Origin of the sequence: Pseudomonas ficuserectae, assembly GCF_024584585.1 — a bacterium.
GTDB lineage: Bacteria > Pseudomonadota > Gammaproteobacteria > Pseudomonadales > Pseudomonadaceae > Aquipseudomonas > Aquipseudomonas amygdali.
Genome location: NZ_CP085684.1, coordinates 5,609,744 through 5,840,429, shown reverse-complemented (window position 1 = coordinate 5,840,429; position 230,686 = coordinate 5,609,744). Strand labels below are relative to the sequence as shown.

Annotated in this window: 206 protein-coding genes, 2 tRNA genes, 15 pseudogenes and 1 other annotated feature (2 of these 224 cut by a window edge); of the genes and pseudogenes, 107 read left to right on the top strand and 116 right to left on the bottom strand. The window is 57.2% G+C overall.

The window, feature by feature from the left end; all coding sequences use genetic code 11:
* The 12 genes and pseudogenes from LJU29_RS26275 to LJU29_RS26220 all read left to right on the top strand — a co-directional run.
* A protein-coding gene (locus tag LJU29_RS26275) for a DUF5118 domain-containing protein (RefSeq protein ID WP_257111407.1) crosses the window boundary here: on the top strand, positions 1–669 show its 3' portion. It extends 153 nt beyond the left edge of the window; only the last 669 of its 822 coding nucleotides appear in the window; the start codon falls outside the window, past its left edge; it ends in the stop codon at positions 667–669.
* Positions 670–679: 10 nt separating this feature from the next.
* Positions 680–1,408: a hypothetical protein gene (locus tag LJU29_RS26270; RefSeq protein ID WP_257111406.1), complete on the top strand. Its 729-nt coding sequence runs from the start codon at positions 680–682 to the stop codon at positions 1,406–1,408.
* A gap of 64 nt (positions 1,409–1,472) precedes the next feature.
* Positions 1,473–3,317 carry a type VI secretion system tip protein TssI/VgrG gene (gene tssI, locus LJU29_RS26265; protein WP_257111405.1) on the top strand — a complete coding sequence of 615 codons (1,845 nt, stop codon included), beginning with the start codon at positions 1,473–1,475 and terminating at the stop codon, positions 3,315–3,317.
* Between the two features lie 11 nt (positions 3,318–3,328).
* On the top strand, positions 3,329–3,910 hold the full coding sequence (locus LJU29_RS26260) for a DcrB-related protein (RefSeq protein WP_003420357.1): 582 nt from the start codon (positions 3,329–3,331) through the stop codon (positions 3,908–3,910).
* 34 nt (positions 3,911–3,944) lie between these two features.
* On the top strand, positions 3,945–4,412 hold the full coding sequence (locus LJU29_RS26255) for a DcrB-related protein (protein ID WP_257111404.1): 468 nt from the start codon (positions 3,945–3,947) through the stop codon (positions 4,410–4,412).
* Between the two features lie 5 nt (positions 4,413–4,417).
* Positions 4,418–8,647: an RHS repeat-associated core domain-containing protein gene (locus tag LJU29_RS26250; RefSeq protein WP_257111403.1), complete on the top strand. Its 4,230-nt coding sequence runs from the start codon at positions 4,418–4,420 to the stop codon at positions 8,645–8,647.
* The gene (locus LJU29_RS26245) at positions 8,647–9,279 is read left to right on the top strand and encodes an SMI1/KNR4 family protein (protein ID WP_257111402.1); all 633 of its coding nucleotides are present in this window, start codon (positions 8,647–8,649) and stop codon (positions 9,277–9,279) included. Before LJU29_RS26250 ends, LJU29_RS26245 begins: the two co-directional genes overlap by 1 nt.
* A 255-nt stretch (positions 9,280–9,534) precedes the next feature.
* A pseudogene (locus tag LJU29_RS26240) lies at positions 9,535–10,944 on the top strand (RHS repeat domain-containing protein); the annotation flags it as partial.
* 11 nt (positions 10,945–10,955) lie between these two features.
* Complete coding sequence (locus tag LJU29_RS26235; RefSeq protein ID WP_257111401.1) at positions 10,956–11,306, top strand: hypothetical protein; 351 nt, start codon at positions 10,956–10,958, stop codon at positions 11,304–11,306.
* A gap of 162 nt (positions 11,307–11,468) precedes the next feature.
* Positions 11,469–12,452 carry a hypothetical protein gene (locus tag LJU29_RS26230; RefSeq protein WP_257111400.1) on the top strand — a complete coding sequence of 328 codons (984 nt, stop codon included), beginning with the start codon at positions 11,469–11,471 and terminating at the stop codon, positions 12,450–12,452.
* Between the two features lie 82 nt (positions 12,453–12,534).
* A complete protein-coding gene (locus LJU29_RS26225) occupies positions 12,535–13,245 on the top strand; it encodes a hypothetical protein (RefSeq protein WP_257111399.1) in 711 nt (236 codons plus the stop codon).
* 63 nt (positions 13,246–13,308) lie between these two features.
* Positions 13,309–13,860: a hypothetical protein gene (locus LJU29_RS26220; protein ID WP_257111398.1), complete on the top strand. Its 552-nt coding sequence runs from the start codon at positions 13,309–13,311 to the stop codon at positions 13,858–13,860.
* 241 nt (positions 13,861–14,101) lie between these two features.
* Here the strand turns inward: LJU29_RS26220 and LJU29_RS26215 are convergent, their stop codons facing one another.
* Positions 14,102–15,082: an IS5-like element ISPsy2 family transposase gene (locus LJU29_RS26215; protein WP_054078085.1), complete on the bottom strand. Its 981-nt coding sequence runs from the start codon at positions 15,080–15,082 to the stop codon at positions 14,102–14,104.
* Positions 15,083–15,436: 354 nt separating this feature from the next.
* On the opposite strand from LJU29_RS26215, the gene LJU29_RS26210 reads away from it, so the two are divergent.
* The gene (locus LJU29_RS26210; protein WP_257111397.1) at positions 15,437–15,865 is read left to right on the top strand and encodes a DUF2628 domain-containing protein; all 429 of its coding nucleotides are present in this window, start codon (positions 15,437–15,439) and stop codon (positions 15,863–15,865) included.
* A gap of 82 nt (positions 15,866–15,947) precedes the next feature.
* Here the strand turns inward: LJU29_RS26210 and LJU29_RS26205 are convergent, their stop codons facing one another.
* Positions 15,948–18,392 (bottom strand): PEP-utilizing enzyme, encoded by a 2,445-nt coding sequence (locus tag LJU29_RS26205; RefSeq protein ID WP_257111396.1) that lies wholly within the window; start codon positions 18,390–18,392, stop codon positions 15,948–15,950.
* Entirely contained in the window at positions 18,385–18,867 is a 483-nt protein-coding gene (locus LJU29_RS26200) for a hypothetical protein (protein WP_057423942.1), read from the bottom strand. Before LJU29_RS26200 ends, LJU29_RS26205 begins: the two co-directional genes overlap by 8 nt.
* Before the next feature lie 197 nt (positions 18,868–19,064).
* Here LJU29_RS26200 and LJU29_RS26195 point away from each other — a divergent pair, with 197 nt between their 5' ends.
* Entirely contained in the window at positions 19,065–19,217 is a 153-nt protein-coding gene (locus LJU29_RS26195) for an acyl carrier protein (protein WP_257111395.1), read from the top strand.
* 135 nt (positions 19,218–19,352) lie between these two features.
* Here LJU29_RS26195 and LJU29_RS26190 read toward each other — a convergent pair whose 3' ends face one another.
* The gene (locus LJU29_RS26190) at positions 19,353–20,333 is read right to left on the bottom strand and encodes an IS5-like element ISPsy2 family transposase (protein WP_054078085.1); all 981 of its coding nucleotides are present in this window, start codon (positions 20,331–20,333) and stop codon (positions 19,353–19,355) included.
* Positions 20,334–20,492: 159 nt separating this feature from the next.
* On the opposite strand from LJU29_RS26190, the gene LJU29_RS26185 reads away from it, so the two are divergent.
* Positions 20,493–21,655, top strand: a protein-coding gene (locus LJU29_RS26185) for an IS3 family transposase (RefSeq protein WP_122320854.1) whose coding sequence is annotated in 2 segments (ribosomal slippage) — positions 20,493–20,748 and positions 20,748–21,655 — 1,164 coding nt in all. Because the reading frame shifts where the segments join, the coding sequence is not laid out codon by codon here.
* A gap of 9 nt (positions 21,656–21,664) precedes the next feature.
* On the opposite strand, the pseudogene LJU29_RS26180 reads toward LJU29_RS26185, so the two are convergent.
* Both LJU29_RS26180 and LJU29_RS26175 read right to left on the bottom strand, forming a co-directional pair.
* Positions 21,665–22,078, bottom strand: a pseudogene (locus LJU29_RS26180) (site-specific integrase); the annotation flags it as partial.
* Between the two features lie 149 nt (positions 22,079–22,227).
* Positions 22,228–22,440, bottom strand: coding sequence for a hypothetical protein (locus tag LJU29_RS26175; RefSeq protein ID WP_005737208.1), 213 nt, complete (start codon positions 22,438–22,440; stop codon positions 22,228–22,230).
* 157 nt (positions 22,441–22,597) lie between these two features.
* Between LJU29_RS26175 and LJU29_RS26170 the strand changes: the two genes are divergently transcribed.
* The 4 genes from LJU29_RS26170 (at position 22,598) to LJU29_RS26155 (ending at position 26,502) form a co-directional block, all read left to right on the top strand.
* Positions 22,598–23,308, top strand: a complete 711-nt coding sequence (locus tag LJU29_RS26170; protein ID WP_257111394.1) for a hypothetical protein — start codon at positions 22,598–22,600, stop codon at positions 23,306–23,308.
* The gene (locus LJU29_RS26165) at positions 23,281–24,252 is read left to right on the top strand and encodes a hypothetical protein (RefSeq protein ID WP_257111393.1); all 972 of its coding nucleotides are present in this window, start codon (positions 23,281–23,283) and stop codon (positions 24,250–24,252) included. Before LJU29_RS26170 ends, LJU29_RS26165 begins: the two co-directional genes overlap by 28 nt.
* A 130-nt stretch (positions 24,253–24,382) precedes the next feature.
* The gene (locus LJU29_RS26160) at positions 24,383–24,868 is read left to right on the top strand and encodes a hypothetical protein (protein ID WP_005758216.1); all 486 of its coding nucleotides are present in this window, start codon (positions 24,383–24,385) and stop codon (positions 24,866–24,868) included.
* Between the two features lie 471 nt (positions 24,869–25,339).
* Positions 25,340–26,502, top strand: a protein-coding gene (locus tag LJU29_RS26155; RefSeq protein WP_122320854.1) for an IS3 family transposase whose coding sequence is annotated in 2 segments (ribosomal slippage) — positions 25,340–25,595 and positions 25,595–26,502 — 1,164 coding nt in all. Because the reading frame shifts where the segments join, the coding sequence is not laid out codon by codon here.
* A gap of 584 nt (positions 26,503–27,086) precedes the next feature.
* On the opposite strand, the pseudogene LJU29_RS26145 reads toward LJU29_RS26155, so the two are convergent.
* From LJU29_RS26145 to LJU29_RS26125, 5 genes and pseudogenes are all read right to left on the bottom strand, one after another.
* Positions 27,087–27,200: pseudogene (locus LJU29_RS26145) on the bottom strand (recombinase family protein); the annotation flags it as partial.
* A 510-nt stretch (positions 27,201–27,710) separates the two neighbouring features.
* Complete coding sequence (locus tag LJU29_RS26140) at positions 27,711–27,974, bottom strand: hypothetical protein (RefSeq protein ID WP_005759909.1); 264 nt, start codon at positions 27,972–27,974, stop codon at positions 27,711–27,713.
* A gap of 234 nt (positions 27,975–28,208) precedes the next feature.
* Positions 28,209–29,189 (bottom strand): IS5-like element ISPsy2 family transposase, encoded by a 981-nt coding sequence (locus tag LJU29_RS26135; protein ID WP_054078085.1) that lies wholly within the window; start codon positions 29,187–29,189, stop codon positions 28,209–28,211.
* 56 nt (positions 29,190–29,245) lie between these two features.
* Complete coding sequence (relB, locus tag LJU29_RS26130) at positions 29,246–29,470, bottom strand: type II toxin-antitoxin system RelB family antitoxin (protein ID WP_257111392.1); 225 nt, start codon at positions 29,468–29,470, stop codon at positions 29,246–29,248.
* A gap of 286 nt (positions 29,471–29,756) precedes the next feature.
* A pseudogene (locus LJU29_RS26125) lies at positions 29,757–29,876 on the bottom strand (LexA family protein); the annotation flags it as partial.
* Between the two features lie 473 nt (positions 29,877–30,349).
* Here LJU29_RS26125 and LJU29_RS26120 point away from each other — a divergent pair.
* Both LJU29_RS26120 and LJU29_RS26115 read left to right on the top strand, forming a co-directional pair.
* Positions 30,350–31,330 carry an IS5-like element ISPsy2 family transposase gene (locus LJU29_RS26120; protein WP_054078085.1) on the top strand — a complete coding sequence of 327 codons (981 nt, stop codon included), beginning with the start codon at positions 30,350–30,352 and terminating at the stop codon, positions 31,328–31,330.
* Between the two features lie 217 nt (positions 31,331–31,547).
* The gene (locus LJU29_RS26115) at positions 31,548–32,528 is read left to right on the top strand and encodes an IS5-like element ISPsy2 family transposase (RefSeq protein WP_054078085.1); all 981 of its coding nucleotides are present in this window, start codon (positions 31,548–31,550) and stop codon (positions 32,526–32,528) included.
* 930 nt (positions 32,529–33,458) lie between these two features.
* On the opposite strand, the gene xopAH is transcribed toward LJU29_RS26115, so the two are convergent.
* Entirely contained in the window at positions 33,459–34,421 is a 963-nt protein-coding gene (gene xopAH, locus LJU29_RS26105; protein ID WP_005752378.1) for a XopAH/AvrB family type III secretion system effector, read from the bottom strand.
* Between the two features lie 404 nt (positions 34,422–34,825).
* Positions 34,826–35,119, bottom strand: coding sequence for an HU family DNA-binding protein (locus tag LJU29_RS26100; RefSeq protein WP_054999586.1), 294 nt, complete (start codon positions 35,117–35,119; stop codon positions 34,826–34,828).
* A 277-nt stretch (positions 35,120–35,396) separates the two neighbouring features.
* Here LJU29_RS26100 and LJU29_RS26095 point away from each other — a divergent pair.
* Both LJU29_RS26095 and LJU29_RS26090 read left to right on the top strand, forming a co-directional pair.
* Positions 35,397–36,639 (top strand): annotated as a pseudogene (locus tag LJU29_RS26095) (IS91 family transposase).
* A 539-nt stretch (positions 36,640–37,178) separates the two neighbouring features.
* Complete coding sequence (locus LJU29_RS26090; RefSeq protein WP_003348573.1) at positions 37,179–37,592, top strand: DUF3757 domain-containing protein; 414 nt, start codon at positions 37,179–37,181, stop codon at positions 37,590–37,592.
* A 216-nt stretch (positions 37,593–37,808) separates the two neighbouring features.
* Here LJU29_RS26090 and LJU29_RS26085 read toward each other — a convergent pair.
* The 3 genes and pseudogenes from LJU29_RS26085 to LJU29_RS26075 all read right to left on the bottom strand — a co-directional run.
* Positions 37,809–38,030, bottom strand: a pseudogene (locus tag LJU29_RS26085) (Y-family DNA polymerase); the annotation flags it as partial.
* Positions 38,031–38,544: 514 nt separating this feature from the next.
* The gene (locus tag LJU29_RS26080) at positions 38,545–39,048 is read right to left on the bottom strand and encodes a hypothetical protein (protein ID WP_122322853.1); all 504 of its coding nucleotides are present in this window, start codon (positions 39,046–39,048) and stop codon (positions 38,545–38,547) included.
* 269 nt (positions 39,049–39,317) lie between these two features.
* Entirely contained in the window at positions 39,318–40,298 is a 981-nt protein-coding gene (locus LJU29_RS26075) for an IS5-like element ISPsy2 family transposase (RefSeq protein WP_054078085.1), read from the bottom strand.
* 102 nt (positions 40,299–40,400) lie between these two features.
* Here LJU29_RS26075 and LJU29_RS26070 point away from each other — a divergent pair, with 102 nt between their 5' ends.
* Together LJU29_RS26070 and LJU29_RS26065 are read left to right on the top strand one after the other, a co-directional pair.
* Positions 40,401–41,411: a hypothetical protein gene (locus LJU29_RS26070; protein ID WP_257111391.1), complete on the top strand. Its 1,011-nt coding sequence runs from the start codon at positions 40,401–40,403 to the stop codon at positions 41,409–41,411.
* A gap of 148 nt (positions 41,412–41,559) precedes the next feature.
* A protein-coding gene (locus tag LJU29_RS26065) for an IS3 family transposase (protein ID WP_122320854.1) occupies positions 41,560–42,722 on the top strand; the annotation gives its coding sequence in 2 pieces (ribosomal slippage) (positions 41,560–41,815 and positions 41,815–42,722; 1,164 coding nt in all).
* Between the two features lie 7 nt (positions 42,723–42,729).
* Here LJU29_RS26065 and LJU29_RS26060 read toward each other — a convergent pair.
* The 8 genes and pseudogenes from LJU29_RS26060 to LJU29_RS26025 form a co-directional block, all read right to left on the bottom strand.
* Positions 42,730–43,161 (bottom strand): annotated as a pseudogene (locus tag LJU29_RS26060) (type 2 periplasmic-binding domain-containing protein); the annotation flags it as partial.
* A 184-nt stretch (positions 43,162–43,345) separates the two neighbouring features.
* Positions 43,346–44,116, bottom strand: coding sequence for an imidazole glycerol phosphate synthase subunit HisF (gene hisF, locus LJU29_RS26055; protein ID WP_257111390.1), 771 nt, complete (start codon positions 44,114–44,116; stop codon positions 43,346–43,348).
* Positions 44,117–44,135: 19 nt separating this feature from the next.
* Positions 44,136–44,873: a 1-(5-phosphoribosyl)-5-[(5-phosphoribosylamino)methylideneamino]imidazole-4-carboxamide isomerase gene (gene hisA / locus LJU29_RS26050; RefSeq protein ID WP_002551457.1), complete on the bottom strand. Its 738-nt coding sequence runs from the start codon at positions 44,871–44,873 to the stop codon at positions 44,136–44,138.
* A gap of 107 nt (positions 44,874–44,980) precedes the next feature.
* Positions 44,981–45,241 carry a DUF2164 domain-containing protein gene (locus tag LJU29_RS26045; RefSeq protein ID WP_002551456.1) on the bottom strand — a complete coding sequence of 87 codons (261 nt, stop codon included), beginning with the start codon at positions 45,239–45,241 and terminating at the stop codon, positions 44,981–44,983.
* A gap of 4 nt (positions 45,242–45,245) precedes the next feature.
* The gene (gene hisH, locus LJU29_RS26040) at positions 45,246–45,884 is read right to left on the bottom strand and encodes an imidazole glycerol phosphate synthase subunit HisH (RefSeq protein WP_002551455.1); all 639 of its coding nucleotides are present in this window, start codon (positions 45,882–45,884) and stop codon (positions 45,246–45,248) included.
* The gene (gene hisB / locus LJU29_RS26035; protein ID WP_002551454.1) at positions 45,884–46,477 is read right to left on the bottom strand and encodes an imidazoleglycerol-phosphate dehydratase HisB; all 594 of its coding nucleotides are present in this window, start codon (positions 46,475–46,477) and stop codon (positions 45,884–45,886) included. The genes hisH and hisB overlap by 1 nt, the downstream gene beginning before the upstream one ends.
* A gap of 92 nt (positions 46,478–46,569) precedes the next feature.
* Positions 46,570–47,769 (bottom strand): amino acid aminotransferase, encoded by a 1,200-nt coding sequence (locus tag LJU29_RS26030; protein WP_005758648.1) that lies wholly within the window; start codon positions 47,767–47,769, stop codon positions 46,570–46,572.
* A 267-nt stretch (positions 47,770–48,036) separates the two neighbouring features.
* The gene (locus LJU29_RS26025; RefSeq protein WP_002555774.1) at positions 48,037–49,698 is read right to left on the bottom strand and encodes an OFA family MFS transporter; all 1,662 of its coding nucleotides are present in this window, start codon (positions 49,696–49,698) and stop codon (positions 48,037–48,039) included.
* 428 nt (positions 49,699–50,126) lie between these two features.
* On the opposite strand from LJU29_RS26025, the gene LJU29_RS26020 reads away from it, so the two are divergent.
* From LJU29_RS26020 to LJU29_RS26005, 4 genes are all read left to right on the top strand, one after another.
* A complete protein-coding gene (locus LJU29_RS26020) occupies positions 50,127–52,352 on the top strand; it encodes an AsmA family protein (RefSeq protein ID WP_257111389.1) in 2,226 nt (741 codons plus the stop codon).
* 93 nt (positions 52,353–52,445) lie between these two features.
* Positions 52,446–53,513 carry an A/G-specific adenine glycosylase gene (mutY, locus tag LJU29_RS26015; protein ID WP_057423010.1) on the top strand — a complete coding sequence of 356 codons (1,068 nt, stop codon included), beginning with the start codon at positions 52,446–52,448 and terminating at the stop codon, positions 53,511–53,513.
* The gene (locus LJU29_RS26010; protein WP_002555777.1) at positions 53,510–53,782 is read left to right on the top strand and encodes an oxidative damage protection protein; all 273 of its coding nucleotides are present in this window, start codon (positions 53,510–53,512) and stop codon (positions 53,780–53,782) included. The genes mutY and LJU29_RS26010 overlap by 4 nt, the downstream gene beginning before the upstream one ends.
* A gap of 101 nt (positions 53,783–53,883) precedes the next feature.
* Positions 53,884–53,959, top strand: a tRNA-Phe gene (locus LJU29_RS26005).
* A 187-nt stretch (positions 53,960–54,146) separates the two neighbouring features.
* On the opposite strand, the gene LJU29_RS26000 is transcribed toward LJU29_RS26005, so the two are convergent.
* Both LJU29_RS26000 and LJU29_RS25995 read right to left on the bottom strand, forming a co-directional pair.
* Positions 54,147–55,297 (bottom strand): IS3-like element ISPsy29 family transposase gene (locus tag LJU29_RS26000; RefSeq protein ID WP_086004489.1). Its coding sequence is split into 2 segments (ribosomal slippage): positions 54,147–55,063 and positions 55,063–55,297, totalling 1,152 coding nucleotides; the frame shifts between segments, so codons are not numbered across the junction.
* Between the two features lie 278 nt (positions 55,298–55,575).
* Entirely contained in the window at positions 55,576–55,794 is a 219-nt protein-coding gene (locus tag LJU29_RS25995) for a ribbon-helix-helix domain-containing protein (protein WP_005747805.1), read from the bottom strand.
* A gap of 218 nt (positions 55,795–56,012) precedes the next feature.
* On the opposite strand from LJU29_RS25995, the gene LJU29_RS25990 reads away from it, so the two are divergent.
* The 3 genes from LJU29_RS25990 to LJU29_RS25975 all read left to right on the top strand — a co-directional run bounded on the left by LJU29_RS25990 (position 56,013) and on the right by LJU29_RS25975 (position 58,577).
* Positions 56,013–56,291: a hypothetical protein gene (locus LJU29_RS25990; RefSeq protein WP_005748012.1), complete on the top strand. Its 279-nt coding sequence runs from the start codon at positions 56,013–56,015 to the stop codon at positions 56,289–56,291.
* A 312-nt stretch (positions 56,292–56,603) separates the two neighbouring features.
* Entirely contained in the window at positions 56,604–57,950 is a 1,347-nt protein-coding gene (locus LJU29_RS29410) for a methyl-accepting chemotaxis protein (protein ID WP_054995674.1), read from the top strand.
* Between the two features lie 141 nt (positions 57,951–58,091).
* Positions 58,092–58,577 (top strand): hypothetical protein, encoded by a 486-nt coding sequence (locus LJU29_RS25975; protein ID WP_005745037.1) that lies wholly within the window; start codon positions 58,092–58,094, stop codon positions 58,575–58,577.
* A 47-nt stretch (positions 58,578–58,624) separates the two neighbouring features.
* On the opposite strand, the gene gabP is transcribed toward LJU29_RS25975, so the two are convergent.
* Positions 58,625–60,016 carry a GABA permease gene (gabP, locus tag LJU29_RS25970; protein WP_257111388.1) on the bottom strand — a complete coding sequence of 464 codons (1,392 nt, stop codon included), beginning with the start codon at positions 60,014–60,016 and terminating at the stop codon, positions 58,625–58,627.
* A 525-nt stretch (positions 60,017–60,541) separates the two neighbouring features.
* Between gabP and LJU29_RS25965 the strand changes: the two genes are divergently transcribed.
* The 5 genes and pseudogenes from LJU29_RS25965 (at position 60,542) to LJU29_RS25945 (ending at position 64,822) form a co-directional block, all read left to right on the top strand.
* Positions 60,542–61,315: an ABC transporter ATP-binding protein gene (locus LJU29_RS25965; protein WP_011169804.1), complete on the top strand. Its 774-nt coding sequence runs from the start codon at positions 60,542–60,544 to the stop codon at positions 61,313–61,315.
* 13 nt (positions 61,316–61,328) lie between these two features.
* Positions 61,329–62,093: an ABC transporter substrate-binding protein gene (locus LJU29_RS25960; protein ID WP_122321750.1), complete on the top strand. Its 765-nt coding sequence runs from the start codon at positions 61,329–61,331 to the stop codon at positions 62,091–62,093.
* Positions 62,094–62,159: 66 nt separating this feature from the next.
* Complete coding sequence (locus LJU29_RS25955) at positions 62,160–62,855, top strand: ABC transporter permease (RefSeq protein ID WP_005759815.1); 696 nt, start codon at positions 62,160–62,162, stop codon at positions 62,853–62,855.
* Positions 62,852–63,549, top strand: a pseudogene (locus tag LJU29_RS25950) (ABC transporter permease). The gene LJU29_RS25955 and the pseudogene LJU29_RS25950 overlap by 4 nt, the downstream one beginning before the upstream one ends.
* 1 nt (position 63,550) lies before the next feature.
* On the top strand, positions 63,551–64,822 hold the full coding sequence (locus LJU29_RS25945; RefSeq protein ID WP_257111387.1) for a methyltransferase: 1,272 nt from the start codon (positions 63,551–63,553) through the stop codon (positions 64,820–64,822).
* A 295-nt stretch (positions 64,823–65,117) separates the two neighbouring features.
* Here the strand turns inward: LJU29_RS25945 and LJU29_RS25940 are convergent, their stop codons facing one another.
* The 3 genes from LJU29_RS25940 to LJU29_RS25930 all read right to left on the bottom strand — a co-directional run bounded on the left by LJU29_RS25940 (position 65,118) and on the right by LJU29_RS25930 (position 67,534).
* Positions 65,118–65,441 (bottom strand): DUF6124 family protein, encoded by a 324-nt coding sequence (locus LJU29_RS25940; protein ID WP_016981244.1) that lies wholly within the window; start codon positions 65,439–65,441, stop codon positions 65,118–65,120.
* A 425-nt stretch (positions 65,442–65,866) separates the two neighbouring features.
* Positions 65,867–66,880 (bottom strand): J domain-containing protein, encoded by a 1,014-nt coding sequence (locus tag LJU29_RS25935; protein ID WP_054071671.1) that lies wholly within the window; start codon positions 66,878–66,880, stop codon positions 65,867–65,869.
* A 411-nt stretch (positions 66,881–67,291) separates the two neighbouring features.
* Positions 67,292–67,534 carry a hypothetical protein gene (locus tag LJU29_RS25930; RefSeq protein ID WP_135004646.1) on the bottom strand — a complete coding sequence of 81 codons (243 nt, stop codon included), beginning with the start codon at positions 67,532–67,534 and terminating at the stop codon, positions 67,292–67,294.
* A gap of 104 nt (positions 67,535–67,638) precedes the next feature.
* Between LJU29_RS25930 and LJU29_RS25925 the strand changes: the two genes are divergently transcribed.
* The 5 genes from LJU29_RS25925 to LJU29_RS25905 all read left to right on the top strand — a co-directional run bounded on the left by LJU29_RS25925 (position 67,639) and on the right by LJU29_RS25905 (position 70,770).
* A tRNA-Thr gene (locus tag LJU29_RS25925) sits at positions 67,639–67,714 on the top strand.
* 674 nt (positions 67,715–68,388) lie between these two features.
* A complete protein-coding gene (locus tag LJU29_RS25920; protein WP_257111386.1) occupies positions 68,389–68,697 on the top strand; it encodes a hypothetical protein in 309 nt (102 codons plus the stop codon).
* 107 nt (positions 68,698–68,804) lie between these two features.
* A complete protein-coding gene (locus LJU29_RS25915; RefSeq protein ID WP_257111385.1) occupies positions 68,805–69,323 on the top strand; it encodes an ATP-binding protein in 519 nt (172 codons plus the stop codon).
* Between the two features lie 24 nt (positions 69,324–69,347).
* Positions 69,348–70,397 (top strand): GNAT family N-acetyltransferase, encoded by a 1,050-nt coding sequence (locus LJU29_RS25910; RefSeq protein ID WP_257111384.1) that lies wholly within the window; start codon positions 69,348–69,350, stop codon positions 70,395–70,397.
* Positions 70,375–70,770, top strand: a complete 396-nt coding sequence (locus LJU29_RS25905) for an ASCH domain-containing protein (RefSeq protein WP_146755013.1) — start codon at positions 70,375–70,377, stop codon at positions 70,768–70,770. Before LJU29_RS25910 ends, LJU29_RS25905 begins: the two co-directional genes overlap by 23 nt.
* Positions 70,771–70,816: 46 nt before the next feature.
* Here the strand turns inward: LJU29_RS25905 and LJU29_RS25900 are convergent, their stop codons facing one another.
* Genes LJU29_RS25900 through LJU29_RS25800 form a run of 21 tightly spaced genes read right to left on the bottom strand, consistent with a single transcriptional unit; the run spans position 70,817 to position 86,192 of the window.
* Entirely contained in the window at positions 70,817–71,788 is a 972-nt protein-coding gene (locus LJU29_RS25900) for a phage baseplate assembly protein V (RefSeq protein ID WP_257111383.1), read from the bottom strand.
* Entirely contained in the window at positions 71,761–72,471 is a 711-nt protein-coding gene (locus LJU29_RS25895; protein WP_257111382.1) for a hypothetical protein, read from the bottom strand. Before LJU29_RS25895 ends, LJU29_RS25900 begins: the two co-directional genes overlap by 28 nt.
* Positions 72,468–72,998 (bottom strand): baseplate complex protein, encoded by a 531-nt coding sequence (locus LJU29_RS25890; RefSeq protein WP_024642170.1) that lies wholly within the window; start codon positions 72,996–72,998, stop codon positions 72,468–72,470. Before LJU29_RS25890 ends, LJU29_RS25895 begins: the two co-directional genes overlap by 4 nt.
* Entirely contained in the window at positions 72,995–73,927 is a 933-nt protein-coding gene (locus LJU29_RS25885; protein WP_257111381.1) for a hypothetical protein, read from the bottom strand. Before LJU29_RS25885 ends, LJU29_RS25890 begins: the two co-directional genes overlap by 4 nt.
* The gene (locus tag LJU29_RS25880; protein ID WP_187599878.1) at positions 73,917–74,420 is read right to left on the bottom strand and encodes a hypothetical protein; all 504 of its coding nucleotides are present in this window, start codon (positions 74,418–74,420) and stop codon (positions 73,917–73,919) included. The genes LJU29_RS25885 and LJU29_RS25880 overlap by 11 nt, the downstream gene beginning before the upstream one ends.
* Complete coding sequence (locus LJU29_RS25875) at positions 74,417–76,759, bottom strand: phage tail protein (protein ID WP_257111380.1); 2,343 nt, start codon at positions 76,757–76,759, stop codon at positions 74,417–74,419. Before LJU29_RS25875 ends, LJU29_RS25880 begins: the two co-directional genes overlap by 4 nt.
* An 8-nt stretch (positions 76,760–76,767) precedes the next feature.
* On the bottom strand, positions 76,768–77,292 hold the full coding sequence (locus LJU29_RS25870; RefSeq protein WP_257111379.1) for a phage tail protein: 525 nt from the start codon (positions 77,290–77,292) through the stop codon (positions 76,768–76,770).
* Positions 77,289–78,458, bottom strand: coding sequence for a baseplate J/gp47 family protein (locus LJU29_RS25865; protein WP_257111378.1), 1,170 nt, complete (start codon positions 78,456–78,458; stop codon positions 77,289–77,291). Before LJU29_RS25865 ends, LJU29_RS25870 begins: the two co-directional genes overlap by 4 nt.
* A complete protein-coding gene (locus LJU29_RS25860; protein ID WP_257111377.1) occupies positions 78,455–78,772 on the bottom strand; it encodes a DUF2590 family protein in 318 nt (105 codons plus the stop codon). The genes LJU29_RS25865 and LJU29_RS25860 overlap by 4 nt, the downstream gene beginning before the upstream one ends.
* On the bottom strand, positions 78,772–81,141 hold the full coding sequence (locus tag LJU29_RS25855; protein WP_257111376.1) for a phage tail tape measure protein: 2,370 nt from the start codon (positions 81,139–81,141) through the stop codon (positions 78,772–78,774). Before LJU29_RS25855 ends, LJU29_RS25860 begins: the two co-directional genes overlap by 1 nt.
* A gap of 5 nt (positions 81,142–81,146) precedes the next feature.
* Positions 81,147–81,290, bottom strand: a complete 144-nt coding sequence (locus LJU29_RS25850; protein ID WP_003342293.1) for a DUF6890 family protein — start codon at positions 81,288–81,290, stop codon at positions 81,147–81,149.
* 20 nt (positions 81,291–81,310) lie between these two features.
* Complete coding sequence (locus LJU29_RS25845; protein WP_003342295.1) at positions 81,311–81,601, bottom strand: putative phage tail assembly chaperone; 291 nt, start codon at positions 81,599–81,601, stop codon at positions 81,311–81,313.
* Positions 81,602–81,634: 33 nt separating this feature from the next.
* Positions 81,635–82,114, bottom strand: a complete 480-nt coding sequence (locus tag LJU29_RS25840) for a lysis system i-spanin subunit Rz (protein WP_257111375.1) — start codon at positions 82,112–82,114, stop codon at positions 81,635–81,637.
* Positions 82,111–82,638, bottom strand: coding sequence for a lysozyme (locus tag LJU29_RS25835; protein ID WP_257111374.1), 528 nt, complete (start codon positions 82,636–82,638; stop codon positions 82,111–82,113). The genes LJU29_RS25840 and LJU29_RS25835 overlap by 4 nt, the downstream gene beginning before the upstream one ends.
* Positions 82,635–82,841 carry a hypothetical protein gene (locus tag LJU29_RS25830; protein WP_003342302.1) on the bottom strand — a complete coding sequence of 69 codons (207 nt, stop codon included), beginning with the start codon at positions 82,839–82,841 and terminating at the stop codon, positions 82,635–82,637. Before LJU29_RS25830 ends, LJU29_RS25835 begins: the two co-directional genes overlap by 4 nt.
* Positions 82,841–83,050 carry a TraR/DksA family transcriptional regulator gene (locus LJU29_RS25825; protein WP_004407224.1) on the bottom strand — a complete coding sequence of 70 codons (210 nt, stop codon included), beginning with the start codon at positions 83,048–83,050 and terminating at the stop codon, positions 82,841–82,843. Before LJU29_RS25825 ends, LJU29_RS25830 begins: the two co-directional genes overlap by 1 nt.
* Entirely contained in the window at positions 83,050–83,502 is a 453-nt protein-coding gene (locus LJU29_RS25820) for a phage protein (protein WP_187599891.1), read from the bottom strand. Before LJU29_RS25820 ends, LJU29_RS25825 begins: the two co-directional genes overlap by 1 nt.
* Positions 83,503–83,505: 3 nt before the next feature.
* On the bottom strand, positions 83,506–84,618 hold the full coding sequence (locus LJU29_RS25815) for a DUF2586 domain-containing protein (RefSeq protein ID WP_044310917.1): 1,113 nt from the start codon (positions 84,616–84,618) through the stop codon (positions 83,506–83,508).
* A 14-nt stretch (positions 84,619–84,632) separates the two neighbouring features.
* Positions 84,633–85,301, bottom strand: coding sequence for a phage virion morphogenesis family protein (locus tag LJU29_RS25810; RefSeq protein ID WP_257111373.1), 669 nt, complete (start codon positions 85,299–85,301; stop codon positions 84,633–84,635).
* A complete protein-coding gene (locus LJU29_RS25805; RefSeq protein ID WP_004415364.1) occupies positions 85,291–85,734 on the bottom strand; it encodes a phage tail protein in 444 nt (147 codons plus the stop codon). Before LJU29_RS25805 ends, LJU29_RS25810 begins: the two co-directional genes overlap by 11 nt.
* Positions 85,731–86,192, bottom strand: a complete 462-nt coding sequence (locus tag LJU29_RS25800; protein WP_257111372.1) for a head completion/stabilization protein — start codon at positions 86,190–86,192, stop codon at positions 85,731–85,733. Before LJU29_RS25800 ends, LJU29_RS25805 begins: the two co-directional genes overlap by 4 nt.
* 35 nt (positions 86,193–86,227) lie before the next feature.
* Here LJU29_RS25800 and LJU29_RS25795 point away from each other — a divergent pair, with 35 nt between their 5' ends.
* Entirely contained in the window at positions 86,228–86,524 is a 297-nt protein-coding gene (locus LJU29_RS25795; protein ID WP_003342323.1) for a hypothetical protein, read from the top strand.
* A gap of 137 nt (positions 86,525–86,661) precedes the next feature.
* Here the strand turns inward: LJU29_RS25795 and gpM are convergent, their stop codons facing one another.
* From gpM to LJU29_RS25780, 3 genes and pseudogenes are all read right to left on the bottom strand, one after another.
* Complete coding sequence (gene gpM, locus LJU29_RS25790) at positions 86,662–87,384, bottom strand: phage terminase small subunit (protein WP_257111371.1); 723 nt, start codon at positions 87,382–87,384, stop codon at positions 86,662–86,664.
* A complete protein-coding gene (locus tag LJU29_RS25785; protein WP_024662766.1) occupies positions 87,381–88,403 on the bottom strand; it encodes a phage major capsid protein, P2 family in 1,023 nt (340 codons plus the stop codon). Before LJU29_RS25785 ends, gpM begins: the two co-directional genes overlap by 4 nt.
* A 1-nt stretch (position 88,404) precedes the next feature.
* Positions 88,405–89,336, bottom strand: a pseudogene (locus LJU29_RS25780) (GPO family capsid scaffolding protein).
* Positions 89,337–89,497: 161 nt separating this feature from the next.
* Here LJU29_RS25780 and LJU29_RS25775 point away from each other — a divergent pair.
* The 3 genes from LJU29_RS25775 to LJU29_RS25765 all read left to right on the top strand — a co-directional run bounded on the left by LJU29_RS25775 (position 89,498) and on the right by LJU29_RS25765 (position 92,666).
* Positions 89,498–91,552, top strand: a complete 2,055-nt coding sequence (locus LJU29_RS25775; RefSeq protein WP_257111370.1) for a terminase large subunit domain-containing protein — start codon at positions 89,498–89,500, stop codon at positions 91,550–91,552.
* Positions 91,479–92,330: a phage portal protein gene (locus tag LJU29_RS25770; RefSeq protein ID WP_257112886.1), complete on the top strand. Its 852-nt coding sequence runs from the start codon at positions 91,479–91,481 to the stop codon at positions 92,328–92,330. The genes LJU29_RS25775 and LJU29_RS25770 overlap by 74 nt, the downstream gene beginning before the upstream one ends.
* 75 nt (positions 92,331–92,405) lie before the next feature.
* Entirely contained in the window at positions 92,406–92,666 is a 261-nt protein-coding gene (locus LJU29_RS25765; protein WP_024662769.1) for an ogr/Delta-like zinc finger family protein, read from the top strand.
* Positions 92,667–92,705: 39 nt separating this feature from the next.
* Here the strand turns inward: LJU29_RS25765 and LJU29_RS25760 are convergent, their stop codons facing one another.
* Together LJU29_RS25760 and LJU29_RS25755 are read right to left on the bottom strand one after the other, a co-directional pair.
* Positions 92,706–92,888, bottom strand: coding sequence for a hypothetical protein (locus LJU29_RS25760; RefSeq protein WP_057422482.1), 183 nt, complete (start codon positions 92,886–92,888; stop codon positions 92,706–92,708).
* Between the two features lie 88 nt (positions 92,889–92,976).
* Positions 92,977–93,327: a helix-turn-helix domain-containing protein gene (locus LJU29_RS25755; RefSeq protein ID WP_032703434.1), complete on the bottom strand. Its 351-nt coding sequence runs from the start codon at positions 93,325–93,327 to the stop codon at positions 92,977–92,979.
* 84 nt (positions 93,328–93,411) lie between these two features.
* On the opposite strand from LJU29_RS25755, the gene LJU29_RS25750 reads away from it, so the two are divergent.
* The 5 genes and pseudogenes from LJU29_RS25750 to LJU29_RS25730 all read left to right on the top strand — a co-directional run.
* Positions 93,412–93,624: a helix-turn-helix domain-containing protein gene (locus LJU29_RS25750; protein WP_032703435.1), complete on the top strand. Its 213-nt coding sequence runs from the start codon at positions 93,412–93,414 to the stop codon at positions 93,622–93,624.
* A 29-nt stretch (positions 93,625–93,653) separates the two neighbouring features.
* A complete protein-coding gene (locus tag LJU29_RS25745; RefSeq protein WP_032631391.1) occupies positions 93,654–94,133 on the top strand; it encodes a YmfL family putative regulatory protein in 480 nt (159 codons plus the stop codon).
* The gene (locus LJU29_RS25740; protein ID WP_257111368.1) at positions 94,130–94,492 is read left to right on the top strand and encodes a hypothetical protein; all 363 of its coding nucleotides are present in this window, start codon (positions 94,130–94,132) and stop codon (positions 94,490–94,492) included. Before LJU29_RS25745 ends, LJU29_RS25740 begins: the two co-directional genes overlap by 4 nt.
* 70 nt (positions 94,493–94,562) lie before the next feature.
* A complete protein-coding gene (locus tag LJU29_RS25735; protein ID WP_004407174.1) occupies positions 94,563–94,802 on the top strand; it encodes a hypothetical protein in 240 nt (79 codons plus the stop codon).
* Positions 94,799–96,127 (top strand): annotated as a pseudogene (locus LJU29_RS25730) (toprim domain-containing protein); the annotation flags it as partial. The gene LJU29_RS25735 and the pseudogene LJU29_RS25730, both read left to right, overlap by 4 nt.
* 40 nt (positions 96,128–96,167) lie before the next feature.
* Here the strand turns inward: LJU29_RS25730 and LJU29_RS25725 are convergent.
* Positions 96,168–97,390 (bottom strand): IS3-like element IS51 family transposase gene (locus tag LJU29_RS25725; RefSeq protein ID WP_257110834.1). Its coding sequence is split into 2 segments (ribosomal slippage): positions 96,168–97,105 and positions 97,105–97,390, totalling 1,224 coding nucleotides; the frame shifts between segments, so codons are not numbered across the junction.
* Positions 96,996–97,112, bottom strand: a sequence feature (AL1L pseudoknot). Its footprint overlaps the gene before it by 117 nt.
* A gap of 49 nt (positions 97,391–97,439) precedes the next feature.
* On the opposite strand from LJU29_RS25725, the pseudogene LJU29_RS25720 reads away from it, so the two are divergent.
* The 8 genes and pseudogenes from LJU29_RS25720 to LJU29_RS25690 form a co-directional block, all read left to right on the top strand.
* Positions 97,440–98,807, top strand: a pseudogene (locus LJU29_RS25720) (bifunctional DNA primase/helicase); the annotation flags it as partial.
* 22 nt (positions 98,808–98,829) lie between these two features.
* A complete protein-coding gene (locus LJU29_RS25715; protein ID WP_257111367.1) occupies positions 98,830–99,171 on the top strand; it encodes a hypothetical protein in 342 nt (113 codons plus the stop codon).
* A gap of 125 nt (positions 99,172–99,296) precedes the next feature.
* Positions 99,297–99,530, top strand: a complete 234-nt coding sequence (locus tag LJU29_RS25710) for a hypothetical protein (protein ID WP_005749151.1) — start codon at positions 99,297–99,299, stop codon at positions 99,528–99,530.
* 76 nt (positions 99,531–99,606) lie between these two features.
* Positions 99,607–99,819, top strand: coding sequence for a hypothetical protein (locus LJU29_RS25705; RefSeq protein WP_257111366.1), 213 nt, complete (start codon positions 99,607–99,609; stop codon positions 99,817–99,819).
* Complete coding sequence (locus LJU29_RS25700; protein WP_257111365.1) at positions 99,816–100,964, top strand: site-specific integrase; 1,149 nt, start codon at positions 99,816–99,818, stop codon at positions 100,962–100,964. The genes LJU29_RS25705 and LJU29_RS25700 overlap by 4 nt, the downstream gene beginning before the upstream one ends.
* 259 nt (positions 100,965–101,223) lie before the next feature.
* Positions 101,224–101,727 carry an Hcp family type VI secretion system effector gene (locus tag LJU29_RS25695; protein ID WP_005758223.1) on the top strand — a complete coding sequence of 168 codons (504 nt, stop codon included), beginning with the start codon at positions 101,224–101,226 and terminating at the stop codon, positions 101,725–101,727.
* Positions 101,728–101,738: 11 nt separating this feature from the next.
* Entirely contained in the window at positions 101,739–102,170 is a 432-nt protein-coding gene (locus tag LJU29_RS29790; RefSeq protein WP_146754855.1) for an STM2901 family protein, read from the top strand.
* 2 nt (positions 102,171–102,172) lie between these two features.
* Positions 102,173–102,595: a DUF1493 family protein gene (locus LJU29_RS25690; protein ID WP_005758222.1), complete on the top strand. Its 423-nt coding sequence runs from the start codon at positions 102,173–102,175 to the stop codon at positions 102,593–102,595.
* A gap of 237 nt (positions 102,596–102,832) precedes the next feature.
* Here the strand turns inward: LJU29_RS25690 and LJU29_RS25685 are convergent, their stop codons facing one another.
* The 9 genes from LJU29_RS25685 to gpmI form a co-directional block, all read right to left on the bottom strand.
* A complete protein-coding gene (locus tag LJU29_RS25685; RefSeq protein ID WP_257111364.1) occupies positions 102,833–103,045 on the bottom strand; it encodes a hypothetical protein in 213 nt (70 codons plus the stop codon).
* A gap of 78 nt (positions 103,046–103,123) precedes the next feature.
* A complete protein-coding gene (locus tag LJU29_RS25680; RefSeq protein WP_005758220.1) occupies positions 103,124–103,330 on the bottom strand; it encodes a hypothetical protein in 207 nt (68 codons plus the stop codon).
* The gene (locus LJU29_RS25675; RefSeq protein WP_005758219.1) at positions 103,330–103,596 is read right to left on the bottom strand and encodes a hypothetical protein; all 267 of its coding nucleotides are present in this window, start codon (positions 103,594–103,596) and stop codon (positions 103,330–103,332) included. Before LJU29_RS25675 ends, LJU29_RS25680 begins: the two co-directional genes overlap by 1 nt.
* Before the next feature lie 776 nt (positions 103,597–104,372).
* On the bottom strand, positions 104,373–105,299 hold the full coding sequence (locus LJU29_RS25670; RefSeq protein WP_257111363.1) for an IS5 family transposase: 927 nt from the start codon (positions 105,297–105,299) through the stop codon (positions 104,373–104,375).
* Positions 105,296–106,458, bottom strand: a protein-coding gene (locus LJU29_RS25665) for an IS3 family transposase (RefSeq protein WP_122320854.1) whose coding sequence is annotated in 2 segments (ribosomal slippage) — positions 105,296–106,203 and positions 106,203–106,458 — 1,164 coding nt in all. Because the reading frame shifts where the segments join, the coding sequence is not laid out codon by codon here. The genes LJU29_RS25670 and LJU29_RS25665 overlap by 4 nt, the downstream gene beginning before the upstream one ends.
* 714 nt (positions 106,459–107,172) lie before the next feature.
* On the bottom strand, positions 107,173–107,955 hold the full coding sequence (locus tag LJU29_RS25660; RefSeq protein ID WP_054995969.1) for a divergent polysaccharide deacetylase family protein: 783 nt from the start codon (positions 107,953–107,955) through the stop codon (positions 107,173–107,175).
* 3 nt (positions 107,956–107,958) lie between these two features.
* Positions 107,959–109,296, bottom strand: a complete 1,338-nt coding sequence (locus LJU29_RS25655; protein WP_057423015.1) for a S41 family peptidase — start codon at positions 109,294–109,296, stop codon at positions 107,959–107,961.
* 33 nt (positions 109,297–109,329) lie between these two features.
* The gene (locus tag LJU29_RS25650) at positions 109,330–110,652 is read right to left on the bottom strand and encodes a murein hydrolase activator EnvC family protein (RefSeq protein ID WP_029240926.1); all 1,323 of its coding nucleotides are present in this window, start codon (positions 110,650–110,652) and stop codon (positions 109,330–109,332) included.
* Between the two features lie 153 nt (positions 110,653–110,805).
* Positions 110,806–112,338 (bottom strand): 2,3-bisphosphoglycerate-independent phosphoglycerate mutase, encoded by a 1,533-nt coding sequence (gpmI, locus tag LJU29_RS25645; RefSeq protein WP_257111362.1) that lies wholly within the window; start codon positions 112,336–112,338, stop codon positions 110,806–110,808.
* Positions 112,339–112,494: 156 nt separating this feature from the next.
* Between gpmI and LJU29_RS25640 the strand changes: the two genes are divergently transcribed.
* Genes LJU29_RS25640 through secB form a run of 3 tightly spaced genes read left to right on the top strand, consistent with a single transcriptional unit; the run spans position 112,495 to position 113,691 of the window.
* Positions 112,495–112,908, top strand: a complete 414-nt coding sequence (locus LJU29_RS25640; RefSeq protein ID WP_002551466.1) for a rhodanese-like domain-containing protein — start codon at positions 112,495–112,497, stop codon at positions 112,906–112,908.
* A gap of 2 nt (positions 112,909–112,910) precedes the next feature.
* Positions 112,911–113,162 (top strand): glutaredoxin 3, encoded by a 252-nt coding sequence (gene grxC / locus LJU29_RS25635; protein ID WP_002551467.1) that lies wholly within the window; start codon positions 112,911–112,913, stop codon positions 113,160–113,162.
* Between the two features lie 40 nt (positions 113,163–113,202).
* Positions 113,203–113,691: a protein-export chaperone SecB gene (gene secB / locus LJU29_RS25630; protein WP_002551468.1), complete on the top strand. Its 489-nt coding sequence runs from the start codon at positions 113,203–113,205 to the stop codon at positions 113,689–113,691.
* A gap of 69 nt (positions 113,692–113,760) precedes the next feature.
* Here the strand turns inward: secB and LJU29_RS25625 are convergent, their stop codons facing one another.
* On the bottom strand, positions 113,761–114,216 hold the full coding sequence (locus LJU29_RS25625; RefSeq protein WP_004655065.1) for a tRNA (cytidine(34)-2'-O)-methyltransferase: 456 nt from the start codon (positions 114,214–114,216) through the stop codon (positions 113,761–113,763).
* On the opposite strand from LJU29_RS25625, the gene LJU29_RS25620 reads away from it, so the two are divergent.
* Entirely contained in the window at positions 114,215–114,655 is a 441-nt protein-coding gene (locus LJU29_RS25620) for a hypothetical protein (RefSeq protein ID WP_004655063.1), read from the top strand. The two genes, LJU29_RS25625 and LJU29_RS25620, sit on opposite strands and share 2 nt — an antisense overlap.
* Positions 114,656–115,002: 347 nt before the next feature.
* Here the strand turns inward: LJU29_RS25620 and tauC are convergent.
* The 3 genes and pseudogenes from tauC to tauA form a co-directional block, all read right to left on the bottom strand.
* Positions 115,003–115,767 (bottom strand): annotated as a pseudogene (gene tauC / locus LJU29_RS25615) (taurine ABC transporter permease TauC); the annotation flags it as partial.
* A 107-nt stretch (positions 115,768–115,874) separates the two neighbouring features.
* On the bottom strand, positions 115,875–116,660 hold the full coding sequence (tauB, locus tag LJU29_RS25610) for a taurine ABC transporter ATP-binding subunit (RefSeq protein ID WP_004655059.1): 786 nt from the start codon (positions 116,658–116,660) through the stop codon (positions 115,875–115,877).
* Between the two features lie 25 nt (positions 116,661–116,685).
* Positions 116,686–117,663, bottom strand: a complete 978-nt coding sequence (gene tauA / locus LJU29_RS25605) for a taurine ABC transporter substrate-binding protein (protein WP_005758629.1) — start codon at positions 117,661–117,663, stop codon at positions 116,686–116,688.
* A 770-nt stretch (positions 117,664–118,433) separates the two neighbouring features.
* On the opposite strand from tauA, the gene LJU29_RS25600 reads away from it, so the two are divergent.
* From LJU29_RS25600 to LJU29_RS25570, 7 genes are all read left to right on the top strand, one after another.
* Complete coding sequence (locus LJU29_RS25600; RefSeq protein ID WP_257111361.1) at positions 118,434–119,780, top strand: OprD family outer membrane porin; 1,347 nt, start codon at positions 118,434–118,436, stop codon at positions 119,778–119,780.
* Positions 119,781–119,949: 169 nt separating this feature from the next.
* Positions 119,950–120,588, top strand: coding sequence for a peroxiredoxin (locus LJU29_RS25595; protein ID WP_005758622.1), 639 nt, complete (start codon positions 119,950–119,952; stop codon positions 120,586–120,588).
* Between the two features lie 560 nt (positions 120,589–121,148).
* A complete protein-coding gene (locus LJU29_RS25590; protein WP_057423631.1) occupies positions 121,149–122,114 on the top strand; it encodes a sulfonate ABC transporter substrate-binding protein in 966 nt (321 codons plus the stop codon).
* Between the two features lie 28 nt (positions 122,115–122,142).
* Positions 122,143–122,940, top strand: coding sequence for an aliphatic sulfonate ABC transporter permease SsuC (gene ssuC / locus LJU29_RS25585; RefSeq protein WP_004655051.1), 798 nt, complete (start codon positions 122,143–122,145; stop codon positions 122,938–122,940).
* Positions 122,937–123,749: an aliphatic sulfonates ABC transporter ATP-binding protein gene (gene ssuB / locus LJU29_RS25580; protein ID WP_057454111.1), complete on the top strand. Its 813-nt coding sequence runs from the start codon at positions 122,937–122,939 to the stop codon at positions 123,747–123,749. Before ssuC ends, ssuB begins: the two co-directional genes overlap by 4 nt.
* Before the next feature lie 26 nt (positions 123,750–123,775).
* Positions 123,776–123,991 carry a TOBE domain-containing protein gene (locus LJU29_RS25575; protein WP_002555770.1) on the top strand — a complete coding sequence of 72 codons (216 nt, stop codon included), beginning with the start codon at positions 123,776–123,778 and terminating at the stop codon, positions 123,989–123,991.
* Positions 123,992–124,125: 134 nt separating this feature from the next.
* Positions 124,126–125,205, top strand: coding sequence for an RHS repeat-associated core domain-containing protein (locus LJU29_RS25570; protein ID WP_257112885.1), 1,080 nt, complete (start codon positions 124,126–124,128; stop codon positions 125,203–125,205).
* Between the two features lie 45 nt (positions 125,206–125,250).
* Here LJU29_RS25570 and LJU29_RS25565 read toward each other — a convergent pair whose 3' ends face one another.
* Together LJU29_RS25565 and LJU29_RS25560 are read right to left on the bottom strand one after the other, a co-directional pair.
* Positions 125,251–125,883, bottom strand: a complete 633-nt coding sequence (locus LJU29_RS25565) for a TetR/AcrR family transcriptional regulator (protein ID WP_057452807.1) — start codon at positions 125,881–125,883, stop codon at positions 125,251–125,253.
* 219 nt (positions 125,884–126,102) lie between these two features.
* Positions 126,103–127,479 carry a glutamine synthetase family protein gene (locus tag LJU29_RS25560; protein WP_003413528.1) on the bottom strand — a complete coding sequence of 459 codons (1,377 nt, stop codon included), beginning with the start codon at positions 127,477–127,479 and terminating at the stop codon, positions 126,103–126,105.
* 593 nt (positions 127,480–128,072) lie between these two features.
* On the opposite strand from LJU29_RS25560, the gene LJU29_RS25555 reads away from it, so the two are divergent.
* The 7 genes from LJU29_RS25555 (at position 128,073) to LJU29_RS25525 (ending at position 136,363) form a co-directional block, all read left to right on the top strand.
* Positions 128,073–129,431 (top strand): glutamine synthetase family protein, encoded by a 1,359-nt coding sequence (locus tag LJU29_RS25555; RefSeq protein ID WP_002555767.1) that lies wholly within the window; start codon positions 128,073–128,075, stop codon positions 129,429–129,431.
* Positions 129,432–129,497: 66 nt separating this feature from the next.
* Entirely contained in the window at positions 129,498–130,865 is a 1,368-nt protein-coding gene (locus LJU29_RS25550; protein ID WP_005758606.1) for an aspartate aminotransferase family protein, read from the top strand.
* A gap of 141 nt (positions 130,866–131,006) precedes the next feature.
* Complete coding sequence (locus LJU29_RS25545; protein ID WP_257111360.1) at positions 131,007–132,104, top strand: polyamine ABC transporter substrate-binding protein; 1,098 nt, start codon at positions 131,007–131,009, stop codon at positions 132,102–132,104.
* Positions 132,105–132,275: 171 nt separating this feature from the next.
* Complete coding sequence (locus LJU29_RS25540) at positions 132,276–133,370, top strand: polyamine ABC transporter substrate-binding protein (protein ID WP_005758602.1); 1,095 nt, start codon at positions 132,276–132,278, stop codon at positions 133,368–133,370.
* A 55-nt stretch (positions 133,371–133,425) separates the two neighbouring features.
* Positions 133,426–134,568, top strand: coding sequence for a polyamine ABC transporter ATP-binding protein (gene potA, locus LJU29_RS25535; RefSeq protein ID WP_005758600.1), 1,143 nt, complete (start codon positions 133,426–133,428; stop codon positions 134,566–134,568).
* Positions 134,565–135,485: an ABC transporter permease subunit gene (locus LJU29_RS25530; protein ID WP_003372160.1), complete on the top strand. Its 921-nt coding sequence runs from the start codon at positions 134,565–134,567 to the stop codon at positions 135,483–135,485. Before potA ends, LJU29_RS25530 begins: the two co-directional genes overlap by 4 nt.
* A complete protein-coding gene (locus tag LJU29_RS25525) occupies positions 135,482–136,363 on the top strand; it encodes an ABC transporter permease subunit (RefSeq protein ID WP_257111359.1) in 882 nt (293 codons plus the stop codon). Before LJU29_RS25530 ends, LJU29_RS25525 begins: the two co-directional genes overlap by 4 nt.
* Positions 136,364–136,681: 318 nt before the next feature.
* Here the strand turns inward: LJU29_RS25525 and LJU29_RS25520 are convergent, their stop codons facing one another.
* Positions 136,682–139,069, bottom strand: a complete 2,388-nt coding sequence (locus tag LJU29_RS25520; RefSeq protein ID WP_057423968.1) for a penicillin acylase family protein — start codon at positions 139,067–139,069, stop codon at positions 136,682–136,684.
* A 278-nt stretch (positions 139,070–139,347) separates the two neighbouring features.
* On the opposite strand from LJU29_RS25520, the gene bipL reads away from it, so the two are divergent.
* Complete coding sequence (bipL, locus tag LJU29_RS25515; protein WP_005758593.1) at positions 139,348–140,289, top strand: phospholipase BipL; 942 nt, start codon at positions 139,348–139,350, stop codon at positions 140,287–140,289.
* A gap of 14 nt (positions 140,290–140,303) precedes the next feature.
* On the opposite strand, the gene LJU29_RS25510 is transcribed toward bipL, so the two are convergent.
* Positions 140,304–141,056, bottom strand: a complete 753-nt coding sequence (locus LJU29_RS25510) for a DUF2059 domain-containing protein (RefSeq protein WP_122322823.1) — start codon at positions 141,054–141,056, stop codon at positions 140,304–140,306.
* A gap of 141 nt (positions 141,057–141,197) precedes the next feature.
* Here LJU29_RS25510 and LJU29_RS25505 point away from each other — a divergent pair, with 141 nt between their 5' ends.
* The gene (locus tag LJU29_RS25505; RefSeq protein ID WP_005733639.1) at positions 141,198–141,833 is read left to right on the top strand and encodes a 2OG-Fe(II) oxygenase; all 636 of its coding nucleotides are present in this window, start codon (positions 141,198–141,200) and stop codon (positions 141,831–141,833) included.
* A 136-nt stretch (positions 141,834–141,969) separates the two neighbouring features.
* Positions 141,970–142,407, top strand: a complete 438-nt coding sequence (locus tag LJU29_RS25500; protein ID WP_016982738.1) for a DUF4399 domain-containing protein — start codon at positions 141,970–141,972, stop codon at positions 142,405–142,407.
* A gap of 209 nt (positions 142,408–142,616) precedes the next feature.
* On the opposite strand, the gene serA is transcribed toward LJU29_RS25500, so the two are convergent.
* Positions 142,617–143,846 carry a phosphoglycerate dehydrogenase gene (serA, locus tag LJU29_RS25495; protein WP_002555754.1) on the bottom strand — a complete coding sequence of 410 codons (1,230 nt, stop codon included), beginning with the start codon at positions 143,844–143,846 and terminating at the stop codon, positions 142,617–142,619.
* 160 nt (positions 143,847–144,006) lie between these two features.
* On the opposite strand from serA, the gene LJU29_RS25490 reads away from it, so the two are divergent.
* The 4 genes and pseudogenes from LJU29_RS25490 to LJU29_RS25475 all read left to right on the top strand — a co-directional run bounded on the left by LJU29_RS25490 (position 144,007) and on the right by LJU29_RS25475 (position 148,292).
* Positions 144,007–145,401, top strand: a complete 1,395-nt coding sequence (locus LJU29_RS25490) for a D-2-hydroxyglutarate dehydrogenase (RefSeq protein WP_257111358.1) — start codon at positions 144,007–144,009, stop codon at positions 145,399–145,401.
* A gap of 66 nt (positions 145,402–145,467) precedes the next feature.
* A complete protein-coding gene (locus tag LJU29_RS25485) occupies positions 145,468–146,133 on the top strand; it encodes a fumarylacetoacetate hydrolase family protein (RefSeq protein WP_002555752.1) in 666 nt (221 codons plus the stop codon).
* 182 nt (positions 146,134–146,315) lie between these two features.
* Positions 146,316–147,260 (top strand): SdiA-regulated domain-containing protein, encoded by a 945-nt coding sequence (locus tag LJU29_RS25480; RefSeq protein WP_003372142.1) that lies wholly within the window; start codon positions 146,316–146,318, stop codon positions 147,258–147,260.
* A gap of 126 nt (positions 147,261–147,386) precedes the next feature.
* A pseudogene (locus tag LJU29_RS25475) lies at positions 147,387–148,292 on the top strand (SdiA-regulated domain-containing protein).
* A 45-nt stretch (positions 148,293–148,337) separates the two neighbouring features.
* Here the strand turns inward: LJU29_RS25475 and rpiA are convergent.
* Entirely contained in the window at positions 148,338–149,009 is a 672-nt protein-coding gene (gene rpiA, locus LJU29_RS25470; protein ID WP_005758575.1) for a ribose-5-phosphate isomerase RpiA, read from the bottom strand.
* A 163-nt stretch (positions 149,010–149,172) separates the two neighbouring features.
* On the opposite strand from rpiA, the gene ilvA reads away from it, so the two are divergent.
* Together ilvA and LJU29_RS25460 are read left to right on the top strand one after the other, a co-directional pair.
* Positions 149,173–150,687: a threonine ammonia-lyase, biosynthetic gene (gene ilvA, locus LJU29_RS25465; protein ID WP_257111357.1), complete on the top strand. Its 1,515-nt coding sequence runs from the start codon at positions 149,173–149,175 to the stop codon at positions 150,685–150,687.
* 357 nt (positions 150,688–151,044) lie between these two features.
* Positions 151,045–151,473: a DUF2269 family protein gene (locus tag LJU29_RS25460; RefSeq protein ID WP_257111356.1), complete on the top strand. Its 429-nt coding sequence runs from the start codon at positions 151,045–151,047 to the stop codon at positions 151,471–151,473.
* Between the two features lie 13 nt (positions 151,474–151,486).
* Here LJU29_RS25460 and LJU29_RS25455 read toward each other — a convergent pair whose 3' ends face one another.
* Positions 151,487–152,143 (bottom strand): histidinol-phosphatase, encoded by a 657-nt coding sequence (locus tag LJU29_RS25455; RefSeq protein ID WP_257111355.1) that lies wholly within the window; start codon positions 152,141–152,143, stop codon positions 151,487–151,489.
* A 142-nt stretch (positions 152,144–152,285) separates the two neighbouring features.
* Between LJU29_RS25455 and LJU29_RS25450 the strand changes: the two genes are divergently transcribed.
* The 4 genes from LJU29_RS25450 (at position 152,286) to LJU29_RS25435 (ending at position 157,496) form a co-directional block, all read left to right on the top strand.
* Positions 152,286–152,765: an RNA pyrophosphohydrolase gene (locus LJU29_RS25450; protein WP_002555745.1), complete on the top strand. Its 480-nt coding sequence runs from the start codon at positions 152,286–152,288 to the stop codon at positions 152,763–152,765.
* 21 nt (positions 152,766–152,786) lie between these two features.
* Complete coding sequence (gene ptsP / locus LJU29_RS25445; RefSeq protein WP_002555744.1) at positions 152,787–155,066, top strand: phosphoenolpyruvate--protein phosphotransferase; 2,280 nt, start codon at positions 152,787–152,789, stop codon at positions 155,064–155,066.
* Positions 155,067–155,659: 593 nt separating this feature from the next.
* Positions 155,660–156,472 carry a prolipoprotein diacylglyceryl transferase gene (gene lgt, locus LJU29_RS25440; RefSeq protein WP_257111354.1) on the top strand — a complete coding sequence of 271 codons (813 nt, stop codon included), beginning with the start codon at positions 155,660–155,662 and terminating at the stop codon, positions 156,470–156,472.
* 52 nt (positions 156,473–156,524) lie between these two features.
* A complete protein-coding gene (locus LJU29_RS25435; protein ID WP_002555742.1) occupies positions 156,525–157,496 on the top strand; it encodes a thymidylate synthase in 972 nt (323 codons plus the stop codon).
* A 59-nt stretch (positions 157,497–157,555) separates the two neighbouring features.
* Here the strand turns inward: LJU29_RS25435 and cadR are convergent, their stop codons facing one another.
* Positions 157,556–158,002, bottom strand: a complete 447-nt coding sequence (cadR, locus tag LJU29_RS25430; RefSeq protein WP_257111353.1) for a Cd(II)/Pb(II)-responsive transcriptional regulator — start codon at positions 158,000–158,002, stop codon at positions 157,556–157,558.
* Between the two features lie 85 nt (positions 158,003–158,087).
* Between cadR and LJU29_RS25420 the strand changes: the two are divergent.
* Positions 158,088–160,359 (top strand): annotated as a pseudogene (locus LJU29_RS25420) (heavy metal translocating P-type ATPase).
* Positions 160,360–160,545: 186 nt separating this feature from the next.
* On the opposite strand, the gene hutG reads toward LJU29_RS25420, so the two are convergent.
* The 9 genes from hutG to hutU form a co-directional block, all read right to left on the bottom strand.
* The gene (hutG, locus tag LJU29_RS25415) at positions 160,546–161,346 is read right to left on the bottom strand and encodes an N-formylglutamate deformylase (protein WP_257111352.1); all 801 of its coding nucleotides are present in this window, start codon (positions 161,344–161,346) and stop codon (positions 160,546–160,548) included.
* An 11-nt stretch (positions 161,347–161,357) separates the two neighbouring features.
* Positions 161,358–162,563 carry an imidazolonepropionase gene (gene hutI / locus LJU29_RS25410; RefSeq protein ID WP_257111351.1) on the bottom strand — a complete coding sequence of 402 codons (1,206 nt, stop codon included), beginning with the start codon at positions 162,561–162,563 and terminating at the stop codon, positions 161,358–161,360.
* Positions 162,564–162,578: 15 nt separating this feature from the next.
* A complete protein-coding gene (locus LJU29_RS25405; protein ID WP_122323120.1) occupies positions 162,579–163,955 on the bottom strand; it encodes an L-histidine transporter HutT in 1,377 nt (458 codons plus the stop codon).
* Positions 163,956–164,061: 106 nt separating this feature from the next.
* On the bottom strand, positions 164,062–165,609 hold the full coding sequence (hutH, locus tag LJU29_RS25400) for a histidine ammonia-lyase (RefSeq protein WP_005758932.1): 1,548 nt from the start codon (positions 165,607–165,609) through the stop codon (positions 164,062–164,064).
* Positions 165,610–165,664: 55 nt separating this feature from the next.
* On the bottom strand, positions 165,665–167,206 hold the full coding sequence (locus LJU29_RS25395) for an HAL/PAL/TAL family ammonia-lyase (RefSeq protein ID WP_005745085.1): 1,542 nt from the start codon (positions 167,204–167,206) through the stop codon (positions 165,665–165,667).
* 12 nt (positions 167,207–167,218) lie between these two features.
* A complete protein-coding gene (locus LJU29_RS25390; protein WP_005781542.1) occupies positions 167,219–168,049 on the bottom strand; it encodes a quaternary amine ABC transporter ATP-binding protein in 831 nt (276 codons plus the stop codon).
* Positions 168,046–168,897, bottom strand: coding sequence for an ABC transporter permease (locus LJU29_RS25385; RefSeq protein ID WP_257111350.1), 852 nt, complete (start codon positions 168,895–168,897; stop codon positions 168,046–168,048). The genes LJU29_RS25390 and LJU29_RS25385 overlap by 4 nt, the downstream gene beginning before the upstream one ends.
* Positions 168,898–168,970: 73 nt before the next feature.
* On the bottom strand, positions 168,971–169,939 hold the full coding sequence (locus LJU29_RS25380) for an ABC transporter substrate-binding protein (protein ID WP_005745087.1): 969 nt from the start codon (positions 169,937–169,939) through the stop codon (positions 168,971–168,973).
* Positions 169,940–170,052: 113 nt separating this feature from the next.
* Positions 170,053–171,750: a urocanate hydratase gene (gene hutU / locus LJU29_RS25375; protein WP_057453135.1), complete on the bottom strand. Its 1,698-nt coding sequence runs from the start codon at positions 171,748–171,750 to the stop codon at positions 170,053–170,055.
* Positions 171,751–172,401: 651 nt separating this feature from the next.
* Between hutU and betT the strand changes: the two genes are divergently transcribed.
* Entirely contained in the window at positions 172,402–174,357 is a 1,956-nt protein-coding gene (gene betT, locus LJU29_RS25370) for a choline transporter BetT (RefSeq protein ID WP_004663279.1), read from the top strand.
* 160 nt (positions 174,358–174,517) lie between these two features.
* Here the strand turns inward: betT and LJU29_RS25365 are convergent, their stop codons facing one another.
* Complete coding sequence (locus tag LJU29_RS25365; protein ID WP_005758918.1) at positions 174,518–175,564, bottom strand: LacI family DNA-binding transcriptional regulator; 1,047 nt, start codon at positions 175,562–175,564, stop codon at positions 174,518–174,520.
* Between the two features lie 173 nt (positions 175,565–175,737).
* Here LJU29_RS25365 and LJU29_RS25360 point away from each other — a divergent pair, with 173 nt between their 5' ends.
* The 4 genes from LJU29_RS25360 (at position 175,738) to mgrA (ending at position 181,685) form a co-directional block, all read left to right on the top strand.
* Positions 175,738–178,053: a TonB-dependent receptor gene (locus LJU29_RS25360; protein ID WP_257111349.1), complete on the top strand. Its 2,316-nt coding sequence runs from the start codon at positions 175,738–175,740 to the stop codon at positions 178,051–178,053.
* Positions 178,054–178,088: 35 nt separating this feature from the next.
* Positions 178,089–179,414: an LLM class flavin-dependent oxidoreductase gene (locus LJU29_RS25355; protein ID WP_257111348.1), complete on the top strand. Its 1,326-nt coding sequence runs from the start codon at positions 178,089–178,091 to the stop codon at positions 179,412–179,414.
* A 215-nt stretch (positions 179,415–179,629) separates the two neighbouring features.
* Entirely contained in the window at positions 179,630–180,565 is a 936-nt protein-coding gene (locus LJU29_RS25350) for a sulfonate ABC transporter substrate-binding protein (protein ID WP_057424068.1), read from the top strand.
* Between the two features lie 82 nt (positions 180,566–180,647).
* Positions 180,648–181,685 carry an L-glyceraldehyde 3-phosphate reductase gene (mgrA, locus tag LJU29_RS25345; RefSeq protein WP_057424069.1) on the top strand — a complete coding sequence of 346 codons (1,038 nt, stop codon included), beginning with the start codon at positions 180,648–180,650 and terminating at the stop codon, positions 181,683–181,685.
* A gap of 177 nt (positions 181,686–181,862) precedes the next feature.
* On the opposite strand, the gene ntrC is transcribed toward mgrA, so the two are convergent.
* The 7 genes from ntrC to glnA all read right to left on the bottom strand — a co-directional run bounded on the left by ntrC (position 181,863) and on the right by glnA (position 188,582).
* Positions 181,863–183,299: a nitrogen regulation protein NR(I) gene (ntrC, locus tag LJU29_RS25340; RefSeq protein WP_002555721.1), complete on the bottom strand. Its 1,437-nt coding sequence runs from the start codon at positions 183,297–183,299 to the stop codon at positions 181,863–181,865.
* Positions 183,296–184,381, bottom strand: coding sequence for a nitrogen regulation protein NR(II) (gene glnL, locus LJU29_RS25335; protein ID WP_257111347.1), 1,086 nt, complete (start codon positions 184,379–184,381; stop codon positions 183,296–183,298). The genes ntrC and glnL overlap by 4 nt, the downstream gene beginning before the upstream one ends.
* Before the next feature lie 283 nt (positions 184,382–184,664).
* Entirely contained in the window at positions 184,665–185,282 is a 618-nt protein-coding gene (locus tag LJU29_RS25330; protein WP_183138023.1) for a DUF4124 domain-containing protein, read from the bottom strand.
* Between the two features lie 11 nt (positions 185,283–185,293).
* The gene (locus LJU29_RS25325; RefSeq protein WP_080438615.1) at positions 185,294–185,836 is read right to left on the bottom strand and encodes a DUF4124 domain-containing protein; all 543 of its coding nucleotides are present in this window, start codon (positions 185,834–185,836) and stop codon (positions 185,294–185,296) included.
* A 78-nt stretch (positions 185,837–185,914) separates the two neighbouring features.
* Positions 185,915–186,472 (bottom strand): chorismate mutase, encoded by a 558-nt coding sequence (locus tag LJU29_RS25320; RefSeq protein WP_004654945.1) that lies wholly within the window; start codon positions 186,470–186,472, stop codon positions 185,915–185,917.
* 126 nt (positions 186,473–186,598) lie between these two features.
* Positions 186,599–187,012 carry a cupin domain-containing protein gene (locus LJU29_RS25315; RefSeq protein WP_057423282.1) on the bottom strand — a complete coding sequence of 138 codons (414 nt, stop codon included), beginning with the start codon at positions 187,010–187,012 and terminating at the stop codon, positions 186,599–186,601.
* Positions 187,013–187,175: 163 nt separating this feature from the next.
* Positions 187,176–188,582, bottom strand: a complete 1,407-nt coding sequence (glnA, locus tag LJU29_RS25310) for a type I glutamate--ammonia ligase (RefSeq protein WP_257111346.1) — start codon at positions 188,580–188,582, stop codon at positions 187,176–187,178.
* Between the two features lie 335 nt (positions 188,583–188,917).
* Here glnA and thiI point away from each other — a divergent pair, with 335 nt between their 5' ends.
* Both thiI and typA read left to right on the top strand, forming a co-directional pair.
* Positions 188,918–190,372, top strand: coding sequence for a tRNA uracil 4-sulfurtransferase ThiI (thiI, locus tag LJU29_RS25305; RefSeq protein ID WP_004654939.1), 1,455 nt, complete (start codon positions 188,918–188,920; stop codon positions 190,370–190,372).
* A 144-nt stretch (positions 190,373–190,516) separates the two neighbouring features.
* Positions 190,517–192,337, top strand: coding sequence for a translational GTPase TypA (gene typA / locus LJU29_RS25300; RefSeq protein ID WP_004654937.1), 1,821 nt, complete (start codon positions 190,517–190,519; stop codon positions 192,335–192,337).
* 111 nt (positions 192,338–192,448) lie between these two features.
* On the opposite strand, the gene LJU29_RS25295 is transcribed toward typA, so the two are convergent.
* The 3 genes from LJU29_RS25295 to LJU29_RS25285 form a co-directional block, all read right to left on the bottom strand.
* Positions 192,449–193,270: a DeoR/GlpR family DNA-binding transcription regulator gene (locus LJU29_RS25295; protein WP_002555713.1), complete on the bottom strand. Its 822-nt coding sequence runs from the start codon at positions 193,268–193,270 to the stop codon at positions 192,449–192,451.
* A gap of 123 nt (positions 193,271–193,393) precedes the next feature.
* Positions 193,394–194,167: an L-iditol 2-dehydrogenase gene (locus LJU29_RS25290; RefSeq protein ID WP_257111345.1), complete on the bottom strand. Its 774-nt coding sequence runs from the start codon at positions 194,165–194,167 to the stop codon at positions 193,394–193,396.
* 39 nt (positions 194,168–194,206) lie between these two features.
* The gene (locus tag LJU29_RS25285) at positions 194,207–195,523 is read right to left on the bottom strand and encodes an ABC transporter substrate-binding protein (RefSeq protein WP_257111344.1); all 1,317 of its coding nucleotides are present in this window, start codon (positions 195,521–195,523) and stop codon (positions 194,207–194,209) included.
* A gap of 281 nt (positions 195,524–195,804) precedes the next feature.
* Between LJU29_RS25285 and LJU29_RS25280 the strand changes: the two genes are divergently transcribed.
* Positions 195,805–196,704, top strand: coding sequence for an AraC family transcriptional regulator (locus LJU29_RS25280; protein ID WP_054078160.1), 900 nt, complete (start codon positions 195,805–195,807; stop codon positions 196,702–196,704).
* Here LJU29_RS25280 and LJU29_RS25275 read toward each other — a convergent pair whose 3' ends face one another.
* A complete protein-coding gene (locus LJU29_RS25275; protein ID WP_057453300.1) occupies positions 196,705–197,964 on the bottom strand; it encodes a cation:proton antiporter in 1,260 nt (419 codons plus the stop codon).
* A 279-nt stretch (positions 197,965–198,243) separates the two neighbouring features.
* Positions 198,244–198,573 (bottom strand): DUF2790 domain-containing protein, encoded by a 330-nt coding sequence (locus LJU29_RS25270; RefSeq protein WP_004663292.1) that lies wholly within the window; start codon positions 198,571–198,573, stop codon positions 198,244–198,246.
* A 217-nt stretch (positions 198,574–198,790) separates the two neighbouring features.
* On the opposite strand from LJU29_RS25270, the gene LJU29_RS25265 reads away from it, so the two are divergent.
* Together LJU29_RS25265 and LJU29_RS25260 are read left to right on the top strand one after the other, a co-directional pair.
* A complete protein-coding gene (locus LJU29_RS25265; RefSeq protein ID WP_004663296.1) occupies positions 198,791–199,015 on the top strand; it encodes a hypothetical protein in 225 nt (74 codons plus the stop codon).
* A gap of 450 nt (positions 199,016–199,465) precedes the next feature.
* Positions 199,466–200,791: an OprD family porin gene (locus LJU29_RS25260; protein ID WP_257111343.1), complete on the top strand. Its 1,326-nt coding sequence runs from the start codon at positions 199,466–199,468 to the stop codon at positions 200,789–200,791.
* Between the two features lie 881 nt (positions 200,792–201,672).
* Here the strand turns inward: LJU29_RS25260 and LJU29_RS30000 are convergent.
* From LJU29_RS30000 to LJU29_RS25210, 12 genes and pseudogenes are all read right to left on the bottom strand, one after another.
* Positions 201,673–201,984 carry a MafI2 family immunity protein gene (locus LJU29_RS30000; protein ID WP_495629041.1) on the bottom strand — a complete coding sequence of 104 codons (312 nt, stop codon included), beginning with the start codon at positions 201,982–201,984 and terminating at the stop codon, positions 201,673–201,675.
* Between the two features lie 813 nt (positions 201,985–202,797).
* Complete coding sequence (locus LJU29_RS25255; RefSeq protein ID WP_081007436.1) at positions 202,798–203,145, bottom strand: hypothetical protein; 348 nt, start codon at positions 203,143–203,145, stop codon at positions 202,798–202,800.
* Positions 203,146–203,508: 363 nt separating this feature from the next.
* Positions 203,509–204,187 (bottom strand): annotated as a pseudogene (locus tag LJU29_RS25250) (RHS repeat domain-containing protein); the annotation flags it as partial.
* A gap of 82 nt (positions 204,188–204,269) precedes the next feature.
* Positions 204,270–204,869, bottom strand: coding sequence for a hypothetical protein (locus tag LJU29_RS25245; RefSeq protein ID WP_257111342.1), 600 nt, complete (start codon positions 204,867–204,869; stop codon positions 204,270–204,272).
* 5 nt (positions 204,870–204,874) lie between these two features.
* On the bottom strand, positions 204,875–206,326 hold the full coding sequence (locus LJU29_RS25240) for an RHS repeat-associated core domain-containing protein (RefSeq protein ID WP_442628514.1): 1,452 nt from the start codon (positions 206,324–206,326) through the stop codon (positions 204,875–204,877).
* Between the two features lie 138 nt (positions 206,327–206,464).
* Positions 206,465–207,007, bottom strand: a complete 543-nt coding sequence (locus LJU29_RS29960; protein WP_442628512.1) for an RHS repeat domain-containing protein — start codon at positions 207,005–207,007, stop codon at positions 206,465–206,467.
* 119 nt (positions 207,008–207,126) lie between these two features.
* A complete protein-coding gene (locus tag LJU29_RS25235; protein ID WP_054077730.1) occupies positions 207,127–207,663 on the bottom strand; it encodes an imm11 family protein in 537 nt (178 codons plus the stop codon).
* 4 nt (positions 207,664–207,667) lie between these two features.
* Complete coding sequence (locus LJU29_RS25230; RefSeq protein ID WP_257111341.1) at positions 207,668–211,867, bottom strand: RHS repeat-associated core domain-containing protein; 4,200 nt, start codon at positions 211,865–211,867, stop codon at positions 207,668–207,670.
* A gap of 112 nt (positions 211,868–211,979) precedes the next feature.
* Positions 211,980–212,567 (bottom strand): hypothetical protein, encoded by a 588-nt coding sequence (locus LJU29_RS25225; RefSeq protein ID WP_257111340.1) that lies wholly within the window; start codon positions 212,565–212,567, stop codon positions 211,980–211,982.
* Positions 212,568–212,857: 290 nt separating this feature from the next.
* Complete coding sequence (locus LJU29_RS25220) at positions 212,858–216,022, bottom strand: CusA/CzcA family heavy metal efflux RND transporter (RefSeq protein ID WP_257111339.1); 3,165 nt, start codon at positions 216,020–216,022, stop codon at positions 212,858–212,860.
* 24 nt (positions 216,023–216,046) lie between these two features.
* Positions 216,047–217,300: an efflux RND transporter periplasmic adaptor subunit gene (locus LJU29_RS25215; protein WP_257111338.1), complete on the bottom strand. Its 1,254-nt coding sequence runs from the start codon at positions 217,298–217,300 to the stop codon at positions 216,047–216,049.
* A gap of 67 nt (positions 217,301–217,367) precedes the next feature.
* A complete protein-coding gene (locus LJU29_RS25210) occupies positions 217,368–218,594 on the bottom strand; it encodes a TolC family protein (protein WP_057454699.1) in 1,227 nt (408 codons plus the stop codon).
* Between the two features lie 266 nt (positions 218,595–218,860).
* On the opposite strand from LJU29_RS25210, the gene LJU29_RS25205 reads away from it, so the two are divergent.
* The 3 genes from LJU29_RS25205 to LJU29_RS25195 all read left to right on the top strand — a co-directional run bounded on the left by LJU29_RS25205 (position 218,861) and on the right by LJU29_RS25195 (position 221,439).
* Positions 218,861–219,535 (top strand): heavy metal response regulator transcription factor, encoded by a 675-nt coding sequence (locus tag LJU29_RS25205; RefSeq protein ID WP_004654919.1) that lies wholly within the window; start codon positions 218,861–218,863, stop codon positions 219,533–219,535.
* A complete protein-coding gene (locus LJU29_RS25200) occupies positions 219,532–220,923 on the top strand; it encodes a heavy metal sensor histidine kinase (protein ID WP_060407210.1) in 1,392 nt (463 codons plus the stop codon). The genes LJU29_RS25205 and LJU29_RS25200 overlap by 4 nt, the downstream gene beginning before the upstream one ends.
* Before the next feature lie 114 nt (positions 220,924–221,037).
* Positions 221,038–221,439: an MAPEG family protein gene (locus LJU29_RS25195; RefSeq protein WP_002555701.1), complete on the top strand. Its 402-nt coding sequence runs from the start codon at positions 221,038–221,040 to the stop codon at positions 221,437–221,439.
* A 47-nt stretch (positions 221,440–221,486) separates the two neighbouring features.
* Here LJU29_RS25195 and LJU29_RS25190 read toward each other — a convergent pair whose 3' ends face one another.
* From LJU29_RS25190 to LJU29_RS25175, 4 genes are all read right to left on the bottom strand, one after another.
* Positions 221,487–221,897, bottom strand: coding sequence for a DUF1090 domain-containing protein (locus LJU29_RS25190; protein WP_002555700.1), 411 nt, complete (start codon positions 221,895–221,897; stop codon positions 221,487–221,489).
* 39 nt (positions 221,898–221,936) lie between these two features.
* A complete protein-coding gene (ligB, locus tag LJU29_RS25185) occupies positions 221,937–223,598 on the bottom strand; it encodes an NAD-dependent DNA ligase LigB (RefSeq protein ID WP_257111337.1) in 1,662 nt (553 codons plus the stop codon).
* A gap of 379 nt (positions 223,599–223,977) precedes the next feature.
* The gene (gene metK, locus LJU29_RS25180) at positions 223,978–225,168 is read right to left on the bottom strand and encodes a methionine adenosyltransferase (protein WP_002555698.1); all 1,191 of its coding nucleotides are present in this window, start codon (positions 225,166–225,168) and stop codon (positions 223,978–223,980) included.
* Positions 225,169–225,188: 20 nt separating this feature from the next.
* The gene (locus LJU29_RS25175) at positions 225,189–226,184 is read right to left on the bottom strand and encodes an ArsR/SmtB family transcription factor (protein ID WP_005746920.1); all 996 of its coding nucleotides are present in this window, start codon (positions 226,182–226,184) and stop codon (positions 225,189–225,191) included.
* Between the two features lie 260 nt (positions 226,185–226,444).
* Between LJU29_RS25175 and tkt the strand changes: the two genes are divergently transcribed.
* The 3 genes from tkt to LJU29_RS25160 form a co-directional block, all read left to right on the top strand.
* Positions 226,445–228,442 carry a transketolase gene (gene tkt / locus LJU29_RS25170; RefSeq protein WP_005734424.1) on the top strand — a complete coding sequence of 666 codons (1,998 nt, stop codon included), beginning with the start codon at positions 226,445–226,447 and terminating at the stop codon, positions 228,440–228,442.
* Positions 228,443–228,593: 151 nt separating this feature from the next.
* Entirely contained in the window at positions 228,594–229,637 is a 1,044-nt protein-coding gene (gene epd / locus LJU29_RS25165; RefSeq protein ID WP_005758200.1) for an erythrose-4-phosphate dehydrogenase, read from the top strand.
* Between the two features lie 22 nt (positions 229,638–229,659).
* A protein-coding gene (locus LJU29_RS25160) for a phosphoglycerate kinase (RefSeq protein ID WP_005746919.1) crosses the window boundary here: on the top strand, positions 229,660–230,686 show its 5' portion. Its footprint extends 137 nt past the window's final position; 1,027 of the gene's 1,164 nt are visible here — the first part of the coding sequence; its start codon is at positions 229,660–229,662; its stop codon lies off the right edge, out of view.

Genomic DNA, 230,686 nt, shown 5'->3' with positions numbered 1-230,686 from the left:
GGAAATTTACCTGGAACGATAGCGAGTGCAGCCGGAGTTGCGATCTCTGCATCCAAGGCTCAAAAGGTTACTGATCTTTTGGATATGACGTCTTTGCAAAAAGCAAAACTACATCAGTGGGCAAATAGCAGGGGCAGTCCTGGTGCCCAGTCCGCCAGCAGGACGTTCAAAGGCAGCATCAATATTATCTCTAAAAATAACAAGTTATTCTTTGAGATACCTATCACAGCTGTAGGGCAGCATTACAAGATCTTGGGAGAGGTTCACAACTCAGTTGCTCACCTACCATTAACGAACACTAAAGCAGCGCTGAATCAGCTTGCTCATTTACATGAAGGTGGAGCCACAGGAGCTCTGAAACTATTGGGAGGAAAGACCGCAGGAGGTATTCTTGCTGTCGGACCGCAAGTACTTCTTGACCTCTCAGACTCCAGTACACCGAAAGAATTTTATAATAAGTCTGTTTACAGCCAGCCGACTAATATTGCTTCAGCCGCGGCTGGCATGGCCGGAGGCGCTTTTGTTACCGTTGCATTCACCGCTGCCTCCCTGGGCGCAGCACCGTTGACTTTAGTATTACTCGTTGGATGGGGCGCAGGCCTAGGCGTTCAGGCACTCATCGTTAATAAAGGATGGGACAAAGACCTCGGGGACATTTTAAAACTATGAGATTAGCATTGTGATTAATTCGGATAGCCTTAAAAAAAGCAGCTGGTTAGGATTCTTTACTACTGTTTTTTTTATAGCCCTTGGCCCATCTAAATTAACGTATTTTTGGCACGTATACTTTCTGGCCGTAACCTTGCTGTTTGCCTGGACAATATATCTGGTGTACCTGTGCGAAAAGTACACAACCTATATGACCTCGCTTATTAACACACTGATTGGTTCTTTTACATTCCTCGCTTGCAACGTAGCTTATATTTCTACCTCCAGTTTTTTTGGAGAAAACAGCTCTAAAGCTCTCATTACAAGTCTAACCCCCGCCATCATTACATTGCTGGCTTATCTTACGATTGCTAGCAAAAAACCTTCTTTCCACCCGTTCGAATATGACGGACGGAAAATCCAGACGCGTGTTGCTAGCACTTCACAACCCTCAACAAGTTATAAAACTGGCTTGATCGCGGGAGCAACCACGTTGGCGGCCGGTATTTTTCTGCAGGCGTTCGGCGTGCTGACTGGCAGTGTAGTTGCGGCGCTTGTCCTTACTGGATGCTGTGTAACCATACTGTTCTACATGCGGCATGTCATCAGAGGACTTCGTACTCTCCGAGCCAAGGAGCACAATATGCCAGCTGCATATACGTTTATGCAAATTGATGAAATTCGTGAAGCTCGCGGTCGCTGGTGGCTGGGGAGGCTTTTTAAGTGGTTAGCGTCCTTGCGCGGGTCGTCGGGTGCTTGATTTCCAACAGACATTACGAGCAGGCTACGCCTGACGACTTACCGGTTAAGGAGTAAATTAAGCAATGGATTTTTCCTCTTTGTTTACGGCGCAAAATAGACGTCTATTCAAGCTCACAATGGCTCTCTCGGGTGGGCAGGAGCTTCTGCTTGAGTCATTTGTAGGACAAGAGGGGCTTTCAAGCGATTTCGGCTTTCAGCTAGACCTGATTTCTGATGATCCAGGCGTCAAGCTGAAGTCTGCCATCGGGCAGTCTGCGACAGTCGAGATCGAGCTCGCTACCGGAGGCAGTCGCTACATCAACGGCCATGTCTTTGGCTTCGGTGCCAATGGTAGCGACGGCGGCATGTCAAAATACTCGGCGTACATTGGCTCCTGGTTAGGTTTTCTTGAGCAGCGTTTCGATTCCCAAATCTATCAGGATCAAACGGTCGAGCAGGTGCTTACCAAGGTTTTCAGCCACTATGAAGGGCTTGCGAAATATGAGTTTCGTGTCAACCGGGTCCTCAAGCCGCACAGCTACATTACCCAATATAGAGAAAGTGACAGTCACTTCATCAGACGGTTGCTTGAGCATGAGGGATTGTTTTTCTATTTTGAGCACACCGCTGACAGCCATAAGCTCGTTATCATGGACGACTCGACCGTCCTGACGCCTCTGCCTGAGCAGCCACAGATACGCTTTCATACAGCGTCTGTGACTGAAACCGCTGACTCGATCACAAGCTGGACCTCTGCTCGCGAGTTTCAGCCCAGCAAGATCTCAGTGCAAACCTTTGACTATCGGCAGCCGAATAACCGTATTCCCGTCACCATGAACAGCCTCAATCAGCAAGGAGACGTGCCGTCTTTCGAGCTGTACGACTACATGGGTCAGTACACCCATGGCACGCCAGCGGATGGTGAGATGTTGGTGCGCAATCGTATCGAAGCCCTGGAGCTTAAAGGCAAGACTTTCGTTGGCCTTAGTAATTGTCGTGCCCTGAGACCTGGCCACACTTTCGAGCTAACCCAGCATTACGAACACGACGCAGGCTCTGCTGAAGACCGCCAATTTCTTGTAATGAGCATTGAGCATCGAGGTAGCAATAATTACACCTCGGATAGCCAAGCCGGTTACGCCAATAAATTTTACAGCGTACGCAAAAAAATCAAATTCCGCCCTCAGATGGATCTGCTCAAGCCAGGCATTTCCGGCCCCCAAACCGCCATCGTCGTCGGCCCCCCAGGCGAAGAGATCTACACCGACGAAATGGGCCGCGTAAAAGTACAGTTCCACTGGGACCGCTATGGCAAGTTTGACGACAAAAGCTCCTGCTGGGTCCGCGTTGCTCAATCCGGTGCAAGTGGCGGTTTTGGTAGCATCCAGATCCCGCGCGTCGGTGACGAGGTGGTGGTCGTTTTCCTTGATGGCAACCCCGACCGTCCGCTCGTCATGGGCAGTCTGTACAACAGCCAGAATACGCCGCCGTGGTCGTTGCCTGCCAACAAGACCCAAAGCGGTTTCCTGACGCGTTCGGCCAAGGGTGATGGCGGTACAGCCAACTTCTTCCGCTTCGAAGACAAGGCCGGTGCCGAACAGGTGATTGTGCATGCCGAGCGCAACATGGACACCGAGATCGAGCTGGATGAAAAGCACGAGGTGGGCAATAACCGCAAGGTGACTGTTGGCGGTGCGAATACGGAGATCATCCAGAAAGATACTGTGACGAACGTGCAGCAGGGATCGTTTACGCTAAAGGTCGACAACCAGTTCATTCAGGTGGATGCCAAGCAGTACATCCTTCTCAAAGTGGGCGACAGCAGCATCTCGATCACTCCGGATGGCATCCAGATAAAAGGCAAGGTGATCAATGTTCTTGGCGAGAGCACCTTCGTCAAAGGTGACCGAGTCGATATCAACAAGTGAGAACGCAGGGCATGGAACGAACAAGTCTTTACGACCGTATTTCCGCAAAACGTATTGCGGATGAGGAGGCAGCACGCAAGGCGGCGCTGGAAGCTCCGGTCGTTGAAGCTGTCCCCGAGCCTGAGCCAGAACCGATCACGCCATTGCAGGACGTGCCCAGCAGTTTCAATTTTGGTGGCTTTAATCTGGCCTTTCCTGAGGGCGCCCTGTTTCGTGATGTCCAGGTTACGCTTGAGTACAAAGGCGAGCCGCTCATGTTGTCTGTCAAACGCAGAGACGTAATGCAGGGTGAGGCACTGGAAGCACTTTTCGAAAGCTCGGTGCAGACCTTTCGTGAGCGCGACCCTCAACTCCGTATTATTCGTCGGCGGGACTGCACCCTGGTGGGCTGCACTGCGAAAGCGCTGGATTTCCACTTCAAAGAGGGCAGCGCAGAACAACACGCACGTCTGGTAGGTGCGCTTGTTCCCCTTGCCGGAAAGGATGTGCTGCAGTGGTTGGAAATTTCTTGCCTGATCGATCCGACCAAACCGGACCTCAGCCTCTGGCTGGCGGATTTCGATAGCATGCTGGGCGGTCTCGCCGCACAGTGATTGTTTCTTTTTTGATTTCAGGAATTCTTATCACATGGACTACGAGTTGCACGAAGGCAGTATCAAGCTGCCAGAGGGATTTCAGGACCGCACAGTGAACATGTTCGTGATGGGCTCGACGCTGCCTGCCCCGCTGAGCATTACGGTCTCCAGAGACACTCTGCTACCTTCCGAGCACCTGAAAACCTATGTTGATCGCCAGGTCAAAATGCTTTCGTCCAAGCTACGCGGTTACACGCTGCTGAACAGAAAAGCAGTTTCGCTATCGACCGTGGCCCCTCTCGAAGGTATTCAGATCGACGCGTATTACATGACCGAAGGGCGTCCTTACTATCAACGTCAGGCGGCTTTTCTGATCGAGCCTGAGCGCGCGATCGTATTCTCGACCACGTCCCAGACGGACTTCAGTGTCGAGCAGACCCAGGATTGGGAAAACTTGTTGGCCAGTTTCCAGCCTCGTGTGCCTCACACCACGCCAACCGACACCCGCGAACAGGAGTAACGCTTATGTTCGAGGCCGCGCGGTTTGGTGACGAAATATCGCATACCGGCGCCCTGGGAGGATTCCTGATCGGGGCTGTACTCGGTATTGCGCTCATTGCGACGGTGGCGATCGCAACCTTCACGTGCGGGTTCGGCGTGGCTCTTCTGGCAGGACTTGCAGCAGGCGTCGGAGGTAGCCTGCTCACCGCCGCAGGAGAGGCAATCGGGAGTATGTTTTCCTCCCCTTCCGGCACCATCATCACGGCCTCGCCCAATGTGTACATCAACAACCGTAAGGCGGCGCATGTCGAGAAAAGCATCGGTGCCTGCGAAAAGCATCCGGGGCCGATCAGGATCGCCGAAGGCTCGACCAACGTCTTCATCAACAGCGTGGCCGCGGCGCGCAAGGGCGACAAACTCACCTGCGGCGCGACCATCTCGGGCGGCTCCAACAACGTGTTCATCGGCGGCGGCAGGTATCGCTATCTGCCGGTAGACGACGAAATTCCAGGCTGGCTGCGCACCACCGTCGATGTGCTGATGGCGGTGGCAGGCGCGGCGGGCGGTATTGCCCAACTGCTTAAGGCAGGGGCACAGGCGGGCATGAAAGCAGTGTTGCCCTGCGCACTTAAATTCACAGCAGGTTTCGTGGCCGGCGAAGTTGCCAGCCGCTATGTGGTAGAACCGGTGGCGCGCAGTGCCATCGGTGGTCTGACTGGCAACCCGGTCGACACCACCACGGGCCGCAAGCTGATCCCCGATGAAATTGACTTCAGCCTGCCTGGCTTGATGCCCATCGAGTGGTCGCGCTTCTACGCCAGTAATCTGGATGTGGACAGCGTGCTTGGCAAAGGCTGGGTGCTGCCGTGGGAACAAAGCCTGCGCAAGCGCGGCAGTTTCGTCTACCTCACGGACAATCAGGGCCGTACCGTCCCGTTCGTGGACATAGCGCCGGGCCAGCGCATCTACAATCCCCACGAGCAGGTCTATCTGGTTTGCACCCAGGGCGGTCATTACCTGTTGCAGACGCTGGATAACATCTTCTTCTACTTCGGCGAAGTGCCCGGCGACAACAAGCCGGTCCCGCTGGATCGTATCGAAAACGCACTCGGCCAGTTCTTGCATTTCACCCGCACCGAACAAGGCACGCTGACCGACATCACTGCCACCGGTGGCATACGCGTTCACCTGCACTACGACGAGGTGACGACACGCCTGACCTCGGTCAAGCGCATCGTCGACAACGAGGCTGTTGAAACCCTGGTTCAATACCACTACGACAGCAACGGTCAGCTCGCTGAGGTGTTCAACCGCAACGGTGATTCAGTGCGCCGTTTCAGTTACACCGATGGCGTCATGACCCGCTACAGCAACGCACTGGGCCTGACCTGTGAGTACCGCTGGGAAATCATCGACGGCCAGCCGCGTGTCGTCGAACACCAGACCAGCGATGGTGAGCATTTCCACTTCCGCTACGACCGTGAGGCCCGCACCACCTGGGTCACCGACGTACTAGGGCGCGAGCTGGAAATTCATTACAACAAGGACCATCGCGTCACCTCGAGCCGCGACTACAGTGGCGATCACTACGTCATCGAGATCGACGACACCGGCAACATGACCGGGCTGATCCTGCCCGATGGCAACCAGTTGGCGTTCGAGTACGACGAGTTTGCTCGGCTGCTCAAGGAGACCGATCCGCTAGGCCGCAGTATTCGCTACCAGTACCACCACCTGACGACGCTGATCACTCAGGTCGATTACCCCGATGGCAGTACCTGGAAGGCAAACTACGATGCCAAAGGCAACCTCGTTGCCGAGATCGATGCGCTGGGCCACAAGACCGAATACCTCAACGGTGAGGACGGCCTGCCGCACACCATCGTCGACCCGACGCTCAAGTCCAAATACCTGTGGTGGAACAACCTGGCGCAAGTGCAGCGCTTTCAGGACTGCTCGGGCAAAAGCACGCATTACCGCTATGACGAGCGCCACCACCTCGTGGCCGTCACCGATGCCCTGAACAACACCACCACGCTGGAACGCAAGCCCGACGGCGAAGTGCTGCGCATCAACCACCCGGATGGCACCAGCGAGACCTTTACCTACAACGAACTGGGCCAGGTCCTGACCCACACCGATGGCAAAGGCCAGACCACCCAACTGCTGCGCAACGGCCGTGGCCTGCCTAAATGGCGACAGGATGCCAAAGGCCAGACCATCACCTACGAATACGACAAAGCCATTCGCCTCGTCGGCCTGACCAACGAAAACGATGCGACCTACCGCTTTGCCTACGACGACGCAGACCGTCTGATCGAAGAAAAACGCATCGATAACCTCACCCGCCGTTTCAGCTACAACCTCGGCGGGCACCTGACACAGGTTGAGGAAATCGGCTACGGCGAGAAAGGCGAACAGCCACGGCGCAGCACCCATCTGGAGCGCGACCCGATAGGCCGTTTGCTGGCCAAACTCAACGACGACGCGCGTCAGGACTACGCCTATGACGACGGCGACCGACTGCTGTCAATCGAGCGCAAACCGACGGACACCGGCAGAAAACTCGGCGTCACCGCCGAGAAACTGGAATTTGCCTACGACCTGCTGGGGCGACTGACCACAGAGACCACGCCGCAAGGCGCGCTGGCCTACGACTACGATCCACTGAGCAACCTAACCACGCTGACCCTTCCTACCGGCCAGCACCTGAACCACCTGTACTACGGCAGCGGTCATCTGCATCAGCTTAACCTCGATGGCCAGTTGATCAGCGACATGGAACGCGACGACCTGCACCGCGAGGTCTACCGCACCCAGGGCAAACTCACCAGTTGCTTCGGCTACGACAGCATGGGCCGCAAAGCGTGGCAGTACGCAACCACCCTGCCTGCAGAGAAACTGTCGCAGATCCAGAACCCGCTCATAAAACCAGAGCGCTACGTCGAACACGCCTACAACCCGATTCACCGCCGCTACGAATACGACCCGGCCGGAGAACTGAGCCGCACCCTCGACAAACTGCGCGGCGAAACCCAGTACGAATACGAAGCCAACGGCCAGTTGCTGGCGCGCAATACAGGTCGCGTGGTCGACGGCGAAGAATTCCGCTACGACGCCGCCGCCAACCGCCTGAACTTCAACACCAGCCGCTTCGATCACGTCAAAGACAACCGCCTCAGACAATGGGCGAACCACGAATACAAATACGACGCCTGGGGCAACCTGATCGAAAAAGTCGTCGGCATCGTGCGCTGGCAAACCTTCACCTACGACTGCGAAAACCGCCTGGTCAAAACCGAAACCATGGCTGGCACGCAGGTCGAAAGCACCAGCAGCTACCAATACGACAGCCTGGGCCGAAGAGTCGCCAAACAGTCCGAAATCAAAGGCCAGACCGACCACAAGCGCTTCCTCTGGCAAGGCCTGCGCATGCTGCGCGAAGAAAGCCCCGGCCAGAGCAGCCTGTACCTTTACGAGCCCGGCAGCTATGCGCCGCTGGCCCGTGTGGACGAGAAAGAAGGCGAAGTCGAAAACAAGGTTTACTACTTCCACACCGACCAGATCGGTACACCGCTGGAAATGACCGATGCCGAAGGTCAGATCGTCTGGCAGGCGAAGTACCGGGCGTGGGGTGCGGTTGAGAAGCTGGTGGTGAACGAGGTCGAGCAAAACCTGCGGTTCCAAGGGCAGTATTTTGATGTCGAGACGGGGCTGCATTACAACACGTTTCGGTATTATGACCCGGAGATTGGGCGGTTTACTACGCAGGATCCGATTGGGTTGGATGGGGGGGATAACCTTTACAAATATGTTCCAAATCCCACAGCATGGGTTGATCCATGGGGCTGGGCTTGCAATCGTCCGGGGGGCTATAAATCAGGTGATGTCGATACCCATGGCAATTTATCACCGGGCGTAAACAGAGCGCCTGGTAATAAAAACATCCCAAGTGATAAATCAGTTCAGTCACACCACTTTATTCAGGATGAGTGGGCAAAGAGGAATGTAGCAGGATATAAGCGTAACGCAGCGCCAGCAGTTTTATTAAAAAGCTCCTCTGGAGAATCACACGCTATTGTTTCATCACTTCAACGAACCAGACGCAGATTGGGCGGATTTAACGGCACCATTAAGGAAGAGTTTGGAACCGCATACAAAGAGCTAATAGACTCTGGAGTTAGTCCTAGCGTAGCAAAGAAAGCTGCGAGCAGATCATATAAATACTTCGACTCCTTGGGAGCATTTGACTAATGATATCCTTCACTGAAAAGAACAGCCCTGCCAACGTAAATGAAATAGAATCCGTCTGCAAAGAGTTAGGAGTCTCAGAAAAAAACTGGTTGAGAACATTTTGGTCTGAATGCAATGGGGCGGTATTAGAAGATCAAATCGTAATTTATCCTACTGATCAAATTGTCGAGCGTAACAAAACATATGAAATAGATATAAATTTCCCCGAGTACATTTTGATTGGAGATGACTCTGGAGGCGGATTAATATTAATCCCCAAAAAAGGCTTGGAAAAATTCTACTTTATAGGGGCTGGAGATCCCTTTATTAATGACGCTGAAGTATTTGACTCCATTGAAAAGCTAACTGCCTACGTGATGGCTGATGCAGATAGTGATAGTGATAGTGATAGTGATAGTGATAGTGATAGTGATAGTGATAGTGGCAACATAGTTTCAGTCGCAGAGATCAAACCGTCAGCATCTGACGTACTGAAAATTAAAAAAGATTTTAATTTAGACTATTCAATAGCACTGCTAACTAAAAAACTAGAAAAAAAAGAAGAGATCATCTCGGAAAATGTGAAACTTATTAAGTATAAATTCGCATTAGACTTACACAGGAAATTTGTTAGATTCTCATCAAAACCCTGATTTCAAAAGCTAGCACTAACACGCGGACTCAAAATAAATTTTTATTGATTTTTCACACTTAATCCATAAAAGTAAAAATTACATAAATACCGACTAGCTCACCTTGTTTTGAATAAGTAATGCTAGCGATCTTTAAAAACTTAGATTTATTCCTTCTTAAAGATATCGTTTTATTTTTAATCGTAGCTTGGCAGTGGCTTTAATAAGACAGTTTAATCCTAAACACCAACTGATCAGAGACATGAGTATTGGGGCTATCGCCCCCAAGGCAAACTCACGAGCTGCTTCGGCTACGACAGCATGGGCCGCAAGGCCTGGCAGTATGCAACCACCCTGCCCGCCGAAAAGCTGTCGCAGATTCAGAACCCGCTCATAAAACCAGAACGCTATGTCGAACACGCCTACAACCCGGTCCACTGCCGCTATGAATACGACCCGGCCGGCGAACTGAGCCGTACCCTCGACAAACTGCGCGGCGAAACCCAGTACGAATACGAAGCCAACGGCCAGTTGCTGGCGCGCAACACCGGCCGAGTGGTCGACGGCGAAGAGTTCCGCTACGACGCCGCCGCCAACCGCCTCAACTTCAACACCAGCCGCTTCGACCACGTCAAAGACAACCGCCTCAGACAATGGGCGAACCACGAATACAAATACGACGCCTGGGGCAACCTGATCGAAAAAGTCGTCGGCATCGTGCGCTGGCAGACCTTCACCTACGACTGCGAAAACCGCCTGGTCAAAACCGAGACCATGGCCGACACGCAGGTGGAAAGCACCAGCAGTTACCAGTACGACAGCCTAGGCCGAAGAGTCGCCAAACAGTCCGAGATCAAAGGCCACACCGACCACAAGCGCTTCCTCTGGCAAGGCTTGCGCATGCTGCGCGAAGAAAGTCCCGGCCAGAGCAGCTTGTACCTCTACGAACCCGGCAGCTATGCGCCGCTGGCGCGCGTGGATGAAAAAGAAGGCGAGGTAGAGAACAAGGTTTACTATTTCCACACCGACCAGATCGGCACACCGCTGGAAATGACCGACGCCGAAGGGCAGATCGTCTGGCAGGCCAAATACCGGGCGTGGGGCGCGGTGGAAAAGCTGGTGGTGAACGAGGTTGAGCAGAACCTGCGGTTTCAGGGGCAGTATTTTGATGTCGAGACGGGGCTGCATTACAACACGTTTCGGTATTATGACCCGGAGATTGGGCGGTTTACTACGCAGGATCCGATTGGGTTGTTGGGTGGGGAGAATCTTTACCAATGTGCTCCAAACACGCAATCTTGGATTGATGCTCTAGGGCTAGCGTGTGATAAATGGACAGTCAGTTCACATAAAGCAAATAAAAGCGCTGTGAAAGGCAAAAAACTCGGCTTGGATTCTCATCATGTGGGTCAGAAAGACTTGATGAAGGATTTGGTCGAAGGTTATGATCCTGCAACTGGGCCAGCAATGCTGGTGCCGAAAGTCGGACACACTAGTTTAAAAGGTAACCTTGGAGTAGTCTCTCGCAGCAAAATAAACCCTACAACAAGGCTACCATTCACGAGCGCAAGAGATGTTTTGGCGCGTGACATTAAAGAACTCAGACGAGTTTACCCAGAAGTGCCTAATACAAAGCTACAAGAACTCATTCAACTCAATAAATCTATGTATCCAGGAATGCGTTAGCCGGAGTCCTTATGTCTTTAGATGAAAATTTTGTGCGTGCTATATATGAGGAGCTGTTCGAGGAGAATTTCAACCGTTATAAGGAGATTTTAAGCCAGCCTATCGATGATGGCAAAGACTCCTTTGCTAGAGCTAGAAACGCTCTAGCATTGCTGGATGAAACTGAAAGATCTCAAGTAATAAATTTTTTTAAAGTGGTGATGTTTGATAGTGCATCTGTGATTTTAGGAACTTTGGATGGCGTACATTTTTCCGATGATTTAGATGGAGACTTTTTGCTTCTTTGCGACGGCAAAGAGATTCAAGGTAGTCTTGCTGATATTTTTATTGGAAAAGCACAAGATGCCGGGGTTTACGAATAGTTCGCGAGCTGTAAACTGAAAAATACTAAAAGATCCAACTGATTTTTATTTTGAAGATATCAAAGTAGAGCTTTTAGTTAGTAGATTAACTTCTTAAAGTGCAATTTTTAGATATAAATTAAAGCTCTTTAAAAATCAAGTCGAAAGAGAGGCTGCTAACACTTGTCACTGCCTGTGCAGACCATTAAAAGCTTTTGCGACTGCGGTCATCCTGTTCTAGAAATTGAGCTCTTCGACGGGGACCTTCAAAAAACGTCAAAACTCGTACGTGGTGTGTTAAAAATAATTCATGAAGAACAAGTGCCAGCAAAATTTTATGAAATACCTTATGGCGAACACTATACGAGCTACAAACACCTTGAAAAATGTGAGGTGACTGCTGATCTCGTCAATAGTATTCTTGATGTTGCGGGTGAAGAGTTCGAGCGACAACGTAGTAGTCAAATCCAAGAGGGATACTGGGTGATAAACGCCACTGCAATCATTGAAGCAACGAAGGCAGCGTTCGCAGGAAGAGATATTTACTTCTCATCTGTTCAACTGCCGCCTGGCCTGGAGATTCGTAGTGAGTGGCAAAATTTTGGAATCGCTTCATCAATAACGCCCTCATTTCCTCTTGCTTGGCAAACATTTTCTGATGAGTTACCGTGGGTAACGTCATTACTGGACAAGTGCTTGCTTGGCACCGCTATTCTGGTCGGCCTATCCATAGAGCTGTTATATATATTTCATGACAATAATGGCCTCTACTATTACATAGGAGGCGCGCCGTTGAGCAGGTCTGACAATGCGTTGATCTTTGGAGGGCGAATAGCGGATTTTTATTACACTATTCATAACGGCTTCACTTTTTACCCTGCTCAATCGATGGGGCCACAAAAAATAGAGGATTGTGTATTTGTCTCTGACTTAATAGACGAACACGACACTGATTTCGCAGCAAAATGGTTGGCAGTGTTTTCAAATGGCAGCGGTGACTATCTTGCTGTAGATACAATTAATGCAGCTAATGACAACGGCTTGATATGGTGGCATGAGCAGCCACTGGAGCCTGAATCAGGTATGGCTTTTTTCGAAATAATGGATACATGGATGTCTATATTTCTTGAAGATACCAAACAGCGTGGTGACATAGTTGAAGCATGACTTTTTCATCTCAAGCTAGTAATTTTGATTATACCTCAGCCGGCACAATAAACCTTCCGCCTTGAAAATCCGAGTTAATCATATGATCGAACCACAACCCCACGCAATAAAAAAGGGACTTTACGGGTCTTTCTTCCTGATTGCCTTATTTGGCACAATGTCGACGTTTAAATCGGATTTTTTCTGGCTGGTATGCCTCGGTCTCTTTACCCTGCTCATGCGAACAATATATTTGATTTACCTGAGCGAAAGCTTCACTGCAATCGCAGTTCATTCTTTCACAGGCCTTTTCTCTTCATTTCTACTCATGAATACAAGCGTTATTTATCTTATAGCAAAATCTGAATACGGCGCTTCAACGACAGATGCTTTATCGTGGGCGATGATTCCGGCCTTACTGATGCTCGTTTCATTTTTATTTATTTACTTCACAAAATCGAGATCAGGTCAGCTGTCTTTTGAGACCAGAGATAACAAGGTATATATGGTGCACGGTTATGTCAGCACGAGAAACGGAAACTTACTGAGCGGAGGCGTCATTGTGGCCGGAGTCGCTGCAATGATCGTGTGGCATATAGAACTGATCATTATGGTCAGTATCTGGATAGCACTGAGCAATCTTTACCTTCTTTACTGGAACAGGGACGCCATCCGAATACTGAAAAAAATTCTGACGCTGGAAAAGAAGCACAATCGGTCTTACACGTTCGAGTACATCGAACAGCTTCGTGAAGCACGCAGTCGCTGGTGGTTGGGTAGGTTTTTGAAATGGGTAATATCGCTCAGCAAATGAAGCCAGGTATCAGACCATCAGCGAAGAAGACAACTAACCGCCGAACCCAACCAAGGAAGAAAAATGGGTAAACAATCTCGCAGCAAGCGGGCCTCGCCGGAGCCAATGGTGATTTACCGCAGCCACGTTGCCGCTTTCCGCTCTCGTTATCTGCTGTCCTTTCTGACTCCGATCTTCATGGGCATATTTTCCCTCGCCATTACCGCAGGCACGGTGGTCGATGCGTACTTTCCAAATGAGCCGGAGAGAACAGGCCAGTCGATGATGCTCATGATGGGCGTGTCACTGGTTTTGAGTTTCGGCGGCATCATGATGAGTCGCGGGCATGCCTGTGGAATGTGGATATTGGCGGCCATTCTGGTGAGCTGCTTTTTCGCGGTGTTACCCACTGCCCCTGCGCACTGGCGGCGTTTTGAATTGATGCTTTACATGCTGGGGCTGCTTTTCCCGTTGCTGGGCCTTTTATCGCTCAACAGCGAGCGCGGCCGGGAGCTGCGAATGCAATGGAGGATTATTCGATCCGAACGCAAGGAGACGCGTCAGGAGATGCGGCGGCGAAGGGATCTCGAGGTGCATCGTGAAAGCCTGCGCAAGAGAAAGGCACTGCGCAAATAGCCCAGGCTCAACTAGGACTTTCTCGCGCCCAACAAAAAACCCGCCGAAGCGGGTTTTTCCAAGACCATCCCGACTCCCTGTCGGCTGCCTCCTAGGGAAGGTCTGAAGTAGCCGGATGTTTTCCGGCTACCGAGTCCTCAGCACTTTTCAAAAAACGATGCATGTCGAAATTTGCTCAATTATCTTCGCTTTTTAGCTCTTTCGGCCGCTGCAAAGCCTTTTGCGGTAACCATTTCCTGCATTACACGCGCACCTCTCCTGCGCTCGCCAACAAATGTCGACGGGCCATCCACAGGTTTGACAGGGCGAACAACGTCACCATCTGCGCGGTGTTCTTGGCCAAGCCCCGAAAGCGCACTTTTTCATAGCCAAACTGGCGTTTGATGACCCGAAACGGATGCTCGACCTTGGCGCGAACCTGGGCCTTGGCCTTCTCGATTTTGCGGATCGCCTTGTACAAAATACTGCGTTTTCCGTGCTTTTTGTAAGTGCTGCGGCGGGCGGCAATCTGCCAAATGACCTTGCGCCCAGCGTGTTCTTCGCGCTTCTCGACCCCGGTGTAACCTGCGTCGGCGCAGACTACGTTTTCCTCGCCGTGCAGCAGTTTGGCAACCTGCGTGACGTCTGCCACATTGGCCGCTGTTACTACCACGCTGTGCACCAGGCCTGACTCGTCGTCGGCGCCGATGTGAGCCTTGGCGCCGAAATAGTACTGGTTACCTTTCTTGGTTTGATGCATCTCAGGATCGCGTTTGCCATCCTTGTTCTTGGTCGAACTGGGCGCGTGAATCAGCGTGGCATCGACGATGGTGCCTTGACGCAACGACAAGCCACGGTCGCCCAGATAACCATTAATTACGCCGAGAATCCCGGTCGCCAACTCGTGCTTTTCCAGCAGACGACGGAAGTTGAGAATGGTGGTTTCGTCTGGAATTCGCTCCAGGCTCAGGCCTGAAAACTGACGCAGGATGGTCGTCTCATACAGCGCTTCTTCCATCGCCGGATCGCTGTAGCCGAACCAGTTCTGCATCAGATGAACACGCAGCATCGCCATCAGTGGGTAGGCGGGCCGGCCACCTTCTCCTTTTGGATAATAGGGCTCAATCAGGGCAATCAAACCTTTCCAGGGCACCACCTGATCCATCTCGATCAGGAACAATTCCTTACGGGTCTGCTTGCGCTTGCCGGCATACTCGGCGTCGGCGAAGGTCATCTGTTTCATCATCGAAAAGCTCGGCGACTGGTGTCCGGAGATTTTGCCAAATTAGGAAGTCTTTTTCAGAGTTTCCCTAGGCGATGGTCGATCATCCTTGATCCTGGTGAACTCCTGTTCACCACTTGATGGATCCAATCTTACGGAGGACGGACCAGGTCGGAAATGGCCAAACCCCTCCACCGCGTGTAAGCCTTTCGCTATACCTTGCACATGCAGGCCTTCGGAAATAGAACTGCAACAGCGTAGTAACCTACCTGTAAAGTTCATACAATCGCCCGCGCAGTCATAAAAACAAGAAACTTGGAACACAGGATTTCTCGGAAGAAAACGTCATCCCAATGGAACATCAGGAGTAGAACCATGAGCACAGCAGATCAGACTCAAAGCACTGGCAAGTACAGTGCGAAGTGGCAGGAACGCTTCAATTTTTTCGAGACTTACGGTGCGCCAAACGATCCGCGCTTCAAGCCTGCGGTCAACGCGCTGCCTGACTTCAAGAAGAAGCTGCTTGTCTGCGCCAATATCATCGCGTTTTTCTTCGGCCCGATTTATTTCTTCGTGCTGGGGCTGTGGAAGAAAAACCTGGCACTGATCGGCATCATCATCGCGGTCAATATCGTTATAGGTCTGCTATTCGGGATCCTCGGAATGGAGGTTCCGGCTGCATTGGGGACAGGCTTGAACGTCGTGTTTTCTCTGATGTACGCCCTGACGGCCAACTATTCCTACTACCTCAAGGAAGTAAAAGGCGAACAAGGCTGGAACCCGTTCAAAGGCATGCGCCTCTGATCTGCAGATGTAAACGGCTGAACACCCGCACCTCTCAATGAGCGTGCGGGTTCGCTGTGGATAAAGTCACCCTCAGGCTTTATCACTGCCCCTCGACCAGCAGCAATTCCCCATCCCTATACCGCACCTCCTTCCCCAGCCACGCCATATCAACATTCGGCAGCACCGCCGAAGGCTTGCGCAGTTCGCGCAGCAACGTAGACCCGTGGGAAAGACGCCCGCCCATGCGCGCGATCACGGCGCGTGCGTTCTGGTAGTGCGCGTGGCGTCCGGGGTCGAGGGTGTCTTCCAGCAGGATGTCGTCGCCCAGAATGCCTTGAACCTGCCCCGGATAGATCATGAAGCCAGTAGCCTGCTCGGTGCCCTCTCTACCGTCCTGCCAGAAACTGCCTGCGCGGCTGCGAATGTCTGGATGAGGCGCAAACCAGTGTGCCCTGTCGGCGCTGGGCATGGCGTGGTGCAGGCGGAAGAACAGGCGCATCAGATTGTCGCGATACCACTCGCGCACTTGCAGGTAGTAGCCGCGCATGCCCGGCAGGCCTGCGCGGTGAGCGACGCGAATGATACCCGGCCAGGTCGGAAACGCCTGTAACGGCAGGTCGGTCTGTGCCGGGCGTGGCGTAGCGGGGTCGGTTTCCCAGGGTAGCCGATGCGGGCAGTGCTCAAGGTCGTCGTAAGCGGTTGGCGGACGTCCCAGCAGGTCACCGCCGCTGCTGGCCAGCGAGGTGGCTATGCACAGGTTGCCTTGTACGACGAACACGTAGAAACGCGTGAACCAGTCAGCCAATTGCTGGCCGTCAGCAGCTTGGGTCGTGAGGGCGTGCAGCTCTCGGTCGAAGCGGTGCAGTTGCTTTTCCAGGGTCAGCAGGTGGCCGCGCGCGATACGCTGCATGCGCAGGAATACCGGCAACGAGCGCAGCAAACGCAGAGGTCGCCAAGGCAGATGCGGTGCTGCACCGCCGACTTCATCGGCGTAACTGCTGGACGCGACGCCCCAATCAGCAAGACGTGCGAGAAACAGGTCATTGTTGATGTAGGACGCTGCGCCAAACAGTGCGGTGAACGGCTCATTGTCCTGCAACACGCGAGAATCCCAACGCGCCATGATCGCCGGGATGCTGCCTGCGGCGCGGCGTTGTGCGTACTCGACCAGCCTGCTGGGCTGCGGCGGCAGGATCTCCGCAATATTGGCGGCGGTCAGGTGTCGGCGCCAGCCGTAATCACTGATCGGGCGGTACTGCAACAGCCAAAGCTGGCGGCCATCCCACGCCCACTCGACATCGCCCGGCACGTAATGGAAAACGCGCAGCACGCCTTGCAGGAAGTCCCAGAGCATTTCTTGTGTCAAACCGTGGGATGGTGTGAAGCTGCAGCTGCTCCAGGCATCGCCGAGGCGGGAAATGATCGCTCGCTCCGGGCTTGCCTGACCGTCGGCCAGCGACTCCAGATGCCCTTCGACCCACTCCAGCTCGACCGACAGGTGACGCGCAAACGCGATGCCGGAAAGCACCGGCGTGATGAACCGCTGCACCACGACTTCTTCGACGCCAGCGCCGTGCAGTTCTGCGATACGTGCAGGTACGTTTTGGGTGGGCTCGCGAAGGAAAGTGGTGCTCAGGCCAGCGTTGGCCGCATCGGCCTGATCCTCGCCGAAGCTGGACGAGCGCACCGCCCAGATAGCCTCCGGCTGGCTGGCCAGAAACGCGGGCAAGGCCGAGTCATCGCCCTGCACCAACGACAGTGCTGCGGGCACCGGTTGCCCGGCGATGGTTGCCAGACGCAGGCGGCCACCTTTGGTGTGTGCGACGAAGCCGCGCTCGCCCGACTCCAGCCACTGCGCAAATTCGGCCGGCGCGTCGATCCACGGGTAGTGACCCCAGCCCGGTTTCAGACTGATGCTCAGGTCGGCACGCGCCAGAATGGCCGACCACGCTGCCGCCTGCTCGATACCCAACACCTCGTCCTGATCGCCCCAGACCAGCTCTATCGGGTCTTGCACCCATTCCAGCAGCGGCAGCGCAGTGTCGGCGCGCAACAGGCCCCAATACGGTACAAAGGCGCGGCAGCGGGCGTAACCGGCCCCCATACGCTGGTAGTGCGCCGCAGGCCAGGCTTGCCTGGAGAACTTGTGAGCAAACAGCCTGGGCTTGTTGGCCAGCAGCCAGTGAATGGTCTTGCGAATGGGCAGCGGCGACATCAGCGCAGGCAAGCGCCGCTGCCACAGAAAAGCTCCCACCGGTGCCAGCAGCACGCTTCTGCAGAAGTGTCCGGGCTGGCGCTGCAAGGCATGCATGACCAGCAAGGCATTAACGCCCACGGCGACGATGGCACTGCGCCTGACCGTCGCTGCCAATAGCGCATCGGCGTAGGCGGCGAGGTCTTCGCACGGAGGCTGAGGATTGTTGCCGAAGCCTGGCAGTTCCAGCGGCACGACCTGATGCTGCTGAAAATGCGGCAGCACATCATCCCACCATTCGGCACTGCTGCCGTTGCCCGCCAGCAGGTACAGAAGGGGCAAGTCAGACATGACGGGGCTCCTTCAACGCGCTGGCAGCAGAAGTACGGCGATCATGGCGATACAGCCAAAGCAACGGCGGCAGCAATGCCAGCAGCGCCGACAGATCAAGCCACACATACGACCAGACACCCCCGCGCACGGAAATCGCTATGTCCTGAGGTGCCCAAAGCAGCAGGCCTGCAATCAGCCAGCCCCAAGGCATGGCGCTTTTCAGACGATTGCCCAAATGCACAAGCGCCAGCATGTATACGGAATAGGTTTGCAAGGTGGCGCCAAACAGCGCCATCCACCAGACCTGTTGCGCACGCGCAGCGGCAGGAACGGCGTCGGTCCAGAAGGCCTGCTCAAGCGTAGTCAGGTAGCCATCGAGCAAGCCGGAAAAACCTGCCCAGGTGAACACGATACTGCCCAGCACGTGCGCGACTGCGACGGCATACAGCCAGATCACCAGCGTGCGGCGCAGCGTGGTAGAAGGGAGCGGCATTGCAGGTCCTTGGTTCGTCCTTGTGAGGTGGCGAGTGTAGCGATTTCCAGGTGGGCTTAATACGAGCGTGGCTCGGCCTTGCTCAGGTCCAGCAGCGTTGAGCAGTTGTTATTTTTGTCAGTAGACAGCTTTTCCGCTGCGACCTAGTTTATCCATTCAATGAATGGTCAAAAACCGTAGGTAAGGAGATGGTGATCATGGACGATACAATGGAACTTGTGAAACAAGTGCTTCTCGCGCAGTTCGACATAGAAACGGCAGACATAAAACCGACATCTAATATAGCCGAGGATTTCAACGGGAGTAGTTTAGATGCTATCGAATTCATTATGGCTCTAGGGAAGGTCTGAAGTAGCCGGATGTTTTCCGGCTACCGAGTCCTCAGCACTTTTCAAAAAACGATGCATGTCGAAATTTGCTCAATTATCTTCGCTTTTTAGCTCTTTCGGCCGCTGCAAAGCCTTTTGCGGTAACCATTTCCTGCATTACACGCGCACCTCTCCTGCGCTCGCCAACAAATGTCGGCGGGCCATCCACAGGTTTGACAGGGCGAACAACGTCACCATCTGCGCGGTGTTCTTGGCCAAGCCCCGAAAGCGCACTTTTTCATAGCCAAACTGGCGTTTGATGACCCGAAACGGATGCTCGACCTTGGCGCGAACCTGGGCCTTGGCCTTCTCGATTTTGCGGATCGCCTTGTACAAAATACTGCGTTTTCCATGCTTTTTGTAAGTGCTGCGGCGGGCGGCAATCTGCCAAATGACCTTGCGCCCAGCGTGTTCTTCGCGCTTCTCGACCCCGGTGTAACCTGCGTCGGCGCAGACTACGTTTTCCTCGCCGTGCAGCAGTTTGGCAACCTGCGTGACGTCTGCCACATTGGCCGCTGTTACTACTACGCTGTGCACCAGGCCTGACTCGTCGTCGGCGCCGATATGAGCCTTGGCGCCGAAATAGTACTGGTTACCTTTCTTGGTTTGATGCATCTCAGGATCGCGTTTGCCATCCTTGTTCTTGGTCGAACTGGGCGCGTGAATCAGCGTGGCATCGACGATGGTGCCTTGACGCAACGACAAGCCACGGTCGCCCAGATAACCATTAATTACGCCGAGAATCCCGGTCGCCAACTCGTGCTTTTCCAGCAGACGACGGAAGTTGAGAATGGTGGTTTCGTCTGGAATTCGCTCCAGGCTCAGGCCTGAAAACTGACGCAGGATGGTCGTCTCATACAGCGCTTCTTCCATCGCCGGATCGCTGTAGCCGAACCAGTTCTGCATCAGATGAACACGCAGCATCGCCATCAGTGGGTAGGCGGGCCGGCCACCTTCTCCTTTTGGATAATAGGGCTCAATCAGGGCAATCAAACCTTTCCAGGGCACCACCTGATCCATCTCGATCAGGAACAATTCCTTACGGGTCTGCTTGCGCTTGCCGGCATACTCGGCGTCGGCGAAGGTCATCTGTTTCATCATCGAAAAGCTCGGCGACTGGTGTCCGGAGATTTTGCCAAATTAGGAAGTCTTTTTCAGAGTTTCCCTAACTACTCAGCGTCCGTTGAATGATACTGTAGTGGTCTAATGGTTCCGGACACTCATTTAGGCGAGAATATCGCCAGATAGAGGTGTCTGATGACCAAACAACGCCGTACCTTTTCCGTTGAATTCAAACGCGAGGCCGCAGGCCTCGTGCTCGATCAAGGCTATAGCCATATCGAAGCCTCCCGCTCGCTTGGGGTGGTCGAATCTGCGCTGCGTCGCTGGGTCAACCAGCTTCAACAAGAGCGCAACGGTGTCACTCCACAGAGCAAAGCCCTCACGCCCGAGCAGCAAAAAATCCAGGAGCTCGAAGCCCGGATCGCCCGTCTTGAGCGGGAGAAATCCATTTTAAAAAAGGCCACCGCGCTCTTGATGTCGGAAGAGCACGAGCGCATGCGCTGATTGATCAGCTCAGTGTCCATGAGCCAATCGAATTGCTGTGCGAAGTGTTCGAGGTACCTCGCTCGTGCTACTACAACCATTGCCTGCGGCGTCGGTCTCCAGACGCCGAGCGGGTTCGTTTACTTAGCCGAGTCAATGAGCTGTTCGGGCAAAGTCGAGGCGCTGCCGGCAGCCGCAGTATCGTGTCGATGATGCAGGCGGATGGCGAGCAAATCGGTCGGTTCAAGGTGCGTAGCTTGATGCGGGAGCTGGGATTAATCAGCAAGCAACCAGGCTCGCATGCTTATAAAAAAGCAACAGTGGAGCGGCCTGACATTCCGAACATTTTGAATCGGGAGTTCGATGTACCCGCGCCCAATCAGGTCTGGTGTGGCGACATCACCTACATCTGGGCGCAAGGAAAATGGCATTACCTGGCGGTGGTTATGGATCTTTACGCGCGTCGGGTGGTGGGCTGGGCGTTTTCGAACAAACCGGATACGGACTTGGTGATCAAGGCGCTGGACATGGCTTATGAGCAACGCGGCAAGCCTCAGGGCCTGCTGTTTCATTCCGACCAGGGCGTCCAATACGGGAGCCGACAGTTTCGCCAGCGGCTTTGGCGATACCGCATACGCCAGAGCATGAGCCGCCGGGGTAATTGCTACGACAACTCGCCGATGGAGCGTGTGTTCCGCAGCTTGAAAACTGAGTGGATACCGACCGTGGGCTACATGACGGTCCAAGAGGCTCAGCGGGATATCAGTCATTACCTGATGCATCGTTACAACTGGATTCGGCCACACCAGTTCAATGATGGAATGGCGCCCGCTCAGTACGAGAAAAACCTTAACGTCGTGTCCGGGATCAGTTGACCACTACAGTTCCGGCAAACGTCGGCGCTTGCGCTCTACAGGCGCTTCGATGCCTTGCGCGGGATTGCTGTCGAGGTAGCCCCGGTTGCGGCCCCACTGCAGTACCCGGCGCAGGTAGCGCAGGACATGCGCCGCTTTGGACGGTGTGCCTTCGTCGGCCAGGCGATCGACAATCCGCTGGATCAATGCTGCCGTGAATTTCTTCACCAGTAGATCCCCCAACGGCTTTCCCAGCCGGGTAGGGATACCCAGCAGGACGTCCCGCGAATAGCAGTAATCGCTGTGAGTCTTGAGGCTGAGCTTCTTGTAACGATCGCTCAGGTGAAACTGTGCGCAGACCTAACGCAATGTGCCTTTATCGACCCCCGAGGTTTGCTCCATGATCTGGTGCAACTCGGCCAGGCTCACGTCAGCGGGTGCCACATTGCGCCGGCGCTGTTTGCCGGTTTCGTCGTAATGCAGCGTGTACCAGACGCCGGCATTGCGATGATCAAAATAGATGGCCGCTGGAAGAGCGGCCTAGTCTATGTGTTGGGGGATGTGCGGATTGTGCTTCCGCTTACGCGCTTTCCTCATAGGATATTGGTGTCATAGCTCTCTGAGGTTACAGACTCGATGCCCGCAGCGTGGTGGATAAGATCCAGCGTCGTCCACGGACCAGTGCGCCCCCGGAACATGCGGATCCCCTGAGTGATCAGCGAGCGTTCGACGTCGGAGCGGCGTTGGTAGCCGGTGATGCGCTGCAGGTCCTCAAAGGTGAGAACATTGCTTGTTTGGGAGTTCATGATTGCTCTCTATCTCAAGCAGCAATCAGGGCAGTGTAACGTCCCGCCCTGATGCTCAAAGCCAGAACCTGACGGCTCAATTACTGGGGGAGGGGATGGCGAGAATGCTGGCCAGAACGCGCATGTCGTTGGCGCTCACCTACCTGGATGGCGCGTCATGAGCATGAAACTGCATAAGGTGCTGTCGATCGGCGGCACGGTCATGCCGCTGGTCAACGACGATGTCCGCCTGGACCTCAAGAGTCCGGGCCGCGCTACGTTCACAATCAAGGCCGGCGTTACAGTCAAAGGTTTGGTCACGTTCGATATCGGCTACAACGAAGCGGTCCTGCAGCGTCATTTCATTGGCTATGTCGAACGCTGCACCGCCACCAATGGCATCGAGCAGGTGGTGCTTTGCCGCGAGTTAGCCGCAGTGCTGGCCAACCCGTTGCCAATGAACCTGCGCCATGTAGATTTGCGCACGGTACTGGCCGATATCGGCGGCAAAACCGGGCTGCGCTTTCGGGTTCCTGGTCAGGCCTACACACGCGTAAAGACGCCGTTTTTCTACAACCTGGCCGCTGGTTACCAGGCGCTGGACAGCATGGCTCGGGTGTTTGGTATCAAGGATTTTATCTGGCAGCAACAGAGCGACGGCGAGATCTACGTCGGTGCTTGGGCTGACAGTTTCTTCGGCGCTCGGTCGCAGTTGCAGTTGCCGGTTAACCTTTTCGACGGCTACCAGGGCAGCCAGAGCGCAATGATCGCGGCCTTGCCAGGCTTGCGACCAGGCGTATCAATCAACCAGGGCGAGCGGATCACGAACGTGACGCTGGCCGGCACACAGATGGCTATCAAATGGACGACGCAATCAAGCGCAGCGTAGAGCGACAATTCCCTGAACTCACTGGTGGCTATCACTTGCCGCGCTTCGCCAAGGTCGTGGCGGTGGCGGACGCGCCAGCCAGCGCCGGGCTGCGTGACGACTTCCGCCCGCGCTTCTCGGTCGACCTGCAGGTGATGGGGCCAGATGGCGAGATCGACACGACGTTGCCGGTGCTGGCCAGCGTGCCGCTGCCCATGCCGGTGGGTGGCGATGAGATGGGATTCTTTGCTTTTCCGGAGGAGGGCACCAGCGTGGTGGTGTGCTTCGCTTATGGCCTGCCGCACAAGCCCTATATTCAGACTATCCTGCCGCACGGTCTGACGTTGCCGAAGGTGCCCAAGGGCGACCAGGTGTGGCAGCACAGTGACGCCGTGCAACAGCGAGTCGACGCGGACGGCAACTGGCTGCGTAAGACCGACGGCAAGATCCAGGACCAGGCGATCGAGCGCGAGGTCGACGCCATGACGAATACCGAAAGCTTCCAGAACCACACCAGAACGGTGGACGACCATTCGACCGAGTCAGTGGGTGGGGTGAAGAGGATCGAGGCTCTGGGCGCGCTCAAGTTGCTGTCGGGCGGATCCGCGAGCCTGGCTGCAGTGGACGACCTGCACCAGGCGACCGGGCGAGATCTGAACCTGGTGGTCGGCCAGAAGCACAACGCCACAGTGGGTGGCGACATGCACGAGCGTATTCAGGGCTTGCGTGAGAGCATCACCAGCGAGAGCCAGCGTTTGCAGGCCCCTAAAACTTGGGTTGGGTCGGGCGGCGTGAACATCTTTCAGGTGGTGTGTGACTTGCTCGATTTGATTCAGGATATGAATACCCAGCTCGCTGCGCACACCCATGGCCCGACCCCGGTGCCTGGCAACGCAGCGGCGTTTACGGCGGCTGCAGGCAATGTGGCGGTCCTATCAGCGAAACTCAAGCTAGTAACGCTTTGATGTTGAGCTCCGGGGTGCTCGCAATATTTTTTTGGGGCTTCACATTTATCTACCATCGGTGTGGAACCGATCTGCTCCCGATGACCACTCAGCGGTCGTTATAACTACTGAATTGAAGAGGTATGCACAAATGGGAAATATATGTGTCGGCGGATCCAGCATGGCCCATCAGGTAAACTCCCCAGATCGGGCCAGTAACAACTCGAATGACGATAATAATGTGTCATCAGGTCAGCTGCTCGACGTCAGGCACGCTTTGGCAGATGCTGCCGGGTTAACTAGAGAGCAGCATGCCTTTATCAGTAACGATGCACCTGCAAGCCTTAGGAGTCGATACAACGCTCTTTATACCCGAACGCAGAATACGTTTCATATGGCGGATATGCAGCATAGATATATGACAGGAGAGTCAAGAGTAAACCCGGGAATGCGGCCGCATGAAAATGTTAGTCAAATGCGAAGTGCTATAAGTGATTGGGATGACATGCGCGAAGCACTGCAGCATGCAATGGATATTCATGCTGACATGCCTGAGTCTCCAGAACGTTATGCCGCAACGATAAACCCAAGCGGATCTATTCGAATGTCGACCCTGAGCCCTTACAGGAACTGGTAACAGCGTCAGGCCGTGCGTGACTTCATTCTAGTTTGCGTACGGCCTGTGTGATAGCTAAGCAATTTTAAGCTGAAAATACATCATATTTGTTAATAGTGTTTTATTTGCTTTGCTGCAAGATTTTGCGTGCCTTAAGCTCTGTACGTTTGGTCGCCTGTTTGTAAGTGGACAGGCAACGCTAACTGTGCCGGTATGCTTCTGCAATTTCTTATGGATACTTGCACCCTCGGTGCTGGCCGTAAGCACAGTTGTTGATGTAATAAACTCCACGCAGTAAAAAAGTTGTGGGCCATAGTTTCAAGTGTGACGTCCAGCAAGTCCGGGGGGGGCACTTCTTTTTCTTTGGCATACGCACTCTGATTCACATAGACAATTTAGGGGCTGTCTGAATGCTCTGAATGAGTATGCTGTAGTGGTCTAATGGTTCCGGACACTCATTTAGGCGAGAATATCGCCAGATAGAGGTGTCTGATGACCAAACAACGCCGTACCTTTTCCGTTGAATTCAAACGCGAGGCCGCAGGCCTCGTGCTCGATCAAGGCTATAGCCATATCGAAGCCTCCCGCTCGCTTGGGGTGGTCGAATCTGCGCTGCGTCGCTGGGTCAACCAGCTTCAACAAGAGCGCAACGGTGTCACTCCACAGAGCAAAGCCCTCACGCCCGAGCAGCAAAAAATCCAGGAGCTCGAAGCCCGGATCGCCCGTCTTGAGCGGGAGAAATCCATTTTAAAAAAGGCCACCGCGCTCTTGATGTCGGAAGAGCACGAGCGCATGCGCTGATTGATCAGCTCAGTGTCCATGAGCCAATCGAATTGCTGTGCGAAGTGTTCGAGGTACCTCGCTCGTGCTACTACAACCATTGCCTGCGGCGTCGGTCTCCAGACGCCGAGCGGGTTCGTTTACTTAGCCGAGTCAATGAGCTGTTCGGGCAAAGTCGAGGCGCTGCCGGCAGCCGCAGTATCGTGTCGATGATGCAGGCGGATGGCGAGCAAATCGGTCGGTTCAAGGTGCGTAGCTTGATGCGGGAGCTGGGATTAATCAGCAAGCAACCAGGCTCGCATGCTTATAAAAAAGCAACAGTGGAGCGGCCTGACATTCCGAACATTTTGAATCGGGAGTTCGATGTACCCGCGCCCAATCAGGTCTGGTGTGGCGACATCACCTACATCTGGGCGCAAGGAAAATGGCATTACCTGGCGGTGGTTATGGATCTTTACGCGCGTCGGGTGGTGGGCTGGGCGTTTTCGAACAAACCGGATACGGACTTGGTGATCAAGGCGCTGGACATGGCTTATGAGCAACGCGGCAAGCCTCAGGGCCTGCTGTTTCATTCCGACCAGGGCGTCCAATACGGGAGCCGACAGTTTCGCCAGCGGCTTTGGCGATACCGCATACGCCAGAGCATGAGCCGCCGGGGTAATTGCTACGACAACTCGCCGATGGAGCGTGTGTTCCGCAGCTTGAAAACTGAGTGGATACCGACCGTGGGCTACATGACGGTCCAAGAGGCTCAGCGGGATATCAGTCATTACCTGATGCATCGTTACAACTGGATTCGGCCACACCAGTTCAATGATGGAATGGCGCCCGCTCAGTACGAGAAAAACCTTAACGTCGTGTCCGGGATCAGTTGACCACTACACGCGGCACCTGACAAGGGTTCGGCTGCGCCCGCGACACTCCCCCGTTCAGACTCGCTTCGCTCCCTTATCTGCGGCCTCGCATCGCGCCCTTGTCACGCACCTATGCGCCCGATCGACCTAAGCGCATCGGCGAAAGGCACTCAGCTAAGCCAGCACAGAGGTGGGACGAAATGAACAGACAAGCAAAGCAACAGCTGATGAAGCGCTTCACAAGCGGTCAGGTCGAGATCTGCAAAAAGCTGCTGAAACTGAGTCGCCAGGTACACAAGTTCATGTATAGGAATTTCAATAATTCCTATACAGGGTAATCCGCCGAAAAAGGCCCACTCGGCGTGATACCAACGTGGCGTTGAGGCTGGTTAAACGCTTTTTTTCACGTGCGAGACGATCAACACGCGTCACCACTAATGTATCGCCAAGCGTAGAAAATCGAGCAGTGTTTTCAACTCCGTCCTACCAACCAGGCTAGTGTACTGTTTTCGAAAAAACCAGCTACTGACGAACGGAAAATTCAAATTTTATCAATAACTTAGTTTGTAGGTCATGGGTAAATAATTTCGCAAACAGTACACTAGCCCCGTTTTTTTCTCGGCGCGCACGACATCACAACCTGCTTCACGCAAAGTTTTTTCTTGCAGAACGAAATCTTGATCGCTTGTGGAAACGCGAGCGTATCCGTAAAGGGCCATCGTCAAGTTTGTCTCTTTAGGCTCTAGAAGCTGAGAACTTACCATGTCAAAATTGAAAAGCCACCCTATTGAGACGCAAAAAGCGTCTCGGCCATGCGTCTCACAAGGGTATGCTCAAATGAGACATAAGCGGCGAGCGATCACTCGCAAATAATTCCGGTTCATGACAATCGATTGCAGGTCGAACCAGATGAACGCAGGTTCATTCGCGAATAATCCCGGTTTGCTGGCTCGGATAGATGCAATCAATCCTGGTCGAAAAACGCGATGATTGCAGGTCGGCGCCATTTCGATTGCAGGCCGCTACATCTAACGCCATGTTAGACATGGCTTGTGCTGAAGGTATATAGTCACAATAACAGATTTTTAAATCTCACAATTTTCATGCGCATGCTGAAAATTTAATGTGTAGGAATTAAAAATCCCTACACATTGAGTAGACTTAGCCAGGTGCCGTGTGCGTTGAGGAAAATCCCTCTCGCAAGACTGGTGGCTACCCGGTTTATTATCTTACTTCCGTTTTTCTATAGAAAGATTCATTACTGCAAATGCATTGGCTAATGCGATTATTGCGGCATTGTCCTGAGCATTCGTCTTGCCGTCTTCATTGGTATCGGATTCGCTTCTTACTGTATCAAAGCCTTTGTCGTTGCCGGAAGCTGTTACGTAAGACGCAAAAGCCAGCTTTTCCTTGTTCCAATACTGCACCAATATTTCAGGAATACTATCCTTTTCAAAGTCAACCATGGATAACCGGATTTCATAACTAGCCATTTTTAAACCTTAATTTATGTATGTTTGGAATGAAAAATTTAGCATGGTACCTTTACTAGTGCAAATTAAATTTCAAGGCGGTTGTAAAGGAAGGTCTGAAGTAGCCGGATGTTTTCCGGCTACCGAGTCCTCAGCACTTTTCAAAAAACGATGCATGTCGAAATTTGCTCAATTATCTTCGCTTTTTAGCTCTTTCGGCCGCTGCAAAGCCTTTTGCGGTAACCATTTCCTGCATTACACGCGCACCTCTCCTGCGCTCGCCAACAAATGTCGGCGGGCCATCCACAGGTTTGACAGGGCGAACAACGTCACCATCTGCGCGGTGTTCTTGGCCAAGCCCCGAAAGCGCACTTTTTCATAGCCAAACTGGCGTTTGATGACCCGAAACGGATGCTCGACCTTGGCGCGAACCTGGGCCTTGGCCTTCTCGATTTTGCGGATCGCCTTGTACAAAATACTGCGTTTTCCGTGCTTTTTGTAAGTGCTGCGGCGGGCGGCAATCTGCCAAATGACCTTGCGCCCAGCGTGTTCTTCGCGCTTCTCGACCCCGGTGTAACCTGCGTCGGCGCAGACTACGTTTTCCTCGCCGTGCAGCAGTTTGGCAACCTGCGTGACGTCTGCCACATTGGCCGCTGTTACTACCACGCTGTGCACCAGGCCTGACTCGTCGTCGGCGCCGATGTGAGCCTTGGCGCCGAAATAGTACTGGTTACCTTTCTTGGTTTGATGCATCTCAGGATCGCGTTTGCCATCCTTGTTCTTGGTCGAACTGGGCGCGTGAATCAGCGTGGCATCGACGATGGTGCCTTGACGCAACGACAAGCCACGGTCGCCCAGATAACCATTAATTACGCCGAGAATCCCGGTCGCCAACTCGTGCTTTTCCAGCAGACGACGGAAGTTGAGAATGGTGGTTTCGTCTGGAATTCGCTCCAGGCTCAGGCCTGAAAACTGACGCAGGATGGTCGTCTCATACAGCGCTTCTTCCATCGCCGGATCGCTGTAGCCGAACCAGTTCTGCATCAGATGAACACGCAGCATCGCCATCAGTGGGTAGGCGGGCCGGCCACCTTCTCCTTTTGGATAATAGGGCTCAATCAGGGCAATCAAACCTTTCCAGGGCACCACCTGATCCATCTCGATCAGGAACAATTCCTTACGGGTCTGCTTGCGCTTGCCGGCATACTCGGCGTCGGCGAAGGTCATCTGTTTCATCATCGAAAAGCTCGGCGACTGGTGTCCGGAGATTTTGCCAAATTAGGAAGTCTTTTTCAGAGTTTCCCAAGGTCTTTCCTTACGTCCGCAGCAGAGTGAACGACCTCTGTATTTTTACGGACTCGCTCCAGGACTTCAGCCGCGAGGTAGTAATCCTCAAGGTCAGTCAGGCCATGATCGATGATTTCGCGCAGATAATACGCCTTGGTACGCCCGGTGCTTGTCGCCAAAAAGTCTAGGCGCTGCTCGGTTTCGGGTGCCAAGCGAATGGAAGTGGCCATGTTTAAGGCTCCTATGTGATACGTGTATTCACATTATCACAAATCTACACGAATGGCTTAGCGAATGAAAGGGACTTCCCCGTCCCAAGGGCGCGGCGAAAGTCGCGAATCGGCATCTAAGTGCCATGATGAAGTGTCAAACCTGCATCAAAACCACAGGAGGGGAAGTCCATGCCAATTATTACCGTGGGAATCGATCTAGCCAAGGCCGTATTCGCCGTTCACGGCGTTGATGAGGCTGGTAGGCGGGGTTGGCTGACTTCAGCACGACATGATCACCCTGCAGGATAAGAATCTTACACAGCGGCTCGTTGTTCAGGGCCGCAATCACGATGCTGCCACTGGAAGGCTTTCGGGATCGATCCACCACAACCAGGCTGTCATGAAAAATCTTCGCACCCTCCATGCTGGGGGCCGGGGAGCAATGGAACAGCGAACCGACTTAAGGGGGCGTTTCCGGCTAAACAGCGAGGTCTTGTTTGTCGGTCGAGCAGCGGGCATAGCCAATCAGGGTTGCGTCATGGCAAAAACTGTAACGTAAGACCTCCCTTCACTGCAAAAGATTTAGTACTAGCTAAATGAGATGGCTAATGGAGCCTATTTACGAGAATTAGCGATTAACTACTCAGCGTCCGTTGAATGATCCTCTTTCGGACAGCGTATTGAGCGGATTACCGTGAGCGCAGGGGAGTCCTGCGGCTCCTTAAGTCGGTTGGCTGTTCCATTGCTCCCCGGACCCCGCGTACTATTTTTTCCGAATTCTGTAGCCCCCCCTGCATGTCAAGAAAAAAGTGTTGCTGGCTTCGACTTAGGGAAACTCTGAAAAAGACTTCCTAATTTGGCAAAATCTCCGGACACCAGTCGCCGAGCTTTTCGATGATGAAACAGATGACCTTCGCCGACGCCGAGTATGCCGGCAAGCGCAAGCAGACCCGTAAGGAATTGTTCCTGATCGAGATGGATCAGGTGGTGCCCTGGAAAGGTTTGATTGCCCTGATTGAGCCCTATTATCCAAAAGGAGAAGGTGGCCGGCCCGCCTACCCACTGATGGCGATGCTGCGTGTTCATCTGATGCAGAACTGGTTCGGCTACAGCGATCCGGCGATGGAAGAAGCGCTGTATGAGACGACCATCCTGCGTCAGTTTTCAGGCCTGAGCCTGGAGCGAATTCCAGACGAAACCACCATTCTCAACTTCCGTCGTCTGCTGGAAAAGCACGAGTTGGCGACCGGGATTCTCGGCGTAATTAATGGTTATCTGGGCGACCGTGGCTTGTCGTTGCGTCAAGGCACCATCGTCGATGCCACGCTGATTCACGCGCCCAGTTCGACCAAGAACAAGGATGGCAAACGCGATCCTGAGATGCATCAAACCAAGAAAGGTAACCAGTACTATTTCGGCGCCAAGGCTCACATCGGCGCCGACGACGAGTCAGGCCTGGTGCACAGCGTGGTAGTAACAGCGGCCAATGTGGCAGACGTCACGCAGGTTGCCAAACTGCTGCACGGCGAGGAAAACGTAGTCTGCGCCGACGCAGGTTACACCGGGGTCGAGAAGCGCGAAGAACACGCTGGGCGCAAGGTCATTTGGCAGATTGCCGCCCGCCGCAGCACTTACAAAAAGCATGGAAAACGCAGTATTTTGTACAAGGCGATCCGCAAAATCGAGAAGGCCAAGGCCCAGGTTCGCGCCAAGGTCGAGCATCCGTTTCGGGTCATCAAACGCCAGTTTGGCTATGAAAAAGTGCGCTTTCGGGGCTTGGCCAAGAACACCGCGCAGATGGTGACGTTGTTCGCCCTGTCAAACCTGTGGATGGCCCGCCGACATTTGTTGGCGAGCGCAGGAGAGGTGCGCGTGTAATGCAGGAAATGGTTACCGCAAAAGGCTTTGCAGCGGCCGAAAGAGCTAAAAAGCGAAGATAATTGAGCAAATTTCGACATGCATCGTTTTTTGAAAAGTGCTGAGGACTCGGTAGCCGGAAAACATCCGGCTACTTCAGACCTTCCCTAAGGAAACTCTGAAAAAGACTTCCTAATTTGGCAAAATCTCCGGACACCAGTCGCCGAGCTTTTCGATGATGAAACAGATGACCTTCGCCGACGCCGAGTATGCCGGCAAGCGCAAGCAGACCCGTAAGGAATTGTTCCTGATCGAGATGGATCAGGTGGTGCCCTGGAAAGGTTTGATTGCCCTGATTGAGCCCTATTATCCAAAAGGAGAAGGTGGCCGGCCCGCCTACCCACTGATGGCGATGCTGCGTGTTCATCTGATGCAGAACTGGTTCGGCTACAGCGATCCGGCGATGGAAGAAGCGCTGTATGAGACGACCATCCTGCGTCAGTTTTCAGGCCTGAGCCTGGAGCGAATTCCAGACGAAACCACCATTCTCAACTTCCGTCGTCTGCTGGAAAAGCACGAGTTGGCGACCGGGATTCTCGGCGTAATTAATGGTTATCTGGGCGACCGTGGCTTGTCGTTGCGTCAAGGCACCATCGTCGATGCCACGCTGATTCACGCGCCCAGTTCGACCAAGAACAAGGATGGCAAACGCGATCCTGAGATGCATCAAACCAAGAAAGGTAACCAGTACTATTTCGGCGCCAAGGCTCACATCGGCGCCGACGACGAGTCAGGCCTGGTGCACAGCGTGGTAGTAACAGCGGCCAATGTGGCAGACGTCACGCAGGTTGCCAAACTGCTGCACGGCGAGGAAAACGTAGTCTGCGCCGACGCAGGTTACACCGGGGTCGAGAAGCGCGAAGAACACGCTGGGCGCAAGGTCATTTGGCAGATTGCCGCCCGCCGCAGCACTTACAAAAAGCATGGAAAACGCAGTATTTTGTACAAGGCGATCCGCAAAATCGAGAAGGCCAAGGCCCAGGTTCGCGCCAAGGTCGAGCATCCGTTTCGGGTCATCAAACGCCAGTTTGGCTATGAAAAAGTGCGCTTTCGGGGCTTGGCCAAGAACACCGCGCAGATGGTGACGTTGTTCGCCCTGTCAAACCTGTGGATGGCCCGTCGACATTTGTTGGCGAGCGCAGGAGAGGTGCGCGTGTAATGCAGGAAATGGTTACCGCAAAAGGCTTTGCAGCGGCCGAAAGAGCTAAAAAGCGAAGATAATTGAGCAAATTTCGACATGCATCGTTTTTTGAAAAGTGCTGAGGACTCGGTAGCCGGAAAACATCCGGCTACTTCAGACCTTCCCTAAGCACAGGAATAGGTCATTTCGCGATTGTGCTAATTAGCTAATTAGCTAATTAGCACAATCGCGACTCTGAGAAAGGCGTCTACTTGGTCGAGCCGGGCATGGCCTTGCGCCAGTCCAAGGCCACAACATTAAGAGCCGTAGGAGCGTTACGTAGCGCTGGCGGCCGAGGCTGCAATGGAGCAACCAACCGACCATAAGATGAATGGCCAATTGCTGTTATCGGCATAGCTAAGTGGGTTAATGCCTTTAGCTATTTAGCTAAATCAATAATCTGCTTGCACTCATCCAGATCATGGCTATACTTTGCTTAATCTTAACTAATTAGCTAATTCGATAAAAAGGAAGCCCCGCAAATGCTACCCCCTCTTGCTATCGGCTGCATCTCTCAAAAAGGCGGCGCTTGTGCAAGAAAAAACTTTGCGTGAAGCAGGTTGTGATGTCGTGCGCGCCGAGAAAAAAACGGGGCTAGTGTACTGTTTGCGAAATTATTTACCCATGACCTACAAACTAAGTTATTGATAAAATTTGAATTTTCCGTTCGTCAGTAGCTGGTTTTTTCGAAAACAGTACACTAGCCTGGTTGGTAGGACGGAGTTGAAAACACTGCTCGATTTTCTACGCTTGGCGATACATTAGTGGTGACGCGTGTTGATCGTCTCGCACGTGAAAAAAAGCGTTTAACCAGCCTCAACGCCACGTTGGTATCACGCCGAGTGGGCCTTTTTCGGCGGATTACCCTGTATAGGAATTATTGAAATTCCTATACATCGAGCTTTCAGATCAGCGATCAAAAAAGTTATTGTAGTGCCTAACGAACGCCTCACGAGAAGTGGTCATCGCTTCTAGATCTGCTACTATGCCGTGTCTCATAGGCGGTAACTCCATACCTCGCGCCATTGCTATGGCACGGACAGAGAACTCAGTTTTTGCTGCACTGCCCCTATGATCAGGCATAGCATTAGCAACCCACCAATGTATTTCACCTAATATACTTAAAGCTTGTGAATCGGAAACGCTCGCATCCAACGCTTGATTATAAAGTTCTTCTACATGAGCAAGCACTTCTGGCACATCGGCAGAAAAAGTGTGCCTTATATAAAAAGGCTCGCCAGCTTCAAGGTGCCTTATAGCAGAGTATCTACTATCATATCTATTCGCATCAGGGTCTGCACTTACCACGACAGTTGAGAGAGTTATAGGCTTACCATTTATCTCGTCTCGCAGAGGAAACTCGTGCGTTGGAACGCCCTCAACATCCTCGGAAAATTCACCATCCTCTCGATTTCTGTAACGATCAAGAATGTAAGCATATTGATTTGCCAGAGGCGTTGTCGGATTGTGATTGTAAGTTGGGTATCGCTCGCTTTCCTCGCCAAAAGTTTCGTAATCTCCGCCAGCAGCTTCGCTTCTCCAGCGCTGTGCCAAGGCCCACAATTGGCTAAATGCTTGAACTTGACCCGAAGCAATGCCAGCACCTGCGTGGCGAGACGCATCGAAGAAGGAACGACCATATTCCATCTGATGAGGAAGATGGTCCTGGTTATACTGAGGATCGGGCCAGCGAGCTACGCCAATTAACGATTGCTGATAATACGTTAAGCCGGTTTGTGCTGGAGGGCCCGATAATTCACCATAACGAGCTGACCTACGATGCGATGTTCTAGCGGTAGCAGGCTCCGCGTCAGGTGAAGAGTAATGACTGGAAGGAGACATTACCTGAGGTTTCGATGATATACATCCCATTTTCCATTCCTTAAAATTAGGTGTTGCCGACCTTAAAGAAATCGTTTCTAAAGTAGCGATTGAGGGTTACTCGGCCCTGTACCCAAAAGTCAGTCAGCGAAGCTAAGGAGCCGCTGATTTATTCGATTTTCGTCCCGCCAGCAACGCTCTGAAGTACTTGATTTATCACGGGGCAACAGCTGGGTTTCAGAATAAATCAGCGCCTCCCTAAGGCAAGGCAAAAAAGGCACGGTAGCGGAATCTACTGGTTGTAGATGACAATCCCTACCGTGCTCGCGCACGAGCCTGCTTTTAACGCAGCATCACCGATGAGCGGCTACTTTTCGTGCAGAGCCTAATAACTGAGTCGCCACAGGGTCGTAATCAGTTCCCGTTGGCCGAAACGCCGGAACGAAATTCCTATTCTATGAAACACAACCCTTGTTGATCGCGTCGTTCAGAACTTTAGCCGAGACGAACTTGACGACTTTCTTGGCAGCAATTTCGATAGCGGCACCAGTCGAAGGGTTGCGGCCAGTGCGTGCTGGACGCTCTGCCACTTTCAGTTTGCCGATGCCCGGTAGAGTGATTTCTGCACCGCTTTCCAGTTGGTCGGCAACGATCTGTCCCAATTGCTCAAGAGCCTTAAGCGCGGTGGTTTTTGGCGCATCGATAGCTTCTGCAATACCGACAACCAATTGGTCTTTCGTCAGAGCCATAGTGGCGTTCCTTCCCTATCAAATTCATTTGGATTGCAGAGTAAGGGGTCAGCTTGGGGCAGGCAAGAGTCCCGCTCTCCAGTAGCAGCCCCATTGACCACGAAATGTAGAAACACGAACCAAGCTTGAGTTAGGTCCGAACACTCACTGACGTAGTGCTCGCGCGCTATGCAGCACAGAACAGGGCAGCCTGCGGCTGCAAATCGGCCGTTCTTACGATCGCGTAGCAGCAGAAACATGGATTTGAGCTTTGTCATGAGGCCCATTATTGATCATCATGAAGCCTGCTTACCCACCGCTGCTTCAGATGAGTCCAGCCTACACACCTCGACCGCTCAAAAACCTCTTCACCGCTAACCAGTGCTGGGCACACCTCCTCGAGGAGGGCGGCTTACGCGACATCGAAGTCGAGTCCGTCACCAAAATGCTGGCCTGCGGCACCTCGATCCTGGGCGTCAAACACTACACCTGCGGCAACCACAGCTGCCCGCACGTCAAATACCTGTGCAACACCTGCAGTTGCCGCGCCTGTCCATCCTGCGGCAAAAAAGCTACCGATCAGTGGATCGCCAATCAACAGCACCGCTTACCCGAGTGTACCTGGCAACACCTGGTGTTCACATTGCCTGACACCCTGTGGCCGCTGTTCTTTCATAACCGTCACTGGCTCGATGCCTTGTGTCGCCTGGCCGTCGACAACCTGCTCTATGCGGGCCGACGCCGGGGCGTGGAAGTGGGTGTTTTCTGCGCCATCCACACCTACGGCCGGCGACTTAACTGGCACCCACACATCCATGTCTCGGTCACCTTGGGTGGGATCGATGACGCAGGTGTCTGGAAAGATCTGTCGTTTCATCCATCAGCCTTGCGTCGGCGCTGGATGTGGAATGTACGCCAGTACCTGCTCAGTCAGTGGGAGCACACCACCGTCCCACCTGAAAACGCTCATCTGCAGAGCGAAAATGACTGGCGTCACCTTGTGCTCAACGCCGGTGGTCGGCACTGGCACATCCACTTGTCGAAGAAGACGAAAAACGGCAAAAAGACCGTCAATTACCTGGGCCGCTACCTGAAAAAACCGCCCATCTCGGGCAGCCGATTGGCACATTACACCAACAGCGCAACCTTGAGTTTTACCTACCTGGATCACCGCACCAAGACCTATCAGCAGGAAACGCTGAGCCAGACCGACATGCTGCGCCGGGTGGTGCAGCACATCCCGGAGAAGCACTTTCGGATGATCCGGTATTTTGGATTTCTGGCCAACAGCATTTCTGGCCAACAGCGTCTGTGGCCGACAGCTACCCCGGGTGTATGAGGCGCTACGCATGGAAAGGCGTGGCAAAGCGCAAAAACTGTATTTTGCGCAGATGAGCAAAGCGTTCTTGCATCGCGATCCGTTCAGCTGCGTGCTGTGCGGAGCGCGGATGGTGTATACCGCAGCCATCGCCGGCCTGACCGTGCAGGGCTTGATCAACAACGCTCAAAGCATCGCGCAATTGAGGTACGTGCCGGCCTGATACGGGAGAGGTGCGTCCAAAATCTGGAAAAGGTACAGAAAAGTCGCTTTCAATCCATTTTTCGGCGTGGGTGATGGGTTAAAAAAGCTTTTTGCCGACATCGACGCCACGTTGGCATCACGCAGAGGGTGCCTTTTTAGGAGGATTACCCTGTATAGGAATTATTGAAATTCCTATGCATGAACGCGTCTTGAAGCAGGCACCCTCCGCCGATACCTGAGCCGCTCCGTGCACAGCCTGATAGGTGTCGTGACAAATGCGGTGGGTGTGACTCAGATTGATCAATCGCTACATGATAAGAGAACCTACCTTTTTACGCTGATCGCAGCTTTGCCATTGAGGCGCTGTCGACTATTTAAATATTTGGAAAGCATAATGGAACTCGATGGACACTGATGACCACTCATGCGCGGCACATGTAAAAGTAAAAGCGAATAGATAAGTCGGTGGTGGTGATCTGTCGGTTAAAAGCATGGCAAGCAACTCGCTCACCCACTGTAAAAATAAAATCAACTTAGATCCACGATGGAGAAAGTAAAATGAAAGCTCGCTCAAAGAAATCAGTAGGCATTGTTGCTTTGGCACTTTTAATGGGCAAGGTGTATGCCGCTCCTACTCCTGCCGCGTGCCCGGATGTCAGCGTCATCAAACAACATCAGGAAGGGCAAGGTTTTGTGTATACGGCACCAGCCCCAAACAACCAACAATGGAGAGGCGAAAACCCGCGAGGCGATGCAAAGGACATAAATAGTATTGCTTTCAAAACTGCAAATATACGTAACCGAAGCGCGATCACAGGTAATGCATTTGTGGCGTGCGACTATGAGGGTAATAGCAGTGCAGGAATCAGGATGAGTCTTGAAACGCTCAAGGTAGCAACACCTGTGGGGAAAGCTTGGAACGGACTCAGTTGCAGTGAAAGCAACCCATCCCTCTGCACGTTTGAGTATTGATGTTTTTATAATATACATTTTACAAATAGCTATTCAGCTTAATGCAGGTAGCTTTTAGTAAAACTACAAAAACAGATCACAGCGCCCACGACTATCGACTTTTTCCCCTCGATTTGACTGGGCGTTCTGCAGGGCCTGAACGTAAGACGTCCCCAGCCCCACTGGTCAACGTCGTCAGAATCAGCGTAGCCCAGAAGCATTCCACCTAACTTACTAGAGCCCAAAATTACTACTGAACGCCTGGATGCCGTGCTGGCGCAGTACATCCTTGATCTGAAAATAAGGCGCGCCCATTTTCACATACGGTTTTGCATCGTAGCTGCGGGCAATGACACAACCATCATTTGAGCTAAGAACCACGATTGGAACCTTGGCCAGGTCAGGTCGAAACACGCGCTCACAGCTTGCGTAGGGGGGAATAGAGAAAACGGACAAAATCGTACGCTAAGCATTCTACCTGTCAGTTGAAACCATAAAGATAGACGCCTCGGCGTCAGAAAATGCAGAAAACGGCCCTAGTCTGACGCGGTGCCAGTGAGTAGCCTGACGCCGGGTTGAGGTGTGCTTCAATCGGACACAGTCCAGGTTGCGCGAAGGCATGCCTCCTGTCGGCAGTTCTTAACGTACGATTTTTCCCGAATTCTGCGGGCTCCCCTTAATGCCTGCGACGATAAGTACGGTACGCGGATTATCAGCCTTTCACCTCTGCGCTTGGAGAATTCTGGACCGCTGGGCTCTTGAGAGCCCAGCACAGCTTCGATCTCTGGAATCTGAGGGTGAGGTAGCTCTCTTGGGGCGTTTGTTCGAACAGCAGCAGCTGGAGCAATCGATGCTAACGTCAGAATCTGCCCTGGAACAGCGTCGATCTGGGATGGCTGAACACGAAATCCTTGTACTGAACGAAATCCCCACTCAACTGGGATAAAAAAACCGGGCTTTAAGCCCGGTTTTTTTATCCCATTGCGGTATTTAGCTGCGATGTGATGCGTTCCATATCGTGCGATCGCACGGGGATGGTTATTGATGGATAGTCATAATTTCTAAATCGCAATATGACGTGCTGGAAGTGCTTCCCTGAGGTGATGTCGGTGGCCCACTCTGTGATTTCTGAGAGTGGCATGGCTTTGCGGATACCGTTGTACTCGTCGATCAAGACTGCTGTGCCTGCTTTTGGGTCTATTCCCACGTAGCGGCGGCCCGCTTCATCAGAAATCTGCACCTTGGCTGAAAAGCCCGCCGGAGCGATTGACATAACTAGCTTATGCAGTCGCTTCGCGTAGCGACTCTTTAAGTTTTTGATGAGCCAGCTGCCTCCAAACATCCAGACAAAGGTTAGGCCGATCAGCCCAAGTGGCCATAAGGCGTGGCTATTATAAATAATTGCGATTGCTACCCATATTATGATTAGGCTTAAAATATTCCCTAGCCAATGAATAGTCGTAATTAAAGAAAGCATAATTAACTCCCATAAACAATATAATTAATTAGCACATTAACCATGAATGCCATCTCCACCGCTAGGTTTGCTATTGCCCGGCTTTCTACCTGGCATGCCAGACTTAGGTGCCATGTGCTCTAGGGAAGGTCTGAAGTAGCCGGATGTTTTCCGGCTACCGAGTCCTCAGCACTTTTCAAAAAACGATGCATGTCGAAATTTGCTCAATTATCTTCGCTTTTTAGCTCTTTCGGCCGCTGCAAAGCCTTTTGCGGTAACCATTTCCTGCATTACACGCGCACCTCTCCTGCGCTCGCCAACAAATGTCGGCGGGCCATCCACAGGTTTGACAGGGCGAACAACGTCACCATCTGCGCGGTGTTCTTGGCCAAGCCCCGAAAGCGCACTTTTTCATAGCCAAACTGGCGTTTGATGACCCGAAACGGATGCTCGACCTTGGCGCGAACCTGGGCCTTGGCCTTCTCGATTTTGCGGATCGCCTTGTACAAAATACTGCGTTTTCCGTGCTTTTTGTAAGTGCTGCGGCGGGCGGCAATCTGCCAAATGACCTTGCGCCCAGCGTGTTCTTCGCGCTTCTCGACCCCGGTGTAACCTGCGTCGGCGCAGACTACGTTTTCCTCGCCGTGCAGCAGTTTGGCAACCTGCGTGACGTCTGCCACATTGGCCGCTGTTACTACCACGCTGTGCACCAGGCCTGACTCGTCGTCGGCGCCGATGTGAGCCTTGGCGCCGAAATAGTACTGGTTACCTTTCTTGGTTTGATGCATCTCAGGATCGCGTTTGCCATCCTTGTTCTTGGTCGAACTGGGCGCGTGAATCAGCGTGGCATCGACGATGGTGCCTTGACGCAACGACAAGCCACGGTCGCCCAGATAACCATTAATTACGCCGAGAATCCCGGTCGCCAACTCGTGCTTTTCCAGCAGACGACGGAAGTTGAGAATGGTGGTTTCGTCTGGAATTCGCTCCAGGCTCAGGCCTGAAAACTGACGCAGGATGGTCGTCTCATACAGCGCTTCTTCCATCGCCGGATCGCTGTAGCCGAACCAGTTCTGCATCAGATGAACACGCAGCATCGCCATCAGTGGGTAGGCGGGCCGGCCACCTTCTCCTTTTGGATAATAGGGCTCAATCAGGGCAATCAAACCTTTCCAGGGCACCACCTGATCCATCTCGATCAGGAACAATTCCTTACGGGTCTGCTTGCGCTTGCCGGCATACTCGGCGTCGGCGAAGGTCATCTGTTTCATCATCGAAAAGCTCGGCGACTGGTGTCCGGAGATTTTGCCAAATTAGGAAGTCTTTTTCAGAGTTTCCTTAGCAGCCAAAGGCGTAATGCCAAGGGGGGGGCAATGACAAAGGGGACAAAACCAGGGCAGTTTTCGCCGGTATCGCTTGAAGCACTGGAGCTGATCGCTAACGCTAAAAAAGACCCTCGCTTGCTACTGGCGTACTTAGGGTTGGCCAGGCATATCACCATGAGGGATTTAGACGGCCGTGGCCCTAATATGCTGACGGGGGCCGGTGCGGAGAAGGTCAGGGTGCTGACAGGCTGTGGAACGCCTATGGCCACAGGAATAGTTAACGCATTAGCCGGCATGGGGCTGATCAAGAAGCCAGCAGCAGGGCTACCACCCAATCAGGCCCGATGGGCGATGCAGCACCAAGGAACTGTGAATATTCCTCACGCCCTGATAGATGGGATAGGGAATGCGGATGGCATTGGTCGCTTATTGAAAGAAGGGGCCGCTGATGAGGTGGTCGTCTGCGCCGTTATGCTGCTGATTAACTGCTATGCAATGCACGATCTAGAAATGTTCGGCGGAGTTGATTACCAGCAAATATGGCGACATTGGAATCATATAGTCAGCCCAGAGGGTGAAGGGTTTCGGGTGACTGCTGAGCCAATCAACGACACAGCCCAAGCAAAATTTATCAGCAAGATAGTCGGCAGCATGGGCGGCAAGGTAGACGAGAATGGCAATAGTGACGTTTTTTGGAAGGCCTTCAAGCTGCTGAAAGGTACGGGCCTTTTTTATGAGGTTGTAACCTCCATCAGCATCGACGGTGAGAGGACTCCAATCCGTGTTAATGACTTCCACGCCGTTGGGTCTGACTCGTCCCTGCTAGAGGCCGCACCTGGCCTTGGCGTTGGATTTTACGTGCACAAGGATAACGATCGCTCAGAACCTGAGGGCTGCTGGTTTTATCTGCCATCAGATCCAGAGAAAGTGGTTGGTATCTGGCGGCTCAGATACCGGTGTGCAACACCGGAAACGGCTAGGGGAGTCGCGCTTGACTGGTCCAAAGTCGACGACGCTATCGCTGCTATGTGCGCGAAAGGCGTCCTATACTCTGGTTAAATACTAGGTAAGTGACATATAGGTAGATTGAATATATACGTAGGATGACTGATATAACTCAGAAAGACAGATATACGTCAGGAAGTGTAGTGGTCTAATGGTTCCGGACACTCATTTAGGCGAGAATATCGCCAGATAGAGGTGTCTGATGACCAAACAACGCCGTACCTTTTCCGTTGAATTCAAACGCGAGGCCGCAGGCCTCGTGCTCGATCAAGGCTATAGCCATATCGAAGCCTCCCGCTCGCTTGGGGTGGTCGAATCTGCGCTGCGTCGCTGGGTCAACCAGCTTCAACAAGAGCGCAACGGTGTCACTCCACAGAGCAAAGCCCTCACGCCCGAGCAGCAAAAAATCCAGGAGCTCGAAGCCCGGATCGCCCGTCTTGAGCGGGAGAAATCCATTTTAAAAAAGGCCACCGCGCTCTTGATGTCGGAAGAGCACGAGCGCATGCGCTGATTGATCAGCTCAGTGTCCATGAGCCAATCGAATTGCTGTGCGAAGTGTTCGAGGTACCTCGCTCGTGCTACTACAACCATTGCCTGCGGCGTCGGTCTCCAGACGCCGAGCGGGTTCGTTTACTTAGCCGAGTCAATGAGCTGTTCGGGCAAAGTCGAGGCGCTGCCGGCAGCCGCAGTATCGTGTCGATGATGCAGGCGGATGGCGAGCAAATCGGTCGGTTCAAGGTGCGTAGCTTGATGCGGGAGCTGGGATTAATCAGCAAGCAACCAGGCTCGCATGCTTATAAAAAAGCAACAGTGGAGCGGCCTGACATTCCGAACATTTTGAATCGGGAGTTCGATGTACCCGCGCCCAATCAGGTCTGGTGTGGCGACATCACCTACATCTGGGCGCAAGGAAAATGGCATTACCTGGCGGTGGTTATGGATCTTTACGCGCGTCGGGTGGTGGGCTGGGCGTTTTCGAACAAACCGGATACGGACTTGGTGATCAAGGCGCTGGACATGGCTTATGAGCAACGCGGCAAGCCTCAGGGCCTGCTGTTTCATTCCGACCAGGGCGTCCAATACGGGAGCCGACAGTTTCGCCAGCGGCTTTGGCGATACCGCATACGCCAGAGCATGAGCCGCCGGGGTAATTGCTACGACAACTCGCCGATGGAGCGTGTGTTCCGCAGCTTGAAAACTGAGTGGATACCGACCGTGGGCTACATGACGGTCCAAGAGGCTCAGCGGGATATCAGTCATTACCTGATGCATCGTTACAACTGGATTCGGCCACACCAGTTCAATGATGGAATGGCGCCCGCTCAGTACGAGAAAAACCTTAACGTCGTGTCCGGGATCAGTTGACCACTACAATCCTGTAGTTCTTTGCCTGCTCAAGCGACGTTAACGTGATGGGGCTGTCGCCGCGGGCGAGCATGATCCAGTCATAGGAGCCTACCGGACCCACCCATTTGAACAGTTTTTCCCGCTCAGGCAGGCGAGTGGTGGAGAACACACCATAGCCGGGCTTGTCGAGGGCAAGCTTGTAAACCCGATCCCACGGAAAACGCAGGGTCATGCTGTAACCAATGTTTGCGCGCTTGAACATCTCGCGCACCACTTCAGCGGCAATACCGTCGATGTTGTTTTCCTGCGCGAAATTCTTGCCATCGACCGCCATGTTGAACGGCGGGAAATTCTCGGTGAGCAACACCATGGAATAAGGCGTTGAGTCGCTGGCTCGCGCAGTTTCATTCAGCAACAAGCCGACACCGATCAGTGCGAGAAATAGACGTTTGAACATGTTCCGGCACTCGATCGTGACTGACGCATGCAGAGTGCCGCGAACCCGGCGCACTGTCTAGCGCGCTGTCCGGCGATGTCGCTTACAGGTAATACTCGAATGCCACAGGGCTGAAACAGAGCGAGCGCCGACTGCTTCAAACCCATGGTCTGAAACAAGCGACGCCCGCTTTGATGCGCAGTACTCAGCGCACCACAATCCCGCGACTGGCCACATAAGCCTTTGCTTCGGGAACGGTGTATTCGCCAAAGTGGAAAATACTCGCCGCCAGCACGGCACTGGCGTGGCCTTCGATGACGCCGGCGGCCAGATGCTCAAGGTTGCCGACACCACCGGAAGCAATCACCGGGATGCCCAGCGCATCGCTGATGGCGCGGGTGACGCCCAGGTCGAAGCCGTTCTTCATGCCGTCCTGGTCCATGCTGGTCAACAGGATCTCGCCAGCCCCCAGGTCTTCCATCTTTTTCGCCCAGAGCACCGCGTCCAGCCCGGTGGGTTTGCGTCCACCGTGGGTGAAGATTTCCCAGCGCGGGGTTTCACCCGGGCCGGAGACCTTCTTGGCATCAATAGCGACCACAATGCACTGCGACCCGAAACGAGCGGCGGCTTCACCGACAAACTCAGGGTTGAACACCGCTGCCGTGTTGATCGACACCTTGTCCGCGCCCGCATTGAGCAGGTTGCGGATGTCCTGCACGGTACGCACGCCGCCACCGACAGTCAGCGGAATGAACACCTGACTGGCCATGCGCTCGACGGTGTGCAGCGTGGTGTCACGGCCATCGACGCTGGCAGTGATGTCGAGAAAAGTAATTTCGTCGGCACCCTGCTCATCGTAACGACGAGCAATTTCCACCGGATCGCCTGCATCCCGGATGTTCTCGAACTTGACACCCTTGACCACTCGACCGTTGTCGACGTCCAGGCAAGGGATGATGCGTTTGGCTAGGGCCACAGGGTCAGTCTCCAGCTATTCAGCGTTGTTCGCGGTCGCAGAGCGCCTGGGCTTCGGCCACATCCAGCGTACCTTCGTAGATCGCACGACCGGTGATTGCGCCGATGATGCCCGGAGCCTTCGCATTCAACAGCGCCTGAATGTCGCCCAGGTTATGAATGCCACCCGAAGCAATCACCGGGATCCGCGTAGCCGCCGCCAGCGCGGCGGTGAACGGGATGTTGCAGCCCTGCATCATGCCGTCTTTGGCGATGTCGGTGTAGACAATGGCAGACACGCCATCGGCTTCAAAACGCTTGGCCAGATCAATGACCTGAACCGAGCTGACTTCAGCCCAGCCATCGGTGGCGACGAAACCGTCCTTGGCATCCAGACCGACGATCACCTTGCCTGGGAACGCGCGGCAGGCTTCAGCCACGAACTCGGGCTCTTTGACTGCCTTGGTGCCAATGATGACGTAGCTCACGCCTGCCTTGACGTAGTGCTCGATGGTTTCCAGCGAACGGATGCCGCCACCAATCTGGATCGGCAGGTTCGGGTAGCGTCTGGCAATGGCCGTGACCACATCACCGTTGACCGGCTGTCCTTCGAACGCACCGTTCAGATCGACCAGATGCAGACGGCGGCAACCACCGTCGACCCACTTGGCAGCCATGGCCACCGGGTCATCGGAGAACACCGTGGAATCTTCCATCCGGCCCTGACGCAGACGTACACAGGCACCGTCTTTGAGGTCGATAGCGGGGATAATCAGCATGCTTATTCCTTGGTCAAAAAGAGCGGCAAGCTGCAAGCGATTAGCTGCAAGTATGCGTACTCACTGATTCTTGCGGCTTGAAGCCTGAAGCTCAAAGCTGCTTCTATTCAATTCTTTTCGAGCGCCCAGAGGTCGCTTTCGATGCTCTCGAACCGCTCCTTGAGCTGCTGCTGAACATCGAAAATAGCGCGATTGTAGTAATGCGGCGCAATCTCGCGGGTGAACAATTCCAGTACCTCAGCCACTTCAAACGTACCCAGCTCCAGCTCGAAGCGCTCTGCGAACAGGCGCTTGAGCTTGTCGATCGCCTGCTGCTCATGCTCGGGCGAAAGGGTCAGGATCGGCGGCTTGCTCTTGGTTTTGCTCATGCGATTACCAGCGACCATCCCAGGCAGCGAAGTTCTGCAGCAATTGCAGGCCGTGGGTGTGGCTCTTTTCCGGGTGAAATTGCACGGCAAAACGCGAACCGTCGGCCAGCGCGGCGGCAAAGTCGAGGCCGTAGTGACCGCGCCCGACCACCTGACGCTGGTTGGCGGCATCGATGTAGAAACTGTGCACGAAGTAGAAACGCGCCAGGTCCGGAATGTCATGCCACAGCGGGTGATCCACCGCCTGAGCGACCTGATTCCAGCCCATGTGCGGCACTTTCAGGTGCTCGCCTTCTTCATACAGGTCCTTGCCGAAAAACTTCACCTGGCCGGGAAACAGACCGATGCAATCCACGCCGCCGCTCTCTTCACTTCTGTCGAGCAACGCCTGCATGCCGACGCAGATACCGAGAAACGGACGGTCCTGGCTGACTTCCCTGACCAGCGAATCAAAGCCCAGACGGCGGATCTCGGCCATGCAGTCGCGAATCGCGCCCACACCCGGAAACACCACACGGTCGGCTTCGCGAATCACCTTGGCGTCACTGGTAATCAGCACACGGCCTGCGCCTACGTGCTCAAGCGCCTTGGCGACAGAGTGCAGGTTGCCCATACCGTAATCGATGACCGCAACCGTCTGCATCAGAGCACACCCTTGGTGGATGGCATTTGCCCGGCCATGCGCTCATCCAGCTCGACCGCCATGCGCAGCGCGCGACCGAAAGCCTTGAACACGGTCTCGATCTGGTGGTGAGTGTTGGTGCCACGCAGGTTGTCGATGTGCAGCGTCACGTTCGCGTGGTTGACGAAGCCCTGGAAGAACTCCTGAAACAGGTCCACATCAAAGCCACCCACCGTGGCACGGGTATACGGCACATGCATCTGCAGGCCCGGACGACCCGAAAAGTCGATCACCACGCGCGACAGCGCTTCGTCGAGCGGCACATAGGCGTGGCCGTAACGACGAATGCCTTTCTTGTCGCCGATGGCCTGGCTGAACGCCTGCCCCACGGTGATACCGACGTCTTCCACCGTGTGGTGATCGTCGATTGCCAGGTCACCCTTGCACTCGATGTCCAGGTCGATCAGCCCGTGCCGGGCGATCTGGTCGAGCATGTGCTCAAGAAAAGGCACACCGATATCGAATCGGGCCTTTCCGGTGCCATCCAGGTTGATCGAGGCTTTGATCTGGGTTTCCAGAGTATTACGCTCGACGTACGCCTTACGTTCGGCCATCACCAGCTCCGCAAAATCATTGGGCGAAAAAAGGCGAGCATTATAGGCCCAGATGCGCCCGCCATGAAGCAAACAGACGACCAGCAGGGCATTTAGTGGGTGAAGAGGCTCGCGATTGCGTTACATACCTTGTCGATATTGCCTTCATTCAGGCCCGCCATGCACACCCGCCCACTGCGCAGCATGTAAATGCCGTGAACGTCTTTCAGTTCATCGACCTGCTGTGGCGTCAGACCGGTATAGCTGAACATCCCGCTCTGCCTGAGGATAAAGCTGAAATCACGTCCGGAAACCTTCTGCGCCAGTACCTCAACCAGCCGCGTGCGCATGTCGATGATGCGCACGCGCATGGCCTCGACTTCGCTCAGCCACTGCTCGCGCAGGTGCGGCGTGTTGAGCACTTTTGAAACCAGAAAGGCGCCATGCGCAGGCGGGCTGGAGTAGTTGCGACGTACAGTGGCCTTCAGCTGGCCGAATACGTTGGCAGCCGACGCGGTGTCTTCGCAGACGACCGACAGCCCGCCGACCCGCTCGCCGTACAGCGAGAAGATTTTCGAGAACGAGTTACTGACCAGCGTTGTAACACCTGCGTTGGCCATTGCGCGGATGGCATAGGCATCCTCATCAATGCCTTTGCCAAAGCCCTGATAGGCAATATCCAGAAACGCGATGAGCTGACGATCCTTGATAACCTCGATCAACCGGTCCCATTGCTCGACTGTCAGATCGGCACCGGTCGGGTTATGGCAGCACGGGTGCAGCAGGAGGATGCTCTGCGCAGGCAGGCCCTGCACCGTGTCGAGCATGGCCTCGAACCTGACCCCGCCAGTCTGCGCGTCGAAATACGGGTAGCTGTTGACCTTGAAGCCCGCACCACCGAACAGCGCGTTGTGGTTTTCCCAGGTCGGATCGCTGACCCAGACCTGCGAGTCCGGGAAGGCATACTTGAGGAAGTCGGCACCTACTTTCAGCGCGCCGGAGCCGCCCACGGTCTGGATGGTCGCCACGCGTCCTGCCTGCACAAGCGGGTGATCCGCCCCGAACAACAGGGTCTGCACTGCCTGCCGATAAGCCGCCAGGCCTTCCATCGGCAGATAGACAGAAGCCGCCTGCTCGCCCTCGGCCAGTTGCTGTTGTGCCGTTGCTACGCATGCCAGCTGAGGGATACGGCCCTGCGCGTCGTAATACAAGCCGATGCTCAGATTGACCTTGTCCGCACGGGAATCCTTGCCAAAGGTTTCCATCAGGGAAAGGATCGGATCACCAGCGTATGACTCCACGTGGGCTAGCATGCAAACAACTCCTACAGGCAATAAAAACAGGGGTTGCTAATGTAGCAGCGTCTGCGGGGGAACGGGCAGTGCATCAAACACATTGAGCCGCAGATAGGTGACGCAGAGCGTCACGAACGGCATTCCCACGCTGGAGCGTGTGGAACGATAGCCTCAACTATAGTGGGACGCTCTGCGTCCGATTCAGAGTGCGTGGAACAAGAATTCTGCGCACAAAAAAAAGCGCCTGCACCTAAGTGCAAGCGCTTATCTGTTACCTGCAGGCTTTTAGTGGAACAGCACTGCGGTTTTTTGCAGGGTAATCCAGACGCCCCACGCCAGCGGGATGCCTACGGCCAGCCAGGCGGCGATGACCAGCGGCTTACTGCCTGCGGATGCTTTCCACTCCAGCGAAGTCGTGGCATTGGCACCCTTGTCGTGACCGATGGCTTGTTCAGCCGCCAGCTCGGCGTCGGTCATGAAGTACTTGTCGGCAACCGGACGAATCAGCAGGTTGCAGATAAAGCCCAGCACCAGCAGACCCGAGAGGATGTACAAGGTGATGTCGTAGGCATCGGCACGTGCAACACCGTGGGCGAGTTGGTACTCACGCAGGTAGTTGACCAATACCGGACCGAGCACACCGGCCGCAGCCCAGGCAGTCAGCAGACGACCGTGAATCGCGCCGACCATCTGCGTACCGAACAGGTCAGCCAGATAAGCCGGAACCGTCGCGAAACCGCCACCGTACATCGACAGCACGATGCAGAACGCGGCCACGAACAGGGCAATGCTACCCATGTGGCTCAGGGTCGGAACCGACGCATAAAGCAGGAAGCCCAGTGCGAAGAATACGAAGTAGGTTGCCTTGCGACCGATGAAGTCCGAGCACGAAGCCCAGAAGAAACGACCGCCGATGTTGAACAGACTCAACAGACCCGTGAAGCCGGCTGCAATCGCAGCAATGGCTTTCAGCTGGTCGGCATTGAGCTGGCTGAAGGTCAGATCGACGCCCAGCAGTTTGCCGGCGAACACTTCCTGCAACAGCGGCGAAGCCATGCCCAGGATGCCGATACCGGCCGATACGTTCAGGCACAGCACCAGCCAGACCAGACGGAACTGCGGTGTCTTCCAGGCCACGCTGACATGCACGTGACGGTTGGTGATCATCGAGTTCTTGGCCTTGGCAGCCGGAGCGGTCCAGCCTTCAGGTTTCCAGCCGGTTGGCGGAACGCGATAGCCCAGCGCGCCACCGATCATGAAGATGAAGTAGATCACCGCCATCACCACGAAGCTCTGCCAGACGCCAACGCTTTCAGCCGAGGCAAAGTGGCCCATCAGCGCAGTGGCCAGTGGTGCACCGACCATTGCGCCGCCACCAAAGCCCATGATCGCCATACCGGTCGCCATGCCGCGCTTGTCCGGGAACCACTTGATCAGGGTCGAAACGGGGGAGATATAGCCCAGCCCCAGACCAATGCCGCCGATAACCCCCGAGCCCAGCCACATCAGCCAGATCTGGTGGGTATAGATACCCAACGCGGAAATCAGCAGACCGCCACACCAGCACAGGGCAGAAACAACACCGGCCTTGCGTGGACCTGCGTGCTCCAGCCAGCCACCCCAGATGGCAGCCGAGCAACCCAGAAAAATGAAGAACAGGGTGTAGATCCAGCCCAGCATGGAGATCTGCCAGTCACAGGTCGACGCGAACATCTGCGCGAAGAAACCCATGTCCGGAGTACAGGCGACGGGTGCAGTAATACCCACGGCCTTGGACAACGGCAACCAGAACACCGAGAAGCCGTAAGCCATACCGATACAAAGATGGATGGCCAATGCTGCTGGTGGAACAAGCCAACGGTTGAAACCGGGCTTGGCGATAATGCGCTCTTTGGACAAGAACGCAGGCTGAACGGCGTCGCCGCCCAAGGCTGTGCTTGTGCTCATTATAATTACCCCAATGTGTGAAGCTCGCAGATGGTCCGCTGGTCCGCCACAGACTCCATGCCGAGCGGCCATGTCTGTTTTATCGGCAGGTTGTTCAGATACGTGACAAAAAGACGCACCTGAGCCAGCAAAAACGGAGACTATCACTGTCTGATGGCAAATAAGCATCTCGTTACATGCTTTTTATTATCTATTTTATCGGTTAATCCGCGCGCTCTATGACGCCATAGATGCAATCAATTAAATGATAAGGAAAAGCCTGTCAGAACCTTAGTTGAGGCAAAAAAGCTATGTAGCTGTAGGGTCGAGAGGAGCGCTGCTACCTCAAACCGGAGACCGGACAGCAATAAAGGCATCCGCAGCCCGGTACGCGCGTCAGAGCGGTATACTCACGGGCTATTTTTGAATATCGACACAAGGACTCGCCCATGAAAGCGTTCGGCAAAATCCTGGGGCTGTTTATTCTCGGGCTGTTGCTGATCATCGTGGCTCTCGGCTTCGCCCTGACCCACCTGTTTGATCCCAACGACTATAAAGACGAGATTCGCCAGCTGGCACGCGACAAAGCCAACGTCGAGCTGACGCTCAACGGCGATATCGGCTGGAGCCTGTTCCCCTGGCTCGGCCTGGAATTGCACGACGCCCATGTCGCCACCCTGACCGCTCCCGATCAGCCGTTCGCCGATGTGCAGATGCTCGGCCTGTCCGTACGTGTCCTGCCATTGCTTCGTCGGCAGGTACAGATGAGCGACATTCGCGTCGAAGGCCTGAACCTGACCCTGCACCGCGATGAAAACGGTCATGGCAACTGGGAAGACATCGGCAAGCCTGCCGTGGCAAGCACTGAAACATCTGGCGAGACAACGCCGGCCCCGGCTCCGGACGCGCCCAAAGCGGATCGCCCTTCCCAGCCGATCCGCCTGGATATCGACAGCCTGACCGTCAACAACGCCCGCGTGGATTACAGCGATGCCCGAAAAGGTAGGACCTTCATGGCCGAGAGCATTCAGCTGAGTACCGGGCCGATTCGTGAGGCGTCCGATATCCCGATCAAACTGACGGCCTTTCTAAGCACCAACCAGCCCGTCGTGCGCGCCAAGACCGAACTGGTCGGCGAACTGCGCATGGACCGCGTACTCAAGCGCTATCAATTCGAAGACATGCGCTTGTCCGGCGAAGTCGCCGGCGAGCCGCTGCAGGGCAAGACCGTGACCTTCTCGGCGCAGGGCCAGCTGCTGGTAGACCTTGCCGCCAATATCGCCGAATGGAACAGCCTCAAAGTGTCAGCCAACCAGTTGCGTGCACTGGGCGAACTGCGTGCCCGTGATCTGGACAAGACGCCACAGATCAGCGGCGGCCTGTCCATCGCCCAGCTCGACCTGCGCACCTTCTTCGAAAACATCGGCCAGCCATTGCCCGCCATGTCCGAGGGCGCGCTGAGCAAGGTTGAAATGGTCACACGCCTCGCCGGCACGCCCACCAGCCTTGCGCTGGAAAACCTCAACCTTAAAGTCGACGACAGCACCTTCACCGGTCGCATCGCCGTGGACGACTTCGCCAAACAGGCGCTGCGTGTCCAGCTCAAGGGCGATACCTTCGACGCCGACCGCTATCGTCCGGCTGAGAGCGAAGAAAGCAAAGGTGCCAAGGCCGCGCGCAAATCCGAGGTTCAGTCCGGTGAAGCCGCCGCTGCTGCGGGCGATTCACCGCTGCCCGAACAACCGACCAAGGCCGCCTGGAGCACTGCCAGGCTGCTGCCGCTGGAGCGCTTGCGTACGCTGGATGTCGAGGCTGACCTGAGCTTCGGCAAACTGACCCTGAACAAACTGCCCATCGACAACGCAGCGTTCAAGACCCAGGCCAACGGTGGTCTTATCAAGGTCGATACGCTGAGTGGCGACCTGTACAACGGCAACTTCGAGGTCAAGGGCAATCTGGACGCGCGTCCGGACACGCCTGTGGCCACGGTGCAGACGCGCATTGCCAAAGTACCGGTCGAACGCATTCTGGAAAGCCAGGGCCAGACGCCGCCAGTGCGTGGCCTGCTGAACCTCGACAGCAACCTGACCGGCACAGGCAACAGCGAAAAAGCCCTGATCGACAGCCTGAACGGCACCGCCAGCTTTGCGCTCAATAACGGCGTACTGGTCAACGCCAACCTGGAGCAGCAGCTGTGCAAGGGTATTTCGATCCTCAACCGCAAGACGCTTAGCGGCGAACCGCGCGCCAAGGACACTCCTTTCCAGCAGCTCAACGGCAATCTGGTGATACGCAACGGCGTGGCCAGCAATCCGGACCTCAAGGTTCGTACGCCGGGCATGGCCGTCAACGGTAACGGCGACGTCGATCTGCGCGTACTGGGCATGAATTACCGCGTCGGCATCATCGTCGAAGGCGACAAGAGCGACATGCCGGACCCGGCCTGCGAGATCAATCCGCGCTTTGTCGGCATCGAGTGGCCGGTGCAGTGCCGCGGCCCGCTGGAACTGGGCGCCAAGGCTTGCCGTCTGGACAAGGAAGGTGTCGGCCAGATCGCTGCGAAACTGGCGGGCGACCGGATCAGCGAGAAGCTCGAGGACAAGCTGAACGACAAACTCGGTGACAAGGTCAGCCCCGAGCTCAAGGACGCCCTCAAGGGACTGTTCAAGCGCTAGGGCAACGTGAACTGCTCAGGAGCGCCCTCGCGGCGCTCCGCTGGCACGACCGTTCATATCACCACCCATATCCAGACGAGAGCCCTCCAGGCCATGCAACCCGAACAATTCTCCAACGCCGTGCTGGACTGGTACGACCGTCATGGCCGACATGACCTGCCCTGGCAACAAGACATCACGCCGTATCGGGTCTGGGTATCGGAAATCATGCTGCAGCAGACCCAGGTCAGCACCGTTCTGAATTACTTCGACCGCTTCATGGAGGCCCTGCCGACCGTGCAGGCGCTGGCTGAGGCACCGGAAGACGAAGTGCTGCACCTATGGACCGGGCTGGGCTACTACACCCGCGCCCGCAACTTGCAGAAGACCGCAAAAATCGTGGTTGCCGATCACGATGGCGAGTTTCCCCGCGACGTCGAAAAACTCATCCTGCTGCCCGGCATCGGTCTATCCACAGCAGGCGCAATCGCCAGCCTGAGCATGGGCCTTCGCGCGCCGATCCTCGACGGCAACGTCAAACGCGTGCTGGCGCGCTTTACCGCGCAGGAGGGCTACCCCGGCGAACCCAAGGTGGCCAAACAGCTGTGGGCTACAGCCGAACGCTTCACACCGCACAGCCGGGTCAACAACTATACCCAGGCCATGATGGACCTCGGTGCCACGCTCTGTACCCGCAGCAAACCCAGCTGCCTGCTCTGCCCGCTGGAACGCAGTTGCGAGGCGCACATGCTGGGCCTGGAAACCCGCTACCCCATCCCCAAACCACGCAAGACCGTGCCGCAGAAACGCACGCTCATGCCGATGCTCGCCAACGAAGACGGCGCGATTCTGCTTTATCGTCGCCCTTCCAGCGGCTTGTGGGGCGGCCTGTGGAGCCTTCCGGAACTGGATGACTTCGATGACCTGCAGCACCTGGCCACGCAACACGCACTGCAATTGGGCGAGCATCATGAACTGCCGGGGCTGATCCACACCTTCAGCCACTTCCAGTTGAGCATCGAACCCTGGCTGGTCAAGGTCCAGGAGTCCGCCGATCACGTGGCCGAGGCCGACTGGCTCTGGTATAACCTCGCCACCCCGCCACGCCTGGGCCTAGCTGCCCCGGTGAAAAAGCTGCTCAAACGCGCAGCCGACGTATTGAACGCAGGAGAGTCGTCATGACCCGCACCGTAATGTGCCGCAAGTACAAAGAAGAACTGCCCGGCCTGGAACGCGCCCCTTATCCGGGAGCCAAGGGCGAAGACATCTTCAACCACGTCTCGCAAAAAGCCTGGGCCGACTGGCAGAAACACCAGACCCTGCTGATCAACGAGCGCCGCCTGAATATGATGAACGCCGAAGACCGGAAATTCCTCCAGACCGAGATGGACAAGTTTCTCTCCGGCGAAGAATACGCCCAGGCCGAAGGCTACGTACCCCCCGAAAAATAAAGCGTTTCACGCAGTGAAGGTCGTAAGCGTCGGTAATAATTCAAATTTTTTAAAAAACACGCTTGACGACCTCCTGAAAAACACGTCTAATGCGCCCCGTTGCCCAGATAGCTCAGTCGGTAGAGCAGGGGATTGAAAATCCCCGTGTCGGCGGTTCGATTCCGTCTCTGGGCACCACCTTTCGTTTTCAGGTGATGCCAAGCACACCTGAAAGCACACAAGAAGCCCGCCTCGTGCGGGCTTTTTGTTGTCTAAGGTTTGCGGATGCTCCCCGGCAGGCCACATAGATCGAGGGCGGATCCAGCTCGGCCTGGAAATCTAGTCAAGACAAGCCAGCAAAGCGCTCTGAATCGCCCCGGATTCTCTAGACACCTTGCAAGCTCATTGCGTAACGTTTTTCAAACTCTACCGGTGACAGCTGATTGTTGAAACCATGGCGGCGTTTTGGGTTGTAGAACATCTCGATGTAATCGAACACATCACTACGAGCATCTTGCCGTGAGGTGTAGATTTTCCGCTTGATTCGTTCCCGTTTCAGAAGCTGGAAAAAGCTCTCAGCCACGGCGTTGTCATGACAATTGCCTCGGCGGCTCATGCTGGCAACCAAATTGTTTGCCTTCAAAAAACTGCGCCAATCGGAGCTGCTGTACTGGCTGCCCTGGTCGGAGTGAACCATCACCTCTTGTTTCGGTTTTCGCCTCCAAACCGCCATCAATAACGCATCAATGGCCAAATCACTGGTCATCTGCGACTTCATTGACCAGCCAACGACCTGACGAGAAAACAGATCCAGCACCACCGCCAAATACAGCCAGCCTTCATACGTACGAATGTAGGTGATGTCGGTGACCCAAACCTTGTTGGGTTCCACGACATCGAACTCGCGCTTCAGTAAATTGGGTGAGGCGACCGCTGGCTTACCGCCGTACTTTCCAGGGCGACGTCGATACCCTGTCTGAGAGCGCAGACCTTCAAGACGCATCAACCTCGCCACACGATGCCGACCACAATCTTCACCGACCTCGCGCAGGTCGTCATGGATTTTGCGATAGCCATAAACTCCGCCGCTCTCCAGCCACGAGTGCTTGATCAAACCCAGCAATCGCTGGTCGTCTTTAGCGCGTGCAGATTGCGGCTCAGACAACCAAGCGTAATAACCACTGGGATGGACTTTCAGCGTCAGGCAAAGCCGTCGAATGGAGTAGTCGCCCGCGCGCTGCTTGATAAAGGCGTACTTCAGCCGCACTCCTTGGCAAAGTACGCGGCGGCCTTTTTTAAGATGTCTCGCTCTTCAGTGACCCGCTTGAGTTCCGCTCGCAGACGACGCAGTTCAGCGTGCTGATCATCGTCTTGCTGCCGTTCTGCCTGAGGTTTGCTGTAGCGCTTTATCCAGGCATAGAGGCTATGCGTCGACACGCCAAGACGCGCCGCCACATCAGCGACAGGCAGCTTCTTTTCGGTCACTTGATTGACCGCTTGGATTTTGAATTCTTCGGGATAACGTGGGTTGCTCATGGCACCTCCTGATTGGCCTCAGTTTAAGGCATGGAGGTGTCTACGAAACCCGGGGCGATTCATCCTGATCGATTTCAGTGATTACGAAAAGAAAGAGATCGAGAAAAAAGCAAAGATCCTTAGGGCTAATGCCGAGTCTCGCGACTGGCTCTATAAGCCATAGCGTAGAGCCCGGCCTAGCGCCGGGTTTCTCATTGCTCACATTTGCGCCTGTGATCCAGCTAAGCGGTAGAGATACATTCCTAATCAGTGTTGGTGATAGCAAATGAGCTAGATACTCAGCCATTCGCCTTCAACACTCTTTGCTTGAACTCATCGGAGCTGAATAAATGCGGCTCCCCGCTGGATTCGCCTTCCATCAGCGCAAGCCGGATGGCTTCGATGTCTGCGCTCCGGGCCTGTTCGCGACGAATCAAGTCGCGAATATGTTGGCTGTCGCTGGTGTACGTGCCCACTTCAGTCTGCGCGCTTATTAAGGCGCCCTTTTGATCGGTCATCCGTACGGTCTCCATACTTGAACTCCAAAATCGTTTATCGACTGCGAGAGGCCTTCGCCTAGAAGAGGCATGCTCACACATGCGTTACGCAGCGCGGAAGCCCAGTGCTTCGAGCAAATCAAGACCAGCCATCCAGAGCCCTGCCGCCCCCATCCCATTGAACTAATTTTCCCCGCCCACCCTCGAAGCCATACATTTGCTTCCACAAGGAAAATTCCGTGCTCAAGTTAACTGCCTCCGCCCTCATCCTCGCCGCCACTCTGGGTCTGGCTGCCTGCGACAGCAAATCCGAACAGAAAGCACAGGACGCTCAGGCTCATCAGGAGAAATCCCAGGAGAAGATGGAGTCTGCCCAGGACAAAGTGAACGAGGCTGCCAAAGAGAACACCGAAGCGGCCAAGGACAAAGCTGCGTCCAAGGAAGCGGCTGCCGAAGAATCGAAGACCTTCGTGCCAACGTCCGAAGTGACCAACACCATCCAGCCGGAAAAAAAGTGAAAACAGTGAATACTCTTCACAAAGTTTTCACAGCGGCCGCGTCATTGTAGAGCTGCTCCCAAGTGTGAATCCTTAAGCCCGCTCCCCCATCGCGGGCTTTTCTTTGTCCGGAATTTGACGGGCAGACCGCTTTTCCAGATATCTGTGCACTTATGGTCAATGTATTTTTCTTTGACCCAAAACTGCACTTTTTTGACGCCAATAAATCTCTTCATTTATCCAGTCGATTGTTGCGATGACCCGTTCATGTCTCAGCTTTTCGAGCCGATACTCTAATCACAGCAAGTCCACAAACACACCAAGGGGCAGGTTATGTTCGGAAACAAGAACAAAGCTGAACTGACAGCCATGAAGGCCGAGGTAGATGGACTCAAAGGACTGACAAACGCACTGGAAAAATCAATGGCGGTGGTCGAGCTGGGTCTCGACGGCAAGATCCTTCGTGCCAACGATAACTTCCTTGCAACGATGGGCTACCGGGCCGATGAGCTGGCCAGCAAGACGCACCGCGACTTTTGCGAGCCGGAGATGCTCCGCAGCCGTGAATACGCGGACCTGTGGGCATCTCTGAAGGCTGGCAAGTTCATCTCCGGCACCTTCAAGCGCATCGACAAGAATGGCCGTAGCGTCTGGCTGGAGGCAAGCTACAACCCGGTGACCGATACGCAGGGCAAAGTGTTCAAGGTGGTCAAATATGCTCTGGACGTTACCAAACGCGTAATGCTCGAAAATGAGACCAACGGCAAGCTGGCAGCAGTAGACCGGGCCATGGCTGTTTGCGAATTCGAGCCCAATGGCAATGTGATAACCGCCAACAGTAATTTCCTGAACGTCATGGGTTACGCACTGAACGAGATCAAAGGTAAACACCACAGATCGTTCTGCGAACCGGCACTGGTCAACAGCCCGGAATATGCCGAATTCTGGCGCAAGTTGAATCAGGGCGAGTTCATTGGCGATCAGTTCAAACGCCTCGGCAAACATGGCCGGGTTGTCTGGCTGGAAGCAACGTATAACCCGGTTTTTGATGTCGACGGCAAGCTCTATAAGATCGTCAAGTTCGCCAGTGACATTACCCAGCGTGTCGAAAAGCAGGAAGCCGATGCGCATGGTGCGTCGCGTGCTTACCATATCTCGGCAGAAACCGAGAAAGTGGCCGAACAAGGAACCCTGGTCATTCAGGAAACCGCTCGGGAAATGCGCCAGATTGCCGAAAACATCGGCGCGTCGGCGAAGCTGGTGAGCCAGCTGGGCGATCGCTCCGAGCAGATCACCGCCATCGTCAACACCATCCGCGGCATCGCCGATCAGACCAACCTGCTGGCGCTCAACGCTGCCATCGAAGCGGCACGGGCGGGTGATCAGGGTCGCGGGTTTGCCGTGGTGGCAGACGAAGTCCGGCAACTGGCCGGACGTACCAGCGGCTCGACCACCGAGATTGCCGAAATGATTGGCAAGATTCTCGCCGAAACACGTGAAGCGGTGGCGAGCATGGATGCCACGCAGGAAGGCGCCATTCGAGGTGTGACATTGGCAGATCAGGCCGGACAGGTCATCGTGCAGATCCGCGACGGCGCAAGCGATGCGGTCGAGGCCGTGAACATGTTCGCCACGCGCATGGATGAAGCCGAAGCGTTTGCAAAGCCGGGCAAGCGATGACGATCGTGTAACACCCAGCACATCAAAACCCGCGTCCTGCGGGTTTTTTATTGTCCAGAGATTACGGCCAAGCCTTGGTTATCCAGCCCGTCTGCGCTTCAATAGCGGCCATCGCATTTCACGCCAGCCAAAGGACCGCTCATGGCCTCGCCAGACAAGCAGCAAAAACGTGCCAAGCGCGCAAAAATCAAGGCCAAGCAGAATCGCTCGGGCAAGGGCACAACCAGCCTCGTCCACCCGGTGTTTGCCTCTGCGCTGGTCAATCTGCCGTTTGATGACGTCGAACTTGATCTAAACACGTTCGACTTCAAAGACATCGTAGAGAACGGCTTCGACCCGGCCGACTATGATGATCTCTTCGTGGCCATGAAAGCCGCCGAAGCCATCAGCCAACTGGCGCTGTGCGTCGTCTTCCTGCAGTACCCGGTGCTGGCACTGGTCGTTTCCGAAGAGGACGAAGACCCTGCCACGGACTTCATGATGGGCCTGCTGATCGTGTACCGCGCCATGTACCACGATGAAGACGAAGACACAGCCATCGAATGGATCGAAAGCCCTGCCTTCCAGAAGGATTACACCCTGGCATCCGATCTGCTGATGAAGCGAGACACCAAGGCCGCACGCTGATCGAGACCGTGCCGACGCAGAGCGTCAGCACGATATTCAGCGGCCAATCAACCCAGCGCAGCAGCGCCTACACGCCCGGCTTTGCGGCGGCGCGAAACCAGCAGGCCAGCACTGATCACCAGCAGGCTTAGCAGGCCGGTGGCGATGATTTCGACACGGTGCTCTTCCTGGATCAACATGATCGTCAGCACTGCAACGATGAACGCGATCACCGCCCAGGTCAGCCATGGGAACAGCCATATCTTGAAGTCGATGGCCTCGCCTGCAGCAATGCGCTTCTGGCGCATCCGCAGTTGCGACACGGCAATCACCAGATACACAAGCAGGGCAATGGCACCGGAGCTGGCCAGCAGGAAATCAAACACAGCAGCCGGTGCGATGTAGTTAGCGAACACGGTCAGGAACGCCGCGGCAGTCGACATGATCACCGCCCAGTAAGGCGTGCCGCCCTTGCTGGTGCGTTTGGACAATGCCGGTGCATCGCCGCGCTTACCGAGCGAGAACAGCATGCGCGAAGCGGTATAGAGCGCCGAGTTCAGGCAGCTGGTCACGGCAACCAGCACCACCAGATCGACAATCAGCTTGGCGTTCGGAATACCCATCGCATCAAGCACGGTCTGATACGAACCCACCTCGGTCAGGCGCGGGTCGTTCCACGGCACCAGCGACACAACGATGAAGATCGAAACCAGATAAAACAGGAAGATCCGCCAGATCACCGAGTTGGTGGCCTTGGTGATCTGCTTGCCAGGGTTCTTGGACTCCGCCGCAGCGATGGTCACAATTTCGGTGCCCATGAACGAGAACATGGTGGTCAACATCGCCGCCAGCACCGCGCCCATGCCGTTTGGCAGGAAGCCACCGGTATCAAACAGATGGCTCACGCCACTGACATTACTGGTGGGCAGCAGACCAAAAATCGCCGCAACACCCAGCACCACGAACGCGATGATCGCCACAACCTTGATCAGCGCAAACCAGAACTCGAATTCGCCGTAATTCTTAACACTGAACAGGTTGGTCGCGGTCAGCAGCAATGTGATGACCAGCGTGAACATCCAGATCGCGATGTTCGGGAACCAGGCATGCAGAATGGTCGCGGCGGCATTGGCCTCCAGCGGGATCACCAGCACCCAGAACCACCAGTACAACCAGCCGATGGTGAAGCCGGCCCAGTGCCCGATAGCGCGGTCGGCATAGGTTGAGAACGAACCGGTGTCTGGCGAGGCAACGGCCATTTCGGCCAGCATGCGCATCACCAGCACCACCAGCGTACCTGCAGCGGCGTAGGCCAGCAGCACGGCAGGGCCGGCTTCGGCAATCGCGTGGCCGGAGCCGACGAACAGACCGGCACCAATAACGCCGGCGATCGACAGCATCGTAATGTGTCGCGGTTTCAGCCCTTGTTCGAGCTCGGAAGAGTTAGCGGTACTGCTCATAAAACCACCTGTGCAAGACGAGCGAGGCACACCGAAGCGTTACGTAAAAAGAAAGCTACGGTGCCGTTCTTTATTATTGACGCAAGAATTGCGCCAAAATATTTCGAAAACGACGTCGCTTAGAGAATACGAGGCCTGTGGCTTAGCCCGTGAAGCATGCAGGGTGATGGCTTTTATACGCAGTCTGTAGGACTTGTTACCAAACGCCTCAGATTCGTCTACATGCACGCACCAAAAATGCCCCAAACCTTCCTCAAAGCGCAAACATGGTGCAGAAATCAGACCACCACTCAGCAAATGCTACTTCCAACACCAAGCCAAAGCTGGCAACATCGCGCCTTTTTCGCGCACGCTCCTGTTTTGCAGGGCATGGTGCTTGCCTTCATGCGACCGTCCGCTGCCCGGATGAGACAACCCGTCGAGCGCCTCCACGCTCGACACAATACGTCGATGGTTGTCCTTTAAACGCTGTGCTAGCTTGGCGTTCGCTGGCAGCCAGCGCGCACACTTCAACGAGGACCCCACATGGCCGAGGCCACGCCCGCCCTGGAAATCCGCAACCTGCACAAGCGCTACGATCAGCTTGAGGTGCTCAAAGGCATCTCGCTGACCGCTCGCGACGGCGATGTCATATCGATCCTCGGCTCATCCGGTTCCGGCAAGTCCACGCTGCTGCGCTGCATCAACCTGCTGGAAAACCCGCATCAGGGGCAGATTCTAGTGGCCGGTGAAGAGTTGAAGCTCAAGGCTGCGCGCAACGGCGACCTGATTGCCGCCGATAACCGGCAGATCAACCGTTTGCGCAGCCAGATCGGTTTCGTATTTCAGAACTTCAACCTGTGGCCGCACATGAGCGTGCTCGATAACATCATCGAAGCGCCGCGTCGCGTTCTGGGCCAGAGCAAGGCCGAAGCCATCGAGGTGGCTGAAGAGCTGCTGGCCAAAGTGGGCATCGCCGATAAGCGCCATGCCTACCCTGCGCAGCTTTCCGGTGGGCAACAGCAGCGCGCAGCCATTGCGCGTACGCTGGCCATGCAGCCAAAGGTCATTCTGTTCGACGAGCCGACCTCGGCCCTCGACCCGGAGATGGTTCAGGAAGTACTCGGCGTCATCCGCGCACTGGCTGAAGAAGGCCGGACCATGCTGCTGGTAACCCACGAAATGAATTTTGCACGTCAGGTATCAACTGAAGTGGTGTTTTTGCATCAGGGAATGGTCGAAGAACAGGGCACACCGCAGCAAGTATTCGAAAACCCGCTGTCGGCAAGGTGCAAACAATTCATGTCGAGTCACCGCTAACGGAGCAACACCCATGCAGTCGTACAAAAAGATCTTGCTGATCGCAGCGGCCACCCTTGCCTTCAGCGGCAGTGCCTTTGCTGAAACAATGAAAATGGGCATCGAAGGTGCCTACCCGCCGTTCAACAACAAGGACGCGAGTGGCCAGGTGGTGGGCTTTGACTATGAAATCGGCCAGGCCCTGTGCGCCAGGATGAAGGTCGAGTGCGAAGCGGTGACGTCAGACTGGGACGGCATCATCCCGGCATTGATGGCCAACAAGTTCGACTTCCTGATCTCGTCGCTGTCGATCACCGAAGAACGCAAGCAGGTGGTCGATTTCACCAACCCGTATTACTCGAACAAGCTGCAATTCATCGCGCCGAAAACTTCCTCGATCGACGTATCGAGCACTGAAAAAGCCAAAGAAAGCCTTGCCGGCAAGTCAGTGGGTGCACAGCGATCGACACTGGCCGCCACCTGGCTGGAAGACAAGCTCGGGATCATGGACGCCAAGCTCTATGACACTCAGGAAAACGCCTTCCTCGACCTGTCCTCCGGTCGCGTCGACGCCATGCTGGCCGACAAATACGTCAGCTTCGAGTGGTTGAAAAGCAAAGCGGGTCAGAACTTCGAGTTCAAGGGCGAACCTGTCGTTGAAGACGACAAGATCGGCATCGCCGTGCGCAAGGGTGATGATGCCCTGCGCGAGCGCTTGAACGCGGCCCTGAAAGAAATCATCGCTGATGGCACCTACAAGAAGATCAACGACAAGTATTTCCCTTTCAGCATCCTCTGATTCACCTGACCGCGTCGCCGCCGCTTCCTGTCGAAGCGCGGCGACCGGCCCTGACAAAGCCTGCCCATGAACATTGATCTCCACGGATTCGGCCCGGCCCTTGCGGCTGGCGCGCTGATGACGGTCCAGCTTGCACTCTCGGCCCTGTGCCTGGGGCTGATACTCGGACTGCTCGGCGCCTTGGCCAAGACCTCGCCCTACAAGCCTCTGCAATGGCTGGGCAGTACATACTCGACCCTGGTACGCGGCATTCCCGAACTGCTTTGGGTGTTGCTGATTTACTTCGGCACCGTCAACGGCATGCGCGCTCTGGGCAAACTGTTCGACATTCCTGACCTGGCCCTGAGCGCTTTCTCTGCCGGGGTCATCGCCCTGGGCATTTGCTTTGGTGCCTACGCGACCGAAGTATTTCGCGGCGCGATTCTGGCCATCCCCAAAGGTCATCGTGAAGCCGGGCTGGCGCTGGGCATGTCACGCTCGCGCATCCTCTTCAAACTGGTCCTGCCGCAGATGTGGCGCATCGCCCTGCCCGGCCTGGGCAATCTGTTCATGATTCTGATGAAAGACACCGCGCTGGTGTCGGTGATCGGCCTGGAAGAAATCATGCGCCACGCGCAGATCGCCGTGGGCTTCACCAAGCAAGCGTTCACCTTCTACGTGGTCGCGGCCTTCATGTACCTGGGCCTGACCGTGCTGGCGATGGCCAGCATGTACTTCCTTGAGAAGCGTGCCAGTCGCGGCTTTCTGAGGAGTGCGTCATGAACTGGGAAGTCATCATCAAGTGGCTGCCACGCTTGGCACAGGGCGCGACCCTGACCCTTGAGCTGGTGGCGATTGCCGTCATCGCCGGGCTGATCCTCGCCATCCCGATGGGCATCGCCCGTGCATCGCGTCACTGGCCGGTGCGCGCCCTGCCCTACGCCTACATCTTTTTCTTCCGCGGCACACCGCTGCTGGTGCAACTGTTTCTGGTCTATTACGGCCTGGCGCAGTTCGAGTCGGTGCGCCAGAGTGCGTTGTGGCCGTACCTGCGCGACCCTTTCTGGTGTGCGGTTGTCACCATGACCCTGCACACTGCCGCCTACATCGCAGAAATCCTGCGCGGCGCCATTCAGGCCGTGCCGGTCGGTGAAGTCGAGGCTGCGCGGGCGCTGGGCATGTCGAAATGGAAAGCATTGTTCTACATCGTCCTGCCCCGCGCGGCACGTATCGGCCTGCCTGCCTGCCTGCCTACAGCAACGAAGTCATCCTGATGCTCAAGGCCAGCGCACTGGCCAGCACCGTCACCCTGCTGGAGTTGACCGGCATGGCCCGCACGATCATCGCCCGCACTTACTTGCCGGTAGAAATTTTCTTCGCCGCCGGTATGTTCTACCTCGTGATGACGTTCGTGCTGGTACAAGGCTTCCGCCTGCTGGAAAAGCTATTGCGTGTAGACGCCAGTCAGGGGCGCTGATATGAAGGGTGCTGGCGTCGACCCAGTCAGCACCTTGCCCCGCGAGGCCGCCACTATGCCCACTGAACCTTGCTTGCAGGATGAACACCTCGGCAGCCACTTTCGTGCGCTGGACAGCTTTCTGTTCGCGCATCAGGCCTTGTGGCGGCCAAAACCGTTCACACACCTGCGTCTGCCGTGGGAAGACAAATACCCGGACCTCGCAAACTGGCTGCGGCAACGCACGCTGGAACAGGCCGAGGCCGCGCATAACCACCCGGAACAACTCGATGCTCCGTTTCCGTTCCCGCAACTGGCCGCCGAAGCCGTCGCCCTGAGCCACGTCGCTGAACTGCCTTCACATCCTCTGGAGCCAGTCGATGCGCGCATGAGTGTCGACGTGCCGGGGCGCAAATGGCAACAGATCGAAGCCTTCGCCAGCCATCTGGACATGCGTGATACCACCACTCACTGGCTGGACTGGTGCGCAGGCAAAGGTCACCTGGGGCGGCGCCTGACCGGGCGCGGTCAGTGTCTGACCTGCCTGGAGCACGACTCGGCGCTGATCGAAGCAGGCCTGGCACTGAGTACGCGGCAAGGCATCGACGCCAGGCATGTGCAGCAGGATGTCATGGCCGACGACACCTGGCGCTGCCTGCAACCCGAGCACACGCCTGTGGCGCTGCATGCCTGCGGCGACCTGCACATTCAGTTGATGGAGCTGGCAAGCCAGACCGGCTGTCGGCACATGGCAATCGCGCCATGCTGCTACAACCGCACCCGGCACGACCTGTATCGACCGCTGTCCAGCGACGGCAAAGCATCGGGTTTGAAGCTGTCGCGAGACGAACTCGGCCTGCCACTCAGCGAAACCGTGACGGCTGGCGCTCGCGTGCGTCGTCAACGCGACACCTCAATGGCACGCCGTCTGGGCTTCGACCTGCTGCAGCGCAGCTTGCGCGGCATTGACGATTACTTGCCCACGCCCTCGCTGCCGACTTCCTGGCTGGATGCGTCCTACGCGGACTACTGCAATCATCTGGCGCGACTGAAGAATCTGCCAGCACCGGGCCAGCAGGACTGGGCTTCTCTGGAAGCCGCTGGCTGGGGGAGACTGGCCGAAGTGCGCAACCTGGAACTGGTCCGCGATCTGTTTCGGCGTCCGCTGGAGGTGTGGCTGGTGCTCGACAGGGCAATTTATGTCCACGAGCAGGGCTACAGCGTCAGCGTTGGCACTTTCTGTGACAGCCGGATTACACCACGCAACCTGCTGATTCTGGCTCGAAAATCGTGACCTAAATCGATTGAGCAACCTGTGGATAAGTCTGTTGATGAAAATGTGGATGAGTGCGTTAAAGCTTGGCGCGCCAGTTACTAAAGCCCCTTATTTTTTCCCGCAATCCTTTCCGTACCCCGCAAAAACAATGCCTTGCGGCGCATCAGGCCAATGTGCGCACATCTGGTAACGCGCGTATTTTTTTATCAAGCAATTGTGCATAAAGATTTGGTAAAGGCTCTGGAACAAGCCTTTTACCTGGCTCAATCGTGCACACGCAAGTGCCTGTGCACGACTTGTTTAGTGCGAGGTTTCAGACCTCTTCGACACACTCCAGCGAGCGCTCGACCATGACTTTGGCCATTTCCAGCATGTGCATGGAGGCAAACGCCAGGTCGCGTTGCGCACCGGTCAATTCATCGCCCAGTTCGTGGGCGGTGGCCGATGCACAACGCAGGAAATCCAGCGCATGCACCAAGGTTGCTTCCAGGCTGATGAAGTCGAACTTGCTGTCGTGGGGCTCTTTGTCAGTGCGGGGGATTGGCAGGTAACACGCCATGGCGCGCTTGACGACCGCCTTGTCGAAGATTGGCGCGGTGCTGGACTGTTTGGGTGGGTCGGGGGTTATTTTGACCATGCTTTAGCTCCTTCTATGAAGTCGCTACCTGTTCGCTACTAAACGAAAGGCGGCAACTGTACGCGAGTTAGTAGACCGGTGAGCTAAGAACCGGCGCACCCGAAGGTGCCAAGCGCACAGTCGCCATAGCATCGGGACGAAGCCTGATGAAACGCGGCTGTGTTACGCCTTAACTCACTGCGGGCTACTAAACCCGATCGCTGATATGCAGCGACGGGGCGGAGATTAGAAGCACACATCGAGAGGCGCAAGCGGTCGGGGATTCTCTCGGAAATGTCCTTCAAAAGAAAGAGACCAAGCCTGCAAAAACCGGCCTGAAAGCGTTGCAAAAGATGATCTCTGCACACAATTGCCGAAGCCCGTAGGAGCGGACTTGTCCGCGAAGACTTAACAGACGACGCCGCACTCACGTCACAGCCCAACCGCTAAAACTGATCATCCTTCAACCGCGCAAACGGCACGCTACGGTTCTGCAACTTGCGCAACGTCAGCTTGTACGCACTGGACTTGATCTGACTGCCCATCGGCGTCTCTTCCAGCAAGATCCGACCCGACGCAAAGGCACAACCCGTGCTCATCATCTTGTACTTGAGCAGATACAGCCCCGGGTCCATCTTGGCGAACGTAAACACCGCACCGGCCGGCACGAACGCATGCCGAAACGCCCTGCGCCCCACCGCATCCGTGACCTTGGCATACACCGCCGACTCGCCGGCCGAGTTATCCACAGTGATCTGCGACCAGCCGTTGTCCTTGAGCAACGGCATATCTTTCACGTAACCCGCCTTTTCCGGCCAGGGTGCGCCCATCGGATCCAGCGCGGGCACCTCACACTCGGACGTTACCGCATCAACCGGCTTGGCCGGGCTGGCCACAGGCTCTTCAACCGGGGCGGCGGGCGCTGGCTTGACCCACGTCTGCGCCACCGGCACCGGCTCGGCTGGCACAAACGCCTTGCCAGCATCGCGGTCATAACCCATCCACGCCCCGGCTGCGCAAAACACTACAAACACCAGCGCCCAACGCCACGCACTGCGACGACGCTTGTCACTGGAAGGCGATGAAGAGGAAGGAGAAGCCTTGGGCGCCGGGCCCGTCCGAGCCGCCCGAGAGGGCGTTGCAGTGGCAGTAGCGGAGTTTGCGGCATACACATGCACCGCCTGCCCGCCCCCCGCACGCGCCTGCTTGCGCCGCAACGCGTCCATACGAGCCTTGTGCTCATCGGCAGCAAGCTGCGCATCATAAGCCGCACGCCGCGAAGGGTCCGCCAGCACATCATGAGACGCGTTGACCACGCCCATCATGTCCGAGGCATAAGGGTCGGAATTCCTGTCCGGGTGCAGCTTCTGCGCCAGCTTGCGATAAGCCTTCTTGATCTGCTCAGGAGAGGCATCGCGAGCAACACTCAGCAGCTCGTAATGCGTGGGCGTTCTCTGCATTGCACTTGCTGTCCATGGCTGACTGCCATTTTTGATACAGATGTATCGGCCAAAAAGCCCATATCTCCAGTGCAAATGCAACGCAACAAGAACCAGCCCACAAGAAAATGCCCGAATCCAGAGGATCCGGGCATTTCTTGAAACATCGATGAAGCCTTCGTGAGCGTCCAGACGCACATTCATGCGATTCAGACAGCAATCCTCAGCCCCACCTTGCGCAAGACCCAACAGGCCAGACGCAACTACAAATATCCTTCAACAACTCCTCAGCGAATGACCAGCCTGCGGCAAACAACACCCCAAACCCGGTTACGATCCATCGCATTACTCATCAGATAGTCCTTTATCTGCTGGCTGAAAAGCTAACGTCCCGTGCTGCTGACTCAGTAGCCTGGGCCGTTGAGAACAAGCCTATGCAAAGCCCTCCTGCCCCGCAACTGCCAAAAAATGGCGGGGTCGGATGGGTGCCTGTTCACACACCAGATAGCCATCAACGCTGGACGCATCGGTTTGCACTACCAGGTTAAAAATCCATTGCTTTGTCAGGCACAAGCTGTATGCGTCAAAGGCGAAATCAGCGTTCAAAATCGCATTGCTCACACACATCAAACAGACCAATCCATCAAAACCAACGGAAACGTCCTGCACCACCACCCGTCCGCATCCCACCCAAAGCGCCAATGGTCGATTTTTTTCAACTGAATCAGACAGCTAGGCTTTACAAGCGCATCAGAAGCTATATACTCGCAGCCCATTACGCCGGTATAGCTCAGTTGGTAGAGCAACTGACTTGTAATCAGTAGGTCCCGGGTTCGACTCCTGGTGCCGGCACCATATAAATCAAGGGCTTGCAGCGGTGCAGGCCCTTGTTTTTTCCCCCAGACGTAATAAGCCACGTAACAAGGCCACCGATCGGGCCTGTCTTACGCGCTCCACGTCGAGCTCCAACCGCAGCTACAGACGCTCATGAGCAGTAGCGCGAGACCCTGGCCAACCGCTCGGTACAGGGGGCCCCGCTCAAAATCTGAGGGGGGTCAGAAAAAGGTAATATTAGTAATACGTCTCGGGAAAATTGGCTGCAGCCCTTGCAGGCCGTGGCTTTCAGCGTTTTCGGGCAAAGGTAATATTGAAGCGATACAAAGGCGATAATATTACCTTTTACTAAAGCTATATTTTCATTTCCTAAAACCCAATGAATCCGGGGGTTTCAGGAAAATATTACCTTTCATATCGCCTCATATTACCTTTCGATGTAATACGCGCAGCCCAGTAAAACCGTGGCCTCCAGCCTAGGTTCGTGGGTCATATGGCTAATATCGCTCTTTTTGAAAACACCCTCCCATACCTGAGATTCAATCTCATTTAAAACGTCCTTTTTCGAGAATCTGACTGCAAGGCATGAAGGCCTGTAGATCGTCACCAGCGCGTGCAATCGTGTGCAATCTCCAAAGGCCCCTGAATGCGGCTACAGCGCCCGGTCTGCTTGAGTTGTAGAGGTTGGATCTGTTTTGGCCGCCGATGCCCTGGTGCGCAGCTTTGAGACCGGTGTCGATTTGGAAAACCACCCCATTCCTCGGTTTTCCAATTTTTCGCCCAAGCTGGCCGGGCTTCCGAGGATTGCCCCCGCCTGCACCGCCCTGTCGCTCGCTGTGCAAGGCGCTGACATTTTCCTGCACAAGCTTGCACGTTGTGCAATTGCAGCTCCCCTACGCAACCCCACGGCTGGCTTGGGCTGGAGTATTGCTTTCATCGCATCTGGGTTTGCACAAAAAACGGACGCGGAGCCCGTCGGCGGGAGGGGGATAAGTGCTTTTTGACACGTTTTTTTGTTGCAAACGACAACCTTCACGTTACCTTGATATCTAATTGACATCTGTGCCAGTGAATGGCGTACTGACGGAACCACAAGGAAAGGGGTGTCAGGATGGTTATTTTCGTCGCGGGCGTGCATGGAGTAGGTAAGACATATCTGTGTCAGCGCTTTTCAAAGGACTCCGGGATTAAACACTCCAGTGCAAGCAGTCTCATTAGGGAAGAGGTGAAATCTCCAAACTGGGGTTCGGACAAATTAGTATCGAACGTTGACGCTAACCAGATCGCTCTCACCACTGCGGTAAATCGCATACTAGCTAGTGAAAGCTTACTGTTGCTCGACGGACACTTCGTTCTTAAAAATGCAGATGGCAGCCTTGCCGTCGTGCATGAAGACACGTTCAAAAATTTGAGCCTCTCTGCAATACTCCTCATTGAGGCATCGCCTGAAACAATACGAAACCGCCTCTCGGCAAGAGACTCGAACTTTTCTGCAGGCAATATAGATGCTTTCTTAGCATCTGAGAGGGAGAGAGCAAGATACATAAGCGAGTTGCTTTGTATCCCTTTAACCATTTTGCATGCACCTTCCGACAAAGAATTTTGCGACACTCTAAATACGATGCACTGATCTATTAACGCCAGGAATGCGACAATGGAACTTATCCAAAAAAAATTCAAATTTGTAAACCTTCAAGACCCTTTCTTCGCTTCATTAATTAATGACTACCAAGAATTTACGAAATGGTTTGCGAAAAAAGCAGACGATCAAGCGTATGTATTTGAGGATGAAAAAGGCAACGTCAATGGATTTCTTTACCTCAAGCCTGAAAACGGAAAACTTGAAGATGTAATACCTCCACTACCGAATAAAAAACGATTAAAAGTCGGAATCATGAAGATCAACGCTCGAGGTACGAAATTAGGCGAGCGGTTTTTGAAGAAAATATTTGACCACGCATTACACCATGACGTCAGCGAAATATACGTCACAGTATTTCCGAATCACGAAATATTAATATCTCTATTTGAGAAGTATGGATTTTCAAAAGCGGCGGAGAAACATACTGAAAACGGTGTAGAGCACGTTTTAATTAAAGATCTAACTCACCTTCAAGAATCTCTCGTGCGGTCATATCCGCTCGTGAATTTAGAAAATAGAAAATTTTACCTTCTTTCAATAAATCCTCAGTGGCATACCAGACTGCTGCCAGACTCGATATTGAACAACGAAGATGCTGACATTATCGAGGACATCTCCCACGCCAACAGTATTCATAAAGTTTATCTGGCAGCGATGAACGGTTTAGAAAACCTCAGGCCAGGTGACGTATTAGTAATCTACCGTACATCGGATGGAGCTGGACATGCTCATTATCGTTCGGTGGCAACTTCTATAGGGGTTGTTGAAGAGTACCGATCGATCCATTCCTTTGCCTCGCGCGCAGAATTCATGAAGTATTGCCAACCGTATAGTGTTTTTAGCGACGCAGAGCTTGAGTATTTCTGGGACAAGAAAAAATTCCCTCACGTGTTCCGCTTTACGTATAATGCGGCTTTAAAACGTCGCGTAACACGTGGCGAGATGATTGAGCAGTACGGATTGGATCCTAATTCATATTGGGGCTTCATGCCGTTGACTCGAAATCAGTTCCTTTCGATCGCACAGGCGGGCCAAATAGATGAAAGTATTATTATCAATTAAGCCTGAATATGCGGAAAAAATACTGCAAGGCGAGAAACGCTTTGAATTCAGGAAGTCTGTTTTTAAAAATCCAGATGTAAGAACTGTAGTTATTTATGCAACAATGCCTGTTGGGAAAATAATAGGCGAATTTGACTTTGATGAAGTCCTTTCAGATGACCCTAAAGAAATCTGGTCGCTTACATCTAAATTCTCAGGAATAACCAAAAAATTCTTTAACGAATATTTTGACGGTAGAAAAACTGCGCACGCCATAAAAGTTGGGGAAGTTCGTCGTTATGAAACCCCTTTAAACCTGAAGACTATGGTACCTAGCGGAGCCGCGCCGCAGTCTTTTTGTTACATACGGGACTTTCAAGGCCAAAATATCTGAACATGAAGAAGCTCACCTGCGGGTGAGCTTTTTTATCACATAATAATTAGAGTGTAATAGCGGCAAGTCGCGTAGAAAGTAGTGCAGCTTTTGCTGCGTCGGCAGTGAACAAAGCTACATTTCCCGGCACCGGCGTCGGCCCATGAGTATGCGCAGCAAGTTGGGTGTTCATGTCATGGACCAGATCTAGCAGGTCACAAACTACCTGGAAGATGTTCACTGACCCGGACCCGACCCAATTTTTCGGAGCCTGTAGACGCTGGCTCTCGCTGGTGATGCTCTCCCGCAATCCCTGAATGCGCTCGTGCATGTCGCCCCCCACCGTGGCGTTGTGCTTCTGCCCGACCACCAGGTTCAGATCCCGACCAGTGGCCTGGTGCAGGTCGTCCACTGCCGCCAGGCTCGCAGATCCGCCTGACAGCATCTTGAGCGCTCCCAAGGCCTCGATCTTCTTCACGCCCCCCACCGACTCGGTCGAATGGTCATCCACCGTCCTGGTGTGACTCTGGAAGCGCTCGGCGTTGGTCATGGCGTCGACCTCGCGTTCGATCGCCTGGTCCTGGATCTTGCCGTCGGTCTTGCGCAACCAGTTGCCGTCTGCGTCGACGCGCTGTTGCACAGCGTCACTGTGCTGCCACACCTGGTCGCCCTTGGGGACTTTTGGCAGTGTCAGGCCGTGCGGCAGGATGGTCTGGATGTAGGGCTTGTGTGGCAGGCCATAGGCAAAACATACGACGACCTGAGTGCCTTCCTCCGGAAAGGCAAAGAAACCCATCTCATCGCCACCCACTGGCATAGGCAGCGGTACGCCGGACAGCACCGGCAATGTCGTGTCGATCTCGCCACCTGGCCCCATCACCTGCAGGTCGACCGAGAAACGCGGGCGGAAGTCGTCACACAGCCCAGCGCTGGCCGGCGCATCCGCCACGGCTACGACCTTGGCGAAGCGCGGCAAGTGATAGCCGCCAGTGAGTTCAGGGAATTGCCGCTCTACGCTGCGCTTGATTGCGTCGTCCATTTGATAGCCATCTGTGTGCCGGCCAGCGTCACGTTCGTGATCCGCTCGCCCTGGTTGATTGATACGCCTGGTCGCAGGCCTGGTAAAGCCGCAATCATTGCGCTCTGGCTGCCCTGGTAGCCGTCGAAAAGGTTAACCGGCAACTGCAACGGCGACCGAGCGCCGAAGAAACTGTCAGCCCAGGCACCGACGTAGATCTCGCCGTCACCCTGTTGCTGCCAGATAAAGTCCTTGATGCCAAACACCCGCGCCATGCTGTCGAGTGCCTGGTAACCAGCGGCCAGGTTGTAGAAGAACGGCGTCTTAGTGCGTGTATACGCCTGATCCGGTACCCGAAAGCGCAACCCGGTCTTGTCGCCGATATCGGCCAGTACAGCGCGCAGATCCACATGGCGCAGGTTCATGGGCAATGGGTTGGCCAGCACCGCGGCTAACTCGCGGCAAAGCACCACCTGCTCGATGCCATTGGTGGCGGTGCAGCGTTCGACGTAGCCAATGAAATGACGCTGCAGGACCGCTTCGTTGTAGCCGATATCGAACGTGACCAAACCTTTGACGGTAACGCCGGCCTTGATCGTGAACGTGGCGCGGCCCGGACTCTTGAGGTCAAGGCGGACATCGTCGTTGACCAGCGGCATGACCGTGCCACCGATCGTCAGCACCTTGTGCAGCTTCATGCTCATGACGCGCCGCCCAGGTAGATGTCCACCTTCTTGAGCACTGCCTCAAAGCCGGTCAGCTCTTCGGGCGTGCCCGATCCGCTGCCCGCAACACCATCACCTGGTGCTGACTGCGACGTCACGCCGTTGCCGGCACGACGGTTCTCGACCTTCTCCGGGTTGGAAAGCTTCTCGCTCAGGGTGAACTGGACGATCCATTGGGCCAGTGTGTCGTCCTCGCGGGCGCTGACCCCGTCAGAGAACGTCACCTGCCGGATGCCAAAGGCCTTGGCCGTGTCGTTCACGATCCGGTAGGTCTGCAGCTGGCCACCGCCTGCAGTCGCCTCGGCCAGGCGCATGATCGTGCGCAGGTCCTCAAGTGCCTTGTAGGGGATTGTCAGCGCGACGGTCAGCGTCTTGGGTTTGAACCCCTTGTGCGATTTGTCGGTAGCCGATGTCTGGCCGCCCAGCTCGTCGGCTTCGATCTTTAGGTTGGCCGTCAGCTTCATGCGGTGGCCGACGATCTGCTCGCCATTGAGTAGCAGCGTCATAGGCCCACCAGTTCCTGGACAAAGCTCAGGCTCTCCGCAGATCCGACCAACAATGCGCCGGCACACAGCGGCCATTCATGGCCAGGTGCTTCGCCTTCGAGCAGTTCGCGGCGCAGTTGGCCCAGGTCACCCGGTCCCAGCATCCGGGACTGTATCGATACGTCGTCGGCACTGTTGGTGAACTGGGCTTTCAGATCGGCCAGCTGCTGCTCGCGCTCTTGTACCTGCGCCTTCTTTCGCGCCTGCAGATCTGCGAGGTCCGCCATGGGCGAGCTGTCGGCGGCATAGCCTTCGAGTACCGCCAGTTGTCCGGCCATGGACTGGCTGGCCAGCTTGGTGATCGGGCAGCGCTGCAGCGGCAACTGGCTCCAGAGCGGCATTTGCCCGGCGATCGGCATGATCCATTTTTCCACTTCCAGCTTGGCCAGGTGTTCGGCACGGCGCTCGGCGCGCACCAGGTCAGGCATAGGCAACACCACGTTGAACCGCCCCAGCGTCGCGGCGAGCTGGTCCAGACGCGTGGCGAGGAATATCAGTACCAGAGCGTTCTGCTGGCCTTGCGGGCGGACTGCGTCGGTCGTGTCAGTCAACTTGTCGGCCAGTAGCTGCAGCAGGTTGGGCGCAGACAGAAACCGCTGGTGACCACCGCTGCCCTGCCCTATACCGTGCTGAAAAGGCGTCACCACGATGCACGACGGAACGTTTTCGAACTGTGCGACCAACGCATCGCGTCCGGCGCTGATGGCGGACTTCGCGGTCCCTGCGATCAGTCCAGGGCTGGTGGTAGCGATATCGGCCAGCATCGATACGCGCTGGCCGGTGATTGCCATTTCACTCTGGATCAGGTCGCGTGCGCCGGCCATCTGGTCCATCCACTGAGTGGCCTGCACTGGCCACTGCAGCTTGATCGGTGCCCATTCATTCGCCATCGAGCACGACCGCTTCAATCCAGTCCGGGGTAACCGGCTGCGTGGTTTCCTTTGGGTAGCCAGGCACTTGCGGCCATTCACGCACTGCCTGCCGCCAGGTCAGCAACTGGGTGAACTGCTCGGGTGTGATCGGCAGTTCACCTCCCAGATCGCGAGCATCGCGGTACTGCGATACCAGGTTATCCGAGACCTTCAAACGCAGCTCAACCCAGAGCCTGGCTAACAAACCAGGATCGCTCTGGACAACAACGTCCTCGGCGTACTCGGTAGCGTGGCCACCGGTGTCCAGGTAGTCGACAACGGCTTGATACAGCGGTGGGTTGTAGTCCTGGGTAACATGACAACGGTTGCCAGCAACGGTTATCACAAACGAGCCATCGTTTTTAAGGGCAACGTCGGTAAACATGACCGCGACGGTCTCAGGCTCCTGAACCGGGGCCTGGTCCAGAGGCGGCAGCACCTCTTCGAGTGTGTTGAGTGAAATATCAGTCATGGCGCGTATCTCCAGGCGAAACCGTAGATGGTGGATCCCCCACTGAATTGAATGACGGTGCCGCCTGCTGCTTGACCACCGCGACCTATAACGCCAGAGCCGCCGGAGTAATAGTGCATAAGCGTGTAGCACCAGGTGCCGCCTGCCGGGAGCTGCACCGACGTGCCCACTACGGCAACCGAGAAAAAGTTACTGGTGTCGGGCCGGAAGAAATTCTGTTCTCCCCAGAGCACCCCCATGTCCGATGCATCGACTTGCAGGCGCAGGCCTGCGCCGTTGTTTGACCAGCCCAGCCTCAACGTGTTGGCGTTCTGACTCGCACCGCCACCCTGCTGCACAGGGGTAAAGCCGAGACGGTTCTGCAGGTAGTGAATGCCGCCGGTAGAGGTACGACGGAAATAGGGGTACTCCGGGTTGTCACTGGCGAAACCAGCGGTCTGGATCGAATCCCCGGCGACGCGCTGGTTCAGTAGAGAGTTGACCTGAGAAACCGTGTAGCAGTCCGTGATGCCGTAGCCGGCGATGGAGTTGGATTTGTTGGCCTTGTCGTTGGGGTTGAACGACTGTTCCGTCCAGATCCGGCCAATGTCCGAGGTGTCGACCGTCAACTTCAGACCGACGTCCGACCAACCGATGTACACCTTGTTGGTCTTCTGGCCTGCACCGCCACCCTGCTGCAAGGGCGTGAATCCGATCTGCGGCTGCAGGTAATAGACCTTGTTATCAGAGATGCGACGGAAATACGGATACTCGGTGTTGTTGCTGGCGAAACCGGCATGGACGATAGAGTCGGCCAGTACCCGTCTGCCCACCAGGTCGTCGACCTGCTCGACGGTATAGGCGTTGGTGATCCCGTAGCCGCTCAGCGAGGTGGCCTTGTTGGCCTTGTCATTGGGGTTGAATGAGGTTTCCGTCCAGATCCTGCCCAGATCGTTGCCGTCGACGCTCGCTTTGAGCGTCGCGCCGGTCCAGCCGATGTTGATCTGATTGCCCTTCTGGTCAGGCCCACCGCCTTGCTTCACGAAACTTTTGTTCGCGTCATCCTTGCTGTACGCATCGTTGATGCCATAACCCGCGAGCGTTGTCGGGTTACTGCCGCCGGTGACCAGACCTTTCACGTTGACGTTTACTTTTGTGTACGCACCTGCCGCGACACCGCTGTCGGCCAGCGTCAGCGCGATCTCTGTATCGCTCGCGCCGTCATAGGTTCCAGAGCCAGTGGCCGCACCTTTGAACTTCAGGGATCGGGCCGTCGACAGACGGGCCGCTTTGCCCACTACGGTGGTGCCGTCGACAATCGCAGCGATGACAGAATCCAACGCCGAGCGCACCGCGTTGACCAGCTTGGTACTGGCTAACACAAGACCGCTGTTGCTGCTTGGATCGTCGCTGATCGCATTAGGCAGGTTGCCCAGACCGACGTCATCCTTGGTGGTAGCACGGGCGCGCAGTTTCGGGTAATCCCCGACCCGCGCCGCGAAGTGCTTCATCAGCTCGCTGTCGATCGCCTCGATCGGGCGCAGGTCGACCAGGCTACTGGTACCAGTGATGTCGGCCAACGGCACCAGGTAGTGCCTGGCCGAGGCGCTGTCGGTGTAGTCGACCTTCGCTTCCTGGCCGAACACAACTTTGAATGAAGCCACGACATCGCTCAGCTCGCGCTGCAGCACCACATCCAGCCAAGCCTTGGTCGGCACTGACGGCACGGTCACCGGCAGCACGGCATCAAGCTGCAGACGAACGCCTTCGACATACGCCAGGCCAGGATTGAGCTGGTAGGCATTGCCCACCTTCTGCAGCTGCAGGCCTGCACCGAAAAAGCAGGCGCGCCCGAACATGTCCCGGTTGCTGATGCGCTCGCGCTCATCGATGCCTTTCATGCGCGCCGTGTAATCGAACTGCCAGGTACTGGCGTCGATCTTGATGCCTGTCAGTTGCTGGGCACCGTCGAACACCACCAGGAAGTTGCGCGTGACGTTGTTGCCGATCTGGTCGGGCAGGATGTTCTTGCGCTTCTGTTGCACCGGCACGTAGGCGACCGACAGCAGCACGTCGTCACTGGTCTCCATGCCGATCCAGTTCCAGTCGAAGTCACCGATATCGGTGCCCATCAGCAGGCTGTACACCACCTGGTTAGGGTTCACGTAACCCTGCTGGGTGATGTTTGCGGTGTAGACGATCTGGGCCGCTGGCGGCTTCAAGCCGGCGCGATTGACCGGGCCGCTCACATTGAGGCCGGGCACATTGGCCAGCACGAAGCGGGCCACGGTCAGCGGCAGGTTGGCCGCTTGTTTCTGGGCGATCAGTTTCTCGCCGGCGAGGGTGATGCTTGCAGCCATGAGGGCTCCTAAAGGCTGGCGACCAGCGTTTGCTGATCGTCATTGAAATCCACCAGGGCAACAGCAAGCCGCACCGGGGTGATGGTGACGAAGTCATACCGGCGACAGGTGCGCCCGTACTGACGGATCAGCACGCGCAACAGGTCGGGGTTCTCGGACAGTTGGGAATCGCTCAGGGTGAGCAACACGACGTCCCAGTCGCGTTCGGGCATGCGTTCCTGGATCTCGACGTACCCAACGTCCAAGCGCTCCAGGATGCGTTTCAAACCGGCAGTGCTGCCGGCGTCCACGGAGTTGATAAAGGCGTACTTGACCCGCAACCGGAACAGGCTTTCCGGTTCGGCGGGAAACCGCGTCACATCGCGCTGCCAGGCCCACAGCTCCAAAATGGACAGGTGGCAGGTGTCCGCGTCGAACTGCAGATAAGGCCAGCGCAGCCATTCGGTGGCCTGTTCCCACCAGAGCTGGGCGGTGGTGACCAGCTTGGTCAGCTCCAGCCCTTCGAGCCAGAACGGCAGCTTGAGCTTGATCATTGCAGGACCACCGCCAGGGTGCTGATGCGCGGGATGTCCAAGGCCGAGACGATGTCGCTGTTGGCGAACCGCAACGAACTGATATTCGGAAACTGAACGTGTAGCTCTTCGGTAAGACGGCTGAAACTGAAACGCGACTGAGGGAATGTACGAGTCGGTGCGTAGTCGCTCTGGGTGCTTTCACGGAACGCAGCGCGGATGAACAACCCGATCTCGGCCTGCAGCGTCTGCAGCTGCAGCACGGTGAGGTTGGCCACCGGCCAGACGTTGACGCTGATCGCGTGCAGGGTTTCAGGCATGGCCATGGCCAGCAGATCGTCGCCGTGGCCATGGTTGCCGCCGTCGCGGATATGCGTGTTGATCTGCTCAAGGAAAGTATCGGCGGGCACGCCGGCGTCGAACAGCACGAAGGCATTGGCACTGCCTGGTCCACGCGGCGCGCCGTGTTCAAAGTACACGCCGTCAGCAGCAACCCCAGGAAACCCAGTGATGATCGCCCGGTACACCGCGTCGGTGTGCCATTGGTTGACCGCCGAAAACTGGTTGCGCACGCGCAGGCGCAACTGGTCGTCATGCTCGGAATCCGCGCCAGGCGTCTGCAGCCAGTTGGTGTTATTCACTACCTGGACAACGCCCGGTACCGATTGAGGTAGCACGGCGTAATAACCCGGTGCCAGGTTGTAGCCGCTACCGGCTCCCACGGCCTTGACCGGTACCACCAGCTGACTCTGGCCCTCTTCAAAGCTGCGCGGTTCGGTGGTCACCAACTGATAGATATGACCATTGAGGGTCGGTGACTGAACGACAGTGCCGATCGGCACTTCCAGCTCGCCACCGGTATTGGCGCGGGTAAAGAGCAGTTCACCAACGGCCACCGTCGCGGCCTTGCGCTCGATGTTCACCGCCCAGGCCAGCATGTCCAGCCACTGCGCGCCGGCAGTCTTGACGAAGAAATTCGGCAGCACCGTGCCGATGACGAACTCCAGCAACCACAGCACCGGCTTGGTGACCAGCGCCGTGATGATCCGCCAGAACGGGCTGTACGCGCTGGTGTTGGTCAGCGTGCTGCCCTGCTCAACGGCCAGCTTTTCCCAGGCCTGTTTGAGCTGCGCCTCAGTGGTCGGAATGCCGGAATCACCCAGCGCCTTTTTGAAGTCCACGGTCATAGGGTGATCTCCACCTGGCCGAACTTCACGGTCGTGGCGGTCACCTGGTACACACCCGGCTGGGTCTGCTCGATCTGCGCAGTACCAGGTACCAGGCGTTCGTCATCCTCGACGAGCAGCTCCATCTGCTGAATGCAGTCACGCTGACGCAACCGGTCGCGCTCGGCCACCAGGGTGATCAGCAGGCCGCTTTCGCGGATCAGGTGCGCGATGTCCTGGGCGATCGAGGCGCGGTCATCCACCAGCAGAGGCTGGCGGGCCGGATCGAGTACCAGGTCGTTGCTCATGATCAGCAGGTCGACGTACTCACTCATCAGCCGCCCACCGCCATGGCCATCATGTTTTCCAGCTCCAGCGGGGTCATCTGCTTGGAAGTATTGATGTTCACTGTCTCGACGTGGGTGCCGGGGCGCTGGTTGGGGTTCATGGCGTTGCTCTGGTTCTGGAAGCTTTGCATCAGTCCTCCTTTCGGGACGGCCTGCGGTTTGGTGGGACTGATCGACGTATTGGCGTTGATCGCCTTGCGGGCCTCGATACCCTTGTCCGATTTGGCGGGCAGCTCGATGACCTTCTCGACGCGCTCTGGCAGTGCCGTTTTGGCCGGCATAGAAAACGCCAGGTCAGCCGATGCCGGCGGCAGCATGATCGGGTCGGCCTGGCTGATCTGCGGAGCAGGCATCTGCAGCGGTTTGAAGGGCAACACGTTGGGTTGCGGCAGGCTGATAGGCGGTGCAGGTTTCACTTGGACTCTCGCTGCAGCACCCTGGGCCGGCGCAGATCGAGCGACCGCTGCCGGTACCAGAGCCAAGGGCTTAGGTGGCTGGCTTGCTGGAGCGGGAGCTGCCGAGGCGACTTTGGCCCCCGGTACGGTGCCCGCCGGCGGTGTGGTCACCACTGCCGGCAGTTGTGGACCCGGTACAGGTGCGCCCACCTGACCAGGCAGATCGGGCACCTTCGGCGGCTCGGGCAGATCACCAAACGTGGTCTCGATGTTGATGCCGGGGATCTTGTTGGCCATCTCGATCAGGCCATTGATTGCGCCCTTGACGGTGGACAGGATGCTGTCCCAGGCCGTTTTGGCGATGCCTGACCAGCCGCCCATCGAGTCGAACCAGCTGGACAATTTGGCCATCTGATCGCTGATCCACTGGAACGCGGTGGTGTTCATCAATGCGGCGCACAGCTCGTCCCAGTACACGACCGCTGCGACCACGGCAGCGGCCAGCAGGACAATGCCGGCCACGATCAGCAGCACCGGGTTGGCCAGCATGGCGGCGTTGACCAGCCAGATCGCGCCCTGCCACAACAACATGCCGACGCGCACGATCGCCATCCAGGTGTACAGACCGATTAGGCCGACGACGAAAGCCGAAACCATGACCGTGTGGAACAGGAACATGGCGATCGATTTGTAACCCTGCCAGGTGAGCAGCTTCCAGACGGTGAGCATACCCAGCCAGACCATCCTGCTCATGCCCACTACCAGGGTCAGCAAGGACATGGCAGCGATGAAGCCAAAGACCACCAGCGTGGTGATACCGATAAGCCGGGTGATGTTCGGGAACAGTTGCGTCCAGCGGGTCAAGGTCTTGGCAATGCCCACCAGACGTTCCATCAGCGGGGTCAGCGTCGGAATCAGGGACTGACCGAAGGCGATGCGCAGCGCTTCGACGGCTTTGCCGAACTGCTGCCAAGGGTCGACCATGGCTTTGGCCATCTTCTCGGCGTTCTCCAGGCCCCGGACCTTGCCCAGCTCGGCAATGCCGTTGCGCAGCCGATCGGTGTCCTTGGCCAGTGCGCCGATCACCTGGGTACCTTCACCGCCGAACACCTCCATCAGCTTGGTGCCGGCAGCAGCGCTGGTCAGGTCGCCATACTTACCCTGCAGCTTGTCCATGATCTGCAGCATGGGCAGTGCATTGCCGGCGGCGTCCGTGAAGCTCAGGCCGGTTTTCTCGGCAGCCGCGCTGAGGTTTTCAAAAAACGCCTTGTAGCGCCCGCCGGCATCGCCCCCTTCCATGGTGCTGGACAGCGTACCGACCACGGCCATTTGTTCGGCAAAGCTGACGCCGGCCTGGGTCGCGATCGCCCCTACTTCCTTGAAGGCGTCTTTCAACTGTGCACCATCGGTACGGAACAGCTTCACCGCCAGCGCGGTCTGGCCGGTCAGCTGCTGGGCCCATTGCACCCGGCCCATCTTGTCTGCTTGGGACTTGAACAGGTTGTACATGGTGCCCAGGTACGCGCCGGTCGTTTCGGCGTCGGATTTGGTGACCTTGGCCAACAGGTTGCTGGCACTGGTGATGGTGGCCAGCTGGCCGCCGACCAGGCCCTTGATCGCGCCATCGATGACGCGTGACGACGCCACGAACTCGGCGGCACTGGCGGCGTAGGTGATCGAAAATTCGAGGGCGGTCCGGTTCAACGACGCCAGCGCGTCTTCAGTGGTGCCCAAGGCGCGCATGTCGCCCAGCGCCCGGTTCACTTCCAGCGCCGGTTCCAGTGATTCGGTGATGGCCTTGCCCGCCCCCACCATGCCGGCCAGGCCCGCACCCATCTGAATGATGTTCTGCTGGCTCTTGGCGGCAAGGTCGCTGAAGCTGGTTTTCACCTTGCCCAACGGGGCGCTGACCTTGTCGGTCAGTTTCAGGATGAAAGCCAGGCGGGCGGAACGGTCAGCCATCAGGGTTATCCGTTAAATGCAGTGGAAATGCCGTTGGCGACGGCAATTTCCATGCGTCTCCAGTGTTCGTCTTCGAGCCACTTGGCGGTGCCCATGCTTTCAATCGTGGGCTCAGCGCCAGGCAGCCAGCGTTGGGTCAGGGCCAGCAACTGGCCCATCCCGTCCTGGGTCAAGCCTTCGGCATGTTCGAGGGCTTTTTTACGATCACTTCAACGTCCGGCGAATACTCTTCAAGCAACGCACCGGCCAGGGTCATGGTGGTGATTGGGTTTTCCAGCAGCGCCTTCAGTGCGGCCTTGTCTTCGTCCTTGACGGTGCCCATCAGCAGGTTGTGGGCAGGCGCGACCTTGTTGGCCTGGGTCGTGGCGTTGAAGTACTTGGTGATCACCTGCGGGGTCAGGTTGAACGTGAATTCCTTGTCGCCACGTTCCAGGGTGATGCTGCGGTTTACTTCGCTCATGTCGGTGTTTCCGTAAGGTTGAGTTGTAAAGGGTCAGGGTTGTGCCGGCGTGCGTTGCACGACCTGGCGGATGTAGTCCTGCAGGCCGAGGATCATTTGCCGGCTTAAGGCGAGCTGATCTCGGAGGGTGAAATAATCAGGTCGAGCGTCTGCTGCGAGTTCGGCGCTGCCTGCATCAACCAGGCCGGCGGCGCCGGTGGCACTGGGCACTGCGGGGCAGACGGCTTTGATGCGCAGCCGGTAACGGCCATCAGCAACAGCAAGCTGCAGAGTGTTGATTTGAGCGCGGGCACGGTTCAGTTCCTCGGTGTGGTGGGTGTCGAGCTGGTCCCTCGCTGCCAGCAGATCGCGGGCCAGGCGCGCCGCCTCTCGCTCGGTGTGCAGATCTGCAGCGGCGTCGACCAGATCAGCGCGGGCAGCGACGAGCTGGTCGCCCTGGTACTCGAAAGCGCACCAGGTCAGCAGACCGACCACCAGCAAAAACAGGGCAAGGCGCAGCGGGCTGATGGTCATTGCAGGCACAGCCTCATTTCGGCCAGCCGGCGATTGTGCAGGCCACGAACAAAGGTCTTACGGCCATCGGCACCGGTCACATAGGCCCACACCGGCGTCGTGCCGTCGGAAGCCCAGGCCAGCGCTTTGCAGCCCTCGGCAATGCGGCCCGCATTGATCAGGCCCACCGCACGGCTCGCGCACGTCGTCGGCACGCCGAAGTTGTGGCCATGGCTGCTCAAGGCGTCGAACGTGTTCTGTCCGATCGCCAGGTTGGTCAGGCAGTCGGCCAGGCTCAACTGCCCCTTGGCGATGACCAGGCCTTCCACCTCGGCGCAGCGCGCATCCGACCAATATTCACCGACCACCAATGGATCCGGGCTGGTGTGCCTGGTGATGCCCTTGCAGACCGTGGGCAAACCACTGGCCAGCTTGTCGGCGTACACCACGTTCTGGCCGTTGCCTTCCCAGGTGCCCAGGAAGGCGGTCAACGTGGCGCTGCAGAGCAGCACCACGCCGGCGGTGATCTTGACCCGCAGGCTCATGGCTTGACCCTCCAGTCCCGCAGCATCTGGCGGTACTTGGGGATCAGCAGCAGGATCTGCAGCACCATGTAAAACGCAGTCAGCATGTAGGCCACGGCGGACCAGTCAACGGCACCGGTCGCACCGGTGGCGGCGACGCCGATCGCGGGCGACGCCTTCACCAACGCAATGGCGGTGTCCTGAGCAGCTTGATTCGTGCTCATCAGCGAAGTCCTTTTTCGGTCAGGGTTTGGCAAGGCACGCAACGGGTCATGCCGCCCAGCGCCTGGCGTGCTGGCGGGATCTCCTTGTCGCAGTCCTGGCAATGGGTGAGGCTCGGCCCGCTCGCTCGCGGCTTGGCCAACTGGGCCGCAATGGCCTGGTCGCGTTGACGCTGCTCCAGAGCCTGCGCACGATCGAACGGGCAGACCATTACGTCAGGCCCTCGATCTCAGCAGCAGCCAGGTACGGCACGCCGTTGATCTTGATGAAATCCGGACTGGTGACGTCGAATGGCACCTTATGGGTGTTCTTCGCCCCGCCCTTGGGATCGATGCTCAGCAGGCTGGACACGCGGACCTTGCAGCCGAAGGCCTCGATGCGCAGTTCCTCTTCGCCGGCCTTGGCGAAGAACACGATGTCGAACGGCTCCAGCTCGCGGAAACTGCCCGCAGTCTTGGCCTGATCGATCAGCAGATTGAAGTTGGTGGTGTCCAGCTCCAGTTCGCCGGCTGCAGCGACATCGCCGTCGACGTGACCATTGGGCACGCCCTTGGTCTGGGCCACGGTGCTGTTGTCCGTGATATCAATAGTGCCGGCCTCGACGTGAACGAGCAGATCGCCTAGGTTCACGTCGAAGTTCTTACCGCCAATTTTTGCGGCCATGGGTTACTCCGAATCCGTAACGGAAAGGTCCAGCGCGATGTTCGCGGTCAGGTCTTTCGGGCAGTTGAGGGGGCGCAGCTTGAGGTAGGCCACGACAGAGGTTTTGCTCGTCCAGGTCAGCACGATGTCGCCGTCCTTGGGCTGCTCGATCTCGCCTGGAAACACCTGGCCGGCGAATTTGGTGGACTTGGCCATCGCGCGCAGCGGGGCCATCAGCTTGGACGTGGTGGTCGCCATGCTGTTGGCCGAGCTGTTCAGGGTCCGATCGCCCACGTAGCGGATCAGCAGAGCGCGCACGCGGCGGGCTGCCTTATCGACGACACGCAGGTTCTCGATCACCTGGAAGTCACTGCCGGGGGTGTCGAGCATGTTGCCGTCGCCCCAGTAGGTGCCCGGATAGTCCGGGTACGTCTGCGGCACAGAAAGACGCGCTGCGTCGAGCTGCGAAAGCACCGCGGAGGTCAGCGGGATGCCATCCATGTCTTTGGGTTCAGCGCCCAGGCCCAGGACCGCGCCGGTGGCAACCCGCATCGGAGTGTCGGCAATACTCACGGCGGCATTGGCCAGCCGACCGGCCAGCACGCCCAGGTTGTTGCCGTGCAGTTGCGGTACCGGCAGAACGCGAGGCGCAGCCAGGCCGTCGACAATGGTTTTCTGCTCGACAACGTAAGCGCTCCAGCTCAGCTGCGGAGCGATGCCGGCAGTGGCCGCCAGCACGAAGACACGGCGGCCCAGCTTGTTGCTTAGGTCATTGGCAGCAACGTGCATCGCTGACAGCTCGGCCTGAGTGGTGACCGGGTTGACGATCACCACCGCCTCGAAGGAATAACTGCGGGTGGCGCTCTCAAGCGCCTGTTGCCAGGTGGTTTCGCCTGCGATCGGAGCGGCGATGCAGGCCCAGCGATCACCGCCATTGCTGCGGGCTGCCAGGATTTGGGTTTTCAGGTCGCTGTCCGCGACGCCCAGCTGGACGTCCAGATCACTTTGGGTGTCCAACGGGACCAGCTTGCCGACGTTCTTGGCGGCGGGACCGATGAACAGGAAATAGCGTTCGATCTCGCTCACGGCACCCTGGCCGAGGTTGAGATTGTTAACGCTGACTTTGCCGAGTGCCATAAAGCGGTGCCTCGTTAGCGGGGTGAATTAAGGATTTGTTGCAGCACCAGGTTCACCAGTTGGCTGGTTTCGCTGTCGCTGGCACCGAGGAACTGACGCGCAGACAGCTGGATGTTCCAGCTTTGCGCACCGGTGGATTCGGCTCGTTCGTCGTCCAGGACGCGGATCAGCAATCCCGCTCTGGCGTAGTTCAGGTGTTGCTGGATCCACGCCACAGATGGGCGGGTCAGGGTCTTTTTGCCTTCCTGACGGGTCTTGAAACCCAGACGGCGCAGGGTCTTGGCCTGCTTTTCGGTAGCGGCGGTGCTCGGCGGAACCTTGTTCCACTGGCGCATCTGCGCGGCGGTGCGCCGTTCGGACACGCCGTTGTGCTGCTGCGAGGCAACCCAGCGGGTCAGCGTGTTACGCCAGCCCAGTTCGGCTTCGGTGCCGGTCAAGCGGGTGACATCGAGCAGTTTGCCCAGGCCGGTTTCCATCTTTTTCTTGCCCTTGGACGTGTCCTTGCGGGCAGCAAACGGGGTTCCATTCAGGTTCTGCTGGTTGCGGATCCGCTGCCGGCTCAGACTGCGCACGCGCTTGGCCACGTTGTTCAACAGACGTCTGCGCTTGGGCGTCGGAAGCTCCATCAAAGCCAGCAGGTCCTGGGCTTCGAGCATGCCGCGAATGTCCAGATCAAAGGCCATGACCGGTCACCTCGCCGCTCTCAGCTACCCACAGTTCGAACGGCACGAACGACCAGGTATTGCCGAACGCCTCGATCTCGCCGGCAGGATCCTCGGCCAGGTACTGCGCTTCGGTGAACTGCAGCTTGATGTCGACGTCGGCCAGGTCGTTGTCGAGCATGACCACGTCGAACACCACGTTTGGCAGACCGTCGCGGTCCTGGTCGTGGGTTTCCAGCCAGCTGCCTACCAAGGCAAACAGGCGCGCCGGGTGATCCGCGAACCGCTCGATCGAGATGGTCGCGCCGTAATTCATGTCACCCATATGCATGCCTTGGGTGTCAGGTTTCCAGACCAGCTCGACCTGCACCTGGTCGGTCCAGCTGTCGAGCTGCTCAGGGGCGACCAATTGGCGCTCGAGCAGGTAGGCGGTCAACGCCTTGAGCTTGATCACAGCAGCGCCGCCGTGATGCGGCCACGGCCCTGCAGCGACCGCACAGCAGCCTGGCTGAAAGCGAGGAAGGTTTCGGAGCGCTCTGGCAGTTCCTTGCCCACGTTTTCGGCGCTTTCGCGGCGATTGACCGTGGCGAACTGGGTCAGCAAGCTGGCTTTGGCGCGGCTGTAGACGGCGCGCTTATAGGTCGCCGCTTGAAAGGTGCGCTCTGGCAGGATGGTGGTGTCTGCGGATTCAACGTTGGACACGCCAGCGCCCTGCCAGCGCGCTTTTAACTTGGCCAGGTCGGTATTGACCTCGACCATGGCCATGTTCAGATCGGCGGCCAGCATCTCTACCATGTACTCCGCCGGCAGGCGGTAACCCTTCTGGAACTCGGCTATCGATAGGTCGGGCCAAAAACCATCATTCCCGATCCGTTCGTCTACCAGCACCGTGGGTTTTCCGGAGAAGCTCATACACTTTCCCCACAGGCCAAGGAGGACTGCTGAACATGACCGACGAACAAGGGAAGGTTGTTTCTATGAAAGAGCGGCTTAAAGCGCGCCAGACCGCTGCGAGACGTAAGCAGCAGCTCTCTGATAGAAGGCTTGAGGACGCACACGCAATGGCGCTGATGTTTATGCGTACCCAAGGTGATCATGTGGCGACGATCAAGGCAGCGCTGAAAGTCGCTGACCGGTACGTCATAGCACTGAGGGAGTGCGTCCATGTTCTGGGAGGCAGTAGTTTGGAAGTCACCGCGACCTTCCCCGAGGGGAAGATGGCGATAGATAAGCTCTCGCAGTGATCCGTTAAACATCTGTGCCTCACAAAGCCCCGCCCAGTGCGGGGCTTTTTGTATTAGGGGCGGGAAAACTGTTTCAGTGGGTCAGGGCCATAAATGGTTGGCTCACATCCACAGTTTCTCGCCGGGGGGGTAGTCGGTTATTCGGTGCCGTTGCCGGCGTTTTCTTTGGCTTGCGCCTTGGCCAGCGCCTTGCGGCAGTCAGACAGGCGTGTCCCTACGCCGATGCTTTCGTAGAGCTGTTCGGCTCGTTCGAAGTGGTGAATAGCGACAGGCCAGTCCTTGCGATGCAGCGCGATCATTCCCAGCAATTTGTGGTAGCGCGCCGGGATGCGCTCATACAGCTGCCATTCGCCATCCACACGGGGCAGCAGGTTGGAAACGTAGGGTTCAGGGCTGCGCCTGGCCTTGAATTCCGCCTCGGCCCAGTCGATCACCTCGTCTGCAACAAAGGTCGGAATGTCGCGGTTGAAGCGCTCAGGCAGCGCCTGGCCCTGGGATATTGCGAAGTCGGCCAGCTCAAGACCCTGGGTGAACTGCTCGGTGTCGAACAGCCAGATCAGGACATACACCAGCACCAAGTTCTGGAAATTCAATTCCGAATCGCGGTACCGCTGTACGTAATCCAGGTACTTGGGCAGCAGCTCGTCACGCTTGAGCATCTGGCGCTGCTCGCGGCTATTGATCGAGCTGATGCGCTCCAGATCACAGGCCAAGGCGTCTTCCATCAGCTTCAAATGCTTGCGTGCATTGGCAGAACTGGACAGCGCGGTGTCAGCCGAATAAGCCATCTGGGCACCGGCGATCGCAGCCGCTGGGCCTTCTGCGATCAAGCGGCGTTTGTGCGCCAGTGCCAGGCTCATGCTTTCACCAATTCGACGTTTTCAGTCATGGCGAACTTTTCCAGCTGCTCGATCACATAGCCTTCGTTACGGCTGTTGTAATCCTCGACGCGGGAGCGTTTCGGGTTATCGATGGTTTGCTTGCGCCAGCTGGAATCCTGGAAGTAGATCGACAAGTTGTCGAAGCTGGTGACCACCACGGCGTTGACCGGGAAGAACGGCACGCTGAAGCTCGGCAGACCGCCATAGGTCGCGATGACCTGAGCGTCTTCGATGCGTTCTTTCTCGGTTGGCAGATCGCCTTGTTTGGCATACAGCTTGGCTTTGTCAGCTGCCAGCAGGTCACTGCCGATGATTGCGATCAGGTCGCCGCCATCACGAACGCGCTCGTCGACCATCTGCTTGGTGTCATGCACCAGGGCGTCGAGGTTGGCATAGTCACCACCTTCGCCCAGCGTCACCTTTCCAGCGACCTTGCCTTCCTTGAGAACCTGCTCGGGGATCTGCTCGCGAGCGATCTGCAACCAGCCCTTGTTCACGTCCTGCAGCATCGGGAATTCAGTGAGGTTGGTCTGCGGCGCGGCTTTGAGACCGTGGAAACCGATCATCAGACGGTCGAGTGCGATCTGCTTCTGCACGGCAGCGGAGTAACGCTGTTGGAAGTCCGGGAACTTGGCCCAGGCGTCGATCTTGGCGTAAGGCAGGCTGACGTCAGATTCGGTGGAATACAGCTCGTACTGGTTGTCATCCAGCGCCGATGCGTCCTTGGCTTCGCGATCGGTGGTCTTGGTGTTGGTGCGACCGGTCACCGGACCAGAGACGCCCAGGAATACCTTTTGACCCTTGATCTCGGTCACGCCGATGACGTTGATGCGCTGCAGGAAATCGGACTTGTGGGTGATCGCCTCGTTGAGTTCCTGGGCAATCGACGGCTCGACGCTGAACGTCTTGCTGGCCAGCTCGACGCCATAGGATTCAGCCAGGGAAACCTGCAGGGCCGCGAACATCTTCGCGCCGTATGCGCTCAGTGACTGGGCCATGTCAGAGTACCCGCTTCGGTTTAGGGTCAGCGGCACCAGTGGTGCGTGACAGGTGGCGGCCTTCCGGCTTGTCCAGCAACGCGCTGAATTGCGCCTGCAGCTTGTTCATGCCGGCCAGCACTGCAGCGTTGGACGAGCCCTTACGGCTCAACTGCTTTTCGTCTTCGGCGGTGGCCACGATGTCATCGACCGCCGTCTGTACGTCGTCGATCGGGGCTTGATCGGGTGCCGGCGGTGCCTCTGCGAAACTGTCAATCAGCGCCTGAATGCCGGCAGTGACGATCAGTTGCTGTTCGATCAAGGCCTGCAGCGCTTTGGCTGTAGCTTCATCCATTGGGGGTTTGCTCTCGGTAGGGGTTTGCGGGGTGGTTTCGGCAGGCACCTCTTCAATGCCAAAGCGCTTGAACAGGCCGGTGAACATGCTGAACAGCTTGGCCACCTCGCCCTGCGGCTCGTCTTCACCGATCGTCCCGAAAGGAACGGCAACCGCGTAATGCACGGGCTTGCCGGTCTTGCGGGAAAAGTAGAGTTCTTGAGTGCCCAGGCTCGCCGGCTCGCCGGCTCGTCGGTGACGGCCAAGCCGGTCAGGTACGCCCTGCCAGTGCCAGCGAAGTCGGGCATGATCTCGATGCTGGTGAAGAGCTTTTCGCCTTGGTCGTTGAGCCACAGCAGCTTTTGGTTGGGTTTCAACTGCGCTTCCAGCGCGACTTGGCCGGGGGCCAGACCCTCGACGTCCTCGATCAGGCGCACGGCAAACACAGTGCCGTAGGAGCCTGGCCAGCGGTCATGTTCAGACCAGATGGTGGCCGTGTAAGTAGTAGTGCTGTACGTCTCGGCGATGTCGCGCAGTTCCTGGGGCGTGATGACGCGACCATCTACGGTAGGACCGCTGGTGGCGACGCGTTTCCAGAAGCTGACAAGGGAACGGGGCATGGGAAGAACTGCGCTCATCGGTAAGTTGAGGCCCCAAGATAGGGAGCCGCAACGCCTCCAACAAACGGTTTGCTTTCGCGCTTCTCCTATATTTGATTTATAGGAGAAACACGGATTTTAACTGCACGTTTTCCGCGTTTTCGCCGCATAGACTGCGGCCCATGTACTACTCAACCGAAGTCAAAGAAGCCGCCAAACGCCTGTTTCTACGCCGTCACAAGGCCAAGGAAATTCAGGCGCAGTTGAACCTGCCCAACATCCGGATCGTGTACCACTGGATTCGCGTTGGTGGCTGGGAAGACATGCTGACAGATGAAGAACCGCTGACCGCCGTCAGCCGGCGTATTACCTTGCTTCTGGAGAAAGCCGACTCGCTGACCAAGGGCGAGCTGGACGAACTGGACCGGTTGACGACCGTTCGCGAACGCCTGGTTAAGCAGTGTGTAAAGCCGGTGGTTCCGCCGGTTCGTGATGACCAGGGCGACGATGGCCATCGCCGCGATGATCAACGCGGTGAGCGACGGGAGCGTGGCAAGCGCGACGGCAAGAAGCGGGAAAAGAAGGTCAAGAACGACGTCAGCGAGCTACGCGAAGTGGACTTTCTCGACAAGTTCATCAGCAAAATGTACGGCTACCAGAAAGAGCTGTTCGCCGCGAAACAAAACCCGCTGACCGCCAGGATCCGGAACATCCTCAAAAGCCGCCAGGTGGGCCTGACCTACTATTTCGCCGGCGAAGCCTTCATGGACGCGGTGCTGACCGGCGATAACCAGGTGTTCCTGTCGGCCAGCCGCGCCCAGTCCGAGATTTTCCGCAGCTACATCATCGCCTTTGCCCAGGCGTGGTTTGGCCTGGAGCTGACCGGCAACCCGATCGTACTCAGCAAGGACGGCAAGCCCTGGGCCGAGCTGCGCTTTCTCAGCACCAACAGCAGCACCGCGCAGGGTCACCATGGCCATGTGTACGTCGACGAATATTTCTGGATCCGCGACTTCGAGAAACTGAACACCGTGGCCAGCGCCATGGCGACCCATAAGAAGTGGCGCAAAACCTACTTCTCTACGCCCAGCGCCGTATCGCATCAGGCGTACCCGTTCTGGCAGGGTGAGAAATTCCGCAACAGCAAACGCAAGAACGCCAAGGAGCCATGGCCGAGCGATAAGCAGATCTCTGCCGGCGCACTGTGTCCGGACGGTCAGTGGCGCAAGGTGATCACCATCCTGGACGCCATCGCCGGCGGCTGCGATCTGTTCGACCTCGAGCAGCTGCAGCTGGAGTACGACGAAGACAAGTTCCAGCAGCTGTTCATGTGCAAATTCATCGACAGCAGTCAGAGCGCGTTTTCCCTGGCAGATCTGGAGCGCTGCTATTCGGACCTGTCTCTGTGGGCCGACTTCGACCCGGACGATCCGCGCCCGTATGGCAACAGCCCGGTCTGGATCGGTTACGACCCGAGCCGGACACGCGACGACGCGACGTGCGTGGTCATCGCACCGCCGCTGGAGAACGGCGGCAAGTTCCGGATTCTGGAGAAGCACAGCTGGCGTGGTCAGTCATTTAAGTACCAGGCCGAGCAGGTCAAGAAGCTGACCGAGCGCTTCAACGTTCAGCACATCGGGATCGACACGACCGGCATCGGCTACGGCGTCTTCGACCTGGTGCGCGACTTCTACCCGCGTGCGACCTCGATCCACTACAGCTTGGAAACCAAGAACCTATTGGTGCTCAAGGCGCAGGACACCATCCAGGGCAGCCGCATCGAGTGGGACGCCGGCTGGAACGATATCGCCCAGGCCTTCCTGACAATCAAGCGCGGCACAACCGCCAGCGGCCAGGTGACCTACAGCGCGTCGCGAACCGACGCGACAGGTCACGCGGACGTGGCCTGGGCGGTCATGCACGCCCTGCAGTACGAACCCCTCAACACGGACAAAAAGCGGCGCAGTCGCTACGCACTCACTGGATCAACTTCCCATGGCAAAACCCAAAACCCTGCAGCAGGAAAAACCGGCGCAACGGCCCATGCGAGCGTTCACGTTCGGCGCGCCGGAATCCGTGTTGACCGACAACATCGCGCAGTACCTGGGCGTGTTCGCCAGCGACGACGGTCGCATCTTCACGCCGCCAGTCTCACGCAGGGGGCTGGCCAAGCTGCTCAAGGCCAACGCACACCACGGCGCGATACCAGGGTTCAAACGCAATCTGCTGCTGCGTGAGTTCATGCCTTCAGCCGGCCTGTCAGTGGCCGAAATAGGTAGGGCTGCGCTGGACTTTATGGTGTTTGGCGAAGCGTACTTCTACCGGGTGCCTAACCTGCTGGGCCAGATTCTGGAGCTGCGACACCTGCCGGCCATCAACATGAGGGTCAAGGTCGACGGTGGGTTCATCCAGTTGGAGCAGAACGGGCGAGAAACGGAGTTCGACGCGGACGAGATCGAGCACGTCCTCAACTACGACGTCGAACAGAACATTTACGGCGTGCCTGAGTACCTGGGCGGTCTGCAGGCGCTGCTGCTCAACGAGGCAGCAACACTGTTTCGCCGGCGTTACTACAGCAACGGCGCGCATGCGGGATACATCTTCTACACCAACGACCCGAACCTGACCGAAGAGGACGAAGACGAGCTACGTGCCCAGATCACGGCCAGCAAAGGCGTGGGCAACTTCCGATCGATGTTCGTCAACATTCCAGGCGGTTCCGAGAAGGCCATTCAGATCATCCCGGTGGGTGACTTCCAGGCCAAGGACGAACTGGAGAAGGTGAAGAACATCACGCGCAACGACGTGATCGCGGCTTGGCGCATGAACCCTGCCCTGGCCGGGATAATCCCGGAAAACAGCGGCGGATTCGGCGACATCGAGAAGATTGATCGCGTTTACACCAGCAATGAGATCAGGCCGATCTGTCAGCTGTTTGACCAGGCTAATTCGACGTTGCGAGAGGACAGGCGGTTCACCTGGAAACCGGCGCCGGATACATCTGTAACGGCTTGATATGACCGAAAGCACAGATAATGCCATTACATATATGGCAAAATAGTAGCCATAGGATGGCCCTGGGGAGGGAACATGCGGATTTATTGCACAACATGCGGGCACAAGGGACGGATCAGCTCACGGGAGGAAGTGACGAGGGCGTATGTGAAGTTGTACTGCCAATGCTTGGACGCCAGTTGCGGCCATACATGGGTGGCCAACCTGACTTTTTCGCACACGCTCAGGCCGTCCGGGCAGCAGCTGGACGTGATGCTTTTTGATCGTTTAAGGGATCTGACACCTGACAAACAGAGGGAACTGTTTGAGCAGTTGGGAAGGAAAGCAGTCGCGTGAAGTTAGAACCGCCGACCGACTAGGCCGGCGATCAGCGCATTAATCCTCTTCACATTCAGGGTGACAAACCAACAGATCGACAAGGCGCAGCACTCTGCGCTTTTCATCATCAGTCAAGCGGCGAAAACCTTGAATAATCTGTTGCTCCTCAAGGCCGTGCATGTACTCCCGGTTATAGCTCAGGTTACGAGAATCACACGCTACGTTTGTCATATCTGACATGCCTTAACTCCTTGAAATACATAGGGGAGGAGGCTTTATCGGCTATGGCATTACTGTTTTGTGTGGGCCGGGGAAAATCATTCACGCCTTATCGTATATGCGTTTTCGCGTCATCGGCCATGGCCTTCAGAAAACGTCGAATCGCATGCTGGTCGTGCTCAGGTATTGCTCGATACTGTTGAATCATCTGGTCCTCAACTTCGCTGAGTTCACCAGAACTGAGTGTAGTTCGGACGCCGTTGAGTATGTACATGACGTCGAAGCTCAGCTCACGTGCAACGATGCTCAGATACATTGCCGGCGCGTCGCTCGACCCGGCTTCGTAGTTCGCTTGAGTACGCTTCACAACGCCAGCCGCTTTGGCAGCCTGCTCTTGAGTAAGTCCGCACCGCATTCTCTCTTCGCGCAGTCGCGAGCCGATCTCTTCAGAAGAGTGCAAAATTATTCATCCAATGGCTTTGCAAATGCACGTATTTGCATCATTCTGCATTCCACACCACATGAAAATGCATGGAATTGCACTATGCCGAACAGCACCATCACCGAGCAAGCCCGTATAGCTGCACGTGAAGCTCTTGAGCGTCGTGGCCAGACGGCCAGAGGATTTGCGCTGCAGCACAATTTGAATCCCAGCACAGTGTACGCAGTACTGAGTGGCCAGAGCCGATGTAGATGCGGGGAGGCACATCGAGCTGCCGTCCTCCTCGGGATCAAAGACGGCGTGATTACAAGGTAATGGCACACATCAGCAGGGAAAAGCAGAACATGAAAAGTCCAGTTCTAAAGACACGCCGTGAAGTAGTCAGCGCGATCATCTGCAGCTATCCAGGCGGACGTGAATGCGCTGCAGCTCGGATCGGTCTTGCCTTGAAAAAGTTTGATAACCACGCCTACGAGAACAACAACAGTCGCCCGCTCAATGATGATCAGCTGTTCCAGCTGGAGCAGGAGGCCGGAACTCAGCATCTACCCAACTATGTGGCTTCGATGTACGGCGGCCTGTTCGTTCCGGTGGCTGATCCCGATTCGCTGGACAACGTCGAGATGTATGCCCTTTCCATTCAAGCGGCGGCAAAGCGTGGATGTGTCGACCTGGAGATCTCCAAGGCACTTGCAGACGGTTGCATCAATGAGGCCGAGGCAGAACACATCCTCAACGCACACAACCTGCACATGGCTGCACGTCATGCGGAAGTGTTGGCAGCTATCGATCTGTACCGCGCTAAATCAGGGACTGAAAAATGAACAACGTATCAGCTGATATGGATTATCAAGAGACAATCCGCGCTGCAGCTCAGGTATTTATCGAGCGCCATCAGGGCGAGCATTTGGGCGATCTGGGCCAACTGCTCAGTCGAACGACCGATCACCTGGTCGAAAGCTTTGAGGTCAAAGAGTCTTTTGCAAACCATCTGGTGCACCAGGCCTACAGCAACGTTCTGGCAGTCATCGGTCGCCAGCGTATAGACCTTCAAGCAAGCGCAGAAATGACAGTAGTGATCAGTGATCCCATCCGGGGACTCGCTTGGTCTGTACCTGTTCATCTGATCTATGAACACCTGATCGCTGCCGGCCACGGCAAACCCGTCTCCCCCGCCACTTAAACACCCCCAAACATTGCCTGCCCCACTCCAGTGGGTATGGGTGAGCTGCGCCTAAATTCGAGGTTTAACGATGGCCAACGCCGTGATCGTCACCGCTCAATTGCCCCAGGCAGAGGCTCAAGCACTGCTTGAAGCACTGCGTGAACAGTATCGCCTGAGGCTCAATGAATACTGGTACGACGACCAATACCGCTTTGTAGCGGACGGCCAACGCCATGGCGCAATTCTCGCCCACGTCCCTGTTATGGCAGCGCAAAAACGCCTTATGGCAGCCCTGAGCCAAAGCCTCAAAGCAGTGAAGCATTCATGAGAGACGATCTACGCCACGACGTTCTGCAGCGCATTCAGTCCGACTACGGATTGAAGCTCCGCAAATCAACCAACTATATGCGCGGCGGCACCTGCCCAAAGTGCAACAAAAAGGAGCTTTACACTCGCTTTGACAGCCCGTGGCAGTTGATTTGCGGCCGGCAGGAGAAGTGTGGACACACGCTGCACGTCAAAGAGATTTACGACGACCTGTTTGAGGATTGGAGCAAGCGCGCACCCGCGACCGATAACGCCCCTACCGCAACGGCTCGCGCCTACATGGAATTTGCCCGCAGCTTCGACATGTCGTTGATCACCGGCTGGTTCACTCAAGACACTTTCTTTTCGTCACAACATGACGCTGGCAGCGCCACAGTGCGTTTCGCACTAGAGAAAGGTGGCTACTGGGAGCGGTTGATTGACCGCCCTGCCCGGTTCGGGAAAATGAAGGCGCGCTTCAAACCAGGCGAAAGCTACAAAGGCGTGTGGTGGTGCCCCCCGTGTGTCGAGCTGCTGGACGTCAAAGAGCTTTGGATTGTCGAGGGAATATTTGATGCCATCGCGCTGGTGCATCACGGCGTGGCAGCAGTATCCGCTATGTCGTCCAATGCTTTTCCAGACGAGTCATTGAAGCGCCTCGCCAAAGACCGTGAAGGCAAATTACCGAAGCTGGTGTGGGCATTGGACAACGAGCCAGGTGCACACGCGTACACGAAGCGCTGGGTACGCCAGGCACGTGAGCTGGGCTTTGTCTGCGAAGCAGCTCAGATCCCCCAGCGTGATGGTCGCAAAGTCGATTGGAACGATCTGCACCAGCGTTGGTGGGCCATCGATGAGGATGACAAGCGGACTGAGCAGACCCAGAAGGACCTAACTGTTGCCAGGCACCACGGTGCTCTGCTGATCGCCGACAACGCAACGGAAAAAGCGTTGGTACTTTTCGACTGGAAGCGCCGTAGCGAATTCCACCTTGAATTTGGTAATCGCCTCTACTGGTTCAAGCTCGACTTGGAGAAATTCAACCGGGCCATGCAAGACCTTGAGGACAGCGAGCATCAGGACGATCAGTTACTGAACGACAAGCAACGTCGAGCCAAAGCTATGCAGCAATGTGGCGCGATTCAGCGAATCGCCACCTGCAACCCCAAGGCGCTGTACTACCAGGAGAACAAGCTAACCGACGAGTCCTGGTACTACTTCCGGATCACGTTTGCCCACGACGCCGCGCCGATCAAGAACACCTTTACCAGCTCGCAGATCGCCTCGTCCGCCGAGTTCAAGAAACGACTGCTCGGGATCGCACCCGGTGGGATGTTCACCGGCACCATGAACCGCCCCGGGTTTCTCGGAGACCCTTTTGTTTGAGTCATGCCACGTGGGCAGACTCGGTGAGTTGCTGATAATAGATGGCTTCTGCCTCGACCGGTGGAATATGACCGATTGGCTCCAGCAGGCGGCGGTGATTGAACCAGTCCACCCATTTCAGCGTTTCCAGCTCCACCGCCCCCCGTGTGGGCCAAGAGCGTCGATGAATCACTTCAGCCTTGTAAAGACCATTGATGGTCTCAGCCAAGGCATTGTCGTAAGAGTCACCGACACTCCCGACCGATGGCTCAATACCGGCTTCGACAAGACGCTCGGTATAGCGAATGGACACGTACTGCACGCCACGGTCACTGTGGTGAATGAGTCCACCCTGCTTGACTGGGCGACGGGTGTAAAGGGCTTGCTCCAGTGCATCGAGTACAAAATCGGTACGCGCTGAACTGGACACCTTCCAACCGACGATGAATCGGGCAAAGACATCAACGATGAAGGCCACGTAAACAAAACCCTGCCAGGTACTGACGTAGGTAAAGTCCGATACCCATAGGGCGTTCGGGCACTCAGCCACAAACTGACGGTTGACATGATCCTGCGGGCACGGCCTGGCTTGGTCGCTGACCGTCGTCTTGACAGGCTTGCCGCGTACCACGCCTTGCAGGCCCAGCTCTCCCATCAGGCGTTGCACCGTACAGCGGGCGACTTGCTGGCCTTCACGCAGCAACTGTCGCCAGACCTTGCGCACGCCATATACATGGAAGTGCTCATCCCAGACTCGCTGGATGTGCTCACCCAGTTCCTGGTCACGCTGCGCACGCGCTGACTGCTGGCTGGGGTCAGCCTGCTGAGCAGCGTACCGGTAGTACGTCGACGGGGCGATTGGCAACACCTTGCAAATCGGCTCGACCCCGTAAGACTGGCGGTTTTCATCAATAAACGTCTTCATCGTTTGAATGGGCGGTCGAGCTCCGCCTGGGCAAAATAGGCTGAGGCCTTACGCAATATCTCGTTAGCTTGACGCAACTGACGGTTCTCACGCTCCAACAGCTTGACTCGCTCACGTTCGACTGTGCTCAGCCCATCAAGCTGGCCGCTGTTGCGCTCAGATTGGCGAACCCACAGCCGTAATGTCTCGGGCGTGCAGCCGATCTTGGGGGCAATGGCACTGATGGTGGCCCACTGCGACTCGTACTCAGGAAGGTGTTCGAAAACCATCCTGATGGCCCGCTCACGGACCTCTGGGGAGTACTTCGGTAGTTTTTTCATCGCTCCATCCTCTCAAAGGTTGGAGTCTCCGAGAAACCCGGGGCGGTTCACCACGCAGCAACTGGACGCGTTCATTGAGGAGCAGACAAACGCGCTCAAGACCGTGCAGACAATCGACTTCACCGGCTACACCCGCGAACACGGTGCCTACGTTTACGGCGACGTGGCCGTGCGCGACGGCAAGGTTTACAAACTGAACGAGGAAGACTTTTTCGACATGGAGAAACTGAGCATTAAGACGCTCAGTCAGTCCGTCACGCTGAACATCAACACCGATCTAAACAAGTTCACAACGCGCTGGCTCGACATTCTGTGGCAGTGCTTTGGGGCCAAAGGAATCGTCGTTCTGGCGTACTGGCTGGGGGCATTGTTCGCGGAGCAGATCCGGCAACACCAAAAGAGCTATCTATTTCTTGAGGTGGTCGGCGAAGCCGGTGCGGGTAAGTCCACGCTGATCGAGTTTCTGTGGAAGCTGCTTGGTCGCCTCGACTACGAAGGCTTCGACCCATCCAAGGGCACGCCCGTCGCCCGCGCTCGTAACTTCGCCCAGGTCGGCAACTTGCCGGTCGTGCTGATCGAATCCGAAAGGGAAAAGACCGATGGCAGCGCGACTAAGCAGTACGACTGGGACGAGCTGAAAACCGCTTACAACGGCCGTAGCGTCCGGTCGACCGGGGTCAAGAACAACGGCAACGACACGCGGGAACCGCCGTTCCGCGGTGCTTTTGTGTTCGCCCAAAACCATGCTGTGAACGCCTCGGAGCCCATCCTGCAGCGAATAGCGCACGTCGGCATGACAAAGGACGGCCAGACAGCCAAAACCAAACTGCTGGTGGAAGAGCTCGAGCAGATGCCAGTCGACAAGGTGAGTGGCTTTCTGTTGATGGCAACAACCCGGGAAGCGCAAGTGATGCAGACCGTGAAAGCGAGTGTGCCGCTCTATGAACAGCGGCTGCTGCAGTTGCCCGAGATCCGCACCGTGCGTATTGCCAAGAACCACGCCCAGTTGCATGCGCTGGTCGACGCCTTGGTACATGTCGTGCCACTGCAGCAGCACCAGGTTGACGCAGCCCATGCAGAGGTTCAAAGCATGGCCAAAGAGCGACAACTGGCAATCAACGCTGATCACCCGATGGTCGTTGAGTTCTGGGAGCTTTACGAATACCTGAACAGCCACGCTGGTGCGTTGAACCACTCTCGTAATGAGGGGCTGATTGCGGTGAACCTGAACGACTTTGCCGAAGCTGCAGCGAACAAGCGGCAGAAGGTCCCGGATCTGGTCGAGCTCAAACGCCACCTGAAAACCAGCAAGTGCCCGAAGTTCATCGAGACGAACCGCAACGTTTGTTCGTCCTGGGATATCGACGCCGCTGATAAACCGAAAACCGTCCGATGCTGGATTTTCCAGGCTGCCTAATCACCACTCAGAGGAAGCAACTATGCATGAAGAAGATAAGCAACGTCTCGAACAGCAACTGAACGTTAAAACGTTCGTCGACCTGATGTTTCACAAGATCGATCCAAAGAATATGGGACACGACGGTGAATGCTTCGTTAACAAGACGGTTCAACTAGTGTTTGAAGCCTACCTGGAAGGGCTGACACCAAACCCAGCGCGTGTACTAGGTCAGCAGCTTTACGCGGAAATTAAGGCTACAAGCAAGTACGCATCCCAGATCGGCTGGATGCGGCCTGGAAAAGACTATCCCTTCCCTGTGCGTTTGAACCTGATCCATCGGGCTACATCGTTAAAGGCGGCGTGGGCGGATGCTACCGAGTAGAGGACGTCGACCTGCTGTTCAAAGTCGATGAGAGCTATCACCGGATTAACTGACGTTAACGACTTAAGCAAACAGTACTGGAGAGTTGCAGCTCTCCAGTACCCACTACGACTAGGAGTACGGTGATGAAGACGGAACATCCAAGCAGCAGCGATTCAAAGGCTAGCACACCATCCCGAAACCTGCTGACTATCGCCCTGATCGGCGCAGCATTGATCAGTTACCAGGTGCACAAGACTCCGCACGCTCGCGGGCGACTTGAAAGCCTGGCCACACAGGCCACGACCCAAGGTGATCTGAGCGCCAACGACATGCGCGTTCTGGCCAGCATTCTCGCCATCCCCTCCCCCAGTAATTGAGCCGTCAGGTTCTGGCTTTGAGCATCAGGGCGGGACGTTACACTGCCCTGATTGCTGCTTGAGATAGAGAGCAATCATGAACTCCCAAACAAGCAATGTTCTCACTTTTGAGGACCTGCAGCGCATCACCGGCTACCAACGCCGCTCCGACGTAGAACGCTCGCTGATCACTCAGGGGATCCGCATGTTCCGGGGGCGCACTGGTCCGTGGACGACGCTGGATCTCATCAACCATGCTGCGGGCATCGAGTCTGTAACCCCAGAGAGTTATGACACCAATATCCTATGAGGAAAGCGCGTAAGCGGAAGCACAATCCGCACATTCCCCCACACATCGATCAGGCCGCTCTCCCAGCGGCCATTTACTTTGATCATCGCAACGCCGGCGTCTGGTACACGCTGCATTACGACGAGACCGGCAAACAACGCCGGCGCAATGTGGCACCTGCTGACGTCACCCTGGCAGAGCTACACCAGATCATGGAGCAAACCTCGGGCGTCGACCAAGGCACCTTGCGCTATGTCTGCGCACAGTTTCACCTGAGCGATCGTTACAAGAAACTCAGCCTCAAGACCCACGACGACTACTGCTATTCGCGTGACGTCCTGCTGGGTATCCCGACCCGGCTGGGCAAACCGTTGGGGGATCTGCTGGTGAAGAAATTCACGGCTGCATTGATCCAGCGGATAGTCGATCGCCTGGCCGACGAAGGCACGCCGTCCAAAGCGGCGCATGTCCTGCGCTACCTACGCCGGGTACTGCAGTGGGGCCGCAACCGGGGCTACCTCGACAGCAATCCGGCGCAGGGTATTGAAGCGCCGGTGGAGCGCAAGCGCCGACGTTTGCCGGAACACCTAGTCATGGGAGCGCTGGTCGACCGTGCGTTGGCATTCGGACGGCTGGCCAGGAACGAAAAAGGAGGCTGTCCGGAGTACCTGAGCTATGTCATGGAGATCGGTTACCTCTGTCGTTTGCGGGGCATTGAGACCATCACCCTGACAGACGCCCATGAACTGGCTGAAGGAATCATGACAAATCGGCGCAAGGGCAGCCGGGACAACATTGTCCGCTGGACGCCACGTCTGCGCGCCGCCTGGGATGGGGTGAAGGCCTACCGGGAAAAGGTGTGGGCCAGCAAATCAACGGTCATTCCGATTCGTCCTGATCGACGCTACATCATCGTGGCCAGTCATGGCGGTGCCTTGCGCAAATCCAGTCTGGATACGGCCTGGCAACGCTTCATCACCTCGGCCATCGAGGACGGTACCATCACGGCCGAGCAGCGATTTGGCCTACATGACCTCAAGCGACGGGGCATCACCGACACAGTAGGTAATCGGGCGGACAAACAGGAGGCCAGTGGTCACCGGGACGGGGCAATGATGGACGTCTACGACCTGAGCGTACCGCTGGTCAATGCCTCCCAGACCTAGCACCAGGCGTCAGACTTCGACCTGAAACGTGCGTATCCCGACCGATTCAGTGAAACGTCCGATTGCTGTCAAACTGGACAAGATACGCAGCGCTGCTAGGCAGGAGCGTACCGGCAACCAGCAACTGCCCCTACCGGGGCAGGCAAAGATGTGACACACGACAAACCTGAAGCAGGGGTGCAAACAGAAATTTGTTACGTTAACCTTCATAACAAAGGTTACTCGGCCTCAACTGTAAATTTATCTCCAAGGAGCAGGAATGGCATTTGACGCATTTATCTGGATCGACGGTATCGCCGGAGAATCTAGGGACTCGGCCCACCAGGACTGGATTGAAGCCACTGCATTCAATCTAGCGGCAACGCAGGGTGTGTCTAGAACGGCCAGTTCTTCGGGAGGCGCAACCGTCGGCCGGGTCTATCTTAGTGATTTCAGTATCGTGAAGTTAGTTGATTCATCGACACCAAAAATCTTTCAAGCCTGCTGCGCTGGCCAACATCTGAAAAAGGTAATTTTGAGCCTATATCGTGCAGGTGGTGAAAAACAAAAGTACATGGAAGTCACCTTTGAAGAAGTAATCATCAGCGGCGTTGAGTCAGGAAACCTTTTCGACAGAGAACCCTCATCATTTCCTGAAGAGGTTATTCGTTTTGACTACGCCAAAGTAAAAATGATCTATTCGCAGCAAAGTAGAGAATCCGGACTGTTGATCGGACAAATTTCCGCAGGATGGGATCAGATAAGCAATAACACTTACGCATAAGGATATTATGAGTGGCTAGAATATATTGTTATGACGGAGACTGCGGACTCACTGCAAATCAGTTGCTATGGATAATTGCAGCTGAAACTGCAATGGAGGAACTGGGACTGGATGATGTTACAGCTGCCTTTGGCATAGTGACAGGGGCTAACATAATTCCCACACGTACAAAGCCCGGGGGGGCAACTAAAAATACGTCCATTCTTTCTTTGTTATTAAGACGCGCACTTAAGAACCGGCGCTTCCCTGGTGGCTATAGGGCTCCATCAATAGTAGGCTGGCGCCCCCCGCACATTCGCAGAACGCCGAGCATTGCTGCTTTCATAGCTCGCGCGATCCCCGTCGCAGGCTGGGCGTATACAGCGGCGGAGCTAGGACTGATAGGCTACAAGACAGTTGTAACTTATAACTCCATTGTGAGCCCCGAAGATCAGGTTTTCTAGCAATGAACGAGCCCCTTGATTACAAAATATTGGATAACATTGTCGTCTGCATCCAAGACACCGTAGGCTTTGGAAGAAAGGCATTTGAAAGCTTTAGCTTGGCAACCGATGTTGCAAGGGACCTCGGCATAGATGGCGACGATGCAAATGACCTGATGGTCGAGTTCTTCAAAAGGTTTTCTATTGATCTTAACGACTACGACCCTTATCGGTACTTTCAGGAAGAAGGTTACAACTTTTTTTCCTTCAGGCGCGCTAAAGACAGACGCGGAAACATACCGCTAAGAGTGGGCATGTTGTATCTAGCCTTAAAGTCAGGACATTGGGATACACATGCATTTGAGCAAGCCAAATTTAGCGATGCTCCGCTATATAAGCGTACAGAAGATATTCCAATTGATGGCTACAAGATAAAGAGCCGTTGATCTTGCCTATGAGAACAGCGTGGCGGAGATTTCCTGGATGTATGGCCTTAAGGAGCCCACGACTTACCGAGTTCTATCGGAAAAGAAAAGCATTCGAGGCAAAGCTCATAAGGCATCTTTGGCATTGATTACCCAGCACCAACCCTCTCCGGCATCCAGCACATGCAAAAAAGCCCACCGGAGTGGGCCTTGCTGTGGGGGGCGGTTGAACATAGAACGCGTTATCGGTAGCGCGGCTTATCTACGCACAGGTATGGGCGGTTCGTCATCCGCCTCGGCCACCGAGCGCGGCAAGCCCATCACGTAGATCGGACCTATTTCTTTCGTTCCAGCCGGACTGTAACGTTCACCACTGATAACCGCCACGATCACCCAACCAATGTCCAGATGCAGATTGACGTCGTCCTCAGTAAACGCCTCGTAAATCTCTTTTATATCGACATGCTGCATAGCTTCTCCTTGGTCCTGCAAGCGGCCGTCCTACGATGGCACGGCCGGGATTCCTTTCTGCGCGCTATTCGAAACGCCTTAGACCCAATTGAAATTGATATCTTTCGCGGGTTCAGACTCCGGCGCTGCCTGCGCCAGAACATAGATCGGCCCTTGTGCCTTCTGCCCGCTTTCATAGCGTTCGCCTGACACGATGGCGACCAGTGTCCATCCTGCCTTTATCAGCTCTTCCGCGTGTTGCGCACTAGGCGCTTCCTGCAATGTCCTTACGTCACCTAGCCGCATTAAAAATCTCCCTCATCAAATTGACCGAGCGTTGGCCGCTCATCCTCATACTGGTCTATAGCCTTCGGTTCTCCCTCACCCACCCAACCAATCACATAGCTCGTATTAGGCAAATTTTCCCATTCCCCCGTCTCCGGGTTGCGATCATGATCCACACCGGCCCTGACCAGCAGCAATATCCAGCCGTCTTTAAGATGCCGGTTAACTTCACGATCGGTAACAAGCTCTCGAACTTGCTTGACATCGCCAATCAAAAAATCTGCCATCGGTAACGCTCCTTGTAGTGGTGGCTTATTGTTAGCACAGACCTTCAGTGACTGGAACCATTGTATAGGCAGGGACGGTAAGAGCCATTGTGAAGGCAGCGACGATCTTCGATGACTCAAGGCGTTAACCGACAAAAAAATAACGTTTTCAACCACGTAACAAAGGTCAATAAGCTGCTGTATTTCAGGCATTTCAGGTATACGCCACGTAACAAGAATATCTGTAACCCTATGATTTATATCTTAAAAGCATCTTCCTTGTAATCAGTAGGTCCCGGGTTCGACTCCTGGTGCCGGCACCATATAAATCAAGGGCTTGCAGCGATGCAGGCCCTTGTTTTTTCCCCCAGACGTAATAAGCCACGTAACAAGGCCACCGATCGGGCCTGCCTTACGTGCTCCCACGTCGAGATCCGACTGCAGCTACACACGCTCATGAACAGTAGCGTGAGAAGCTGGCCAGCTGCTCGGTACGGGGTGCCTCTCTCAAAATTCGAGGGGGGTCAGAAAAAAGGTAATATTAGTAATATGACTCGCGAAAAATGGCTGCAGCCCTTGTAAACCGTGGCTTTCAGCGTTTCGATAAAAGGTAATATTTAAGCGATACGAAAGCGATATTATTACCTTTTAGGAAGGTCTGAAGTAGCCGGATGTTTTCCGGCTACCGAGTCCTCAGCACTTTTCAAAAAACGATGCATGTCGAAATTTGCTCAATTATCTTCGCTTTTTAGCTCTTTCGGCCGCTGCAAAGCCTTTTGCGGTAACCATTTCCTGCATTACACGCGCACCTCTCCTGCGCTCGCCAACAAATGTCGGCGGGCCATCCACAGGTTTGACAGGGCGAACAACGTCACCATCTGCGCGGTGTTCTTGGCCAAGCCCCGAAAGCGCACTTTTTCATAGCCAAACTGGCGTTTGATGACCCGAAACGGATGCTCGACCTTGGCGCGAACCTGGGCCTTGGCCTTCTCGATTTTGCGGATCGCCTTGTACAAAATACTGCGTTTTCCGTGCTTTTTGTAAGTGCTGCGGCGGGCGGCAATCTGCCAAATGACCTTGCGCCCAGCGTGTTCTTCGCGCTTCTCGACCCCGGTGTAACCTGCGTCGGCGCAGACTACGTTTTCCTCGCCGTGCAGCAGTTTGGCAACCTGCGTGACGTCTGCCACATTGGCCGCTGTTACTACCACGCTGTGCACCAGGCCTGACTCGTCGTCGGCGCCGATGTGAGCCTTGGCGCCGAAATAGTACTGGTTACCTTTCTTGGTTTGATGCATCTCAGGATCGCGTTTGCCATCCTTGTTCTTGGTCGAACTGGGCGCGTGAATCAGCGTGGCATCGACGATGGTGCCTTGACGCAACGACAAGCCACGGTCGCCCAGATAACCATTAATTACGCCGAGAATCCCGGTCGCCAACTCGTGCTTTTCCAGCAGACGACGGAAGTTGAGAATGGTGGTTTCGTCTGGAATTCGCTCCAGGCTCAGGCCTGAAAACTGACGCAGGATGGTCGTCTCATACAGCGCTTCTTCCATCGCCGGATCGCTGTAGCCGAACCAGTTCTGCATCAGATGAACACGCAGCATCGCCATCAGTGGGTAGGCGGGCCGGCCACCTTCTCCTTTTGGATAATAGGGCTCAATCAGGGCAATCAAACCTTTCCAGGGCACCACCTGATCCATCTCGATCAGGAATGTAGTGGTCAACTGATCCCGGACACGACGTTAAGGTTTTTCTCGTACTGAGCGGGCGCCATTCCATCATTGAACTGGTGTGGCCGAATCCAGTTGTAACGATGCATCAGGTAATGACTGATATCCCGCTGAGCCTCTTGGACCGTCATGTAGCCCACGGTCGGTATCCACTCAGTTTTCAAGCTGCGGAACACACGCTCCATCGGCGAGTTGTCGTAGCAATTACCCCGGCGGCTCATGCTCTGGCGTATGCGGTATCGCCAAAGCCGCTGGCGAAACTGTCGGCTCCCGTATTGGACGCCCTGGTCGGAATGAAACAGCAGGCCCTGAGGCTTGCCGCGTTGCTCATAAGCCATGTCCAGCGCCTTGATCACCAAGTCCGTATCCGGTTTGTTCGAAAACGCCCAGCCCACCACCCGACGCGCGTAAAGATCCATAACCACCGCCAGGTAATGCCATTTTCCTTGCGCCCAGATGTAGGTGATGTCGCCACACCAGACCTGATTGGGCGCGGGTACATCGAACTCCCGATTCAAAATGTTCGGAATGTCAGGCCGCTCCACTGTTGCTTTTTTATAAGCATGCGAGCCTGGTTGCTTGCTGATTAATCCCAGCTCCCGCATCAAGCTACGCACCTTGAACCGACCGATTTGCTCGCCATCCGCCTGCATCATCGACACGATACTGCGGCTGCCGGCAGCGCCTCGACTTTGCCCGAACAGCTCATTGACTCGGCTAAGTAAACGAACCCGCTCGGCGTCTGGAGACCGACGCCGCAGGCAATGGTTGTAGTAGCACGAGCGAGGTACCTCGAACACTTCGCACAGCAATTCGATTGGCTCATGGACACTGAGCTGATCAATCAGCGCATGCGCTCGTGCTCTTCCGACATCAAGAGCGCGGTGGCCTTTTTTAAAATGGATTTCTCCCGCTCAAGACGGGCGATCCGGGCTTCGAGCTCCTGGATTTTTTGCTGCTCGGGCGTGAGGGCTTTGCTCTGTGGAGTGACACCGTTGCGCTCTTGTTGAAGCTGGTTGACCCAGCGACGCAGCGCAGATTCGACCACCCCAAGCGAGCGGGAGGCTTCGATATGGCTATAGCCTTGATCGAGCACGAGGCCTGCGGCCTCGCGTTTGAATTCAACGGAAAAGGTACGGCGTTGTTTGGTCATCAGACACCTCTATCTGGCGATATTCTCGCCTAAATGAGTGTCCGGAACCATTAGACCACTACAGCGTCGCAAATCCATTCCCAGGTCCTGTAGGCACTGAAAATATTCATCGCTAGGCGCAGCAGGCGTTTTATAGGCCGCATACTGTTGTCCTCGTGAAAGGACTGCCTCTCTTGGCGCCTCCCAGCCAAACTCCAAGTCGGTCTCACGCGAATGATCCCTTGAGGCTGGTCCAGCTTCGGGCCTTTCGATAAAGCCGAGACGGGTTCCTAGGCCCGCGTCAAAAGGTCCTGCAACAGGCGTCACCGACTGTTGAGCCGGCTCGCATCTTACCAGTCTTTTGAGGGCCTTTTAGTAACCGCTTTTTTACCACTGGCAAAAAAATAGCCTGACCCTGGGAAATTTTCCATGAAGCAGTTTCTCGGGGCCCGTTTCGGTATATTTGAGGCCCTCAACCGGCTCTTCCAAGGGCCTAAATAGGCCATAATTTATGGTGCCATTCGCACAAAGTGTGTACTATCCGCCTCACACGCGAATGATCCCTTGGGATTGCGGAAATGGTTCCTAAGCCATTTCCATCAGAAAAGCCGCTTCCTAGAGCGGCTTTTTTGTGCCCTTTTTTTGGGAAACCTTTTCCCTATCAACTGCAATCAGGTGAGCTGATAGTGAGAGTAGAGGGCAAGTTTGAGCTCTGGCTGAGAGCGACGCGTACGATTAGCGATACACCCCATTCTTGCCATGCGCCGCACTCGCCTGATTGCCGCGTTCGCTGATCATGCTGCGCAGGTCGATCCATTCGACGCCCTGATCCTTGAGTTTGGGCAACTCGCGTTCCAGTACGTCCAGCGTGACAGGGTAGGGGTGACCGATGACCACTGCCGAGCCATGCTTGCGGGCGATTTTGATGGCTGACTGCAATTGTCGGTTGATGGCTTCGGCCGTGCGCTCGTCGTCCAGAAACACGTCGCGTGAGACGCTTGCGAGGCCGATGCGCTGAGCCTCTGCGGCTGCCACGGTTTTCGCGCTGGTGCGGCTGTCCACGAAAAACAGATGACGTCGTTGCAGTTCGGCCATCAACCAGGCCATCGCGACCGGTTCGGCGGTCATCCGGCTGCCCATGTGGTTATTGATGCCGGCTGCATAAGGCACTTTCAGCAGCGCCGCATTGAGACGGCTTTCCAGTTCAGGCAAGGGCAGTTCGGGATGCCAGGCGTAAGGCCCGGTCGCCGGGTCCATCGGCATGTGCAGCATGACCGTCTTGCCTGCGCGGTGAGCCTCGCGGGCAAATTCGGTGGCGTGTGGAGTGTCAGGCATGATCGCCAGCGTTACCGGCCCGGGGAGCGCCAGTGTACGGCTATCCCGCGCCGGGTTCTGACCCAGGTCGTCGATGATCAGGCTGAGATAGGCCTTCGGCGGCTTGCCGTTGTCTTCGGCTGGCGCTGCATGGGCAGCGCCAGTGATCGAGAGTGTCAGCAGTAACAGAGCGAGAGCGCGCATCCGTCAGTTGCCGCGGGTGATACTCAGCCCTTTCAGAAGACTGAGCGCCTGGCTGAGCTGGAAGTCATCATCCTGCGGACGCGCCTTGGCTGCTGCGCCACCCTTGACGGTCGGCTTGTCGGCACCGCCGTTGCCATTGCCCAGGTGACCCATCAAGTCGGCTTCCTTGTAGTTCTCGCCGTCTGCTTCGCTGGTGACTTTGGCCCGACGTACCACGATGTCCGGGTTGATACCCTGCGCCTGGATCGAGCGACCGTTCGGCGTGTAGTACAGCGCGGTGGTGATCTTCAGGGCGCGATCGTTGTTCAGCGGCAGAACGGTCTGCACCGAGCCTTTGCCGAAGGTGTCAGTGCCCATCAGAATCCCGCGTTTCTGGTCTTGCAGGGCACCGGCGACGATTTCCGACGCAGAAGCGCTGCCGCCGTTGATCAACACCACCAGCGGTACGCCTTCGCTGGCGTCTGCCGGGTCTGCCGAGAAGCGCAATTCGGAGTTGGCGATGCGGCCTTTGGTGTAGACGATCAGGCCCTTGGTGAGGAAGTGATCCGCCACCTGCACCGCCGATTGCAGCACGCCGCCCGGGTTGTTGCGCAGGTCGAGAATCAGGCCGCTCATCTTCTTGCCGTTATCCTTGCGGAATTTGGCCAGCGCCTTGCCGACTTCGTCCCCGGTCTTGACCTGGAACTGGGTAATCCGGATGTAGCCGTATCCGTTTTCCAGCATCTGCGCCTTGACGCTCTTGACCTGGATGGTCGCCCGCGCCAGCGTCACATCAAACGGCGTACCGCCATCGCGCACCAGTGTCAGGGTGATCTTCTCGCCGATTTTGCCGCGCATCTTGTCGACCGCTTCCTGCATGTTCTGGCCCTGGGTCGGCGTGCCATTGATCTTCACGATCAGGTCGCCTGCCTCAATGCCAGCATTGGAAGCAGGTGTGTCGTCGATGGGTGAAACCACCTTGACGAACCCGTCTTCGACGCCCACTTCGATGCCCAGTCCACCGAACTCGCCGCTGGTGCTTTCCTGCAGCTCCTGGAAATCTTCCGGGCCCAGGTAGGCGGAGTGTGGATCAAGGTTGCTGAGCATGCCCTTGATGGCGTTTTCCAGCAGAGTCTTGTCGTCCACCGGCTCGACATAGGCCGCCTTGACCCGATCCATGACCTCGGCAAAGGTGCGCAGCTCGTCAAGCGGCAGCGGCGGCTTGGCGTTGGCATTGGGCTTGGCGGGCGAGACTGCTGCAGGCGTGGCTGGCGCGGTCTTTTCGGCAGCTTGCGCCAAAGGCGCGCCAATAACGATGGCAATTGCCAGGGCCAGCGAGGTGAGGCGGGACAAATGCAGCATGTCTAACGAACTCCTACAGATATTGACGCCGGCTTATCCTTGAGTGCGGCACCATTGGGCTGGATCGCTGGGGCGACCCTGCTGACGAATAGCAAAGTACAACGCTGCCGTGTCCTGACCGCCACTATTGCCGACCGTGGAAATCGCTTCACCGGCTTTTACAATGTCACCTGCCGACTTGAGCAGGCTCTGGTTATGCCCATACAGGGTGAGATAACCGTTGCCATGGTCGAGAATGACCAGAAGCCCGGCACCACGCAACCAGTCGGCGAACACCACTCGTCCGCCATGCACTGCATGTACCTGGCTTCCGGCTGCGGCGCTGATCATGACGCCGTCCCATTTGGTTCGCTCGTCATCACCGCGGGCTTCACCGAAACGCGCAAGCAGTCGACCATCAATAGGCCATGGAAGTTTTCCCCGGGCCTCTGCAAAAGGTCCGCCGTAGGAAACTCCGGCACTGGAAACGACTGCGCCGGGGGCTTTGACCGGGCGACGCGGTGTGGGTTCATCAGCGCTTTTACTGCTGCTGGTGCTGTTGTTGCGGGCGACGGCCTCAGCTTCGCGCTGACGTTTCTCTTCGGCCTCGCGAGCGGCGACCAGCGCCTTCTGGCGAGCCTCTTCAGCTTCACGTGCCTGCCGGGCCAGGGTTTCTTCGATGGTCTTGAGAACCTTGGCCAGGTCGGCCTGATCCTGCTGACGGGCCTGCAGTTTCTGATCGCGGGCCTTGTAGTCCTGATTCAGCTTGGCCAGTGCCTGCTGACGCTCCTGGCGCACCTTGGCCAGTTCTTCGCTCTGGCTGTCCAAGTTGCTCTTCTGCACCAGCAACTGTGCCTGTTGCAGATCGATGTCTTTTTCGACATTGGCCAGCTGGCGCAGGGTTTCATTGAAGTTGCGTAGCTGCTCCAGGCGCGCCTGGCTCAGGTAATCGTAATACGTGAGGGTTCGGGCAAACTTCTCGGGGTGCTGCTGATTGAGCAACAGCTTGAGGTATTCCTGGCGGCCACTCTGATAGGCGGCGCGAGCCTGGATAGCGATCAGGCGTTGCTGTTCAACGCGAGCGCTGTTCAGTTTCTTTTTTTCACTGTCGAGCTTTTGCAGCTCGGTTTCCGTCTTTTTTAGTTCCTTTTGCAGGACCTCGACCTGCTTTTCCAACTTGCCCATTTCGGTTTCGGTGGTGCGCAGGTCCTTCTGGACGCCTGCACGTTCTTCCTGAAGCTTGCCCAGGACTTTTTGCAGCTCCGTCACATCCTGACGCGCAGCATCTATCTGTTTTTGGGTTTGCACACGCTCGTCTTCGGCAAACGCCGGATTGAGCAGGCAGATCAGAGCAAGGGCAATCAAGGCGCGAAGCATGTGGGTGGGCGATACCGAGGAATTGTGAGAAAAAATGTCAAGCTTAGTATGCCCGCCATGCGCTGCAAAAAAAACGCCCCGCAGCCACTGCTTTAGGGCTTGAAACATAAAAAACCGGCTTTGCCTGATGGCTATAGGCCGGTTTTCAGCGTTTTACTTCGCCACAAGGATCGAGTGGCCCGTCATCTCTTGCGGTTTCTCCATGCCCAACAGATGCAGCATGGTCGGTGCCACGTCAGCCAGAACACCACCTTCGCGGACTTTCAGCGGGCGCTTGCCGACGTACACGAAAGGCACCGGCTCGGAAGTGTGCGCGGTATGCGCCTGGCCTGTGGAGTCATCGGTCATCTGCTCGACGTTGCCGTGGTCAGCGGTAATAAGTGCTTCACCGCCGACTTTTTCCAATGCCGCGGTAATGCGACCGACGCATACGTCCAGGCATTCCACGGCCTTGATTGCCGCTTCCATGATGCCGCTGTGGCCGACCATGTCGCCGTTGGCGTAGTTGACGATAATCACGTCATAACGCTGATGCTCGATGGCATCGACAATTTTGTCGGTCACTTCCGGCGCGCTCATTTCCGGCTGCAGGTCGTAGGTGGCGACTTTTGGCGATGGAATCAGAATGCGCTCTTCGCCCGGAAACGGCTCTTCACGACCGCCAGAGAAGAAGAACGTGACGTGCGCGTATTTTTCGGTTTCGGCGATACGCAGTTGAGTCTTGCCGTTGTTTGCCAGGTATTCACCCAGCACGTTTTTCAGGCTGCCAGCCGCAAATGCCGAGGGCGCGGGGATGCTTGCCGCGTACTGGGTCAGCATCACGTAATTGACCTTGGGCTGACGGGCGCGCTCGAAATCCTTGAAGTCGTCTTCGACGAACACACGGGTCAGCTCACGGGCGCGGTCGGCGCGGAAGTTCATGAACACCACAGCATCGCCGTCCTCGACGCGAGCGGGTTCACCGATGCGTGTGGCGTTGACGAATTCGTCGTTCTCGTCACGCGCGTAGGCAGCTTCAAGCCCGGCAACACCGCTGTCTGCGTGAAATTCGGCGGTGCTGTCGACGATCAGGTTGTAGGCGGTGGAGACCCGGTCCCAGCGGTTGTCACGGTCCATGGCGAAGTAGCGGCCGATGATCGTGGCGGTGCGGCCCTTGCCCAGGCGGGCGAAGGTTGCGTCCATCAGCTCAAGGGATTTCTTCGCGCTGCGCGGTGGCGTGTCGCGACCGTCGAGGAAGGCGTGCAGATAGATTTTTTCTGCACCGCGCTTGACCGCCAGTTCGGCCATGGCGACCAGATGGTCCTGGTGACTGTGCACGCCGCCATCGGACAGCAGGCCCATGATGTGGATCGCCTTGCCCGCACCGACAGCTTTATCCACAGCGGCACAGATGGTCGGGTTCTCGAAGAACTCGCCGTCGCGAATCGCTTTGGTCACTCGAGTGAAGTCCTGATACACCACGCGACCGGCACCCAGGTTCATGTGTCCGACTTCGGAGTTGCCCATCTGACCGTCCGGCAGACCGACGTCCATGCCCGACCCTGAAATCAGGCCGTTGGGCATGGTTTCGTAAAGACGATCCATGACCGGCATCTTTGCGGCCAGGATGGCATTGCCTTCATGGCTTTCGCTGTGTCCGAAGCCATCCAGGATGATTAGAACCAGAGGTTTTGGCGTGGCAGTCATAGAACCCACTCGATGCTGGTTGAATAAAGAGAGTAACAAAGTACAAGGGAGCGGCATTTTAGGGACAAGTTCAAACGGCGTCACTGCCGTACGGACTTTGGCCCACCTTGGCTGCTGTGTATACTGGCCGACATTTTAACGCCCTGGAACCTACTGATGGTTGCTCACCTGCTTGAATTCGCCACTAACCACTATTTGATCACCGGTGCCTTCGTCATTCTGCTGGGACTGCTGATCGCTTACGAACTGAGCAAGGGCGGTGCCAGCCTGAGCACTCGCGAGCTGACCGCGCTGGTCAACAGCGACCAGGGCGTGGTCATCGACGTGCGCTCGAAAAAGGATTTCACTGCCGGCCACATCGTGGGATCCCTGAATTTCCCGCAGGACAAGGTGCTGACGCGTACCGCTGAACTGCAGAAATACAAGGACAAGACGTTGATCATAGTCGATGCAATGGGGCAGCATGCTGGCACCACCGCCCGCGAGTTGCTCAAATCCGGCTTCAAGGCGGCCAAGCTGTCCGGCGGTATTTCCAGCTGGCGCGGCGACAACCTTCCCCTGGTGAAGTGAACATGGCTCAAGTCATCGTCTATTCCAGCGATTATTGCCCGTATTGCATACGTGCCAAACAGCTGTTGCAGAGCAAGAGCGTGGCCTTCGAGGAAATCCGTGTCGACGGCAAGCCGCAACTGCGTGCCGAAATGACCAAGAAGGCCGGTCGCACTTCCGTACCGCAGATCTGGATCGGCTCGACCCACGTGGGCGGCTGCGATGACCTGTTTGCTCTGGAGCGTGCCGGCAAGCTTGATGCGCTGCTGGCCTGATTCCCCTTAAACTTTCAGCCCTATCTGACAAGGATCCGAGATGACCGACCAACCGAACAACGGTGCTGTTGCCAACGAAGAAAACGGCCCACAATTTTCCCTGCAGCGTATCTACGTTCGCGACCTGTCGTTCGAAGCGCCAAAAAGCCCGGCAATCTTCCGCCAGGAGTGGACACCGACCGTCAGCCTGGACCTCAACACCCGTCAGAAGCAGCTGGAAGGCGATTTCTATGAAGTCGTGCTGACCCTGTCCGTGACCGTCAACAATGGCGACGAAGTTGCTTTCATCGTTGAAGTGCAACAGGCCGGTATCTTCCTGATCAAGGGTCTGGACGACGGCGCGATGAGCCACACTCTGGGCGCGTTCTGCCCGAACATCCTGTTCCCGTATGCACGCGAAGCCATCGACAACCTGGTCGTACGCGGCTCGTTCCCTGCGCTGATGCTGGCCCCGGTGAACTTCGACGCCCTGTACGCCCAAGAGCTGCAACGCATGCAGGAAGCTGGCGAAACGCCGACTGTGCAATAAGCATTACGGCTGTTAAAGCGATAAAAAAAGCGCCTTTCGGGGCGTTTTTTTGTGTCTGGCGGCGCGCTATCAGGCAAACCCGTGCTGGCGCCATGCTTCATAGACGGCCACCGCCACTGTGTTGGACAGGTTCAGACTACGGCAGCCTTCGCGCATGGGCAGTCGCAGGCGGTGCTCGCTGCTCAGCGAGTCGAGGATGTCGGCGGGCAGGCCGCGGCTCTCCGGGCCGAACAGAAATGCATCACCAGGTTCAAAGCTGGCATCGTGAAAAGGGCGCGAGCCCTTGGTGGTGAAAGCGAACAACCGTGGGTTGCCGATCTTCTCCAGACAGCTTGCCAGGTCAGGATGCGTCTGCAGCGTGGCATACTCGTGATAGTCGAGCCCGGCACGGCGCAAGCGCTTGTCGTCCAGCTCGAAACCCAAGGGTTCGATCAAATGCAGGGTGCAGCCGCTGTTGGCGCATAGCCTGATGACATTGCCGGTATTCGGCGGAATTTCTGGTTGAAAAAGGATGACGTGAAACATGCACGGCTCCGAACGAAAGGACGGGATGCATTCTACCCCTGAAGAGGACCCGAGACCGAAGCTATGGCCGCGAGTTCTGGGTTCGATGGCGATTGTCGGCTTTACCGTGGGCACCATTATCGGTCGTCTGCAGCAACCTGACCCCGTTGAACTGGAGCAGATCGAGGAGCTGCCTGCCGGGCTGGCGCTCTGGTTCAATGAGGAGCCGAAGTACCAAGGGTCGACGGTGGATGGCGCTGTGGTGCTCAACGTCGATGCTTCAGGGCGGCCGTGGACGGGCCAACTGAGGTTCGACAACAGGGTTGCACGCTGGAAGGTGGAGCGAGGTGAGAAGGGGTTGGTGCTGACGCTCCTGGCAGCCCGTCCACTTCATGGCGACTGGCGCACTGAGAAGGTGGACGGGCGCTGGAGACTGGAGGTCAGTCTCCGGGAGGAATAAAAGAGGGGAATCCCCGGCCTGCCTGTACCAAGGTCCCCAAAACTGGTGATGTAATACCTATTGCAGAGTACGTGCCAGTTTTGAGAATTAATCCGAAAGAACAGGCTGACTTAGCCATATCCGGTTAAGCACTTCTTGAGTTCGAAGCCGTTTAATATCATCAAGATACTGAATTTATTAAGTATTTTTCATATTCGAAAACCTTGGATTGGTTGATGAGTCAGCCGCTGTGAATGCTCGGCGCTGGCATCTGGTCGCCTTGAATGTCGCGCCAGGCCCCGCAATGCGGTATCAGCGCATGCACTCAATTTGCGCACCGCAACGACGCACACACCCATACTGATGCATTAATGCTGCTGACCATGCCAGGGCACCAACCTGCGTTGCAGCGCGCGCAGTCCCAGCTCCATGGCAAAAGCGATCACGGCGATCACCAGAATCCCCAGCACCACAACGTCTGTCACCAGAAACTGCGCCGCCGACTGCACCATGAATCCCAGCCCGCTGGTGGCAGCAATAAGCTCTGCGGCCACCAGCGTCGACCAGCCCACGCCCAGGCCTATGCGAATACCGGTAAGAATGTCCGGGAGTGCGCTGGGCAGGACCACGTGCCGAATCAACTGCCAGCGCGTCGCGCCCAGCGACTGTGCCGCCCGCACTTTGGTAGGGTCCACGGTGCGAACGCCGGTAGCCGTGGCAATGGCAATCGGCGCGAAGATCGCCAGATAAATCAGCAGTACCTTGGAGAACTCGCCGATACCGAACCAGATTACGATCAGGGGCAGGTAGGCCAGCGGTGGTATCGGTCGGTAAAACTCGATCAGCGGGTCGAATATCCCCTGAGCGATGCGGTTATGGCCGATGGCGATTCCTATCGGGATGGCCGTCAAAATTGCCGCGGCCAGCGCCAGACCGATGCGTTGCAGGCTGGCGCCCAGATGCTGCCAGAGTGTGGCGTCCATGTAGCCCTTGGTTGCCAGCAGCCAGCCTTTGCTCAGCACATCCGCTGGCGGCGGCAGGAACAGCGGCTCGATCCAGCCCCCGGCAGTTACCGCCCACCAAAGAGTCAGCAGTGCCACGAGGGTCAGGATGCTGATCGCTCGGGTGCTCAGATAAACCTTCGGCGTGGGGGCAGCCGGTTGTTTGGCGAACGGTTTGCTGATGCCGGTCAGTTCGCGGCTATCTATAAGCTCATGGCTGCCAACAGGCTCAAGTCTACTCATACACACTGCTCCCGGGTGCGCTGGGAAAACACGCTGGCCAGCACATGCTCGCGGGTTTCGATAAAGCGCGGATCGGACTTTATCGCGCGGGCCGATTCGCCAGCGGCGTAGCGACGGCCGAAGTCCAGGTGCAGATGCTCGGCGATACGACCAGGGTTAGGGGCGAGCAGAACCAGGTCGGTGGCGAGGAAAACTGCTTCTTCTATGTCGTGGGTTATCAGAAACACCGGCTTGGCGGTACGTTGCCAGACTTGCAGCAATAGCTCCTGCATCTGCTCACGGGTGAAGGCATCCAGTGCACCGAATGGCTCGTCCATCAACAGGATGCGCGGATCGGCTGCCAGCGCTCTGGCCAAGCCGACGCGTTGCCGTTGTCCACCGGACAGCTGCCATATTCGCCGCTGGTCAAAACCGGCCAGATCCACCAGTGCCAACATCTCCCGCGCTCTGGTTTCACGTTCCAAGCGGCCGACACCCGCCAGTTCCAGGCCAAACGCAACATTGGCCAACACGTTCTGCCAGGGCAGCAAGGCATCGTCCTGAAACACCACGCCACGCTCTGCGCTCGGCCCCTCTACGGGAATGCCGTCGAGAGTAATGCGGCCGCTGCCGGGTTTGATGAAGCCGGCGATGAGGTTCAGTAACGAGGTTTTACCGCTGCCGGAAGGGCCAAGCGCAACCAGCAGTTGCTGTGGGCCCAGGCTCAGGTTGATGTCTGCCAGCACGGGTGCCGCGGCACCGGGGTACTGAGCGCCAATACGCTCCAGCTGCAACAGCGCCATACTTGTCTCCTTGTGCTGAGAGCGCTTAGCGTGGGATGAACCGGGCGCTGACGTACGGTGAGTAGTCAGGCAGTACTGCGTCGACCTTGCCCTGCTCTTTAAGGAATGCTGCGGTTTTGGTCACCGCCTCGAGGGTCGGTGTACCCAGCAGCGCGGTCTGCTCGGCAGCCAGCGGGTAGACATTGCCTTGCAACAGGCCAGGTACGTCAGACGCCTTGGCGCCAGACAGTCGGGCCAGCTTGTCTACATTGGCCGGGTTGGCGATCCATGCAGCCGGGTCCTGGCGATACCGGGCGTAGGCATCGAGCGTTACCTTGGCGAATGCGCTGACAACTTCCGGGTGTTTGTTGGCGAAGTCCTTGCGCACGATCCAGGCATCGAAGGTCGGCGCTCCGACCTTCGCCAGTTCGCCGGAGGTGATCAGCACCTTGCCGGTTTCCTTGGCGACGCCCAGTGCCGGGTCCCAGACGTAAGTGGCATCAATGTCGCCGCGCTTCCAGGCCGCAGCAATGGCGGGCGGCGCGAGGTTCAGGATCGTGACCCTGGCCGGATCGATGTTCCAGTGTTTGAGCGCTGCAAGCAGGCTGTAATGGCCGGTGGAGACAAAGGGCACGGCCACTTTCTTGCCGATCAGGTCCTGCGGTGAGTTGATCCCCGAGCCATTACGGGCAACCAGCGCCTCGGCCGCGCCGATCTGCGTAGCTATCAGAAAGGCCTCCACCGGGAGTTTGCGTGTAGCGGCGGCTGTGAACGGGCTTGAACCGAGATAACCGATCTGTACGTCGCCGGATGCGATTGCGGTGATGACGTCCGCACCATTATCGAACTTGCGCCAGGAGATTTTTGAGTCGGTGGCTTTTTCGTAGGCGTTATCGGCCTGGGCAACCTTGGCCGGGTCGATGGTGGTCTGGTAGGCGACGGTAAAGTCTGCTGCCTGTGCAATGAATGTTGCGCCAGTCAACGACAGCGCAGTCAGCAAGCGCAGGGAAAAATGCAGTTTCATGATGAAGCTCCGAATCAGACGGGCCGAGGACTGGCTGGATAAGGAGACTAAGTGATCTAAGAATCTTAAAATAAATAACTTTTGGGAATTAGCTTATGAAGGGGCTTTAGAGCCACCTGCAGAACCCATTTGCACATCGAAGGGCCGTTGCGCATCTGCCAATCGGCTCGGGGTTCACGCGCCTGACACCAAAATTGCTTTTTTGTTCACCTGGACTACAGTTGAGCGCATGTTTCAGACGGTAAAAAACGCTGAAAAAGGGTGTTTAGAGCGGTTTTTAGAAAATATTTCATGACCGTGGAGCGTCGGGAGTCAAGGTGATGACAATTGTCACATTTCATCACTAATCTCTCTGAAGTACCCGTTTTACAAGGCTTTTACTGGCAAGCAAATTGCGCTTTGCCGTTGGGGACTATGACCGGTTGGTCGCGATTTGGCCGGTCCCTGATACAAAACCAAAAGATCTGACGAATGGTACCGAAATAAATTTTGGGAATTACCCGATTAGGTCGATACACTCCGTGACGTCCTGGCTGACACGAGTTGTGACATATGCCTGATTGTTCTTAGAACCTGCAAAACGGTTTCTTTTGAGCATGATGAATTTTCACTAACGTACGGCCACCGACATGCGCGGTCTAGTCAAAAGTCGGGGTGTACAGAATCCATTGATCTCCAGATCGGGACTGTCACCTTTCGCAATATCTCTGGGTCAGGGCAATGCCCGGCACCGGAGACATAAAAAATTAGATTCACGAGGAGCGTAGTTAATGAAGAAGTCCACCCTGGCCTTGGCCGTAACCGTCGCGGCATTGGCTCAGCAGGCCGGTGCAGCTGGTTTCCTTGAAGACAGCAAAGCGTCCGTTAGTTCTCGTACTCTGTATTTCAATAACGACGTGCGTGAAGGCCGTAACGCCCCCGATCAGCGCGAAACCGCTACTGGCCTGAAATTTGACTACACCTCGGGCTTTACCCAGGGCACCGTTGGTTTTGGTCTTGATGCACAAGCCGTGATGGGTCTCCATCTGGGCGGCGGCATTCAGCACCACACTGTCAACACGGCCAACACTGTTGTTCCGACTGATACTGATGGTTCTTCGGTCAGCGACTGGTCCCGTGTCGGCGCCAACGCCAAGATGCGCTTCTCCAAAACTGAATTGAAGGTCGGTAACGCTCTGGCACCGAACCTGCCAATTCTGGTTAGCAACGATGGTCGCCTGTTGCCTCAAGCTTTTGAGGGCGGCATCCTGACTTCGAAGGATCTGGACAGCCTTACCTTCACCGCTGGTCAATTGAACAAGTCCATCGGCCGTGCTTCGAGCAACTGGACTGACCTGTCCGTTGCCGGTGCTACTCAGGGCTCCGACCAGTTCCGTTTCGCTGGTGCTGACTGGAAAGTCACCAAAGACCTGACCCTGCAGTACTACTACGCCAACCTGGAAGACTTCTACAAGCAGCACTTCCTGGGTCTGGTTCATGTTTACCCGATCAGCGACAACCAGTCCTTCAAGACTGACCTGCGTTATTTCAACAGCAGCGCTGACGGCAAAAACAGCCAGGCCGCAGCAGGCTATCGTTTCAACAACAACGGTGGTTACGCCTCTCACACCGGTGAAGTCGACAACCAGACTTGGTCTGCCATGTTCACTTACTCCCTGGGTGGTCACGCGCTCATGGTCGGTCACCAGCAAGTGGGTGACAGCGGCGGCATGGTCTACCTTGGTCAAGGTAACGTAGTGGATGGTCGCGGTCGTCCTGAAGGTAACGGCGGTTCAAGCTTCTACCTGTTCACCGATTCGATGATCAACGGCTTCAACCGTGCTGGTGAAAACACCACATTCGGTCAGTACTCGTATGACTTTGCCAAGGTCGGTGTTCCTGGTCTGAAGGCTGCGATTGCTTACTTGAGCGGTGATGACATCCGTGACGTAAACCGCAATCTGGGTACTCACTCCGAGTGGGAACGTGATATGCGCGTTGACTACGTGATTCAAAGCGGCGTGTTGAAAGGCTTCGGTACTACTGTACGTCACGGCACCTTCCGCGGTGACGTCGCTACTACTGCTGACACCGATCAAACCCGTATCCTCTTCAACTACACCTACAACTTCTTGTAAGTGTACTGAAGCCTGAAGAAACCCCGCCCGGTGCGGGGTTTCTTTTGCCTGTTTTTTGATATTCCTGGCAGGTCTATCAATCAAATTATTTATTCTTTTTAACTTTTCTCAGCAGGGCGCACAGTAACGTCATACCAAGGCCTACCCGATACAGACAAGGAGCAACACCATGACACTGCGACTTGGCGACATCGCCCCTGACTTCGAGCAGGAATCCAGCGAAGGTCATATCCGTTTCCATGAATGGCTCGGCGACAGCTGGGGTGTGTTGTTTTCTCATCCGGCAGACTTCACGCCTGTCTGCACCACTGAGCTGGGCTTCACCGCCAAATTGAAAGACGAGTTTGCCAAGCGCGGTGTAAAAGCCATTGCGCTGTCGGTAGACCCGGTTGACTCGCACATCAAGTGGATCGACGACATCAACACCACGCAAAACACCCAGGTCAACTTCCCGATTCTGGCCGATGCCGACCGCAAGGTCTCCGATCTGTATGACCTTATTCATCCCAATGCCAGCGACACACTGACTGTGCGTTCGCTGTTTGTGATCGACCCTAAAAAGAAAGTGCGCCTGACGATTACGTATCCGGCGAGTACCGGGCGTAATTTCCACGAGATTCTGCGCGTTATCGACTCGCTGCAATTGACCGACAACTACAAGGTTGCCACGCCCGCCAACTGGGTGGACGGCGATGATGTAGTGATTGTGCCGTCGATCAAAGACGAAGCCGAGATCAAAGAACGCTTTCCCAAGGGCTACAAGGCCGTCACGCCTTATCTGCGCCTGACACCTCAGCCAAACCGCTAATTTTCGATCTACAAAGCGTGGGGTTATTTGGGCCGATTCATCGGCCCTTTTTTATTCCTCCCTCATAGCCGCCGACTGCGTCGCTTGATCAAGCGCGGACGCAGAGCGTCCAGAACGGCATGCGACGCGGAGCGTCGCACGATAGTTGAGATCATCGTTCCTCACGCTCCAGCGTACGAATGCCGCGAGTAACGCTCCGCGTCACAGATCTTCGCCGCGCCGCCTGCTCAAGATCGGACGCGGAGCGTCGCACGATAGTCGAGATCATCGTTCCTCACGCTCCAGCGTGGGAATGCCTGTCGTGACGCTCCGCGTCGTGGATATGCGCCACGCCGCATACTCAAGATCAGACGCAGAGGGTCCAGAACGGCATGCCGCCGTAGTACGCCGCACGATAGTTGAAAAATAGTGCTGCCCTTTATATTCATTTATGGAATAACTAAATGAATAAATAAGATTTATAGATATAAAAAAGTGCTGTTAATGTCGTCCCTATTCCCGCCTTGTTCGTCTGTGACTGGCTGAGCAGGCACTACCCAACACCCGCTAAAGGAGCGCATATGCGCACTGTCATTTTGCGTCGAGGCCTTGTCGCTCTGTTTGCTGCTGCGGTCGCGCTTGGCGCGGTCACCCAGGCCCAGGCGGAAGATCTGCGCATCGGTTATCAGAAATACGGCACGCTGGTTCTGCTCAAGGCCAAGGGTTCGCTGGAGAAGCGCCTGGCCGAGCAGGGCGTAAAGGTTCAGTGGACAGAATTTCCGGGCGGTCCGCAGTTGCTTGAAGGTCTGAACGTGGGCTCGATTGATTTCGGCGTGACCGGTGAAACGCCGCCGGTTTTCGCTCAGGCAGCAGGCGCGGATCTGCTGTACGTGGCTTACGAGCCGCCAGCGCCGACCAGCGAAGCCATCCTGGTGCCCAAAGACTCGCCTATTACTTCGGTCAAAGACCTGAAAGGCAAGAAAGTCGTCCTCAATAAAGGTTCGAACGTCCATTACCTGCTGGTCAAGGCACTGGAAGATGCCGGCCTGAAATACACTGATATCCAGACCGTCTTCCTGCCTCCGGCCGATGCGCGTGCCGCTTTCGAGCGCGGCAGCGTAGACGCCTGGGTCATTTGGGACCCGTATCAGGCTGCCGCAGAAAAGCAATTGCAGGCGCGGACCTTGAAAGACGGCACCGGCATTGTCGACAACCACCAGTTCTATCTGGCGACCAAGCCTTACGCGCAAAAGAATCCGAAGGTGATTCAAGCCTTGATCGAAGAAGTTCGTGCAGTGGGCGAATGGTCCAAGGCTCACCCTGACGAAGTGACCAAACAGGTTGCGCCGTTGCTGGGGCTGCCCGCCGACATCACCCTGACCTCGGTAAAACGCCAGGGCTACGGTGCGCTGTTTATTACTCCGACGGTTGTAGCGGCGCAGCAGAAAATTGCTGACACCTTCTACCAGCTCAAACTGATTCCGAAGCCGCTCAGCATTGCTGATGTGGTCTGGACACCTCCTGCTGCTGTTGCTCAAGCACAGTGATCGTCAGGCCCTTCGAGGAGACAACTCCATGAGCCTCAGTGCTTCGCAACGCATCATTCACCGACTGGCGCCCTGGGCACTTCCAGTCCTGTTGTTGGCCGTCTGGCAGCTGTCGGTCAGCGCCGGATGGCTATCCACACGCATTCTTCCTGCACCCAGCGCAGTCATCGAGGCGGGTATCAATCTGGTTGCGAGTGGCGAAATCTGGACGCATCTGGCGATCAGCGGCTGGCGCGCCGGGATCGGATTCGCCATTGGCGGTGGCATCGGTCTGGCGCTGGGCTTCATTACCGGCCTGAGCAAATGGGGCGAGCGCCTGCTGGACAGCTCAGTGCAGATGATTCGTAACGTGCCGCACCTGGCGCTGATTCCGCTGGTCATTCTGTGGTTCGGCATTGATGAGACAGCGAAGATATTTCTTGTCGCGCTGGGCACCCTGTTCCCGATTTATCTGAACACCTACCACGGCATCCGCAACATCGATCCGGCACTGGTAGAAATGTCCCGCAGCTATGGCCTGTCCGGTTTCAGCCTGTTCCGGCATGTGATCCTGCCAGGTGCCATGCCTTCGATTCTGGTCGGTGTGCGCTTTGCGCTGGGCTTCATGTGGCTGACGCTGATTGTGGCAGAAACCATTTCTGCCAGCTCCGGCATCGGCTACCTGGCGATGAATGCACGGGAATTCCTGCAAACCGACATCGTGGTACTGGCCATTGTGTTGTACGCCGTCCTCGGCAAACTGGCCGATCTGGCGGCGCGAGGCCTTGAACGTGTGTGCCTGCGCTGGCACCCGGCCTATCAAGTGAGCAAAGGCGGTGCCGCATGACCAGTCTGAAACAGCAACCTCCACATTTGCTGCGCGGTATTCCGCTGGCAGTACGCAACCTGAAAAAAGCGTTCGGCACTCGCGAAGTGCTCAAGGACATCGACCTGCATATTCCGGCCGGTCAGTTCGTCGCCATCGTCGGCCGTAGTGGCTGCGGTAAAAGTACCTTGCTGCGCCTGCTTGCCGGTCTCGACAAGCCAACCGAGGGTCAATTGCTTGCAGGCTCTGCGCCACTGGACGACGCTCGCGAAGATACGCGTTTGATGTTCCAGGAGGCGCGGTTGCTGCCCTGGAAGAAGATCATCGACAACGTTGGCCTTGGCCTGAGCGGCGACTGGCGTGCGCAAGCACTCGAAGCGCTCGAGGCCGTCGGCCTTGCCGAACGCGCCAACGAGTGGCCAGCGGCATTGTCCGGTGGCCAGAAGCAGCGTGTTGCTCTGGCGCGTGCGCTGATTCACAAGCCGCGCCTGCTGCTGCTCGACGAACCACTGGGCGCGCTGGATGCCCTGACTCGGATTGAAATGCAGCAACTGATCGAAAAGCTCTGGCACCAATACGGCTTTACGGTGCTGCTGGTCACCCATGATGTCAGCGAGGCCGTTGCCATCGCCGACCGGGTGATCCTGATCGAAGAAGGCCAGATCGGCCTCGACCTTCTGGTCGACCTGCCGCGGCCCCGTGCTCGCGGCTCGCACCGCCTCGCCGCGCTGGAAGCCGAAGTGCTCAACCGCGTATTGGCCATCCCCGGCTCGCCACCTGACCCGGAACCGTTTTCGCCACTGCCCACGCAACTGCGTTGGGCAAATTAACCCTGATCCCCAAAGGAAGACATGCCATGACTATCAAAGCCATCAACGTTCGCAACCAGTTCAAAGGCACCATCAAGGAAATCGTTCACGGCGACGTACTGTCGGAAATCGACGTACAGACCGCTTCCGGCGTTGTGACCTCGGTTATCACCACCCGCTCGGTAAAAGAGCTGGAACTGGTCGTCGGCAGCGAAGTAATTGCCTTCGTGAAGTCGACAGAAGTCTCCATCGCCAAGCTGTAAACGATGGGTAAAAAACACCCCGGACGGTTGTAGCCCTCCGGGGTTTTTTGCTGTTTACCTAGTAGTTCTACGAGGTAGGCGGCGTGCCGGTTTTGCCGGATGCTGAAGGCTGGTTTCTCTTGGAGCATCTGGCCATGGGCTCCTCAGATCAAGTGGTGTTGTGCCGCTACAGTTATGACCCGTTGGACCGTCTGGTGTCCAGTACGCCGGCTGGCCAGGCGGATATTCAGCGTTTCTATCAGAAGAACCGTTTGGCGACCGAGATACAGGGCGCGTTGCGGCGTACGGTCTTTCAGCATGAAGATCTGCTGTTGGCCCAGCAACGGCGTGTTGATGGTGTGACCGAAGCCATGCTGTTGGCAACCGATCAGCAGCGTTCGGTTTTGCAACTTGTGGATAAAGCGGGTACTGAGCCTATTGCTTATAGCCCATACGGTCATCATCCGGCAGAAAGAGGCTTGACCAGTTTGCTGGGTTTCAATGGCGAACGACGCGATCCGGTGACCGGGCATTATCTGCTGGGAAATGGGTATCGGGCTTATAACCCGGTGTTGATGCGGTTTAATAGCCCGGATAGTTTGAGCCCGTTTGGTGAGGGTGGGTTGAATGCGTATGGGTATGTAGGTGGGGATCCGGTTGGGTTTGGGGATCCGACAGGGCATATAAGTTCTGGAGTGCTTAAAAAGTTATTAGGGATCGGAAGAATCATACGCAAGCCTAAAAAAACACTGTTATCACGGTTGCCTAGCAGGGTTGATGAATTACCATCTTCCTCCATTACTATTTATCAAGGCATTGGTAGACCATCCACGTCAAGAGCCGCTGCGTCGTCTCCTCGACTGTCCAAGACCTCAGCTCTGCAAGCCTCTGACGAAGGCAGGCCAACGGTGACTTTTCCACATATGACCAAGGCGTATAGGCTGAAGAAAACTAAAGAATTTCATGATCCAATCAAAACGACTGTGCCTGCGGACTTCCGTGAGGCCGAAGCCCGTTTGGGGCTGCATTATACAAGAAAGGTAGAAGTTGAAGAGCTCGTGTTTTTTCATAATGCCAATCCGTCTGTAAACGCTGAGATGTCGATAGTGGCGGGCTCATCGTCGTATTACGAATCTATCTACGCGAGAGATATTCGTAATCTTGAAATATATAAAGCTGGAATGCTTAGAGAGCATGCTCAGGCTATACGTTCGGCCATACGTAAACAGAGTTGATAGCTGTACTGCACTCGGCCTCTACAATCGTTTTCATTGCCGTGGTTATATTATTCTCTTCACCAAAAACATCGGCAAATACAACCCCAAATAAGCATCAAACACCCGCATCCCTTCCTTAGCCATACGCGGTGTAATCTCGTCATGCAACTGCACTGACCGTGCATACACCCGATCCCCCAGTTCCATCGCCAGCGCAAATACGTCCACGTCATCCGGCAGCGCAGGCAGCTGGAAGTGGCGGTCAAAGACCTCAAGCATCAAATGCCCCAGCTCTATGTCGTGCTGGCGGTCTGCCTGGTTGATTTCGGTCAGGCCGTGCTGGGCAAGGATCAATTGGCGGGCGGCGGCGTCGGCGTTGTAGATGGCCAGCATGCGCAGTTCGACGATACGCGACAGGTCGCGCCAAGTGGTGAGCTGGTCGTGATCGATAGGCGCTTGCAGTGAGGCGCGGAAAGCCGCGTGAATGTCGGCGGTCAGCGCTTCAAGCAGCGCCGGAACGCTGGCGAAGAAGTGATACACCGAGGAGGGTGGAATACCTGCGCGTTCAGCCACGCTGTAGATCGACAGGCTGGCCACCCCTTGCTCGGCGAGCAGCGTGCGCGCGGCGTCGAGAATCGAATCGATCCTGGCCTGGCTGCGTGCTTGAGGTTTGCGGGGCGTGGCGGCGCGTGTCATGGGCGTGGCTCGTGGTTGGGCTGACGGCATTGTAAGTGATTCTGACTGGATGAATCTCTGTCGTCGCCAAACGATTATCGCTCCCACGCTCCGCGTGGTAGCGCAGTTCTGGACGCTCCGCGTCCTCTCCTGATTATGCGGCGCGCGAGGTGCTCCGGGCGCAAACAAAAACGCCGCAAAGCTCAAGGCTTTGCGGCGTTTTATGTTGCTCAGCCTCAATCAGACTGTGTGCAGGTACCAGTTGTACTCGAGGTCGGAGATGGAGTGTTCGAACTCTTCCAGCTCGCTCTCTTTACAGGCGACAAAAATGTCGATGTATTTCGGGTCGATGTACTTGGCCATGACCGGGTTGTCGTCCAGCTCGCGCAGTGCGTCGCGCAGGTTGTTCGGCAGGCTTTGTTCGTGTTGCTCGTACGAGTTGCCTTCTACCGGCGCGCCAGGTTCGACCTTATTGACCAGGCCGTGGTGCACGCCCGCCAGGACCGAAGCCATCACCAGATACGGGTTGGCATCGGCACCGGCAACGCGGTGTTCGATACGCACGGCATCGGCGGTGCCGGTCGGTACACGAACGGCTACCGTACGGTTGTCCAGACCCCAGGTCGGCGAGTTGGGCACATAGAACTGCGCACCGAACCGACGATACGAGTTGACGTTCGGGCACAGGAACGCCATCTGTGCCGGCAGGGTCTCGAGCACACCGCCGATAGCGTGACGCAATGCGGCGTTCTGCTCGGGATCCTCGCTGGTGAAGATATTCTTGCCATCGCGATCCAGAATCGAGATGTGGACGTGCAGACCATTACCCGCCTGACCCGGATAGGGCTTGGCCATGAAGGTCGTGTCCATCTCGTGATCGTAGGCGATGTTCTTGATCAGGCGCTTGAGCAGCACGGCGTAATCGCACGCCTTGATGGCATCGGCAACGTGGTGCAGGTTGACTTCGAACTGTGCCGGGGCGCTTTCCTTGACGATGGCGTCGGCAGGAATGCCTTGCTCCTTCGCACCTTCAAGGATGTCCTGAAGGCAGTCGACGTACTCGTCCAGGTCATCGATCAAGTAGACCTGTGTCGAATGCGGGCGTTTGCCGGAGATCGGCGAGCGGGGCGGTTGCGGGCGACCGTTCACGTTCTCCTGATCGATCAGGTAGAACTCCAGCTCGAATGCGGCGCAGATGGTCAGGCCCATTTCGTCGAACTTGGCGACGACCTGGCGCAATACTTCACGCGGGTCGGCGAAAAACGGGTCGCCTTCGAGTTCATGCATGGTCATCAGCAATTGCGCAGTAGGGCGCTTTTGCCATGGCTCGTTGCACAGGGTGTCGGGGATGGGATAACAGATTCGGTCAGCATCACCGATATCCAGGCCCAGGCCGGTGCTTTCCACCGTGGAGCCATTGATATCCAGAGCAAATAAAGAGGCCGGCAGGTTGATGCCTTTCTCGTAAACCTTATGGAGGCTGGTGCGTTCGATGCGTTTGCCACGCACCACACCATTCATATCTGCAATCAGAAGGTCAACGTACAGAACCTCAGGATGTTCCTTAAGGAACGCGTTCGCTTCGTTAAGCTGAACGGCACGCGGGGGTACCGACATGATGCAACACCTTTGTTGTTAAAAATATCAATCATCAATGATTGCGGATCTCAGTCAATCCGAAAGCCATGATGAAGTCAATAGAGCCTTTTTTGCCCTAAAACTGCGCCGTATGGCCTTTTTTGCCGCTATTTAGGGCGTTTTATTCCGTTTCTGACCGTCGTTAAATACAAGCTAGAGCGGCCTGTCTTCTATTTTTAACGGGTTGTTGTATAAAAAAATGAACGAGGCTAAGCTCGATCGCAACCCAGTAGAGCAACAATAGCGGGGGTCCAATGCTTCACCTTTCCCTGGTCGACACGCGACTATCAAGTCCGTATAGCGCTCATCATGCCTGTGATATCGGTGCTCGTGGTGGGTTGCCACACCTTGCGACATCCCTGAACGGCTATCGAAGCCAGTCTGCTCTACTCTCAATGCTGGACATTACCACTATAACGGCTTCGTCAGTGTGACCGCGGCCGTCTGGAAATCCGGCCCCGCAGCTGTCACCTTACCCCTAATCGGCGTCTGCCGAAACGAGTTGTACAACATGACGCCGATGCGTCTGGAACGCCTGATCACGATCAGGACAATAAAACCCTGAGGTATTTATGAGTACCAACCTCGACCAGCTCACCGATTGGTTGAAAGAACACAAGATTACCGAAGTCGAATGCATGATGTCCGACCTCACCGGGATTACGCGCGGAAAGATCTCGCCGACTAACAAGTTCATCGCTGAAAAAGGCATGCGTCTGCCTGAAAGCGTGCTGTTGCAGACGGTGACTGGCGACTATGTAGAAGACGATATCTACTACGAGCTGCTGGACCCGGCAGACATCGACATGATCTGTCGTCCCGACCAGAACGCGGTGTATCTGGTGCCCTGGGCGGTCGAGCCCACTGCGCAGGTGATTCACGACACCTACGACAAGCAGGGCAACCCCATCGAGCTGTCGCCGCGCAACGTGTTGAAGAAGGTCCTCAAGCTTTACGCCGATCAGGGCTGGCAGCCAATCGTGGCGCCGGAGATGGAGTTCTACCTGACCAAGCGTAGCGACGACCCGGACTATCCGCTACAGCCACCGATCGGGCGCTCCGGGCGACCGGAAACCGGCCGTCAGTCGTTCTCGATCGAAGCGGCCAACGAATTCGATCCGCTGTTCGAAGATGTCTATGACTGGTGCGAACTGCAGAACCTAGACCTGGACACGCTGATCCACGAAGACGGTACGGCGCAGATGGAAATCAACTTCCGTCACGGTGATGCCCTTTCGCTGGCTGATCAGATTCTGGTGTTCAAGCGCACCATGCGCGAAGCCGCGCTCAAGCACGACGTCGCGGCGACCTTCATGGCCAAGCCGATGACCGGCGAGCCAGGCAGTGCCATGCACTTGCACCAGAGCATCATCGACATCGAGACCGGCAAGAACATCTTCTCCAATGAAGACGGGACCATGAGCGAGCTGTTTCTGAACCATGTGGGTGGTCTGCAGAAGTTCATCCCCGAGCTATTGCCGCTGTTCGCCCCCAACGTCAACTCGTTCCGCCGCTTTCTGCCCGACACCTCGGCACCGGTGAACGTCGAGTGGGGCGAAGAGAACCGTACCGTCGGCCTGCGCGTGCCGGACGCTGTGCCGCAGAACCGTCGCGTGGAAAACCGTCTGCCAGGTGCCGATGCCAACCCCTATCTGGCCATCGCCGCCAGTCTGCTGTGCGGCTTCATCGGCATGGTCGAAGGCATCAATCCGAGCGCACCGGTGGTCGGGCGGGGTTACGAGCGGCGTAATCTGCGTCTGCCGTTGACCATCGAAGACGCGCTGGAGCGCATGGAAAACAGCAAGACCATCGAGAAGTACCTGGGCAAAAAATTCATCATCGGTTACGTCGCGGTCAAGCGCGCCGAGCATGAAAACTTCAAGCGCGTGATCAGCTCGTGGGAGCGGGAATTCCTGCTCTTCGCCGTCTGATCCCGCAGAGCGCAGCAGCAGGTATGCGGCGCTCTGATAACTGACCCTAATTAAAGGAAGTGCTGCATGAGTGCCCACAATAATCCGCAAACCCTCGAATGGCAGGCCTTGAGCAGCGAACATCACTTGGCACCGTTCAGCGACTACAAACAATTGAAAGAGAAAGGCCCGCGCATTATTACCCGTGCCGAGGGCGTTTATTTGTGGGACAGCGAGGGCAACAAGATCCTCGATGGCATGTCCGGCCTGTGGTGCGTAGCCATTGGTTACGGCAGGGAAGAACTGGCCGACGCTGCCAGCAAACAAATGCGTGAGCTGCCTTATTACAACCTGTTTTTCCAGACCGCCCACCCGCCGGTGCTGGAACTGGCTAAAGCCATTTCCGAAATCGCTCCGCAGGGCATGAATCATGTGTTCTTCACCGGTTCAGGTTCTGAAGGCAATGACACGATGCTACGCATGGTTCGTCATTACTGGGCTCTAAAAGGCCAGCCAGACAAGAAAACCATCATCAGCCGCGTCAACGGTTATCACGGCTCAACCGTCGCCGGTGCCAGTCTGGGCGGCATGACCTACATGCACGAGCAGGGCGACCTGCCGATTCCGGGCGTTGTCCACATTCCGCAGCCCTACTGGTTCGGCGAAGGCGGTGACATGACGCCGGACGAGTTCGGTGTGTGGGCTGCCGAGCAACTGGAAAAGAAAATTATCGAGCTGGGCGTCGAGAATGTCGGCGCATTCATTGCCGAGCCGATTCAGGGCGCAGGCGGTGTGATCGTGCCGCCTGATTCCTACTGGCCGAAGATCAAGGAGATCCTTTCCCGCTACGACATCCTTTTCGCCGCCGATGAGGTGATTTGTGGCTTCGGCCGCACCAGTGAGTGGTTCGGTAGCGATTTTTATGGCCTCAAACCCGACATGATGACCATCGCCAAAGGGCTCACCTCCGGGTACGTGCCGATGGGCGGCCTGATCGTGCGTGATGAAATCGTTGCGGTGCTCAACGAGGGCGGTGATTTCAATCATGGCTTTACCTACTCCGGGCATCCGGTGGCGGCAGCCGTTGCGCTGGAGAACATACGTATCCTGCGCGAAGAAAAGATCGTCGAACGGGTCAAGTCGGAAACGGCACCTTATTTGCAAAAGCGTTTGCGTGAGTTGAGCGATCATCCGCTGGTGGGCGAGGTCCGTGGCGTCGGGCTGCTGGGGGCCATCGAACTGGTGAAGGACAAGGTCACTCGCGAGCGCTACACCGACAAGGGCGCCGGGATGATCTGTCGAACCTTCTGCTTCGATAATGGCCTGATCATGCGGGCCGTGGGCGACACGATGATCATTGCGCCGCCACTGGTGATCAGTTTTGCGGAAATCGACGAACTGGTGGAAAAGGCTCGCAAATGCCTGGATCTGACGCTGGCGGTATTGCAGGGCTGAATCCGCAAAAAAAGGGTCGATTCAAGCGCAATGTGCGTTGTTTAACGGGTGTCGGCTTGAAAGCCTGCCCTGGAAGTTGCCAGACTAATGGCTACAAGCCGCTAACTGACGGTCAGTGATAAAAATACATTGGAGCTACGCATGAAAAAATTTGGCAAGACCCTTCTCGCGCTGTCCCTGATGGGCGTTGTGGCCGCCGCTGCGCAGGCCGATGATAAAGTGCTGCACGTCTATAACTGGTCCGATTACATCGCGCCGGACACCGTTGCCAAGTTCGAGAAAGAATCGGGCATCAAGGTGGTCTACGACGTTTTCGACAGCAACGAGACGCTGGAAGCCAAATTGCTCGCCGGCAAGTCCGGCTATGACATCGTTGTGCCGTCCAACAACTTCCTGGCCAAGCAGATCAAGGCGGGCGTCTACCAGGAACTGGACAAATCCAAACTGCCGAACTGGAAGAACCTGAACGAATCGTTGCTCAAAGCCGTGTCGGTCAGCGACCCGGACAACAAGCACGCATTCCCGTACATGTGGGGTTCGATCGGTATCGGCATCAACCCGGACAAGGTCAAGGCTGCGCTGGGCGCCGATGTGCCGGTCAATTCCTGGGACCTGCTGTTCAAGCCGGAGAACGCTGCCAAGTTGAAGTCGTGCGGCATCAGCTTCCTCGATTCGCCGACCGAAATGCTGCCGATTGCCCTGCATTACCTGGGCTACCCGACAGACTCTCAGGACAAGAAGCAGCTCGCCGAGGCTGAAGCGCTGTTCATGAAGATTCGTCCGTCGATTGGCTATTTCCACTCGTCGAAGTACATCTCGGACCTGGCCAACGGCAATATCTGCGTCGCAGTCGGCTACTCGGGTGACATCTATCAGGCCAAGTCCCGTTCTGCGGAAGCCGGTGGCAAGGTAAAAGTTGCTTACAACATTCCTAAAGAAGGTGCCGGTAGCTTCTACGACATGGTCGCCATTCCCAAGGATGCCGAAAACGTTGAAGGTGCCTACAAGTTCATGACCTTCCTGATGAAGCCCGAAATCATGGCTGAAATCACCAACGCAGTGCGCTTCCCGAATGGTAACGCGGCAGCGACGGCACTGGTCGACAAGGAAATCACCAGTGACCCTGGCGTTTATCCGCCTGCCGACGTACAGGCCAAACTGTATGCAATCGCGGACTTGCCTGCTGCCACGCAGCGGATCATGACCCGCAGCTGGACCAAGATAAAGTCAGGTAAATAAGCCTGTCATCAAACCTGTGGATGCTGCGTAGCCTTGGCTGCGCAGCCTCCAACAGACAGGAATATTGCCTAAACCTTTGCTGGTTGGACGCATAGACGGTAAGTTGCGCGCCGGTTTGGTTTTCCGGACGCCCTCCGGCGCTCAGGCCCCTCTGTTAAAAGGACTCATTCTTTGTCTATTTCTATTTTTTCCAAAGCCTTGCTGGCGGCTGCCGGGCTGACACTGTCGATCAGTGCTCAGGCTGAATCCACCGTGCATATTTATAACTGGTCCGATTACATCGGCAAGACCACCCTGGCGGACTTCGAAGCCGCTACCGGCATCAAGCCGATGTACGACGTGTTCGACTCCAACGAAACCCTTGAGGCCAAGCTGTTGGCCGGACGCACCGGCTATGACGTGGTGGTGCCGTCCAATCACTTCCTCGGCAAGCAGATCAAGGCTGGCGCGTTCCAGAAACTCGACAAGTCGCTGCTGCCCAACTACAAGAACCTCGACCCGGCGCTGCTCAAGCGCCTGGAGAAGAACGATCCGGGTAACCAGTACGCAGTGCCATACCTGTGGGGCACCAATGGCATCGGTTACAACGTCGAGAAGGTCAAGGCAGTGCTGGGTGTCGACAAGATCGACTCATGGGCGGTGCTGTTCGAGCCGGAAAACATCAAGAAGCTGTCCAGCTGTGGCGTAGCGTTTCTTGATTCCGCTGATGAAATGTTGCCAGCGGTGCTCAACTACATGGGGCTGGACCCCAACAGCACCAAGGAAGCGGACTACAAGAAGGCCGAAGCCAAACTCATGGCGATTCGTCCTTACGTAACCTATTTCCACTCGTCCAAATACATCACTGATCTGGCCAATGGCGACATCTGTGTTGCCGCAGGATTTTCGGGCGATGTGTTCCAGGCCAAGGCTCGCGCAGAAGAGGCAGGCAAAGGCGTGAAGCTCGCTTACAGCATCCCGAAAGAGGGCGGCAACCTGTGGTTCGATATGCTGGCTATTCCGGCAGACTCGAAAAACATCAAGGCTGCCAGCGCCTTCATCAATTACATGCTTGAACCCAAGGTGATCGCCCAGGTCAGCGATGAAGTCGGCTACGCCAACCCCAATCCCGCCTCCGGCGAGTTCATGGACCAGAAAATCCGCAACGATGCAGCGGTTTACCCGCCTCAGGAAGTGCTGGACCGCCTGTTCGTGAACAGCGAGTTGCCCCCCAAGGTGCAACGTCTGATGACCCGCAGCTGGACCAAGGTCAAGTCGGGCAAATAAAAATCCAGCACCCGGCCGTATTGGCCGGGTTGCCTACCTGTTGGGAGTTTCACCCATGGCAGTTGCCTCCGGCGCCTACAAGAAAGCCCTCGAAGGCGGTCAGCAACCCAAAGAGGTGCTGGTCAGGATCGATCGGGTCACGAAGAAGTTCGACGAGACGATTGCGGTGGACGACGTGTCGCTGCAAATCAACAAGGGTGAGATCTTCGCCCTGCTTGGCGGCTCCGGTTCCGGAAAGTCCACACTGTTGCGCATGCTGGCCGGTTTCGAGCGCCCGACCGAGGGCCGCATCTACCTTGATGGTGTCGACATTACCGACATGCCGCCGTATGAACGTCCGATCAACATGATGTTCCAGTCCTACGCGCTGTTCCCGCACATGACCGTGGCGGACAACATCGCCTTTGGCCTGAAACAGGACAAGCTGGCCAAGCCGGAAATCGAAGCCCGCGTGGCGGAGATGCTCAAGCTGGTGCAGATGACCCAGTACGCCAAGCGCAAGCCGCACCAGCTCTCGGGCGGCCAGCGTCAACGTGTGGCCCTGGCCCGCTCGCTGGCCAAAAAGCCCAAGCTGCTGTTGCTTGATGAGCCAATGGGTGCGCTGGACAAGAAACTGCGTTCGCAAATGCAGCTGGAACTGGTGGAGATCATCGAGCGCGTCGGCGTGACCTGCGTAATGGTGACTCACGATCAGGAAGAGGCCATGACCATGGCCGAGCGCATCGCAATCATGCACCTGGGCTGGATCGCGCAGATCGGCAGCCCGATCGATATCTACGAAACCCCGACCAGCCGTCTGGTCTGCGAATTCATCGGCAGCGTCAACCTGTTCGAAGGTGACGTGATCGAAGACATGGAAGCCCACGCGCTGATCCGCAGTCCCGAGCTGGAGCGCAATATCTATGTCGGCCACGGCGTCAGTACGTCGGTGGAAGACAAGCACATCACCTACGCCCTGCGCCCTGAGAAGCTGCTGATCACCACCGAGCAGCCAGGCTTCGAATACAACTGGTCGCGCGGCAAGGTCCACGACATCGCCTATCTGGGCGGTCATTCGGTGTTCTACGTCGAGCTGCCGGGCGGCAAGCTGGTGCAATCGTTCGTCGCCAACGCCGAGCGTCAGGGCGCACGGCCTACCTGGGGCGATGAAGTCTACGTGTGGTGGGAAGACGACAGCGGCGTGGTACTGCGCTCATGAAAATCCGCAAGATCAAGCGCGCGTTCGAGCGCATAAAGCCCAACGGGCGGCAGATGGTCATCGGCGTGCCGTTCCTCTGGCTGTTTCTGTTCTTTGCCTTGCCGTTTTTGATCGTGCTCAAGATCAGCTTCGCCGAAGCCGACGTCGCGATCCCGCCATACACCGAGATCTTCAGCTACGCCGACGAAAAGCTGCAGATGGTCCTCAACTTCGCCAACTACACCTTGCTCAGTGGCGATGACCTGTACGTTTCGGCCTATCTGGGCTCGCTGAAGATGGCCTTCATCAGCACCTTGCTGTGCCTGCTGATCGGCTATCCGATGGCCTATGCCATCGCCAGCGCGCGCAAGGACCTGCAAACCGTGCTGTTGCTGCTGATCATGATGCCGACCTGGACGGCGATCCTGATCCGCGTCTACGCCTGGATGGGTATCCTCAGCAACAACGGGCTGCTCAATGCCTTCCTGATGTGGCTTGGGCTGATCGACGCGCCGTTGCAGATCCTCAACACCAACCTGGCGGTGTACATCGGCGTGGTCTATTCCTACCTGCCGTTCATGATCCTGCCGCTGTACGCCAACCTTGTGAAGCACGACACCAGCCTGCTGGAAGCCGCGTCCGACCTGGGTTCGAGCACCTTCAACAGTTTCTGGAAAATCACCGTACCGCTGTCCAAGAACGGTGTGATCGCCGGCTGCATGCTGGTATTCATCCCGGTGGTCGGCGAGTTCGTGATTCCCGAACTGCTGGGTGGCCCGGAAACACTGATGATCGGCCGCGTGCTGTGGCAGGAATTCTTCAACAACCGTGACTGGCCGGTGGCTTCGGCGCTGGCAGTCATCATGCTGCTGGTGCTGATCGTGCCTATCATCCTGTTCAACCGCAGTCAGGCCAAAGAACTGGAGGGCAAGGCATGAACCGCTTTCGATTCTCGAACCTGATGCTGGTTCTGGGTTTGCTGTTCATCTATGCGCCGATGGTGATTCTGGTCATCTACTCGTTTAACGCCTCGCAACTGGTGACGGTCTGGGGCGGCTGGTCGGTGAAGTGGTACGTCGGCCTGCTGGACAACTCGCAACTGATGGGCTCGGTGATGCGCTCGTTGGAAATCGCCTGCTACACCGCCGTTGCTGCGGTGGCGCTGGGGACGATGGCTGCGTTTGTGCTGACCCGCATCAGTCGCTTCAAGGGTCGGACGTTCTTTGGCGGGCTGGTAACAGCGCCGCTGGTAATGCCCGAAGTGATCACCGGCCTCTCGCTGTTGCTGCTGTTCGTGGCCATGGCGCAATTGATCGGTTGGCCGCAGGAGCGCGGCATCATGACCATCTGGATCGCGCACACGACGTTCTGTGCGGCCTATGTGGCGGTGGTGGTGTCGGCGCGCCTGCGTGAGCTGGACCTGTCGACCGAAGAGGCTGCAATGGACCTGGGTGCCCGTCCGTGGAAAGTGTTCTTGCTGATCACCATCCCGATGATCGCGCCATCGCTGGCAGCCGGGGGCATGATGTCCTTCGCGCTGTCGCTGGACGACCTGGTGCTCGCCAGCTTCGTCTCCGGGCCCGGCTCGACGACCTTGCCGATGGAAGTGTTCTCTGCCGTGCGTCTGGGCGTGAAGCCTGAAATCAACGCCGTGGCGAGCCTGATCCTGCTGGCCGTGTCACTGGCAACCTTTCTGGTCTGGTTCTTCACCCGCCGCGCGGAAAACAACCGCAAGCGTGCGATCCAGCAGGCTATCGAGGAAAGCGCGGCAGACGCCTGGAAGCAGCCAGACCCAAGGCGTGCGCCTGCGGCGTGAGGACCTGATCGTGCGCGGAGGGCGCGGGAGCGAGCTTGCTCGCGAACTGCCGGTTACCGGCAGCAACTAGCTCTCGGTTTATCGCTCCCACGCTCCAGCGTGGGAGCGCAGCTCTGGACGCTCTGCGTCCGATCTTGATAGCGCGGTGCTACGCAGACTTGTGACGCGGAGCGTCACGAAAGGCATGCCAACGCGGAGCATTGGCACGATAGTCAAACCCGGTTGTGCCTGATGTACCGTGCGTTAAGGTTTCACTGTCGGTTCCCGACAGTTCGCGAGCAAGCTCGCTCCCACGAGAAGCCACATTTCAGGGGTCGGCTATTCCCCCGGCACTAACCGTAAAACCCCTTCCGTATGCTCTGCCACGTCCTTCTCACTGAAGCGCTGTGGCACGTACTCGCCACTCACAAACGCCTTGGCCTGATCCGAATAATGCTTGTCGAACGGCACGCCGCTCTGGCCTACCGGGTTGATACCCAGGCTATGCGCCGGGTCGGCGAAGTCGATAAGGCGGCGGGTCGAAGGGCCGTAGCCGACGGGCCACGGGGCAGGGCGGATGCTGGATGACAGGTTGTTCGGCACTTCGTGGGTGCCCGGCGCTGCATACGGGCCAACGTTGAAGATCATGTCCAGCGGCTTTTGCGACCCCATCGGGTGACCCTGAGTAAGGGTGTGTGCCTTGCCCCACACCCATTCATCCGGGTTGGTGCCGTACAGCGACCGCAAGTGCGACACGCTGGCTCGCCAGGCTACCTTGACGGTATTGGCGCGGCTTTCTTCATGGGGTGAATTGCGATTGTTCCACCACGGCGAATCGGCATCGGCGGCCAGACGCGGCAGAGCGGCGTCCAGTACGCGGGTCGACAGCAGCGTTTCGAACATCGTATCGCCCAGTTCGTCGTGGAATGTTTCTTCCGTCAGGTCGAACAGGAACTGGTTGAACAGTGTGGCACCCACCGAATCAACGGGGTAATCGCCTTTCCAGCTGGCCAGCCGCTCCACGAGGGCGATTTCGTCCGGGTCGCTGACAACGCTGCGCAGTACCGGAATCAGCGGTTTGAGAATGCTCGGTGCGTAATCGGTCTGCGTGCCCAGTTGCAGCGCCTTGCTGGCGGCCAGGTCCCACTTGATGGTGGAGTCGCTCAGTTGCCGGTTCAGCTCCTGACCGCGCTCGGCCGGGTTGTAGTAACCCGGAATCTGCATGCCGGTCGGCGACAGCGGCTGGAAGTTGGCGGACACGATGTAGCCACGCGCCGGGTTTTCTTCGTGCGGGTTGGCGCTGAATGGGTAAAAACCGAGCTTATCGGCCTGTGCCGTGCTGCCGTCCAGAATGAAACTGGGGTTGACGCCCTGCGGACGGATCGGCAGTTGCGCAGCCGCCCACCAGCCGATATCGCCTTTGGCGTTGGCCCAGACGATATTGAGGCCCGGCGACTGGATCTTCTCGGCGGCGCTGCGCATTTTATCCAACGTGTCGGCGCGGTTAGCTTCGTAGAAACCATCCAGCACCGGGTTGGCGGACACCAGAAATGACCACCACATCGCAATCGGCGTCTGGCCAGCGTTCTTGCCCATCACGTTATTGACGATAGGACCGTGCGGCGACTCAAGCAGGGTCAGGGTGACAGGGGCCTGACCTTTTACCGCGATCTGCTGCTCGGTACGCTTCATGTCCACCCATTGCCCGTGGTACCAGACCTGATTGGGGTTATCAGGATTGGTCTTCTCGGCGATCAGGTCCACGTCATCGTTCTGGAACATGGTCAGGCTCCAGCCGAAATCCATGTTGTGGCCCAGAAACGCGAACGGATTGAGCCCCGGAAAGTGTCCGTACAGCTCAAAACCCGGCGCAGAAAGCTGTGCTTCGTACCACACCGAAGGCACGGAAAAGCGGATGTGCGGGTCGCCCGCGAGGATCGGTTTGCCGCTTTGCGTACGGCTGCCGGAAATCACCCAGGCGTTGCTGCCCTCGAACTGCGGCAGACCTGCGCCTTCCAGCGCTTTGTGGCTCAGCTGGGCCAACTGCGCCAGGCCTTTCCAGTCGGCGCTGGCCAATGCCGGTTTAGAACCGAGCATGCCGTCTGGATGCCAGTCCAGATCAAACACTTTCAAATACTGCGGGCCCAGTTGATCGCGCACATACGTCAGCAATGGTTCGGTTCTGAATGCTGCCGCAAAGCTGTACGCCAGATAGCCACCGATGCTCACGGTGTCTTCGGTAGTGAAGCGCCGCTTGGGAATACCCAGCGCGTCGAACTCCATCGGTCGTGCGTGGGTGTCCTGATACTGATTGACGCCGTCGATGTAGGCTTCCAGCGCTTTCCAGGTCGGAGTGTTCTTGTCCTGGCGTGCAACATACGCGTCGGCATGCTCGCGAATACGCAGTGTGCGAAACAGTTTGTCGGTCTCGACCAGGTTCGGCCCGAGTATCTCCGCCAGTTCGCCACGCGCCAGACGCCGCAGCATTTCCATCTGGAACAGCCGGTCCTGAGCATGGGCGTAACCCAGCGCTCGGTACAGATCTGCTTCGTTCTCTGCCCGGATGTGCGGCACGCCACGCTCGTCGTAACGCAGCGTGACAGGTGCCTGAAGATGGCTCATGGCAATCTCGCCATCACGGACCGGTTGTTTGCTATTGACGTACCAGCCCGCGCCGCCTGCAAGGATGGCGATGATGATGGCTAGAATGACGAGGCTGCGTTTCATCCGGGTTTCTCTGTGAATGGCGTGATGCATGGGCGAAGGCTATGGTTGTGCAATATGGCAGCAGCCTGACAGGCCGCCCTGCAGAACACAGCGCGAAAGCCTACCGCGATCGAGTACGCAGTAAACATTAAGATAGCGTTCGCTACCGTGCAGTCTGATGGCGATGTGCCTAAGCATGTGAAGCGTGTGATTGCAGCCGAGCAGCTTGCCATGCCGGAGCATACAGAAGAATATCGTTACACAATTTTACTTACCGTTTCCCGGAATCTGGAAGCCACATGTCCGCCACGTTTGACCCCGATAAACTGCGCGCCAGCCTGCTGCCGCTGAATATCATCGACCCGCTTTCCATGGACGGACTGGCCTATCAACGCTTCTACGGCCTGGCCGGGCTGGGCGGCGAAAAAATCATACGCAGCTGGCTGGGGCGTCTCGATGTCGCGGGCTACGAGGTTGTCGGGCAGGTGTGGATGCCTGACAGTCCGGTCGCCACGCTGTTTCTGTTTCACGGTTTTTACGACCACATGGGGCTATACCGGCATGTGATCGAATGGGCGCTGGAGCAGGGGTTCGCAGTGATCGCCTGCGACTTGCCGGGCCATGGCCTGTCCAGCGGCAGTCGGGCCTGTATCAATGACTTCGCCGAGTATCAACTGGTGTTGCAACGTCTGCTGTCTGAAGCCGAAGGCCTTGGGCTGCCACATCCCTGGCACCTGTGCGGACAAAGCATGGGTGGTGCCATCGTGACGGATCACCTGCTTCATCAGGGGGCAGACTCGCCGGCGCAGGGGGAGGTGATCCTGCTGGCGCCGCTGGTCCGGCCGCGCGCTTGGGGCTGGTCGCGTCTGAGTTATCACCTGCTCAAACCGTTCGTAAACGGCATTGCCCGGCGTTTCACCGAAAACTCCAATGCGCCTGCGTTCCTGCCTTTTCTCCTGGCGGACCCTTTGCAGCCGCGTCGCCTGCCCACTGCCTGGGTCGGCGCGTTGTCGCAATGGATTGTGCGTATTGAGCGCGCGCCGCGCAGCCTGCGCAGCCCGTTGATCATTCAGGGCGATGCGGACCTGACGGTCGACTGGTCTCACAACCTCACGGTTCTGAAAGGCAAGTTCAGCCAGCCGCAGATCCTGATGCTGGGGCACGCCCGGCATCATCTGGCCAACGAATCGCCGGAGTTACGGGCAAGGTACTTTGATTTTCTGGAAGGGCGTTTGCGCTAAGCCGTCGGTACCGATCAGGGGTTCAGGCTCGACGCACTTTGCCCAACCGCCAGTCCGGCGCGAATCGCAGCCAGTGCGGCCTGATAATAGGCTTTGCCTTCCGGCGACTCGGCGAAGGTCGAGAACTCTTCAAGTTCAGGGTCGGACAGGTCGCGGTACACATACAGCAGCGTGTTGTTCAGATCGGCGCTGATCTGCGCCATCAGCCGTTCGCGCTGGCCTTCGAGCATGCCTTGCGCCTGACCGCCGCCCAACAGGCCGGGAATCATCTGGCTCAGGCTGTCTGCGGCAACGCCTGCGATGGCAAGGCTGACTTCCGCGCCGGCCTCTCTGGCCGGCAGTGCCTGGGCCAGATGGCCGATCAACAACTGACGCGTTGCATCCGCTTCGATATGCGGCAGCCCTTGGGCATGTTTGGCCAGCTGATCGGCGCGGGTGGCGGTCAGCTCGGCGTTGACGATCTTTCGGCCCAGCGGCGACTGGAAAAACTGCAGCGACGGGGCAGGGTCCTTGAGGCTTTCACGCAGGCGCTTCGACGCGCGCTGGTCCATGGCCTGGGGGGAAAAACGCTGATTGCTGTTATTGACCAGCGCTTGATAAACCGCAGGCGGCAGGTTGTTGCTGTAGCGCTGTTGAGCAGCCTTGAGAGCATCGTTGAAATGCGCGCGCTGTTCCGGCCAGCCTGCGGCCTTGTACAACTGATCGTAGCTGTCTGCCCAGGCAGGGGAGGTGCAGAACATCAACAGCAAAACAAACAAACGACGCATTGGGGACTCCTGTCGGCAGGCCGCTATTCTCCGGGTGTTAGCGTGGATTTGTCGAGTTATGAGTGCCGTCGGCGAGTGAAATCTCACGCGTGTGATACCACATGTATACGCCTCTGTCGGATTTCATGGCTTATCGATACTATGCACGCCATGCGCATACCCTCTGACCACCCACTGCTGTTGCGAATCGTCGACGACCTGGCCGCCAACGGCTGGTCGCAGCAGAATATTTTCCTGCCCGAAGCTCTGACTCTTGAACTTGAGCAAGAGTGCCGAAAACGTGCTGCCGAAGGCGAGCTCGAGCCTGCCGCTATTGGCAAGGGCGCAGCGCAGGAAATACGCGAAGGCATTCGTGGTGACCGCATTCAGTGGCTTGAAGCGGGGCAGGTGCAGTGTTGCGACAGCTATCTGGAATTGATGGAAAGCCTGCGTCAGGCGCTCAATCGCGGCCTTTTCCTGGGGCTGGAGGACTACGAAAGCCATTTTGCGCTGTATCCACCGGGTGCCCGCTACCTCAGGCATGTGGATCGCTTTCGCGATGATGACAAGCGCATGGTGTCGGCGGTGCTTTACCTCAACAATGCCTGGCTGCCCGAGCATGGCGGCCAGTTGCGCATGTACCTCAAGGACGATGTGGCTTACGACGTCCAGCCTACAGGCGGTTGCCTGGTGGTTTTTCTGTCCGGTGATATTCCCCATGAAGTCATGCCTGCCAGCCGTGATCGACTGTCACTGACGGGCTGGTTCAGGCGCCGCGGTAACGAGCTGTTTCAGTGACCTGTGGCCTGTTCATGAAAACTGTTTCATCAATGCAGTGAGCCATTGAGCCCGGCTGCGGTCTATCGTGAGCACTCCTGAACCGACGGATTTGTTGTGTGAGGGTCGACTTACGTCAACTGCAACCGGAGCAATCATGAAATCCTTATTTTCTGGAACGATGGTCGCGGGCCTGTTGCTCAGCGCATCCATGCTGGTCAGCGCCGCCGATATGCCACGCACTGCATCCCCTGAAGGCGCCGAGGTGTACATCATCTCGCCCAAGGATGGTGAAACCGTGACTTCACCGTTCAAGGTGCAATTCGGCCTCAAGGGCATGGGCGTCGCGCCTGCGGGTGTGGATGTTCCCGATACCGGTCACCATCACCTGCTGATCGACGTGAACGACCAGCCAGCAATGAATGCGCCGCTGCCGGTCAGTGACAACATCCGCCACTTCGGCAAGGGCCAGACCGAAACCGAAATCAACCTGCCGCCTGGTCAGCACACATTGCAATTGCTGATGGGCGACAAAGGCCACATGCCGCTGAACCCGTCGGTCGAGTCGAAGAAGATCACGATCAATGTGAAGTAGGGCTGTCAGTGCTTGTGTGACGCCAAGCGTCACGAACGGCACTCCCACGCTGGGGCGTGAGGAACGATTATCGCAACTATCGTGCGACGCTCTGCGTCCTCTTGCGACGCGGAGCGTCGTGAACTGCATTCCCACGCTGGAGCGTGAGGAACGATAGGTGCCCGGAAGAACACTGATCGTGCCCACACGGGGTGGGCACGGCGCTCGGATCAGAACAGAACGCGGCTGCGGATGGTGCCTTTGATCTGTTGCAGCTTGGCTTGTGCCAAATCCGAGTACTCGGCGTCGACGTCGATGACCACGTAACCGACTTTCTCGTTGGTCTGCAGGAACTGACCGGAGATGTTGATGCCGTTCTCGGCGAAGACCTTGTTGATCTCGCTGAGCACGCCCGGAATGTTCTCGTGGATGTGCAGCAGGCGATGCTTGCCAGGGTGAGCAGGCAAGGCCACTTCCGGGAAGTTGACCGACGATACCGACGTACCGTTGTCGCTGTACTTGACCAGCTTTTCTGCGACTTCCAGACCGATGTTGGCCTGCGCTTCGGCAGTGGAACCGCCGATGTGCGGGGTCAGGATCACGTTGTCCAGGCCACGCAGCGGGCTTTCGAAGATGTCGTCGTTCGAGCGTGGCTCGACCGGGAACACGTCGATTGCAGCGCCGATCAGGTGCTTGTCCTTGATCGCGTCGGCCAGGGCGTCCAGCTCAACGACTGTGCCACGAGCCGCGTTGATCAGGATGCTGCCCTTTTTCATCGCGCGAATTTCTTTTTCGCCTATCATCCACTGGGTTTCCGAGGTTTCCGGCACGTGCAGGGTAACGATATCGGACATGCCCAGCAGCTCGTTCAGGCTGGACACCTGAGTCGCGTTGCCCAGTGGCAGCTTGGTCAGCGTGTCGTAGAAGTACACCTGCATGCCCAGGCCTTCGGCCAGCACCGACAACTGCGTACCAATCGAGCCATAGCCAATGATGCCGAGCTTCTTGCCACGGATTTCGAAAGAGTTGGCCGCGCTTTTGATCCAGCCGCCACGGTGGCATGAAGCGTTTTTCTCAGGGATACCGCGCAGCAGCAGGATCGCCTCGGCCAGCACCAGTTCTGCTACCGAGCGGGTGTTGGAGTAGGGCGCATTGAACACTGCAATACCGCGCTCACGCGCTGCATTGAGGTCAACCTGGTTGGTGCCGATGCAGAAGCAGCCGACGGCAACCAGTTTCTTGGCGCAATCGAACAGCTCTTCGGTCAACTGAGTGCGGGAGCGGATACCGATGAAGTGTGCGTCGGCGATCTTTTCTTTCAGTTCGGCTTCCGGCAGAGACTTGGTGTGGTACTCGATGCTGGTGTAGCCGGCTGCCTTGAGGACGTCGACAGCGGACTGATGGACGCCTTCGAGAAGAAGGAACTTGATCTTGCTCTTGTCGAGGGAAGTCTTGCTCATCTGCGTAAACCTGTGTCCCGAAGAAAATTGGCAGGGGGTGCCCGGTTCGGCTCTGGGCACGACTCACGGGGGGCGTATGCTAGCATATGAGCCCCGCGAAACCTCATCCCGAACGTGAACCGTTCTCAGGATGCCCATGAATCGTTCGAGAGTTGATTCAATGACCGATCGCGTTTTGATTGATGAGCTGCAGACCCTGGTTGACCCCGGCAAGGTACTCACCGATGCCGGTTCTCTGGAAACTTACGGCAAGGACTGGACCAAGCAGTTCACTCCTGCGCCACTGGCCATCGTATTCCCCAAGACCACCGAACAGGTGCAGGCCATCGTACGCTGGGCCAATGAGCGGCTCGTGGCGCTGGTGCCTTCGGGTGGACGAACCGGGCTTTCGGCGGCCGCGGTGGCTGCCAACGGTGAAGTGGTCGTCTCGTTCGATTACATGAATCAGGTGCTGGATCTGAATCTCACCGACCGGACGGCGGTCTGTCAGCCTGGCGTGATCACCCGGCAATTACAGGCGCTGGCTGACGAGAGCGGCCTTTATTATCCGGTCGACTTCGCTTCTTCGGGCTCCAGCCAGATCGGCGGCAATATCGGCACCAATGCGGGCGGTATCAAGGTCATTCGCTACGGCATGACGCGCAATTGGGTCGCGGGCCTCAAGGTGGTCACCGGCAAGGGCGACCTGCTGGAGCTGAACAAGGACCTGATCAAGAACGCCACCGGCTACGATTTGCGCCAGTTGTTCATCGGTGCCGAAGGTACGCTGGGCTTTGTCGTCGAAGCGACCATGCGCCTTGACCGTGCGCCGAAGAACCTCACAGCGATGGTGCTGGGCACCTCGGACTTCAACTCGATCATGCCGGTGCTGCATGCCTTTCACGGCAAGCTCGACCTGACCGCCTTCGAATTCTTCTCGGACAAATCCTTCGCCCGGGTCATGGCGCGCGGTGATGTGCCGTCGCCCTTCGACACGCCATGCCCGTTCTATGTGTTGCTGGAGTTCGAAGCGACCACCGACGACCTGGCCGATCAGGCCCTGGCGACCTTCGAGCACTGCGTCAAGCAGGGTTGGGTGCTGGACGGCGTGATGAGCCAGAGCGAACAGCAATTACGCAACCTGTGGAAGCTACGCGAGTACATCTCCGAAACCATCTCGCACTTCACACCGTACAAAAACGATATCTCGGTCACTGTCTCGAAAGTGCCAGAGTTTCTGGCTGAAATCGACGCGATCGTTGCCGAACACTACCCAGACTTCGAAGTGCTCTGGTACGGCCACATTGGCGACGGCAACCTGCACCTGAACATCCTCAAGCCCGAGGGCCTCGACAAGGACGAGTTCTTCGTCAAATGTGCCCGGGTCAACAAGTGGGTATTCGAGACTGTCGAAAAGTACAACGGCTCGATTTCGGCCGAGCATGGTGTCGGGATGACCAAACGTGACTATTTAACGTACAGTCGCTCGCCGGTCGAAATCGAATACATGAAGGCGTTGAAAGCGGTGTTCGATCCCAACGGGATCATGAATCCCGGCAAAATCTTCGCCGTTTGATCCGTCGCAACCATTTGATCCGTCGCAACAATAAGCAGGCTACCTCTTACAGCCTCAGGAGACGTCATGAGCTACCAGCACAAATATGTCGATGGCACCAACATTCACTTCCCGCTGGGTAAAGTGGTCTGCATCGGGCGTAACTACGCCGAACACGCCAAGGAACTGGGCAACGCGGTGCCTACCGAGCCGCTGCTGTTCATGAAACCCGGCAGCGCGGTGGTTGCGCTGGAGGGTGGCTTCACTATCCCGGCAGACCGCGGCTCGGTGCATTACGAAGCAGAGATCGTAGTGTTGATCGGCAAGCCTCTGAGCAAGAACCCTTCGCGCGAAGAAGTACTCGACGCGATCAGCGGCTTTGCGCCCGGCCTGGACCTGACCCTGCGTGATGTCCAGTCGCGTCTGCGTGAGAAAGGCCTGCCGTGGGAGCTGGCCAAGTGTTTCGACGGCGCTGCGGTGATTCCGCCGTTCGTGCCCGCCGAGACCTTCCCTGATCTGGAGGACATCGGTATCCGCCTGACCCTCAATGGCAAGGTGGTTCAAGACGGCAACAGCAACATGATGCTCAACCCGATCGTGCCGATGATCCAGCACATGGCAGCCAACTTCTCGCTGCAGGCCGGTGACCTGATCATGACCGGCACGCCTGCCGGTGTCGGGCCGTTCGAAGCCGGCGACCAGATCGCGCTGGAACTGGTCGGGCAGACGCCGTTCGAGAGCGTCGTCAGGTAACCCGACAGCATCTTCAAGCTGCACCCAAAGCCACGCGGGATCACTCCCGGGTGGCTTTTGTTTGTGGAGTGACTGATAGTTCAGCCGATTTTGCGTTTTTTTCACACCTGTTCTGGATAATCCGGCCGTCCCTGCAAGGGCACCACGTCGTCATGAAGTCTCATTTGCCCAGGAACACATGAATGGCCAGTACTGCCGCAACGCCGCCTCGTAACAAAAAACGCTTCGCTTACTTGCGAAACATGCGCTGGTATTCGTGGTTGTTAGTGGTTGCCTTGCTGGGCTATGGGCTGGCCTTCATCATGCATTGGGATGATCGCGCGCTGCTCTGGTTTCAGGAGCGGTTCGAGAGCAAGGCAGGTCGTCACGCCAGTATCTGGCTGCCGGACTACCATGTGGATATCGACGCAAAGGTGCTGCCGGGCATGGAAAAGGACGAGGCGTCGGACCTGTCCTATAACCCGGTGACCAAAACGCTGTTTGCGGTCATGGGCAAAAATGCATTTCTGGTGGAGCTGACGCTCACGGGCGATGTACTGCGCAAGATCCCGCTGGTGGGCTGGAGCAATCCGGAAGGTGTTGCCGTCATGAACGATGGCCTGATTGCGATCACTGACGAGCGCCAGCACAAGCTGACCATCGTTAAAGTAAACGCCGACACCACCACCCTGAACATCGCGGATTTCCCCCAGTACGAACTGGGCAAGTCTGCCAACCAGAACAAGGGCTTCGAAGGTATCGCCTGGGACCCGCAGCGTCAGCAGCTGATACTGGGCGAGGAGCGACCTCCCGCGCTGTACACCTGGAAAAGTGATGGCAGTGACGTGCTGAAAGGCGACAAGCAACCGCTGTCGAGTCGCTCGCTGGACATGCGCAATCTGTCGTCATTGAGCATCGACCCGCGCACCGGCCACATGCTCGCGCTGTCTGCCGATTCGCACTTGTTGCTGGAAGTCGACGAGCAAGGCGAGCAGGTAAGCTTCATGACCCTGCTGGGCGGCATGAACGGTTTGAAGGACACAATTCCGCGCGCAGAAGGCGTGGCCCTTGATGAGGCCGGTACGCTGTACATGGTCAGCGAACCGAACCTGTTCTATTCGTTTCACCGGGCGCTTCACAAGCACTGAGCCAGGACGGCAACTACACAGGTCGCCGATACACATTCGGCAAAAATATAGCACCATGCCATTAAGCTTGCTTTCAGGATGGCATGGTATCAATCCCGTCCGCTCAATCTGTCCGAGTCACCCTTCATGCGTCGCTCTACTCGCTCTTTAGTTCTGCTTCTGGCCCTTGTACCCCTGATCGTTGTGTTCGTGATCGCCAATCAGCGATACCGCTATGTTGAAAGTGCCCTGTTCGACTGGCAGGTGTTCTGGCAGTCCGACTCGCTTCAGTCCATTGGCCTGGATCAGTACCGCGTCGTCACCGAAGCACAGGTGATCGACGGGCTGCAGGATGATGTCTCGGGCCTGAGCTACGACCCGGACCGTAAGAGCCTGTTTACGGTGACCAACCAGAACCCCGAACTGGTCGAGCTGAGCCTGGACGGTCGTGTGCTGCGGCGCATTCCGCTGGTGGGGTTCGGTGATGCCGAGGCTGTCGAATACATCAGCCCGGGCACTTATGTGATCAGCGATGAGCGCCGGCTCCGGCTGATTCAGATTCACGTCGATGACAACACCAAAAGTCTGGACGCCGCCCAGGCAGAACAATTGACGCTGGGCATCACCGCCAGTGGCAACAAGGGCTATGAAGGGCTGGCCTATGATTCGGTCGGCAAGCGCCTGTTTGTCGCCCGCGAGCGTGATCCGGTGCAGATCATCGAAGTGCGCGGCTTTCCCAGGACCAACTCCGAGGCTCCCGGCAATCTGCAGGTCATCTCCAACAGCAAGCGCGATGGCCGACTGTCGGTTCGTGACCTTTCCAGCCTGCAATTCGATGAAACCAGCGGCCATTTGCTGGCCTAGTCCGATGAGTCGAAGCGCATTCTTGAACTCGACACCAGCGGTCATCCGATTGGCAGCGGCTCGCTGGCAAAAGGGGCGATGGGGCTCAGCAAGGACGTGCCGCAGGCTGAAGGGATGGCTATGGACGGGGAGGGCGCGTTGTATCTGGTGAGCGAGCCGAACCTGTTTTACGTGTTCCGCAAGCCTTGAGCCTGTGAGGGTCATGCCCACCTTGCGTGGGCACGACCGGTTTGATCAGCGCGTCAGGGTTTTCACGCCTTCGGTGGTGCCCAGCAGCAACAGGTCGGCCGGACGGGCGGCGAACAGGCCATTGGTGACCACGCCGACGATGGCGTTGATCTGTGCTTCCAGCTCCACCGGATTGGTGATGCTCATGTTGTGCACATCAATGATGATATTGCCGTTGTCGGTTAGAACACCTTCGCGATAAACCGGGTCGCCGCCCAGTTTCACCAGTTGCCGCGCAACGTGGCTGCGGGCCATCGGAATGACTTCGACCGGCAGCGGAAATGCGCCCAGCACCGGCACCAGCTTGCTGCCGTCGGCGATGCAGATAAAGGTCTTGGCCACTGCTGCGACGATTTTCTCGCGTGTCAGCGCCGCGCCACCACCCTTGATCAGGTTCAGATGCTCGTCGCTTTCGTCGGCACCATCGACATAGAACTCCAGATCGCTGACCGTGTTCAGCTCATACACCGGAATGCCATGGCCCTTGAGGCGCGCGGCGGTAGCTTCCGAGCTGGCGACTGCGCCATCGAATGCCGCCTTGTGTTTAGCCAGCGCATCAATAAAGCAATTGGCCGTGGAGCCGGTGCCGACGCCCACAATGCTTTTGTCATCGAGCTTCGGAAGGATGAAGTCGACAGCTGCCTGGGCGACTGCCTGTTTGAGTTGATCCTGGTTCATGCGGGCTCCACGGTGCCTGATGTAAGTAAAAAGAGGGGGTATGTAAAAAAGGCCCGCATTATAGCGGCGACTGCGCTGCAAAGCCCTGTCATTCGTATGGTCGTCTTTCGGTGCGCAGAGTAGACTTCCCGACCTTGCCCGCTTCGTCAGTGATGCCACCCCGATGCTTGAACAGTACGTCAAGAAAATCCTCACCTCCCGCGTGTACGACGTGGCGGTCGAAACTCCGCTGCACGGCGCTCGCCAGCTGTCCGAGCGGCTGGGAAACCGGGTATTGCTCAAGCGCGAAGACCTGCAGCCGGTGTTCTCCTTCAAGATTCGCGGCGCGTACAACAAGCTGGCGCAATTGACCGCAGAAGAGGCCGCACGCGGCGTGGTCACGGCCTCGGCGGGTAACCACGCGCAAGGTCTGGCACTGGCGGCACGCGAACTGGGCATTCTGGCGACTATCGTCATGCCACGCACCACGCCGGAGATCAAGGTCGAAGGTGTGCGCTCGCGGGGTGCCACCGTGGTGCTGCACGGCGATTCCTTCCCGGAAGCGCTGGCCTACTCGCTGAAGCTGGTCGATGAGCAGGGTTTTGTCTACATCCATCCGTATGACGACCCCGATACGATTGCCGGGCAAGGCACCGTGGCGATGGAGATTCTTCGCCAGCAGCCGGGGCAACTGGACGCTATCTTCGTACCGGTTGGTGGCGGCGGTTTGATTGCCGGTATCGCGGCGTACGTCAAATACCTGCGGCCGGAGATCAAAGTGATCGGCGTCGAACCGGACGACTCCAACTGCCTGCAAGCGGCAATGGCGGCGGGCGAGCGTGTGGTATTGAGCCAGGTCGGGCTGTTTGCCGATGGTGTGGCGGTGGCGCAGATCGGCCACCACACCTTTGAAGTGTGCCGCCATTATGTCGATGAAGTGATCACCGTCAGCACCGACGAGATCTGCGCGGCGATCAAGGACATCTACGACGATACGCGCTCGATCACCGAGCCCTCCGGCGCGCTGGGTGTTGCCGGGATCAAGAAATACGTCGAGCAGCGCGGTATCAGCGGTCAGACACTGGTGGCCATCGACTCCGGGGCCAACGTCAACTTCGACCGTTTGCGTCACGTTGCCGAGCGCGCCGAGCTGGGCGAAGGCCGCGAAGCGATCATTGCGGTGACCATTCCCGAGCAGCCGGGCAGCTTCAAGGCATTCTGCGAAGCCATCGGCAAGCGCCAGATCACCGAATTCAACTACCGCTATCACACTGATCGCGAGGCGCACATCTTTGTCGGCGTGCAGACCCATCCCGAGAGCGACCCACGCAGCGCCCTGATCGCCAGCCTGACCGGCCAGGGCTTTCCGGTTCTGGACCTGACCGACAACGAACTGGCCAAACTGCATATTCGCCACATGGTTGGCGGGCATGCCGAGCGGGTCAATGATGAAGTGGTGCTGCGCTTCGAGTTTCCGGAGCGACCGGGCGCGCTGTTCAACTTCCTCAACCGCCTGGGCGGCCGCTGGACCATCTCGATGTTCCACTACCGCAACCACGGCGCTGCTGACGGCCGGGTGGTTGCCGGGCTGGTGGTGCCGGAGGAAGAGCGGCATCTGGTCGGTGCTGCTCTGGATGAGATTGGTTACCCGTATTGGGACGAGAGCGAGAACCCGGCGTACAGGCTGTTTCTGGGCTGACGTTGGGCGCAGAGCAGGCTTCTGCCCGCAGGGCGTGGGAGCGGACCGGGCGACGCTTCGCTTGTTCGCGAATTCGGTAGTTCAGACAATGCATTTTCGTTGAATATACCGGCCCTTTCGCGAACAAGTTCGCTCCCACGGCCTTCGGCCAGAATCAAAGGCGGATTTGTGTATAGCTCTGAGCGCTGGAGCGAAGGTCTGCGAAGCTGCCCTGAAACCGGTAACCTCGGTTGCGTCTGATGTACCGTGTGTACCGGTTTTGCTGCCGGTTCCCGGCAGTTCGCGGACAAGTCCGCTCCCACACAAGCGAAGCGTCGCCTGGTCCGCTCCATTCCGATCTAAAAGGAACAACGCGTCATGGAACCCATCACCGCCCTCAATACCCTGCACATCGTCGCCATTGCGCTGTTGTTGATCAGCGCGCTGGTGTTGGCCAGCGGGGTGGTCAAGGTGCGTCTTGAAGGCGACACGACCGTGCAGAATCGCCTGCTCAAGCGGCCCTTGCTGTTTTTCTGGGTCCTTATGGCCGTGTGCCTGGCGACACTGCCATTCAGCGGCTGGTGGCTGGTGCATCTGAAAGGGTTGTCGCTGGGCCAGACCTGGGTGCTGGGCAGAAGTGTGCTTTACACCCTGGGGCTGTGCAGTTGGGTGTGGCTGGTGGTCAGGCTCAACCGGTTGCGCCTCGGCGCCAAGGGCGGCAAGCGAGGCTTTACCTTGGCGCTGACCGTGATCAGCGTCGTGTGCTTTGTGGCGATGGCCGGTCTGATGGGCTTCAAACCGGCCTGAGCAGTGCCGACGTTCAGTTACGCAGGGTGATAACCGGCCAGCCGCGTCGCTCGGCTTCGGCACGCAATTTATCGTCCGGATCGACCGCAACCGGGTTGGCCACTTGCTCCAGCAGCGGCAGGTCGTTCATCGAGTCGCTGTAGAAATAGCTGTCCTCAAGGCTGAACGCGTTGTCTTCAAGCCACTGATTGAGGCGTGTCACCTTGCCCTCACGGAAGCACGGAACGCCCGTAGTACGACCTGTGTAACGACCATCAACCATCTCGCATTCGGTTGCCAGCAGTGTATCGATGCCCAGCCGCGCCACAATCGGTGCGGTCACAAAGCGATTGGTAGCGGTAATGACCACCAGCTTGTCGCCTGCGTCGCGGTGTTTGGCGATCAATTCCAGCGCCTTGGGCAGCATGATCGGCTCGATGCAGTCGCGCATGAAGTCGCGGTGCCATTCCTCCAGTTGCGCCATATCAGTGTTGCCCAGAATCTCCAGGGTAAAATTCAGGTAGTCGGTCATGTTCAGCGTACCGGCCAGGTAATCCTGATAGAACTCATCGTTGCGGGTCTTGTAGGTTGCGGCATCGAGGATCCCGCGTCGGCACAGATAATCGCCCCAGGTATGGTCGCTGTCGCCGCCCAGAAGCGTGTTGTCGAGGTCGAATAAAGCCAGACGCATAGGGTTACTCGCTGAAATAGTTGAAAAAAGAGTCCCAGAATACGAGGTTTTCACAAGTCTTCACATAAGGTAATAAGCCTCGTTGCTGGTTTGATCGCCTTTGTGGAACAATGCGGCGACATGCGTTTGCGAGGTTGTTGCCGTGATCGACCCCGATGGTTTCCGTCCTAATGTCGGGATTATTCTGACAAACGATGCTGGTCAGGTCCTATGGGCTCGGCGTATTAACCAGGATGCCTGGCAGTTTCCTCAGGGTGGAATCAACCCGCAGGAGACGCCGGAAGACGCGCTTTATCGTGAATTGAATGAAGAAGTCGGGCTGGAACGACATGATGTGCAAATACTTGCCTGCACTCGGGGCTGGTTGCGCTATCGTCTGCCGCAACGTCTGGTCCGTACGCACAGCCAGCCGCTGTGTATCGGCCAGAAGCAAAAATGGTTTCTCCTGCGCCTGATCTCCAACGAGCAGCGGGTGCGGATGGATTTGACCGGTAAACCGGAGTTCGATGGCTGGCGCTGGGTCAGTTATTGGTACCCGTTAGGCCAGGTGGTGACATTCAAGCGCGAGGTGTATCGACGCGCACTCAAAGAGCTTGCCCCGCGCCTGTTATCGCGCGACTGACACGGAGTTCGACCCCGAGCCATGCTCAATACACTGCGCAAGATCGTCCAGGAAGTTAACTCCGCCAAGGATCTCAAGGCGGCGTTGGGCATTATTGTGTTGCGCGTCAAGGAGGCCATGGGCAGCCAGGTCTGCTCGGTCTACCTGCTCGATGCCGAGGTCAACCGCTTTGTGCTGATGGCCTCTGAAGGCCTCAACAAACGCTCCATCGGCAAAGTCAGCATGGCGCCGAATGAAGGCCTGGTCGGTCTGGTCGGCACGCGTGAAGAACCGCTGAACCTCGAAAACGCCGCAGATCACCCTCGTTATCGCTATTTTGCCGAGACTGGTGAAGAGCGTTACGCCTCGTTCCTCGGCGCGCCGATTATCCACCACCGTCGCGTGGTGGGGGTGTTGGTGATCCAGCAAAAGGAGCGTCGTCAGTTCGACGAGGGCGAAGAAGCCTTCCTCGTGACTATGAGTGCGCAACTGGCGGGCGTTATTGCCCATGCCGAAGCCACCGGCTCGATCCGCGGTCTGGGTCGCCAGGGCAAGGGCATTCAGGAGGCCAAGTTTGTTGGTGTGGCCGGTTCGCCGGGCGCTGCTGTAGGTGTGGCAGTGGTCATGCTGCCGCCTGCCGATCTGGAGGTGGTGCCGGACAAGACCGTCACTGACATCGCCGCCGAGCTGGCGTTGTTCCAGAACGCGCTGGAAGGCGTGCGCAATGACATGCGCACCCTGTCAGCCAAGCTTGCCACCCAGCTGCGCCCCGAAGAGCGCGCGCTGTTCGATGTTTACCTGATGATGCTCGATGACGCCTCGCTGGGCAGCGAAGTGACCGATGTCATCAAGACCGGCCAGTGGGCGCAGGGTGCCTTGCGCTCGGTGGTCAGCGAGCACGTCAAACGTTTCGAACTGATGGACGATGCCTACTTGCGCGAGCGAGCCTCGGACGTCAAGGACCTGGGCCGTCGCCTGCTGGCCTACCTGCAGGAAGCGCGGCAGCAGGCGCTGGTCTACCCCGACAACACGATTCTGGTCAGTGAAGAATTGACCCCGGCCATGCTGGGCGAGGTGCCGGAAGGCAAGCTGGTGGGTCTTGTATCGGTTCAGGGGTCCGGCAACTCCCACGTTGCGATTTTGGCGCGGGCCATGGGCATTCCCACGGTCATGGGGCTGGTGGACTTCCCTTACTCCAAGGTCGACGGCATCGATCTGGTGGTCGACGGTTATCACGGCGAAGTCTTCACCAACCCCAGCGAAATCATGCGCAAGCAGTTCGGCAAGGTGGTCGAGGAGGAGCGCCAGCTTTCCCAAGGCCTGGATGCCCTGCGTGAACTGCCCTGCGTGACCCTGGACGGCCATCGCATGCCGCTGTGGGTCAATACCGGCCTGCTGGCTGATGTCGCTCGCGCCCAGCAGCGCGGTGCCGAAGGGGTGGGGCTGTACCGTACCGAAGTGCCATTCATGATCAACCAGCGATTCCCGAGTGAAAAGGAACAGCTGGCGATTTATCGTGAGCAACTGGCCGCCTTCCATCCGCTGCCGGTGACCATGCGCAGCCTGGATATCGGCGGCGACAAGTCGCTGTCCTACTTCCCGATCAAGGAAGACAACCCGTTTCTGGGCTGGCGCGGTATTCGCGTCACTCTCGATCACCCGGAAATCTTCCTTGTCCAGACCCGCGCCATGCTCAAGGCCAGCGAGGGCCTGAACAACCTGCGCATTCTGTTGCCGATGATCTCCAGCACCCACGAAGTGGAAGAAGCGCTGCACCTGATCCACCGGGCGTGGGGCGAGGTGCGCGACGAAGGCACCGACGTGCCGATGCCGCCTGTGGGCGTGATGATCGAAGTGCCTGCGGCGGTCTACCAGACCCGCGATCTGGCGCGTCAGGTCGACTTCCTCTCGGTAGGCTCCAACGATCTGACCCAATACCTGCTGGCGGTCGACCGCAACAACCCGCGTGTGGCCGATCTTTATGATTACCTGCACCCGGCCGTGCTCCAGGCCCTGCAAAGCGTGGTGCGTGATGCACATGCCGAGGGCAAGCCGGTCAGCATCTGCGGCGAGATGGCCGGCGACCCGGCTGCGGCTGTGCTGCTGATGGCGATGGGCTTTGACAGCTTGTCGATGAACGCCACCAACCTGCCGAAAGTAAAGTGGATGCTGCGTCAGATCAACCTCAGCAAAGCCAAGGAACTGCTTGCGCAACTGATGACCAACGATAACCCACAAGTCATCAGCAGCTCCCTGCAACTGGCGCTGAAAAACCTCGGCCTGTCGCGGATGATCAACCCGAGCTCGGTCAAAGGGCACTAAGCGCCACGATAGTTACAGAACTATCGTTCCTCACGCTCCAGCGTAGGAATGCCGTGGGTGACGCTTCGCGTCATAAATCTGTGCCGCACCGCCCGCTCAAGATCGGACGCAGAGCGTCCAGAACTGCATGCGACGCAGAGCGCCGCACGATAGTCGTAGTTACAGAACTATCGTTCCTCACGCTCCAGCGTAGGAATGCCGTGGGTGACGCTTCGCGTCATAAATCTGTGCCGCGCCGCCTGTTCAAGATCGGACGCAGAGCGTCCAGAACTGCATGCGACGCAGAGCGCCGCACGATATTCGAGATTATCGTTCCTCACGCTCCAGCGTAGGAATGCCTTGCGTGACGCTCCGCGTCACAAATCTACGCCGCGCCGCCTGCTCAAGATCGGACGCAGAGCGTCCAGAAAGGCGCTACCACGCGAGTGTGGGAGCGATAACCCCGCTTCTTTACCGCCAGACACATCAGGTGCACCTTTTTTCACTTCGTTCAGCTGGCTTCCATCGGTAGCCGCTAGAGCATCCTGCCGGGCTCCGGTAACATGCGCGCCTGATTCAATCGCTCGCAAGGGCGTTCCAATTGAGGAGTCGCAATGCTGCCTTACCCGCAGATTGACCCGGTAGCCGTCGCTATCGGCCCGCTGCAAATTCACTGGTACGGGGTGATGTACCTGGTCGGCATCGGTGGCGCCTGGCTGCTCGCGTCGCGTCGTCTCAACAAATTCGACCCGACCTGGACCAAGGAAAAACTCTCCGACCTGATTTTCTGGCTGGCCATGGGCGTGATCGTCGGTGGGCGGCTGGGTTATGTGCTGTTCTACGACCTGTCGGCCTACATCGCCAATCCTCTACTGATATTCGAGGTCTGGAAGGGCGGCATGGCGTTCCATGGCGGCTTTGTCGGTGTGATGATCGCGGCCTGGTGGTTTGGCAAGCGCAACGGCAAGAGCTTCTTCCAGTTGATGGACTTCGTCGCCCCGCTGGTGCCGATCGGCCTTGGGGCCGGGCGCATCGGCAACTTCATCAATGCCGAGCTGTGGGGCAAGCCGACCGACGTGCCGTGGGCGATGGTTTTCCCGTCGTTCAGCGACCCTGCGCAACTGGCGCGTCACCCTTCGCAGCTCTATCAGTTCGCATTGGAAGGCGTTGCACTGTTCATCATCCTCAATCTTTACGCTCGCAAGCCGCGCCCGACCATGGCCGTTTCCGGCATGTTCGCGCTGTTCTACGGCATCTTCCGCTTTGGGGTCGAGTTCGTCCGCGTCCCTGACGCCCAGTTGGGCTATCTGGCGTGGGGATGGGTGACCATGGGTCAGATCCTCAGTCTGCCGATGATCATTGCCGGCCTGTTCCTGATCTGGCTGGCCTACAAGCGCGACCCGGCTGCCAGCAAGGCAGCGGCTTAATACCGAAACGCCGGGTGTCAGCACCCGGCGCGTTCAACAAGGCAGGTGATTTATGAAGCAATATCTGGAACTGGTCGCACATGTGATCAAGCACGGGACCTTGCAAGCCAACCGTACCGGCGTGAACACCATCAGCTTTCCGGGTGCGATGCTGCGTTATGACTTGCAGGAAGGTTTTCCGGCGATCACCACGCGGCGCATGGCCTTCAAATCGGCCATCGGCGAAATGGTCGGCTTCCTGCGTGGCGTGAACAATGCTGCCGAATTCCGCGAGTTGGGCTGCAAGGTCTGGGACCAGAACGCCAACGAAAACGCCCAGTGGCTGAACAACCCGTTCCGCAAGGGCGAGGACGATCTGGGCGAAATCTATGGCGTGCAATGGCGCAAGTGGCCAGCCTACAAGCGTATCGATGCCGGCAATGTCGCGGCCATCGAACTGGCGCTGGGCCAGGGGTATCGTCAGATTGCCGAATCGGAAGAGGACGGCCAGTCGTTCGTAGTGCTGTACAAGGCCATCGACCAGATTCGCCAATGCGTCGACACCATCATCAATGACCCAGGCAGCCGCCGGATCCTGTTCCACGGCTGGAACTGCGCACAGCTCGATGAAATGGCCCTGCCGCCGTGCCACCTGCTGTACCAGCTGCACCCGAACCCGCAGACCCGCGAAATCTCGCTGACGCTGTACATCCGTTCCAACGACCTGGGCCTCGGCACGCCGTTCAACCTGACCGAAGGGGCTGCACTGCTGAGCCTGATCGGCCGCCTGACCGGCTACACCCCACGCTGGTTCACCTACTTCATCGGTGACGCCCACGTGTACGAAAACCACCTGGACATGCTCAACGAACAGATGACTCGCGAGCCGTACCCGATGCCGAAACTGGTGATCTCCGACCGCGTGCCCGAGTTTGCCAAGACCGGTGTGTATCAGCCTGAGTGGCTGGAGCTGATCGAGCCTTCGGACTTCACACTGGAAGGCTACCAGCACCATCCGGCAATGACGGCGCCGATGGCGGTCTAAGAGGGCTGCGCGCTATGACCTTCTCGTTCCCGCCTGAGGAGCGAGAGGTTTCAAACCCTTCAATGCCCATGACTCCTCCCCACATGTGAAGCCTCGCCCTCTGGCGCTGCAACCGCACCCGTCACTTCCAGCCTCTCCAGTATCGCGCAATGCTCTGCTGCGCCATCGCTGCAGCGGCGGCGCAGGTCGAGTAGTTCTTCCTGAAGCGCTTGCAGGCTTGCGACGCGGGCGTTGACGTGTTCGATGTGTTCGTCGATCAGCACATTGACGCTTTCGCACTGGTCCTGCGGGCTGTCGCGCAGGCTGAGCAGGTTGCGGATTTCCTCCAGGGTCATGTCCAGGCTGCGGCAGTTGCGGATAAACGACAGACGCTCCATGTGTGCCTGAGTGTACAGCCGGTAGTTGCCATCGCTGCGGGCAGGTGCGGGCAGCAGGCCTTCCCGCTCGTAATAGCGGATGGTTTCGACTTGGGTATCAGTCAGTTTTGCCAGTTCGCCGATTTTCATTTGGACTCATCTCGTTTGAGTGCTTGACCCTATAGTGGCTACAGGGTGTTCACTTGGCAACAAGCAGAATCCTGGAGCGCAAAGAATGGGTACGACGATCAAGACTTCCCCCGTACATGACCACGACCACGACCACGACCACGATCATGACCACGGCGAGCATGCGCCTGAGCAAAAGCCCGTAGAACATGCTCATGCGTGCTGCTCCAGCGATGCACAACCTGCTGTGGTGACCTTTAACGATGCGCTGGCATCAGGTAGTCGCTTGAGCAGCTTTCGTATCGAAGCCATGGATTGCCCGACCGAGCAAACCCTGATCCAGAACAAGCTGGGCAAGCTGGCCGGGGTGCAGAAGCTTGAGTTCAACCTGATCAATCGCCTGCTGGGCGTATGGCACGATCTGCCGTCCACCGACCCGATTCGTGAGGCCATCAGTTCGCTGGGCATGCAGGCCGAGCCGGTCGAGGAGAGCGCAGCGTCTGATCAAGCGGCTCCGGTCGTGAAGAAACACTGGTGGCCGCTGGCATTGTCCGGCGTTACTGCACTGGGTGCTGAGGTGGTCCATTTGGCGTCACTCGGCCCGACCTGGGTCGTTGCTCTGCTGGCGCTGGTGTCGATCTTCAGTTGTGGGCTGACGACCTACAAGAAGGGCTGGATCGCGCTCAAGAACTTCAACCTGAATATCAATGCTCTGATGAGCATTGCGGTGACCGGTGCAATTCTGATCGGGCAGTGGCCTGAAGCGGCAATGGTGATGTTTCTGTTTACTGTGGCCGAGTTGATCGAAGCCAAGTCCCTCGACCGCGCCCGAAACGCTATCAGCGGGTTGATGCAATTGACGCCGGAACTGGCCACCGTTAAACAGGCGGACGGCAGTTGGCAGGAAATTGAAGCTAAAAACGTCGAAATTGGCGCTATTGTCCGCATCAAGCCAGGTGAGCGCGTAGGGCTCGACGGCGAGGTGGTGTCCGGTAACTCGACCATCGATCAAGCGTCGATCACAGGTGAAAGCCTGCCGGTCGAGAAGACTGTCGGCGACAAGGTCTTCGCGGGCACTATCAATCAGGCGGGCTCGCTGGAATATCGTGTGACCGCTGCGGCGAACAATTCGACGCTGGCGCGCATCATTCATGCGGTAGAAGCGGCTCAGGGTTCGCGTGCGCCAACCCAGCGCTTTGTCGACAGCTTCTCGCGGCATCTATACGCCGGTGGTGTTCGTTGTCGCCTTGGGCGTGGCGCTGATTGCGCCGCTGTTTTTCGGCGGCGAATGGTTTGACTGGGTTTACCGCGCGCTGGTGTTGTTGGTAGTCGCTTGCCCCTGTGCGCTGGTGATTTCTACGCCGGTGACGATCGTCAGCGGTCTGGCGGCAGCGGCGCGCAAAGGCATCCTGATCAAGGGCGGCGTTTATCTGGAAATGGGCGAGAAGCTTGATTACCTGGCCCTCGACAAGACCGGCACGCTGACCCACGGCAAGCCCGTGCAGACCGACTACGTGCCGCTGGACCCGACGGTCGCCGACACTGCGCTGGCCATTGCTGCGAGCCTTGCGGGTCGCTCCGATCACCCGGTTTCCCAGGCGATTGCCAAGGCGGCTGACAGCAGCCTGAAGCTGCATGAGGTCTCGGCGTTTGAAGCCTTGGGTGGACGCGGTGTGAAGGGTGCAATCAACGGCCAGATGTATCACCTGGGCAACTATCGCCTGGTTGAAGAGCTGGGTCTGTGTTCGCCAGAGCTGGAGGCGAAGCTCGATGTTCTGGAAATGCAGGGCAAGACCGTGGTGCTGTTGCTGGACACTTCCGGTCCGATCGCGCTGTTTGCGGTGGCTGACACTGTCAAGGAAACCAGCCGTGAAGCCATCGCTCAGTTGCATGAACTGGGCATCAAAACGGTCATGCTGACTGGCGACAATCCGCACACCGCCAAGGCGATTGCCGATCAGGTCGGTATCGACGAAGCGCAAGGCAACTTGCTGCCTGCCGACAAGCTGAGTGCCATCGAGGCCCTTTATGCTCGCAACCATCGTGTGGGCATGGTGGGTGACGGCATCAATGATGCACCGGCGCTGGCTCGGGCCGAGATTGGTTTTGCGATGGCGGCAGCGGGTACTGATACTGCTATCGAGACGGCAGATGTCGCCCTGATGGACGATGATCTGCGCAAGATACCGACGTTCATTCGCTTGTCCCGTCGGACCTCGGCAGTGCTCAAGCAGAACATTGTTCTGGCAATCGCGACCAAGGTGTTGTTTATCGGCATCACGTTTGCGGGCATGGCGACCATGTGGATGGCTGTGTTTGCCGACATGGGCGTGAGTTTGCTGGTGGTGTTCAACGGGCTGCGGCTGCTCAAAAAGTGAACAGTCGAGGGCGTTGAAGGACGGAGGCGGAGCGTCCGGAACGGCATTCCCACGCAGAGCATGGGAACGATAATCGGTGTGGCTATCGGCCGTCTTCGTGAGCAAGCTCACTCCCACAGAGGTATTAGCTATCGCTCCCACGCTCTGCGTGGTAGCGCTTTTATGGACGCTCTGCGTCCGACTTAGTCAGCCAAACCGCTCCTGTCCCCAGGCAATGAAGGTTTCCAGCAGTGGCTTGAGCACGGCGCGGGTCGGCTCTGCCAAGTCCGGGCGGTAGTGGAAGGGCACGAACTCCTCCATGTAGGTGCTTTGCGCCAGTTCCAGCTGCACCGCATGGATGTTGTTGGCCGGGTCGCCATAGTGGCGGGTGATGTGGCCGCCCTTGAAGCGCCCGTTCAACACATGGCTGTAGTCTTTGGCCGCAGCGCAGACCTGCTCCATTCGGCTGGCCAGCTCCGGGTCGCAGCTTGCACCATTGAAGGTGCCGAGGTTGAAGTCCGGCAGGCGACCGTCGAACAAATGCGGAATGTGCCCGCGAATCGAGTGGGCGTCGAACAGCAGCGCATAGCCGAACTCATCACGCATTCGCTGCAGCTCCTGCTCCAGCGTCTGATGATAGGGCGTCCAGATCTGCTGCAGATACAGCGCCCGCTCTTCGGCACTCGGTGTCTGCCCATCTTTGAACAGCGGCACGCCATCGAACAGAATCGACGGGAACAGGCCGGTAGTCGCGCCAGCGTACATCGGTTTGTCGTCGGAGGGCCGATTAAGGTCGATGACAAAACGCGAGTACTCGGCGGCTAGGGTACTGGCACCCAATTCAGCAGCAAAGTCATACAGGCGCGGGATATGCCAGTCGGTGTCCGGCAGGCTCAGGGATTCGTCCACCAGCGCGGCCTCGACCACGGGGGTCAGTTTCAGGCCGGCATGCGGCATGCTGATCAGCAGCGGAACGCGGCCGCGTTTGAATGTCAGAACGTTATCCACAGGGCTCTCCTTCAGATCGATGATTCGACGCCGTGGCGCACGATGCGTTTATCCAGATCGCCGCCCAGCCAGTAGGCCAGATCAGCCGGTCGCTCAATGTCCCAAGCGACGAAATCCGCTACCTTGCCGACCTCCAGCGAGCCGTGGGTCGCGCTCATGTCCAGTGCCTTGGCGGCATTGAATGTCACACCCGCCAGTGCCTCTTCAGGTGTCATGCGAAACAGCGTGCAGGCCATGTTGAGCATCAGACGCAACGACAGCCCTGGCGAGGTGCCGGGGTTCAGGTCGGTGGAAATCGCAATCGGCACGCCGTGCTTGCGCAGCGCTTCCATCGGCGGCAGCTGTGTTTCACGCAGAAAGTAAAACGCCCCCGGCAGCAGCACTGCGACGGTCCCGGCAGCGGCCATGGCGACGGCATCGTCTTCGGTCATGAACTCCAGATGATCCGCCGACAGCGCCTTGTAACGTGCCGCGAGGCTTGACCCGCCCAGCGAAGAAAGCTGCTCGGCATGCAGTTTGACCGGCAGCGCCAACTGCCCTGCGCTGATGAACACTTGCTCGACCTGCGCAGGCGAAAACGCCAGGTACTCGCAGAACGCGTCCACGGCATCCACAAGCCCTTCGGCAGCCAGTGCTGGCAGCATGTCGTTGCAGATGTGATTGATATAGTCGGCGGCGCGATCCGCGTATTCCGGTGGCAGGGCGTGGGCGGCCAGACAGGTGGCGCGTACGGTGACCGGTTGGGTATTGCCCAGGCGGCGGATCACCCGCAGGATTTTGCGCTCGTTTTCCAGGTCCAGCCCATAACCTGACTTCATCTCGACGGTAGTCACGCCGTCCTTGAGCAAGTGTCGCAAGCGTCGCTCGGCACTGGCGTACAGCTCATCTTCACTGGCCGCACGAGTCGCGCGCACCGTGCTGGCGATACCGCCGCCTGCTGCGGCAATCTCGGCGTAGCTCACACCCTGGAGACGCTGTTCGAACTCACCGCTGCGGTTGCCGCCAAACACTGTGTGCGTGTGGCAGTCGATCAGGCCGGGCGTCACCCATGCGCCGCCCAGATCGATGCAGTTGTCATGTTCCGGCTCGGCCAGCTCGGTTTCAGGCCCGATCCACTCGATGAACGCTCCGGAGGTCACGATGGCGGCATTCTCGATGATCGAGTATTTACCGTGCGCCATGCTTGCGATGTGACAGTGTTTCCAGAGCGTTTTCATTTCGGGCCTCTTTGGTCAATGGGGATTGTTGAGCGCCTTTGGCTTGACCCACAACCCGTAGGCGATGAGCAGCAGCACAATCCAGATTGCGCCGACGATCAAGGCTGCACGGTTGTCCGGGAAATAGCCCAGCACGCCGAAGATGAACAGCATGAAGACGATGGCGGCGGCCGGTCCGTAAGGCCAGAACGGCACCGCGAATTTCAGTTGTGTGGCCTCGTCGCGGTTCATCGAACGGCGCATGGCAACCTGGGTGAGCAGAATCATCAGCCAGACCCAGACCGTGGCAAACGTTGCCAGCGAGGCGATCAGCAGGAACACGTCCTTGGGGATCAGGTAGTTGAGCAGCACGCCGCCCAGCAACGCGATGCCCATGACCAACACGGTCATCCACGGCACACCATGCCGTGACAGGCGCGCAAAACTGGCGGGTGCCTGACCGTCACGGGCCAATCCGTACATCATGCGCCCGGCGCCGAAGATGTCGCTGTTGATGGCCGACACCGCAGCAGAGATGACCACGATATTGAGGATAGTCGCCGCCGACGCAATGCCCAGATTATCGAAAATCTGCACGAACGGGCTGCCTTGGGTGCCGATCTGCGGCCACGGGTAAATGCACATCAGCACAAACAGTGTCAGCACATAGAACAGCAGAATGCGCAACGGTACGGCGTTGATCGCCTGTGGCAGGCTGCGTTGCGGGTCCTTTGCCTCACCGGCCGTGATGCCGATGATTTCGATGCCGCCGAAGGCAAACATCACCACCGCAAACGAAGCGATCAGGCCGGTAACGCCGTTGGGCATGAAGCCGCCGTGTGCCCACAGGTTGCTGATGCCTATTTCGGTGCAGCTGGTCGAGCTGCCGATGCCGAAGATCATGATGCCGAAGCCCGCGACAATCATGGCCACGATGGCGCTGACCTTGAGGATCGACAGCCAGAATTCGGTTTCGCCGAAGACTTTCACATTGCACAGGTTGAGCGCGCCGATCAGGAACACGATGCCCAGCACCCAGATCCAGCGCGGCACCTCCGGAAACCAGAAGCCCATGTAAATGCCGAATGCGGTCACGTCGGCGAGGCAGACAATGATCATTTCGAATGCGTAGGTCCAGCCCAGTACGAAACCGGCCAGCGGGCCCATGTAGCGCGTGGCGTAATGGCTGAACGAGCCGGAAACCGGGTCGTGAACGGCCATTTCGCCCAGTGCGCGCATCACCATGTACACCGCCGCGCCGCCGATCAGGTACGCCAGCAATACGGCCGGACCGGCCTGTTGAATCGCCGAGGCCGAGCCGTAGAACAACCCTGTGCCGATGGCAGAGCCCAGGGCCATGAAGCGGATATGGCGGGCGGATAACCCGCGTTTCAAACCATCTTGTGACGTCATTTCAGGTCCATTTCATTACATACAGGTATGGCAAAAGCCGCGAAAACGCCTGCAATCGGCTTCCCGCAGCAATGACCAAAGCGAGCCCTGCCAGGCTCGCGGTACATCACAAACTCGGTAGCAGACGTGCAGGAACCAGCGGGTTCAGGCAAGTGGAGGACAACAGCTGACTGGCAGCTTCGATGTCCGGTGCAAAAAAACGGTCCTTTTCATAGAACGGGACCTTGCTGCGCAACAGGCTGCGGGCTTGCTCCAGTTTCGGAGAGGTTTTCAGACCCTCACGCAAGTCCAGACCCTGGCAGGCAGCCAACCATTCTACGGCAAGAATCCCGCGAACGTTTTCTGCCATTTCCCATAACCGCTTGCCAGCGGCCGGGGCCATCGACACATGGTCTTCCTGATTGGCGGATGTCGGCAGGCTGTCGACGCTGTGCGGATGAGCCAGCGCCTTGTTTTCACTGGCCAGCGCGGCGGCCGTGACCTGCGCGATCATGAAGCCGGAATTGACGCCTCCGTTGGCGACCAGGAAGGGCGGCAGTTGCGACATGTGCTTGTCCATCATCAGCGAAATACGCCGTTCGCTGAGCGAGCCGATCTCGGCAATGGCCAGTGCCAGATTGTCTGCGGCCATGGCGACCGGCTCGGCGTGAAAATTGCCACCGGATATGACGTCGTTCTCGGCGGCGAACACCAGCGGGTTGTCGGACACCGCATTGGCTTCGATTTCCAGCACTTCGGCGGCTTGGCGCAACTGGGTCAGGCATGCGCCCATGACCTGCGGCTGGCAGCGCAGCGAGTAGGGGTCCTGAACCTTGTCGCAATTGCGGTGCGACTCGGACACGCCACTGCTTTCGCCGAGCAAGTCGCGGTAGCAGGCCGCGGCATCGATCTGCCCGCGCTGACCGCGTGCTGCATGAATACGTGCATCGAAGGGGGAGCGCGAACCGAGCACGGCTTCGACGGTCAGCGAGCCACAGGTCAACGCCGCAGCGAACAGGTCTTCGCCCTCGAACAAGCCGCGCAGTGCATACGCGGTGGACACTTGCGTACCGTTGAGCAGCGCCAACCCTTCCTTGGCTGCGAGGGTCAGCGGTTGCAGCCCAGCGACAGCCAATGCATCGACGGCATTCAGCCATTCGCCCTTGTAACGCGCCTTGCCTTCGCCCAACAGCACCAGCGACATGTGCGCCAGTGGAGCCAGGTCACCCGAAGCGCCGACCGAACCCTTGAGCGGAATATGCGGATAGACCTCGGCATTGATCAACGCGATCAACGCATCGATCACCACCCGACGAATACCCGAGAAGCCACGGCTCAGGCTGTTGACCTTGAGCACCATGATCAAGCGCACCAAATCATCGCTGATCGGCTGACCAACACCGGCCGCATGCGACAGCACCAGCGAACGCTGCAGATTTTCCAGGTCTTCGCTGGCAATCCGCGTCGAGGCGAGCAGGCCAAAGCCGGTGTTGATCCCGTAGGCGGTGCGGTTCTCGGCCAGAATGCGTTCGACACAGGCGACGCTGTCGTCGATCTGCTGGTCTGCACTGCTGTCCAGCGTCAGCCTGACCGGCTGCTGATGAATGGCGCGCAATTGCGCCAGGGTCAGTTGGCCGGGGATCAGGTTCAGCGTCTTGGCAGATAAGGTGGTCACGATGCAGCTACTCCTTGATTGATGTCAGCAACGGCGTGTGGCCGTCCGCCGCTTTTTATAGGGTTGCCGCATGATCGCGGCAGTGCTGGAAAACCCTTTCCAGCGATGTTGCGTCTTTGAGCAGGGCCGCGCTGCTGGCGATATCAGGGGCCAGCCAGCGGTCTTCATCGTAGGCCGGAACCCGCTCGCGCAGCAGTCGCCACGCAGCACCTGTACCCACGCCAAACCCTTGCGCCTTGAGGAATTCGAACGCCTGGGCCGCCAGCAAATACTCGATGGCCAGAATCTGTGTGACGTTGCCTAGCACTTTGTGCAGCTTGAGCGCGGCACTGGTGCCCAGGCTCAGATGGTCTTCCTGCAGGCCGGAGGTGACGTAGTTATCGACCACCGCCGGTTGCGCCATCTGGCGGTTTTCCGCGCACAGCGAGGCGGCGACGTACTGAACGATCATCATCCCCGAATTCACCCCCGGCTGGCTGACCAGAAACGCCGGCAGGCCGCTGACCATCGGGTTGATCAGGCGGTCGAGGCGTCGCTCGGCGATGGAGCCCAGTTCTGCCAGCGCCATGCACAGCAGGTCTGCCGCCATCGCCACCGACTGGCCATGCGGGTTGGCCTGAGACACCACGCGCCAGTCATCGGGCGTGCCGAGCAGCATGGGGTTATCGGTGACCGAGTTCAGCTCGGTCTCGATCTGGCGAATGGCATGAGCCAATTGATCGCGGGTTGCGCCATGCACTTGGGGAATCGAGCGGATGCTCAGCGCGTCCTGGGTACGAATGCCCTGGCGGCTGGCAAGCACTTCGCTGCCCGCCAATACGCTGCGCAGGTTTTTGCCCACCTGCTGCATACCGGGATGCGGTTTGAGGGCAAGAATGCTCTCATCGAATGCATCCAGCTGACCGCCCAGTGCTTCGAAGGTCATCGCGCCGATCACGTCGGCCCATTGGCTCAGGCGCTCGGCATCGGCGATGGCCAGGCAGCTCAGGCCGGTCATGCACGGCGTGCCATTGACCAGACACAAGCCGTCCTTGGCACCGAGAATTACCGGAGCCAGACCTTCTTCATTCAAGGCCTGCTCAGCCGGGACGATTTGCCCGCGATAACTGACCTGACCGACGCCCAGCAAGGCGATGCCGACGTGCGCCATGTGGGTCAGGTAACCCACCGAACCCTGCGATGGCACGTGTGGCGTAATGCCCCGATTGAGCAAGGCCAGCAGCGCTTCGACCACTTGCCGGTGAATGCCGGATTTACCCTGGCTGTAATTGAGAATTGCGGCGCAGATGATTGCGCGAGTCTGCTCGTCGGCCAGCGGCGCACCCACGCCGCAGGCATGGCTGAGCAGGGTATTGCGCGACAGGCGACTGAGCTGTTCGCCTTGCAGCGATACGTTGCACAGCGCGCCAAGCCCGGTGTTCACGCCATAGGCGCGTTCGCCGCTGACGACAATCTGCTGCACGATGGCCTGCGCGTTATCGATCCGCGCCCAGGCGGCATCCGACAACACCAGTTGCGCCTCATGGCGGGCCACGGCGACTACGTCCTGCCAGCCCAGCGGGGCTTCACCGATGACGATCTGTTCTGCTCGCGACATCTGCAACGGTCCTTAAAGGGTGGCCACGCGGCGCTGAACGAAACGGTCCACGTAATCGTCGGCGGGCGAGTGAAGGATTTCTTTCGGTGTACCGACCTGAATCAAGCGCCCGTCCTTGAGGATCGCGATGCGATTGCCGATGCGTACCGCTTCGTCCAGGTCGTGGGTAATGAACACGATGGTCTTGTGCAGGCTGGCTTGCAGTTCCAGCAACTGGTCCTGCATCTCGGCGCGAATCAACGGGTCGAGGGCGCTGAACGCTTCGTCCATCAGAATGATGTCGGTGTCGGCTGCCAGTGCTCGTGCCAGACCGACGCGCTGGCGCATGCCACCGGAAAGCTGGTGCGGGTATTTGTTTTCGTAGCCCTTGAGGCCTACGGTCGTTATCCAGTGCTGCGCGCGTTCCTGGCACAGCGCCTTGCTCTCGCCGCGCACTTTCAGGCCATACGCGACGTTGGCCAGCACGGTCTTGTGCGGCAGCAGGCCGAAGCTCTGGAACACCATGCTGATCTTGTGCCGACGGAATTGGCGCAGCGCCTCCATGTCGTAGCGCAGGATGTCTTCACCATCAACCAGAATCTCGCCGCTGGTAGGGTCGATCAGGCGGTTGAAGTGGCGTACCAGCGTCGATTTGCCGGAGCCGGACAGGCCCATGATGACGAAGATTTCGCCACTGCCGATCGACAGCGACAGGTCGTTGACCCCGACCACGCAGCCGGTTTGCGCCAGTACCTGATCCTTGCTCTGGTTCTGTTTGATCAGCGCCAGTGCTTCCTTTGAGCGATTGCCAAAAATCTTGAATACGTTTTTAACGACGATCTTGTTCGGTTCCACGCTGCTCATTTGTGCGCCTCATGCCGTGGGCGGCCATAGGCCTGCGTGATACGGTCGATGACGACCGCCAGAATGACGATGGCCAGACCCGCTTCCAGCCCGCGTCCGACGTTGAGCGTCTGAATGCCCACCAGCACGTCTTCACCCAGCCCGCGTGCGCCGATCATCGAGGCGATGACCACCATCGACAGCGCCATCATGGTGGTCTGGTTGATCCCGGCCATGATGCTCGGCATGGCCAGTGGCAGTTGCACACCAAACAGCTGCTGCCAGCGGTTGGCACCGAAGGCGTTGATGGCTTCCATCACTTCACCGTCAACCTGACGAATGCCCAGGTCGGTCAGACGAATCAATGGCGGAGCGGCGTAGATCACCGTGGCGAAGATGGCCGGGACCTTGCCCAGGCCGAACAGCATCAACACCGGAATCAGGTAAACGAAGCTGGGCATGGTCTGCATGATGTCCAGCAACGGCATCAGCACCGAGCGCAGGCGATTGCTGCGCGCGGAGAGAATGCCCAGTGGAATGCCGATCAGTACCGCAATGATCGTGGCGACCAGCATCAGCGCCAATGTCTGCATCAGGTTGTCCCACAACCCGACCGCACCGACCAGAAACAGCAGGCCGACGATGACCAGCGTCGTGACGATCTTGCGTGTCGCGTGCCAGGCAATGCCGCCAACGATTATCAGCATCAGCCACCACGGCGCCATGCGCAGCAGGCCTTCGAGGTTGACGATGGCCCATAGCAGGGTGTCGGAAATGTGCCGGAACACATCGCCATACTGAGTCACCAGCGAGTCGACCCCGTCGTTGACCCAGTTGGCGATCGAGAAAGTGAAGCTTTCAGGAAACATAAGCGGCTCTCAAATGAGGTGTGTCGGGTCAACGTCAGGGCAGTCGGATTTGTCAGTCCGACTGCCCTTTCGTTTACAGCGAAGCGTCCACCTTTTTCGCGGCGTCTTCGCTGACCCATTTGTGCCAGACTTCGGGGTGCTCTTTCAGGAAAATCTTCGCCAGCTTCGGCGATTCGATACGTTCCTTGGCCATGCGCCCCAGGTTCTGGTTGAGCAGGTCGATAGGCAGGTTGACCTTTTCCAGGATGGCGACCAGTTCAGGGGCCTCATCGTGGAACACTTTGGACACGCCGACCTTGATATCGATCGTCTTGTTGACCCCGGCTTTCTCCTCCAGATGCACCAGGTCCACCTGGCCCATGAGCGGAGTCGGCGACCAGTAGTAGGTCAGGATCGGCTCGCCACGTTTGTAGCTGGAGAGAATAGCCGCATCCAGCGCAGGGCCGGTGCCCGGGCGGAAGTTGGTGTATTTGCTTTCCAGGCCATAGCTCTTGAGCATTTCGCTGTTTTCCAGCTCGCAGGTCCAGCCAGCCGGGCAGTTGTAGAAGCGGCCTTTGCCGGGTTCTTCCTGATCCTTGAACACCGCCGAATACTGGGCCAGATCGCTGATGGATTTCAGGTTGGGTGCCTTGGCTTCAAGCTTGCGTTTGGCATCGCCTTCGATCACATAGCGGGGCACGTACCAGCCTTCCACTGCGCCAACGATAGGCGCGCCGACACCGACCACTTTCCCGGCTGCGGCGGCCTTGTTCCAGACCTCGCTGCGACCGACCCATTCTTCGGCAAAGATCTGGATATCGTTGGTGCTCAAGGCGTTTTCCATGGCGATGGAATTGCCGGGCAGGGCGTCAACGGTGCAGCCGTAACCCTTGTCCAGAACGACCTGCAGAATGTCGGTCAGCAGCATCGCGCTTTCCCAGTTAAGACCGGCGAATTTCACCGGCTTGCCTGATTCGCACCAGCCGGCAGCCTGACTTGCGCCTGCGCTGGCGAGCAGGCCAGCGGATACCAGGGTGGTCAGCAGGGCCTTTTTCATATTCATTATCGATGCTCCTAAGCCTGAAATGGATGACGGCAGCTTCAAGTAGGCATCCGGCCTGTGGGCATGTTCATGCCCGTTCCCCCGAGTCTGTCGGTTTGATAACCGCAGCCCCCTTAACGTCCGATCATCGGCAGGTTCAAGCCCTGCTCTCTGGCACAGTCGATGGCAATGTCATAACCGGCATCGGCATGGCGCATCACACCGGTGGCCGGGTCGTTATGAAGGACGCGGGCGATGCGTTCGGCGGCTTCGTCCGTACCGTCACAGACGATGACCATTCCGGAGTGCTGCGAAAAGCCCATGCCCACGCCGCCGCCATGGTGCAGCGAAACCCAGGTCGCGCCGCTGGCGGTATTGAGCAGGGCATTGAGCAGCGGCCAGTCGGAGACGGCATCGGAGCCATCGCGCATGGATTCGGTTTCGCGGTTGGGGCTGGCGACCGAACCGGAGTCCAGGTGGTCGCGGCCGATTACCACCGGTGCCGACAACTCACCACTGCGGACCATTTGGTTGAACGCCAGACCCAGCTTGGCGCGCTGACCCAGACCGACCCAGCAGATACGCGCGGGCAAGCCCTGAAAGCTGATGCGCTCGCGGGCCATGTCCAGCCAGTTGTGCAGGTGATCGTCGTCGGGAATCAGTTCCTTGACCTTGGCGTCGGTCTTGTAGATGTCTTCTGGGTCACCCGACAGCGCGGCCCAGCGGAACGGCCCGATGCCGCGGCAGAACAACGGGCGGATGTAGGCCGGGACGAAACCGGGGAAATCGAAGGCATTGGCGACGCCGACTTCCTTGGCCATCTGGCGAATGTTGTTGCCATAGTCGAAGGTCGGAATGCCCGCTTGCTGGAACGCCAGCATGGCTTCGACGTGTTCGGCCATGGATTGCTTGGCGGCTTTTACGACATTGGCCGGTTCACTGACCGAGCGGACGCGGTACTCGTCCCAGGTCCAGCCTTTGGGCAGGTAGCCATTGAGCGGGTCGTGGGCGCTGGTCTGGTCGGTGACCATGTCCGGACGCACGCCGCGACGGACCATTTCCGGCAGAATTTCTGCTGCGTTGCCGCACAGGGCGATGGAGATGGCTTTGCCTTCGGCGGTGTATTTGGCAATGCGCGCCAGAGCGTCATCCAGATCAGCGGCCTGTTCGTCGACGTAGCGGGTCTTGATGCGGAAATCGATACGGCTCTGCTGACATTCGATGTTCAGCGAGCAGGCCCCGGCCAATGTCGCGGCCAGCGGCTGCGCGCCACCCATGCCGCCTAAACCTGCGGTCAGCACCCAGCGGCCCTTGAGATTGCCGTCATAGTGCTGACGCCCGGCTTCGACGAAGGTTTCGTAGGTGCCTTGCACGATGCCCTGGCTGCCGATGTAGATCCAGCTGCCTGCGGTCATCTGGCCATACATTGCCAGGCCCTTGGCATCCAGCTCGTTGAAGTGCTCCCAGCTGGCCCAGTGCGGCACCAGGTTGGAATTGGCGATCAGTACGCGCGGCGCGTTGCTGTGGGTCTTGAACACGCCAACCGGCTTGCCGGACTGCACCAGCAGGGTCTCATCATCGTTGAGCTGAGTGAGGCTTTCGACGATTTTGTCGTAGCACTCCCAGTTGCGCGCAGCGCGACCGATGCCACCATAAACCACCAACTCGTTGGGGTTCTCGGCGACTTCCGGGTCGAGGTTGTTCATCAACATGCGCAGCGGCGCTTCGGTCAGCCAGCTTTTGGCTGTCAATTGAGTGCCGCGGGCAGCCCGTACGACGCCTTCGCGATGGCGGGTCCAGTTCTGCTTCAGGTCTTGATTATTCTCGGTCACAAAAAAATCCTCGGCGATCAATGCGAACCAGCCCGTTGAAGGGCGAACAGTGCCTGGCGAAGCAGGCCGATTCAGTCCAGTAGAAAGACAGAATGTCTAGCCTGTCTCTACTTGTACATACAAGCATATGCAATCAGAAGACCAACTTTGTCTGGCGTCTGTTCATTGATCGTTCGATGACCCTGCGGCTCAGTGTTTTCAGGGGGTAGCGGACTTTTCCGAGCAGGCGAACAATGTGTGAGGCGAGGTCAGGCGTGTTACCTGAAGCGTGATTTGCGCGCTTTTGGGGCGGCAGGTAACAGAATGGTGCGGTAAATGTGCGCAGGGTCGCAGGGTCAACATCGGTTATTTATAGGTGCCTGAAAAATCCCCGTTGGGAGGGCCTGAATTGTGTTGCCTGAGGATGGGAACGATCCCGCTCAAGCATGCGTCATACCCAAGCCTGAGCGAGCATTCACTGGCCCCCGATTAGTCTTTACGGGCACTTTCATGTTTAAATTGAACGCTCGTTCAAGTTAAACCGGTGGTTCGCTGCCCGCTCACAACAGGAGGCTTACCCTTGCCGTATCCGCTTTTTGCAGTTGGTTTTATCAGTCCGGAGGCACGCAACCGATGAGCTCTCCGAGTACTTCTTCAAGCGGCAACGTCCGCATGAACGCTCCAGTGTTCTACTTCGCTGCGAGCTTTATTCTGATTTTCGGCATCGTTGTCATTGCCTTCCCGCAAGCCAGCGGAGAATGGCTGCTGGCGGCGCAAAACTGGGCGGCCAATACGGTCGGCTGGTACTACATGATGGTCATGACCCTGTATCTGGTCTTCGTGGTGGTCACCGCCTTGTCGGGCTTCGGCAAGATCAAGCTCGGTGCCGACCACGACGAACCCGAGTTCAGTTACCTGTCATGGGCCGGCATGCTGTTCGCCGCGGGGATCAGCATCACGCTGTTCTTCTTCTGCGTTTCAGAACCGCTGACGCACCTGCTGCAACCGCCGCAGGGCGAAGGCGGTACGGCTGAGGCCGCGCGTCAGGGCATGCAGTTGCTGTTTCTGCACTGGGGCCTGCATGGCTGGGGCGTGTTCGCCTTTGTCGGCATGGCGCTGGCCTACTTCGCTTATCGCCACAACCTGCCGCTGGCCCTGCGTTCGGCGCTGTACCCGCTGATCGGCAAGCGCATCAACGGCCCTATAGGCTATGCAGTCGACGGCTTCGGCATCATAGCGACCATTTTCGGCTTGGGCGCAGACATGGGCTTCGGGGTACTGCACCTGAATTCCGGTCTGGATTACCTGTTTGGCGTGGCGCATACCCACTGGATTCAGGTCGGACTGATCACCCTGATGATGGGCGCGGCGATTCTGGTCGCGATAGCCGGTGTCGACAAGGGCGTGCGCGTCATGTCCGACATCAACATGCTGCTGGCCTGTGCGCTGCTGCTGTTCGTGCTGTTTGCCGGCCCGACTCAGCACTTGCTCAACACGCTGGTGCAGAACATCGGTGACTACCTGGGTGCGCTGCCGAGCAAGAGTTTCGACGTGTATGCCTACAACGAGCCGAGTGACTGGCTGGGCGGCTGGACGGTGTTCTATTGGGCCTGGTGGATTGCCTGGGCGCCGTTCGTGGGCCTGTTCATTGCGCGTATTTCCCGTGGCCGGACCATCCGTGAGTTCGTCTTCGGTGTGTTGCTGATCCCGCTGGGCTTCACCCTGGCGTGGATGTCGATCTTCGGTAACAGCGCCATCGATCAAGTGCTCAACCACGGCATGACTGCGCTGGGCCAGTCGGCCATCGATGATCCGTCGATGACCCTGTACCTGCTGCTGGAAACCTATCCGTGGAGCAAGACTGTCATTGCGGTCACGGTATTTATCAGCTTTGTGTTCTTTGTCACCTCTGCCGATTCGGGCACGGTGGTGCTGTCGACGCTTTCCGCCAAAGGCGGCAACCCTGACGAAGACGGTCCGAAATGGCTGCGGGTGTTCTGGGGTGTGGCGACTGCACTGATCACCAGCGGCCTGCTGTTCTCGGGCAGTATCGATGCGCTTAAATCAGCGGTTGTGCTGACGTCGTTGCCGTTCTCGCTGATCCTGCTACTGATGATGTGGGGCCTGCACAAAGCGTTCGTCATGGAATCCCAGCGCCAGATTGCGCAACTGTATTCGCTGGCACCAGTGTCCGGCTCACGACGTGGCGGCTGGCGTCAGCGTCTGAGCCAGGCCGTGCATTACCCGTCGCGAGACGAGGTGTATCGCTTCCTTGACCAGACCGTGCGTCCAGCGATTGAAGAAGTGACAGCGGTGTTTGTCGAGAAGGGCTTGAGCGTGGTCAACGTACCTGACCCTTCCAACGACTCGGTGACCCTGGAAATCGGTCACGGCGAAGAGCGTCCGTTCATCTACCAAGTGCAGATGAAAGGCTTCTTCACCCCTTCGTTCGCCCGTGGCGGCATGGGTTCCAAACAGCTGAACAACCGCCGCTACTACCGCGCCGAGGTTCACCTTAGCGAAGGCAGTCAGGACTACGACCTGGTGGGCTACACCAAGGAACAGGTCATCAACGACGTGCTCGACCAGTACGAGCGGCATATGCAGTTCCTGCATCTGGTGCGGTGATCGGGGATTAAGAGCACCTATCGTTCCTCACGCTCTGCGCCGCGCCTCATGTTCAGGCGAGGACGCAGAGCGTCCAGAACGGCATGCGACGCGGAGCGTCGCACGATGGCTGAAGTCATCGTTCTACGCCCCCCAGCGTAGGCTCGAGATTGCGTCAGGCTCACGTACTCTCGCGCTCTACCAATCTGCACTCCAGCAAATTCAGCCGCTGTATGTCTCCCTCCACCGGCAACACGCCAAGGCTTTCAAGCACACGCGTTGCGGCCAGTACGCCGATCTCTAGTGCTGGCGGTTTGATGGTGGTCAGGCTAGGGAGCATCATTTCTGCGAAGGCGTAATCGCCAAAGCCCATCACGGCACAATCCTTCGGTATATGCAGGCCTGCGCGCTGACTGGCGAGCAGGGCGCCGGCTGCCAGGTTGTCGTTGGCGAAGAAGATGGCGTCGGGGCGCGGTGTTTGGCTCATTAGTGTTTCCATGGCCTGTTTGCCTGCTTCGAACGGCGGCCGTCCGGCGTCCGGGACAAAGACCCACGGTTTGATGCCGAGCCCTTCAAGTGTGGCGATATAGCCGTCACGCCGCTCCAGTGCGCTGAAGTCGCCTGCAATGCTGTTCTGCACGAACGCGATGCGGCGGTAGCCCTTGTCGTACAAATAGCGGGCTGCCGTGACGCCGACGTCATAGTGAGAAAAGCCAATCTGGATCGGGCTGCGTTCGGGCTGGTGGTCCCAGGTTTCGATCACCGGGACATCGGTCTGCTCGATCATTTTCTCGGTAGCCGGGCTGTGGAAACGACTGGTCAGCACCAGTGCTGCCGGTGACCAGCCCAGAAACGCCCGCACTGCGCTTTCTTCCTGTTCGGCGGAAAAGTAGCTGGAGGCCAGCAGCAACTGGAAACCGTGCTGGCTCAGCGTGTCACTGAAGCCCTGAATGGTGTTGGCGAAGATCGGCCCGGAGATATTGGGAATCACCATCGCAACCACCCGGCTGCGCGCCGACGCAAGGCCACCAGCCACTAGATTGGGCACATAGCCCAGCGCATTGACCACAGCTGCAATTCGCTCACGCAGTTCAGGCGAGACTTGCTCCGGCTGATTGAAATAGCGCGATACGGTAATGGCCGAGACACCGGCATCACGCGCCACTGCCGTGATCGTCACCCGGCCTGCGCCTCGGCGTTTGCGTGTCGCGGGTTTCTCGTCGGCCATGCTCGATCACTTCGTATAAAAGTAAAAAGAATATAAAACTAATTTTTCAGTATTGGACGATCTATTCGCCGTTTCCTGATACTGGCGATGTTAGCGCTAACAAAGATGGTTTGTCTGCTACTCGCCACCGCGAATGCCCGGACCCCGGTTTAGCCAGCAATCAACAGGCGCCAGTGCGTATCGCATTGTCGGATCAGGGCATATTTCAGGTAGGCACGCAGATGCACACAACACGTGGGGATGGCGTCAAATACACACTTCTGGCGCAAGCCATCGATCAGGCTCATGTGGCGCGGGGGCGCCGTTATGGCTGGCTGTTGATGGGGCTTGCGGCGTTGCCGTGGGTTCCGGCAATGGCAGATAACGCAGCAACGCAGAGCACTGAAACGGTAGCGCTGGAGTCCGTCACCGTAACGGCCACGCGCCGTGAAGAGTCGTTGCAAAAAGTACCGGTCGCAGTTTCGGTGATTCAGGGCGAGCAACTGGAGCGGGACAATCGCAACGGCGTGGCCAGCATCGTTCAGCAAGTGCCTTCGCTGAATTTCCGGACCGGTGCGTCCAACAAGGACACCTCGCTGTTCATTCGCGGTGTCGGCACCATTTCCACCTCGCCGGGTGTCGAGCCGACGGTGGCGACAGTGATCGATGGCGTGGTGTATGCACGTCCGGGCCAGGCCACGCTGGACCTGCTCGACCTTGAGCGCATCGAAGTGCTGCGCGGCCCGCAAGGTACGTTGTTCGGTAAGAACGCCTCGGCTGGCGTGCTCAACGTCACCACCAAGGCGCCGACCGAAGAGACCCACGGTTACATCGATCAGTCGTACTACAGCGGCAACGAAAGCCGCACCCGTTTCGGCATCGGCGGCAGTCTGATTCCGCAGATCCTCAAGGGCTCGATTACCACACTGTTCGGCAGCTATGACGGCAACGTCGATAACAAGCTCTACGGTCAGGAGGTCAACGGTTACAACCGCAAGGGCGCGCGCGGCAAGCTGGAATTCACACCCAACGACGACATCACCTTCACCCTTGCCGCGGACTACATGCAGTCCCATGACGACGCGCCCAATGGCGTAGTGAGCAAGGCGCTGACCCCAGCGTTCGCCAGTGCGCTGTCACCGGTGCGCGCCGACAGTGACAACCGTGATGTGCTCAGTGATTACCGCAGCCATGTCGAGGACGTCAACAAGGGCCTGTCCGGCCAGCTTGACTGGCAACTGGGCGATTACACCCTGACCTCCATTACCGCCTGGCGGGGCTGGGATAACACCCAGTATCAGGATGGCGACCGTCTCGGCACCGTCACCGCTGCATTCCCCGGCACCGAAGACAAAGGCGATCTGGAGTTCAATCAGTACTCTCAGGAGCTACGTCTGGCATCGCCAAAAGGCCAGTTTGTCGAGTATGTCGGCGGTCTGTTCTATATGCATGGCAAGAGCGACGAGACCTACCAGCGCACGCTCATCACGCCGACCCGTCAGGACCGTGGTATCGCCGATTACAGCACCACCACCGACAGCTATTCGGTATTCGGCGAAACCACCTTCAACTTCACCCCGGACTTCCGTGCGATTGCCGGGGCGCGCTGGACCCACGATGATCTGGAATACGACCATCGCCGCGTTTCGACATCGGCGACCACGGTCAGCGGCATTCAGCCTGCGACCAGCAGTTCCGGTTCGGTGGACGAGGATGGCAAGTCCGGTCGGCTGGGTCTGCAGTACGACCTGAGCGACAGCGTGATGACCTACATCACCTACTCGCGCGGCTATAAAGGCCCGGCTTACAACGTGTTCTTCAACATGCAGCCGCGTGACACCGACGCTTTGAAACCGGAGACCTCGAACACCTGGGAAGTCGGGGTCAAGGCCACCACCTGGAACAATCGCCTGACCACCAGCCTGGCGGTGTTCCACAGTGATTACGACAATTATCAGGCGAACTTCTTCGACAGCGTTGCCGGGCAGGTCGTCACGCGCCTGATCAACGCAGGCAGTGTCAGCACTGAAGGCGTCGAACTGGATTACGCCTTGCAGGCCACCCATAACCTGAAATTCTCCGGCGCGTTGTCTTACACCAAGGCGCGCATCGACAGCTTTGCCTGCCCGGCCGGTGCAGCGGCGTCGTGCAACGTCGATGGCAAAACCCTGCCGTATAGCCCTGACTGGAAAAGCTACGTTCGTGCCGACTACACCATCCCGCTGGACAACGGTCTGGATATCGAGCTGGGCACCGATTACAGCTGGCAGAGCGAAGTGCAGTACGACATCAGCCAGAACCCGGACACCAAGCAAGGCGCTTACGGCATCTGGAATGCCAGCGTGGCATTGGCTGATTACAACAGTGGCTGGCGCGTGGCGCTGCTCGGCAAGAATCTGGCAGACAAGTCCTATTCGCCGATGCTGGCCACCGGTGGTAGCTATGTTTACCGGTCTGTACCGCGTGATGACGAGCGTTATTTCGGCGTACAGCTACGCAAGGATTTTTGAGTCGTGGCACGCGGTAACACAGTAAGGAGTGAAGAATGAGCACGACTGCTCGACAGATGAAACTCGGCGCTTTTCTGATGGCCACCGGGCACCACGTTGCGGCTTGGCGTCACCCTGATGTGCCTGCCGATGCAGGGCTGGATTTCAAGCACTATCGGCACGTGGCCAAGGTCGCGGAAGCGGCAAAATTCGACACGTTGTTCGTGGCCGACAGCGTGGCTGCCGCCACCGGCGATATCGCCAGCCGCATGGCCCGCTCTGATCATTTCGAGCCGCTGACCCTGCTCTCGGCGTTGAGCGCGGTGACCGATCACATCGGTCTGATCGCGACGGCGACCACCACCTACAACGAGCCGTATCACGTTGCTCGCAAGTTCGCCTCGCTGGATCACTTGTCCGGTGGGCGAGCGGGCTGGAATCTGGTGACCTCCGATGCCGCCGCCGAAGCGCAGAACTTCGGTCGCGCCGAGCATGTGGGGCATGCCGAGCGTTATAGCCGCGCACGGGAGTTTCATCAGGTGGTGACCGGCCTGTGGGACAGCTGGGCAGATGACGCGTTTACCCGCGACAAGAGCAGCGGTGAATATTACGACCCGGCCAAATTACATGTGCTCAATCATCACGGTGAGCACTTCAGTGTCAAAGGCCCGCTGAACGTGGCGCGTTCGCCGCAAGGGCAGCCCGTGGTCGTGCAGGCGGGTTCCTCTGAAGTCGGCCGCGATCTGGCGGCGCAGACCGCGGAAGTGGTGTTCACCGCACAGACCTCGCTGGCCAGTGCCCAGGCGTTTTATGCGGACATCAAGGGCCGCCTTGGCGCATACGGACGTGACGCAGATTCGTTGAAAGTCATGCCCGGCGTGTTCATCGTCGTGGCCGAAACCGAGGCGTTGGCGAAAGCGAAATTCGAGTCGTTTCAGGAGCTGGTCGAGCCTCAGGTGGGTGTCGCCCTGTTAGGCCGTATGCTGGGCAATTTCGACCTGTCGGGCTACCCGCTGGACGGCCCGTTGCCAGAGCTGCCGCTAACTGACAGCGGCCAGCGTAGTCGGCAGAAACTGCTCACCGAACTGGCCGATCAGGAAAACCTGACCCTGGCGCAACTGGGACGGCGGATTGCCGGTGGGCGAGGGCATTACAGCCTGATCGGTACGCCTGAGCGGATCGCCGATGAGCTGCAAACCTGGTTCGAACACGGCGCGGCAGACGGCTTCAACGTGCTGGTGCCGCATTTGCCGGGAGGTCTGGAAGACGTCGCGCAATTGCTGGTGCCGGAGTTGCAGGGGCGCGGGCTGTTTCGTACCGAGTATGAGGGCACGACCTTGCGTGAAAACCTGGGCTTGCAACGGCCTGCTTACAAATTTTGATCGTTGCCGCATGCAAGTCCTGATGAGCGCAGAAAGCGGGCTTCTGCCCGCAGGGCGTGGGAGCGACCGGGGCGGTGGTCCGCATTGTTCGCGAAGACGGTATTTCAGACGATGAATTTTCAGTGCTTGTACCGGCCCTTTCGCGAACAAGTTCGCTCCCACGGCCTTCGGCCAGAATCAAAGGCAGATTTTCATACAGAATTAAGGGATCCCCCATGAAACCATTCACGTTTATCGCCGCCATTCTGGCTTTCAGTGGCCTGTTCGGGACAGCTGCTGCCGACGAACCTGACACGCTGCGCATTGGCTATCAGAAGGGCTCGATCACGCTGGTGCTGGCCAAGGAACATGGCCTTCTGGAGAAGCGCTTTGCTGCTACAAAAGTCAAATGGATCGAATTCCCGGCCGGGCCGCAGATGCTTGAGGCTTTGAATATTGGCAGTCTGGACATTGCGTCCACCGGTGACATCCCGCCGATCTTTGCTCAGGTCGCAGGCGCAGACCTGGTCTACATCGGCGCAGAACCGGCCAAGCCACAGGCGGAAACCATACTGGTGCGCAACGAAAACCCGCTGCACAGCGTGGCAGAGCTGAAAGGCCGCAAGGTCGCGCTTCAGAAAGGCTCCAGCTCGCATAACGTGGTGTTGCGCTTGCTGAACAAGGCAGGGTTGACGTTCAAGGATATTCAGCCGATTTACCTGACCCCCGCCGATGCCCGCGCCGCCTTTGAAAACGGCAGTGTCGATGCCTGGGCAATCTGGGACCCGTACTACTCCATCGCCCTGAACGAAGGCCATAGCCGCCTCTTGGCCAATGGCGAAGGACTTGGACTGTCCGGGCCGTTCTATACCGCACGCCGGGCTTTTGCCGAGAAAAATGCGGCGTTTGTGCAGCAGGTTCTCGACGAACTGACGGTGGCCGATGGGCTGACTCGCTCGCAACGCAACGAAAGCATTCAGATCCTGGCGCGCAGCATGGGCTTGTCCGAAGCGGTCATCACTCAGTATCTTGATCATCGACCTGAATCACCCAGCCTGCCGATCACAGCCGAGATCGTGCGTGCGCAGCAGGCGACCGCCGATCTGTTTTACGACAACCACCTGATACCCAAGCGGGTCGATATCCAGCAGGTGGTCTGGCAAAAGCCATGATTCTCGCGCGGCGAGCAGACGCTTCTGGCTCGCCAACGCACCGCAAGACGCCTCGAATATCCCCCAGACAAGAGAGGATTCAATGACTTACATCGCTGCCGAAAATCGTTACAACGACATGCCTTATCGCCGTACCGGCCGCAGCGGGCTGGTGCTTCCGGCACTGTCGCTCGGCCTGTGGCACAACTTCGGTGACAGCACGCCGATCGACACCCAGCGCGCCATGCTGCGCACGGCGTTCGATCTGGGCATCAACCATTTCGACCTGGCCAACAACTATGGCCCGCCCTATGGCAGCGCCGAGGTCAACTTCGGTCGCCTGTTGCGCGAAGACTTCAAGCACTACCGCGATGAACTGATCATCTCCAGCAAGGCTGGCTGGGACATGTGGCCAGGGCCGTACGGGCAGGGCGGTGGTTCGCGTAAATACGTGCTCGCCAGCCTCGATCAGAGCCTGCAGCGCATGGGCCTGGATTACGTCGACATTTTCTATTCCCACCGCTTCGATCCGGACACCCCGCTGGAAGAAACCGCCAGCGCGCTGGCTACGGCAGTGCAGCAGGGCAAGGCGTTGTATATCGGCATCTCGTCGTATTCCGGGGCCAAGACCCGCGAAATAGCGGCGCTGCTCAAAGAGTGGAAAGTGCCGTTGCTGATTCACCAGCCGGCCTACAACCTGCTCAACCGCTGGGTCGAGAAAGACCTGCTCGACGCGACTGAAGAGCTGGGCGCTGGCGTGATCGCGTTTACTGCGCTGGCCCAAGGGCTGCTGTCGGACAAGTACCTGAACGGCGTGCCCAAGGATGCGCGGGTCAATCGTCCGGGCGGCGGCTCGTTACAGGCTTCGCACCTGTCCGAGCAGAACATCGCCCACGTGCGTGCGCTCAACGAAATCGCCCAGCGTCGTGGTCAGAGCCTGGCACAAATGGCCCTGGCCTGGACGCTGCGTGACCCGCGCGTGACGTCAGCGCTGATCGGTGCGAGCCGTCCCGAGCAGATTGTCGAAAACGTCGGCGCACTGAAGAACCTGGCGTTCAGCCCGGAAGAACTGGCCGAGATCGACAGCTTTGCGGTAGAAGGCGGAATCAACCTGTGGGAAAAACCGTCACTGGCTGAGTGATGCGGTGCTGAGCTGCGCGTTACACGCAATTCCTGAGATGACTATCGTTCCCACGCTCCGCGTGGGAACGCAGTTCTGGACGCTCTGCGTCCTGCCTTGAATAGTAGGCGCGGCGCAGAGTGTTTCGAAATGCATGCCAATGCGGAGCATTGGCACCAATGACCATCATATAACCACTCAGCCCTCGTCAGCCTCGTCGTCATCCCCACCGTCGACCTTCATGCCCAGTTCCTTGATCTTGCGGGTCAAGGTGTTGCGGCCCCAGCCCAGCAGCACGGCGGCGTCGCGGCGGCGGCCGGCGGTGTGCTTGAGGGCGGTTTCGATCATGATCCGCTCGAAAGTCGGCACAGCGCTGTCCAGCAGGCTGGACTGACCGCGAGACAACGCCTGGTCGGCCCACTGACGCAGCGCCTGTTCCCAGTTGGTGACCGGAGCGGCGTCTTGCGGCAGGCTCAGCAGTTCTGGTGGCAGATCGCTGATGTGCACTTCACGACCCGAGGCCATGACCGTGATCCAGCGGCAGGTGTTTTCCAGCTGTCGCACGTTGCCAGGCCACGGCAGATGCTTGAGGTATTCCTCGGTCTCGGCCTTGAGCAGCTTGGGTTCGACTGCCAGTTCCTGAGCCGCGCGGCTGAGGAAGTGCTTGGCCAGGGTCGGGATGTCTTCGCGGCGGTCCGACATGCGCGGAATGTGGATACGGATCACGTTCAGGCGATGGAACAAGTCCTCACGGAACTTGCCGGCCTGCACCAGGGTTTCCAGGTTCTGGTGGGTGGCGGCAATGATGCGCACGTCGACCTTGACCGGCGTGTGCCCGCCCACCCGGTAGAACTCGCCATCGGCCAGCACGCGCAGCAGACGGGTCTGGGTGTCGGCTGGCATATCGCCGATTTCATCGAGAAACAGCGTGCCGCCGTCGGCCTGTTCAAAACGACCGCGACGCAGGTTGGCCGCGCCGGTGAATGCGCCTTTTTCGTGGCCGAACAGCTCCGATTCCATCAAGTCCTTGGGAATCGCCGCCATGTTCAGCGCAATGAACGGCGAGGCCGAACGCGGGCTGTGGCGGTGCAGTGCATGAGCGACCAACTCTTTACCGGTCCCCGATTCACCGTTAATCAGAACAGTGATGTTGGAGTGGCTCAGGCGCCCGATAGCGCGAAACACTTCCTGCATCGCGGGCGCTTCGCCAATGATTTCAGGGGTGCGGGTCAGGGTCGGTGCGACGTCCAGGCCTTGCTGTTCCTGGGCGTGTTGATTGGCGCGTTTGACCAGCGAGACGGCTTCATCGACGTCAAACGGCTTGGGCAGGTACTCGAAAGCGCCACCCTGATAAGACGCCACGGCGCTGTCCAGATCTGAATGGGCAGTCATGATGATCACCGGCAGACGCGGATGCTGCTCGCGAATCCGCGCCAGCAGGTCCAGACCACTGGCACCGGGCATGCGGATGTCGGAAATGATCACGTCCGGCTGCTGACGGGCCAGACGGCTCATCACCCCGTCGGCGCTGTCGAAGCTCTGCGTGGTCATGCCTTCCTGTTGCAAGGCCTTTTCCAGTACCCAGCGGATAGAACGATCGTCGTCTACGATCCAGACAGTTTCACTACGGCTCATGTTGAAGCTGCTCCTTGTTCCAGCGGCAGGAAGATCGAGAACGTGGTGTGGCCGGGATGGCTGTCACACTCGATCAGGCCCTGGTGCTGGCTGATGATGTTCTGGGTAATGGCAAGACCTAGCCCTGTGCCATCCGGGCGGCCACTGACCATCGGGTAAAAAATGGTTTCCTGAAGTTCGGCCGGAATACCGGGGCCGTTGTCGATGATTTCGATCTTGCTGACCAGCCGATGGCGAACGTGGCCGATAGTGAACTGACGCATGGCGCGGGTGCGCAGGGTGATTCGTCCCAGGCGCAGCTCGTTCTGGCCGCTGATGGCCTGCATGGCGTTGCGCACGATATTGAGCACGGCCTGGATCATTTGCTCGCGGTCGATCAAGACGTCGGGAATGCTTGGGTCATAGTCGCGCACCAGCGTGATGCAGCCCTGACTTTCGGCCTCGACCAGGCTGCACACTCGTTCAAGCACTTCGTGCACGTTGGTCATCGCCAGCGACGGCAGCTTGTTGGAGCCCAGCATACGGTCGACCAGATTACGCAAACGGTCGGCCTCTTCGATGATGACGTTGGTGTAATCCTTGAGGCTTTCTTCAGGCAGCTCACGGGCCAGCAGCTGTGCGGCGCCGCGAATGCCGCCCAGCGGATTCTTTATTTCGTGAGCCAGGCCACGCACCAGCATCTTGGTGGTTTCCTGCTTGGACAACTGGGCCTCTTCCTTGGTAATGCGCAGCAACCGGTCACGTGGGTGCACTTCAAGCAGCAGCAGGGTATCGCCCTTGCTGAGAATCGGCGTCACGGCATAGTCGACAGTCAGTGTCTGACCGGTCAGTGCGGTGAGCATCGCTTCGCGCTTGGTGAAAGGATGAGCCTGTTCCACTGCCTGACGCAGCGAACTCAGTGCCTCAGCCGACTCGGTGAACAGCTCGCTGATGAATTGCCCATGGTTGCGCTGCCCGCTGATGGCGAGCAGCATTTCCGCTGCCGGGTTCATGTACTCAAGTCGCAGGTCGGCGTTGAGCAGAATGGTGGCAGTGGTCAGGTTATCCAGTAACAGTCTGTGCAGCGCGTCGCTGATAGTCATGAATCGTGTTGACCTCTTTTGGCACATTGCAGTTGCGCAATGCTGGTGCTGGTTGGTCTGCGCCAGCAGGAGCAAGGCCACCAATACGGTGCTGTCTCAGTGAAGTTGCAAAAACCAAACCAAGGCTCCGAAAAGAAGCGCTTTATCTGCAAAATCGGGCCGTTTTTCGAGCGAGTGCCCGCATACGGCGCTACTTTCAGTGCGTTCCTGAACCAAATTGGACTGTATTGTTGCGCAGGCGTGCAGGTGGCGCACCAAAAAGGTGCTTCTGCGTTGTCGAGGATCAGAAGAAAGGCAGGATGCTGCTTTTAGGCTCGGGCTTGTCCCTGAGTGGGCACTCGGGACGCACACCGTAATCATCCTCCTTGCAGGGGTGAGTCGCGCGCTTTTGCGCGAGGGAAATGCGCTGCACGTGAAACGGCTGGTTCGGCGTTTTTTCCAGGACACGGCCAAGCTCGTCGAAAATCTCTACCGACAACTGGTGTGTGCCGCGATCCACATTGCTCAGCGGGAAGACAGGGCTGCGGCCGGCCTCGCCGACGGCAACGCCATCCAGCAGTAGCCGGTAGCTGTGCCCCGGTTGTAAAACCGGTTCGCTGGTGACGGTAACGATCAGATCGCCACTGGGATTGACCAGTGTGGCGTCCGGCTCGGGCACCAGAATTCTCAGCAGCTGATAATGAAACATCGGCTGCACGGCGGGTTTGGCAGGGTGTGCTTTCAAGGTTCGGGTTGGCGGGGTGCCGGTCATGTTGTTGCTGGGTGGAATATCGACGCGCTTGGCGTTCTTGCGCGGCTGGTCGGTAAACACCCGATTGCCTTGCGCGTCGATGTAGGTATAGACGTCGGCAGCGGCTGGCAGCGCTATCAGCAGCAGCAAGCAGATCAGCGCGCTGTGCATTCTGTGTCTGTTCATGGTTTACCGAGGTGCACGCGTTGAATGGTCAGCGTAATGGTCTCGCTCTGCTGAATGATCCGCTCGCCGTCTTTCACCACTACCGCGAAACTGTGCTCGCCGCGATCGATGTTGACCACTTGAAAGCGCGGCAGGTTGGAGGGCTGCCCGTACAGGTTGCCGTCCAGCAGCAGTTGCAGGCTGTGAGTCGGTTGCAGACGCGGCTGGATCTTCACGCCAATGATGAACGTGCCGTTGTTGGCACGTAATGCTTCATCGGCTGGCAGGTCCGTCAGTTCCAGCACGTCATAGGCCGTCTGTGGCTGTGATTGTGGCTGAGGTTGCGCAAGGGCTGGTTGCGGCGTGCTGTTGACGACCGGCCTGGCGGGTATCTGCTTTTCGATGCTGTTGAGCGGCGGCAGCTCGACCACTTCGGTTTTGGTGCCGTTGGGTGGCTGATTGCTGAACGCAGTGTTGCCGTTCGCATCGGTGTACTTATAGATCTGCGCCAGCGCGGGCAGGCTGATCAACAGCAGCAGGCAAATCAGACTTTGACGCATGGGACTCTCGACAGCAATGGCACAATTGGCCGTCAGCATAGAACACATCGCCCTATGCTGCGCTATCCGCCTGATGTGTCAGAGGTTTGCCGAGCAAAGATCGGCGGTGGCCAGTACCAGCGCCTGATCATGAATCGGGTCGGTCTGATAGCGCTTGAGCGCCATATCCAGCTTGATCCTGCAGTCTTCGGTCTTGCGCAGTGGCTGGAAGTCGGCATATGCCTGCAGCAGCTGGGTTTGCAACCGGTCGAGTTTTGGGCGGATATCGTCCACCAGGCTCAGCCTGGCCGTATCAGGGGCTTTGCCTGCTGCATGCCATTGGGCAAGCAGTGCATTCTGTATTTGCTTGTTGGCTTCGATCTGCGCCTTGAACAAGCGTTGAACGTCGTCAGGGTTCAGCTTGAACTCGGCAGCGCGGGCCTGCGCTGCGCTGATGACTTGCAGCTCGCGCGGCGGGTCCTCGACGGCTTTGCCGCTGTCCCATTTGCTCAGGGCAACCTGATCGGCGATGGACAGGCGCTCGCTGATGGCTTGCAACAGCGGCTCGATAGCAGAGGGCTTCTGCTCGGCGGCGAAGGCGAAGCAGGAAGACATGCACGTCAGGGTCAGCAGGGAAGTGGCCAGAAGCAGGCGCATATTCAACTCCATATTGATCGGGGCGGGTTCAGAGTTAAGCCCGATTCTTGGGTATGCAGCCAGTGCCCGGTGGTGAAAAGAATTTCACGTTGCAAGGCTGCATTCCGCGTACGTGCTGGTGAGAGCTTATTGCGACAACGGCGTTGCTTCTGTCGCGGCGTAGAAGACGATAAGTTCGATCGGTGTGTCGCCCGTCTTGCCGCGGTGCACGATATCAACCATCTCTGCGAGTACGTCGCCTTTTTTCAGGCGGATTTCCTTGTTGCTGTCCCGTTTTTCGACGGTGATTTCTCCTGAGGCCACGTAGGCGGCGTTGGGGATCGGATGGCTATGCCATTTCAGCGCGGTGTTTGCAGGAATGTTGATTTTCAGAACGGTCAGCTCGGGCTGGCCTTTGGGGTAGGCAATGTAAGGCGTGCCATCCCAGGAAGTTTTGCTTTTCAGCAGAACACGGGATTCGACGGTGGGGCTTGCCTGTTGGGCAACGGCGTTGCCTGTCAGTGCTATCAGGGCAGCTGTGATCAGAAGTCTGTAGGGCATGTCGGGATGGCCTTGCTGGCTGAAATTCGAGCCAGAAGTTTGCCCGGTATTTTTTTCTGATGCGGTATCCCGTTATTGCACAAAATAAAAAATCGGTCCTCAGAAACAAAGAAACCTCCCGAAGGAGGTCTCTTGTTACGCCATCAACGCTGGCGCGGCTGGATCAGCAGCTGTAGTACAGCTCGTATTCCAGTGGGTGTACGAAGGTACGAACGCGGATTTCTTCTTCGCTTTTCAGTGCGATGTAAGCGTCGATGAAGTCGTCGCTGAACACGCCGCCTTTGGTCAGGAATGCACGGCCCTTGTCCAGTTCTTCCAGCGCTTCTTTCAGGCTGCCGCAAACTTGTGGAATCTCTTTGGCCTCTTCAGGCGGCAGGTCATACAGGTTCTTGTCAGCTGCGTCGCCAGGGTGGATCTTGTTCTGGATGCCGTCCAGGCCAGCCATCAACAGAGCCGCGAAGGCCAGGTACGGGTTGGCCGAAGGATCCGGGAAGCGTGCTTCGATACGACGGCCGCGTGGGCTGTTGACGTAAGGAATGCGGATCGAAGCGGAACGGTTACGCGCCGAGTAGGCCAGCATGACCGGTGCTTCGAAGCCTGGAACCAGACGCTTGTACGAGTTGGTGGACGGGTTGGTGAAGCCGTTCAGCGCCTTGCCGTGCTTGATGATGCCGCCGATGAAGTACAGAGCGAGGTCGGACAGACCGGCATAGCCTTCACCTGCGAAAGTGTTCTTGCCATCTTTGGCGATGGACATGTGCACGTGCATGCCTGAACCGTTATCACCGTACAGAGGCTTTGGCATGAAGGTCGCGGTGCGGCCGTAAGCGTCAGCAACGTTGTGAACAACGTATTTCAGGGTCTGAACTTCGTCAGCCTTTTTAACCAGCGTGTTGAATTTCACGCCGATTTCGTTCTGGCCAGCGGTCGCCACTTCGTGGTGGTGAACTTCAACGGTCTGGCCCATTTCTTCCAGAGCGTTGCACATGGCGGTACGGATTTCGTGGTCATGGTCAAACGGCGGAACCGGGAAGTAACCACCTTTGACGCCTGGGCGGTGGCCTTTGTTGCCGCCTTCCACGTCCTGATCGGACATCCACGAACCCTGTTCAGAGAAGATCTTGAACATGGAACCCGAGAGGTCGGACTTGAATTTCACTTCGTCGAAGATGAAGAATTCTGGCTCAGGGCCTGCGAATACGGTGTCACCGATACCGGTGGACTTCAGGTATTCCTCGGCGCGACGAGCGATGGCGCGTGGGTCACGATCGTAACCTTGCATGGTCGACGGTTCGATGATGTCGCACACCAGGATCAGGGTCGGTTCTTCGGTGAACGGGTCCAGAACAGCGGTTTCGTCGTCCGGCAGCAAAATCATGTCGGAAGCTTCGATGCCTTTCCAGCCAGAGATGGAGGAGCCGTCGAACATCTTGCCGACTTCGAAGAAGTCATCTTCCAGCGCATCGCGAGCTGGCATGGTCACGTGGTGCTGCGTACCTTTAGTGTCCGTGAAGCGCAGATCAATCCACTTAACGTCATGATCTTTGATGAGTTGAACCGACTTCGACATGGTGTCCTCCGGGTGGCTAAGAACCGCCTTCTATAGGCTGGGTCCCTTGAATTTGGGTGATGCCGGCGCGAATATTCTGCCAAGGCAACCTGCCTCACAAGGGAGCAATTTGCATGCCAGTGCCCCGTGTTGGGTTTTTTGCTTCAAAAGCAGGCTTTCAGGGGATTTAAACGCGTCTGCCGAGAAAAGTACGCACCGTTATGGCGCTGCAGTTTGGTGCGTCGACTCTTTTTGGTGCGCTGATGATCGGGTATACGATAACTGGTTAAACGTTGAGCAATTTCCGCTATAATCCGCGCCCCCCTTTTTCAGTCGGCACCTCACGCGCTGTTTCCATGAAACTAATCGTTAAAGTTTTTCCAGAAATCACCATTAAAAGCCCGCCGGTGCGCAAGAAATTCATCCGGCAACTGGGCAAGAACATTCGTACCGTGCTCCGTGAACTGGACGCGGACATTGTCGTGGGTGGCGTATGGGACAACCTTGAGGTGGAGACCCGCCAGACCGACCCCAAAGTGCTGCAGGGCATCAGGGACCGGCTAAGTTGCATGCCCGGCATTGCCAACTTTCTGCAGGTGGCCGAGTACCCGTTGGGCGATATGGATGACATCGTTGCCAAGTGCAAACTGCACTACGCCGACTTGCTGCCCGGCAAGATGTTTTCAGTGCGTTGCAAGCGCGCCGGTCGCCACGATTTCAGCTCGATGGATGTCGAAAAATACGTCGGTAGCAAGTTGCGCATGCAATGCGGCGCTGCCGGAATCGAGCTGAAAAAGCCCGATCTGGTCGTGCGGATGGAAATTCGCGACCAACGGTTGTTTGTCGTTCATGACCAGCATCAGGGCATGGGCGGCTACCCGCTGGGTGCGCTGGAGCAGACCCTGGTATTGATGTCCGGCGGGTTCGATTCGACCGTTGCGGCCTACCAGATCATGCGCCGCGGCCTTATGGCGCACTTCTGCTTCTTCAATCTGGGCGGACGTGCCCATGAACTGGGCGTGATGGAAGTCGCTCACTTCATCTGGAAGAAGTACGGCAGTTCGCAACGGGTGCTGTTTGTCAGCGTGCCATTCGAGGAAGTTCTCGGAGAAATTCTGCAGAAAGTCGATAACAGTCATATGGGTGTAGTTTTGAAGCGTATGATGTTACGCGCTGCATCCGCCGTGGCTGATCGTCTCGAAATCGACGTGCTGGTAACTGGCGAAGCGATTTCACAGGTTGCCAGCCAGACGCTGCCGAACCTGTCGCTGATCGACGCGGCTACAGACAAGCTGGTCCTGCGACCGCTGGTTGCGAGCCACAAGCAGGACATCGTGGACCTGGCGACTGAAATCGGCACTGCCGATTTTGCCCGGCACATGCCTGAGTATTGCGGGGTGATTTCGGTCAACCCGAAGACCAACGCCAAGCGAAATCGCGTTGAGTACGAAGAAAAACAGTTCGACATGGCGATTCTCGAGCAAGCGCTTGAACGCGCGAAGCTGATTTCGATCGATCGGGTCATCGACGATCTGAGCCGCAATGTCGACATAGAAGAAGTCAGCCAGGCGCTGGCCGGTCAGGTCATCATCGACATCCGTCACCCGGATGCACAAGAGGACCAGCCGCTGCAAGTGCCTGGCGTGGAGATACAGACGTTGCCGTTCTACGCATTGAACAGCCGTTTCAAGGCACTGGATGACACGCGCCAGTACCTTTTGTATTGCGACAAAGGCGTCATGAGTCGCCTGCATGCCCACCATTTGCTCAGTGAGGGGCATGCCAATGTGCGCGTTTATCGACCGAGCTAAGTGCCCGGGGCTGTTTGCCTGTGGCTTGCGTCACCGGCCCCCCGACACCAGTCGTCATGCCGTAACGGCTTTTGCCGACTCGAAATAGTTAATCGCTGCCTTATAAACAGTCAGCAGACCGAATCCTCTGATCGAGATACACAAGTGATCGAAAATCTACGCAACATCGCCATCATTGCTCACGTTGACCATGGTAAGACCACCCTGGTAGACAAACTCCTGCGCCAGTCCGGCACCCTTGAGCGCAACGAGCTCAACGACGAGCGCGTGATGGACTCCAACGACCAGGAAAAAGAGCGCGGTATTACCATTCTCGCGAAGAACACCGCGATCAACTGGAATGGCTACCACATCAACATCGTGGACACCCCGGGCCACGCCGACTTCGGTGGTGAAGTAGAGCGCGTGATGTCGATGGTCGACTCCGTACTGCTGCTGGTTGATGCCCAGGACGGCCCTATGCCGCAAACCCGTTTTGTGACCAAGAAGGCTTTCGAAGCCGGCCTGCGTCCAATCGTGGTCATCAACAAGGTTGACCGTCCAGGCGCGCGTCCGGACTGGGTTCTGGACCAGATCTTCGACCTGTTCGACAACCTGGGTGCCACCGAAGAACAGCTGGACTTCAAAGTCGTCTACGCCTCGGCCCTGAACGGTATTGCCGGTCTGGAACACACCGACATGGCTGAAGACATGACTCCGCTGTATCAGTCGATCGTCGACCACGTTCCTGCTCCAAAGGTTGACCGTGACGGCCCGTTCCAGATGCAGATCTCGGCTCTGGACTACAACAGCTTCCTGGGCGTCATCGGTGTTGGCCGTATCGCTCGCGGTCGCGTCAAGCCAAACACCCCGGTTGTTGCTATCGATGCCGAAGGCAAGAAGCGCACCGGTCGTATCCTGAAGCTGATGGGGCACCACGGTCTGCACCGTGTGGACGTTGAAGAAGCAGCTGCCGGCGACATCGTCTGCATCAGCGGCTTCGATCAGCTGTTCATCTCCGACACTCTGTGCGATCCGCTGAATGTTGAAGCGATGAAGCCGCTGACTGTCGACGAGCCAACCGTTTCGATGACCTTCCAGGTTAACGATTCGCCGTTCTGCGGCAAGGAAGGCAAGTTCGTCACCAGCCGTAACATCAAGGAGCGTCTGGACAAGGAACTGCTGTACAACGTTGCCCTGCGCGTTGAAGAAGGCGACACCGCCGACAAGTTCAAGGTCTCCGGCCGTGGTGAGCTGCACCTCTCGGTACTGATCGAAACCATGCGTCGCGAAGGCTTCGAAATGGGTGTTGGTCGTCCGGAAGTGATCATCCGTCGCGTAGGCGACGTGAAGCACGAACCGTACGAAAACGTGACCATCGACCTGCCGGAAGAATCCCAGGGCGCGATCATGGAGCAAATGGGTCTGCGTAAAGGCGACCTGACCAACATGGTTCCGGATGGCAAGGGCCGTGTTCGCCTCGAGTACAACATCCCGGCCCGTGGCCTGATCGGTTTCCGTAACGAGTTCCTGACCCTCACTTCCGGTGCAGGCATCCTGACCTCGATCTTCGACCGTTACGACGTGATGAAGTCCGGCGACATGTCCGGCCGTCAGAACGGCGTTCTGGTTTCGGTTGAAACCGGCAAGGCGCTGACCTACTCCCTGGAAACCCTGCAAGCGCGCGGCAAGCTGTTCGTCGAGCACGGTCAGGAAATCTACGGTGGTCAGATCGTTGGTCTGAACAGCCGCGACAACGACCTGGGTGTGAACCCTACCAAAGGCAAGAAGCTCGACAACATGCGTGCTTCGGGCAAAGACGAAACCATCGCTCTGGTTCCACCTGTCAAGTTCACCCTTGAACAGGCTCTGGAATTCATCCAGGACGACGAGCTGTGCGAAGTAACGCCGAAGTCCATCCGTCTTCGCAAGAAGATCCTGGACGAAAGCGAGCGTACCCGCGCTGCCAAGAAAGCCAAGGCTTGATACTTAGCCCGCGCTGAATAAAAAACCCCGGTCGAGAGACCGGGGTTTTTTTATGCCTGATGGATTATCGGGACACGCAACCGGCCGAAGCTCAGGGCGGGTATCAAGTGTCTAGCGCTTGCCACCCACCGGTGCCAGCAACAATTCGATACGTTGCTTGCGGATACCATCGGCAGCAGCTTCAGCCAGCGCGGCATCGGTGATGATGGTGTCGAACTGCTCAAGCCCGGCCACCTTGTACATGCCGAAGGTGCCGTATTTCGAGCTGGTCGCGACCAATACGGTTTGCGAGGCTGACTGCATGGCGGCCTGTTTGACCTCGACTTTCAGCGCCGACGGTGTAGTCGTGCCGCGTTGCAGGTCCCACGAGCTGGTCGACATGAAGGCCACATCGGTCGCCAGTTGCCGCAACGTCGCTGCCGCCAGCCCGCCTACGCTGGAGCGGTTCGGGTGATCGAGCAGCCCGCCGGTGTGAATCACATCCACATGCGCAGCGTCGGCCAGCGCGTTGACTACGCCGAAATCATTGGTGACCACAGTCATGCCTGACAGCGCGATGATATGCGGGACGATTTCGAGTGTGCTGGTGCCTGCGTCCAGATAGATCGTCATGTCCGGATGCAGCAAACCCGCCGCGAGCCTCGCCATGCCCTGCTTGTGCGGCAGCTCTATAACCGCCTTGGACTGATGGCTGGGCTCGCTGTGCACCTGACTGGCAATGCGCACGCCACCGGTGACTGAATAGGCCCGGCCTTCCTGTTCCAGCTGGGCGATATCGCGGCGGATGGTCATGTGCGAGCAGTCGAACATCTCCATCAACTGATGAACGCTGAGTACCTGATGCTTGCGCAATTGACGCAGCATCAGCTCCCGGCGCTGATCGGGGATCATAGGTGTACCGCCGGAAATGGCGATCTCCTCTTCAGTGGACATTCGTGCTCCTTGATGAGCCGCCAAGACAACAGGCGGTCCGCGCATCTTAGCCAATCGCTCCGGCAATGGAAGCAGCGACGGGCCTTTTTGCACGGACTTGCTCATCTTTGCAGGCAGTCCACCTCAGCTCATCCAGTTGCCACCATCGACGTTATAGGTCTGCGCGACGACGTATTCACTGTCCGGCGAAGCAAGGAAAATCGCCATGCCGGTCAGGTCGTCCGCCGTGCCCATGCGTCCGTATGGCACCTGCTCGCCGACCAGCTTCTTCTTCTCGCCCAGCGGGCGGTTTTCATAGCGGGCGAACATCGCATCCACGCCATCCCAGTGCTCGCCATCGACCACGCCCGGTGCGATGGCGTTGACGTTGATGCCATGCTTGATGAGGTCCAGTCCGGCCGATTGTGTCAGGCTGATCACCGCAGCCTTGGTCGCGCAGTACACCGCCACCAGCGCCTCGCCACGCCGACCAGCCTGACTGGCCATGTTGATGATCTTGCCGCCGTGCCCCTGGGCAATCATTTGCCTGGCTGCTGCCTGCAACGTGAACAGGGTGCCCGCGACGTTGATCGAAAACAGCCGCTCGTAACTGTCGCGGGTGATACCGACAATTGGTGCCAGATCAAACAGCGCGGCGTTGTTGATCAGGATATCCAGCTTGCCGGTCTTTGCGACCACAGCGGCGATGGCCTGATCGATGGACGCCTGGTCCGTCACGTCCATGCTGACCGCGTAGGCGTTCGGCCCCAGCTCGTTCGCCGTGGCTTGTGCGCGTTGCAGATTGATATCGGCAATGGCTACACTAGCACCTTCCTGGATATATGCCTGGGCAAACGCACGCCCGATGCCTCGCGCCGATCCGGTGATCAGCGCGCTTTTACCTTCAAGTCGTTTCATGGGTTCATCATCCGTCCAATACAGTTGAGGGCCGCAGCTTTACTTCGGATAACCGGCGCGTTTCATCTCGCGTTCGGTGACGGCCTGTGCAGCGCTGAGCGCCTGTTCAGTGGTGGTCTGGCCAGTCACGGCAGCGGAGAACAACTTGCCGACCGAGGTGCCGATGGCCTGGAACTCGGGAATGGTCACGTACTGGATGCCGACGTAAGGCACAGGCTTGGCCGAGGAGTGCGCCGGGTCGGCGTGTTGCATCATCTGCAGCGTGATCTTGGCGAACGGCGCAGCTTTCAGGTAAGCCTCGCTGTAGGTGGAGGCGCGTGTGCCAGGCGGCACATTACTGATGCCGTCTTTCTCGGCGACCAGCTGGATATAGGCTTTGGACGTCGCCCAAGTGATGAACGTCTTGGCCGCGTCCTTGTGCTTTGAGGTGGCCGGTATCGCCAGCGACCAGGCGTAAAGCCATGATGAGCCCTTGTCGGTCACCTCAACCGGCGCAGGCGCAAAGCCGACGCTGTCGACCACCTTGCTCTGTTCCTTGTCCGTCGTGAAGGAGCCGGCCACGCTGGCGTCGACCCACAAGGCGCATTTGCCGCTGTTGAACAGCGCGAGGGTTTCGTTGAAACCATTGCTCGACACGCCCGGCGGGCCATACTTTTTCAGCGTATCGACGTAGAAATTCGCCGCTTTGCTCCATTCCGGGCTGGTCAGTTCGGGCTTCCATTGCTCATCGAACCAGCGCGCGCCAAACGCGTTGGCCATGGTGCTCAGCAGCGCGATGTTCTCGCCCCAACCGGCCTTGCCGCGCAGGCACATGCCGTAAACGCCCTTTTCGGGTCGATGCAGCTTCGCCGCGAACTCACCCAGTTGGGTCCAGGTTGGCTGCTGCGGCATGCTCAGACCTGCCTGCATGAACAGGTCGGTGCGGTAATAGGTGATCGTGCTTTCGCCATAAAAGGGCAGGGCATAGAGCGTGTCCTTGACCGACAAACCCTGCCGCACCGAGGGAAATATGTCTTCCAGTTCGTACTCGGGCGCAAGGCCGGTGATTGGTTCCAGCCATTGCTTGGCGCCCCACAGTGGCGTTTCGTAGGTGCCGATGGTCAGCACGTCGAACTGGCCGCCTTGAGTGGCAATGTCGGTGGTCAGGCGCTGGCGCAGGACGTTTTCTTCGAGCACTACCCAGTTGAGCTTGATGTCGGGATGCTGCTGCTCAAAGGTTTTCGACAGGCGCTGCATGCGGATCATGTCGCCGTTGTTCACCGTGGCGATGGTCACGGTTTCGGCAGCCTGGACGGTCAGGTTGAAAAGGGCGGCGGACACGCCTGCGGACAGGAAAAGCGTTTTCCGAATGTTCATCGTAGTGCTCTCCACCTCGCGCCTTGTCTGGCGGGAGTCATTGTTTTTGTTGTTGGCCACGGCTGAATCACCATGGTGGACGGCTCGATTACAGCAGCCTGTTGCGGCCTGAACAAACGCATGGCGAACGATCGGCTGATACTTTTTTAACCGCTGGCCACGCGGCGCTCTGAAAGCAAAAAAATATCAGTGTCGGATTAATTGTGAGCTAGCACTGGCCGAGCGGCAGGGCGTATGTTTAGTTGTCCACAGCGCATTCATAACGATAAAAGGGGCGTCCAGTGCCTGACAGCCGAGCGGCTTTGTTTGAGCAGCGTCCCGCCGAGCTTGAGGTTATTCTCCCGCAACCAGACCACTGCTTTCGCTGGTACGAGCACGACTATCCCTACTCGCTGGCCCGCTGGAACCACCATCCAGAATTTGAAATCCACCTGATCCGCCAGGGCAGTGGCAAGCTGGTGGCCGGTGATTACATCGGTGAGTTCGGTGCCGGTCATGTGGCCCTGATCGGTCCCGATTTGCCTCACGACTGGATCGGCGATCTGGCCCCCGGCGAGCACTTGGCCGGGCGTGACGTGGTGTTGCAGTTCGATGGCGCGGCGTTGCTGGCGCTACGTGGCACGCTGCCGGAACTGGGCGATTTGCAGCGTCTATTCGAACAGGCACGTCGCGGGTTGGAGTTCACCGGCGAAACGGCCATGCAGGCTGCGCAACTGCTGGAGCAGATCGGCCCGGCACAAGGCCTGGAACGGCTGATCCTGTTCCTGCAACTGGTCAATACCTTGATGAAGGCGCCTGTGCAGGAGGCTCGTCTGCTGGCCAGCGCCTGGTACGCCCCGACCCTGGATGCGCGCAGTTCCGAGCGGATCAACAAGGCGTTCGATTATCTGCTGACTGAATTGACCAGCGATATTCGCCTGTCAGTCATCGCGCAACGGCTGGACATGAGTGATCCGGGCTTTTCGCGCTTCTTCAAACGCACCACCGGGCATTGTTTTATTGATCTGATGCGCAAGCTGCGGGTTCAGCGGGCTTGCCGGTTGCTGCTGCACAGCGAGATGTCGGTGTCGGACATCTGCTTTGAAGTGGGTTACGCCAACCTGTCCAACTTCAACCGGCATTTCCGCGTGGAGATGCAGCAGACGCCCAGTGAGTACCGGCGCGCCGCTGCATCCGTCTGATCAATGCTCTGCCGGCTCTTTCGCCTGAGGCGAACGGGTGACGGCATGCACCAGCTTACCGATCGTCAGGCCTTGCAAGAGGATCGACAGCAACACCACGATGTAGGTGATGCTCAGCAGCAGGTCGCGCTCCGGCCCGGTGGGCAAGGCCAGCGCCAGTGCCACCGAGACACCGCCGCGCAAGCCGCCCCAGGTCAGGATGCGGATCGTACCGTGCGGCACCTTACGCCAGCGACGCAGCAGCAGAATAGCCGGGGCCACGGTGACAAAGCGCGACAGCAGAATTGCCGAGGCCAACAGGCTGGCGGCAATCAGGTGCTGCCAAGAGAACGGCAGCAGCAACAGCTCCATGCCGATCAGCGCAAACAGCAGTGCGTTGAGCATGTCATCCAGCAATTCCCAGAAACCGTCCATGTAACGACGGGTCATGTCGTTCATCGCCAGATTACGCCCCAGGTTGCCGATGATCAGCCCGGCCACGACCATCGCGATAGGGCCTGACACATGCAGCTCGGAGGCCATCGCCGAGCCGCCGATCACCAGTGCGAGAGTCAGCATGACTTCGATCTGATACTGCTCGATGCTTTTGATCATCAGGTACACGGCATAGCCAATCAGGCCGCCGAACAGCACACCGCCGACCGCTTCGTGGACGAACAGCAGGGCGGTTTCGCCAACCGTCGGCGTCTCGCCCAACTGCGCGATACCCAGCAGAACGGTGAACACCACCACCGCCGTGCCATCGTTGAACAGGCTTTCACCAACGATGGTGGTTTTCAGCGGTTTGGAGGCGTTGGCGGTACGCAACACACCGAGCACGGCAATCGGGTCGGTGGGCGAGATCAGCGCACCAAACAGCAGGCAGTACAGCGGGCTGACGTGCCAGCCGAACAGGGCGAAGATCCAGTAGGCCAGCGCGCCGATCACGGTGGTGGCAATCAGCACACCGAAGGTTGCCAGCAGGCCGATGGGCCAGCGATAGCTTCTCAGGTCTGCAAGGTTGACGTGCAGCGCCCCGGCGAACAGCAGGAAGGACAGCATCCAGTTCATCAGCAGGTCGCCGAAGTCGATCTGACCGATCAGCTGTTGTACGCGATCTTCCAGACCGGGATAGCCCAGAAAACTCAGTCCTTGCAGCAGCAAAGAGAACATCAGCGCGGTCACCATCACGCCGATGGTGGGCGGCAGACCGATAAAGCGATAGTTCACATAGGTCAGCAGCGCAGTGAGGCAGATAAAACCAGCAGCAAGTTCAAGCATCCGTCATTCCAGAATCCGTAAGTGCAGTGTCTCGATCACCGTAACCGAGCCTGTGTTTGATGGACCGGATCCATGTCCAGACACATCGCGACACGACACAGTGGGGTTTGCGTTGACCACGCAGATGCGGTGATGTTGCAAAAAAGGCAGGAATCAGTGAATGAGGCAGGCTTGAAAGCGCAAGAAGCGGGGCATTGCAGACACAAAAAAGTCAGCCCGGATAACGGTCCGGGCTGATGGGGGATGTAACAGTGGGTGGCCTCCCTGGCAGGTTCAGAATCATTGGCTGTTTCTGCACCCGCTCAGGACCTGGTACTGCACGGTGTTCAACTTGCCTTTGGAGTCCTCGTAGGTCATCAGTTTCGGCATCACGCTACAGGTTTGCAGGTCCGGGGATTTGCGAATGACCTTGGCAACGTCGAGCTTCATTCCGTATTTGTACTCCTTGATCTCCGGCATCGGCTTGTTATGGATAGCGGCGTATTTCTGCACGCTGGCCTGGTGTTCCTTGATCACTGTGGTGGCTTTGACTTCATCAGTGGTGTAAGCGTAAGCACTCAGTGGCGAAAGAATGACCAGAGCAAGTAATAACGATTTGGCGGTGCGCATTTTCTTTTGTCTCCGTTTGAATGTGGTTCAACCTTACCAAGTGCGCACTAACCGGAAAGTGGCTGAAACATTACAAATCGGTAATCTCGCAGATGTCAGCTTTCTAACAGTATTGTCATTCTCTGCTCACCTTCCTGTTAGCTACCCGGACGTAAGCTTGTTTCATCCCTGACGAGCACTGCGCTTTTAAGGAACTCCTTACACACCGAAAGAGGTAATGATGATGAAACTGATCAAGTCGATGGTTTTCGCCGTAGCTGCCTTGTCCGCCACTGCAGCCTTCGCCGACGACGGCAACGAGTACGCAAGCACAGCGGCTGACAAGATGCGTCTTGCACAGGAACTGCGCTTCAAGGAACAGAACAGCAGCAACAAAGCCGAGCGCTACGTCAACACAGACGACAACGCCAAGGCCGAGCGGTCGACCAAGTCCGAAGGCTGATGCCTTTGATGCCCGACTCGCTGCACCCCCATTCGCCCTTGGTAGCTCCCTGCTCCTTTGGTCGGGGCGAATCTTTAAGCGTCCTTCGGGGCGCTTTTTTATTCCCGTATCTACACAAATCGTTATCACGCCCATGCTCCAGCGCCCGTGGGAGCGAGCTTGCTCGCGAAAAGGCCGGTACAGCCGCCAGAAGGAACGCACTTGAACCATGGAATGCCGTTCTGGACGCCCTGCGTCCGATCTTGAATGTCTGATTACACCGGTCAAAGCGTATTTTATTTTATTGAGCAACGGCGCGCTGTAATGCACTTCCTTTCATATTTGTAATCTTTCCGTCACCTCGGCGTTATCTTCGCCACTTCAAGATTGTGCCCCACTGGCAGCGCTCGGGTTAATAAAAACAGCCAGATCGACATGTTTATAACAATCTGCCGATTAGACGGAGCGCACATGACTCAACTTAAAACTTTATCACTGGCCCTGTGTTCGACCCTCGCCGGTGTTGCACCGGCTGCCGTATTCGCCGAAGAGCAAAAAGAAGGCTTCATCGAAGGCAGCACGCTGACCGTACTCAACCGCAACTTCTACATGAACCGCGACCACCGCAACGGCGAATCCAGCCCTACCGGCAATGGTTACTCCGAAGCGTGGGCGCAAGGCATCATCGGGCGATTCCAGTCAGGTTTTACTCAAGGCACCTTTGGCGTCGGGGTCGATGCATTTGCCATGATCGGTATCAAGCTCGACACCGGTGACGGCCGCAACGGCGGCCGCAGCGCGTTCGACGTGCTGCCGGTCGATGGGGAAGGCCGCGCCCGTGACGAATACACCAAGGTAGGTGGCTCGCTGAAGGCCAGAGCCTTCGACACCGTCGTCAACGTGGGCGATGTGTTTCCGTCCACCCCGGTGGTTGCCTTCGGCGACTCCCGTCTGCTGCCGGAAAGCTTTCGCGGCGTTACCGCCGTCAACAACAGCATCAGCGGCCTGACCCTGCAAGGCGGTCGCCTGCACTCCATGAGCCAGCCCGTTTCCAGCAACATGCGCGACGGTTTCGTCACCTTCTACGGCGGTGCCGTGGACTCTCCATGGGTTGCCTACTTCGGCGGTGACTATCAGGCCACCGACAGGCTGAGCCTTGGCCTCTACACCAGCCGACTCAAAGACGCCTGGGATCAGAAATACGCGTCAGCGTCCTACGTGCTGCCGCTCTCTGACGACCTGTCGCTGACCAGCAGCCTGAACTATTACAACGCCACCGACGAAGGCAAAAAGCTACTCGGCGAATTCGACAACGACATCTGGAGCGCAAAACTCGCCCTGCAATACGGCGCGCACACCCTGTCGCTTTCGCACCAGCGCAACGAAGGTGATGACGATTTCGACTACCTCCGGCAGTCCGACTCCATCTACCTGGCCAACTCCATCCAGTACAGCGACTTCAACTCACCCAAAGAACGCTCGTGGATGGTCACCTACAACCTCGACATGTCCACCTTCGGCGTGCCCGGCCTGTCATTCATGACCCGCTACGGCAAAGGCACCGACGCCGACTACTCCAACGCCAACAGCACCTACATGCGCCGCGACGCACAAGGCAACCCGCTGACCGATCAAAAACGCTGGGAGCGCGATATCGAAGCGAAATACATCGTGCAGACCGGATCACTCAAAGACCTGTCGCTGCGCGTGCGCCAGGCAACGACTCGTGCCACAGCGTTCGAATCGGATCTGGATGAGGTGCGGGTGATTGTGGAGTATCCGTTGAGTGTGCTTTGAGGGGGGATGATTGAGTGAGGCGTCCTTTGGGGCGCTTCACAATTGGACGGGCTAGAAAGGAGACGACTGTTGGCAAGGGAATCAGAGATCTACCTCATCTTCATTTTTCAACCCGCTGATGAACTCACCAAATGATGAGGCGAGTTTTCTTTGTGCATTGATATGATTCAAGGCCATGGGGCGTCCACGCTATGCCAACTTTAATTCAGTAGCTGCTTAGGCAAAGTCGTAATTGTGCTCTACATACCTAGTGTTAGGTCGTTTTAGCCGTGGTCAACATTGCATGTATAACGCCGTTAGATTTGCGGTCGATTATTAAAACTAAGATGTTGTTTTCCATCTTTTTAGCGATCCAGCTAACTGGGTGGTCTGGTGCCAATCTTCCTAGTTTGAGTGTGCATTCCTTTGCTCCGTAGAAGGTCCTGCCGCTTTTCTCGAGAGTGTCTATTATGTAATCTACAATTTGTCTCATGCTTGAGCTTCCATTTATGTTGTAGATTTCAAGATTTAACCCGTGTATAAAAAACATGTGCCTTAGCCTGTTCTAGGACTTTGGCTGTGTGTATATCTATGTCGTCAGCTTTTAATATGGTTTCTTGGTTGATTGTTTTAGAGTTAATTTGGATTGAACACCTCAAGCTTTGCGCGATTATTTTTTTCTCATCACCCGCAATCTCCAAGATTTTACCAGTCTTTTCGATGTGAAAGTAATAAAGTCCTATACTTCAACTTTCTGTTGATCAGCATGGGCTGCTGGCATAGCTGCCGGGCCCGTAAATATACAGTTTGTTTGCTTGTTGGATATTTTTAGCAATATCCGAAAAGATTGATTCTGGACCTTGCTTTTGACCATGCTGTTTTTTTAGATGGTCCGCTTGCCCCTATGACTCATACTCCCGACGGCAGTAGACAAAACCTTCAAGATGCTCAAGACTTCCGATTGGACTCAAGTAAAACTTACACTCCAGGTCTATTTGGAGGATTTTATCTTGACCAATTGATGCTGAAATATTTGTAGATACGACCTCTAAGCTTTCCCAGCCAAAGTCTGTGGGTGGCCTGTCAAGATAGTAACAAATAAATAGTGTTCGGTCATCCGTTAGAGAAATAGCGATTGCTCTTATTTCAGGATATATCTCACCAATTAGAGCGCGCCATACGCACAAAATCAACCAGTCAGGCAAGGTTTTCATGGCTTCGATCCGAACGTTTAGCTTGTAATTACTCTTTTTTATTAGTAAGAGTTACATTGTTGCTAATTGACTTATAATGGTGCGCGTCGCGATTTTTCATCATGGCTTAAGATTTCCTTTTTCGTTATCAATCATTTGTTGTTTTGGAGTTTTAATGTTTTTTTCGATAAGGTTTCTGTTCTAATCGTTTGCTGGGCTATTATAGTAACAAAATTTTTCATTAGTGATTTTTTCAATATATCGCTTTTGGGGTCGTATGTGGGTGAATTCGTATAGCCTAAGTCTATTAGTCTGCAGGAGTTGCTTTTGTCTTCTATTGCATATTTTTAGTGTTACTTCTAGTTTGCTTCTGTAAGCTTTCTTTAGAGGTAAATTATCTTTACCCTCTATTAGCTCTTTTTTCTTAGTCTGAAAAGCTCGGCTTCCCAAACGTTCATTTCTTGCATGAACTTTTCGATAGTTTACAGGGCTTGGTTTGAAGAATCTTTATCTTTCATATGTATTCTCAAGTATACTTTCTAGTATTTTCTTGTCTTGACGATAGGCATTATTGGTATATATAGTTTGTGCGCCGCCGCTGTCATATATTAAGTCAAGCTCAATGTCTACTGCCCTCTATTATTTACAGCGCTGGCAATAACCGCTTCAAAAGCTCTAAATTGACAACGATTTACATCTTTTAATTATGGGAGCAACCCGTCTTTGTTACCCAATGCTGCCCCAAGAAGCGTAGAGGGAAGCTTCTATAATGGGGGCTTGATTGATCATCTTAATAATGAAGTAAATTGAAAGGCATATGGAATTCTAAGGTGCTCATGCGTTCCGTAATGTCCACCAACGACAGCTCAGTTCAGGTTCAATTAAAATCTGAGCTTCTGAAATGGTTTCGCATATATCAAATATTACGCGAATTCCTGCCCCGGAACTAGTGCGCATAAATTCAATGGATTCTACATTTTCTGATGATACTATGGCAGTTTCCTTCGCTGAAACATAAAGTGCTATTTGAAAAGATCGCATTACGGCACTGAAGGATATATCAGCTTCAATCTCACTGTTTTTCGATTTTATATTATAACGAAATAGAGCTGAGCTGGTATCCATCTCGACAGGCTCAATGCCAAATTCTTCTAAGAAATCATCGGGGCTCGGAAATTTCATAGTCACTCCTTAGTGAACGGGTAATAAGGTTATAAGTTTCCGAGTTTCATTATCAAGTATTTGGAAAGTACTTTTGAAGTTGGCTGCTCGACCCGATGGGCCTATGAATAGGGGTTCTCTGACCTCAAACATCCCATACTGGTTGGAAAAAGTACTCATAACGTTGCCTTGGGTTTTTGTGGATGACGCCAAATGCTCAGTTAGCATCTGACGGCCAGAAGTAGTATCAGGAACACCAAGCCTCTTCATTTCGAGAGCAAGCTGGTTCGATCTGGCTGCATTATGAGCGTTACTAGCTGCGCGGCCAAATAGGTAGTCAAATTTGCCCGGTGCAATTTCTAGTGAGCCATTTCCGGAACCGTTACAAAGACCTAAAGGATCAACCCACCCAGTAGGATTAGGCGCATATTGATAGAGATTATCCCCACCACTCAACCCAATCGGATCCTGCGTAATAAACCGCCCAATCTCCGGATCGTAATACCGAAACGTGTTGTAGTGAAGCCCCGTCTCGACATCGAAGTACTGCCCCTGAAACCTGAGGTTCTGTTCGACCTCGTTCACCACCAGCTTTTCAATCGCCCCCCACGGCCGATATTTGGCCTGCCAGACGATCTGCCCTTCGGCGTCGGTCATCTCCAGCGGCGTACCGATCTGGTCGGTGTGGAAGTAGTAGACCTTGTTCTCTACCTCGCCCTCTTTCTCATCAACACGGGCCAGCGGCGCATAACTGCCGGGTTCGTAGAGGTACAGGCTGCTCTTCTTCACGCAACATCCGCAATCCCTGCCAGAGAAAGCGTTTCTGGCCGGTCTGCCCCTTGATCTCCCACTGTTTGGCAACGCATCTCCCCAGGCTGTCGTACTGGTAGCTGCTGGTGCTTTCCACCTGACTGTTGGCCATGGTCTCGGTTTTGACCAGGCGGTTTTCGCTGTCGTAGGTGAAGGTTTGCCAGCGGACGATGCCGACGATTTTCTCGACCAGATTGCCCCACCCGTCGTACTTGTATTCGTGGTTGCTCCATTGTTTGAGGCGGTTTTCTTTAAGGCAGTTGCCTCTCGCATTTCAGTTAAGATCTACTTTATCTATAGTTTTTATAGAGATGCAAAAATCTTAGATTATAAAGTCATTGATTTTCATTATAAATGAAAATCTTGCTGCCCTTGTGATCAAAAAAAATACTGTTGACCTCCTCGCCAGAGTAGCTGATAGACAGCTTAATGCCAGGTGTGCTATTGCTTGAGAAGGTTGTGATTTCCACAATTTTCATGTTTTCCCATTTGTAACGGTAACTCCAAAATTCTGAATCGGAATCTATTCTGCACGCCCTAATAGGAAGTCCTTCTTCAAACTCGACAGCTTTCAGCCAATTAACTTCTCCGAAATTATCCTTTCGAAGAGAGTATTTTATCCCGCCGTCTGTCGATTCTGTCTCAATTTCACTGAGTAGCCCAGCCCTATCGAATGATTCGATTCTAATTAAGGTGGTGTCTAAAAAGTAATGTTTATAAACATTCTTTTTGTTTTTTGGTTCTTGAGCTAAAAATTCGACAGGCTTTACGCCTGACATTTCTAAGTCTAAAGGTATAATAGAACATGCAGGCCCCTTAGACCAGGAAACCTTATAGTCTAGGTTAGTATTAAATAAAAAAGCTTTTCGAAAATCATCATTTTCCAATTTCTCCAAGGTCAAATTTTTAAATGCTATTAAGTCTTCATGGCTCATTGGGGCTACCTCGCTTTTGGAAACTCTATTCCATCAGTTAACGATTTTTTAATCATGCTTAGAGAGTTTAGAAATTCTTCTCTTGTCTGTGCGCCAGACAAGGTTTCAAATATATGTTGCCTGTAAGCTTTCCCATGGACTCCGGCGCCTTTGTGTGGAGTTGTATTTGTGCCGGGAATTCTGTCTGACTCATTGTTAGGAAGCCAGATTCCATTACGTTTGTCATTGATTTTTATTTTAAAGCCTTCCATCTGTTCACGTAATGCTTTCATCATTGGGTCTTTTGAGTTGGATAGCACAATATGATGAGCATCAAACTTTCCACCACCCAACGGGCTGCTACCGAGATTTGCTCTTAATAGTCTCGCATCAGAAGTACATGAAAGACCGAATGGATCAACCCACCCATAAGGATTAGGCGCATACAGATAGAGATTATCCCCACCACTCAACCCAATCGGATCCTGCGTAATAAACCGTCCAATCTCCGGATCGTAATACCGAAACGTGTTGTAGTGAAGCCCCGTCTCCACATCGAAATACTGACCCTGAAACCTCAGGTTCTGCTCGACCTCGTTCACCACCAGCTTCTCAATCGCCCCCCACGGCCGATATTTGGCCTGCCAGACGATCTGCCCTTCGGCGTCGGTCATCTCCAGCGGCGTACCGATCTGGTCGGTGTGGAAGTAGTAGACCTTGTTCTCTACCTCGCCCTCTTTCTCATCAATACGGGCCAAAGGCGCATAGCTGCCTGGCTCGTACAGATACAGGCTGCTCTGTCCCGGGCTTTCCTCACGCAGCAAGCGCAGGCCTTGCCAGAGAAAGCGTTTCCGGTCGGTCTGCCCCTTGATCTCCCACTGTTTGGCAACGCGCCTGCCCAGGCTGTCGTACTTATAGCTGCTGGTGCTTTCCACCTGACTGTTGGCCATGGTCTCGGTTTTGACCAGGCGGTTTTCGCTGTCGTAGGTGAAGGTCTGCCAACGCACGATGCCGACGATTTTCTCGACCAGGTTGCCCCACGCGTCGTATTTGTATTCGTGGTTGCTCCACTTTTTGAGTCGGTTGTCTTTGACACGGTCAAAGCGGCTGGTGTTGAAGTTCAGGCGGTTGCCGGCTGCGTCGTAGCGGAATTCTTCGCCGTCGAAGCGTTTTTCTGGGTTGTGTTCAAGCAGGCGGCCGTTGGCTTCGTATTCGTAGGTGACTTCGCCACGCAGTTTGTCGAGGGTGCGGCTCAGTTCGCCGGCCGGGTCATATTCGTAGCGGCGGTGGAGCGGGTTGTAGGCGTGCTCGACGTAGCGCTCTGGCTTTATGAGCGGGTTCTGGATCTGTGACAGTTTTTCAGCGGGCAGGGTGGTTGCGTACTGCCAGGTCTTGCGCCCCAGTGCGTCATAGCCGAAGCAACTGGTGAGTTTGCCCTGCGTGCGGTAGATCTCGCGGTGCAGGTCGTCGCGCTCCATGTCGCTGATCAGTTGGCCATCGAGGTTCAGTTGATGCAGGTGACCGCTGCCGTAGTACAGGTGATTCAGGTGCTGGCCGGTGGGAAGGGTCAGTGTGGTCAGGTTGCTGAGCGGATCGTAGTCGTAGGCCAGCGCGCCCTAGGGCGACGATTCCTGTGTCAGGCGGCCCAGAATGTCGTAAGCGAATTCCAGTTTTTCAGCCGTGACATCGATCTTTCTGCCGCCGTCAGTGGGTGTGCGCTGAATGGACAGCAGGCGGTCGCTGTCGTCGTAGGTGAAATCCTGACGGGCGTCGTCGTTGAGTCTGGCCAGCAAGCGGCCGATCGGGTCGCGCTCGAAATGCGTGCAGCGCTGTGGTCGTTCACCTTTCTCGCTGTAGCCGATTTCCTCGACCTGAGTCAGGTTTCCGCCGAGGTTGTAGCTGAAACGGCGGGTCAGTTGGTCGATGCGCTTTTCTTCGATCAGCCGGTCGGAGTCGTCGTAGGCGAACGTGTAGGTGGCGTCGTTTTCATTGATTAGCGCGGCAAGGCGCAGGGCCTTGTCGTACTGGTAGCCTACGATAAAACCCTTGGGGTCCTGGCGTCTGATCGGCAGGCCACGGGCGTTGCGGGCCAGATGGGTGGTCTGGTCCTTGCCGTCAGTTTTGTTTTTAAAGAACTGGTTGTTAATAGCCCGGATCAATATCCACACTTTCAATATCTACAACAAGCAGAGGGTTAATCAATGGTATCTCATCGACTGGGTGGACTGTAACTACAGCTAGCGCTATTCCGGACTCATCATGTGTTCTGTGAGTTTATTTATTCGGTGCAGGGTATTTCGACAAAGGTAAATCCCTTGAGTTTGCGTTTCAAGATGCGCTCTTTTACTTGCTCGCTGATAATTATGGTTTGCGGGCTTTCCAAGATTCTAAACATATCATACTTAATAGTTGACACGTTCTTAAGTACCATTTTATAAACTACGTATCCATTAGGTCCTTGGTCATATTTTGATTTTTCTTTGTCCAAATAATTTTCTAATAATGGAGTTACAAAAAAACCTAGAAAACCTTCTTGAGGTAATTCCAGTTTCAGTGGTTGTTGTTCTCCTGTGCATTGAAGTGCTTCTATCGCTTTTTCGGAAGCTATAACGATGGGCCTAAAAAAAGTATATATGTCCGATAAAGGCTTTTTCTTGCTGTCATCTTCATTGTACTTGACTTTGAAGACTTCATCACCTTTCAGTTCTACCTTGCCATATGCCAGCTCGATTGCAAATTGTTGAAGACTTTTTGCGCTATCTCCATCAATCAATGTTTTGTATCTATCGTCCTGAGTGATTTTATAATATTTCACAATGTCACCTAAATAGATTGGCCCACTTACTGTCGCGAGAGGCTGCGAGAAGCTCGCTACGTATATTGTCTAAAGTTTTTAATACCATTGGTTTGCCTCCTGCTTGATCGGCGGCAATTATCATTTCGTTCACATTCTCAAAGTAGATATTGGGATGCTTTCCATTATGTGCTATTCCGGGCAAGTTAAAGTCTGTGTTGTTTCTGTTTGGTAAAAAAACACCATTAGTTGGGTCGTCAATATCGATTTTATGTTTAGCCATGATTCTTCTTGCTGGCTCCGCTAACTTCGATGTATCTCCGACGATATGGTGTGCTGCTGAGTTGGCTGGTCGTGCGATGCCGCTATTTACCATTCTGGAACTTAAGATCTTAGAGCATAGCCCGAGAGGGTCGATTCTGGATGTTGAATTAACAGCATATTGATAGAGATTATCCCCACCACTCAACCCAATCGGATCCTGCGTAATAAACCGCCCAATCTCCGGATCGTAATACCGAAACGTGTTGTAGTGAAGCCCCGTCTCGACATCGAAGTACTGCCCCTGAAACCTGAGGTTCTGTTCGACCTCGTTCACCACCAGCTTTTCAATCGCCCCCCACGGCCGATATTTGGCCTGCCAGACGATCTGCCCTTCGGCGTCGGTCATCTCCAGCGGCGTACCGATCTGGTCGGTGTGGAAGTAGTAGACCTTGTTCTCTACCTCGCCCTCTTTCTCATCAACACGGGCCAGCGGCGCATAACTGCCGGGTTCGTAGAGGTACAAGCTGCTCTGCCCAAGACTTTCTTCACGCAACATCCGCAATCCCTGCCAGAGAAAGCGTTTCTGGCCGGTCTGCCCCTTGATCTCCCACTGTTTGCCAACGCGCCTGCCCAGGCTGTCGTACTGGTAGCTGCTGGTGCTTTCCACCTGACTGTTGGCCATGGTCTCGGTTTTGACCAAGCGGTTTTCGCAGTCGTAGGTGAAGGTCTGCCAACGCACGATGCCGACGATTTTCTCGACCAGGTTGCCCCACGCGTCGTATTTGTATTCGTGGTTGCTCCACTTTTTGAGTCGGTTGTCTTTGACACGGTCAAAGCGGCTGGTGTTGAAGTTCAGGCGGTTGCCGGCTGCGTCGTAGCGGAATTCTTCGCCGTCGAAGCGTTTTTCTGGGTTGTGTTCAAGCAGGCGGCCGTTGGCTTCGTATTCGTAGGTGACTTCGCCACGCAGTTTGTCGAGGGTGCGGCTCAGTTCGCCGGCCGGGTCATATTCGTAGCGGCGGTGGAGCGGGTTGTAGGCGTGCTCGACGTAGCGCTCTGGCTTTATGAGCGGGTTCTGGATCTGTGACAGTTTTTCAGCGGGCAGGGTGGTTGCGTACTGCCAGGTCTTGCGCCCCAGTGCGTCATAGCCGAAGCAACTGGTGAGTTTGCCCTGCGTGCGGTAGATCTCGCGGTGCAGGTCGTCGCGCTCCATGTCGCTGATCAGTTGGCCATCGAGGTTCAGTTGATGCAGGTGACCGCTGCCGTAGTACAGGTGATTCAGGTGCTGGCCGGTGGGAAGGGTCAGTGTGGTCAGGTTGCTGAGCGGATCGTAGTCGTAGGCCAGCGCGCCCTGGGGCGACGATTCCTGTGTCAGGCGGCCCAGAATGTCGTAAGCGAATTCCAGTTTTTCAGCCGTGACATCGATCTTTCTGCCGCCGTCAGTGGGTGTGCGCTGAATGGACAGCAGGCGGTCGCTGTCGTCGTAGGTGAAATCCTGACGGGCGTCGTCGTTGAGTCTGGCCAGCAAGCGGCCGATCGGGTCGCGCTCGAAATGCGTGCAGCGCTGTGGTCGTTCACCTTTCTCGCTGTAGCCGATTTCCTCGACCTGAGTCAGGTTTCCGCCGAGGTTGTAGCTGAAACGGCGGGTCAGTTGGTCGATGCGCTTTTCTTCGATCAGCCGGTCGGAGTCGTCGTAGGCGAACGTGTAGGTGGCGTCGTTTTCATTGATTAGCGCGGCAAGGCGCAGGGCCTTGTCGTACTGGTAGCCTACGATAAAACCCTTGGGGTCCTGGCGTCTGATCGGCAGGCCACGGGCGTTGCGTGCCAGATGCGTGGTCTGGTCCTTGCCGTTGGTGTGCGTCAGGACCTGGCCGTGGGCGTTGTAGGTGAAGCTCTCGCGGGTGCCGTCCGGATGGTTGATGCTCAGCACTTCGCCGCCAGGTTTGCGTTCCAGTGTGGTGGTGTTGTTCAGGGCATCAGTGACGGCCACCAGTTGATCGCGCTCGTCGTAACGGTACCAGGTGCTCTTGCCCGAGCAGTCCTGGAAGCGCTCGACCTGCGCCAGGTTGTTCCACCACAGGTATTTGGATTTATAGGTCGCATCGATGATGGTGTGCGGCAGGCCATCTTCGCTGTTGAGGTATTCGGTCTTTTGACCCAGCGCATCAATCTCGGCAACCAGATTGCCTTTCGAATCGTAGCGGGCCGTCCAGATGGCGCCGTCAGGGTAAGTGATCTGTTTGACCAGTGTGGTCTTGTAGTGATGCTGATAACGCGTGGTTCGGCCCAGCGGGTCGGTTTCTGCGGTCAGGCGTGACAGATCGTCGTACTCGAAGCCCAGCTGGTTGCCATCGGGCAGCGTCAGGCCGGTGATATTGCCAGTGTTGTCCAGCGCGATACGGTACTGCTCACCGCCGAAATCAGTGCTGGCGATGACGCGACGGTCCTTGTTGTAGGTCACCTCGGCGCGACGCCCCAGCACATCGGTTACGCGCGTCTGGCGCGCCTCGAAATCATAATCGAAATGAAAGTGCTCGCCGTCGCTGGTCCAGTGCTCGACCACGCGCGGCTTGCCGTCGAGAACTTCCCAGCGGTATTCGCAACTGAGCCCCAGCGCATTGGCGTGGCGGGTCATCAGGCCGTCGGTGTAGCTGAAGTTGCGCACCGAGTCGCCATTGCGGTTGTACACACTGTTCAACTGGCCATTGTTGTCGTAGCCATAGCGCACCAGTGTCTCGACGGCCTGGTCGCCGACGATTCGCTTGACGGTGCTCAGACGGTTGGTCACCTCGTCGTAGTGCAGGTGCACGCGATGCCCGCCGGTGGAGCAAATGTCGGTCAGAACGCCGTCTTCGCTGCGTACGAAATGCAGAAAATGACCGAGGGCGTTTTCGACGCGTTGCAGGGGAACTGGCTGGTTGTCGTCGGGTACTTCACCGAAGTAGTAAAAGACGTTATCCAGTGTTTGCAGCAGGTAATGACCACCCTCGGTACGCACCAGGTACAGCTGTTCCTGTGCGTTGTAGATGCGCTGGTTGTAGTCCAGTGTCACGAAGGGCACGCTGCGGCCCTGATTGTCGCTGAGGTACAGAAAGCTGCCCTTGCGCCGCAGGCTTTGTTCCCAGGGCAGCACCCAGCCCTTGCCCAGCGCGCTGTCGACATCAAGGTCGCTGGCGTAGAAGCGTGTCCACTCGATCGGCATCAGGCCGGGCAGGCTGAAATCGGACTCGTCGATCAGCAGTTTGCGTCCGGTGGTGGTGTCGACCGGGTTGCCGTGCAGGCCGCCCAGCACTTTTTCGGCCACGGGGGCGACGCCGAAGCGAAAAATGGCGTCCCCGAGAAAGACACCGCCCATAAACTGCAGCGCGCAAGGGCCTGCCGCTTTCAGACCGGCCTGCATGCCCAGCTTGGCAATGCTGAGCACGGCCTTGGCGCCGCCGGCCACGACCAACAGAATATCCACGGTGTAACGGGCCATCGCCGAGACTTCGTCGTCCACCGGCAGGTAGCGTTGGGTACCGCCGCCGATGAAGACGTTGGGCGAGCCGGTGCCTATCTTCGCGCCGCAGGTCAGCTTGTCGCCCTTGCGCGCAGCGGGCTGGCCGTTGATGAAGACGTTGCTGGAGCCTTCGGCCACCTTGACGATCGGCGAGTGCTTGTCACACACGGCGGTGCTTTCGATGGCAAAGGCAGCAGGGCGGCCATTGATGAACACGTTGGGCGAGGCAGATTCGATCTGCCCCGCGGGAGAGCTGAAGGCGCTGCCGATACTCTCCCCGATACTGGCGATGGCATTACCGGCCAGGCCGACTGCCATGGCCAGTAAAAAACCGCCGAACCCGCACGTGGCGACGGTGAGCGAGACATACGCCACTGCCGCGATGCCCACGATCGCTCCGAGCACAAAGCCCGCCATTGCACCGGTGTGTTCGATCTCATCCATTAACCGCGCGGCCTCGAACATCGCCGTTACTCCTGCGGGCTGCGAGTAGTTGAGGTGCGATCACCTAGCGTGACGCTGATATTCTGCAACGGATAGTCCATTAAAGCGTGTCCTGTCAGCGATGAAATAGAGTTCAGGGGGCGGTCAGGCCTTCAAGCATGCTGTCAAAATCCAGCAACCAGGTTTTCAGCGCGGGCTTTTCGGAGTCAATCACGCAGCCCACGCTCAGCCATTGGCGTTCGTTGTGATCGGCACACGGCACGATGGAACCGATCAGGCGTCCATGCCGCTCTTCAAGGCCTGCGCGAAAATGAAAATCCAGCGCCAGCGCGGCATTACCCGCCAACAGCGTTTCATAGTGGCGAATGACCTGGACTTCGCCATGCAGTGGCTGCAGCGCCTTGAAGGCTTCGGCGAACGCTTCGGCAAGCGTTGCCTCTTCAGGTACATCGCGACGCTGAATGGAGACGACGACAGGCTCTCCGCCCACTTGAACGGTGGCTTCAATCGCGTTGCACTGGAAATCTTCCGGGAAGCCGAAGTGGAACCCGCCGAAATTGAAACTGCAGGGCGCGTCGAGCAACGGCTTTGGAACCGGGGTGAGCGCTTCGACACGTTCAAGTGCCTGCTGCGCGGCGGCATGTTCGGCTGCCTCACGCGCCAGGGCTTCGTCAGCCAGTCGGCGTTCGGAGATGCGGTCGTAAATACTGGTGCGCGTCATATGGCCGGAACCTTGTTCGTCAACATCTACATGTCCTTATGCACGGCGGCCCCAATGACTGCCATTTGCAGGTTGACGATAAGCACTTGCGCGGGTGGTTTGTATGCCCTGCGGCTACCTGCTTGCCTGGAAATGTCTGAAAACACCGCGGGAAGTAGGCTACAGACACAGTCTACTGTCGAAGGCTGAATCGTTTGACCTTTTCCCAAATGAAAGTTCAGTGAGGGCAGGGCAAAGCTCCAGAAGGCTATTTGTCGAGCGTTCTGGAGCTTGAACGGTTGCTTTGAACCCTATTTCAACGCCTCAACCGCCTCCTCATCCTCCCGCCGATGCGCCCACTGATACAACGCCGGCAATACCAACAACGTCAGCGCTGTCGACGACAGAATCCCGCCAATCACCACCGTCGCCAGCGGTCGCTGCACTTCGGCACCAGTCCCGGTAGCGAGGGCCATGGGGATGAAGCCAAGGGAGGCGACCAGTGCGGTCATCAACACCGGGCGCAGGCGGGTGAGGGCGCCTTCGTTGATGGCGTTGTGCAGCGAGTGGCCTTGTTCGCGCAGGCTGCGGATGAAGGCGATCATCACCAGGCCGTTCAGCACCGCCACACCCGACAGGGCGATGAAGCCCACGCCTGCGGAGATCGACAGCGGAATGTCGCGCAGCCACAGGGCCATGACGCCGCCGGTCAGGGCGAACGGGATGCCGGTGAACACCAGAAGGCCGTCCTTGAGGTTGTTGAACATCATGAACAGCAGCGCCAGTACCAGCAGCAGCGCCACCGGCACGACGATCTGCAGGCGTTTGGCGGCCGATTGCAGTTGTTCGAACTGGCCGCCCCAATTGGTCCAGTAGCCCGCTGGAATCTGCACGCCGTTATCGATAGTGGTGGCTGCTTCTTCGACAAACGAGCCAAGGTCCCGGCCGCGCACGTTGGCGCTGACGATGACCACACGTTTGCCGTTCTCGCGGCTGATCTGGTTCGGCCCGAGCACCAGGTCGAGGCTGGCGACCTGAGACAGGGAGATAAAGCTGATCTGCTGGTTGCCAGCACTGCTGCCAGTAACTGCAGGCACCGGAATGAGCAGGCTGGAGAGCCCGTCCACATCGGTTCGCAGTTGCTCGGACAGGCGCACCACCATGTCGAAACGGCGGTCGCCCTCATACAAGGTTCCCGCCTGACGACCGCCCAGCGCAATGGCGATGGCGTCCTGCACATCGGCCACGTTGAGGCCGTAACGCGCGGCCTTGTCGCGATCGATATTGATGGTCAGTACCGGCAGGCCGGTGGTCTGTTCCACTTTCACTTCTGAAGCGCCTGGCACTTTTTGCAGGGTGGCGGCAATTTTTGCGGCGGTCTGGTTGAGCACGTTCATGTCGTCGCCGAACACTTTCACCGCGACGTCACTGCGTACACCGGAAACCAGCTCGTTGAAGCGCAACTGGATCGGCTGGGACATTTCGTAGTTGCTGCCCGGCACACTGGCGGCGGCCTTTTGCAGGTCGGCGATCAGTGTTTCGCGAGACTTGTCCGGGTCCGGCCATTCGCTTTGTGGTTTGAGCATCACGTAGCTGTCAGAGATGTTGGGCGGCATCGGGTCGGCGGCGATTTCGGCGGTGCCGGTGCGGGCGAACACGCGCTGCACTTCCGGCACTTTTTCGATGATGGCTTTTTCCAGACGCTGCTGCATGTCCACCGACTGGGTCAGGCTGGTGCCGGGAACCCGTAGCGCCTGCAAGGCGAAGTCGCCTTCGCTCAGGCTCGGGATGAACTCGCTGCCCATGCGGCTGGCGGTGAACCCCGACAAGACAATCAGCACCAAGGCCATTCCGAATGCGATGGCGCGATGCCCCAGCACCCAGCTCAGTATCGGCGCGTAACGGTGGCGAGCGCTGCGCATCACCAGGCCTTCTTCTTCCTTGACCTTGCCGGTGACGAACATGGCGATGGCGGCAGGCACGAAGGTCACCGAGAGGATCATGGCACCGAGCAGGGCAATGACCACAGTGAACGCCATAGGGTGGAACATTTTGCCTTCCACGCCGATGAGGGCGAAGATCGGCAAGTACACGACCATGATGATCAACTGACCGAAAATCAGCGGCCGACGGGCTTCTCTGGCGGCGGCGAAGACCTCGTGGAAACGCTCGGAGCGGGTCAGCATGCGGCCGTATTTCTTCTGGGCATGCGCCAGCCTGCGAATGGCGTTTTCGACGATCACCACCGCGCCGTCGACGATAATGCCGAAGTCCAGCGCGCCCAGGCTCATCAGGTTGGCGCTGACCTTGTTGGTGAACATGCCGGTGAAGGTAAACAGCATGGCCAGCGGAATCACCATGGCGGTGATCAGCGCAGCACGGATGTTGCCCAGAAACAGGAACAGAATCATGATGACCAGAATCGCGCCTTCGATCAGGTTCTTTTTCACTGTTGCGATGGCTTTTTCGACCAGGTTGGTGCGGTCGTAAACCGTTACCGCCTCGACGCCTTCGGGCAGTGTGCGATTGATGTCGGCGAGTTTGGCGGCTACGGCCTGTGACACCGTCCGGCTGTTTTCACCGATCAGCATGAACACTGTGCCAAGCACGACTTCACGGCCGTTTTCGGTGGCTGCGCCGGAGCGCATTTCCTTGCCGATACCGACCTCGGCCACGCTGCTGATTCTGATAGGCGTGCCCTGCACATTGGCGATGACGATGTTGGCGATATCGTCCACCGTGCCGAGCTGGCCCGGTGCGCGTATCAGTAGTTGCTCACCGCCGCGTTCGATGTAGCCTGCGCCGACGTTGGCGTTGTTGCGCTCAAGCGCAGCCACCAGATCGTTCAGCGTCAGCTTGTAGGCCGCCAGCTTCTTCGGATCGGGCGCAATCTGATACTGCCTGGCGAAACCGCCGATGGTGTTGATCTCGGCCACGCCCGGTACGTTGCGTAATTGCGGCTTGATGATCCAGTCCTGAATCACCCGCAGGTCGGTCGGCGTGTACGGCGTGCCGTCTTCTTTCAGTGCGCCCTCACGGGCCTCGACCGTCCACAGAAAGATCTCGCCGAGGCCGGTGGAAATCGGCCCCATCATCGTGTCGACACCTTCAGGCAACTGGTCCTTGGCAATCTGCAGGCGCTCGCCCACCAACTGCCTGGCAAAGAACAGGTCAGTGCCGTCCTCGAAAATCACTGTGACCTGAGACAGGCCCGAGCGCGACAGCGAGCGCGTCTGTTGCAGACCGGGCAGGCCTGCCATGTTGGTCTCGATGGCGAACGTGATGCGCTGTTCGGTTTCCAGCGGCGAGAAGCCTGGTGCCGACGTGTTGATCTGCACCTGTACGTTGGTGATGTCGGGGACGGCATCGATAGGCAGTTTCTGGTAACTGGCAATGCCCAGCCCAGCCATGAGCAGCACAGCAAGCATCACAACGATGCGCTGTTCAATCGCGAATTGAATCAACCGTTCAAACATGGAGGTGTACTCGTGTGACGCAGATCAATGGGCGTGCTCGGCGGAGCCTTTGCCCAGCTCCGACTTGAGGATGAAACTGCCCGCGGCAGCCACTTGTGTGCCGCCAGCCAGGCCTTTGACGATTTCCACGTAGCCGCCATCGCGGCGACCGAGCGTTACCGGTGTCAGTTGAAAACCTTCAGCGTTGCGTACGAAGACCGAGGGTTTGTCCTCAATCGACTGAATCGCAGACTCGGGAATGCTGACCGCCACGCTGGTCTGCTCGGCGGCGACTTCCACCGACACGAACAAACCGGGACGCCACGCGCCCTTCGGGTTGGCAAGGGTCACGCGCACGGCGGCAGCGCGAGTCTGCTCGCCCAGCAGGCTGCCGACGTAACCAATCTTGCCTTCGACCCGCGCATTCAGATCGGGCGCGCTGACGATGACCGGACGACCGACCACCACCTTGTCCAGGTCCTTGGGCGCTACGCCGAAGGTGGCCCAGACACGCGACAGGTCGGACAGCGTGAAGGCATTGCTCGCTTCGCTGACCATCTCGCCGATGCCGAGGTGTTTCTCCACGACCATGGCGTCAAATGGCGCGATCAATTCGTAGCGATTGCCTGCAGATGGGCTCAGGCTGGCACCGATGGCGCTGATCTTCTGCCGGGCGTTGGCCAGGTTGATGTCGGCCTCCTGAAACTCCTGGCGCGCTTGCAAGTAGTCCTGCTCGGCGGAGATCTTGTCTTCCCAGAGTTTCTTCTCGCGCTGTAACGTCAGGCGGGCCAGTTCCTGGCGGCGTTGTGCGGCGTTCAGTTCGCTGCGTTGATCGGAGATCTGCTGGCTGGCAATCACCGCCAGCACCTGACCCTTTTTCACGGCTTGACCCAGATCGACCTTCACTGATTCGACCACACCGCTGACCCGAGGCACGACATGCGCGGTGCGGTCCTCATCAAAGCGGATTTCGCCGGGGAAGGTCACAGTGGTGCTCATCTGTCGAGGTTCTGCGCTTGCCAGCTCGATGCCCGCAGTCTTGATCTGCTCGGCGCTCAGTTCGATGTGTCCCTCTTCCTCTTCATGGGAAGATTCTGACGCTGCGGTGCCTGGTGTTTTCTTCTCGTTGCTTTGGCTCTTCTTGTCGACATGACCTGGCTCGGCGTCATGGTCGTGTTCCTCGCCTGATGGCTCTGTTCCAGTTGCGAATGGCAGCATCTGCGGGTTCAGCGTCAGACTGCCCAGACCAATGATGGCCACCACCGCCAGCGTGATGGCAATGCTTCGTTTGTTGTTCATAAAGGCTCCCGGCGATCAGGTGCTTGCGGCACCTTGCGATACGCTCGATACAGGCGGAAAAGGAAAGTCAGGGGTTGAAGCTGAACCGGTTGAGATCACCGTGAATTCGCTCGACAGCCACTCGAGCTTCGGTGGCGGTTGCCAGCGATTCCAGGTACTGGCTGCGCGCTGAAATCAGCGTTCGTTGCGCATCCAGCACTTCCAGAAAACCGAACTTGCCCATTTCGAAACCGCGCGTTGCGGTGTCGACGGCGCGCTGCGCGGCGGGCAGGATGACCTGATTGAAGGACTCGACTTCCTGCGCGGCAGTACTCCACTGATCGAGGGCTGACTGGGTCTGGGTGCGCAGCTTGAGTTCAACGGCATTGCGCAGATCGCGTGACTGGTCGGCCCGGCGTGATGCTGCAAGTACGTTGCCCTGATTCCGGTCGAATAACGGCAGCGGCATCGACAGGCCCACGACGTTGACCCGTTCGCGCTCTTCGCGGCTGTACTGGCTGCCGACGCTGACGGTCAGGTCAGGGATGCGCTTGGCGCGTTCTGAACCCAGCGTGGCTTCGCGCTGTTCTATCTGCGCCTGAGCGAGGCGCAGCTCGGCGGACTGATTGATGGCGGTCAGTAGCTTTGCGCTCGGTGGCAGCTTGCCCGGCGACAGATCGGTGTACTCCAGACGCTCGAAAGAGGCGACCGGCGAACCTGTGGTACGCGCCAGTTCACGGTTGCTATTGATCTTCAGGGTCTCGGCGCGCCTTACCAGCAGGTCGGTTTCAGCCAGTTGCACCTGAGCGCGCGTGGCCTCCACCGGTGACACCTTGCCCGCCCGAACACGCCCTTCGGCAACCTGCAGACCGCGTTCTGCCAGTGTTCTGGACTGGCGCGCCAGGTCCAGACCTGCCTGCGCCCGCGCCGCTGCGTAGTACGCCTGAACCACTTCGGCCCGCAGTTCGTTGCCGCGTCGCTCCAGCTCCAGCCGGGCGGCGTCCTGGCCCTTGCTGGCGGCTTCGATGCGTGCTCCGCGCTTGCCGCCCAGTTCCAGTGCCTGGCTGAGCATCACGGTGGTGGTGCTGGTCTCGCGGCGTGTGTCTTCAACCTCCCACGACACCACCGGGTTGGGGATCAGCCCGGCCTGCTGGCGATCACCTTCGGCAACGCCGATCTCCCATTGCGCGGCGGCGAGTTCCGGGTTGCGGGCGAAGGCTGCGTCCAGCGCCTGAGCCAGGCTGATGCCCTGGGCTGCTGCGATGCCGGGAGCAGCAAATGGCAACAGCAGCAGGCAAAGTGCGGCGACTTTCATGCCGGGCACCCTGTTACCAGACCGGTACGCGGAGTGCGTACGTTGTTCTTCAGTCGCATGAATTACCCTGTCCATGAAGCACCCCATCAAAACAAAAAACAAACAGGCACCTTGGCGCTGAAGTTGGCTGTGGGGACTTTATGTAACCGGAGCTATCACAGGGATTGCTGGAAAATTACGATTTTGTTATCCAGCAAGATAAGCGTTTCTTTTCAGTACACTGCACGGCATCGTCATCATCCGTTCATCAAACAGGAAGCCTGGTTATGCGAATCCTTGTCGTAGAGGACGAGCCGAAAACTGCCGAGTACATGCATCAGGGTCTGACCGAAAGTGGCTATATCGTCGATATCGCTGCAACCGGGCTCGATGGCCTCTATCTCGCGCAGCATCAGGCTTACGATGTGGTGATACTGGATGTGAACCTGCCGGAAATGGACGGCTGGGAGGTATTGAGTCGCCTGAGGAAGACGGTCAGTACGCGCGTCATGATGGTCACTGCACGAGGGCGCCTGGAAGAGAAGGTCAAGGGTCTGGAATTGGGCGCGGATGACTATCTGGTCAAGCCGTTCGAGTTTCCCGAGCTATTGGCAAGGGTCCGCACGTTGATGCGGCGCAGCGAGCAGACCACCACCTCCAAGGTGTTGCAGGTTGGCGATCTGGAGCTTGATCAAGGGCGGCACCGGGCGTTTCGCGGCAGCCAGCGCATCGACCTGACCACCAAGGAGTTCGCGCTCCTGCACCTGCTGATGCGTCACAGCGGGGAAGTCATGTCGCGTACCCAGATCATTTCTCTGGTCTGGGACATGAACTTCGATTGCGACACCAATGTGGTGGAAGTGTCGATCCGTCGCCTGCGCGCGAAGATCGACGATCCTTTCGAGACCAAGCTGATCCACACGTTGCGCGGCGTGGGCTATGTGCTGGAAGTGCGTGAATGAAACCGACGCGTCTGTCGACGCGCCTGGGGCTGACCGTTACTGCGCTGATTGCGTGTCTGGTACTGGTAATGGAAATGCTCGCTTATGCGGCTATTTCCCGTCAGCTCGATCTGCGCGCCGAAGACAGCCTGAACGAGAAGTTCGCGCAGATCGAACACAGCATGAGCGAGGGCTTTCTCGGCATCGAAGATATTGTTCAATACCCTCATACCCTGCGTGACCAGATCATCGGACACGACAGCTACTCGTTGATGGTGCTCGACGCGGGCAACCCTCGGCAGCAATTGATGATGGTCGGTAATGAGGAAGGCCGGAACCTGCCTGTCCCCGAGGCTGATCACATACCTCAAGGCTTTCAGGAGTTGCAGTCGGTACACGGCCACAAGATTCTGATGGGTTACAGGGAAATACACCTCAAGACAGGGCAGGACATTCTCGTCAGGCTGTCGATGGATCGGGAAAGCGACAGCACGCTGCTGCATGCTTATTTGAAATCGACTTTCCTGATACTGCCGCTGATCTTGCTGCTGGTCGGCTTCGTTGCCTGGTGGGTGGTGCGTCGTGGTCTCAGGCCGTTGGGTGCTTTCAGAAAAGTAACGGCACTGATCTCGGCTCGCGATCTGTCTCATCGCATGAAAGTGAAGGGCCTGCCTGATGAATTGCGCGACCTGGCGCATGCTGTCAATTTCATGCTGCACCGGCTGGACGGCGATGTGCAGCAGCTGGCGCAGTTCTCGGACGACCTCGCACATGAGCTGCGCTCGCCCATGAACAACCTGATGGGCAAGGCGCAGGTCACGCTGTCCAGGCCGCGCCCTTCGGAAGAGTACAAGCAGGCGCTGGAATCGTGCACCGAGGAACTGGAGCGCATGTCGCGCATGATCAGCCAGATGCTGTTTCTGGCCAGTGTCAGCCAGCCTGCCGCGCCGTTGCCGGTTGAGGTCATCGACCTGCGCGAAGAAGCCGATAAGGTCGCCGAGCTGTTTTCATCTTCGGCGGAAGAGCGCGACATCACCTTGCAGGTTCAGGGTAACGCGAAGGCAACAGGCGACCGGCTGATGATTCAGCGAGCGATTTCGAACCTGCTGTCCAACGCTATTCGCCACGGTCTGTCCGGCAGTGTCATTACCATCACACTTGCCACGCATGCAGATGAAGTGTCACTGGCGGTGCGCAACGCGGGCGATGGTATCGATGCCGAACATCTGCCGCGGCTCTTTGATCGCTTCTATCGGGTTCATGTCAGCCGCGCGCGACAGCAGGGCGGTACCGGGCTTGGGCTGGCGATTGTGCGTTCCATCATGAGCCTGCATGAAGGGCAGGTGACGGTCGAGAGCGAGCCCGGACACTTCACGACGTTCAGCCTGATCTTTCCTAAACTGGTGTAATGCGTCAGGTTGCTGGTCGTTCTTCAAGAACCTTTCGCTGCCCCCCGGCTCATAGCTTGTGAGCGGGTATTGCCCGGATGCTTCAGATGAAGCTGAACCTATAAGGATAGACGTATGACAGTTGCTTTCTGGTGCGTACTGGTCGCGATCCTGCTGCCGATTATGTGTGCCGGTATCGCCAAGTTCGGCAGCGGCAAATTTGGCAGTGGTCACAATCATGACCCGCGTGCCTTTCTCGACAAGCTGGAGGGTTTCCCGCGCCGTGCGCATGCTGCCCAGCTCAACAGCTATGAAGCGACACCGGCGTTCGCTGCGGCAGTCATCATTGCGCACATTGCCGGCAATGCGCAGCTGGTGACCATTGATGTGCTGGCGGTGCTGTTCATCACCAGTCGTCTGTTGTACATCATCTTCTATCTGGCTGACCTCGCCGCACTGCGTTCGATAGTCTGGCTGGTGGGCATGGGGCTCATCGTCGCGCTGTTCGGCGTGTCGGCTTTCCCGGCCGTATCCTGACAGCCAGGTTGCGGCGCTGCCTATAATCCGTAGCGCCGCAACCTTGATCAATCGTCAGGCTGAACTTTCTCAAGGTCGGTCTGGGCTTCCTGCAACTCTTTGCGCGACTCGGCCAGCTTGTCCTTGCGCTTGTTGATCTTCTCCGGATCACCTTTGTCCATGGCCTTGTTCAAGTCGGTCTGGCGGCGGCTGACTTCCTGCTTGGCGTCCAGCACCTTTTGCTTTCTCTGCTTGATCAATGAGGTCTCGGTGCAGTTGGCATTGACCTCGGCGAGGGCCTTCTCAAGCCCGGCCTGCTCGGCCTTGTTTCCTTCGGTCTTGGCGTCCTGAATCTTGCTGCTGATTTCCTGGCTTTTGATCTGGCACTCGGAAGGTGCGGGTGCCTGCTCATCTGCCAGCAGCGTTGTAGCCAGTAGCGTGCAACTGGTGAAAAGGATCAGTGGTGATAAAAACTGCATATGAACTCCGTTTGAACACGGACAAAAAATGGACGTCCGCTACTTAAAACCTGAAATACCCTGAGCCTGCAATTGATGGCTCAATGCCTGCACCTCTGGGGCCTGAAAAAAAGACCTCAGTTTCGCTGCCCGGCCAGGCCCTATGCCCGGCTCTGCTTGCCATTGCTCAACGCTACGCGCAGCCAGTTCCTGCCAATTGTCAGGAAGTGTTGCGCTTCCTGTGGGCGGCAGTCCGATGGCCTTGAGCCACGTCTGAAACGGCCGTTCACGCGCTGTTTGCAGGCTGGCGAGCAGTTTAGCGCTGCTGCGCTCTGCGAAGCCGGGAATGTTAGCAAGCTCAGCATGATTCAGGGTCATCCAATCGAGCAGGCTCTCTATTTGGCCGTTTTCAATAAGCTTGTCCCAGGTCCCCGGACCGACGCCGGGCAGCGCAAGGCCTTTCTTGCCGCTGAGCCAGATCAGTCTGGCGCGGAACTGGCTTTCACAGCCTGGGGTGGCTTGCCAGCAGCTCAACTCATGAAAGTCGTCGGCTTGCGGAATGATCATTTCAACTCGTTCGGCCGCGCGGGATATCACGCCGTCGAGTCTCGGAATCGTCAGCCCGGCCAGGCTCACGGCTACCTGATCGCCAGGTCTTATATCCAGTGTTTGCCAGCGTTGCAGTGAGCCGGTGCTGATGCGGCTGACGGTACGGTCGTCGAGACGTACCGGGGTCAGCTCCAGCACAGGGGTAATCCTGCCGCTGCGACCGATATTGAAGCTGACCTTGCGCACCTCGGCCAGTGCCTGTGCGTAAGGGTGCTTCCAGGCCGCGATCCAGTAAGGCGCACTGGCTTGCCAGCGTTGCATCGGTGGGCGCTGGCCCTGGCGCATGATCACGCCATCTGTCGCGAACGGCAGAGGATTGCGGTACCAGTGCTCGCGCCATCTCGCAGCCTGAACATGATTTTCCAGTGAGTGCGTGTAAGCCTCGCTGCCTTCAAAGCCCATGGCTTGCAGGCCTGCGAGTCGTTGAGCCATATCGCCAGGCCCGTTCGGCCAGTCCCAGACGAACAGCCCTATTGCATCAGCCTGCTGCGGGCTGATTGTCTGCCGGGCCAGCATGCCTGCCACCTTGCTGCGCGCGTTGACGCTGCCGGATATTGCCTGAATATGATCGGTCAACCGCCAGTACAGCTCGCCTTGCAGGATCAGGGAGTCATGTTGGGGTAGACGCTGAGGAATGGCCTTTATCAGTCGTGCCTGCGAAGTCCAGTCCTGGCCCTTGCGCCCATCGCCGCGACTGATCGCTTGCACAAGCTGACCTTTTTCGTAAACGAGTGTGACTGCCACGCCGTCGATCTTGGGCTGAATCCACAGGTCTTTGCGGCCCTTGAGCCAGGCCTTGACAACGCCCGTATGCGGTACGGGATGAGGCAGCGGGCCAACTGCTGTCGTTAGCGGATCGGACTCGGGTTTGGAAATGGCAAAGCACGAGCGCCACACGCTCAGCTTCTGCCGCGCCTGATCGTAAAGCTCGTCAGGGATTTTCGAGAGGCCCTGGCGGTGGTAGCTGTCGTCCCACGTGGCAACCTGCTGCTGCAAGGCCGTGACCTCGCTGCGCGCCTTGGCTGCAGGCCAGTCAGGGCATTGACCGGCATTGCCGAGGCCGGGCAGAAGAAACACAAGAGCGAACGTCATCAGGCGAATGGTGGGCAGCATCGAAGCATCCTTGCTTTAGGAATGGGCTCGATGAGGCTAGTTGCTGGTGTTGTTTATAGACGGGTTGCTTGGTTACCGGGTTTTGCCAAAGCCCTGCGCGGCCTGTTTGATGACAGGACGCAGAGCGTCCGGAACGGCATACGACGCGGAGCGTCGCACGATAGTTGAGATAGTTGAGATAGTTGAGGTTATCGTTCCGCACGCTCCAGCGTCGGAATGCAGTGCGTGACGCTCCGCGTCACAGATCTGTGCCGCGCCGCGCATTCAAGATCGGACGCAGAGCGTCCAGAACGGCATGCGACGCGGAGCGTCGCACGATAATCGCCAGACGAAAAAAAGCCCCGAACGACCAGGTCGTCCGGGGCTTTTTTCTGGGTTTTTACAGGCCGGCAGCTGCGCGCAGGGCGTCGGCGCGGTCGGTTTTTTCCCAGGTGAAGGCGGTGAAGGTGTCATCGCCAACGGTCATTTCGACCGGGGTACGGCCGAAGTGGCCGTAGGCCGCAGTGGCCTGGTACATCGGGTGCAGCAGGTCGAGCATGGTGGTGATGGCGTATGGGCGCAGGTCGAAGTTGTCGCGGACCAGCTTGATGATCTTGTCGTCGGACAGCTTGCCGGTGCCGAAGGTGTTCAGCGAGATCGACGTCGGCTGTGCCACGCCGATAGCGTAGGACACCTGAATTTCGCAACGCTCGGCCAGACCGGCAGCCACGATATTCTTGGCCACGTAACGACCTGCGTAAGCAGCCGAACGGTCAACCTTCGATGGGTCCTTGCCGGAGAATGCACCGCCACCGTGACGGGCCATGCCGCCGTAGGTGTCGACGATGATTTTACGGCCGGTCAGGCCACAGTCACCTACCGGGCCACCGATGATGAAGTTGCCGGTCGGGTTGATGTGGAACTGGGTGTCCTTGTGCAGCAGGTGCGCAGGGATGACGTGCTTGACGATCAGTTCCATCACGCCTTCGCGCAGGTCCTTGTAGGACACATCCGGGTTGTGCTGAGTCGACAGTACGATGGCGTCGACGCCGACAACCTTGCCGTTTTCGTAACGGCAGGTAACCTGGGATTTTGCATCCGGGCGCAGCCACGGCAGCAGGCCGGATTTACGCGCTTCGGCCTGACGCTGCACCAATTGGTGAGAGAAGGTGATCGGTGCTGGCATCAGCACGTCGGTTTCGTTGCTGGCGTAGCCGAACATCAGGCCCTGGTCGCCAGCGCCCTGATCTTCAGGCTTGCTGCGGTCAACGCCTTGGGCGATGTCTACCGACTGTTTGCCGATGATGTTCATCACGCCGCAAGTCGCGCCGTCGAAACCGACGTCGGAGCTGTTGTAGCCGATGTCGAGGATGACGTTACGCACGATGTCTTCCAGATCGACCCAGGCCGAAGTCGACACTTCGCCAGCGATGATTGCGACACCGGTCTTGACCAGTGTTTCGCACGCTACACGGGCGTATTTGTCTTCAGCGATGATAGCGTCCAGAACCGCGTCGGAAATCTGGTCGGCGATCTTGTCCGGATGCCCTTCGGATACGGACTCGGAGGTGAAAAGTGAATATTCGCTCATCTCTACGGGTTTCCTTCATTTTACCGATGGTGAGTGTCGCCAGCCGGTCGCTGAAAATGGCGAACCTGGATCTGGAAACCATTACGTAAGCCTACATAGAGGCTTTCCCCGGGAACTAGCCCCGCAGCGATGGCCCAACGGGCCAGGTCTTCCTGCTCGAAACCTAACCAGAGATCGCCACAGGCCTCCCTGGCCCAGCTCTGGTCATGACTACACAATTCTGTTACCAGCAAACTACCGCCGGGTTTTACGTGTTCGGCCAGTTGCCTCAGGGCCTGGGCCGGGACTGCGAAATGATGCAGCACCATGTTGAGGACGACGCAGTCGGCACTGACTTTAGCGTCCGTCAGTGCATCGGCCAGCCTCAGCTCAACGTTAGCCAGCGCCTTGCGCTCGCAGACGCCACGCGCCAGGTCCAGCATCACCGGGCTGTTGTCCATCGCGATAACCTGGCGGAAGCGCCGGGCCAGCTCTGGCAGAAAGCCGCCGTCGCCGGGGCCTACTTCCAGCGCCGTTGCCTGCGCGCCGAAGCTCAGTTTGTCGAGCAATGTCAGCAGGCTTTCGCTGTACTGCGCCAGACCGGCGATCAGGTCTTGCTGGGCACGAAACTTTTCGGCAGTACGGGCAAAGAAATCCTGGCTGGCCAGTGCACGTTGTCGATGCACCAGGCCTATGCGGCTCTGTACGTCGTCCGGCAGGTTCAGGGTGTCCACTTCATCGAGCAGCGCCGCATGCAGCCTGCCACCCGGCAATTCAGTGTGGGGCAGGGCGCGACGGTAGAAAATCGCGTTGCCTTCACGCCGCGTTGCAACCAGATCCGCCTGAGCCAGCACCTTGAGGTGATGGCTCATGCCGGACTGACCAATGGCAAAAATCTGCGCCAGCTCAAGCACGCCGAACGAATCGTTGGTCAGCACACGCAGTACGTTGAGCCGCAAGGGATCGCCGCCGGCCTTGCACAATGCAGAGAGGTCGTCGCATGCATCATGGCGAATGGCAGGTACACGCAGGTTCATAGCTGCGCAGTCTAGAGAGCGATCCGGAGCGCTGCAAGGGCAATATCAAAAAGTTTTGATATTGGCTGGATGGGTGGCACCGGTCAGGCATTCTGAACTTGTTGCGCTGATGGGTAATCCAGTCTTTACAGGGCAAATAATGTCCGTAACCCCGGAAAAAAGCCTATGGTCGACTATCTGTGATTGCCCCCGGCCTGTCCCTGAGGGAAAATGGCCGTCTTTTTTCCGATCCTAATTTTACAATTCCCAGGAGATCAGCGATGCCAAGCCGTCGTGAGCGTGCCAATGCTATTCGTGCCCTAAGCATGGATGCCGTGCAAAAAGCCAACAGCGGCCATCCGGGTGCCCCGATGGGCATGGCGGATATCGCCGAGGTTCTGTGGCGTGATTATCTCAAGCACAACCCGGCAAACCCCGCGTTCGCTGACCGTGACCGTTTCATCATGTCAAACGGCCATGGTTCGATGCTGGTCTATTCGTTGCTGCACCTGACCGGCTACGACCTGTCCATCGACGACCTGAAAAACTTCCGTCAACTGCACAGCCGCACACCGGGTCACCCCGAGTTTGGCTATACCCCAGGCGTTGAAACCACCACTGGCCCATTGGGTCAGGGTTTTGCCAACGCCGTCGGTTTTGCCGCTGCCGAGAAAACCCTCGCCGCACAGTTCAACCGTCCAGGCCATTCCATCGTTGATCACCATACCTACGTGTTTATGGGTGATGGCTGCATGATGGAAGGTATTTCCCACGAAGTCGCTTCCCTGGCCGGCACGTTGCAACTGGACAAGCTGATTGCGTTCTACGACGACAATGGCATCTCCATTGATGGCGAAGTCGAAGGCTGGTTTACCGACGATACGCCGAAGCGCTTCGAGTCCTACGGCTGGTTGGTTATCCGCAATGTCGACGGTCATGACCCTGAAGAAATCAAGACCGCCATCGACACCGCGCGCAAGAGCGACAAGCCGACGCTGATCTGCTGCAAGACCACCATCGGCTTTGGCTCGCCTAACAAGCAGGGCAAGGAAGAATCCCACGGTGCGCCGCTGGGTGCGGACGAAATCGCCCTGACCCGTGCGGCCCTGAAATGGAACCACGGTCCTTTCGAAATTCCGGCTGATATCTACGCCGAGTGGAATGCGAAAGAAAAAGGCCTGGCTGCCGAAGCCGAGTGGGATCAGCGCTTTGCTGCCTATTCCGCCGCTTTCCCTGAGCTGGCCAACGACTTCATTCGTCGCATGAGCGGCGAGTTGCCTGCTGACTTTGCAGAGAAATCCGCTGCTTATGTCGCCGAAGTCAACGCCAAAGGCGAAACCATCGCCAGCCGTAAGGCCAGTCAGAACGCCCTGAGCGCACTGGGCCCGTTGCTGCCGGAAATTCTCGGTGGCTCGGCCGACCTGGCCGGCTCCAACCTGACCATCTGGAAAGGCTGCAAGAGCATCACTGGCGAAGACCCCAACGGCAACTACCTGCACTACGGTGTTCGTGAGTTCGGTATGGGCGCCATGATGAACGGTATCGCCCTGCACGGCGGCTTCGTGCCGTACGGCGCAACCTTCCTGATCTTCATGGAATACGCTCGCAACGCGGTGCGTATGGCCTCGCTGATGAAGAAGCGCGTGATCTACGTATTCACCCACGACTCCATCGGTCTGGGCGAAGACGGCCCGACTCACCAGCCGATCGAGCAACTGACCAGCCTGCGTACCACGCCGAACCTGGACACCTGGCGTCCGGCAGATGCCGTGGAATCGGCCGTGGCCTGGAAACACGCCATCGAGCGCAATGACGGTCCATCCGCATTGATTTTCTCGCGTCAGAACCTGACTCACCAAGCGCGTGAACAGCAGCAAATAGATGCCATTGCCCGTGGCGGCTATGTACTGCGTGACTGCGCTGCAGAGCCTGAGCTGATCCTGATCGCGACTGGTTCGGAAGTCGGTCTGGCTGTGCAGGCGTATGACAAGCTGACCGAGCAGGGTCGCAACGTTCGTGTGGTCTCCATGCCATGCACCAGCATCTTCGAAGCTCAGGATGCGGCCTACAAGCAGGCTGTTCTGCCACTGCAGGTCAGTGCACGTATTGCCATCGAAGCGGCTCACGCCGACTACTGGTACAAATACGTGGGTCTGGAAGGTCGCGTGATCGGCATGACCACGTTCGGCGAGTCGGCCCCTGCGTCAGCCTTGTTCGAAGAGTTCGGCTTTACGCTGGAAAACGTCTTGAGCACGGCTGAAGAGCTGCTCGAAGACTGATCAGCTATGTAATGTTGATGTTGTGGGAGCGACCGGGGCGGCGATCCGCCTTGCTCGCGAATGTAGCAACCCGGTAAATCAGCTGCACCGAGTGCCGCCATTCGCGGACAAGTCCGCTCCCACATGACTGTTATTCCCTGGCGAAAACTTCATGCCCCAGCCCCGCCCTTACAAAGTTGCTCTGAACGGTTACGGCCGTATTGGTCGTTGTGTTGTTCGCGCACTGTGTGAGCGGGGGGCCAAGGCCGGGTTTGAAGTGGTTGCCATCAATGATCTGGCCGACATGGCCAGTCTCGAATACCTCACGCGCTTTGACTCCACACACGGCCGGTTTCCCGGCGAAGTGCGGGTCGAGGGGCAATACCTGCATATCAATGATCACCGGATCAAGGTCCTGCGCAGCGCGACACCGGAAGGTATCGACTGGGCCGGGCTGGAGGTCGATCTTGTGCTTGAGTGTTCCGGTGTCTACAACACTCGCGAAGACGGCCAGCGCTTTCTGAATGCCGGTGCGCCGAAGGTGCTGTTCTCTCAGCCGATGGCCAGCGAGCGGGATGTCGACGCCACTGTCGTGTTCGGTGTCAACCAGCAGAAGTTGACTGGCCGGGAATTACTGGTCTCCGCAGCGTCGTGTACCACCAATTGCAGTGTGCCGCTGCTGCGTCTGCTGGATCAGGCCATCGGCCTTGAGTACATCACCATCACGACCATCCATTCGGCAATGAATGATCAGCCGGTAATCGACGCCTATCACCACGAAGATCTGCGCCGTACGCGCTCGGCGTTTCAGTCGATCATTCCGGTGTCCACCGGTCTGGCGCGCGGAATCGAGCGGCTGCTTCCGGAACTTGCCGGCCGAATTCAGGCCAAAGCTGTTCGTGTTCCGACCGTCAATGTGTCTTGCCTGGACATTACGCTGCAAATGTCGCGAGACACCGACGCTGTCGAGATCAACCGTATTTTGCGTGAGGCCGCCACCAGCGGCCCGCTCAAGGGGCTGCTGGCCTACACTGAGTTGCCGCACGCCAGCTGCGATTTCAACCATGACCCGCATTCGGCGATTGTCGATGCGAGTCAGACCCGCGTTTCCGGTCCCAGGCTGGTCAATCTGCTGGCCTGGTTCGATAACGAGTGGGGTTTTGCCAACCGAATGCTCGACGTCGCCGATCACTTTCTGCGCGTCGCTGACCAATAACAGTAAAAAAACAGGAATGCTCATGACCGTCTTGAAGATGACCGACCTCGATCTGCAAGGTAAACGTGTACTGATCCGCGAAGACCTCAATGTCCCGGTAAAGGACGGCGTTGTCAGCAGTGATGCACGTATTCTTGCCTCGCTGCCGACCATCAGGCTGGCGTTGGAAAAAGGCGCGGCCGTCATGGTCTGCTCACACCTGGGTCGTCCGACCGAGGGCGAGTTCTCTGCTGAAAACAGCCTCAAGCCGGTTGCCGAGTACCTGAGCAAGGCATTGGGTCGTGATGTTCCGCTGGTTGCCGATTATCTGAACGGCGTTGACGTCAAGGCCGGCGATGTCGTGCTGTTCGAGAACGTTCGCTTCAACAAGGGTGAGAAAAAGAACGCCGACGAGCTGGCACAGAAATATGCGGCCCTGTGCGACGTGTTCGTGATGGACGCTTTCGGTACCGCTCACCGTGCCGAGGGCTCGACCCACGGCGTTGCCAAATTCGCCAAAGTGGCAGCGGCAGGCCCGTTGCTGGCCGCCGAGCTTGAAGCGCTGGGCAAGGCCTTGGGCGCTCCGGCTCAGCCGATGACTGCCATCGTTGCCGGCTCCAAGGTGTCCACCAAGCTTGACGTACTCAACAGCCTGAGCGGCATCTGCAATCAGTTGATCGTCGGCGGTGGCATTGCCAATACCTTCCTGGCCGCAGCGGGTCACAAGGTCGGTAAATCGCTGTACGAACCTGACCTGCTCGATACCGCGCGTGCCATTGCCGCCAAGGTCAGCGTGCCATTGCCGACTGACGTGGTGGTTGCCAAGGAATTCGCCGAGAGCGCCACTGCAACCGTCAAGCTGATCGCTGACGTGGCCGACGACGACATGATTCTGGATATTGGCCCGCAAACTGCTGCGCATTTCGCCGAATTACTGAAATCTTCCGGGACTATCCTGTGGAACGGTCCAGTCGGCGTGTTTGAATTCGATCAGTTTGGTGAAGGTACCAAAACGCTGGCCAAGGCCATTGGCGAAAGCCAGGCGTTCTCCATCGCGGGCGGTGGCGACA

Bases quoted from the DNA above. Each gene is read 5' to 3' on its own strand.
- tssI (WP_257111405.1), top strand. From the start codon at position 1,473: ATGGATTTTTCCTCTTTGTTTACGGCGCAAAATAGACGTCTATTCAAG.
- LJU29_RS26260 (WP_003420357.1), top strand. From the start codon at position 3,329: ATGGAACGAACAAGTCTTTACGACCGTATTTCCGCAAAACGTATTGCG.
- LJU29_RS26255 (WP_257111404.1), top strand. From the start codon at position 3,945: ATGGACTACGAGTTGCACGAAGGCAGTATCAAGCTGCCAGAGGGATTT.
- LJU29_RS26250 (WP_257111403.1), top strand. From the start codon at position 4,418: ATGTTCGAGGCCGCGCGGTTTGGTGACGAAATATCGCATACCGGCGCC.
- LJU29_RS26245 (WP_257111402.1), top strand. From the start codon at position 8,647: ATGATATCCTTCACTGAAAAGAACAGCCCTGCCAACGTAAATGAAATA.
- LJU29_RS26235 (WP_257111401.1), top strand. From the start codon at position 10,956: ATGTCTTTAGATGAAAATTTTGTGCGTGCTATATATGAGGAGCTGTTC.
- LJU29_RS26225 (WP_257111399.1), top strand. From the start codon at position 12,535: ATGATCGAACCACAACCCCACGCAATAAAAAAGGGACTTTACGGGTCT.
- LJU29_RS26220 (WP_257111398.1), top strand. From the start codon at position 13,309: ATGGGTAAACAATCTCGCAGCAAGCGGGCCTCGCCGGAGCCAATGGTG.
- LJU29_RS26215 (WP_054078085.1), bottom strand. From the start codon at position 15,082: ATGAAACAGATGACCTTCGCCGACGCCGAGTATGCCGGCAAGCGCAAG.
- LJU29_RS26210 (WP_257111397.1), top strand. From the start codon at position 15,437: ATGAGCACAGCAGATCAGACTCAAAGCACTGGCAAGTACAGTGCGAAG.
- LJU29_RS26205 (WP_257111396.1), bottom strand. From the start codon at position 18,392: ATGTCTGACTTGCCCCTTCTGTACCTGCTGGCGGGCAACGGCAGCAGT.
- LJU29_RS26200 (WP_057423942.1), bottom strand. From the start codon at position 18,867: ATGCCGCTCCCTTCTACCACGCTGCGCCGCACGCTGGTGATCTGGCTG.
- LJU29_RS26195 (WP_257111395.1), top strand. From the start codon at position 19,065: ATGGACGATACAATGGAACTTGTGAAACAAGTGCTTCTCGCGCAGTTC.
- LJU29_RS26190 (WP_054078085.1), bottom strand. From the start codon at position 20,333: ATGAAACAGATGACCTTCGCCGACGCCGAGTATGCCGGCAAGCGCAAG.
- LJU29_RS26175 (WP_005737208.1), bottom strand. From the start codon at position 22,440: ATGAACTCCCAAACAAGCAATGTTCTCACCTTTGAGGACCTGCAGCGC.
- LJU29_RS26170 (WP_257111394.1), top strand. From the start codon at position 22,598: ATGAGCATGAAACTGCATAAGGTGCTGTCGATCGGCGGCACGGTCATG.
- LJU29_RS26165 (WP_257111393.1), top strand. From the start codon at position 23,281: ATGGACGACGCAATCAAGCGCAGCGTAGAGCGACAATTCCCTGAACTC.
- LJU29_RS26160 (WP_005758216.1), top strand. From the start codon at position 24,383: ATGGGAAATATATGTGTCGGCGGATCCAGCATGGCCCATCAGGTAAAC.
- LJU29_RS26140 (WP_005759909.1), bottom strand. From the start codon at position 27,974: ATGGCTAGTTATGAAATCCGGTTATCCATGGTTGACTTTGAAAAGGAT.
- LJU29_RS26135 (WP_054078085.1), bottom strand. From the start codon at position 29,189: ATGAAACAGATGACCTTCGCCGACGCCGAGTATGCCGGCAAGCGCAAG.
- relB (WP_257111392.1), bottom strand. From the start codon at position 29,470: ATGGCCACTTCCATTCGCTTGGCACCCGAAACCGAGCAGCGCCTAGAC.
- LJU29_RS26120 (WP_054078085.1), top strand. From the start codon at position 30,350: ATGAAACAGATGACCTTCGCCGACGCCGAGTATGCCGGCAAGCGCAAG.
- LJU29_RS26115 (WP_054078085.1), top strand. From the start codon at position 31,548: ATGAAACAGATGACCTTCGCCGACGCCGAGTATGCCGGCAAGCGCAAG.
- xopAH (WP_005752378.1), bottom strand. From the start codon at position 34,421: ATGGGATGTATATCATCGAAACCTCAGGTAATGTCTCCTTCCAGTCAT.
- LJU29_RS26100 (WP_054999586.1), bottom strand. From the start codon at position 35,119: ATGGCTCTGACGAAAGACCAATTGGTTGTCGGTATTGCAGAAGCTATC.
- LJU29_RS26090 (WP_003348573.1), top strand. From the start codon at position 37,179: ATGAAAGCTCGCTCAAAGAAATCAGTAGGCATTGTTGCTTTGGCACTT.
- LJU29_RS26080 (WP_122322853.1), bottom strand. From the start codon at position 39,048: ATGCTTTCTTTAATTACGACTATTCATTGGCTAGGGAATATTTTAAGC.
- LJU29_RS26075 (WP_054078085.1), bottom strand. From the start codon at position 40,298: ATGAAACAGATGACCTTCGCCGACGCCGAGTATGCCGGCAAGCGCAAG.
- LJU29_RS26070 (WP_257111391.1), top strand. From the start codon at position 40,401: ATGACAAAGGGGACAAAACCAGGGCAGTTTTCGCCGGTATCGCTTGAA.
- hisA (WP_002551457.1), bottom strand. From the start codon at position 44,873: ATGCTGATTATCCCCGCTATCGACCTCAAAGACGGTGCCTGTGTACGT.
- LJU29_RS26045 (WP_002551456.1), bottom strand. From the start codon at position 45,241: ATGAGCAAAACCAAGAGCAAGCCGCCGATCCTGACCCTTTCGCCCGAG.
- hisH (WP_002551455.1), bottom strand. From the start codon at position 45,884: ATGCAGACGGTTGCGGTCATCGATTACGGTATGGGCAACCTGCACTCT.
- hisB (WP_002551454.1), bottom strand. From the start codon at position 46,477: ATGGCCGAACGTAAGGCGTACGTCGAGCGTAATACTCTGGAAACCCAG.
- LJU29_RS26030 (WP_005758648.1), bottom strand. From the start codon at position 47,769: ATGCTAGCCCACGTGGAGTCATACGCTGGTGATCCGATCCTTTCCCTG.
- LJU29_RS26025 (WP_002555774.1), bottom strand. From the start codon at position 49,698: ATGAGCACAAGCACAGCCTTGGGCGGCGACGCCGTTCAGCCTGCGTTC.
- LJU29_RS26020 (WP_257111389.1), top strand. From the start codon at position 50,127: ATGAAAGCGTTCGGCAAAATCCTGGGGCTGTTTATTCTCGGGCTGTTG.
- mutY (WP_057423010.1), top strand. From the start codon at position 52,446: ATGCAACCCGAACAATTCTCCAACGCCGTGCTGGACTGGTACGACCGT.
- LJU29_RS26010 (WP_002555777.1), top strand. From the start codon at position 53,510: ATGACCCGCACCGTAATGTGCCGCAAGTACAAAGAAGAACTGCCCGGC.
- LJU29_RS25995 (WP_005747805.1), bottom strand. From the start codon at position 55,794: ATGACCGATCAAAAGGGCGCCTTAATAAGCGCGCAGACTGAAGTGGGC.
- LJU29_RS29410 (WP_054995674.1), top strand. From the start codon at position 56,604: ATGTTCGGAAACAAGAACAAAGCTGAACTGACAGCCATGAAGGCCGAG.
- LJU29_RS25975 (WP_005745037.1), top strand. From the start codon at position 58,092: ATGGCCTCGCCAGACAAGCAGCAAAAACGTGCCAAGCGCGCAAAAATC.
- gabP (WP_257111388.1), bottom strand. From the start codon at position 60,016: ATGAGCAGTACCGCTAACTCTTCCGAGCTCGAACAAGGGCTGAAACCG.
- LJU29_RS25965 (WP_011169804.1), top strand. From the start codon at position 60,542: ATGGCCGAGGCCACGCCCGCCCTGGAAATCCGCAACCTGCACAAGCGC.
- LJU29_RS25960 (WP_122321750.1), top strand. From the start codon at position 61,329: ATGCAGTCGTACAAAAAGATCTTGCTGATCGCAGCGGCCACCCTTGCC.
- LJU29_RS25955 (WP_005759815.1), top strand. From the start codon at position 62,160: ATGAACATTGATCTCCACGGATTCGGCCCGGCCCTTGCGGCTGGCGCG.
- LJU29_RS25945 (WP_257111387.1), top strand. From the start codon at position 63,551: ATGAAGGGTGCTGGCGTCGACCCAGTCAGCACCTTGCCCCGCGAGGCC.
- LJU29_RS25940 (WP_016981244.1), bottom strand. From the start codon at position 65,441: ATGGTCAAAATAACCCCCGACCCACCCAAACAGTCCAGCACCGCGCCA.
- LJU29_RS25935 (WP_054071671.1), bottom strand. From the start codon at position 66,880: ATGCAGAGAACGCCCACGCATTACGAGCTGCTGAGTGTTGCTCGCGAT.
- LJU29_RS25915 (WP_257111385.1), top strand. From the start codon at position 68,805: ATGGTTATTTTCGTCGCGGGCGTGCATGGAGTAGGTAAGACATATCTG.
- LJU29_RS25910 (WP_257111384.1), top strand. From the start codon at position 69,348: ATGGAACTTATCCAAAAAAAATTCAAATTTGTAAACCTTCAAGACCCT.
- LJU29_RS25905 (WP_146755013.1), top strand. From the start codon at position 70,375: ATGAAAGTATTATTATCAATTAAGCCTGAATATGCGGAAAAAATACTG.
- LJU29_RS25900 (WP_257111383.1), bottom strand. From the start codon at position 71,788: ATGGACGACGCAATCAAGCGCAGCGTAGAGCGGCAATTCCCTGAACTC.
- LJU29_RS25895 (WP_257111382.1), bottom strand. From the start codon at position 72,471: ATGAGCATGAAGCTGCACAAGGTGCTGACGATCGGTGGCACGGTCATG.
- LJU29_RS25890 (WP_024642170.1), bottom strand. From the start codon at position 72,998: ATGACGCTGCTACTCAATGGCGAGCAGATCGTCGGCCACCGCATGAAG.
- LJU29_RS25885 (WP_257111381.1), bottom strand. From the start codon at position 73,927: ATGGCGAATGAATGGGCACCGATCAAGCTGCAGTGGCCAGTGCAGGCC.
- LJU29_RS25880 (WP_187599878.1), bottom strand. From the start codon at position 74,420: ATGACTGATATTTCACTCAACACACTCGAAGAGGTGCTGCCGCCTCTG.
- LJU29_RS25875 (WP_257111380.1), bottom strand. From the start codon at position 76,759: ATGGCTGCAAGCATCACCCTCGCCGGCGAGAAACTGATCGCCCAGAAA.
- LJU29_RS25870 (WP_257111379.1), bottom strand. From the start codon at position 77,292: ATGATCAAGCTCAAGCTGCCGTTCTGGCTCGAAGGGCTGGAGCTGACC.
- LJU29_RS25865 (WP_257111378.1), bottom strand. From the start codon at position 78,458: ATGACCGTGGACTTCAAAAAGGCGCTGGGTGATTCCGGCATTCCGACC.
- LJU29_RS25860 (WP_257111377.1), bottom strand. From the start codon at position 78,772: ATGAGTGAGTACGTCGACCTGCTGATCATGAGCAACGACCTGGTACTC.
- LJU29_RS25855 (WP_257111376.1), bottom strand. From the start codon at position 81,141: ATGGCTGACCGTTCCGCCCGCCTGGCTTTCATCCTGAAACTGACCGAC.
- LJU29_RS25845 (WP_003342295.1), bottom strand. From the start codon at position 81,601: ATGAGCGAAGTAAACCGCAGCATCACCCTGGAACGTGGCGACAAGGAA.
- LJU29_RS25840 (WP_257111375.1), bottom strand. From the start codon at position 82,114: ATGACCATCAGCCCGCTGCGCCTTGCCCTGTTTTTGCTGGTGGTCGGT.
- LJU29_RS25835 (WP_257111374.1), bottom strand. From the start codon at position 82,638: ATGAGCCTGCGGGTCAAGATCACCGCCGGCGTGGTGCTGCTCTGCAGC.
- LJU29_RS25830 (WP_003342302.1), bottom strand. From the start codon at position 82,841: ATGAGCACGAATCAAGCTGCTCAGGACACCGCCATTGCGTTGGTGAAG.
- LJU29_RS25825 (WP_004407224.1), bottom strand. From the start codon at position 83,050: ATGGTCTGCCCGTTCGATCGTGCGCAGGCTCTGGAGCAGCGTCAACGC.
- LJU29_RS25820 (WP_187599891.1), bottom strand. From the start codon at position 83,502: ATGGCCGCAAAAATTGGCGGTAAGAACTTCGACGTGAACCTAGGCGAT.
- LJU29_RS25815 (WP_044310917.1), bottom strand. From the start codon at position 84,618: ATGGCACTCGGCAAAGTCAGCGTTAACAATCTCAACCTCGGCCAGGGT.
- LJU29_RS25810 (WP_257111373.1), bottom strand. From the start codon at position 85,301: ATGGCCTTTGATCTGGACATTCGCGGCATGCTCGAAGCCCAGGACCTG.
- LJU29_RS25800 (WP_257111372.1), bottom strand. From the start codon at position 86,192: ATGAGCTTCTCCGGAAAACCCACGGTGCTGGTAGACGAACGGATCGGG.
- LJU29_RS25795 (WP_003342323.1), top strand. From the start codon at position 86,228: ATGACCGACGAACAAGGGAAGGTTGTTTCTATGAAAGAGCGGCTTAAA.
- gpM (WP_257111371.1), bottom strand. From the start codon at position 87,384: ATGAGCCTGGCACTGGCGCACAAACGCCGCTTGATCGCAGAAGGCCCA.
- LJU29_RS25785 (WP_024662766.1), bottom strand. From the start codon at position 88,403: ATGGCCCAGTCACTGAGCGCATACGGCGCGAAGATGTTCGCGGCCCTG.
- LJU29_RS25775 (WP_257111370.1), top strand. From the start codon at position 89,498: ATGTACTACTCAACCGAAGTCAAAGAAGCCGCCAAACGCCTGTTTCTA.
- LJU29_RS25765 (WP_024662769.1), top strand. From the start codon at position 92,406: ATGCGGATTTATTGCACAACATGCGGGCACAAGGGACGGATCAGCTCA.
- LJU29_RS25760 (WP_057422482.1), bottom strand. From the start codon at position 92,888: ATGTCAGATATGACAAACGTAGCGTGTGATTCTCGTAACCTGAGCTAT.
- LJU29_RS25750 (WP_032703435.1), top strand. From the start codon at position 93,412: ATGCCGAACAGCACCATCACCGAGCAAGCCCGTATAGCTGCACGTGAA.
- LJU29_RS25745 (WP_032631391.1), top strand. From the start codon at position 93,654: ATGAAAAGTCCAGTTCTAAAGACACGCCGTGAAGTAGTCAGCGCGATC.
- LJU29_RS25740 (WP_257111368.1), top strand. From the start codon at position 94,130: ATGAACAACGTATCAGCTGATATGGATTATCAAGAGACAATCCGCGCT.
- LJU29_RS25735 (WP_004407174.1), top strand. From the start codon at position 94,563: ATGGCCAACGCCGTGATCGTCACCGCTCAATTGCCCCAGGCAGAGGCT.
- LJU29_RS25715 (WP_257111367.1), top strand. From the start codon at position 98,830: ATGCATGAAGAAGATAAGCAACGTCTCGAACAGCAACTGAACGTTAAA.
- LJU29_RS25710 (WP_005749151.1), top strand. From the start codon at position 99,297: ATGAAGACGGAACATCCAAGCAGCAGCGATTCAAAGGCTAGCACACCA.
- LJU29_RS25705 (WP_257111366.1), top strand. From the start codon at position 99,607: ATGAACTCCCAAACAAGCAATGTTCTCACTTTTGAGGACCTGCAGCGC.
- LJU29_RS25700 (WP_257111365.1), top strand. From the start codon at position 99,816: ATGAGGAAAGCGCGTAAGCGGAAGCACAATCCGCACATTCCCCCACAC.
- LJU29_RS25695 (WP_005758223.1), top strand. From the start codon at position 101,224: ATGGCATTTGACGCATTTATCTGGATCGACGGTATCGCCGGAGAATCT.
- LJU29_RS25690 (WP_005758222.1), top strand. From the start codon at position 102,173: ATGAACGAGCCCCTTGATTACAAAATATTGGATAACATTGTCGTCTGC.
- LJU29_RS25685 (WP_257111364.1), bottom strand. From the start codon at position 103,045: ATGCAGCATGTCGATATAAAAGAGATTTACGAGGCGTTTACTGAGGAC.
- LJU29_RS25680 (WP_005758220.1), bottom strand. From the start codon at position 103,330: ATGCGGCTAGGTGACGTAAGGACATTGCAGGAAGCGCCTAGTGCGCAA.
- LJU29_RS25675 (WP_005758219.1), bottom strand. From the start codon at position 103,596: ATGGCAGATTTTTTGATTGGCGATGTCAAGCAAGTTCGAGAGCTTGTT.
- LJU29_RS25660 (WP_054995969.1), bottom strand. From the start codon at position 107,955: ATGCGCGCTCTCGCTCTGTTACTGCTGACACTCTCGATCACTGGCGCT.
- LJU29_RS25655 (WP_057423015.1), bottom strand. From the start codon at position 109,296: ATGCTGCATTTGTCCCGCCTCACCTCGCTGGCCCTGGCAATTGCCATC.
- LJU29_RS25650 (WP_029240926.1), bottom strand. From the start codon at position 110,652: ATGCTTCGCGCCTTGATTGCCCTTGCTCTGATCTGCCTGCTCAATCCG.
- gpmI (WP_257111362.1), bottom strand. From the start codon at position 112,338: ATGACTGCCACGCCAAAACCTCTGGTTCTAATCATCCTGGATGGCTTC.
- LJU29_RS25640 (WP_002551466.1), top strand. From the start codon at position 112,495: ATGGTTGCTCACCTGCTTGAATTCGCCACTAACCACTATTTGATCACC.
- grxC (WP_002551467.1), top strand. From the start codon at position 112,911: ATGGCTCAAGTCATCGTCTATTCCAGCGATTATTGCCCGTATTGCATA.
- secB (WP_002551468.1), top strand. From the start codon at position 113,203: ATGACCGACCAACCGAACAACGGTGCTGTTGCCAACGAAGAAAACGGC.
- LJU29_RS25620 (WP_004655063.1), top strand. From the start codon at position 114,215: ATGCACGGCTCCGAACGAAAGGACGGGATGCATTCTACCCCTGAAGAG.
- LJU29_RS25625 (WP_004655065.1), bottom strand. From the start codon at position 114,216: ATGTTTCACGTCATCCTTTTTCAACCAGAAATTCCGCCGAATACCGGC.
- tauB (WP_004655059.1), bottom strand. From the start codon at position 116,660: ATGGCGCTGTTGCAGCTGGAGCGTATTGGCGCTCAGTACCCCGGTGCC.
- tauA (WP_005758629.1), bottom strand. From the start codon at position 117,663: ATGAAACTGCATTTTTCCCTGCGCTTGCTGACTGCGCTGTCGTTGACT.
- LJU29_RS25600 (WP_257111361.1), top strand. From the start codon at position 118,434: ATGAAGAAGTCCACCCTGGCCTTGGCCGTAACCGTCGCGGCATTGGCT.
- LJU29_RS25595 (WP_005758622.1), top strand. From the start codon at position 119,950: ATGACACTGCGACTTGGCGACATCGCCCCTGACTTCGAGCAGGAATCC.
- LJU29_RS25590 (WP_057423631.1), top strand. From the start codon at position 121,149: ATGCGCACTGTCATTTTGCGTCGAGGCCTTGTCGCTCTGTTTGCTGCT.
- ssuC (WP_004655051.1), top strand. From the start codon at position 122,143: ATGAGCCTCAGTGCTTCGCAACGCATCATTCACCGACTGGCGCCCTGG.
- ssuB (WP_057454111.1), top strand. From the start codon at position 122,937: ATGACCAGTCTGAAACAGCAACCTCCACATTTGCTGCGCGGTATTCCG.
- LJU29_RS25575 (WP_002555770.1), top strand. From the start codon at position 123,776: ATGACTATCAAAGCCATCAACGTTCGCAACCAGTTCAAAGGCACCATC.
- LJU29_RS25570 (WP_257112885.1), top strand. From the start codon at position 124,126: ATGGGCTCCTCAGATCAAGTGGTGTTGTGCCGCTACAGTTATGACCCG.
- LJU29_RS25565 (WP_057452807.1), bottom strand. From the start codon at position 125,883: ATGACACGCGCCGCCACGCCCCGCAAACCTCAAGCACGCAGCCAGGCC.
- LJU29_RS25560 (WP_003413528.1), bottom strand. From the start codon at position 127,479: ATGTCGGTACCCCCGCGTGCCGTTCAGCTTAACGAAGCGAACGCGTTC.
- LJU29_RS25555 (WP_002555767.1), top strand. From the start codon at position 128,073: ATGAGTACCAACCTCGACCAGCTCACCGATTGGTTGAAAGAACACAAG.
- LJU29_RS25550 (WP_005758606.1), top strand. From the start codon at position 129,498: ATGAGTGCCCACAATAATCCGCAAACCCTCGAATGGCAGGCCTTGAGC.
- LJU29_RS25545 (WP_257111360.1), top strand. From the start codon at position 131,007: ATGAAAAAATTTGGCAAGACCCTTCTCGCGCTGTCCCTGATGGGCGTT.
- potA (WP_005758600.1), top strand. From the start codon at position 133,426: ATGGCAGTTGCCTCCGGCGCCTACAAGAAAGCCCTCGAAGGCGGTCAG.
- LJU29_RS25530 (WP_003372160.1), top strand. From the start codon at position 134,565: ATGAAAATCCGCAAGATCAAGCGCGCGTTCGAGCGCATAAAGCCCAAC.
- LJU29_RS25525 (WP_257111359.1), top strand. From the start codon at position 135,482: ATGAACCGCTTTCGATTCTCGAACCTGATGCTGGTTCTGGGTTTGCTG.
- LJU29_RS25520 (WP_057423968.1), bottom strand. From the start codon at position 139,069: ATGAAACGCAGCCTCGTCATTCTAGCCATCATCATCGCCATCCTTGCA.
- bipL (WP_005758593.1), top strand. From the start codon at position 139,348: ATGTCCGCCACGTTTGACCCCGATAAACTGCGCGCCAGCCTGCTGCCG.
- LJU29_RS25510 (WP_122322823.1), bottom strand. From the start codon at position 141,056: ATGCGTCGTTTGTTTGTTTTGCTGTTGATGTTCTGCACCTCCCCTGCC.
- LJU29_RS25505 (WP_005733639.1), top strand. From the start codon at position 141,198: ATGCACGCCATGCGCATACCCTCTGACCACCCACTGCTGTTGCGAATC.
- LJU29_RS25500 (WP_016982738.1), top strand. From the start codon at position 141,970: ATGAAATCCTTATTTTCTGGAACGATGGTCGCGGGCCTGTTGCTCAGC.
- serA (WP_002555754.1), bottom strand. From the start codon at position 143,846: ATGAGCAAGACTTCCCTCGACAAGAGCAAGATCAAGTTCCTTCTTCTC.
- LJU29_RS25490 (WP_257111358.1), top strand. From the start codon at position 144,007: ATGACCGATCGCGTTTTGATTGATGAGCTGCAGACCCTGGTTGACCCC.
- LJU29_RS25485 (WP_002555752.1), top strand. From the start codon at position 145,468: ATGAGCTACCAGCACAAATATGTCGATGGCACCAACATTCACTTCCCG.
- LJU29_RS25480 (WP_003372142.1), top strand. From the start codon at position 146,316: ATGGCCAGTACTGCCGCAACGCCGCCTCGTAACAAAAAACGCTTCGCT.
- rpiA (WP_005758575.1), bottom strand. From the start codon at position 149,009: ATGAACCAGGATCAACTCAAACAGGCAGTCGCCCAGGCAGCTGTCGAC.
- ilvA (WP_257111357.1), top strand. From the start codon at position 149,173: ATGCTTGAACAGTACGTCAAGAAAATCCTCACCTCCCGCGTGTACGAC.
- LJU29_RS25460 (WP_257111356.1), top strand. From the start codon at position 151,045: ATGGAACCCATCACCGCCCTCAATACCCTGCACATCGTCGCCATTGCG.
- LJU29_RS25455 (WP_257111355.1), bottom strand. From the start codon at position 152,143: ATGCGTCTGGCTTTATTCGACCTCGACAACACGCTTCTGGGCGGCGAC.
- ptsP (WP_002555744.1), top strand. From the start codon at position 152,787: ATGCTCAATACACTGCGCAAGATCGTCCAGGAAGTTAACTCCGCCAAG.
- lgt (WP_257111354.1), top strand. From the start codon at position 155,660: ATGCTGCCTTACCCGCAGATTGACCCGGTAGCCGTCGCTATCGGCCCG.
- LJU29_RS25435 (WP_002555742.1), top strand. From the start codon at position 156,525: ATGAAGCAATATCTGGAACTGGTCGCACATGTGATCAAGCACGGGACC.
- cadR (WP_257111353.1), bottom strand. From the start codon at position 158,002: ATGAAAATCGGCGAACTGGCAAAACTGACTGATACCCAAGTCGAAACC.
- hutI (WP_257111351.1), bottom strand. From the start codon at position 162,563: ATGAAAACGCTCTGGAAACACTGTCACATCGCAAGCATGGCGCACGGT.
- LJU29_RS25405 (WP_122323120.1), bottom strand. From the start codon at position 163,955: ATGACGTCACAAGATGGTTTGAAACGCGGGTTATCCGCCCGCCATATC.
- LJU29_RS25395 (WP_005745085.1), bottom strand. From the start codon at position 167,206: ATGTCGCGAGCAGAACAGATCGTCATCGGTGAAGCCCCGCTGGGCTGG.
- LJU29_RS25390 (WP_005781542.1), bottom strand. From the start codon at position 168,049: ATGAGCAGCGTGGAACCGAACAAGATCGTCGTTAAAAACGTATTCAAG.
- LJU29_RS25385 (WP_257111350.1), bottom strand. From the start codon at position 168,897: ATGTTTCCTGAAAGCTTCACTTTCTCGATCGCCAACTGGGTCAACGAC.
- LJU29_RS25380 (WP_005745087.1), bottom strand. From the start codon at position 169,939: ATGAATATGAAAAAGGCCCTGCTGACCACCCTGGTATCCGCTGGCCTG.
- betT (WP_004663279.1), top strand. From the start codon at position 172,402: ATGAACGCTCCAGTGTTCTACTTCGCTGCGAGCTTTATTCTGATTTTC.
- LJU29_RS25365 (WP_005758918.1), bottom strand. From the start codon at position 175,564: ATGGCCGACGAGAAACCCGCGACACGCAAACGCCGAGGCGCAGGCCGG.
- LJU29_RS25355 (WP_257111348.1), top strand. From the start codon at position 178,089: ATGAGCACGACTGCTCGACAGATGAAACTCGGCGCTTTTCTGATGGCC.
- LJU29_RS25350 (WP_057424068.1), top strand. From the start codon at position 179,630: ATGAAACCATTCACGTTTATCGCCGCCATTCTGGCTTTCAGTGGCCTG.
- mgrA (WP_057424069.1), top strand. From the start codon at position 180,648: ATGACTTACATCGCTGCCGAAAATCGTTACAACGACATGCCTTATCGC.
- ntrC (WP_002555721.1), bottom strand. From the start codon at position 183,299: ATGAGCCGTAGTGAAACTGTCTGGATCGTAGACGACGATCGTTCTATC.
- glnL (WP_257111347.1), bottom strand. From the start codon at position 184,381: ATGACTATCAGCGACGCGCTGCACAGACTGTTACTGGATAACCTGACC.
- LJU29_RS25330 (WP_183138023.1), bottom strand. From the start codon at position 185,282: ATGCACAGCGCGCTGATCTGCTTGCTGCTGCTGATAGCGCTGCCAGCC.
- LJU29_RS25325 (WP_080438615.1), bottom strand. From the start codon at position 185,836: ATGCGTCAAAGTCTGATTTGCCTGCTGCTGTTGATCAGCCTGCCCGCG.
- LJU29_RS25320 (WP_004654945.1), bottom strand. From the start codon at position 186,472: ATGCGCCTGCTTCTGGCCACTTCCCTGCTGACCCTGACGTGCATGTCT.
- LJU29_RS25315 (WP_057423282.1), bottom strand. From the start codon at position 187,012: ATGCCCTACAGACTTCTGATCACAGCTGCCCTGATAGCACTGACAGGC.
- glnA (WP_257111346.1), bottom strand. From the start codon at position 188,582: ATGTCGAAGTCGGTTCAACTCATCAAAGATCATGACGTTAAGTGGATT.
- thiI (WP_004654939.1), top strand. From the start codon at position 188,918: ATGAAACTAATCGTTAAAGTTTTTCCAGAAATCACCATTAAAAGCCCG.
- LJU29_RS25295 (WP_002555713.1), bottom strand. From the start codon at position 193,270: ATGTCCACTGAAGAGGAGATCGCCATTTCCGGCGGTACACCTATGATC.
- LJU29_RS25290 (WP_257111345.1), bottom strand. From the start codon at position 194,167: ATGAAACGACTTGAAGGTAAAAGCGCGCTGATCACCGGATCGGCGCGA.
- LJU29_RS25285 (WP_257111344.1), bottom strand. From the start codon at position 195,523: ATGAACATTCGGAAAACGCTTTTCCTGTCCGCAGGCGTGTCCGCCGCC.
- LJU29_RS25275 (WP_057453300.1), bottom strand. From the start codon at position 197,964: ATGCTTGAACTTGCTGCTGGTTTTATCTGCCTCACTGCGCTGCTGACC.
- LJU29_RS25270 (WP_004663292.1), bottom strand. From the start codon at position 198,573: ATGCGCACCGCCAAATCGTTATTACTTGCTCTGGTCATTCTTTCGCCA.
- LJU29_RS25265 (WP_004663296.1), top strand. From the start codon at position 198,791: ATGATGATGAAACTGATCAAGTCGATGGTTTTCGCCGTAGCTGCCTTG.
- LJU29_RS25260 (WP_257111343.1), top strand. From the start codon at position 199,466: ATGACTCAACTTAAAACTTTATCACTGGCCCTGTGTTCGACCCTCGCC.
- LJU29_RS30000 (WP_495629041.1), bottom strand. From the start codon at position 201,984: ATGAAAACCTTGCCTGACTGGTTGATTTTGTGCGTATGGCGCGCTCTA.
- LJU29_RS25255 (WP_081007436.1), bottom strand. From the start codon at position 203,145: ATGAAATTTCCGAGCCCCGATGATTTCTTAGAAGAATTTGGCATTGAG.
- LJU29_RS25245 (WP_257111342.1), bottom strand. From the start codon at position 204,869: ATGAGCCATGAAGACTTAATAGCATTTAAAAATTTGACCTTGGAGAAA.
- LJU29_RS25240 (WP_442628514.1), bottom strand. From the start codon at position 206,326: ATGGAGCGCGACGACCTGCACCGCGAGATCTACCGCACGCAGGGCAAA.
- LJU29_RS25230 (WP_257111341.1), bottom strand. From the start codon at position 211,867: ATGTTCGAGGCCGCGCGGTTAATGGATGAGATCGAACACACCGGTGCA.
- LJU29_RS25225 (WP_257111340.1), bottom strand. From the start codon at position 212,567: ATGACGCGCACCAGTATTTACGACCGCATCTCCGAACGCCGACTGGCT.
- LJU29_RS25220 (WP_257111339.1), bottom strand. From the start codon at position 216,022: ATGTTTGAACGGTTGATTCAATTCGCGATTGAACAGCGCATCGTTGTG.
- LJU29_RS25215 (WP_257111338.1), bottom strand. From the start codon at position 217,300: ATGAACAACAAACGAAGCATTGCCATCACGCTGGCGGTGGTGGCCATC.
- LJU29_RS25210 (WP_057454699.1), bottom strand. From the start codon at position 218,594: ATGAAAGTCGCCGCACTTTGCCTGCTGCTGTTGCCATTTGCTGCTCCC.
- LJU29_RS25205 (WP_004654919.1), top strand. From the start codon at position 218,861: ATGCGAATCCTTGTCGTAGAGGACGAGCCGAAAACTGCCGAGTACATG.
- LJU29_RS25200 (WP_060407210.1), top strand. From the start codon at position 219,532: ATGAAACCGACGCGTCTGTCGACGCGCCTGGGGCTGACCGTTACTGCG.
- LJU29_RS25195 (WP_002555701.1), top strand. From the start codon at position 221,038: ATGACAGTTGCTTTCTGGTGCGTACTGGTCGCGATCCTGCTGCCGATT.
- LJU29_RS25190 (WP_002555700.1), bottom strand. From the start codon at position 221,897: ATGCAGTTTTTATCACCACTGATCCTTTTCACCAGTTGCACGCTACTG.
- ligB (WP_257111337.1), bottom strand. From the start codon at position 223,598: ATGCTGCCCACCATTCGCCTGATGACGTTCGCTCTTGTGTTTCTTCTG.
- metK (WP_002555698.1), bottom strand. From the start codon at position 225,168: ATGAGCGAATATTCACTTTTCACCTCCGAGTCCGTATCCGAAGGGCAT.
- LJU29_RS25175 (WP_005746920.1), bottom strand. From the start codon at position 226,184: ATGAACCTGCGTGTACCTGCCATTCGCCATGATGCATGCGACGACCTC.
- tkt (WP_005734424.1), top strand. From the start codon at position 226,445: ATGCCAAGCCGTCGTGAGCGTGCCAATGCTATTCGTGCCCTAAGCATG.
- epd (WP_005758200.1), top strand. From the start codon at position 228,594: ATGCCCCAGCCCCGCCCTTACAAAGTTGCTCTGAACGGTTACGGCCGT.